Source organism: Terriglobus sp. TAA 43 (genome assembly GCF_000800015.1).
Lineage (GTDB): Bacteria > Acidobacteriota > Terriglobia > Terriglobales > Acidobacteriaceae > Terriglobus.
Genome location: NZ_JUGR01000001.1, coordinates 2,996,395 through 3,227,080, shown reverse-complemented (window position 1 = coordinate 3,227,080; position 230,686 = coordinate 2,996,395). Strand labels below are relative to the sequence as shown.

151 protein-coding genes, 1 tRNA gene, 1 other RNA gene and 1 pseudogene (2 of these 154 running past the window's edge) are annotated in these 230,686 nt (G+C 56.4%); 77 read left to right on the top strand and 77 right to left on the bottom strand.

Going from position 1 to position 230,686, the window contains the following annotated elements; genetic code table 11:
* The 4 genes and pseudogenes from M504_RS13620 to M504_RS13605 all read left to right on the top strand — a co-directional run.
* Positions 1-2,047, top strand: the 3' portion of a protein-coding gene (locus tag M504_RS13620) for an ABC transporter permease (RefSeq protein WP_047492301.1). Its footprint begins 596 nt before the window's first position; 2,047 of the gene's 2,643 nt are visible here — the last part of the coding sequence; its start codon lies beyond the left edge, outside the window; it ends in the stop codon at positions 2,045-2,047.
* A gap of 335 nt (positions 2,048-2,382) precedes the next feature.
* Positions 2,383-2,766 (top strand): BlaI/MecI/CopY family transcriptional regulator, encoded by a 384-nt coding sequence (locus M504_RS13615; protein WP_047492298.1) that lies wholly within the window; start codon positions 2,383-2,385, stop codon positions 2,764-2,766.
* Positions 2,766-4,616 (top strand): M56 family metallopeptidase, encoded by a 1,851-nt coding sequence (locus tag M504_RS13610; protein WP_047492295.1) that lies wholly within the window; start codon positions 2,766-2,768, stop codon positions 4,614-4,616. Before M504_RS13615 ends, M504_RS13610 begins: the two co-directional genes overlap by 1 nt.
* 205 nt (positions 4,617-4,821) lie before the next feature.
* A pseudogene (locus M504_RS13605) lies at positions 4,822-5,702 on the top strand (TIGR03435 family protein).
* A gap of 106 nt (positions 5,703-5,808) precedes the next feature.
* On the opposite strand, the gene M504_RS21390 reads toward M504_RS13605, so the two are convergent.
* The 3 genes from M504_RS21390 to M504_RS13590 form a co-directional block, all read right to left on the bottom strand.
* Positions 5,809-7,584: a M56 family metallopeptidase gene (locus M504_RS21390; RefSeq protein ID WP_052200721.1), complete on the bottom strand. Its 1,776-nt coding sequence runs from the start codon at positions 7,582-7,584 to the stop codon at positions 5,809-5,811.
* A gap of 176 nt (positions 7,585-7,760) precedes the next feature.
* Positions 7,761-9,587 carry a M56 family metallopeptidase gene (locus tag M504_RS13595; protein WP_047492289.1) on the bottom strand — a complete coding sequence of 609 codons (1,827 nt, stop codon included), beginning with the start codon at positions 9,585-9,587 and terminating at the stop codon, positions 7,761-7,763.
* Positions 9,584-9,970: a BlaI/MecI/CopY family transcriptional regulator gene (locus M504_RS13590; protein ID WP_047492286.1), complete on the bottom strand. Its 387-nt coding sequence runs from the start codon at positions 9,968-9,970 to the stop codon at positions 9,584-9,586. The genes M504_RS13595 and M504_RS13590 overlap by 4 nt, the downstream gene beginning before the upstream one ends.
* A gap of 604 nt (positions 9,971-10,574) precedes the next feature.
* On the opposite strand from M504_RS13590, the gene M504_RS22735 reads away from it, so the two are divergent.
* A complete protein-coding gene (locus M504_RS22735; RefSeq protein WP_084214336.1) occupies positions 10,575-11,837 on the top strand; it encodes a tyrosine-type recombinase/integrase in 1,263 nt (420 codons plus the stop codon).
* Complete coding sequence (locus M504_RS13575) at positions 11,834-12,781, top strand: tyrosine-type recombinase/integrase (RefSeq protein ID WP_156993759.1); 948 nt, start codon at positions 11,834-11,836, stop codon at positions 12,779-12,781. The genes M504_RS22735 and M504_RS13575 overlap by 4 nt, the downstream gene beginning before the upstream one ends.
* A gap of 413 nt (positions 12,782-13,194) precedes the next feature.
* Here M504_RS13575 and M504_RS13570 read toward each other — a convergent pair whose 3' ends face one another.
* The 5 genes from M504_RS13570 to M504_RS13545 form a co-directional block, all read right to left on the bottom strand.
* Positions 13,195-13,578: a hypothetical protein gene (locus M504_RS13570; RefSeq protein WP_047492279.1), complete on the bottom strand. Its 384-nt coding sequence runs from the start codon at positions 13,576-13,578 to the stop codon at positions 13,195-13,197.
* A gap of 19 nt (positions 13,579-13,597) precedes the next feature.
* Entirely contained in the window at positions 13,598-17,494 is a 3,897-nt protein-coding gene (locus tag M504_RS13565; protein WP_198137603.1) for an RHS repeat-associated core domain-containing protein, read from the bottom strand.
* A 236-nt stretch (positions 17,495-17,730) separates the two neighbouring features.
* On the bottom strand, positions 17,731-21,210 hold the full coding sequence (locus tag M504_RS21825) for an RHS repeat protein (RefSeq protein WP_084214334.1): 3,480 nt from the start codon (positions 21,208-21,210) through the stop codon (positions 17,731-17,733).
* Positions 21,207-21,980, bottom strand: coding sequence for a hypothetical protein (locus M504_RS13550; protein ID WP_232296282.1), 774 nt, complete (start codon positions 21,978-21,980; stop codon positions 21,207-21,209). Before M504_RS13550 ends, M504_RS21825 begins: the two co-directional genes overlap by 4 nt.
* A 376-nt stretch (positions 21,981-22,356) precedes the next feature.
* Positions 22,357-23,217: a hypothetical protein gene (locus M504_RS13545; RefSeq protein ID WP_156993755.1), complete on the bottom strand. Its 861-nt coding sequence runs from the start codon at positions 23,215-23,217 to the stop codon at positions 22,357-22,359.
* Between the two features lie 957 nt (positions 23,218-24,174).
* On the opposite strand from M504_RS13545, the gene M504_RS13540 reads away from it, so the two are divergent.
* The 4 genes from M504_RS13540 (at position 24,175) to M504_RS13515 (ending at position 31,040) form a co-directional block, all read left to right on the top strand.
* Complete coding sequence (locus tag M504_RS13540; RefSeq protein WP_047492263.1) at positions 24,175-24,741, top strand: ECF-type sigma factor; 567 nt, start codon at positions 24,175-24,177, stop codon at positions 24,739-24,741.
* A gap of 35 nt (positions 24,742-24,776) precedes the next feature.
* Positions 24,777-27,890 carry a protein kinase gene (locus tag M504_RS21385; RefSeq protein ID WP_052200719.1) on the top strand — a complete coding sequence of 1,038 codons (3,114 nt, stop codon included), beginning with the start codon at positions 24,777-24,779 and terminating at the stop codon, positions 27,888-27,890.
* Positions 27,891-27,959: 69 nt separating this feature from the next.
* Positions 27,960-28,322: a hypothetical protein gene (locus M504_RS13530; RefSeq protein ID WP_047492261.1), complete on the top strand. Its 363-nt coding sequence runs from the start codon at positions 27,960-27,962 to the stop codon at positions 28,320-28,322.
* Between the two features lie 1,866 nt (positions 28,323-30,188).
* Positions 30,189-31,040 (top strand): hypothetical protein, encoded by an 852-nt coding sequence (locus tag M504_RS13515; RefSeq protein WP_052200718.1) that lies wholly within the window; start codon positions 30,189-30,191, stop codon positions 31,038-31,040.
* A gap of 627 nt (positions 31,041-31,667) precedes the next feature.
* On the opposite strand, the gene M504_RS13510 is transcribed toward M504_RS13515, so the two are convergent.
* The 5 genes from M504_RS13510 to M504_RS13490 all read right to left on the bottom strand — a co-directional run bounded on the left by M504_RS13510 (position 31,668) and on the right by M504_RS13490 (position 49,687).
* On the bottom strand, positions 31,668-35,360 hold the full coding sequence (locus tag M504_RS13510; RefSeq protein WP_047492252.1) for a hypothetical protein: 3,693 nt from the start codon (positions 35,358-35,360) through the stop codon (positions 31,668-31,670).
* Positions 35,361-35,367: 7 nt separating this feature from the next.
* Positions 35,368-38,733: a hypothetical protein gene (locus M504_RS13505; protein WP_047492249.1), complete on the bottom strand. Its 3,366-nt coding sequence runs from the start codon at positions 38,731-38,733 to the stop codon at positions 35,368-35,370.
* Complete coding sequence (locus tag M504_RS13500; protein ID WP_047492246.1) at positions 38,733-46,382, bottom strand: hypothetical protein; 7,650 nt, start codon at positions 46,380-46,382, stop codon at positions 38,733-38,735. The genes M504_RS13505 and M504_RS13500 overlap by 1 nt, the downstream gene beginning before the upstream one ends.
* A 724-nt stretch (positions 46,383-47,106) precedes the next feature.
* Positions 47,107-48,489, bottom strand: coding sequence for a cytochrome P450 (locus tag M504_RS13495; RefSeq protein ID WP_047492243.1), 1,383 nt, complete (start codon positions 48,487-48,489; stop codon positions 47,107-47,109).
* Positions 48,490-48,553: 64 nt separating this feature from the next.
* A complete protein-coding gene (locus M504_RS13490; RefSeq protein WP_047492239.1) occupies positions 48,554-49,687 on the bottom strand; it encodes an acyl-CoA desaturase in 1,134 nt (377 codons plus the stop codon).
* Positions 49,688-50,057: 370 nt separating this feature from the next.
* Here M504_RS13490 and M504_RS13485 point away from each other — a divergent pair, with 370 nt between their 5' ends.
* Positions 50,058-53,375 (top strand): thioester reductase domain-containing protein, encoded by a 3,318-nt coding sequence (locus tag M504_RS13485; protein ID WP_052200717.1) that lies wholly within the window; start codon positions 50,058-50,060, stop codon positions 53,373-53,375.
* Here the strand turns inward: M504_RS13485 and M504_RS13480 are convergent.
* Positions 53,362-54,183 (bottom strand): hypothetical protein, encoded by an 822-nt coding sequence (locus M504_RS13480; protein WP_156993753.1) that lies wholly within the window; start codon positions 54,181-54,183, stop codon positions 53,362-53,364. The two genes, M504_RS13485 and M504_RS13480, sit on opposite strands and share 14 nt — an antisense overlap.
* A gap of 132 nt (positions 54,184-54,315) precedes the next feature.
* On the opposite strand from M504_RS13480, the gene M504_RS13475 reads away from it, so the two are divergent.
* Complete coding sequence (locus M504_RS13475; protein ID WP_047492232.1) at positions 54,316-56,547, top strand: MMPL family transporter; 2,232 nt, start codon at positions 54,316-54,318, stop codon at positions 56,545-56,547.
* A gap of 677 nt (positions 56,548-57,224) precedes the next feature.
* On the opposite strand, the gene M504_RS13465 is transcribed toward M504_RS13475, so the two are convergent.
* Positions 57,225-57,467 carry a hypothetical protein gene (locus M504_RS13465; protein ID WP_047492228.1) on the bottom strand — a complete coding sequence of 81 codons (243 nt, stop codon included), beginning with the start codon at positions 57,465-57,467 and terminating at the stop codon, positions 57,225-57,227.
* A 440-nt stretch (positions 57,468-57,907) separates the two neighbouring features.
* Complete coding sequence (locus M504_RS13460) at positions 57,908-58,120, bottom strand: hypothetical protein (RefSeq protein WP_047492226.1); 213 nt, start codon at positions 58,118-58,120, stop codon at positions 57,908-57,910.
* Between the two features lie 582 nt (positions 58,121-58,702).
* On the opposite strand from M504_RS13460, the gene M504_RS13450 reads away from it, so the two are divergent.
* A complete protein-coding gene (locus tag M504_RS13450) occupies positions 58,703-59,884 on the top strand; it encodes a hypothetical protein (RefSeq protein WP_198137602.1) in 1,182 nt (393 codons plus the stop codon).
* Positions 59,885-59,947: 63 nt separating this feature from the next.
* On the opposite strand, the gene M504_RS13445 is transcribed toward M504_RS13450, so the two are convergent.
* From M504_RS13445 to M504_RS13400, 10 genes are all read right to left on the bottom strand, one after another.
* Positions 59,948-60,388 carry a cupin domain-containing protein gene (locus tag M504_RS13445; RefSeq protein WP_232296281.1) on the bottom strand — a complete coding sequence of 147 codons (441 nt, stop codon included), beginning with the start codon at positions 60,386-60,388 and terminating at the stop codon, positions 59,948-59,950.
* Between the two features lie 170 nt (positions 60,389-60,558).
* Positions 60,559-62,304 (bottom strand): acido-empty-quinoprotein group A, encoded by a 1,746-nt coding sequence (locus M504_RS13440; RefSeq protein ID WP_232296280.1) that lies wholly within the window; start codon positions 62,302-62,304, stop codon positions 60,559-60,561.
* An 11-nt stretch (positions 62,305-62,315) separates the two neighbouring features.
* Positions 62,316-63,161, bottom strand: a complete 846-nt coding sequence (locus tag M504_RS13435) for a c-type cytochrome (protein ID WP_084214331.1) — start codon at positions 63,159-63,161, stop codon at positions 62,316-62,318.
* A gap of 75 nt (positions 63,162-63,236) precedes the next feature.
* Complete coding sequence (locus tag M504_RS13430) at positions 63,237-64,259, bottom strand: sugar phosphate isomerase/epimerase (protein ID WP_047492211.1); 1,023 nt, start codon at positions 64,257-64,259, stop codon at positions 63,237-63,239.
* A gap of 396 nt (positions 64,260-64,655) precedes the next feature.
* Complete coding sequence (locus M504_RS22350; protein WP_198137601.1) at positions 64,656-64,919, bottom strand: hypothetical protein; 264 nt, start codon at positions 64,917-64,919, stop codon at positions 64,656-64,658.
* A gap of 28 nt (positions 64,920-64,947) precedes the next feature.
* On the bottom strand, positions 64,948-65,793 hold the full coding sequence (locus M504_RS13420; protein WP_047492206.1) for an alpha/beta fold hydrolase: 846 nt from the start codon (positions 65,791-65,793) through the stop codon (positions 64,948-64,950).
* A gap of 51 nt (positions 65,794-65,844) precedes the next feature.
* Entirely contained in the window at positions 65,845-66,234 is a 390-nt protein-coding gene (locus M504_RS13415) for a cupin domain-containing protein (protein ID WP_047492203.1), read from the bottom strand.
* 23 nt (positions 66,235-66,257) lie between these two features.
* Positions 66,258-67,049, bottom strand: coding sequence for an SDR family oxidoreductase (locus M504_RS13410; RefSeq protein WP_047492200.1), 792 nt, complete (start codon positions 67,047-67,049; stop codon positions 66,258-66,260).
* A 118-nt stretch (positions 67,050-67,167) separates the two neighbouring features.
* Positions 67,168-68,403, bottom strand: coding sequence for a peroxidase family protein (locus tag M504_RS13405; RefSeq protein ID WP_052200714.1), 1,236 nt, complete (start codon positions 68,401-68,403; stop codon positions 67,168-67,170).
* A gap of 137 nt (positions 68,404-68,540) precedes the next feature.
* On the bottom strand, positions 68,541-69,128 hold the full coding sequence (locus M504_RS13400; RefSeq protein ID WP_047494923.1) for a TMEM175 family protein: 588 nt from the start codon (positions 69,126-69,128) through the stop codon (positions 68,541-68,543).
* A gap of 535 nt (positions 69,129-69,663) precedes the next feature.
* On the opposite strand from M504_RS13400, the gene M504_RS13395 reads away from it, so the two are divergent.
* The 11 genes from M504_RS13395 (at position 69,664) to M504_RS13350 (ending at position 79,505) form a co-directional block, all read left to right on the top strand.
* Positions 69,664-69,924 carry a hypothetical protein gene (locus M504_RS13395; protein WP_047492196.1) on the top strand — a complete coding sequence of 87 codons (261 nt, stop codon included), beginning with the start codon at positions 69,664-69,666 and terminating at the stop codon, positions 69,922-69,924.
* 98 nt (positions 69,925-70,022) lie between these two features.
* Entirely contained in the window at positions 70,023-70,937 is a 915-nt protein-coding gene (locus tag M504_RS13390; protein WP_084214330.1) for an RNA polymerase sigma-70 factor, read from the top strand.
* A gap of 42 nt (positions 70,938-70,979) precedes the next feature.
* Complete coding sequence (locus tag M504_RS22730) at positions 70,980-71,360, top strand: PAS domain-containing protein (protein WP_084214329.1); 381 nt, start codon at positions 70,980-70,982, stop codon at positions 71,358-71,360.
* 236 nt (positions 71,361-71,596) lie between these two features.
* Entirely contained in the window at positions 71,597-72,601 is a 1,005-nt protein-coding gene (gene coxB / locus M504_RS13385) for a cytochrome c oxidase subunit II (RefSeq protein ID WP_052200713.1), read from the top strand.
* 12 nt (positions 72,602-72,613) lie between these two features.
* The gene (ctaD, locus tag M504_RS13380) at positions 72,614-74,299 is read left to right on the top strand and encodes a cytochrome c oxidase subunit I (RefSeq protein ID WP_047492193.1); all 1,686 of its coding nucleotides are present in this window, start codon (positions 72,614-72,616) and stop codon (positions 74,297-74,299) included.
* Positions 74,300-74,307: 8 nt separating this feature from the next.
* The gene (locus M504_RS13375) at positions 74,308-74,907 is read left to right on the top strand and encodes a cytochrome c oxidase subunit 3 (RefSeq protein WP_198137599.1); all 600 of its coding nucleotides are present in this window, start codon (positions 74,308-74,310) and stop codon (positions 74,905-74,907) included.
* Positions 74,908-74,911: 4 nt separating this feature from the next.
* A complete protein-coding gene (locus tag M504_RS13370; protein WP_052200712.1) occupies positions 74,912-75,802 on the top strand; it encodes a hypothetical protein in 891 nt (296 codons plus the stop codon).
* Entirely contained in the window at positions 75,799-76,530 is a 732-nt protein-coding gene (locus M504_RS13365; RefSeq protein WP_047492190.1) for a cytochrome c, read from the top strand. The genes M504_RS13370 and M504_RS13365 overlap by 4 nt, the downstream gene beginning before the upstream one ends.
* Before the next feature lie 13 nt (positions 76,531-76,543).
* Entirely contained in the window at positions 76,544-77,176 is a 633-nt protein-coding gene (locus M504_RS13360; protein WP_084214328.1) for a Rieske (2Fe-2S) protein, read from the top strand.
* Positions 77,164-78,654 carry a cytochrome b N-terminal domain-containing protein gene (locus M504_RS13355; protein WP_047492188.1) on the top strand — a complete coding sequence of 497 codons (1,491 nt, stop codon included), beginning with the start codon at positions 77,164-77,166 and terminating at the stop codon, positions 78,652-78,654. Before M504_RS13360 ends, M504_RS13355 begins: the two co-directional genes overlap by 13 nt.
* Positions 78,651-79,505: a cytochrome c oxidase assembly protein gene (locus M504_RS13350; RefSeq protein WP_052200711.1), complete on the top strand. Its 855-nt coding sequence runs from the start codon at positions 78,651-78,653 to the stop codon at positions 79,503-79,505. Before M504_RS13355 ends, M504_RS13350 begins: the two co-directional genes overlap by 4 nt.
* 57 nt (positions 79,506-79,562) lie before the next feature.
* Here the strand turns inward: M504_RS13350 and M504_RS13345 are convergent, their stop codons facing one another.
* Genes M504_RS13345 through M504_RS13335 form a run of 3 tightly spaced genes read right to left on the bottom strand, consistent with a single transcriptional unit; the run spans position 79,563 to position 85,848 of the window.
* Positions 79,563-80,972 (bottom strand): sulfatase, encoded by a 1,410-nt coding sequence (locus tag M504_RS13345; protein ID WP_084214327.1) that lies wholly within the window; start codon positions 80,970-80,972, stop codon positions 79,563-79,565.
* Positions 80,973-81,014: 42 nt separating this feature from the next.
* Complete coding sequence (locus tag M504_RS13340; protein WP_047492185.1) at positions 81,015-84,320, bottom strand: TonB-dependent receptor; 3,306 nt, start codon at positions 84,318-84,320, stop codon at positions 81,015-81,017.
* A gap of 28 nt (positions 84,321-84,348) precedes the next feature.
* Entirely contained in the window at positions 84,349-85,848 is a 1,500-nt protein-coding gene (locus M504_RS13335; protein WP_047492182.1) for a sulfatase, read from the bottom strand.
* 371 nt (positions 85,849-86,219) lie between these two features.
* On the opposite strand from M504_RS13335, the gene M504_RS13330 reads away from it, so the two are divergent.
* From M504_RS13330 to M504_RS13315, 4 genes are all read left to right on the top strand, one after another.
* Positions 86,220-87,629 (top strand): hypothetical protein, encoded by a 1,410-nt coding sequence (locus M504_RS13330; protein WP_047492179.1) that lies wholly within the window; start codon positions 86,220-86,222, stop codon positions 87,627-87,629.
* A gap of 520 nt (positions 87,630-88,149) precedes the next feature.
* Positions 88,150-91,425 (top strand): hypothetical protein, encoded by a 3,276-nt coding sequence (locus tag M504_RS22345; RefSeq protein WP_198137598.1) that lies wholly within the window; start codon positions 88,150-88,152, stop codon positions 91,423-91,425.
* Between the two features lie 354 nt (positions 91,426-91,779).
* Complete coding sequence (locus M504_RS13320) at positions 91,780-94,911, top strand: hypothetical protein (protein WP_047492176.1); 3,132 nt, start codon at positions 91,780-91,782, stop codon at positions 94,909-94,911.
* A gap of 11 nt (positions 94,912-94,922) precedes the next feature.
* Complete coding sequence (locus M504_RS13315; protein ID WP_198137597.1) at positions 94,923-95,813, top strand: SMP-30/gluconolactonase/LRE family protein; 891 nt, start codon at positions 94,923-94,925, stop codon at positions 95,811-95,813.
* On the opposite strand, the gene M504_RS13310 is transcribed toward M504_RS13315, so the two are convergent.
* Positions 95,808-96,554: an SDR family NAD(P)-dependent oxidoreductase gene (locus tag M504_RS13310; RefSeq protein ID WP_047492174.1), complete on the bottom strand. Its 747-nt coding sequence runs from the start codon at positions 96,552-96,554 to the stop codon at positions 95,808-95,810. The genes M504_RS13315 and M504_RS13310 overlap by 6 nt on opposite strands.
* A gap of 5 nt (positions 96,555-96,559) precedes the next feature.
* The gene (gene uxuA, locus M504_RS13305; protein WP_084214325.1) at positions 96,560-97,762 is read right to left on the bottom strand and encodes a mannonate dehydratase; all 1,203 of its coding nucleotides are present in this window, start codon (positions 97,760-97,762) and stop codon (positions 96,560-96,562) included.
* A 247-nt stretch (positions 97,763-98,009) separates the two neighbouring features.
* Here uxuA and M504_RS13300 point away from each other — a divergent pair, with 247 nt between their 5' ends.
* The 5 genes from M504_RS13300 (at position 98,010) to M504_RS13280 (ending at position 107,918) form a co-directional block, all read left to right on the top strand.
* The gene (locus M504_RS13300) at positions 98,010-99,176 is read left to right on the top strand and encodes a substrate-binding domain-containing protein (RefSeq protein WP_047492171.1); all 1,167 of its coding nucleotides are present in this window, start codon (positions 98,010-98,012) and stop codon (positions 99,174-99,176) included.
* A gap of 369 nt (positions 99,177-99,545) precedes the next feature.
* On the top strand, positions 99,546-103,391 hold the full coding sequence (locus M504_RS13295) for a TonB-dependent receptor (RefSeq protein ID WP_047492167.1): 3,846 nt from the start codon (positions 99,546-99,548) through the stop codon (positions 103,389-103,391).
* A gap of 98 nt (positions 103,392-103,489) precedes the next feature.
* Complete coding sequence (locus tag M504_RS13290; protein ID WP_052200709.1) at positions 103,490-104,389, top strand: alpha/beta hydrolase; 900 nt, start codon at positions 103,490-103,492, stop codon at positions 104,387-104,389.
* Positions 104,390-104,448: 59 nt separating this feature from the next.
* Positions 104,449-106,695 (top strand): tetratricopeptide repeat protein, encoded by a 2,247-nt coding sequence (locus M504_RS13285; protein ID WP_156993748.1) that lies wholly within the window; start codon positions 104,449-104,451, stop codon positions 106,693-106,695.
* Complete coding sequence (locus tag M504_RS13280; RefSeq protein ID WP_047492161.1) at positions 106,692-107,918, top strand: glycosyltransferase family 39 protein; 1,227 nt, start codon at positions 106,692-106,694, stop codon at positions 107,916-107,918. Before M504_RS13285 ends, M504_RS13280 begins: the two co-directional genes overlap by 4 nt.
* Here M504_RS13280 and M504_RS13275 read toward each other — a convergent pair.
* The 4 genes from M504_RS13275 to M504_RS21380 form a co-directional block, all read right to left on the bottom strand.
* Positions 107,902-108,954 carry a bifunctional glycosyltransferase family 2/GtrA family protein gene (locus M504_RS13275; protein WP_047492157.1) on the bottom strand — a complete coding sequence of 351 codons (1,053 nt, stop codon included), beginning with the start codon at positions 108,952-108,954 and terminating at the stop codon, positions 107,902-107,904. The genes M504_RS13280 and M504_RS13275 overlap by 17 nt on opposite strands.
* Before the next feature lie 12 nt (positions 108,955-108,966).
* On the bottom strand, positions 108,967-109,542 hold the full coding sequence (locus tag M504_RS13270) for an outer membrane beta-barrel protein (RefSeq protein WP_156993746.1): 576 nt from the start codon (positions 109,540-109,542) through the stop codon (positions 108,967-108,969).
* A 16-nt stretch (positions 109,543-109,558) separates the two neighbouring features.
* Positions 109,559-112,009: an Ig-like domain repeat protein gene (locus M504_RS13265; protein WP_052200708.1), complete on the bottom strand. Its 2,451-nt coding sequence runs from the start codon at positions 112,007-112,009 to the stop codon at positions 109,559-109,561.
* Positions 112,010-112,111: 102 nt separating this feature from the next.
* Positions 112,112-114,025, bottom strand: coding sequence for a DNRLRE domain-containing protein (locus M504_RS21380; protein WP_052200707.1), 1,914 nt, complete (start codon positions 114,023-114,025; stop codon positions 112,112-112,114).
* A 482-nt stretch (positions 114,026-114,507) separates the two neighbouring features.
* On the opposite strand from M504_RS21380, the gene M504_RS13245 reads away from it, so the two are divergent.
* Positions 114,508-114,852, top strand: coding sequence for a PadR family transcriptional regulator (locus M504_RS13245; RefSeq protein WP_047492142.1), 345 nt, complete (start codon positions 114,508-114,510; stop codon positions 114,850-114,852).
* 2 nt (positions 114,853-114,854) lie between these two features.
* Complete coding sequence (locus M504_RS13240) at positions 114,855-117,566, top strand: ABC transporter permease (protein ID WP_047492140.1); 2,712 nt, start codon at positions 114,855-114,857, stop codon at positions 117,564-117,566.
* 74 nt (positions 117,567-117,640) lie between these two features.
* Here M504_RS13240 and M504_RS13235 read toward each other — a convergent pair whose 3' ends face one another.
* The 6 genes from M504_RS13235 to M504_RS13210 form a co-directional block, all read right to left on the bottom strand.
* Entirely contained in the window at positions 117,641-120,154 is a 2,514-nt protein-coding gene (locus M504_RS13235) for a phosphocholine-specific phospholipase C (RefSeq protein WP_047492135.1), read from the bottom strand.
* A gap of 127 nt (positions 120,155-120,281) precedes the next feature.
* On the bottom strand, positions 120,282-120,947 hold the full coding sequence (locus M504_RS13230) for a Bax inhibitor-1 family protein (protein WP_047492132.1): 666 nt from the start codon (positions 120,945-120,947) through the stop codon (positions 120,282-120,284).
* A gap of 91 nt (positions 120,948-121,038) precedes the next feature.
* Entirely contained in the window at positions 121,039-123,456 is a 2,418-nt protein-coding gene (gene hrpB / locus M504_RS13225; RefSeq protein ID WP_052200706.1) for an ATP-dependent helicase HrpB, read from the bottom strand.
* A gap of 2 nt (positions 123,457-123,458) precedes the next feature.
* The gene (locus tag M504_RS13220) at positions 123,459-126,287 is read right to left on the bottom strand and encodes a ribonuclease R family protein (RefSeq protein ID WP_047492129.1); all 2,829 of its coding nucleotides are present in this window, start codon (positions 126,285-126,287) and stop codon (positions 123,459-123,461) included.
* A gap of 103 nt (positions 126,288-126,390) precedes the next feature.
* The gene (locus M504_RS13215; RefSeq protein WP_052200705.1) at positions 126,391-127,458 is read right to left on the bottom strand and encodes a ComEC/Rec2 family competence protein; all 1,068 of its coding nucleotides are present in this window, start codon (positions 127,456-127,458) and stop codon (positions 126,391-126,393) included.
* A 104-nt stretch (positions 127,459-127,562) separates the two neighbouring features.
* Positions 127,563-131,243, bottom strand: coding sequence for a TonB-dependent receptor (locus M504_RS13210; RefSeq protein ID WP_047492126.1), 3,681 nt, complete (start codon positions 131,241-131,243; stop codon positions 127,563-127,565).
* Between the two features lie 54 nt (positions 131,244-131,297).
* Between M504_RS13210 and M504_RS22090 the strand changes: the two genes are divergently transcribed.
* The 5 genes from M504_RS22090 to M504_RS13190 all read left to right on the top strand — a co-directional run bounded on the left by M504_RS22090 (position 131,298) and on the right by M504_RS13190 (position 139,090).
* Positions 131,298-131,594 (top strand): hypothetical protein, encoded by a 297-nt coding sequence (locus M504_RS22090; protein ID WP_156993744.1) that lies wholly within the window; start codon positions 131,298-131,300, stop codon positions 131,592-131,594.
* Positions 131,570-132,919 (top strand): DNA polymerase, encoded by a 1,350-nt coding sequence (locus M504_RS13205; protein ID WP_047492124.1) that lies wholly within the window; start codon positions 131,570-131,572, stop codon positions 132,917-132,919. The genes M504_RS22090 and M504_RS13205 overlap by 25 nt, the downstream gene beginning before the upstream one ends.
* Before the next feature lie 30 nt (positions 132,920-132,949).
* The gene (locus M504_RS13200; protein ID WP_047492121.1) at positions 132,950-134,014 is read left to right on the top strand and encodes a glycoside hydrolase family 43 protein; all 1,065 of its coding nucleotides are present in this window, start codon (positions 132,950-132,952) and stop codon (positions 134,012-134,014) included.
* 148 nt (positions 134,015-134,162) lie between these two features.
* Positions 134,163-137,591 carry a TonB-dependent receptor gene (locus M504_RS13195; protein ID WP_052200704.1) on the top strand — a complete coding sequence of 1,143 codons (3,429 nt, stop codon included), beginning with the start codon at positions 134,163-134,165 and terminating at the stop codon, positions 137,589-137,591.
* A 176-nt stretch (positions 137,592-137,767) separates the two neighbouring features.
* The gene (locus tag M504_RS13190) at positions 137,768-139,090 is read left to right on the top strand and encodes an MATE family efflux transporter (RefSeq protein WP_232296278.1); all 1,323 of its coding nucleotides are present in this window, start codon (positions 137,768-137,770) and stop codon (positions 139,088-139,090) included.
* Between the two features lie 10 nt (positions 139,091-139,100).
* On the opposite strand, the gene M504_RS13185 is transcribed toward M504_RS13190, so the two are convergent.
* Genes M504_RS13185 through M504_RS13175 form a run of 3 tightly spaced genes read right to left on the bottom strand, consistent with a single transcriptional unit; the run spans position 139,101 to position 144,585 of the window.
* On the bottom strand, positions 139,101-140,210 hold the full coding sequence (locus M504_RS13185; protein ID WP_047492114.1) for a phosphatidylinositol-specific phospholipase C1-like protein: 1,110 nt from the start codon (positions 140,208-140,210) through the stop codon (positions 139,101-139,103).
* A 29-nt stretch (positions 140,211-140,239) separates the two neighbouring features.
* Positions 140,240-141,184: a metallophosphoesterase gene (locus M504_RS13180; protein ID WP_047494875.1), complete on the bottom strand. Its 945-nt coding sequence runs from the start codon at positions 141,182-141,184 to the stop codon at positions 140,240-140,242.
* Positions 141,185-141,201: 17 nt separating this feature from the next.
* A complete protein-coding gene (locus tag M504_RS13175; protein WP_232296277.1) occupies positions 141,202-144,585 on the bottom strand; it encodes a TonB-dependent receptor in 3,384 nt (1,127 codons plus the stop codon).
* A 309-nt stretch (positions 144,586-144,894) separates the two neighbouring features.
* Here M504_RS13175 and M504_RS13170 point away from each other — a divergent pair, with 309 nt between their 5' ends.
* Positions 144,895-145,986, top strand: a complete 1,092-nt coding sequence (locus tag M504_RS13170; RefSeq protein WP_052200860.1) for a Rieske 2Fe-2S domain-containing protein — start codon at positions 144,895-144,897, stop codon at positions 145,984-145,986.
* Here the strand turns inward: M504_RS13170 and M504_RS21815 are convergent, their stop codons facing one another.
* Positions 145,987-147,201, bottom strand: coding sequence for a peptidylprolyl isomerase (locus M504_RS21815; RefSeq protein WP_084214320.1), 1,215 nt, complete (start codon positions 147,199-147,201; stop codon positions 145,987-145,989). It abuts the gene before it with no gap.
* Between the two features lie 348 nt (positions 147,202-147,549).
* Between M504_RS21815 and M504_RS13155 the strand changes: the two genes are divergently transcribed.
* Positions 147,550-147,996, top strand: a complete 447-nt coding sequence (locus M504_RS13155; protein WP_047492109.1) for a nuclear transport factor 2 family protein — start codon at positions 147,550-147,552, stop codon at positions 147,994-147,996.
* Here the strand turns inward: M504_RS13155 and M504_RS13150 are convergent.
* Positions 147,993-148,670, bottom strand: coding sequence for an MBL fold metallo-hydrolase (locus M504_RS13150; protein WP_047492104.1), 678 nt, complete (start codon positions 148,668-148,670; stop codon positions 147,993-147,995). The genes M504_RS13155 and M504_RS13150 overlap by 4 nt on opposite strands.
* 159 nt (positions 148,671-148,829) lie before the next feature.
* Between M504_RS13150 and M504_RS13145 the strand changes: the two genes are divergently transcribed.
* The 3 genes from M504_RS13145 (at position 148,830) to M504_RS13135 (ending at position 152,628) form a co-directional block, all read left to right on the top strand.
* A complete protein-coding gene (locus tag M504_RS13145) occupies positions 148,830-149,552 on the top strand; it encodes an RNA methyltransferase (protein ID WP_232296276.1) in 723 nt (240 codons plus the stop codon).
* A 61-nt stretch (positions 149,553-149,613) separates the two neighbouring features.
* Positions 149,614-150,105 (top strand): hypothetical protein, encoded by a 492-nt coding sequence (locus tag M504_RS13140; protein WP_047492100.1) that lies wholly within the window; start codon positions 149,614-149,616, stop codon positions 150,103-150,105.
* 81 nt (positions 150,106-150,186) lie between these two features.
* On the top strand, positions 150,187-152,628 hold the full coding sequence (locus tag M504_RS13135; protein ID WP_047492098.1) for a S9 family peptidase: 2,442 nt from the start codon (positions 150,187-150,189) through the stop codon (positions 152,626-152,628).
* 68 nt (positions 152,629-152,696) lie between these two features.
* On the opposite strand, the gene M504_RS13130 is transcribed toward M504_RS13135, so the two are convergent.
* Positions 152,697-153,323 (bottom strand): hypothetical protein, encoded by a 627-nt coding sequence (locus M504_RS13130; protein WP_047492095.1) that lies wholly within the window; start codon positions 153,321-153,323, stop codon positions 152,697-152,699.
* A 118-nt stretch (positions 153,324-153,441) separates the two neighbouring features.
* Between M504_RS13130 and M504_RS13125 the strand changes: the two genes are divergently transcribed.
* Positions 153,442-153,954, top strand: coding sequence for a DUF4126 family protein (locus tag M504_RS13125; RefSeq protein ID WP_047494860.1), 513 nt, complete (start codon positions 153,442-153,444; stop codon positions 153,952-153,954).
* A gap of 64 nt (positions 153,955-154,018) precedes the next feature.
* Here M504_RS13125 and M504_RS13120 read toward each other — a convergent pair whose 3' ends face one another.
* Together M504_RS13120 and M504_RS13115 are read right to left on the bottom strand one after the other, a co-directional pair.
* Positions 154,019-155,002: a sugar phosphate isomerase/epimerase gene (locus M504_RS13120; protein ID WP_047492092.1), complete on the bottom strand. Its 984-nt coding sequence runs from the start codon at positions 155,000-155,002 to the stop codon at positions 154,019-154,021.
* 76 nt (positions 155,003-155,078) lie between these two features.
* Complete coding sequence (locus tag M504_RS13115; RefSeq protein ID WP_052200703.1) at positions 155,079-156,356, bottom strand: hypothetical protein; 1,278 nt, start codon at positions 156,354-156,356, stop codon at positions 155,079-155,081.
* Positions 156,357-156,659: 303 nt separating this feature from the next.
* Between M504_RS13115 and M504_RS13110 the strand changes: the two genes are divergently transcribed.
* Positions 156,660-160,046 (top strand): TonB-dependent receptor, encoded by a 3,387-nt coding sequence (locus M504_RS13110; RefSeq protein ID WP_232296275.1) that lies wholly within the window; start codon positions 156,660-156,662, stop codon positions 160,044-160,046.
* 117 nt (positions 160,047-160,163) lie between these two features.
* Here the strand turns inward: M504_RS13110 and rnpB are convergent.
* Both rnpB and M504_RS21375 read right to left on the bottom strand, forming a co-directional pair.
* Positions 160,164-160,598, bottom strand: an RNA gene (gene rnpB, locus M504_RS21455) — RNase P RNA component class A.
* Between the two features lie 68 nt (positions 160,599-160,666).
* Positions 160,667-160,978 carry a carboxypeptidase-like regulatory domain-containing protein gene (locus M504_RS21375; RefSeq protein ID WP_198137596.1) on the bottom strand — a complete coding sequence of 104 codons (312 nt, stop codon included), beginning with the start codon at positions 160,976-160,978 and terminating at the stop codon, positions 160,667-160,669.
* A 447-nt stretch (positions 160,979-161,425) separates the two neighbouring features.
* Here M504_RS21375 and bamA point away from each other — a divergent pair, with 447 nt between their 5' ends.
* Both bamA and M504_RS13095 read left to right on the top strand, forming a co-directional pair.
* A complete protein-coding gene (gene bamA, locus M504_RS13100) occupies positions 161,426-164,428 on the top strand; it encodes an outer membrane protein assembly factor BamA (RefSeq protein WP_084214317.1) in 3,003 nt (1,000 codons plus the stop codon).
* A 117-nt stretch (positions 164,429-164,545) separates the two neighbouring features.
* Positions 164,546-166,093 carry a carboxylesterase/lipase family protein gene (locus M504_RS13095; protein ID WP_047492085.1) on the top strand — a complete coding sequence of 516 codons (1,548 nt, stop codon included), beginning with the start codon at positions 164,546-164,548 and terminating at the stop codon, positions 166,091-166,093.
* A gap of 64 nt (positions 166,094-166,157) precedes the next feature.
* On the opposite strand, the gene M504_RS13090 is transcribed toward M504_RS13095, so the two are convergent.
* Positions 166,158-167,138 (bottom strand): aldo/keto reductase, encoded by a 981-nt coding sequence (locus M504_RS13090; RefSeq protein ID WP_047492082.1) that lies wholly within the window; start codon positions 167,136-167,138, stop codon positions 166,158-166,160.
* A 149-nt stretch (positions 167,139-167,287) separates the two neighbouring features.
* Between M504_RS13090 and M504_RS13085 the strand changes: the two genes are divergently transcribed.
* Positions 167,288-168,184 (top strand): LysR family transcriptional regulator, encoded by an 897-nt coding sequence (locus tag M504_RS13085; protein WP_084214316.1) that lies wholly within the window; start codon positions 167,288-167,290, stop codon positions 168,182-168,184.
* Here M504_RS13085 and M504_RS13080 read toward each other — a convergent pair.
* The 3 genes from M504_RS13080 to hpnI all read right to left on the bottom strand — a co-directional run bounded on the left by M504_RS13080 (position 168,181) and on the right by hpnI (position 172,740).
* A complete protein-coding gene (locus tag M504_RS13080; protein ID WP_047492075.1) occupies positions 168,181-169,599 on the bottom strand; it encodes a mercuric reductase in 1,419 nt (472 codons plus the stop codon). The genes M504_RS13085 and M504_RS13080 overlap by 4 nt on opposite strands.
* Before the next feature lie 115 nt (positions 169,600-169,714).
* A complete protein-coding gene (gene glyA / locus M504_RS13075; RefSeq protein WP_047492071.1) occupies positions 169,715-171,016 on the bottom strand; it encodes a serine hydroxymethyltransferase in 1,302 nt (433 codons plus the stop codon).
* Positions 171,017-171,579: 563 nt separating this feature from the next.
* The gene (hpnI, locus tag M504_RS13070; protein ID WP_047492068.1) at positions 171,580-172,740 is read right to left on the bottom strand and encodes a bacteriohopanetetrol glucosamine biosynthesis glycosyltransferase HpnI; all 1,161 of its coding nucleotides are present in this window, start codon (positions 172,738-172,740) and stop codon (positions 171,580-171,582) included.
* A 39-nt stretch (positions 172,741-172,779) separates the two neighbouring features.
* Between hpnI and M504_RS13065 the strand changes: the two genes are divergently transcribed.
* Positions 172,780-174,723 carry an enterotoxin gene (locus M504_RS13065; protein ID WP_198137595.1) on the top strand — a complete coding sequence of 648 codons (1,944 nt, stop codon included), beginning with the start codon at positions 172,780-172,782 and terminating at the stop codon, positions 174,721-174,723.
* A 53-nt stretch (positions 174,724-174,776) separates the two neighbouring features.
* Here M504_RS13065 and M504_RS13060 read toward each other — a convergent pair whose 3' ends face one another.
* On the bottom strand, positions 174,777-176,027 hold the full coding sequence (locus tag M504_RS13060; protein ID WP_047492065.1) for an ABC transporter permease: 1,251 nt from the start codon (positions 176,025-176,027) through the stop codon (positions 174,777-174,779).
* Between the two features lie 3 nt (positions 176,028-176,030).
* A complete protein-coding gene (locus M504_RS13055) occupies positions 176,031-177,257 on the bottom strand; it encodes an ABC transporter permease (protein ID WP_047492060.1) in 1,227 nt (408 codons plus the stop codon).
* A 106-nt stretch (positions 177,258-177,363) separates the two neighbouring features.
* Here M504_RS13055 and M504_RS13050 point away from each other — a divergent pair, with 106 nt between their 5' ends.
* Positions 177,364-178,437: an MBL fold metallo-hydrolase gene (locus M504_RS13050; protein ID WP_052200701.1), complete on the top strand. Its 1,074-nt coding sequence runs from the start codon at positions 177,364-177,366 to the stop codon at positions 178,435-178,437.
* Between the two features lie 72 nt (positions 178,438-178,509).
* Here the strand turns inward: M504_RS13050 and M504_RS13045 are convergent, their stop codons facing one another.
* From M504_RS13045 to M504_RS13035, 3 genes are read right to left on the bottom strand one after another with little or no spacing between them, the layout of a single operon-like run.
* On the bottom strand, positions 178,510-179,745 hold the full coding sequence (locus M504_RS13045; protein ID WP_047492058.1) for an ABC transporter permease: 1,236 nt from the start codon (positions 179,743-179,745) through the stop codon (positions 178,510-178,512).
* Complete coding sequence (locus tag M504_RS13040) at positions 179,738-180,649, bottom strand: ABC transporter ATP-binding protein (protein WP_047492056.1); 912 nt, start codon at positions 180,647-180,649, stop codon at positions 179,738-179,740. The genes M504_RS13045 and M504_RS13040 overlap by 8 nt, the downstream gene beginning before the upstream one ends.
* Before the next feature lie 6 nt (positions 180,650-180,655).
* A complete protein-coding gene (locus tag M504_RS13035) occupies positions 180,656-180,847 on the bottom strand; it encodes a 4-oxalocrotonate tautomerase family protein (protein WP_047492055.1) in 192 nt (63 codons plus the stop codon).
* Between the two features lie 74 nt (positions 180,848-180,921).
* Between M504_RS13035 and recG the strand changes: the two genes are divergently transcribed.
* Positions 180,922-183,228 carry an ATP-dependent DNA helicase RecG gene (gene recG, locus M504_RS13030; RefSeq protein ID WP_047492053.1) on the top strand — a complete coding sequence of 769 codons (2,307 nt, stop codon included), beginning with the start codon at positions 180,922-180,924 and terminating at the stop codon, positions 183,226-183,228.
* Between the two features lie 62 nt (positions 183,229-183,290).
* Here recG and M504_RS13025 read toward each other — a convergent pair whose 3' ends face one another.
* Together M504_RS13025 and M504_RS13020 are read right to left on the bottom strand one after the other, a co-directional pair.
* A complete protein-coding gene (locus M504_RS13025) occupies positions 183,291-183,728 on the bottom strand; it encodes a response regulator transcription factor (protein ID WP_047492050.1) in 438 nt (145 codons plus the stop codon).
* A gap of 357 nt (positions 183,729-184,085) precedes the next feature.
* The gene (locus tag M504_RS13020) at positions 184,086-184,988 is read right to left on the bottom strand and encodes a PhzF family phenazine biosynthesis protein (protein WP_047492047.1); all 903 of its coding nucleotides are present in this window, start codon (positions 184,986-184,988) and stop codon (positions 184,086-184,088) included.
* Positions 184,989-185,206: 218 nt separating this feature from the next.
* On the opposite strand from M504_RS13020, the gene M504_RS13015 reads away from it, so the two are divergent.
* Both M504_RS13015 and M504_RS13010 read left to right on the top strand, forming a co-directional pair.
* The gene (locus tag M504_RS13015; protein WP_047492045.1) at positions 185,207-185,863 is read left to right on the top strand and encodes a peroxiredoxin; all 657 of its coding nucleotides are present in this window, start codon (positions 185,207-185,209) and stop codon (positions 185,861-185,863) included.
* Positions 185,864-185,920: 57 nt separating this feature from the next.
* A tRNA-Cys gene (locus M504_RS13010) sits at positions 185,921-185,996 on the top strand.
* Positions 185,997-186,115: 119 nt separating this feature from the next.
* On the opposite strand, the gene M504_RS13005 is transcribed toward M504_RS13010, so the two are convergent.
* Positions 186,116-187,252 carry an NAD(P)/FAD-dependent oxidoreductase gene (locus tag M504_RS13005; RefSeq protein ID WP_047494846.1) on the bottom strand — a complete coding sequence of 379 codons (1,137 nt, stop codon included), beginning with the start codon at positions 187,250-187,252 and terminating at the stop codon, positions 186,116-186,118.
* 209 nt (positions 187,253-187,461) lie between these two features.
* Here M504_RS13005 and M504_RS13000 point away from each other — a divergent pair, with 209 nt between their 5' ends.
* The 4 genes from M504_RS13000 (at position 187,462) to rsfS (ending at position 190,039) form a co-directional block, all read left to right on the top strand.
* Entirely contained in the window at positions 187,462-188,226 is a 765-nt protein-coding gene (locus M504_RS13000; RefSeq protein WP_047494843.1) for a TIGR00266 family protein, read from the top strand.
* A gap of 67 nt (positions 188,227-188,293) precedes the next feature.
* Positions 188,294-188,680, top strand: coding sequence for a DoxX family protein (locus M504_RS12995; protein ID WP_047492042.1), 387 nt, complete (start codon positions 188,294-188,296; stop codon positions 188,678-188,680).
* Positions 188,681-188,691: 11 nt separating this feature from the next.
* Positions 188,692-189,297, top strand: coding sequence for a nicotinate (nicotinamide) nucleotide adenylyltransferase (gene nadD, locus M504_RS12990; RefSeq protein WP_047492039.1), 606 nt, complete (start codon positions 188,692-188,694; stop codon positions 189,295-189,297).
* 82 nt (positions 189,298-189,379) lie between these two features.
* Positions 189,380-190,039: a ribosome silencing factor gene (rsfS, locus tag M504_RS12985; RefSeq protein ID WP_047492037.1), complete on the top strand. Its 660-nt coding sequence runs from the start codon at positions 189,380-189,382 to the stop codon at positions 190,037-190,039.
* A gap of 153 nt (positions 190,040-190,192) precedes the next feature.
* Here rsfS and M504_RS12980 read toward each other — a convergent pair whose 3' ends face one another.
* Positions 190,193-193,840, bottom strand: a complete 3,648-nt coding sequence (locus M504_RS12980; RefSeq protein ID WP_047492034.1) for a carboxypeptidase regulatory-like domain-containing protein — start codon at positions 193,838-193,840, stop codon at positions 190,193-190,195.
* 271 nt (positions 193,841-194,111) lie between these two features.
* On the opposite strand from M504_RS12980, the gene M504_RS12975 reads away from it, so the two are divergent.
* The 4 genes from M504_RS12975 to M504_RS12960 all read left to right on the top strand — a co-directional run bounded on the left by M504_RS12975 (position 194,112) and on the right by M504_RS12960 (position 197,814).
* A complete protein-coding gene (locus tag M504_RS12975) occupies positions 194,112-194,567 on the top strand; it encodes a 23S rRNA (pseudouridine(1915)-N(3))-methyltransferase RlmH (RefSeq protein ID WP_047492032.1) in 456 nt (151 codons plus the stop codon).
* Between the two features lie 16 nt (positions 194,568-194,583).
* Positions 194,584-195,129, top strand: coding sequence for a cob(I)yrinic acid a,c-diamide adenosyltransferase (gene cobO, locus M504_RS12970; protein WP_047492029.1), 546 nt, complete (start codon positions 194,584-194,586; stop codon positions 195,127-195,129).
* A gap of 46 nt (positions 195,130-195,175) precedes the next feature.
* Positions 195,176-196,243 carry a M20/M25/M40 family metallo-hydrolase gene (locus M504_RS12965; protein ID WP_232296273.1) on the top strand — a complete coding sequence of 356 codons (1,068 nt, stop codon included), beginning with the start codon at positions 195,176-195,178 and terminating at the stop codon, positions 196,241-196,243.
* Positions 196,244-196,425: 182 nt separating this feature from the next.
* Positions 196,426-197,814, top strand: a complete 1,389-nt coding sequence (locus M504_RS12960) for a hypothetical protein (RefSeq protein WP_052200700.1) — start codon at positions 196,426-196,428, stop codon at positions 197,812-197,814.
* On the opposite strand, the gene M504_RS12955 is transcribed toward M504_RS12960, so the two are convergent.
* From M504_RS12955 to M504_RS12935, 5 genes are all read right to left on the bottom strand, one after another.
* On the bottom strand, positions 197,815-198,981 hold the full coding sequence (locus M504_RS12955; protein WP_047492025.1) for a pyridoxal phosphate-dependent aminotransferase: 1,167 nt from the start codon (positions 198,979-198,981) through the stop codon (positions 197,815-197,817).
* A 31-nt stretch (positions 198,982-199,012) separates the two neighbouring features.
* Positions 199,013-199,417, bottom strand: coding sequence for a MarR family winged helix-turn-helix transcriptional regulator (locus M504_RS12950; protein ID WP_047492022.1), 405 nt, complete (start codon positions 199,415-199,417; stop codon positions 199,013-199,015).
* Positions 199,418-199,421: 4 nt separating this feature from the next.
* A complete protein-coding gene (locus M504_RS12945) occupies positions 199,422-199,820 on the bottom strand; it encodes a hypothetical protein (protein WP_047492019.1) in 399 nt (132 codons plus the stop codon).
* Between the two features lie 82 nt (positions 199,821-199,902).
* A complete protein-coding gene (locus M504_RS12940; protein WP_047492017.1) occupies positions 199,903-200,283 on the bottom strand; it encodes a DUF4440 domain-containing protein in 381 nt (126 codons plus the stop codon).
* A gap of 5 nt (positions 200,284-200,288) precedes the next feature.
* Entirely contained in the window at positions 200,289-200,552 is a 264-nt protein-coding gene (locus tag M504_RS12935; protein ID WP_047492014.1) for a ubiquitin carboxyl-terminal hydrolase 14, read from the bottom strand.
* Positions 200,553-200,718: 166 nt separating this feature from the next.
* Between M504_RS12935 and M504_RS12930 the strand changes: the two genes are divergently transcribed.
* The gene (locus tag M504_RS12930; protein ID WP_047492012.1) at positions 200,719-201,810 is read left to right on the top strand and encodes a DUF2235 domain-containing protein; all 1,092 of its coding nucleotides are present in this window, start codon (positions 200,719-200,721) and stop codon (positions 201,808-201,810) included.
* Positions 201,811-201,816: 6 nt separating this feature from the next.
* On the opposite strand, the gene M504_RS12925 is transcribed toward M504_RS12930, so the two are convergent.
* Positions 201,817-204,258 (bottom strand): endonuclease MutS2, encoded by a 2,442-nt coding sequence (locus M504_RS12925; protein ID WP_047492009.1) that lies wholly within the window; start codon positions 204,256-204,258, stop codon positions 201,817-201,819.
* A 263-nt stretch (positions 204,259-204,521) separates the two neighbouring features.
* On the opposite strand from M504_RS12925, the gene M504_RS12920 reads away from it, so the two are divergent.
* The 3 genes from M504_RS12920 (at position 204,522) to M504_RS12910 (ending at position 211,842) form a co-directional block, all read left to right on the top strand.
* A complete protein-coding gene (locus tag M504_RS12920; RefSeq protein ID WP_047492007.1) occupies positions 204,522-208,028 on the top strand; it encodes a carboxypeptidase regulatory-like domain-containing protein in 3,507 nt (1,168 codons plus the stop codon).
* Between the two features lie 149 nt (positions 208,029-208,177).
* On the top strand, positions 208,178-209,167 hold the full coding sequence (gene hemB, locus M504_RS12915; protein WP_047492004.1) for a porphobilinogen synthase: 990 nt from the start codon (positions 208,178-208,180) through the stop codon (positions 209,165-209,167).
* A gap of 467 nt (positions 209,168-209,634) precedes the next feature.
* Complete coding sequence (locus tag M504_RS12910; RefSeq protein ID WP_156993742.1) at positions 209,635-211,842, top strand: bifunctional diguanylate cyclase/phosphodiesterase; 2,208 nt, start codon at positions 209,635-209,637, stop codon at positions 211,840-211,842.
* Positions 211,843-211,860: 18 nt separating this feature from the next.
* On the opposite strand, the gene M504_RS12905 is transcribed toward M504_RS12910, so the two are convergent.
* The gene (locus M504_RS12905; protein ID WP_052200699.1) at positions 211,861-213,540 is read right to left on the bottom strand and encodes a hypothetical protein; all 1,680 of its coding nucleotides are present in this window, start codon (positions 213,538-213,540) and stop codon (positions 211,861-211,863) included.
* A gap of 99 nt (positions 213,541-213,639) precedes the next feature.
* Here M504_RS12905 and M504_RS12900 point away from each other — a divergent pair, with 99 nt between their 5' ends.
* Complete coding sequence (locus tag M504_RS12900) at positions 213,640-214,047, top strand: hypothetical protein (RefSeq protein WP_156993740.1); 408 nt, start codon at positions 213,640-213,642, stop codon at positions 214,045-214,047.
* Positions 214,048-214,108: 61 nt separating this feature from the next.
* Here M504_RS12900 and M504_RS12895 read toward each other — a convergent pair whose 3' ends face one another.
* On the bottom strand, positions 214,109-215,008 hold the full coding sequence (locus M504_RS12895; RefSeq protein ID WP_047491998.1) for a TIM barrel protein: 900 nt from the start codon (positions 215,006-215,008) through the stop codon (positions 214,109-214,111).
* Positions 215,009-215,040: 32 nt separating this feature from the next.
* Positions 215,041-215,877: a TIM barrel protein gene (locus M504_RS12890; RefSeq protein WP_052200698.1), complete on the bottom strand. Its 837-nt coding sequence runs from the start codon at positions 215,875-215,877 to the stop codon at positions 215,041-215,043.
* A 130-nt stretch (positions 215,878-216,007) separates the two neighbouring features.
* On the opposite strand from M504_RS12890, the gene M504_RS12885 reads away from it, so the two are divergent.
* The 5 genes from M504_RS12885 to M504_RS12865 all read left to right on the top strand — a co-directional run bounded on the left by M504_RS12885 (position 216,008) and on the right by M504_RS12865 (position 223,425).
* Positions 216,008-216,763, top strand: coding sequence for a c-type cytochrome (locus M504_RS12885; protein WP_047491995.1), 756 nt, complete (start codon positions 216,008-216,010; stop codon positions 216,761-216,763).
* The gene (locus tag M504_RS12880) at positions 216,760-218,373 is read left to right on the top strand and encodes an acido-empty-quinoprotein group A (protein ID WP_047491992.1); all 1,614 of its coding nucleotides are present in this window, start codon (positions 216,760-216,762) and stop codon (positions 218,371-218,373) included. The genes M504_RS12885 and M504_RS12880 overlap by 4 nt, the downstream gene beginning before the upstream one ends.
* A gap of 163 nt (positions 218,374-218,536) precedes the next feature.
* Complete coding sequence (locus tag M504_RS12875) at positions 218,537-219,832, top strand: enolase C-terminal domain-like protein (RefSeq protein WP_047491989.1); 1,296 nt, start codon at positions 218,537-218,539, stop codon at positions 219,830-219,832.
* A 56-nt stretch (positions 219,833-219,888) separates the two neighbouring features.
* Positions 219,889-221,139 (top strand): ComEC/Rec2 family competence protein, encoded by a 1,251-nt coding sequence (locus tag M504_RS12870; RefSeq protein WP_047491986.1) that lies wholly within the window; start codon positions 219,889-219,891, stop codon positions 221,137-221,139.
* Positions 221,140-221,196: 57 nt separating this feature from the next.
* Complete coding sequence (locus M504_RS12865) at positions 221,197-223,425, top strand: penicillin acylase family protein (RefSeq protein WP_156993737.1); 2,229 nt, start codon at positions 221,197-221,199, stop codon at positions 223,423-223,425.
* A gap of 6 nt (positions 223,426-223,431) precedes the next feature.
* On the opposite strand, the gene M504_RS12860 is transcribed toward M504_RS12865, so the two are convergent.
* Both M504_RS12860 and M504_RS12855 read right to left on the bottom strand, forming a co-directional pair.
* Complete coding sequence (locus tag M504_RS12860) at positions 223,432-224,271, bottom strand: LytTR family DNA-binding domain-containing protein (RefSeq protein ID WP_047491980.1); 840 nt, start codon at positions 224,269-224,271, stop codon at positions 223,432-223,434.
* Between the two features lie 105 nt (positions 224,272-224,376).
* Positions 224,377-225,324: a hypothetical protein gene (locus tag M504_RS12855; protein WP_047494830.1), complete on the bottom strand. Its 948-nt coding sequence runs from the start codon at positions 225,322-225,324 to the stop codon at positions 224,377-224,379.
* Positions 225,325-225,614: 290 nt separating this feature from the next.
* On the opposite strand from M504_RS12855, the gene M504_RS12850 reads away from it, so the two are divergent.
* The 4 genes from M504_RS12850 to M504_RS12835 all read left to right on the top strand — a co-directional run bounded on the left by M504_RS12850 (position 225,615) and on the right by M504_RS12835 (position 229,195).
* Complete coding sequence (locus tag M504_RS12850; protein WP_052200697.1) at positions 225,615-226,739, top strand: hypothetical protein; 1,125 nt, start codon at positions 225,615-225,617, stop codon at positions 226,737-226,739.
* Between the two features lie 54 nt (positions 226,740-226,793).
* Positions 226,794-227,618: a ribonuclease III gene (gene rnc, locus M504_RS12845; RefSeq protein WP_052200696.1), complete on the top strand. Its 825-nt coding sequence runs from the start codon at positions 226,794-226,796 to the stop codon at positions 227,616-227,618.
* A complete protein-coding gene (gene lepB / locus M504_RS12840; protein WP_047491976.1) occupies positions 227,615-228,307 on the top strand; it encodes a signal peptidase I in 693 nt (230 codons plus the stop codon). The genes rnc and lepB overlap by 4 nt, the downstream gene beginning before the upstream one ends.
* A 66-nt stretch (positions 228,308-228,373) precedes the next feature.
* Positions 228,374-229,195: a class I SAM-dependent methyltransferase gene (locus tag M504_RS12835; protein ID WP_047491974.1), complete on the top strand. Its 822-nt coding sequence runs from the start codon at positions 228,374-228,376 to the stop codon at positions 229,193-229,195.
* Here M504_RS12835 and M504_RS12830 read toward each other — a convergent pair.
* On the bottom strand, positions 229,192-230,046 hold the full coding sequence (locus M504_RS12830) for a DUF4097 family beta strand repeat-containing protein (protein ID WP_047491971.1): 855 nt from the start codon (positions 230,044-230,046) through the stop codon (positions 229,192-229,194). The two genes, M504_RS12835 and M504_RS12830, sit on opposite strands and share 4 nt — an antisense overlap.
* 152 nt (positions 230,047-230,198) lie before the next feature.
* Positions 230,199-230,686, bottom strand: the 3' portion of a protein-coding gene (locus M504_RS12825) for a carboxypeptidase regulatory-like domain-containing protein (protein WP_232296272.1). 3,001 nt of this gene lie beyond the right edge of the window; only the last 488 of its 3,489 coding nucleotides appear in the window; its start codon lies off the right edge, out of view; it ends in the stop codon at positions 230,199-230,201.

The following is a 230,686-nucleotide window of genomic DNA, read 5'->3' as shown; positions in this document are numbered from 1 at the left end:
CACTCCAGTGCTTGGGCGCAACTTTTTGCCCGAGGAAGATCGTCCCAACGGTCCCCGCGTAATGATGATTTCTTACGGACTTTGGAAAGGACATTTCAGCGGGGACCAGGGCATCTTGGGGCGAATGATTGATGTTGACGGCAATCCTGTCCAAGTCATCGGGGTTCTGCCCAAGAATTTTCAGTTTCCTGCGATGGAAACAGCAGATATCGTCTTTCCTCTAGCCCTGAACGCCGCAGTCCAACAAACCGTCAATGGTGGTTTCGGTGATCCCGTGCGATTGTTCGCCCGACTGAAGCCCGGAGTGGGCCTACCGCAAGCGTTTGCGCAGATGCAGCCTCTTTTCAACAATGACGTCAGGTGGTTTCCTCCTTCGGCCAAAAGCGAAACGCGGCTTAGCATTCGTACCCTCCGAGATCGTGAGACGCAAGAGTCACGGCCAGTTGCATGGGCTCTTTTAGGATTTGTCCTAACGGTTCTGCTCACCGCTTGCGCGAACGTCTCGGGACTGATGATGGCGCGCGGGGCAGCCCGACAGCGCGAGCTTGCGGTCCGATCAGCCATTGGCGCGAGCAGAGGAAGACTCGTTTGCCAAGCGTTGACAGAGTCCCTTGTGCTCTCATTCGCAGGAGGTCTGGTGGGACTTGCAATTGCGCAAGCGCTGATCCTTGTGTTTGTCCATATCGCTCCAGCAGGAATCCCTTTCATCAGTAAAGCTCACATCGACCTGCGCGTTGGAGTTTTTGCAGCCTTAGTGTCATGCCTGTGCGCAATAATCTTCGGTATCGCCACCGCGCTCCAGAAACCGAAGATGGCCGCACTAAACGCGAAGACATCAATGTCACGGAATCATGCATTTTTTAGACGGTCTCTAGTCACCACCCAGATCGCTCTCAGCATCGTCCTGCTCTCGGGTGCGGCTTTGTTGTTGCACAGCTTCATCAAGATTCAATCGCAGAATCTCGGGATGCAACCCGCACGCGTATTAACTGTAGAAGCGTCGGTCCCACGGCTACGCTACGACACAAGTCAAAAGATAATGGACTTCTATCTTCGTCTTGAATCATCTCTTCAGCGATTGCCCGGCACACGAGCCGTGGCGACAACGGACTCGGTTCCCCCGGGAGGATGGCAAGATGGATTTCGACTCTCTGATCTGCACGTACAGGGAAAACCACCGATCCCTCCAGGAACAGGCGGTACCGTTGTGGGCCGATCTGTGACGCCGGACTATTTTCGCGTACTCAACGTCCCAATTATCCGCGGACGCAATTTTGCAGATCAGGATCGCACAGAGGGTGAGAGCGAAGTAATCCTGAGCCGATCGTTGGCCGAACGCCTGTTCCCAGGTGATGACCCCATAGGTAAACGCTTCTTGCCGAATGCTGTGAGCGGGGCCGGAGCAATCGTCATTGGAATCGCAGACAACGTAAAAAATAACGGGCTTACAGAACAAAGCAATCCTGAAATGTACACACTCCGTCGAAACGTAGCTATCGATTGGAGAGGAAACCACTTGATCGTGATCGTGGATAGCGACATGCCGATGGTTGTAATTGAACCTTGGATAAGATCTCAGGTCGCTTCAATTGATCGCACCATTCCAGTAAAGATGGAATCACTCAATACATCTCTCAATCGCCTGGCGGACCGTCCACGCTTTGAAACACTGTTGCTTGGATTCTTCGCGCTGACGGGTTTGGTACTGGCGATTGTCGGCCTTTATGGATTGCTCGCGTTCATGACAACGCAGCGGGCACAAGAAATCGGGGTGCGCATGGCACTCGGTGCCACACGATCCGATATTCTGCGTCTCATCGCAAATGATGGTCTACGTATGGTGTTGGTGGGATCGGTGGTCGGGATCGGTATTTCCTTCGGAACATCGCAAATGTTGAGGGCGATGCTGTTCCAAGTGAGCGTATTTGATCCGCTGACGTTCATCCTTATCCCTATGCTTTTGTCGCTCGTAGCTTTTGTTGCAATCCTTATTCCGGCCCACGCTGGGGCACGGGTCGAGCCAGCAACGACCTTACGCACCGACTAGTGATAATCAGGATGGCCGCGTGATGAGATGGCCATCCTGCCGGGCGAGACAGCTGTCGGGTCTTGCGCTCGCAGGCTTCAGCATGTCCTCATCATCCACGAGTCGCCCGACGGATTTGGCTTCGGCAACACAAGGGTCAAAGTCCGACTAAGGTCGATGCCACTCGAATGAATTTGCCGATCGCGATTCCCAACTGAGACCGATGCTTCGATATCCAGGATGAGCGGTAATACGACCGGCGCACCGTGTCACTACTGCCCTTGTAGTTAGGTCGGGGAAAATTCTTGACATCTCCTACTGATGTAGGGGATAGTCCTACGCAAGTAGGAGATCTGATGGCTACACCCAAACTTTCAAAGCTCGAATTTCAAATCATGGAGGTGCTGTGGGCGCGAGGCGAATCCTCCATCCGAGAGATTTTAGATTCACTCCCCGTGAAGGGACGACCAGCCTACAACACAATTCAGACGATGGTTTACAGGATGGAAGCGAAGGGAATAGCCCGGCGCCTCAAGAAGGTAGGAAACTTCCATATTTACGCCGCTTCCATCTCGCGCGACGCTGCACAGCGACGTCTGATCGACGAATTGCTGGCTCTCTTTGGAGGACGGTCTCAGCCTGTGGTAGCACGCCTTGTTGAGATAGGTAAATTGTCTCTCGATGACGTGAAGGAGGCAGAACGGGTCTTGCGCGAACCAAGTGAGAAGGAGAAGCGCTGATGATTTCGCCAATCTGGAACGAAAGCTCACTCGCAAACGTCATCAATCACCTATTGCAGTCGACGATTTTTGCGAGCATTGCGTGGGTGGTGGTGTTGACGCTTAGGAAGAGCCCCGCGAGGACCCGCTATTGGGTGTGGATGATCGCTTCGCTGAAGTTCCTTCTTCCGTTGTCGCTGCTGATGGCTGCAGGGCGATGGCTACGCTCGCTAGCGCCGATGCCTATCGCCACAAAACCTCTTGTTACGAATGTCGTGGAACATATGGCGCGGCCATTCCAGCAGACCCAGTTTTTCGAAGCGAGTGAACACGCCGCTGTATCGTCGCACGGTCACTGGATGTTGGTTCTAGCATTGGCAGTTTGGATTTGCGGGGTGACGATCATCGTTCTCCGTTGGGTAAGCGGATGGCGACACATACGAGTTGCGAAGCGCTCGGGATTCCCTCTCAACATTTCAGCAAACGTGCCAGTGCTGTGTTCGACGACGACGATTGAGCCGGGAATCTATGGAATCTTCCGACCAGTCCTCCTATTACCGGAAGGAATTTTGAGACAGCTCACTCCTCAGCAGTTGAAGGCGGTTATTGCGCATGAGATGTGCCATGTTCGTCGGCGCGACAATCTAACCTTTGCCGTACACATGATTGTGGAGGCGCTGCTTTGGTTTCATCCTGTAGTGTGGTGGATCGGGGCACAGCTCATCGACGAGCGCGAACGCGCCTGCGACGAGGCTGTTCTCGAAGCTGGTAATGATGCTCAGGATTATGCCGCCGCGATTCTGAATGTATGCAGGTTCTATGTCGAATTGCCACTGAAGTGTGCATCCGGCGTTACAGGTTCCGATCTGAAAGAACGCATTCTGCGTATTGCTGCACACAACACGGGGGCCAAGCTACCCTTCGGCACGAAACTGGCGCTGTTTGTACTGGCTACGATGGCGATCGCGATGCCGCTCGCATTTGGCTTGGTGCAAGCAACGAAAGCGACGCCGACTTGGGAAGAGGCAGCAGGAAGCAAGATGGAGTTTGCGGTGGCATCCATTCGCTTGGATAAATCGGGCGTATTCAAGCCTCCCAGCATACCCATCGGCCCGGACAATAGTTTGGGAAAAGATGGCCCTGTTGCTGCGGGACTTTTTACGGCTGACTTTCATGTGGGGGATTACATCAGCTTCGCGTACAAGTTGAATGCCGATCAACGGAAGCAGATGTACGCCTCCTTACCGACATGGGCCGCTACCGAAAACTTCGAGATTCATGCGCGATCTGAACTTGCTCATCCCACCAAAGATCAGTTGCGTTTGATGATGCAGTCTTTGCTTGCGGATCGCTTCAAACTGACATTTCATCAAGAAACCCGGCAGCTTTCCGTGTTTGCCCTTACCGAGATCGAGCCGGGAAAGATTGGTCCGAATCTCATAGACCATGCAGAAGGACCACCTTGCGATGCTCCATCGTTGCCTGTGGACGGCTCGACGTCAGTCCCTGTTAAAGCCTGGCCGCCTTCCTGCGGTCTCTATGTGGCTCATATGACCTCAGGCCAGATCTTTGAAGTTGGATCGAGAGATACGACCATGGATTTGGTGGCAAGCTCCCTTTCCAGTCTTGGACAACTAGAGCGACCTATGATCGACGGAACCGGGCTCACTGGAAGATTCGACTTCATTCTGAGATGGACACCGTCGCCATCAAGCCCCATCCTTCCGCCGGGTACAACTCTTTCGCCCGATGCGGAAGGAACTACATTTACTGAAGCTTTGAAAGACCAGCTCGGAATGAAATTGAAACCTACCAAATCTCCGATGCAGATCTTGGTTGTGGACCATTTAGAGAGACCATCGGAAAATTAGTAACGACGAAAATATTCACCATGGCTCGTTACCGGTGAGGCTCCGCCACCTCCTTCGAAGAGCGAACTCGATAGAAGTGGAGCACCTCGCTTCCGGCAACATAGTCTATACATCGTGGAAAGGTTTGGTTTTGATCGAACTTAAAAAGTCATTGAGGCCGCGGATTCTGCGCGATGTACCAGCGAAGTCGCTGCAATTCGCTGGGATGATTTTCCAGTCAATAGCATTCACCGCGATAGGGCTAGCTTCGGTACTGGCCGCATTAGATGGTGGCCTCTATATGCAAGGTCAGACCTCATCATCCTCTAGTGCTCCGCAACGAGTTGATCCAGAGCAAACACTCACGCCTTCCTTTGAAATCGCTTCGGTGAGGGTGAACCATTCGGAGGACCTGCGTGGAGACCACGTCGATATCTTCAGTCGGTTGCCAGGTGGTCGGTTCGTCGCGACGAACTGTGCGCTGAAGGTACTCATTGGCTACGCGTTTCACGCGCAGTGGTATGTGATCGAAGGTATTCCCCAGAAACTCCGTTCACAACATTTTGATATCAATGCCAAGGCAGATGGAGCGAGGCCCCTCGATCAATATGCCGGCATGGTTCAGCGGCTTCTCGAAGAGAGATTTTCCTTACGTGCCCACTGGGAGACACGAAAAGCACCTGTCATGTACCTCGTTCTGGACAAGCCAGGAAAGCTACAACCGGCTAAGTATGGAGACTGCCCGAAAGGCCCCTTCATCCCGGGTGCTCCTCGTCCCGGACCACCAACTGACGCCAGTTGTGGAGGGTTGAACAGCGATCCAGGAAATACAAAAGGATATTCATTGACAACGGGTGACCTCGCCGACAGTCTCTCTTGGTTTGCACAAAAGACGATCATCGACCGTACCGGGCTGACTGGGAAGTATGACGTCAAACTTCGGTGGGCACCGCAGTTCGATGAGATTCAACCCGATGGGCCGTTCCAACCGGATGCCCCCTCTCTGCAGACGCACTAAGAGAGCAACTCGGACTGCGACTTGAGCCTGGTAAGGGACCGGTAAGGATTCTCGTAATCGATCATCTCGAGGAACCATCAGAGAACTGATGGTTATCTCGAATACAGTCTCGGCCCCAATCTTCCGCGCAGTTTCAAGAACTTGTGAATCGCTGACGGGAACGCCGTCTGTCGTTATTTACTGGGCTTTCGCCCCTCAGTTCATCGAAGGCTTTTCAATATGGTCGACGACGATGGAAGCGACCTGCCCCTTCGCTGGAACCAGACGTAAGCCGAGTTGCTCCTGGATTGCCGTAAAATAGGAGGGAGCACTTCCTTCCGCTGCGGTTGATTCTGGATCTGGAGCAGATGACGCCATCCGTGTCCAATGCAATGTCAGATCGTAGCTGCCGCTCAATCCCGTTCTGTTAACAATGCTGCGGCCTCCAACCTCAGGTTCGCGGCCAAGCAGACTGGCGAGTCTATCCAGGTCCGTGCCGGTGACCTTCAGTTCGTAGTCCATGCCGCTATGCGTGATGCCGAACCGATCCGGTTCCTGGTGTCTGGCTGCAGATAGCTTCGGACCGCTTTTTGCAACTTCGAGCGCATAGATTGTCTGCTCGCGCTTCTCCAAATGTACCGCCAGGTGAAATCGTTCTTTCAGGACCGATTGCAACCGCAGTTGAATCTGCTCCTGTCTTTCAGCGACAGACATTTTCTGTATTGCCGCATAGTCCGAATCGCTGAACTTTCCCTCGATATCGTAGGTATCATCCGTCCAGCCGGGACCTTTCGCGATCTGCGCCTCGGAGAAGTCGGGCAGGTTATAGGCGTACATAATCAGCATCTTGGTCGTGAAGAAGAGATGTACAGAGCTGCCACTCTGTGGGGCAGGCGCGAGCGGCGGACCATCGGGTCTGAGCTTCACGCTTACCACTTCAAAAGACGGGAGCGCGCCTTCGCGGTACAGCACCTGCCCATACACCGGCAACGGATGCAGCACGCCGAGCGCAAGCGGGATGACAAGCGTCACGATTCCAAACACGATCAACATCAAAGACCGAACGGGAGAGAGCTTCGCAACCCGATGCGTCACGATACGTACGACACGCTCGCCAAGATCAGCGCCTCCTGCCGGAGCAACCAGAGATTGCTCGTGTTCAATACGGAAACGGCCCACCTTGAGAAGGCTGAGCGCATACGCTTCCGCATTGCCAAGCCTGTGAACGACGGTCTCGTCACAGACATTTTCCCGCTCGATCAAAAGCTTCCGCTCAATCCACCAGACGAATGGATGGAACCAGAAGACAGCTTCGACAACCAGATGGAGCGCCGCGATTAGGTTGTCGCGGTGCCGCGCGTGTGTCACTTCATGAAGCATGATCGCGGTGAGATGTTCGTCATCAAGGCGGCTTGACAGGCCATCCGGCCACAAGAGTACGGAGCGGAAAATACCGTAGACACCCGGCTCTCTCACTGCCCGGGAACGATGAAGAGAGATGTCACCACCAACGTCTCGAAGAGACTGGTATTCACGCCCTTCTTCGACATGAACTCCGTCGTTAAATGTTTCTCGCAGTTGACGCCAGCGCATCAACCATACCGAAAGCACGCATGCGCATCCGCAGAACCAGAACATTGCTACGGCTGCATAGAGTGGTGTGCGTCCAGATCCTCTGCCGGGCATGTCTCTCATCTGCAGACTGCCAGCAGGTTCCAGCGGATGCATCGCGGTTGTTGCGATGGAGTATGCAAACTGATGCTGTGAAACTGCGACCTTCCGCGGACCTGCGACAAGAGTGCCAAGGTCAAGCAGTAGTGAAAGTGGCAGCAGAAACTTGAGCGAGGCGGCTATCCAAAGCCCATAGCGCAGGCGTGCAGAGTTATGGCGGAGCGCAAGTGTGATTAGCCAGATGGCACAGACACAAAACGTGGACTGCCAGAGGTGATTGCCAATTGCGGGTAGAAGAAGGGACAGATGCGACTCGCTCATTGCGCTTCTCCGTTCTTGAGGCTCTTTAATGTTGTTTCTGCAACCTGGATGTCCCCTCTGAAACACCGGGGGATCTAAATCGATCGGTGACACTAAGTGGGCTTGTCGATACTTGTCTTGGAGCCCTTGTCTCGACGTAATGCATCGAGTCAATAGAGCAAGATTCCTAGGGAGCTTCAGTTTTCTGAAGGTCTCTCGATGTGGTCGATCACGAGTGTTTCCACTTTTCCTTTTGCAGGTACCAGCTTCAAACCGACCTGCTGTGCCAGAGAGCCAGGAGAAGCTTCGGCTGGAGCTTGCTGTGAGCCGTCTGGAGAAACCGACGAAGCAATTGGCTCTCGCAGTGTGATGTCGTATTTCCCAAAGAGACCAGTTTGGTCTTGAACCTGCCAGTCGGGCGAAAGCGAATGGGTTAATTGGGCTATTGAGATCCCGAAAAAGTGCATTGTGATCTCTCCCTCGCTGCGTTCCATCGAGAGTAATCCGCCCCCAGGAAATGGATGAGCACCTGCATGTGCCTCGGCTGGATTTGACTCTTTGAATTTAGGTCCGTCCTTACCCACAGTAAGCAAATACACCTGGGCATCCTTCGTATCGCGATGCACGACTAATTTCAGTCTGTCAGCCAGCATAGATTGCAGCATGGCTCGTAGCATTTCAGGCTGTTTGAGTGGATCGTGCCAATCGGCGAGATCCGCCTCATCAACTTTCGCGCTGATGTTGTACCGGTCGTCATCGCTGTATGCCCAGCTAGGGAGTCCGATGACCTGTCTATCCGAATAGGCCGATGCCCCACCGGTTTGTGGAACATACGCTGACAGGATCGGCAGTGCCAGAAACATGTTCTTCATTTCGTAGCCATCTTGTGTTGGTACGCCCGCAGTCTGCGGACCACCTGCTTTGCTCGGTCGTATGGAAACAACAGAGAACTTCAGGTGTTTATCTGCCACCCTGCGATTGTCTTGAATACTGGCCGCGCGAACGACACCGAAGAATACCGGAATGCTCAACGATAGAAACACGACCGTTCCAAGCAGGAGCCGCCACAACGGAGTCAAGTCCTGCACAATGTTCCCGGTCATGATTCTGACGATTCGATTCTTGAGGTCAGCACTAGCCATGCCTGATACGCACATCGCGGGGGACTCGACACAGAATCTGGACGCTTTCAGGAGGCTCTCAGCGTAGACGTCTGGTTTTCCGATCAGTTGTATCGTCGCTTCATCGCAGGCACGCTCACGCTCCACGACCATCCGGGAGCCCATCCACCAGACCAGCGGATGAAACCAAAATAAGGCCTCCACTGTCATGTGGATTGCGGCAATTAGATTGTCGTGGCGTCGTATGTGCATAAGTTCATGCACGAGAATGGATTCGATATGTTCATCTTCCAGCCTCTCGGTAAGTTGTAGTGGCCAAAATATCACCGGTCGGACGATACCAAAGACACCTGGCTCCATCCGGTCGGATACTCCCAATACGACGACCTGGCTAGGTGCCCAGACGAGCGATTCAATGCGTTGTAATATCTCTATCTCTCGGCCATGAGTCAGCGGCGCGGCATGCTTCAGCAATGCCGAGACTCGTCTCCATCGCGTGCCCCAGACCGCAAATACAGACAGGGTGCCGCAGCTCCATACGCACAGCAACGCTAGCGCAAGATAGCCTGTAGGTTCACTCGGGAGATCTTGTAGAGGTACTGCTGGCGCAATGGCCGAACCAGAAAACGGCTGCCCGACGGACTCAAGGGTGTTGGACAGAGCGCGATTATTGAACGGGGAATGTTGTTTGGGGAGAAGGCTGCCGAGTGCAAACAACAACGAAAAAGGAAGCAGGAACTTAACTGAGGCTGAGAACCAGAGGCAGTGCCTAACACGGGCACGATTCTTCCTCAGCAAGAGTGTCAATAATCCTATCAATCCCGCGAACACGGTGGACTGAAGAAGGTGATTCGCCAGCGTCGGCTCTGAGTTCTTTAATTGGATGATCAGTTCTCTCATCATTTAGGATCGCCTCCGTTCCTCATCTCCTTGAGTGTCTTTTCGGCGAACTCAACGTCTTCAAGCGTTAGCTTCCCAGCACCAATCAGATGAGCCACCACTGGACGAGACTTTCCACCAAAGAACGCGAGTAGTTCATCAACAAGCCTGCGTTGCGCTGCATCGCGAGTCGTTGTAGCCGCGAAGATGTGAAAGTTCCCCACCTTACGCACACGACGAACGATCTTCTTCTCTTCCATGCGATAGATGGTCTTTTGGACAGTCGTATAACCAGGTCTCTTCTTCTCAGGGAAGGCCTCCTGAATCTCTCGGATCGACGCTTCCCCTCGATTCCAGAGGGCATCCATGATCTGAAACTCCAGCTTCGTTAGCTTCGCCGCGGCCATATTTACGACCCTCGTCTTTTTATTTACGACATTTGTCAGCGACACTAGTCCACAAATGGAATCATCGTCAAGGGAGAAATTTGTGATCTGGATCCGATGCGAGGCAAGCCGAGGCAGACGATCGTGACGACCAGCCGGCTTCTGACCATCAACCGTTACTGAGGAGAACTAAGCGCGATCGTCTCGAGGGGAGCACGGCCCAGCAGCCATGCCACCTCTCGAGTGAAGGACGACTGGATTTGACCGGGAAAGCACTCCAGTGGCGCATACCGTTCAGTCATAATGTGAGCCGTCGGCTGCACCCGTTACTTCCCGACTTCCCGTTGTTATGCTCTGACGTCCGTATTGAATGAAAAGGCGATTGCATTCTTCGCAATACGCCATATGAATTTGCAAGAGAGCCCACTCCTCTTCCGAAATACTTCCTTCGTAAAAAAGCGCGCACAAGGCCTGCAGCTCTGCATGTAACGGCACCGTCATACAGACACCTCCAAGATTTTCACAGTTCAAATTACAGACCGGCGTGGACCCTCAATTCAGCAACCATGTTAGGGCAGATGGCGAAAACTGGCCTAACCTACTACCGTGATGCGTCTTCTACCAAATGAAGACACACACACCACTTATCACTTTGTTCCGACGGGATGTGCGAACACGGCACGAAAATTCGCCTTTCTTGGAAGAGCGCAATCGATATCTCAAGCATCTAGCGCAGAATGGCTCCAGCCCGAGACGGATTCGAACAATCGCCAGCATCCTGGTGACCCTGCTCCGATTCTTAGACCTGGAGACCAGCCCCGACGTCACGCTGTGTGCCGTTGAAAACGCGCAAAGGCTTTGGATGGAGAGTTTCAACAGTCGCCACAGACGGCCAGTGAACGAGGAGTCCAGGGACGAATTTCGAAGAATAGCTCTGCACTGGCTCAAGTTCTGCGATCTTTTGGCTCCCGAACCTATTCCCGTCTACCCATACGGCGACATTCTTCCGCGCTTCGTTGAGCATTTGCGCGATGTCATGGGGATGGCGGATGAGACGGTGAAGAAGTCACGACTACAGGCACTCTGGTTCCTACGGTGGGCTAACGACAGGCGCGAAAGCCTTTCTGAAATTTCAAGTAGTGATGTGCAAGCGTATCTCGCACATCGCGAATCGATCGGGCACAAGCCGCGCTCCATCGCAACATCAAGTCAAGTTCTCCGATCGTTCTTCCGGTATGCCGAAGAAAAGCATCTGACACACGACAACATAGCGAGTCGCATACAAGGACCGTCTGTTCCGCGATACGACCCCGATCCCCAAGGTCCTCGTTGGGCTGATATTCGTCGGCTCATTGATTCACGCGTCGGATGTAAAGCAAGCGATCTTCGTGGGCGTGCCATCCTGATGCTCTTTGCTATCTATGGTCTCCGTAGCTCAGAGGTTTCCCGACTGTCGTTGGATGACTTCAACTGGTTTAACGGCACATTCGTTGTAAGACGAGCAAAGCACGGAGGCGCGCAGCGTTTCCCGCTGCAGTATGAAGTTGGGGAAGCTATCTTGGAATATCTCAAAAGAGCGAGGCCGGTGGGGTGCCGCAGCCGCAACCTTCTTGTTACGTTGCATCCGCCCTACCGACCGGTCCCAGTCGGCTCTCTGCTCGGTGTTGTGAATTTGAGACTCAAGGGTCTATCGATTCGCAGCCCACAAGGAGGCCCGAGAGGTCTTCGGCACGCATGCGCGACGGAGTTGTTACGCAAAGGGCACTCTCTATCGGAGATCGCAGACTTTCTTGGCCACCGCAGCACCGGTTCCGTGAGTGTTTATGCGAAGCCTTCAGCTTCTTCACTTCGACGGGTTTCCACATTTGATTTGGGAGGACTCGCTTGAGACTCGATGAAGGGATTACCCGATTTGTTATGTCGAAGCGAGCAGCAGGAGTCGCCTTCGTCCAATCTGCGCATATGCTAAATCGATTTAAACGTCACGTTGGTGACGTCGCTCTTAGTGAGGTCACAGTGGAAGACATTGCCAGTTTTCTCAGACTGAGCATTCGTCGACCTTACGTCTGGCATGCACATTACAACCTACTGAAGCGTTTCTTAGAGCATTGGGCGCAAGCCGCCGAGATAGAGCCTATGCTGATGCCTGAGAAAAGAGTCCGTGTGCGCTCGGTATACCTGCCATATGTCTATTCCGTTGCAGAAGTACGCCGGCTCCTGGAAGGCACGGGAAAGAGCCAATCGAGCAAAGCTTGTGAATTCGACGCCAAATGCTTTCGGGCTATTCTCTTTGTCCTCTTCGCTACCGGTATGACTGTCGGCGAGGTCTTGCGACTAAAACATCAAGATCTCGATATGCGGAGGCGGATCATCAAAATCTCTGCTTCCCCTCTTCATCGGGGCCGGATCATTCCCGTAAGTCTGCAATTCCGCACAGTCATACGAGAGTTCTGCTCTTCGCGATTCAATCGCGCATATGAAAGTGGCCTTTTGTTTGTCACCAGATCCGGAGAAGCCATACAGCCAGATTCGCTCAGACGGAGTTTCCGCAGGCTTGTAAAGCAATGTGGAGTGCGTCGTCGAGACGGCATCTCTGATTGGCCTAGGATGACTGATTTTCGCGCCAGCTTCGCGGTTCTACGAATCGCCGACTGGCTCAAGCGTGGAACAAACCTAAATGCTATGCTTCCGGCTCTTAGTGCCTATCTGGGACTGTCATGCATGCAATCGATGGACAAATATATGAGGTTGACCCCGGAACGATTCATCAAGCCGCTCAAATACTCAGCCCTTGCAAGCCTTGTCGACCTGGGCGCGAAGAAACTGACCTAATGAACCTCTTAAGTAGTCTCTAAGAACAGGTACGTAAACGCGGACACAAGCCTTGAAATGTTCAAGGTCGAATGTTGAAAGTAGTGCAAGCCCTTGCGCACTATCGCCACCATAACGCTGGGACGCAAAATTCTGTTCACATGTTAGTAGAAGCTCTCTCCGAAAATTCTGGATGGCGTCTTCTTTTGCAGAAACTACGCTTCCCAACGCTCTCGTGGAAGATGAAGAAGAACGCTGCGAGTTCATCCGCTGCGTCCTCAATTACCAAGGTTCAACACCGTTACGCCAGCGTTGGGGTATATCGTCGACGTGATATGCGGACCCACCGGTTGTTGAGCTCGCCAACATTGCGTCTTAGGCCCCGTTACAAGCCGCCTAGCGGCGGCCTGCGACGGCCCCTAAGTTTGGAAGGGTTACTCCCCGGCAACCGACGCCAGCCAGAACAATAGGGTTCCGACAGCCGCGACAGGAGCGTACCAGCGAACCGGGCCAGACCACCGAAGACCTACCGCTCCGAAGACCAGCCCAGCAAGCGAGAGCAGAAGCCCACACCGATAGATTCTCAAGAGAACCGGGTCATAGAACGGGAAGCCTACAACCGACCGGGCGTACAGCATCGCTCCGATGGCTAGCAGGGTCGACGCTGTGCCCAGCGCTAGCCCTGCCACAGACGGCCATGCGCCCCCAGTCTCGCCAGCCTGCCGACGCTGTGCCCAACGAACCCAGCCCGCGATGATAACCACTGGCAAGATCACATACACCACAAGAGCGAAGATAATCGGAATAGCTTTACTCATGTAAAACGTCTCCTGTCGGTCACTTCGTTGGATTGCAGATCGTGTGAGTCGCGCACCCTGCATGTTCTAGCCAGTCGCCCACGCCGTCGTACGGGTAGACGCTGTCGACGTGGAAGCCCAGCCTCGGCGTGCTTGCTTTCGGGTCGATTGGGATATGAGTCGATGGGATGCCGGTTGGATCGCCCTCGCGATGACCCCGGAAGTTGACAGCTCCCGGATGGAAGAAGTTGATGCCATCTGTACCGGCTTCTTTCATGTAGCCACTGCTGTTTTTGTCGAGAACTTTGAAGATTGCTTGAGCAACATCAGCAGAGCCGTTTCCCGGCGACTTCACTATACCGTCAGCTACGCATGAGCCTCCGCAGTTGCCAGTCACATCTGCGTTATACCCCTTCAGCGCACCGGTCCCAGCAACGGTTACTGTGCCGTTCTCGCCCTTGTTGGTATCCCACACTCCCTCGTATGTCTTGTCACCTTCTTTGACGGTGAGGCCGTGCTCCCCAAGCGTCGCATTTTTTGTTTGATCGCCCGTCAGATGGGTTCGAGTAAAGTTCCCGTCTTTGTCGGTCGTTCCAACGTAGTTGTCTTTGCAGGTTGCACTGCTATCTCCGCAGCCCTTGAGCCATATATCCATGCCCGTCGGGTCGGTATATCTTAGCGGATTGTTCATCACATATGCGTACTTGTTCAAGCTCTGCGGCAGTTCAAGATGTCCACCCAGAGGATCGGGCGACATGAAGCGACCCGTCGTACTTCCGTAGTAGCGCGCGCCGAAGTTATCTAATCCGCTTTCCGTGTCTCTCTCTTTGCCGGTGAAGTAGTGCTCTGTCGTTACAAGAGACGATGGGTTGAGTTGATCCCCATACGGGGCGCCCTGATAGTAGGCTTCGACGTTACCGTTGAGATCGACTTGCATGCGGCGGTTGCCGAGCCAATCGTTAAATTGGTAGTGGCGACCTATGCTGTCGTCGGTCGCGATGAGAGAACCACCAGAGAAGATGTTGGTGTGCATCCAGTTCCCGGCACCGTCCAACTCCGTCATCTGCTGCCCATCTGGACCGGGGATGTACTGGTTGGTTAGAGCGAAGTGATAGGTCGTCTGGTTCGCAGGAGAGATGTCACATGGGTTGGATGGCATGCTTCCATCGGCAGCGCCTTGAAATGTTCCTTTTCCGACACGATTCCCGTCTGCGTCATAGATGTACACCGTGAGCAAACCGATGACACGCTTTGAGGTTGCACACAGGCGTCCATCGCCATCGTAGAAGTAGTCGTTGACGCTATCCTGGACCAAGTTACCAGCGGGATCGTAGGCGATATTCAGCATTCCCGTGAAACGGTTGTTTGGATCGTAGGTGGCCGTTGTTTCGTTGTGATCTGCTGAAGGCTGCAATTGACACGTACTTGGATCAGCAAACGTGACGCTAGATGCAACCTGTGCTGTCCGGTTCCCGAAGGAGTCGTAGCTCCAGCAAAAATATTGCTGTGTGCCACCAGTAGGAGACGTTGGAGTTTGGAAAGGCCTTCCTCCAAGAAGAATGCCTTGAGATGCGCCCTTGATTCGGTTCAACGAATCATATGTCACGCTCCAACGTTGGTTTACAAGATCGTCGTAAGCGATGACGTTACCAACGCCGTCATAGCCGCTGCTACTGCCATCCGACTGCGTAATGCTATAGCTATAGATCGTTCCCGACTTATCAACAACACTGATGGACGTTGTGGCGATGGAGGTCTGATAGCTCGAACTACCGTTGTAGTAGAACTTCGCGGGATACGTTCCGGCAGTGGGGCTCCACGTTGCCGACGTTATGAGCGTAGCATTGCCGCTACTGTCGAGAGGGTGAGCATCCCAGTTGGATGAGCCGAACGCACCGCTCACGGTTCCACAGGCAGAATTGCAGGAAACATGAACAGTGAATGTGAGGGCCGAATTCGTATATGCAGGCGAAGGTGGGGTGATGGTAACGGTCGTTGCCGTGTTGGGATTATTCAGGAGATTCACGCTCGTCGTGGCGCTTGAACCTTGATAGCTCGCACTGCCACTGTATGTGAAAGTCGAAGCGTAGGTTCCGGGGATAGAAAGGTCCCATGGTGGCGAAGCAACGAAGGTAGCGTTCCCGCTGCTATCAAGAGTCTTAGCACCCCAGTTCATTACTCCAAATGTCCCGCTCACAGTCCCGCACGCCGAATTGCACGAAACATGGACACCGTACGTCAAGATCGAATTGGTATACGCAGGCGAAGGGGGGGTGATTGTAACGGTCGTCGCTGGATTCGGATTGTTCACGACATTCACGCTTGTCGTTCCAATTGAGGTCTGATAGCTCGAACTGCCGTTATACGAAAACGTCGAGACGTAAGTTCCGGGGGTTGAATTTAATCCTTGCCAGGTAACGAAGGTAGTATTGCCGCCGCTATCAAGCGTGTGAGTACCGAAGTTCGATACGCCAAACGTTCCGCTTACCGTTCCACAAGCTGAGTTGCACGAAACATGCACCATGTATGTCAGGATCGAGTTCGTATACGCAGGCGAAGGCGGAGTGATGGTAACGGTCGTGGGGGGATTTGGATTGTTCACGACATTCACGCTCGTCGTGGCGGTTGAGCTCTGATAGTTCGAATTACCACTATAGGTAAACGTCGAGGCATACGTGCCGGCTGTGGGATTTAATCCGGTCCAGGTCACGAACGTGGCATTGCCGCTATTGTCGAGAGTATAAGTACCTAGATTCGTTGGACCAAATGTTCCGCTCACAGTCCCGCACGCCGAATTGCACGAGACATGGACACCGTACGTCAAGATCGAATTGGTATACGCAGGCGAAGGCGGTGTAACGGTGATCGTTGTCGAGGGAACAGCAACACTGATAGTCGTCGTGGCAATGGAGGTCTGATAGCTCGAGCTACCGTTGTAGTAGAACTTCACGGGGTAGGTTCCGGCAGTTGGACTCCACGTTGCCGAAGTAACTAAGGTGGCGTTACCACTACTGTCGAGAGGATGAGCACCCCAGTTGGCTGAGCCGAAAGCACCGCTCACCGTCCCGCAAGCAGAATTGCAAGAAACATGGACAGTGAATGTCAGTGGCGAATTCGGATATGCGGGCGAAGGTGGGGTAACGGTGATGGTCGTCGCCGGATTCGGATTATTAACGACATTCACGCTCATCGTGCCCGTTGAGCCCTGATAACTCGAACTGCCACTGTAATTAAACGTCGAAACGTAAGTTCCAGGGGTAGACGTGTCCCATCCTGGCGACGTCACGAAGGTTGCGTTGCCGCTGCTATCAAGCGCGTGCGCACCCCAGTTCGATACACCAAACGTACCGATTACCGTTCCGCAAGCAGAATTACAAGACACATGCACCACGTACGTCAGATACGAATTCGTGTATGCAGGCGAAGGAGGTGTGATCGTAATTGTTGTCGCTGGATTCGGACTGTTTACAACGTTAACGCTTGTCGTGCCGATTGAGGTCTGATAGCTCGAACTGCCGTTGTACGAAAAATTCGAGACGTAGGTTCCAGGGGTTGAGTTTAGTCCTTGCCAAGTAACGAACGTCGCGTTGCCGCTGCTGTCAAGAGTTTGGGTTCCTAAGTTCGTTGGGCCAAACGTTCCGCTTACAGTCCCACACGCTGAGTTGCAGGAAACATGGACGATGTACGTGAGGATCGAATTCGTGTACGCAGGCGAAGGTGGAGTGATGGTGACTGTCGTCGCCGGGTTAGGGTTATTGACGACATTCACGCTCGTCGTGCCTGTTGAGCTCTGATAACTGGAATTTCCACTGTAGGAAAAATTCGAGACGTATGTTCCTGCGGTGGAGTTCAATCCCGTCCAGGTGACAAAGGTGGCATTGCCGCTACCGTCGAGAGTTTGAGTACCCAGGTTAGTTGGACCAAATGTTCCGCTCACAGTCCCGCACGCTGAATTGCACGAAACATGGACACTGTATGTCAGGATCGAATTCGTATACGCAGGTGAAGGTGGGGTAATCGTAACAGTCGTGCTGGTCTGGCCCTGACTTCGACCTGTAGCCCCAATCATAGCGAGTATGCAAACAGCTATTGGAATGAGTGCAAAACCGGATTGGATTGAGCGGCGACGTTCAACGCCGAGAAAAAGATACGGCAGGCGGTAAAGAAACTTGTTCACTGGACACCCGCCTTCACCGTGTTCGTAAGCAGCCGCATCCGGTTATCAAATGTGCGCTCTTGTGTCATCGTGTTGCCGAGGACGGCTTTGCTCCAACCTACGGGATCGTATTGCAGGATATTTAGGATCGAAGACTGCACATTTCCGTTTGAACTCTGGACGGCCTGAAGTCTGCCCGAAGTATCAAACGACTGGAGGAAGGAAGACACTCCACGGCCGTCGTTGTACGAGCCGAGATTACCAGCCAGGTCGTAAACATAGCTTTGAGGCGTCGACGTATTGCAATGACCGAGAGCACAACGAATCTCGCCCTTGATCCGTCCCAGTGAGTCGTAGGAAGTAATCTGCCTGGACGTGAGCACCCCGCTTGACGGAATTGCGGCCGGTGTAGAAGGGCAATCTGCGGACTGAGTCCACTCCCCCAGGAGATGACCGATCCCATTTGTTACACCTGGCAGAAAGTCATAGATATAGCAGGAAGACGATGTCGCAGTTCCGCCGCCATAGACCTTATGGCTCGTTATACGATTCAAGGCGTCATACGAATTACTGACCACCACTCCGCGAGCATCCGTCTTCGCAAGGAGATTGCCGTTCGCGTCATAGCCGTTTACACAGTCGCTGCCCGACCATTGACCGTAACAAACAGGTCCCGTCTCGGGATTGGATGAGGTGAGTAGCCGAGATAACCCATCGTAGGTAAAGTGGCGGGTACGAACCGAGGAGGTTGATGGATCTGTTTGTACTACATCCGTCAGGTTACCAAGTACGTTGTAGGTATAGCTTGCGGCGCTTCCCCCTGAGGCCTCGTTGACTTGAACAAGCCTGCCGAGACTATCGAATGTCTGAACCGTCTGGTTTCCGTCCTCATCCCGGACAGTGACCTGATTTCCCGAATAGGTCCATCGCTTATAACTCAAAGATGGACTGCAAGTCGTACCAGTTCCATTATCCTGATTGCATTGCACGGTTCTACGACCAAGAGCGTCATAGAGAAAGGTTGTGTGCTGATCTGCGAGTCCTGAACCAGGAGCGTTCGGATTAGAGATTGAAGCAACATTGCCTTCGTTGTCATAGCTCGTGTTTGTTGCAATATTCCCGGGCGAAACCTGGACACTCAAACGACCGAAGCCATCGTATATTTGCGAACTCGTCAAGACTCCGTCGTCCACAGCATTCTTATCCTGAGCAACGCTCACTTGCACCCTCTGAGGATAGGAATATGCACTATGGCTTTCGTCCGCCCTATTAACCGCAGTCCGGATTTTCGTGACACGGCCAAGGGGATCGCTGCGATCGATTGCAGTGACTACACCGTTTACATCATTTCTACCGAGAATCGCCCCGGTCACGCAGTCATGACTCTCAGTGCTTGTTCTTGCAAGAGGAGTGTCGAACGCCGCAGTGATTGACGCAGGAAATAGTCCATAGCATCCGGTGCTGTCTACATGGGTCACAACGCCCATAGCATCAATGCTCTGGATAACTTGACCTGTTGAGTCATAAACCGAGCCATTTGAAATCGTCGGACGTCCTGCTCCAACCCAATACGACGTCGATGTCAAATTTCCAAGAGCGCCAGATGGGCTTCCATTGCTCTCGTCATATCCAAAGGACTTGTAGGCCTGCCTGGCGGACGTCCCATCAAGAATTTCGTCGGAAGCGGGGAGATTCAGAAGGTTAGCTGCCTTATAGGTGGGGTGACCCACCCAATAAAAAGGCATGCTCTCCGTCTTTAGACCATCGTTGATCGTCTTGGGTCTCGTGAAGTAGATCGTAGGCTGTTGCGACGCCTGAGTGTAACCGCTGCTTCCATTCCAAATCGGATCGACATCGGTAAATAACGATTCGTAAGAATACAGCGTAGTATTTGTGTCCTGCCCCGTGACCTGAGTAATCACTTGATAAGGTCGAACATTAACGAACGGAGCAGGCGATGCAAAAGGGACAATGTCCTGTGGACTGGGTACGCTCAGATAGGTCGTCGAGACGTCTTTGAGAACCTCTGGAGTCGTTGCAGTTGAGCTACCTTGGAAAAACTTCGTCTCCGTTTCGTTGGCGCCGCAGTAGTTGGGTGGATTGTCCAGAGTGAACATGTGGACTGTATCGTTACCAGCAGTGGTTTCGGTTGTTTGAGTGGGGCTGTACGAATAGGTTGTTGAAATAGAGGGACCACTCCCTGACGAGGCGACTCGCTTTGCAACGCTGCGGACCCGAGGATACATCGGAGCTGCAGACGGAGAGGGAACCGAGGGACCGCAAGCCGTTGTCAGAGTGTAGTCATAGTGAAGACTGCCGCCTTCTGGAGTTCGGATCTCGACGATATCACCATAAGTGTCCGCGGAGCCCGCGGCCGGTGAATCATATATGAAGCCCCAAAACGATGAGTAACCGCTCTTTAGATGGTGGTCCGGTAACAACACAGATTGCAATACGGTAGTGGCGGCGGTTGATTCAATCCATCTATCGACGCCGGTTCCTATGAAGGTTCCATTCTCATCGTAGACGGAGAATGTGTCGGTAGTTGTCCCACCATACCCCCAATAGTTTGTCGCGAGATTAAGAGTTGCGTAACAGAGCTGATAAGTTTGAGTGCCTCCGTTCGGTCCTGGCACGTTCCACAGGTAACTCGCCGTTAAAGGTTGATCCGATATTCCAAGATCGGGACAGGTTGCGATGCTTGTTGAGCCACCGCGCGAGGCGTTATTGATTAGAGGAATTGGGCGGTTAATTGAATCAGTCAGCGACAAAAACCCGTTTGCATAGAGGGAACCATGCGAAAGGTCAGGAACAGCCGAAATTGCGTTTCCATTGGAATCCTGCACCGTTGAGACGCCAATATTCAGTGTGTATTTCCTGCCATCCCCGTCGTAGGCATAGATGTCAGCACCAGAAGGGGCAGCGAATACGGCGGACGGAGAATTAGCGATGGGGAGCTTGACCGTCCAGCCAGAACCATCAGTGGCATGTAGCAGCGAGTAATCCGTCGAATCATAGCCCAGTTGATGGGTTAACCCTGACCCCTCCCGCAAGGACCAATGTTTGCGTATGTCGTAGACACTATTGCCAACTTGAGATTCGACCAGCTTACTCCCCAGTGAGACAGCTTGATCATGTTGAATCCTCAAATTTCCCGTGTAGTACTCTCCCCACTGGGAATCGTCGACCAGAACAGAATCTTCGCCTCCATACGCATGTACGCATCCCCAAGCGTCACACACTTCAGATGGCGAAGCGGAAGATGAATGTCCCGTTAGCGAGAACGTAAGCTCGGCTTTTCCTAACTGCGGGAATGAGAGTATAGGGATACTGAAGAAAAGGCTACCATTCTGCATCTGAACATGGTCGAACTTCCCTCCCGAATACGCGTGAAACGGTAGAGGCCCCGTATCTGTAGTTGCAGCCATTTGTGCATTGCTGAGAACCGGGCATGAGTAAAAGAGCAACATAAAAACAGCAACACAAATTCGTTTCATCGTGTGACCGCCGTTTCCGAAACCGCAGGGATTTGCTTCGCAGATGTGAAGGTGAAATCTCGTTTCACTCCTGGAAGGTCCATCGAAACTGTCGCCGGGAAGAGTAATCCCTGGCGGTTTTCAAAGGAGTTATAGGTGATTTTTTCCAGTGCAAGCCGTCCATCATTTCCGCGGGTTGCCAAGGCCATCCTCGCTTTGGATGGAAGATGGGATTCAGCAGAAAGACATAGCTCGGTGTATACGCCCCCGTCTTCAAGTCGCTTGGTCGCAAGTGAAACCTGTATGCAGTTCTCTTTATTTTCGCTATCGGACGAAGAGAGTGATACAGCGTACTGCTCATTGTCGAGAACCGATTCCATTGCGGCGGCCGGCGCCTGCGCAATCAATGCATTGAACACATCGAACTTAGGATGAAATCTCGAGGTGGAGTTTTTTTCATCAGAAGCTGCGTTCGCGCTCGCGATAGAAGACGACTTGATACCGTTTCCATCCAGTGGATCCCGCCGCATCTTTAAACCATTCGACCAATCGTCCTCCCAATAGAAGGAGTCGGTTTTCCCGTTGGTGGAGATAGCTGCATTGATCGAAGTTTTCTGAATGTTTCGCCACGAAGAACGCCCGCCCATAGCATCCACTCCTGCCGCCAGTAGCTCTAGCGCTCGCGGGTCTCTAACGTTTGGGCGAAGCTGTTGCGCAGAAATATGTTGAATATAGGATGGGCAGGAAAATAAGAGGACAGAGACAAACGCACTGACTAATTTCATAGGCATGAACCGGCAACCAATTAGGATTGTCGGGAAGCTCCTCAATTGCTTTTCGGAAACGACACAAGCAAAACATGCTCACCCAAAAACCTCAAGCTCTACTTTTCCACAGGCTCTAACTAGTCCCGTATTGGGAATTTATTAAGGCTCCGAATTATCGATTGATAATCGTTTAGTTGGATAGATAAAGACGCAAGCTTCAGAACGAGTGGAAGATTGAATGGTCTCATCACACTTCGGGAAGTTCTTCGGCTTTGCTTAAATCACGACATCCACAAGAACTGAATAATCCGCTCCGCGGAAGTGGCAGCAGAAGCATTAGTTTCTGCTACCACCGATGACGACGGTATTACCTTTGCACGCAGATAGCCCGTGGCAGCACCTATGACGGGCCGACTCCGAAACTAATGGCGAGCATGAAGCCTGGCTTCCACGTCGTCACCGTAGGAACTGCCGTGAGCGATCCCTGAGGCGTCGTGTTGAGCGTGAAGCCAGGTGCGAGGGTGGTACGTTGGCCGAAATCAAGAGCCGGGGTGAGAAACAGGGTCCGTCGGGCGAGAGAAACCGAAAGACCTCCGAGAAAATCGCCAGTAGTCGTACTCGAAGTGGAGGTCAAACCAACTCCGGCGGTGGCAAAGAACTCCACGGGTTTATCCCACCGAGAGCCTGAAATGCTGACGTTGTACATCAAGGCGTAAAGAGGTAGGCGATCATTCTTGCTGCTCATCCCAACGACTTGATTGTTGGCGTTGTCCGTGGGGACAAAAGAGTACGTTGGATTGGCGAGGAAAGATATACCGATGCCCGTGCTTGCAATGGACAATGGGTTGCAGGTATTGGTCGCTAGCTGAAGATCAGAACTTGCACCTGTCGCTGAGGAAAGGTCGATAGAAGTGAGAGTGATCGTATCCTTGCGTCCCTTGCCATACCACTCACGGCAGCCATCGATAGGGATCCTGTACAGGAGAGACGCAGACCCGGTAATCATCGATAGTCGATCACGCCAGCGTCGATTGGACTGATCGACTTTCAAGAGGTCGGAATAAGTCTGTGTCACGACAGCTCCAGCACCGTTTCCGACGTTCCCGGTGGCATAGCCTGTCGCCTCAGAGATCAAGGCGTCCAACTGCGCGGAGAGTGTGGTATCGACCGCTTTGTTGTCGGGATTCTTCAGCCAGGTGAGGAAGCCCTGCGAGCTCCTAAGCCGGCCTAGGTCGTCCTTATCCGAATTGAGCTGTGCCATCTCATTCTGTGCTGCTTGAAAGGGCCATGCTTCTGCTCCTTCTCGGTGACAAGAAGTTGGCGGGAGGATGACGTCTGATGCGTAGACCGTGTTGTTACCCGACGCGAAGGCTACGAGCACGGTCGCCTCCCTTTCGGTGAGAATGGCATGAGAAAACAAGGCGAGCTTGTTCCCATAGCATGACTGTTCATCTGCAACCATACGAATGATCTCATTCACCAGATCACGTGTCCGGTTGACAGCCACGCGATGCGTTTCGATATGACCTCTATAGAGTCGCCAGCAGGCAAAGGCATCCTCGGATCTAATTGCAGCGCCGGGGTCGGACGGACAGTTTGGCTGCGCAGCGGGTATCTTGGCCTCTGTCAGGGGTTTATTACCATCTTTTCCAGATTCTTCGGTCGTTGGGGCCGAGTTAGAGGCGCCTACCGTCGGCTGGGACGAAGGCGTGAATGCGAGCTGGCTCGGCGGGGTTGCTGCTGCGATGGGAGACGTGGATGTTTTCACGTTCGGGTCGAACCGAAAGAAGTTGTAATACGGTATCTCGATGCCTGGTGAGCCAACGAGAGAGGCACTCGCTGCAGGTGGCCCGCTCACAGTCCAATAGGCTTTCTGGGCTCGGGCGCACAACGATGTAGCCAAGATGAACGTTGCGACTGGGAACAATCTCTGTTTCATTCTTCCTCCTGATACATAACGTTCTCGCGATCGACTACCAAATCTGTCTGTACCAATGAGCGAGAAGCTTGGACCGAATTTCTCTACCCTTGGCACGGAGCGTTCCGATCTGAGTGCCACTGCGAGATAACTGTTTGTTCATGAAGGCGCAGGCACGAAGCGATAAAGGACATGGAGCCCCTGCGCCTGAGGAACAAACCTGTCGGCTATTGCGGACCCAAGATCGACGACTCGGTGTTATGATTTCCCGGAAAAATACAACGCTCAAGGGCATGCTGCATGGACAGCGGGCAGTCGGAAATCACTCAAGTGCTTCGTTGTCTGTCGAAGGGGGATGACCGTGCTCACGAGCGGCTCATGCCGCTCGTTTATGTGGAACTACGCCGAATCGCAGCAGCCCACATGCGGCGGGAACGGGCCGATAATTCTTTGCAGCCGACCGCCCTGGTACATGAGGCGTACCTCAAGCTCGTGGGGATGGAACGGATCCACTACAGCGACCGAGCTCATTTCTTCGCGGTGTCTTCACGGTTAATGCGGCAAATTTTGCTCGATAAGGCACGGCGCGACCGTGCAGACAAACGCGACCGAGGTCTCACACTGATCTTGGCTGACGACGACATGTTGGCTGCGAAGCAACGCCCGGTTGATTTGATCGCGCTCGACGATGCCTTGCTCGACCTTGTGAAATTGGACGAGCGAAAGGCGAAGATCGTCGAGATGCGCTTTTTCGGTGGCCTTTCTGAGGAAGAAATAGGGTGCGTACTCCAGATTTCTTCCCGCACAGTGAAGCGTGATTGGAGAGCGGCACGCGCGTGGCTTTATAACGCGTTGGCCCATTCATAGGAATAGCAATTGCAACTCCGGAGCGTTAACTGGCGATGCAGAGCAGTCGTTGGGAAATCGTAAATCGGATCTTCGACGAAGCGGTCGGGCTTTCTCCCGAACTGCGTAGAGATTATCTGGCGTCGATTACCCATGCAGATATTTCGCTACTCGAAGAGGTGGAGGCAATGCTGCGCGCCGATGAGGAGGCGAGTTCCTTTTTAAAGGAGCCAGCATTTGCTCCGTTCGTCGAGGCTGTCGCAGAGTTTCACGATAGAGTTCCTCCTGGGGCGGTGTTTGCAGATCGCTTCGAGATACGCCGCTTCATCGCCGAAGGCGGCATGGGCCAGGTGTATGAAGCTTTCGATCTCGAGCTCGGCATTGCAATTGCGCTCAAACTCATTCGTGACCAGTTCGACCTGTCTGCGGAAGCGCTGGATCGTTTCCGTCGCGAAGTCACCCTGGCGCGGCGTATCACGCACCCAAATGTCTGTCGAACGTATGATGTCGGGCGTGCGCGCAGCCGGGGGCTGGACATCATCTTCTTCACGATGGAGCTGCTGGACGGGATTACATTGCGTGAACGCCTCGGCAATGGAAAGCCAATACCCGTTGAAGAAGCGCTCGTGATCGCTGGAGAGGTAGCCGCCGGAATCGAGTGGGCACATCAGCTTGGTATTGTGCACCGCGATCTCAAACCCGCGAACATCATGATCATGCGGAAATGTGACGGCGGCAGGCGGGCCGTGGTCATGGATTTCGGTTTGGCGAGGACGCAGCGGCCAGCGTTAGACTCCAGCAACTCGCGTTTGCTTCCCGAACTCTCCCGGTCACTTCTTCCCATCGGAACGTTGCCGTATATGGCACCGGAACAGATTGAAGGGTTGGCTGCTTGTCCCGCCACAGATACATACGCGCTGGCGATCATCATGCTAGAGATGGTTTCTGGGAAACGAGTTTTCGGAAGCGCGAATCCTCTCAGTGGAATCGGCGACAGGCTTCGAGGCCACGTTCCGTTGGCCACGCTCCTTCCTGAGGATGCACCGGCTCATTGGGTGGAGGTATTCACAGAAGCGCTTCGACCCAATCCGGCGGAGCGGACGATGTTGCCTAGGCAGCTTGTGAAGTCGCTGGAAGCTGCTTCGATCGTTCCACATGCAGGTGTGGCAGCAGGGTCTAGTCAAGACATGACGCTCGCGATGCAAACGCCGCCGAGTCGTCGACGCGCGATAGCAATGGGATTCATTGCTATTGCATTCATATCGATGGCCCTTTTCATCTGGCTGGGACGCCTTGTAAAGACAGAGAGACCATCCTCAGTCGCTCAGGGGGCACTTGTGTACGTGGCACCAACTCAAGACGATCGAGTTTCCCAGCGGGGTGGTGCTTTCGACGAACTACTTCATGCAGCACTCACGCAATCGACCCAAATTCGGTTGCTCGACAGAGACCGACTGTTGGGTGTATTGCGCACCATGAATAAGAGGGACGACGAGCAGATCGACACTCCTACGGCACGCGAGATTGCGATGCGTGCAGGCGCGGTCCGGATCATCTTTCCTTCGCTTCGCAGCGACAGTCATGGAGAGATGCTCGAGATACGGATTGAACAGCCGGACCAGTCTCCGCATCGAGCCCGGAGTGCTTGGAGCCGCAGTTTTCCATGGTCACCCTCCGTAGTTGGGGAGAAAATCAGTCCCGGGGTGCTCGAAGCGGTTCGCTCGGCTGGCGATTGGATTCGAGCGAAATCAGGAGAGTCGTCCGAAGATATTGCGCGTCTCGATGTGCCGCCGGAGGATGCCACCACTTCTGATTGGGCTGCGTTGGAGGAGTACACGCGCGCAGACCGGGCTTTGGATGCTCGACAACGAGAGGATGGAATCCACGCGCTGGAGCGAGCGACAAAGATCGACCCGCATTTCGCGCTGGCCTTTGCGCGACTAGGTGATCAACGAATTGCAGCCGGCCAACTTACCGAAGGCCTTGCTGCTTATAGCCAAGCTATTAGCACGACAGATCGGGAACGTTTGACGCGGCGAGAAATGGATCGGGTGCGTGGCATGTATGCGCTGGATACCCTTGATCACCTCGCGGCAGAAGAGCAGTTCCGAGATCTAACGGCCTTTTATCCGAACGATTGGCGCGCGTGGTTCTATCGCGAAGGTCCCCTGTTAAGGCTGGGTCGGACCGCCGAAGCAATCGATTGCATGAAGAGAGCATGGGCACTCCGTCCGGGTGACGCATCCATCGCCTTTCATCTCGGATTCGACATGCTAATCGCTGGGGATGCAAATCAGGCACGAATCTGGGCCAAGGCCATGCAGAAGAGTGAGAGCAACCTTCTGTCGCATCAACTCCTAGGGCAAATCGACGCGATCGAAGGCAACGAGCTAGGCGCACGAACGCACTTTGCCGCGGTACGTCAGCTCGGAGGTGCGGAACAAACTTATTGGAGCACGCTTCTGTTGAGCCATCTCGAGGCTGAACATGGCAGATTTGGTTTAGCCGCGGAAGTACTCACGAAAGGTGAAAGCGAGATGTTGGGGGGGGACGGGGGCAATAGAGCTCGGCTTCAATTGCAGCGCGCGGCCTTGGTCTGCATGCATACAGAGGGACACGGGTGTGTATCAGACTTGGCCAAAGCACTGGGGCAGGATCATTCGCCGGAACCGCTCCGGATCGCGAGCATCGCTTTGGCTCAATACGGCACTCGCTCAGCAGGTGCGGACGTGACTGCAGCCGAAAGGCTGCTGCGCAGAATGCGTCGCGATCTCCCGCTCGACCAACCTGGCCCTTTATTCGTCATGGCACGGCTGCAGATAGATGGCACTCTCGCTCTACTAAAACACCACTGCGCGATAGCGCTCGATGATTTTCGCAATGAGGACAGAATGGGCGATGTGCTGGAGTCTCGAGTTTATCGCGGCCAAGCAGCGGAAGCATGTGCCACATGGGAGAAGGATCCGGTGCGTGCCGCCTCTTTCCGAAAGGAAGCAGCAGAGAGTTATGCACGCGTTGCGTTTCATCCGACGTCGGTATGGTTCCATGCAAGTCTGTTGCCGCCCGGTGCATATACAGACCAATTAGAGCGTTGGATAAAGCTCGCGTCTGATGGCGATCGGCGCAAAGCCGAGGCACGAACTAGACTGGCAACTTTCCGACCCCGTTAAAGTTTGGTGGGCGTTGCCGAAAGAGCGCCCATCCAGAGTGAAACAGATCAAGAAATAGGAGGAAACAAAATGGCGATCGTTTACGAAGACATGCTCAAGGGCGCTGCCCCACGACCTGGAACAACATCGATCCGACTCGACGATGACAGCGCAGGCTACTTGATGAAGGCATGGCTGCTGGTCATCACAAATCCTGCGCTCTGGCGGCCCGTCTTGAATGGGCCCGCTTCCGATGACGATCTCAATCGCTTTGCGAACGGCATCGGTGTCGACCGAATAGTTGTCGATAAGGTGCTTGCTATGGCTCAAAGCTCTCCGGGAAGCTATCAGGACATAAACCAGCAATGGTTGGAGCTGACCCGCGGTAGCGGATATCCAGATCAAGCCTGCCTGAGCTCGGTCGACCAGCTACTGAAAGCGATCAGGCAATAGCGTCCCCTGCGACAAATGCGGGCAGAGTTTTTACTTAATAAAGCGAAAATCATTTCTACTTACCTACAGGGAGCATTCATGCGCTTGCCAACGCCATGTGCCATTGTTTTCCCCGTCGTCTCTGCCGTAATCCTCGTCGGCTGGGTGGGCTCCCGTTCTGCTTATCATGCTTCTCTCAACCGGGTTGTCGCCGCCTCATCGCGCGGCGATGATCCTCAAGTGTCACTCCGAAAACAAGGCTGGGATATTCTCCAAAGAGTCCTCGAAACGGGGAGCTCCGTCAATGCTGATGGGATGCATCCGCCAGCGTGGGAACAGAGTCCAGAACTCTGGTTTAACAAATGCGACCTTGGTCTGCTGGGTAACAGGCAGTGCAAGAACCTTGATATCCGAAGTCCCCAACCTGTGGCACCCTCATCGAGCAACCCATGTGTAAAAGCAGGTGATGCGGCCGGGAACCCTGGAGGGGGGACTGGCATGGTCATCACGCAACCGGCGCAGTTGGAAGGAGCACACAGTGGGACGCGAACCCTTGCGACGATTCTGTACAACAAGGCAGCGGCCTCCTTTATCTCAGCAAGACAACTGCAGACACCTCAGGGGCTGTCCCTGCTCGCGCATGGAGTCCGAACTGCCGACTGTTCATCGGACTTTCCTCCGGACGCCATCATCGTAAAGCTAATTTGGCAGCCTGTGTTGCACTCACAGGTTTGGGTTTATGACTCGGAAAAGCTCGCTGATTACCTTCGAGGAGGAACACTCGGCCAGTTGCCTCCTACGTCCGGTGCGGGGTTTTGGACCGCGCTCAAAGTGGCTATCAACGATTCTCCTTGTGACAAGAACGGCGGAACCGCTGGGACGGTCAGCATTAGCTGCTTTTATCATAAGGACGTAAGGTGCAGCGATATGAGAGTCGCGCAGCCTGCCACGGCCTGCGATCAGGGCGAGATAACCACGCTCGTACTTTCGGGCATGCACGTCATCACAGCGGATCGTCCCACTTGGACTTGGTCGACCTTCTATTGGACTCTGTCCCCCTCGAAGGACAATAGGGGCTCCGGGGCAGAACACGTGGAGCTAGACTCCCCTTGGGACCACTACGCGATGGATATCACCTCTATGACCGCGTCGGGCGTTCCCGATCCAGCTGTTGCCTTCAATCCCTATCTTGAAGGTATACAGTCCGGTGGTTTAACGAGCAACTGCGTAGTGTGTCACAGCACGGCACAGGCTACGGTGTCGGGTAGTTCTGTGCCGACCCACATGTTGTGGAGCTTGGCAAACGCGCAAGACCCCATCAAATTAAATACTGGAACATTCTCGGTGAAGGTGAAGCCGCGTTTGGCCGGAGCAGCAGTGACATCGGCTCATTTGCCTAGCTCTGCAAAATGAATGCAAGTAAGTGGACGACGCATGTCTCGTCTTTCGACGAATTGCCGCCTTCTTCTATAAACCGCGAGTCCAGTAGGAGTTGAGGCCAGTGTGGTTTTACTCCCAAGCATTTAGGAGGCTTGAGTGGGAACCTTCGCCAACAATCAGCCTTCCATTCAACAGGCCACAAATTAACATGCTGATGAGATATTGGCTCGTCGACGAACTGCCCATCTGGCCCGCGTTGCCGCTCTCACGGTTCTGATTGATCGCTCCAATGCGATGCTTCAGAGTCTTGTACGTGACGCAGTTCCGAGAACGTTCACTGGATAGATCTGCGGGGGACTTTGTCGAATGCTTGGTGGGCGAATCAATTGCACCCGAGGAGCGCAATCCGCTCGATCTAGGAAGTAATGAATTCGCTTACATCGCTGCCAAGTTTCCTGCCGTACTAGAGCACTTCCATAGATCATTCGTTGTTGCAAGGAGAGATTCATGTCATTGATACAAATCGGTCTCATCGACGTGTCCGGCCAGATAGACAAAGACCTTATGCAAGCAGCCTCCATCGCATTCAATCTGCAGGTCACACGCGATCTTCCTCAGTTCTGGCCGGTCACGGCCACCGTCATTTATCTTCCGGACCCAAGCAAGCTTCCGGTAGGAATTTGGCCCGTCCGACTGGTGAAGTCGCTCCCTCCAGGCGAAGGCGGCTTTCATGCGGATATGCATAAGCAACCCTACGCGCAGGTCGTCGCCTCGAAGAACGATCCAAGCTGGACCATCGATGCTAGTCACGAAATTCTAGAAATGCTCATCGACCCATATGGGAATCGGATTCAGTCTTCAGTAGCGATCGAGGTCGTAGATGGACAGATTCGAGATGGAACCGGCCAGTTTGGCTATCTCGTCGAGGCGTGCGATCCGTGCGAGGATAACGACCACGCTTACACGATCAACGGTATAGCAGTGTCTGATTTCATCACCCCTCGCTTTTACGATCCAGTTGCCACTCTTGGGACACGCTACAGTTTCACTGGATCACTAACGAGTCCTCGTCAGATCCTCCCCGGTGGTTATATTTCGTGGGTGAACCCGGAGACGAACGAGTGGCAGCAACTCCTCTATGTCAATCCCGACGAGCCTCCCACAATTATGGATATCGGCCCTGCCGATCAGGCTAAAAGCCTGCGCGAATGGATCGATAGTGTTGAGTCCTCGCGAAAGATCAACCGGGCAAGCCGAACATCTTCGACTCTGAAGAGCAACGCTCTCTTCGATTACTCGTCTCTGCGTGTAGCACAGCTAGATCGCATCTCTCTGATCAGAGCCAAACTATACTTGTAGCATTCGCGCCTATAGGACAAAGTAAGGGGCTGTAGCCAGAGGCAACAGTCCCGTTCTATCTATTTATGTATGGCCAATCGGGCCGTCGGACAGAACCGGCCGTTTGCGAGTGCCGCCACTGCCACCTATACCTTGGAAGCCTGATCGTTCACGTCGCTTCGCGCAGTGTGCCCGATTCTTAGGGAGACCCACGAATGCGGAGTAATCATCATGAAAATGAATGCGCCTCACCTAACGACGATCGGCTCGATCCATCTGGCGATTGCATTCAGGTGTTGAACGAACTGCCTGCCGATGTCGCGGGCTTCATTCTCACCGACCTCCCTATCTAGTGAATTGCCGAGACAGGACGGGACCGGGCATCAAGAATGATGTGCAGAGCGACTGGCTACGCCCAGCAATCCCTGTTATTCCCTGTTCAGTGACTGGCGAAATCCGGTTATTGCCTAAGGGCGCGGCCGTAGGCCCACTCTGACTGGCTAAACGTCCCATATACCCTGTAAAAATCCCTGATCAAACGTTCCAAACCAGAGACAAGTTTGGCTAGGACTCTTCCCACCGCCACTTAGTCTGAGTTGGTTTCTCTCTCCAGCGTCCGTGACCAAGGCTCACCGAACGAAACCAAAGCTATGTTCCGTTCAGCGTTGCGTCCACGCTGTTCTTGGCGGTTGTGCGGCGCAGCTTACTCCAGAGATTGTCGAAGGTGAGTGCGGAGTCGAAGCCGTTGGGGTTCCATGTATCGCGATCGGAAGCACTCGGGCCATTGTCCGCGCTTGTCGGATAGGTGAGTACCGTGGCTTCTCCCGTGGGAGTGAAGGGACCCGGTTGTCCTGGCAGGGTTGCGGTCACGCGGCTTGATCCGCGTTGCACCAGCAGGTTGATTGCCTTCACCATTTCCCCGGGATCGTCGGGAAGCTGCGAAAGCGGGATGCCGAGCCTGCCAGCCATGAGACGACGCCGGAAAGTACGCACCTCTTTCGGCCTTCCATCTTCGAGCCTGTCGTCAAAGACAGAGACTGCCAGCGATGAATCGAAGCTGAGTCCGCGCCGCCACAGGTGTGTTGTACCGGTAAGCGCATAGGCATCATCCACAACGACTGTTGTGGAACAGATACGCAGCGAACGACCGGTTGCGGCCGATGGATAGAAGACGGCCAACCGGTCGTCTCCCACGGAACGACGCAGCGCGTCGAGCGCGTCCAGCATCATGGCCGTGCGCACATCTTCGATCGGCTGCGGTGTTCCGGAGACCATGTGCAACGGCGCGCAGACGATGATGCGCAAGCCACTCCGAATCGTTGCCTGTGCAACCAACGTTGACCAGATGTTGATTGGGTCGGCACCGGTGCCAGTTGGCCCGGATTCTCGGTTGTCCAGCGCTGGTGTTTCGATGTAGACAAAGTTTTCGGCGCGAGAGAATGCTGCATTGATCGAGAAAGCAGCTTCGCGCAAACCGAACGCGCTGGCCTTGATGCGGCGGTCGAACGCACGCTGCACGCTGACTTCGTTTGGCTGGAGTCCATTGAGCGCGTTGTTCACCGGACTCTGCGCTGCGGAAGGCAGAGAATTCACAGCCTGATTGAGCCAATTTTGCAGTTGGGTTGAAACGGTTCCGCTCAGCGGATACAGCCCAGCAGCAATGGCTCCCTTTGCAGCAAAGCCGGCTCCTTCCCCTTCTACTCCGGGTGCAATCGTGCGCAGGACAGCAGCCCAGACACCGTTGTCCGCGGGCGGCGTTGAAGAAATCGTTGGCAGTAGAGTGGTGGCTGCTTCCGCCAGCAGCAACGGTGTTGAGCGGGCCACCAAAGTCTTTTCATCCGCGTTTAACCCTGGGAAAAATGAGAAGCCAAGACCAGCCGTGCGATCACGCACAGCTTCAACAATGCCGATAGCAGCATCGCCATCGAGACGTGCACCCGTGCCATGTGTCTCTGCCGTTGCCGGAGCGTTGGGATGCGCTGCATCGTGCGTGAGCAATTCGTGGTGGATGCCGAGTCCCGGTGCGCTGGCGATTGCGCCGGAGACAGTAGCTCCGCTCAGGTTGCTGCATGCCACTTCAAGCCGCTCCATTGTGGCTGAAGGACCACCTGGAGCAACGAGGCTTGCTGCTCCCACGCGTGGGCAGACGTCTACCGTGCAGATGCTGCCCAGGTGATCCAACGAATCGCCGGTGGTACTGTTGCTCGGAGCCGGTTCACCGTTGGGAGAGAAGCGGTCAGGAATGGATTTGAAGGCAGGCTGCGTCAATTCAATTGCGTCGCCTGCGGCAAGGTTCGCCACAAGCGTCGATGTAGCGAAATCGGCGGTGGCAAGTGTCGATGGATCGACGATGGCGAAGTTTCCACTGCCCTGATCCACCACCACGTTCATACCAGCGAAGAATTTTCCGCCAAGCGTTGCGCCTGTTCCGCTGTCCGCCGTTTCGCAGAGAATCCAGTTGGACGAAGCTGCAAGAGTTGCAGGTGTGTTGCTCGCGGGTGGCGAAGGACGGTTGAAACGTTTGTCGGCATACGTGCGTGAACCATTGGCCGTAACCAGCATCGCAGTGAAGGCAGCGGGTGCCGCAGGACTGATCGTGCCCACGTCCGGCAGCGTGGCTACAACGTGTGCCTTGCCATCGGCACCCACGCGGCCTGAACCACCATCCATGCGCACATGTACACCGACGACATCGTCAAAGCCCTCGGGCCACACGCGAACCCACGCATTGGCAAAGGCCGTGCCCAGATTGAATTCAAAGAGTACGCGCTGCTTTGTCGTAACACCGGCTGACTGCAGATGTCCTCCCGTCAGCGCATGTACAACGTAAAACGGTACAGTCGACCCATCCGAGTTGATGTCGAGTGGAATTTTTGTTCCTCCCGGCAACGTGGGCAGCGCTGAGGCTGTGTGAAATGCATCGGGATCGGTTTCGCTGCCAGGCTTGAACGGCAGCGCGCCCAGTCCACGCGAAACGGTCGAGGTAACGAGTCGACGCGGTGCAGCAGCGGCAGTAAAAACGCCGAGCAACGCACTCGTAGCCGCTTCGATCGTGGGTTGCAGTACCGCATCGGCATTCGTGGCACGTGCAACATTCACGCGTGTCGAGGCGCGGTTCTGATCGGCTGCGCGTTTTTCCATCGGAGTCGAAGAATCGGTGACGGACGTTGTTCCGCGCTCTTGCCCCACCAGAAACTGCTCCACATCCACTGCCGCAACACGCACAAAATCGCGCTGAAGAAGCTTCGTGGATGTTGTTGTGGTTCCCACCGGCCCACCCGGCCAGATGGCGAGCGTGCTTCCGTACTTACCGGATGGCAACAGCGCCACGCGAGGAACCGGCGCGTCATCCACGTTCGAATCGCTGGCTGTGCCAAAGGCAAAACTCATCCCGCTACTCGCGTTGGACGCGCTGCAAATCGCAACCGTACCGTCCACTGCACCCGTAACGTTAAGCCGTCCGTTTAGCAAAGGCGCAGCCAATGCGCCTTCATGCGGATTGACCAGGTGTACGGTGAGCTTTGCGTCCGCTGCGCAGACCACCTGCTGATCGAGCGGCGTCGCCGCTGGCCACACATTCGGAGCCCACAGGTTGGAGAAGACAATTTGCCCAAGATAAGTCCACCATGCAGCCACGGCGCCGGGATCAATCGCATGGCCTCGGGCATCGAAGGCCCAGAGCGTATACGTGCCCGCAGGCAGGTTTTGCAGTACCTTGTCCTGCCCTGTTCCTCCACCGAGCGGCAAGGTGTACTCACCCGCACGACGCAGATCGGCCATGGGCGAATCGCCATTCGTAAGTTGACCGCCCTGCAATTTAAAGCCGAGATACTCCGCGCGATCATCGCCGGTAATGGAAGCATCAGGCGATGGAATGACCGATACGATCTGGTCGAGCGGCGAAGCACCCAGAAACGAATCAGGAAACTCAATGGCAAACCAGCGCACACGGGCACGTGTCGCGGCAGTTCCAGCCGTTGTGGGAACAGTTACCGGAGGGTTCGCATCCACCGGCGGCACGAAGAGCATGAGAGCATCAAGCCGCTCTTCCACTTCGGGCAGAAGCTGGTAAACCGCCACTAGGTGATTGGTGCCGAAGGGCGCAGCCCCCTGTGCATTGCGCAAGGTGGCAATCGATATCGGCAACTGCGATCCGCCAATGTAAAGGCTGAGCACGCCCGTTGCTGGCGGCAGCCAATCTGTGCTCGCGGACAGTGTGAAGCTGGCAGAAAGTGAATCGCCGGGCGCGGCAATCGTAACGCTGGTGGAGAACCATGGACCCAGCGCAGGCGACGAGAGGTTCAGGTCGGCGAGGTTCGCGGGGACGAGTGCAGTAGGCATGGCGATCTTATGTGAGTTTCACGGTTAGGCTGGGCTGACTGGCACGGCCCAGCGGGTCCACAACAACAACGCGGTAGCTGACGCTGCCCGCAGGTGTATCCGGATCGGTAAAGCGGAAAACATTGCTGGCATCGGCCTGCGGAACCGTTGTCATAGCCACAAGGACAGGCCGCGCCCCTGCAGGAATGCGATACAACTCAAATCTGTGCGGCCCCATATCCGTTGACATCATTTCGACCGGATTGCCGGTAACAGTCCATGCGAGGTCGGCCTTGCCGGAGCCGTTACGAACACCGGTCAATGTTGCAACAGGATCAGGCGGGTTCGGAGGCACAATCATCGTCGAAGCAGGCTTGCTTGGCGGCCCGTAATCTCCGTGGATCGAGGTGCCAGAAGGTGAGCCGACGGGTGCGCCACCGCGTAGTTCCACACACCACGCATAGCGATGCCACGGCTTGATGCCAGTCGCATCCGTGTGAATAAAAGTGACACCGTTTGGCCCGCTCTTCAAGCCGCTTACCGGAGCCGCATCGGTTCCACTGGCTGGTAAAACACCTTCGTAGATCACGAGCATGCGGCGGGGATCAGGCGTGGCACCGGCAAACGACCGACGCACACGATACTGCACCGGATCAACCGCTGTTCTGGCCACGCGTACCGTCACAGCCGCACCGATGATTGCGCCAGAAACATCCTGGGCTGGCTTCACCGAGATGGCTGGACGCGCCGGCGGTGGATCGTTCGGAACAGCCACCGGAACCAGTGGGGAGGTAAGGAAATCGCTCCCCACATTCGCCGCGTTCCATGTGAGGACGCGATAGAACGAGAGCGTCTTGAGATCACCCGGCAGCGAATGCGCAAACGTTCCCGGCGCAACGGCTGTCTGCGTCAGGTTCTGGAACATGTCGTAGGTGTAGAGCGCGGAGTGCGCCATGAAAGCAGCAGCGCGGTCAGTGGCATTCATCGCCAGTGCGGCAGTCAAGTCCGGCAATGCCGCATTCGCCTGGCTTTTAAGCGCAGAGGTCACCTGCGGGTCAGTGCTGGCAATGAGATTTTGCACGCCCTTCAGAAGCTGGTTCTCGTCCGCAAAATAGACGCGGTATTGCGCACCGGCAACCGTAGGCAAATCGATTTCAAAGCGCGCACGATTCATCGCATCGGGTTTGGCGGTGTAGCGCAGACTTGAAGGAATGACAGGCGGCGGCGCAGGCCGAGGATCGCCGATAAATCGCTGCACTGGTTCTGAAACAAGTGAAACCGCCGTCGCTGTCTGCCACTGCGCTGTAATCGAAACCGTTGTGGAAGCAGCCACATTCAAAGCTGGGCCGTTGAACTGGATGTTCAGCGTTGCGGGCTTGGGTGGTGGCCCTACAACCGCAGGCGTAATCGTCACGCCGCTGCCACCACTCAACGAATAGGTCGCGTTCACGTTGAATCCAACGTCAGCCGCCGTGGCTTCAACGATCAAGCCTGTAAGAGGCCCGCATCCGGGCGGCAAGGCAGCATCCCCAGGAATCGGCACGCGCACCAGCAATGTACCGGCAAGCGGCGTACTGCCAACAGGGGCTGGCGGTGTATAGAAGACCTCCGGTGTAGGTTTAGGCGGCGCGGTTCTCGTCTGGTCCGGCGCATTCACCTTAGCCCACGGACTGAACCGTCCGAACCAGTCACTCTGCGAGAGACGGTACGTCAGCACTCCCGGCGGCGCTTTGCGGTCTGTAATCTGCGCAACACCACTCACCATGCTGGCCTTTGTCGGGGACGAAACAATCGGCATCGGTGCGTTGTTTTTGTCGACCGGGTTAAGCGGCACAATGCCCGAGGTATCCTGCCGCGCGAAAGCCAGCAACGCGCCAGGGAAGAGTCCGCTGATATCAATGGGTATCTGCCGAATGGGAGCTGTTGGCGGACTCGGCATCCACGTGCCTGGCTCCGGTGCAAGAGCCGGTGCCAAAGGTGGATTGCCGGGCGCACCTATTGCCGCCGCGGCTACCACCCACAACTCAACGTATTCTCCCTTCGGCAATTCACCCTGCACCTTCAACGGCAGGCGCTTGTTCACAGGAATCTGTGAAGAGTCGAAGATGCTGCCCGGCGGCAGAGTATCGATCAGTGCTTGTGGAATGCGCTTGCGGTCGAGCGGCCAGATACCGGCAATGGCGTAATACGCAGTGGTCCTCGCAGCCCCTGCCGAAGCACTGACTGCCGGTGCCGTGTCCACCTCATAGAAGCCGGACCAGCGCGCGAGACCGGGATCCATAATGGATTGCAGTGCCATGCGCAGCAGCGGCATGGAAGCCGCTCCCTGCGTATCAGGATTGGAAGCATCCTCCCCTGCCTGCACGGTAAAGTTCTGTACCAGCGACCACGGGTCAGCGCTGGTGTCAGAGACGAGCCTCTGGAGCCAGTTATCCAGATCCGGTGCCAGTGCTGTGACACGATTGAGCTCATCGTTCGGTGTGGCTGCACTTGCAGAGGCAACATCCGCAGCTGTCGGTTCCTGGTAGAGCGCATGGCGCGTGGGGGCGCCTGACTGCGTGCGCAACTTGGAATTCGTGGTGGGATTGACCTCGGCAAGATAGCGCGGCCCGGATTGCACCGGCAGGCTCCACTGCTTCCACAATTGCAGACGGTCACCTAACGTGCCGAGCCTGCCTGCATCCACCCATTCCGCCCCGGTGACCGTGCCGCTGCCATGCACCACCACCTGTTCGATATGCGAAGCCGTCACGATGTACGGCTGCCCGGTGCGGGTTGCAACCACAGCAGGTCCGCGTGCAGTGGATACGACTGCGTCCAGTTGAAAGGCAGCCAGTCGAGTGAAGATCGTCGGCGGAACAACGATTGGTACTTTGTTAATCGGTGTTGTAGCAACAGGAGCTGTCGTAACTGTGGTTGCGGTGATCACTGGCCCTGCAACCGGACGTGCCGTTTGCGCCTGGGCAGCAGCCGCCGCCGATGAAGTAACCGCCGATGGAGTGAGCGCAGGATGCGCCACGGTCTTATTGACTGTGGCATCCACAACGCCAATGGGAAGCGGAAACGGTGGACGAATGATGATGGGAGCCGCCGTGCCTTCCATGGAAAACCAGCAGCAGGTAGAGCCGACAGGCAACCATCCCGTGACAGGATTATCCGGCGTTACCGTGAATGGATAACTGAGTACAGCTCCGTGGCTGTCTACCCAGACCACATCTCTGCGCCATAGCTTCTCACCAAAATCAACGGGGAGACGGTAGACGAGCAGCGGTGCGGAAGGCAGCCCAAGCACATCAGAGAGCAGTGCGCGCACATGAATGCCCTTGGCCAGTCGTGCATCGCCGGTGGCGTCAATGGCCTGGGCGCTGAAGGCCCAACGCGGTGCTAGATACATTAGGCGCCCTCCTGTAGACGAGTGAGCGGCCGTTCAAAGAGAACACGGCTGACAGTTTGCGTTGCCGCCGACGGTTTCTGGAACGTGACGTTGAGCACGTTAGAGCCAGCAGGCACATTGAATGGACTTGCCGTTGCCAGCAGCACTCGCGTGGCGCTCTGATTGCATGCCCAGAGCGAAAGACTTCCTGCACCGGCAAGGCTCGCATTAACGATAGAGAGTCGACCGTCACGCAGCAGCGGCTCATCCGATTCAAGCAGTAGACCCGCCAACTGCCACGGCCCTGCGCCCACCGGTGCGCGCCATAGTGCTGTCGCCTGCGGCAGGGGTGGCACTGGCTCAGAAGTAAAGCCCATCGCCGCAAGCGTGGCCACAAGCGAAGCATCCGAATACAGCGTTGCCGTTGGCGCGATTGCTGTCACTTCAAAGTCGTGCGGTGCCCACGGCACAGGAGTTCCGAGCGCGAAGCCCATCGCCTCAAACTGCTCCTGCGGATTCCGGTAGCTGGAGGTGATGAAATGGCTGCGTTCGACCAGCACTTCATCCAACTCAAGATCGTTGTTCGGCGCAGCAACCAGCAGGATGTCATACTCGGCATCCGGCAACAGATCGGCCTTGATCGTGGCCTGTGTGCCACCGAAAGCACCGTTGCCATTGAGGCACGGGGCAGCGCTGGCCGCGGCCTCTGCTCTTGCATCGGCAGCGTACATCATCTCCTTCGGCAGGGGTCCCCACGAAGCAGAGCTATGCACATCAAGCGCGTGCTTTGGCTTCGGTATGATCACCGGCACAATGGGCCCATTCGGGTCCGGCTTGGCAGCGCTAAATGTTCCCGGAGGTGGATCGGTGCGGCGTACTTTGATCCGCAGCGTGCGCGCATAGATGTCGAGCAGCGTCTGAATGTGATCCGCGTTGAAGCTGGCGAGAATGTCGTCGTCAAGGTAATGCGGCGGATCGTTCGGCGCCGGGCTGAAGCCGATGAGATAACGCGCAATGCCATGCGCGTCAAACACGCTCTCGTCATACACAGCACCGGCCTGCGTGGGATCGGTGATGAAGTGGTCACCCAGCGTATGCGGGTTCGGTGTCGATACCTGCTCCTTCGCGGTGTGGAAGCGATAGAGGTCGGTCGTGCCGTTAGTCCACGTGCCCGGCAACGGCAACGGTGGATTCTGCGCAGCAGAGTTGCTCGGATCAGAGCGCCATCCTTGCCACTGCCATGTAAGCCGCAGTTCGTAATAGCTGTCCTTGTCGAAGAGGTTTGTGCGTGTCGAGTTGGGACCGTTGTCGCCTGCGTTGTTCGGCGTTCCCGAAGAAGTTCCTGCCCCCGCATTGCCCGACGCGAGATTCGCAGCATTGTTCCATGCATTCTGCAACGAGTTCCGCACGGCGGCATCCTGCTGCTGCGCCTGTAGCGCCGCAACCGTAATGCCGCAGACAGAGAGAATCTCCACCGTGGCCGCTGCGATTGGCTCAATCTCGAATCCGTTCCAGACAGCGTTTGTATCCGGCGGCGTATACACAACGAGCTGACACTTCGGCGGAATGTAAACCGCTGACAGGTTCGTGGGAACGGTCGCACCGGATAAAGGCGGCGTCCCGATCACCTTGGCATTCCAGGCGATCTGCTTATTGTCTGCTCCTGTTCCAAAGACCGTCGGCACGGATGGCCATACGGCAGCAGTACGGCCGTAGATCGTTTGCAGCATGCTGGTGCCAGAGAGCGTCCAGCAGACGCGAATGAGTGACGCGCGGGCACCACCCCTCACCATAACCACCACAATACCGTCGCCACTGACCGTGATATCGACCGGGCCAGCATCGCCCGTGGGTGCGCCGGTGTTCTTCGCGACAATCTTGCCACTGCTGTTCAATGCGGTCACAACAAAGGCTGGCGACTTCAGCCCGGCAACCGTCACGGTAACGGAACTCACTGCCTGTGGCAGAGTGACTTTGACTCCTGTGCTGAACAACGCTCCGTGCTGTGCATTGACGGTAAGCGGCTTGGAATCGAGCGATTCGTAAACCAGCCCGTTGTGGTTATACGGATTGGGAAGCTGCGTGTTCGTCGATTGATCGGTGAAGTCGTCACATCCGGAAACATCGTACTTGCTGTGAGGACAGACCAGCAGCACCAGCGAGCAGCGTGTGATCGTCGCAGAGAAGCGCCCTGCGAATGGCGCGGAGCCGAGCAAGCGTCCCTGCCGCATGAGCAACTGCAACATGTAGCCAGCCGTAACGTTCACTCCGTTGGGCAGGTTCAACGGAGCCGCAAGATTACGCACACCGGCGGGCGTGATGCTGAGTCCATACGCCGCAACCAGGGCCTGCAACGTAGCCAGCACATCGGCAGGCAGGCCACCGCTCACCGTAAAGAAGCTGCTGAAAGGCCCAGGGCTGGGAGCAAGCGGCACGAACTGTGCCGTGTTGTGATCGAGCTGCACCGCGTTCTGGCCAAGCGCGCAGACTGGCTTTGGCGCAGGTGGAGGATCGCAGACGTTGCCCCATGTCTGCGATGGGTCTCCGGGAACGCTTTCGCTGCCGTCACTCAACCAGCGCGACCAGGGCGCAGGATTCCACCACATGAAACCCAACTCGCGACCTTCCAGCGGTGAAGCAGAATTATCCGGCGTAGCCACTCCGGGCCGATGCGTCGGCAGCCACCACGCCGAGTCATAAAGCCCCGCATCGGTGATCTGCGTTCCGCCCGTGAACGAGGCATCGGGATACTTCCAAAGCTCAACGCTGACGAGCTGGAAGGCATATTTCAGATCGTTCGTACCGCTCCACGGATTGTCCGTCGCAGGCTCGTCAATCAAGCGATTGAAGACTCCCGCAGAAGCTGCTGTGTCCACCGCATAATGGGCGAAGTGTGCCACCGGAATTGTGTCTGGCCACACGGTCGGCAGTTGTCCTGCTCCGCTCGGAATGGCTTTGCCCTTCACTGCTCCCAGATGATCGGTAAGATCGACGCCCAGGATCGGGCTCTTGGGCGTAGGAATCGGGTTGCCGCCATCGCTACCGAAGTCGATATCCACACAACCGCTGATCGAGAAGAAGAAGCAATCAATCGAGGCACAGAAGTGTCCGTGCAGGTGCCACATCAAGCCACTCGCCTGGTCGGCAATGATGAAGTGAATATCGCCTTCAAACGAGAGCGTGATGATGACCAGATCAATCTCGCCGTTCACGCCGATCATTCCGGCAAACGTGAGCGGATTTGTGCCGACGCCAAGCAACATCTTCGCGCCTGCGTGCAAGCCAATGGTGTGCGAACCCCAGTCCAGGTTGAAGCCTGCACCAAAGCCAATCGAGAAGCCGTCGAAGTTCAAGGTGGGATCGTTGCCCAGCTTATGCAGCTTGCGCTCCTCAATCATCAGGAACGACCACGCACTTACATCGAGCGTGCCCGGAAAGAGCTTGATCTGTACCGGTGTGCCGGTGCGTCCTTCGCTGGTAACACCGTCCGATCCAACGCGGAAATAGCAGTCGCCACCCGGTCCGTTGGAGTGGAAGGGGAAGTAGCCATTGATGGGAATCTCAAGTTCGAGAACGCGTTCAATCTTGTAACTGCCGCGCACGCCCAGGATCAACGAATCCGGATTCACAACAACCACGCCGAGAATGCGGAACGAACGGTTGGAAGACGAGCCGGTTTCGCTCGAATCGCCCTGCTCTGTCGCTGCGGACTTGCGCTGGCTCATGAGCATAGCATCAATGCCAAGGTCCACTGAAACATCAGGGAAGGACACAGCGATCATGCCCTGTGCATTGAATGTCGTGCCGCCGTCGGGCATGGTGCCAATAATCACGCCGACGCCCAGCGCAAATTCACCGGAGAGTTTGCTGTACTTGTCCTGCGGCGCTCGGCAGTACCAATCCAGTTCGCGCTGCACAGGATCGAAAGTCGGCTGCGTTGGATCGGACGTAGGAAGCCCAAGAAGATTGCGCTGACCGTTCGCAACAAAGCGGCCAATAAAGCCATAGATCGCAAGTCCGGAAGATGCCAGCGGAATACCGACCGGAAGTTGTACCCCCATCTCTAGCGCAACCATCGGCGGATCGATGGCAAGCGAAGCATAGGCGCTCAACTTGGTGGGAATGATGGTGACCGAAATCATGCCGCGCAGGCTGCCATCATCGCCCACTGACAACGCGCCCTGTCCCGAAAGCGTGCCTGGAATGTCCACGCCAATATTCAGGCCGCGAATCTCAAAACCGATATTCGGACCGTTCATGGTAAGGCGGATCGTCGCGCCGTTGAGTTGAATCACTCCAAGGTCAATCGCGAATTTCAGATCAAACTGAATCCACGTGGACGAACTGCCCGAGCGAGGATTGCTGATGTTGAGCAGGTTGCCAAGCGTGCCGCCAAGCGCCCATGTGCCCGGGTTCTCTACTTCCACTGAGAACTGCGTGTAATCCAGCCGCACGCTCTCCAGCGTTGTCGAAGTGAAGTCCACCTCAAGCACTACGTTCTTGAACTTCATCTTCAACCCATCGCCCACCAGCGACTGGCCAAACATGGAGAAGTTCACATTCAGCTCGGTTGTGTAATCCAGAGCGAAACGAACGCGATTGTCCGACTGGCCGTGATAGTCAAGCTCAAGGCGATGGATATGCAGCTTGCTGTCTACATGCGGATGAGCACTGCCATCCGCGTTCTTCCCGCTGGAGCCGTTGATCAGCGAACCAACCACGCCGCCAACCACCATCAATCCGACGAAGCTGACCAGTTCTCCCGCCGCATCCGATGCAGGCAACAGCCCCGATAGCGCGGGTGCAAGCGCCAGAGCCCAGGCCAAAAAGTCGCTATTGAAAGTAAGAACAGAGTCGGGCAACGTCAGCGCAAGTGTGAACGCGTTTTCGCCGGAGCGTGCATCGTAGGTCCACTTCCCTTGCAGCAGCCAGATATTCGAGCCGGAGCTCTGCGGTGCAGGTGGCGGTACTGTGCCCGCCGAACGTGGAAGCGTTGTGTCGGTTGCAGTCCACGCAACAGTGAGTTCGCAATCCGTGGGAATTGCATCCGCCAGCGTGGCCACGACCGGGCTGTCCCACTTTGCCGCAAGCCGCATCATCCACGGACGATGCGTGGATGCCTGGTCAAGCGTGCGCTTGACGGTAGGAGGGTTGGGCGTATCTTCACCCGGTACCAGCATGGTGCGCGACCTTGGTTGCGGTGTGCTTCCGCTGTGACTTCCGCCCGGATTGGCAGGCACATTCACACCCGGCGCCGTGGTCGGCGAAATATACACATCAACACGCCGTGCATTGCCGCGCTCCGAAGCAGACTCTGCCGTGGCGTGTGCCTGCACATCCGACGAATCAGCAGACCAGCCGGACTTCCACACAGGATGATCCGAGCCGGATGGCGTCACCGAAGGTACTGCGTTTCGCGTACCAGACCGCGCCAGCGAATCAACACCATCCAGATCGATAGGCCAGCCCAAGCCTGTAGCCCCATCCTGCTCGCCGCGCGAAAGCACGGAAAACGCAGCACCCGCCGGAAGATTGCTGGTAAGAAAGCTCGCAATCCCGGTAGCGCGTTTCGTGGCAAGCAGCGCGTTGTTGCTGGTGTTGCTGGGCAACTTGGCGTCAAGCCACAGATCGTCCGTGCGACCCACAACGTAGAAGACGCGCGCCGGTGCGCCCGAACCTGTCGGCAACGCACTCGTAGCCCAGTCGATCAGATCCTGATGCGAACCCGGCGGCGGCGTAGGATCGTTGACGTTGTAGTTGTAAACAGCAAAATGCGGATTCGGCTGCGTTGCAGGTGGAGCGCTCGGTGATGACGGCACCGTTGAGCCGGTACTCTGGTTTGCCTGCGTTCCATCGTCGGTCCACGTAATAGTGAGTTGCGCGACTGTACCATCCGGCACAGTCAGAGGATCGCCCGACCCTGCGTACGTCGCATCAGCAGCCGAGGGAACCAGTGAACCCGAAGAGTTGTAAGTGCGCAGATCGAAGGTGTGGCCCGGATCGGGCGTGTTCGGCGGATTCGGTGGGTTCGGTTTGTTCAGCGGCTGAACGGTATAGGCCAGAGGATCAGGATCGATCGCAACATCCGCGTTGCCGCTTGGTCCATGACCGTGACCGACAAACAGCGCTCCACTGCTGGTGATTTCAACACGTACATTGCGTGTTGCCTGGTTGGAGGTCATCACCAGGTTGTGTGTGCCGACCTCGGTCGGGATCGTGAGCTGCGGTGTAGATCCCGTGCCTGACGAGCCGTTATCGAACTGCCAGCGTGCACCATCATCAGAGGGGTTCGTACCGAACGCGAGTGCCGCAATCCTGTCATGCGGCCCGGCAATGCTTGCTACATTTGCCCACGTCGTCCCTCCCTGCGTAACTGTGACCTTTGCAGGAGGATTCGCGGCAGGCCCAACCGTAACCGTCGGCCCCTGGAATACGATGTCGACTTCGGATAGTTCTACCTGTCCGTCAGGAACTGTCGTTACAGTGCCCGGAGTTGTTGGGGCATCCTCACCCACGCGAATACGGTATTTCAGTGGGGCGCTGGGATCGCCGGGATTCGGCACGGCAAATGCCGGTGTCGTAAGCGAGGTTCCCTGTACACCATTTGGAAGCTGCCACCAGATACCGCGCGGCGTATTGTCCGGTGTTCCCGGAGGATTGCCACCCGGAGGCGGTACTGGTCCCGCTGGTAGGACAAATTCAATGTGGTAACTCGCCGTGCCAGAAGTTTCATCCACCGGAAGCTGCACGGTTCCGTTCGTACCGGCAGGAATCGGTACATTCGTTTGGCCTGTCGCCGTTTCACGCACCGCAGTCACCGTGGCAAAGTTCGCGCCAGACGGATCCTGTCCAAGCTGAATCGCCATCTCACCCTGCATGCCAAACGGCGTGCCAATGATGACATCGCGTAACCCTATCGACAGTGCTCCAACGATTGGCGTCGTTGGCGGTGCATAGAAGGTCGCTTCACGGAATGCGACGCCTTGCCAGGCTTCGTCCTGGCCGCGCGCCATCACATCGGGCGGCGTGTAGCTCGACGATGCATCAATCTCAAACCGGTCGAGCGTCATGCCGTACTGCGTCGATCCAAAGACGAAAGTAGGCGGAGAAACCGTGAGATCGACCACCGGCCCTGTCGGACGGTTCATGTCAAACGGATCGGGCTGATCGACAAATTCAACCGTGACGTGCCCCGTTGGGTCACCCGCCACGCGCAGCACGGCGCTGCCCACAAGCCAGACATTCTGCCGCCCGGGATCAGGCTGCACCGTAACCAGGCCTTCTTCGTTGGTGAAAAGGTCACCGGCACGGAACGGAAGCTGCAACTCCACCGGATCAAGAAACAGGTCGAGCTGCCACTGCTGCCCAACACTTTCAATCGTCGTGCTGTTTGCTGCCAAAGGATTAGGACGGGCGACTGCCAGGCGAAATTTAAGACCATCCGTAATACCCGGTGCACGGAATACATAACCGCGTGTATTCACATTCAGCGCATCCAGCATTGCCTGCGCTGTGCCCGTATGCACAAACGCAGTTGCCGTGGTCATGGACCGATAATCCAGCACCGTAAGGAGATTCAACTGGCTGGCAATTTCGTCCGGCACGAGACTCTCAGCCCCAGCGGGGAGAGGAAGAAGCTCGAGCAGAGTGATACCTCGGCGCATCGGCATAGGTCGATCTCACAAGATACGGTCAGCTAGGAACTGGGAGCTATACTTCGAATCTGCTATGCGAATGCAAAACCGGGAACAATAGGGGACTATCCGATGCGCATCATTGAAACCGTAAGCGCCATTTAAAGTCAAGAAACAATATTGCGCGTTACTAGTAGGATTCTGACAAAGGGAGCGCTCTGTCTCTCCATTCCGTGTGATTGATACGGGAAGCAGAACTGCGTGCTTTGGAAGATCAAAACAACCGTTGAAGCGTCAACAAGTAACACAGCATTGCAGGCCCATTGGGAACACTTCCAGCAAAGTCCATCGAGATCTGCGGGCGTGAGCGAACTATTCCCAACGTAGTTGTAGAGATTGAGGCTTTACGAGCTCCCATTTCCCCGCTAAGCCCTGTCTCCATGAACGTCCGCCTTCATGCTCGCCTCCGAAGGGCGCGGCCCGGCGCTACGCTCCCCCTCGATAATTCGCGTATCCCCTGTAAAATCCCTGATCAAACGTTCGCAATGGGAGATGAGTTTGGCCGAGACTGCGCCCACCGCCACTCAGTCTTAGTTTGGTTTCTCTTCTTGAAAACTGCATATTCCGCCTTGAAATTACGCAGTGATTAGCAAAGGCAGAGCGACTCGTCCGCACTGCTAGCTCCTAGCTCTCATTTCTTATTGCCTTCCAAGCATCGGGTAACGCAGCTTCCTTTTCGTAGAGCGGGTCGAAGTGTCAGTTAGAGAATTCCTAGCTGCTGGCTGGAATCGGGGGATATCTTCGTGAAGGTCATACGGATGCCATTCTTCGGCCGCAGAATGACCATCGCCTGAGCTTCGATCGTTTGTCCCGGTGAAACTTGAAAATCATAGCGCCTTAGCAAGTCGCTCAGGATCATGAGCATCTGCAGCATCGCGTAGTTGTTGCCGATACAGCCTCGAGGCCCACCTCCGAACGGCAGGTAGGTAAAGGGCGCACGCAGCTTTTCTTTTCCTTTGATGAAGCGGTCCGTATCAAATGACTCAGGGGCTGCCCAGTGCTTTGGCGCGTGGTGAGCGCCGTAAACATGCACAATGACCATTGAACCAGCTGGGATTGCTATGTCGCCGATGCGGTCGTCTGCGATCGCCTCGCGGTCGACCATCCAGAACGGCGGGTAGAGACGAAGTGCTTCCTGGATGACCTGTGTTGTGAATGGGAACTTAGGGACGTCGGCGTGACTCAAAGGAGAGTCGCCTAGCACGTCATCAAACTCCCGTCGAACTTGTTCCAGGCAATCTGGCCGCGAGCTCAGGAGGTAAAGCAGCCATGAGAGCCCATTGGATGAGGTCTCATGTCCCGCAACAAGCAACTGCATGCTCTCGCTCAGGATGAGCTCATCGCTCATACCCTCACCGTCGGAGTAGCGCGCATCCATCAGGGTCTGCAGCAGGTCCAGCGCGGGCGGTTCGTTGCGCCGCTTCTTGATGTACGCCATCAGGACCGCATCAGCGCTCTTGCGCATCTCTTCATGCTTCGTCAGTTCGCCAGACACTTCGAACCACGGGTTCAGATACGGCTGAAGCGTCTGCTTCACGATGAATTCCTGCACCGTGCAGATGGTGTGGCTGACGAGTTCGATGTCCTCGTCCTTGAGGCGTGCTCCGAAGAGCGAACGAGCGACCATCGCAAAGGTAATCTTCATCAGGTGTGGATAGATATCGACGGGACCGTTGTCGATCTGCGTGTCGAACTCTCGCAGGGATTCAGCCAGCGAGTCCTGCATGATGACGGATAGCGCATCAAGCTGCTTGCGGTCAAAGCCCTTCTGGATGAGGCGGCGCTGCGTCTTCCATGCTTCACCTTCGGTCGTGAGCAGACCCTTACCAAGGAAGTGCCCCATCCGCTTCACCTGAATCTCTGACTTGCGATAGTTCCCGGCGTTGACCTTCAGGACGTGCTCGATCACGGCTGGATCGGTCGTGACAATCGCTTCCTTGATGCCGCCGAGATAGAAGCGAAAGGTATCGCCGAACTCTTCGCTGTACTTCGTTAGAACCTGCGTAGGATTGTTGGCCATGGCGCGCGAGTCCGCGAGCGAACGCATACGCGAAACTGCCGGAATGAGCGTGGACGTGGTCATGCCCAGCCTTTCTGGACGTGCTTTGTATGAACGCATGCTGCCACGTGGGATCGGCGGAGCTGCATCAGTTTTCGTTGCCCAACTGCTTCAGCAGCATCAGGTGGTGCCAGACCGCAGTGGTCATGGTCCGGTGTTGACGGTATGGCACACCGAATTCCTCGGCGGTTTCCTTCACAATCCGCGTTAGCGGAGCATAGTGGGTGTGACATACGTATGGGCACAAATGGTGGACAACATGATGATTCAGGCCGCCCACAAGCCAGCCCACAAGCGGGTTCTCCGTCGCATAATCCGCGGTTGTCGCGAACACGTGATACACACCGTTTTCGAACTCATCGCGATGCAATGGAAAATACGTATCTTCTATGACGTGCGTCGTTTGGAAGACGAGCACGACGCTGATGCCAACGACAAGGTGGACGGCGAAGAACGACGCAAACACCAGCCACGGCGACTCGTGCATCACCACGATGGGCAGCACGAGCATGTACGTAAGGTAAAAAGCCTTACCCGCGAAGAGTATGACGTACTCACGCAGAGGGTGCTTCGTCCGCGTCAAGTAATCGTGAGCCGGGGCGAAGAAGCTTTGGAAGTCGCGGACGAACACGTACTCCAGAGAGAACAACGCATACAGAAACAGCGCGTAGATATGCTGAAAGCGGTGTAAGGGAGTGCGAGGGGTATGCGGCGTAAAACGAAACAGACCGCGTCCCTCGATCGCATCGTCTTCGCCGTGCAGATTGATGCAGGAGTGGTGGCCCCGATGGTGCAGGATACGCCACATATACGAGCTGATGCCGCAGAGATCGAAGACGTAGTTCAGGCTCTTGTTGATCGCCGGGCGTGATGAAATCGCATTGTGGTTGCTGTCATGGGCGATATTCAACAAAAGAAAGGTCTGCGCCAGACCGCCCAAAACGTAGAGAGCAAAAAACGCCCAAGCAGCTGGATGGAGCACGTAGAGAGCGATCCAACTGCCTGCGAGGACGGCCATTCCAATGGCGATCTTTCCCCACATCGCTGGGTTCGCTTTAGGAGAAAGATCCGCGTCCGCAAAGAATCTTTCCAGCCTTCGGCGCAGGACTTTTGGGAAGGAAGACGCGCTTGCTGCCTCAATCGCCGACGATGCGGCGTCTTCGGGCGGCACAAGATCTTCTGCGTCCGGCCCCGCAGCAATCGCCCCTTGCGTTGCAAACATCGGGACCTCCGCAAATAGGGTCGCGGCCTTGACCGCAGCCCTCATAACGATTGTAGAACGAACACATGACGCCTTTATGAAGCCCGAGGCGTACCTTATCAAAAATGCATTTGCCATTATGCAACTGTTCGTGGCGCTGCAGAACTGCGGCCACATATTGTGTGGCCTAAAGCATTCGGTTTTCTACGCGCCTCTGCCAAGATGAAACATAAGTTAACATCCGCAAAAATTGCGAGGGAGTGGCAAAATACGAGCGCGTATAGTCACCATAAGTCATCAATTCCCGTCTACTCGTTGAACGTCGCATTTTTACCCCCGCGCGATTGTCGGAAGACAGTTGCCTCATTAATCCGCTTTGGAGGATCGCTGATTGAGTACGCCGTCGATTTTGAACCAGCTGCAGATACTGACAGATAAGCACCCTGACAAACTTCTGTATTCGTATCTCGACGTGGACGGCGATCCGATCGAAAGCTACACGTACGCCTCGTTTCTGCTCCGTGCAGAGGCGATTGCAGGGCATTTACTGACCGATGGCCGATTCGCTGCGGGAGACCGGCTGCTGCTTGCCTATCCTGCCGGGCTGGAGATGATCTGCGCGTTCTTCGGCTGTGTGCGTGCCGGGCTAATCCCTGTCCCGGTCTATCCTCCGAGTTCGCGGGGCTTTCAAAGCGCCGTGTACAAGATGGTGCACATCGCAAAGGACTGCGGCGCCGCCGGCATCCTGACCAGCCGCGATTATCACGCCTCGCTCAAGACCAATCTCACGCGAAGCGGCGTTGCGACGTCTGGCGTCGATATCGACTACATCTCCGGGCTGCCGTGGATCGCGACAGAAGACTTCATTGCCCCGCGAGGCGTGGTCCCTGTAGTCGCACCGTCGAAGGTCCTGTTCCTTCAGTACACCTCGGGTTCAACGATGGAGCCCAAGGGCGTCATCGTCTCCCACGAAAACATTCTGAGCACCGCCGCGCTCGTCGTCGAGAACGAGTCGCCCGTCGTCGTCTCGTGGCTGCCGCAGTACCACGATATGGGATTGATCGGCTGTTACCTGTACCCCGCCATGCGCGGTGGCACCACCTACGGCTTCTCGCCGATCGACTTTATCCAACGTCCGGTCCTGTGGTTTGAGACGATCTCGAAGTACCGCGCGACCTCGACCGCTGCGCCGAACTTTGCGTATGACTATTGCCTCCGCACTGGCCGTCTGCCGAAAGAAACGCTCGAGTCCTGCGATCTGAGTTCGCTATTGGTGCTGATGTGCGCCGCGGAACCCGTCAAGCCAGACACCTACATCCGCTTCCTCGAAGCCTTCCAGGCATACGGACTGAACGCGGAAGCCTTCTACGTCGCATACGGCCTCGCGGAGAACACGCTCGCCGTCACGCTGCACGGCCGCAACATCGTATCCGTCAATAAGCGCGCTCTCGCACAGGGCAAGGCGCGCATGACGACAGATGTCTCTGAGATAGACACGTCCAAGCAGATCGTGAGCTGCGGTGCGCCGCTCCCCGGTCTTGACCTCAAGATCGTCGATCCCGAAGGCCACTTCGCACTCGAGGCCGGCCGCATCGGCGAAATTTGGCTGGCCGGCCATGGCAAGTGTCAGGGCTACTGGAACAACCCCGAACTCACCCTGAAGCAGTTTCGCGCGCGGCTTGTCGACGACAGCCCCTACGACGACGGCTACCTGCGCACCGGCGATCTCGGCTTCATGCACGATGGCGAGCTCTACGTCTGCGGCCGGATTAAAGACATGATCATCCTCCGCGGGCAAAACTACTACCCGCACGACATTGAAAACGTCGTCGAGAAGTCCTCCAGCCTCATCCGCCACAACTGCGTTGCTGCGTTTCAGATCCACGAAGACAACGAACCCGCGCTCGCGATCGTTGCCGAGATCAAGAATCCGAAGGTTCTCCCGGACGCACGCAAAATCGCCACGGCCGTGCGCAACTACCTGAACGTTGAAGTCGCCATGATCGCGCTCATCGCGCCGCGCGCCGTACCCCGCACCAGCTCCGGCAAGATCATGCGCCACAAGACCAAGCAGATGTGGACGGCCGGAGAGTTCAACGTGCTCTCCGACTTCTCACGCGACAGCGATCCTGGCTCGGCTGAAACGGCAGCCAACATGCACTCGCCGTTTGCCGAGCTGAAGGCGCGCTATAACCTGACCGGGCAAGAAACCTACAATCTGGTAGAAGCAGGTCTCGACTCGCTAGACCTCGTCTGCTTCATGCACGAGCTGAAAGAGCTGTTGAAAGACAAGGGTGCGGAACTGCTCGCGCGCCAGGTAGATATTGGCCTGGTCCAGCGCGTTAGCGTGGCGGAACTGTTCAATCTCGCAGACCAACTCGATGCTGCTCCAGAAGAAGCTATCCTGCACCTGCGCGAATTCCTCGCAGCCTTCCGACAGGAGCAGAACGAACTGGAAGCGCAGATGATGCGCGACGACTGCAAACTCCTCTTCGATCCGCCAGCTCCTGCTCCCGTACCGACGATTCCGTCGCCGCGCCAGATTCTGCTGACCGGCGGCACCGGCTTCATCGGGCCGTTCCTGATGCAGAGCCTGCTCGAGCAGACCGAGGCAACGATCCATGTGCTCGTCCGCGCCTCGGACAAACTGCAGGGCAAGCAGCGTTTGACAGCCGCCATGCACTCCATGGGACACGTCCAGGCTCACGTGATGGAGATGTTCCATGCGCGTGTTGTGCCCGTCTGCGGCGATCTCGGTCAGCCCGCGCTCGGCCTGATGCAGGAGACATGGGACGACCTGACCACCAGGATTGACACCATCTTCCACAACGGCGCAACCGTCAACTATCTCTTCAACTACGACATGATGCGCGACGCCAACGTGCTCGGAACGAACGAAATCCTGCGCATGGCCTTTGAAGGTCAGGCGAAGGAATTCAACTACGTTTCGACGACGTTCATCCACGGCTGGGCCCATAAACCCAGCCTGTTTGAGACCGATTGCAACGCCGAGATGGCGCTGCTGGACTTTGGCTACAGCCAGACCAAGTGGGTCGCCGAACAGGTCGTCTTTGCCGCACAGCGCAAGGGCCTGTCCGTTCGCGTCTTCCGCCCGGCGCTCGTCAGTCCGTCGGTCGATGGTGGCGGCAACAATTTCGATATCGCCGTCCGGCTCGTCGCCTTCATGGTGAACCACGGCATTGGGGTGGACACGCTTAACCAGGTCAGCTTTGTTCCGGCAGATATCGTCGCGAACAACATCGTCGCAATCTCCATGACCCCGGGCACAGCCAACCTGACCTACCACGTTGTCCGCGATGAGTACTCGAACATGACGGACATCACGCGGCTCATCACCGAGTCCACCGGCCGCCAGTTCGATCACTTCCTGCTGCCGGACTTCGTGCCGGAGCTCATCCGCCGCTGCCGTAAGGAAGACCTGCTTTTCCCGCTGCTCGACTTCCTTGTGGGCTCGGTTGACAACATCTCGTCGATGGAGTTTAAGCGCTACGAGAGTACGACGTACCAGACAGCGCGCGATGCCTCAGCATGGGGACGTCCAGACCCGTCGCTCGAAGACACGGTCAATGGCATCCTCAAGTTCATGAACCGCAAGGGCATCATCTCGGTCGCGGTGCGCGAATATGGCGAGGAGTCAACGAACGAGTTGTCCGCTGACTCCACCGCACTCTCGGTTACTGCTTCTTAAACACAAGCTTCTCAGTGATGTGCTGACCAGTCTCCAGCGTCGCGGTGCTGGTCAGCGTCATCTGCGAGCCATCCGCAGAGACCTGCCACTTATCCTTCTGCGAGACCTGGTTGTCGCGCTTGAAGGTAGCATCCACCGTGTGCGGATCAACCAGCGCTAACGCCACTGTGTCGTTTCGCGAGTTCTTCACGTCGTACGATTTGCCGTCGAATTTTGCGGTGTAGGTGTAACCGCCTGAAAAGCGCACACCACCGCTGCCGTCCGCATCGATCTTAAGGACTGAACCCTGCTGCATCCGGGTCTTTCCCATATCCTGCGTCCAATCGCCCACAAATGGGTCTTTGGGGTCCTTCGTACCACCACTGCGCGTCCACACCGTGATCACCGGGGTATGGCCTGTGGACGTCGTGGTGCTCGTTAACACCATGCCATCGTTCGACAGCTTTTCGCGAACGGTCGCCACCGGCGCGCCATCCTTCTTCTCGCGCACCTCAACTTCTTTCTTGCTGATCCGGTGCAGCTCGATCTGATTGAACCCGAGATTGCCCGGCGCGGGGGCCTGCTTGCCGTGCGTGTTCGCCGTGAAGTCGAGACGCGTCTCGCCCGACATCACCACGTGCGAGCCATCCGGGACAGTCATGATGGAAAGCTTATTGGCAGGGTCCATGCTGGACTGCGCGGAGACCAGCGTCCACGACCCAATGCGTGGGTCCGCAACGCCCGCCTGAAAGGCAAAGAACGCGAAAAGCAATACGGTACGAATGTGTCCTCCTACCTCGCCAACACGTGTGTACCCAGACGGAACCACGCGGTAACCTCAGCGAGTGTATACCCGCCATAGGATGCGAAATGTTTGCGCACGTATGCCGCGTGCCCGGTCGGGAAATGCTCCCGCGCAGCCCTCTCAGGAGATTGATCGGCGTCCAACAGCGTCTATGACATGATGAAAGCTATGTTCTTTCGCCGGTTCTTAGTGGCTGGAATCGTCCTTGCAGCGGCACTCGCACTGCTGCCTTTTTCCTTCCACGCGGAGCGCTCCCTGGAGACCGCCACTCGCGTCGAAGGCAGCCAGGCGGAGACTGTTCGCGACGAGCTTGCCAATCGCTTTCACTCGCCGTTTGTGGACCAGGTCGTCTTCGTCGTCGAGAACATTCCCCCAGCAAACTCTGACGAAGGTGCACAGGCATTAGGGACGATTGTCGATGGCCTGAAGGCGCAGACCGGAGTCTCCGGTGTGGTCTCGTATCTTGACCTGCATGACCCCATCTTCCTTGGCCGCAGCGGGGGCACCTACGTTCTCGTTGGCCTGGCTTCGACCGACGTTCCCGTCGAATCGCTCGTGCCGGGCCTACATACGTTGGCAACGTCACTCGAAGGCCAGCTCAGGAGCCGCTATCCCGGGATCAAGCTGGAGCTCACCGGCGAGATCCCACTCAATTTCGACATCCGAAAGGCCAGCGCCGACGATGTTCGCCGCGGCGAAAGCCTGGTCATTCCCGCAACGCTCGCGCTTCTGCTGGTGGCTTTCGGCAGCCTCGTTGCGGCATTCATCCCCTTGGCCGTTGGCCAACTCGCCATTGCGACCACGCTCGCTATCACGGGCTTCCTCGCCCATCGCTGGCACCTGTCCATCCTTGTGCAAAACCTGGCGACGATGCTCGGCCTCGGTCTCGGCATCGACTACGGACTGCTGATGGTGAGCCGCTTCCGCGAGGCCATTGCCACCGGCATCAGCGCATCGGAGGCGGCGCACATTGCATCCCGTCAGGCAGGGCGCACACTGCTCATCTCTGCCTCCACCGTCGGCATCGGCTTCCTTGCGCTGCTCACGGTTCCGATCAGCGAAATTCGGTCCATTGGCATCGCCGGCTTCCTTGTCGCAGGGCTCAGCGTACTGCTGACCAACACCCTTGTACCGGCGTTACTGGCGCTCCTCGGCAAACGTATTGACCTCGGCCGGCTGCCCTTTGCGCCTAAGCTCGACGCATGCCGCGCTGAACGCACCGGAGTGCGCTGGCGGCGCTGGGGAACGGTCATCGTCGCGCACCCGTGGCTGGCGCTCGTCATCGCAGGCATTCCACTCGCGCTACTCGCCGCTCAGGTGCGGCACCTCGATACCAGCGTGCCGCAGGGCGACTGGCTGCCGCAGTCTGCAGAGTCGGTCCACGCGCTGCATCAGCTGGAACACATGGACCGCGGCGGAATCGTCGAGTCGCTCCGCATTATCGTCGAGCTACCCAAGGATTCCATCGCGCAGACCGATGCCGGCTGGAACGCAATTGATGCCATCACCAAGCACGTCGCAACCGACCCACGCACCGACCGCGTCATCTCTATCACCACCATCGCCGACGGCAACCGTTCGTCACTGACCGAGCTCTCACGCGAGACGCGGCGCACCCTCCTCAGCAGCGACGGCCGGGCCGCACTGCTGCAGGTGGTACCTAAGGGCTCCGTCACACTGCGCGACCAGGTCGACTGGGTGCGTGAGCTTCGCAAGACCGGCGCGCCAGCACTGACCGGCGTGCCCGGAGCCACACTGCTGGTGGGCGGCATCCCGGCACTGAACGCCGACTACGAGACCATCATCCGCGGCAACTTCCCATTTGTCATGGGACTGGTCGTCGGGGGCACGTTTCTCGCGCTGCTGGCCGGCTTCCGCGGCATTTTCGCAGCGGTCAAGGCCATCGTGCTGAATCTGATATCCGTAGCCGCAGCGTTTGGCGCACTTGTTCTCGTCTTCCAGGACGGCTATGGCAGCCGCCTTCTCGGCGTGCCGGGAGGGACCGGCAGCATCTTCCCGCTGGTTCCTATTGTCACCTTCGCCATCGTTTTCGGCCTCAGCATGGATTACGAGGTCTTCCTAGTCGCACGCGTGCTCGAAGCACGCCGCAGTGGTCTCAGCGAAGAAGACGCCATCCCGGAGGGCATGGCACGCACCGCCGGTCTCATCACGAGCGCTGCCGCCATCATGATTGTCGTCTTTGCGGCTTTTACCTTTGGCGGTTTCCTCGTCGTCAAGATGATCGGCTTCACACTGGCCGTGGCGGTTTTGCTCGACGCAACCATCGTGCGCATCGTCATCGGCCCGGCGCTCCTTCGCCTCGCAGGGGACCGGAACTGGTGGCCGGGCCGCCTCGATAAGAGTGTGAGTCATGGCCCTACGCAGTAGTGATGTCTTAATGACTGAATAGTTGTCGCGTGACTTTCAAATTCAGGAGTCTGCTCATGTACCGCATGATTTTGTCAGAGCCAGGAGAAGGGTCATAGAGCCTGACCTGATAGATACCATCGGCTCTGGGATCCCGACAGAGTTGAATCCCTGAAGCACGATTTTCGATGATGACCCGGGTCGCGTTGTACTGCCTCATGTGACTAACAATCAGCTTCTTCAGGCCCGGATAATTGAGCTGCTTTCTCAGTACATTGCACACTTGCTCATTAGGTTGAACGGGGACTACCTTGCGGTAGGATGTCCCCCGATATGGATCAACAAGAGACACGGTTTCTCAGATGAAGGAAGGCATCGCATGGCGTCTGTTCTATCTGTGAATGTTGGGCTGCCGCAAGATGTGACTTGGCAAGGGAAACTGTTCGTACAGCCATTTGGAAACAATCCGTCGCCGGAAGGGTGATGGGCCAATGGACCTGAACAGATGACAATTGCAGAGCGAGCTATTCTTCCATCGCGAATGGCAGCGCGATTCTGTCCTGGTTAGGCCTTGGCCCAAATGTTTCTTACAATCGAGAACACCTGCGCATGTCGCAGGTGTTTTCCAGGCCGCCTACATTACCTGTTGCGGAGTGGAGCAATCGGACTTTGGATGGAAGCTTGGTGGGGATCGAAACTTACAACAGATCAGGCAGACCGAATAGGACAGTGATGTGGGGTTCGATCTGGAGTGGTACTGGAACGAGTCGGCTCTCACCCCTAAATTTTCCCGTCTGAATACCACGCAATGCCTCGGAAACACTCTCTTCAATAGAAGAGCCGCTTTTGTGCATAAGGCGCACACTCTGCGAAATTACCTGGCAAAGCATGAAGCGATTTGAAATCTGTTCAAGAGAACGGAAGGTTTCAGCTGAACGCATGTGGAACTCCAAACAAAATGCTGTGAAGTAATTCGCTGAACCAAATCTGGAGATCGCAAAACAGAGAGGTGACCTGTTTCGTGGATGCGGCCAGAGCGGTTAATAACCGAAAGTATTTGGCGTTCCTCAGAACGGCCCTGACTCTTCCGGTCGAAAATTATTCGATGACGCCTAGCCTGTTGTCATTAGGTAGTAAACGTCTACTCAGATCTTTTTCCGAATAGTCGCCTCCACCAAGGACGAGTATTACGGCCAAACATTTCAGATGCGAATGCTGCTGCTTCTCGTTTGGACCTATCAAGCTGCGCCCGCTGCGTCTGCACAATCTCGCCTGCTGTTGGATACCAGCTTGGAATGTTCTTAACAATGTCAGTCTTATTAGTCATCATGTTCACCGTTTGCCCATCGCTGTGAGGACCGCAAGAAGAGCTATCAACCAATTAACTCGCCTCTGGCCGAGACCTGGGGTCTTCCTTCCCCTTGATCGATTGAACATCGCCCACGAGAAGTTGCGATTCGGTCGTCACGAGCGCCTCACTCATCTGATCGTCCTGGTTCAGAGCCGCTGATGTTGGAAATGGCAGCACTATTCCGGGGCGCTTGGGTATACGCGCAAGATGCTTTGAGACGTCGCTGTTACGAGGAATACTCATGTGGAACTCCGAGACTGTGGCGTGCTTGAAAGACGCTCGTCTGGAGCAAAGCCGTGAAGGCTGAAGGCGAGAAAGGACTCTATTAGTGACTCTACGCGCTTATCTACGAGCGCGCCGAGAAGGAGCATCTTTATTCGATATGTGGGACAAGCGGTTCGCATCAGGTGCGGTTCGACAGCTTGAAAAGCTGCGCCCACAGAAGCGTTCTCTTAAGTGGCATCTTTTCCTGGCTTTCACACGAGCCCAAATCGGACTCTGCGTCGAGACTATCTTGAATGACTTCTGTTGTACGCAGTTTGCTCTCAACGGTCGTCGTCTTATGGACAAAGAAGTCTTGCCAACTTTGGATACCACGTTCTGGTGGATGTACTTCCATCGGTGGGTCTTCTATCGAGTCCAAAGCCGCTTATGAACATCCTGGCAGTCAGATGCCCTTAGATCTGACAGCTTCACGACCGGATGCGTGATCAGATTTCTCTTATCTGTTGTGCATTCTGCGACTCGGCGATAGCATCGTGCCGACGAGCCATGGCAGAAAATCAGGCATCAAATTCGAATTCCGACAAGTTGAAGAACGCGAAGATGGCGATCTCGGTTGTTGTCGTGCTTCTCGTTGTCATCTCAGGCTGGTACTTCTGGACAGTCCATAATAGAAAGCCGCCCGTACCCGGAATGGATTTCGACTCATTCCAAAACGCCTTGGCCCAGCGCATCCAGACCAAGTTCAACGTAGCTCCTGGCTCCGTTGTCGTGGCTGACGTTCCTTATGACGTTGGAACGCTACTCGATCCCATACAGGCCTATCCCTCCGACGACAGCGACTGTCTTCCCAAGCCTGTCCCGCAGATCCGCGATGCTCTGAATCTCTTTCCTTCCTATCAGCTCTCCAGTCAGACAGCCGCGCAGATCACCCTCGGCTCCAACGCTCTACAAAGTGTCACCAGCGCCGGTCTCAACCTGACGCATACCAACAGCTTGAAGTACTCCATCGATGATGTCTCTGTGCAGCTTATGGACATGAAGACCCTGGGCCAACTCACTGCGACTGGAGAGTGCGGCACATACGTCGCCGGGCATCCTGGCGTCCGGCTCATCCGCGGTGTCGTGATGGGCAGGATCAGTTTCACCATGAGCGCCAACAACCCCGGTTCAGTGCAGGCACAACTCAAGAATGTTGGTGGAGGCAGCATCTCCACCAACGCCGACTCGTCCTCCGTCACGGTTGCCGATCAGAAGACTACCCAGATTCTCCAAATGCTTGCTGTAATCGAGGCTCCTCCTCAGACGGTTCAGCCGGATCGCAATCCGGCGTCGGCGGGTTCAGACCGTGGCCACCATCATCAGGCCCATCCCGGCCCGGCCCCGGCCCAGCCCCCCGTAAAGGTGCCTGCCCCCATCATCCGTGAAGCGCAGACAGCACAGGTCGCATCTCCGCCCATAGGAAACTTTGTTGCTCGTGTGTATCTCCAACAAGACGCCGCAGACCCTCCTGCTTTCGGCACCAAGTTTGCGCAGGCCCTCAAAGACAATTGGCCAAAGGCGCAGGTCATCCAGCAGGTAGAAAAGATCCCTTCCGCAAAGATGCCCAGTGGTGCGCAAGTTCGGTTCTTCAATGCAGCCGATCTCGACATCGCAAACAAATGTCGCGACCATCTCAAGTCGATCGGCATAGATGCTCGCGTCGTCCGCGTGGGCCTTACGGCACCCCAAGGCCAGTTAGAAGTCTGGCTGCCGAAAGCTGGAACCATCCCAGCGACTTCCTAACTCCCCGACGTCACTCTGCGGGGAGGCCTCTCGTGACGTGATGTCCTGCAAGCAATCGCCCTACTACTTCTGATCTCCGCCGATCGCGATCACCACATACTTCGCGGGTGTGTTGCCCGCATTGCGAACCGTATGCATCGTCCCATAGGCCACATAGATCACGCTGCCAGGCTCGGCCTTCTCCGAAACGCCATCATGTTCAAAGAGCAGCGTCCCTTCGCGCACCAGGATGAATTCCGAGTGCTGAATCGCATGCGGTGGATTCGGCTTGGCTCCGACCGGCTGCGTGGACTCATGGATGCTGACCGGCTCTCCGGTGGCCAATGCTGCATGCAGGATGTCACGGCTCTGCCCACCGTTCGCCATCGTGCGCACGCTGCCTTGTTCCGGCGTAAACACCCGCGCCTTTGCCAGCTCTCCTGTACCCATCGTAGGCGCTGCAGAACTTTGCCCAAGACCCATACCGCACCCCATCAGCAAACAACCCACTGCAAGATATTTCATGGCGCCCATCGTACGCCGTCCGCTGAACGTTAAAGAAGAAGAACGTTTACCTTTATCGCCAGCACTGATCCAAACTATGCGGTGAAACAAGCCGAATCATTGAGGAGTCATCCGTCTGGTCAAACCGAGACCAGACGGGAGCGGTTCATGTGCTACGCGTTTGCCTGCGATCACTTCGAGAGCCGAAAGGCATAGACCGTGTCGCCGGTTACCGTCAGGATGTACTGACGCCCATCCAGCAAATAGGTCTCTGGAGCGTTGGACACGTTGCCGATGCGGGCGTGCCACAGCGGTTTCGGCGTGCTGGTGTCATAGGCCACCAGATTGCCGGAGCCGTCACCGGAGAACAGCAGGTGTCCTGCCGTGGTGAGCAGTCCCGTGGGAGAGCCGTCACCCGGAAAGACGTAGTTGTACACGGTCTTGCCGGTGCGATAGTCAATGCCGACAATCGAGCTGGGGTACGAGCCGACTGGGTCTTCTTCCTTGCCTCCCAATCCCATGATCTGCTTCGGATCAGTCTGTGTGAGGTAGTACATCGCGTACCCCTGATGCAGACCGACGTAGAACAGCCCTGTTTGCGGGGAAAAGCTGGGCGGTTGCCAGTTGACCGCGCCACCGTTGGTGGGTGAGACCAGCGAGCCAGCCACCGTCGAGTCCTGGTCCGGATCTCGAATTGGGTTGCCGTTCGCGTTAAGCCCGGTCGCCCAATTAGCCGCCGGTGAATACTTGGTGGTCAGCAGATGCTGCCCTGTCACGCGGTCAAGGACGAAGAAGTAGCCGTTGCGGGTCGCTTCCATTACCAGCTTGCGAGGCTTGCCTTCGAACGTGCCATCCACAAAGACCGGTGCCTGCACGGAATCCCAATCGTGAGTATCGTCGGGCGAGGTCTGGTAGTACCAGGCCATTTTGCCCGTTTCAACATCGAGCGCAACGATCGAGCAGGTAAACAGATTGGTGTCCTTTTCGTCCTTACCGCGCGGAGCAGCCGAGTAGGCAGGGATCGGATTGCCGGTGCCGAAGATGTAAAGCTTGGTTTCCGGATCGTAGGAGCCGGAGAGCCAGGGCATAGCACCGCCGTGCTGGGCCGCGTCCATGCTGCCCCAGGTATCCCATCCCGGATCGCCCTTTTTCATCGGCACCAGAAAGGTCTTCCATTGCAGCTCGCCCGTTTCGGCATTGAACGACTGGAGAAAGCCCGGCTGATCCAGGTTGCTACTGGTCCCTACGAGTACGTGATTGCCCACCACCACCGGCGCAGTGGTCGAGAAGTACTGCTGAGTATAGGGTGCAATCTCCTTGTGCCACCGCTCCTTACCCGTCTTCGCGTCCAGCGCCACAAGGTAGTCCTCAGGCACCTCGAAGTACAACGTATCGCCGTACATGGCCATGCCACGATTGCCGATGTGATCGCCGCCGCGCGTTGTCCAACAGTAATGCCACAGAACCGTGCCATCGCGAGCATCCATGGCCCAGGCATTGTCAGGCGACGAGATGTAGAGCACGCCATTCACCTGAAGGATGGAACCGGTGATGCGCGGAGAGCCACTGCTGGAACCCGGTACCGGGACCGGTGTCTCGGTGACACCGCCCACGATGGTCGGCGCGACAAACCCCGGCGACCCGAAGCCTCGCCGTGCCCCTGCTCCACCGCCCGGTCCGGCGGTGAGCGCTACGCTCTTCCAAGCCAGCGTCAGATCCTTGACGTTGGTGCGGTTTACCTGGTCAAGAACGCTATAGCGCCGCTGTGAGTAATCGCCCGCATAGGTTGGCCATGAAGTGGTTGCCGGCTGCGCCAACTGCTGTGTCAAAGTGGCCGGGTCCAGCCCCATGCCAGCCGCTGCTGTTGTTTGCCCCTGCAGCACCACCGGCAACAGGAAAGACAACCCGGCCATGAGCCGCATCATTGTGTTCGTCACGGGCAGAGCTCCTATTTCAATGTTGTCAGGTAGGCCGTCAGGTTGCGGAGATCACTGTTTTTCCAGGTCCGCAGCATGTCTACGTGCGTCTGCAGAGGATCGTGAACCACCACCTGTGGTGCGCCGTTGATGATCTCGAAGCTCATGTGCGTGCCGTCCTTCTGAGTTAGCGAGACGTTGAATGCATCCAGGTGATCCAGGCGGCCCTCAACTGTCCGTCCACCAGAGGTCACGGTTACAGTCTTCGCAGCCCCTCCGCGACCCGCGCGACCGGAGACGATTGCATTCTGCAAATCCTTCGGCGTGTACTTGCCGCCGATGCCAGCAAAATCTCCGGTGACGGAGTGGCATGTGCTGCATTTGCCGGCACCGTTGAAGTAGGCCTGACCCATCTGAGTATTGCCCACCACGATGTCCAGCGTTGAAGGCGCGCCCCTGTTGCCGAGCGGTTGGCTGTGCAACCACCCGGCGATGGCGACAATGTCATCATTGGCCAGGTTGAACTTGGGCATGCCCTCAGCCTGCCGGCTGCCGTGTACGACGGGCTCGATGAGCTCGCCATTCTGATCGTCCAGCACCACCTTGTTGCGGATCAGGTTTGGGCCCACCGATCCCCCACGCGCATCGTCGCCGTGGCAGAAGCTGCAGTTGGCGCTGAACACTTCTTTGCCGTGCGCTATTACAGCGGGAGCTACCGGTGGCCGAGGTGCGTTGTAGGGTTCGGTTTGCAGGCGACCTTGTGGGCCCGCCGGGCTGGCACCGGCATGGCCCTCTGCTGCCGGCTGCTGAGCTTTCAGGATGGATGGCAAGGATGCAAGGACAATCACCATCCACCACCACTGCGATTTTTGCTTCATTAAAGGCTACCCTCGACTACTACGATCCGACGCGGCTGTTCCCGAAGTGCTCGCGCGCTGCGAGCCTGTTTCTGGCTATGCTAATGCGGCTTTCGCATACGCAAGGCACTTCACAATTTCTTTCTCGCTGTTTGATCCTTCGGGCGGCTGGTACTCCAGCTCGATCGTGGCCGGAAACTTATACTTGTCCTTCTTCATCAGTGCCAGCACTTCCTTGATGGGAGTGTCGCCCTGTCCCCATGGCATGTTCGCGCCACCATTTTCTTTGAACTTGCGATCCTTGAGGTGCACGCTGGTGATGCGCTCATGGTTCTTCTGCACGAAGGCCACCGCATCGTGATTGCCGGCGGCGGTATAGTGGCCGATGTCGAGATTGATGCAGTTGTAAGGCGACTGCGACATTGCCTCATCCCAAGTGGTTGGTGTGGCTTGCAGATGGGCGTGATACCCGACCCTCGTTTTGTGCTTGAGTGCAAACTTGCCTATCCGCGCTGTCAGGGCAGAATCGCCATCCGGCATTTCCATGGTCAACTGGTTCGCACCAAGAACCTTCACCACCTCGAACGTCCAGTCATAAAGCTCGTCCGGCATCGCGTTGGTCAGGCTCATTTTGAAACCGTAAATCCAAATGCCTGCGTCGTTGTACAACTTGCGAACCTCTCCGAACTTCGCAGGCGGCGTTGCAAGACGCCACTTGTTGAGTGCTTCCAGATATGCGAGTTGTTCCGGGCTTGGAGCACGAGGAGCACGCGGCTCACCGGCAGGGGGGACGGCGGCAGGACGTCCGGCACCCGCAGCAGGGGCAGCGACGGGCCGCGGCCGCACAGGCGCTTTCGGAGCACCAAGGAACTCTGCCAGCGGCTCGTCATGGCTCTCGGTCGCGCTGATGCCGTCCCTGACCATGTAACTCACCAGGGATCGGGCATCGTCCGGCATGTTGTGATAGCTGTACGCCGTGATAATGCCGACCTGGACGCCGCCGAATACGGAATTAGGTTTGCCCTGGGCAAAGAGCGACCCCGGGTATGACGCTGCAGCCGCGGCGAAGGGGAGAGTGGTGGCTGCCAGCTTGCCGAACTGCCGTCGCGTATACGTCATGGGTATGGCTCCGATTCCTTTTCAGTTCTGCGAACACTCGTCGGGCGAGGTCGAAGACGTAAATGACATGTCAGACTGCGATCCACGTTAGATCCCCAGTGTCACGAAGCGCAATCACTGTCGTCAGCTCGTGCGAATAGCCGCAAAAACCTGAGTGTGGCCAGTCGGGAAGTTGTCCCTGTGAATCGCTGTGAATTCTAGTACGAGGATCGAACTGTTAGCAAAATCTGTGAGCAGAACACGTGCGCGCCCAAGGCCGCGCAGCTGGAGAGCTGCTGCTCGTCCAATACCGGCGCTACCGCCGGTGATGACAACGCCCTTGCCTCGAAATTTTTCATGATATCGCGTCCTTGTATTAAGGCCGCATTTTTCTCTTCGTAACAGCTTTTCGAAAACCTATAGCTGTGCCCATGCCAGCATGATTTTGTTTCTCCGGATTCTCTCCGCCAGTGCTTGCTGATTGGCCAACTGACGAGTCCGTTGAATGGCGGATGCAAACTCGCCTTCCGCAATGGTTGCAATGATCTGGTTTTCGATAAGCCTGGATGCGACATACCTTGACTCGTCTTGTTGAATCGCTTGAGTCAAATGCTCTATCTCGTTTGGGTATCTCATCGGTTCGTCGTTCCTGACATTGCGGAGCCGGGCGAGCAGGCCCACACACATGAAGCCTGCCCGTTCGGAAGTCTTACGCTCTGAACCGAGCGCCGTGAACAGAGTTCAGGAACTGCAGCAGGTCAACGTTGACCTGATCTGCATGTGTGGCTGTGAGACCGTGAGGGAGTCCGGGATAGTAGATTTCCTTTGCTCCCTTGATGAGTTTGGCCGACTGTCTTCCAGTGTTATCAATCGGCACGATCTGATCGTCTTCCCCGTGCATGATCAAAGTGGGGACATCGAATTTCTTAAGATCCTCATGGAAATCAGTCTCAGAAAATGCTTTGACGGAATCGTAGATATTCTTCAGACCGCCTTGCATGCTCCAGAGCCAGAACTGATCCAGAAGGCCTTGCGACACCTTGGCACCAGGACGATTCGCACCGTAGAACGGTACTGCGAAGTCCTTGTAGAACTGCGAACGATCCTTCGCCAGACTGCTGCGCGATGAGTCGAACACCTCGATGGGGATTCCCTCGAGATTGGTAAGAGACTTAACCATGATGGGAGGCACAGCGGCGATTAAGACTGCTGCCGCGACTCGCTTTGAGCCGTATCTGCCGATGTAACGCGCCACCTCACCGCCACCGGTGGAGTGGCCGACGAGGGTTACGTCGTCCAAGTCCAGCGTTTCGATGAGCGAGGCGAGATCGTCAGCGTACCCATTCATGTCATTTCCAGACCAGGCCTGATCTGATCGACCGTGACCGCGTCGATCATGCGCGACGACGCGGAACCCGTTCTGTGCGAGGAAATGCAGTTGTGCATCCCATGCGTCGGCATTCAAAGGCCAGCCGTGAGAAAACGTGACGACTGGTCCTGAGCCCCACTCCTTGTAGTAAATCGTTGTACCGTCTTTTCCCTTGAAGGTGCTCATGGGTACTTCTCTCCTCAATGTCTGCAGATGAATTTTGTGCTTCGGACCGTTTTAGTTGGCAGGGATCACGACCGGCGTGCCCTTGTCCTTAACGAGGAACACAACGAACTTTGCTGGGCGTGTGTGGCTGGCGTTGCGACCGATGACATGAACATCGTTGGGACCCTCGTAGAAGCTTTGGCCCGGCTTGAGAATGACCTCTTTGCCACCGCGCACTTGCATCACAATCGAACCTTCGAGCACATAAATGAACCCATGTGCGTTGTGGCGATGGATGGGATCAGAGGAGCCCGGAGGATATGTGACTGTGATCATCAGACCTTCTTTACCCGGGATATCTGTCAGGTCCTTCGACATCACCTCTGTCACCTTGGCCTGTTGTGCGAGCAGGCAATGGGGTGCGAGCCACGCAAGACATAAGACGAGCTTTGCGAATTTCATCAACGTGTCCTCCTTGTTGTGGCTTAGCGAGTTGGCGCTGTAGCGGATTGTGCGAGCCAGGTCTTGAAGCTTGTCGTACCGAGTCGAGCGTCCTTGCCAGGAACAAGCGTGCGCTCGTCGACTTCAACACCGAAATATCCTGCGGCAGGATCAGCCACGACATTGCGCGGGTCGTTACGCGCAATCAAGCCCAAGCGGATAAATTCATCGAGACGATACTGATCTGGACCAGCGATTTCAACGATGCCGTTCGCAGGGATGCCAGCAGCAACGCGCCCTACTCCCGCTGCCACGTCGTCAGCCGCCATTGGTTGAATGAGAACGGGCGCCAGACGAACCGTAGTGCCATCGCTCGCTGTGTCTGCAATGTTCTTTACGAACTCAAAGAACTGGGTGGCATGCACGATGGAGAATGGAATGCCCGATTCTGCGATCAACTTTTCCTGTGCAAGCTTTGCGCGGAAGTATCCACGGATTGTCTTGGGGCCATCGGAGGGACGATCCTGTGCAATGCGATCTGTACCCACAACGGAAAGTGCAACGTGATGCTTTACGCCTGCTGCTTTTCCATACTGGATAAGGTTGCGCGTGGCAGTGTTGAAGAAGTTCATCGCATCGTCTTCATCAAAGGAACGTGAGTTGGAAACGTCCACTACAACCTCGGCCCCCTTCAACACCTCTGCGAGACCTTCCCCTGTCAACGTGTTAACGCCGGAGTTCGGTGATGCCGCGATCGCTTCATGTCCGTGGGCCGCAAGCTTGCTGACAAGCTTTGACCCAATAAGGCCCGTACCGCCGATGACGACGATTTTCATGATTCATCCCCTTAGTCGAATGGCAATTTCATATATGCCACTCGTACTCGCTATGACCGAACAGGGATGAATTGTGTGACAGGAATTTCTACTGTTTATCCAAAGAATGCATGCTGCGCTAAGAACACGTCAGCAGATCACTTAGCATTTTGTTTGGCCGCCACTCTTCTTCGCTGTGACGGAATGAGTTCCTATCTGCATCAATAAGACCGACCAAAACATCTGCAACGATGCGGGCGCCGACGGGCCCAAGACGATTCCCTTCTTCAAGCACTGCGGCTTCGCGAAGGATGTAATACCAAAGCGGTGTTTCGCCATGCCAACCGGTAGAGGCAATACCAATCTGTTCCGCGTCAAGCGGCAAGACTCCTATATGTTTTGCAACGGCCTCACCAGATGGCAACCCAACACCTTGTCCTCGCTGCAGATCGCGGACAGCCAGTGAGTGGTAGTCAGCAATCTCACATTCCCCAGTAATTGACGGGGGTAATTCAAGAAGAGAGCGCACGAGTTTCCCGTCCATCTTCTTTGCGCGTTGAGCGGCTGGAGCACCAGCGGTATCGAAGAACATCTTCCAGTCAATAACGTGTTCGCGGGGCACAGGACGAAAGCCCAACAGGTCTGGAAAGAGTGGAAGAGGTTCACTGCGAGCATTCAAGTGATACCGATGACGAATCTGTGCGTGACCGTATCGATATGCGGCGTCGGCGAACTCAAGCGGTATAAACACATGCTCGCCTGGATGGAAATATCGAGAGCCTTTACTGCAGACCTCAGCTGCGGCGTGCACTCCGATGAGCGATGGCAGAAATTCGTGCAGGATGATCCATTGATAGTGCCAACGCATCTGTTGAGAAGCCTCGTCAAATACGCGTGCTTCCTCTATGCCCTGCGTACGAGCTTCATCCACAAAGGCATTGTGTGCTTTCAGCATTGCCAGGTGGAACTGTGAGATGAGCTGATGAGAATCATTGCGCGGATCGCCGATGATGGCAGTGCCATCTTCATTTCGCTGAAGATCAGCTTCTTCCTTGCCGAGTCGAAATTTTGTAGGATCATCACGCTGAAAGAGATAGGGATGGCCGGTAGGACCGTCTCCATACAGACATTCCAAATTAAGCTTTGGAGAACGTGCATTGATCAACCCAGCAGTATCCGTATCGGACTGCAAGCGTGAACGATCAGCCGTGGTGTCATGGGCCACGAATTGACCGAACACAGGCCAGCCGGCCGCGGTCTCCGCGAGCGACTCCGGTGTATCTTCCGTGGCTTCACAATCACACACGCCACCGACCCTGCCCAGCGCACGCAGGAACTCCTCCTCAGCACGAAATGCTGGGAGGCGGGGAAACATCCGTGCGTAATGGACTGCCCCGAGCGGGGCATCGATTGGTGTCCCTGCTTCCAAGCGTGCGAGGCAGTGGTGTGGAATCGGATGAGCGCTGCTTCTCACGGTTCTCCCTGACTGGTTGTTGTTGATTGTGAATTCAACTATTGCGGATGAACGGTAGCCAACCCTTTTTCAATGCGTCGGTCTGGAACCAGCCATAGTAAGCCTCCAACTACGAGGAGCGCTTGAGCGATACCGGGAGCACAAAGTGTGGCGAAGAGTGCTACGACATATAGCAGTAGCGATAGCTTCGCCTTCCAGTCTTTTCCGATGGCCCGCTTCAGAATAGAACGGCCACCCTGTGCCCGCATGATCGCTTGTTGAAGAAAGTAGTAAGCAGCTCCAGCCATCAGAAGTACACAGGCATAGAGTGCGGTGGGCGCCGATGCATAGTGGTTTTCTCCCAGCCATCCTGCAGCAAACGGTAATAACGAAAGCCAGAAGAGAAGATGCAGATTGGCCCACAGGATCGAACCGGTAACTTCCTTACAGGTCTTCAAAAGGTGATGATGGTTGTTCCAGTAGATGCCAACATAGAGAAAGCTGACGATGTAGCTCAGAAAGACCGGCAGGAGTGGGGCCAGGTCTTTGATGTGCGTGCCGTGTGGCACCTTCAGTTCGAGCACCATGATCGTAATAATGATCGCGATGACCGCATCGCTGAATGCTTCCAACCGAACGGTGGTCATGGATTCCTCATTGTGTTTTGGAAACATCACCTTGCGTCCGCCTGTTGCATTTTCTCAACGCGCGTAACGTCACCAACCGACCGCACTGAATCTTCCGGGATGTCATCGATACGAAACCACTCTCGCGTGAGTGAATCGGACGGGGCGTTGGACGCTGGAGCAAGTGGAGTTTGCGTGTTGTTTTCCATGGTTGCACCTTTTGAAGACGATCTACCAGAAAGCCAAAACTGTCTGACTACCTCCAAGACAAGGATGGCTGCGGAAACGTGACAGGGGGTCTCGATCTCTAAGTTGAAAATTTCCTGTCACAAAACGCATGGCTGTCTTGTCTTGGGAGTGCAGGCGAAAATTCCGGGCGGTTGCATCCAAGCCCGGCATGGGATTACGCGGACTGGTTTCGTTCCGCGTGATGAGATGTATGCGCAGAGGAGCTGGTTTTTCGCGATTTCACCAGCTTGTTCCCGATGAAGGAGAATCGCCGGCAATTGGGGAACTCTGCGTGTGCATACGAACCGCGAAAGGAGGATGAAGAACAATGAGCGCTTACGAGCCGAGTGGGGAAAAGAGCAGTCTGCAGATTGATTCATACGAGCTTCGAGCCAGCCAGGAAGAGTTCTATCTGGAAGAGACCGAGGAAAACCTTCGGATGATTTTGGAATGTGACATTACAACTTCTCAGATACCGGAACAGTCTCTTCCGGATGCCGAGAGGGAAATCGAAGCCCTTCTCACAGGAGATTCGGATGACCCACCTTTAAGTGAAGACCAAGTGGAAGACGCACTTAGGCAGTTCTGAATTCTGTTCTTGAGCCATGTAGGAATAAGTACTGGAGCTCAGGGGTTACGTTGAGAGAAAACTCATTCGGGCCATTTGCTTACGCAGCGGGATAAAATATGCCAACCGTGATGGAAGAAGAACTGATTCCGAACGTTCACGACAGAGGTGGACACGACGATGGTCTGTCTGCCTTTGCAGCGGTGCGTCCCCGTCTCTTTGGCATTGCCTATCGCATGCTCGGCAGTGCTGCGGAATCAGAAGACATCTTGCAGGACGTATGGATGCGGTGGCAGACCACCAATCGAAACGTGGTGGAAAATCCTGCGGCGTTTCTCGCCACAATAACCACGAGGATGTGCATCAATCTGATCCAATCCGCTTCATCGCGCCACGAAACCTATACGGGAACGTGGCTTCCGGAGCCAGTGGACACCAGCAGCGATCCCACCCTGGGGGCGGAGCGCGAAGAAGCATTGCAACTGGCAGTGCTGGTCCTATTGGAAAAATTACCCGCTACGGAACGTGCTGCCTATGTACTGCGCGAGGCGTTCGACTACTCCTACCGTGAGATTGCAGAGACTCTTCAAATTGAAGAGGCCAACGCCCGTCAGCTGGCGTCGCGTGCTCGCAAACATATTGCAGAGGAGCGCCGAACAGCTGTGAACGCTAAGGAACAGCGTCGCTTTCTTGAGGCGTTCATCAACGCTGCACAGCGTGGCGATATGGCGACGCTGGAAAACCTATTCGCAGAAGATGTTGTGTCCTATTCCGATGGCGGTGGCTTTGTGCGCGCGGCACGTGTGCCTGTGGCAGGCCGTGAGCGTGTCGCCAAGTTCATTGCGGCATTCGCGTCCCACTTCTGGCTGGGTGTCACGCTTTCATGGACGCATGTGAACGGTAGGGAATCCATCCTGATCTCTTGTGCGAACGAGCCAATCGGGTTGGTAGCGACAGACGCTTCCGATCAGGGCATTTACGAAATCATGTGGGTCATGCGCCCCAGCAAACTCTCGCGCATGCAAACGAAATAAGGGCCACTATCTAAATCTCGACGCCAAGCTTCCCTTTCAGACGTGACGAATGGCGATCCGGATTGGATCAGCAGGCACATTCATCGCTTGGATCAGCCCCTGGTTCGTGAAGCCATCCAACAGGCGACTGAAACGAAGGGTACATTCGAACTCAAGCACCGGGTCATGCGAGCGCATGGCACCTTGGGCTGGACGCTATCCCGAGCCATACCAATCCTCGATGACAGCCGAGAGATCCGCACTTGGACCAATGCGGCAAGCAAAATCAGGGATGCCGATCTACAAAAAGGCCCGACTGGCTCTTTTCCCAGTCGACATAGCAGTCACCCTAAAGTAACTTGCAAACCTTTCCAACGCCGTGCCAGACCTCGCGTTTCAAAACCTCCGCCACTTTTTCTCCGAATCCATTTGATGGCCAAATAATAATGGTTGGATTTCGGTCGATCGTCGTATGCTTGTGCGCGAAACGGATTTTCCTTTGGGCTGGAGCGCGTTGTTTTGCAGTGCAATCAACGCAGCATGCAAGACCGGACAGGAGCTTCGTACGTGCGACATCACCGGGCATCCCGACACGAAGAGATTCAGTTAGATACGCTGGCCATTCGCGCGTTGCAGTTCATTGATCTGCGGTTCACTGCATTTTCTGCTGGGAGCGTTCTATGATCTTTCAGCTCGCCAAAACCAGCTATCAATTGCCAGATGTGGTCCATGGGAATACGAGCATCTTCTCTCCCAATGGCACACCTTCGCACCTGATCTTTGGCCTCTCGATGTTGGTGCTGGTTTCGACGCTTTGCATTTTCATAGTTGTTGGCGGACTACTGACATATGCTTTGCTCAAGTATCGGCAGCGATCCTCTTCGCCAGATGCGCTTCAAGAACCACCACAGATTTACGGAAGCAATCAGATTGAATTGTCGTGGACGGTTGTCCCCGTCCTGATTGTGGTGATGCTGTTTCTCGCCAGCGCGCGAATTATTTACGTCACAGAGCACGCACACAAACCGGCCTCTGCGTTGGACGTCACAGTCATTGGGCATCAATTCTGGTGGGAATATCGCTATCCCAAGGAAGGCATCGTTACTGCAAACGAATTGCACATTCCTGTAAGTAATAAGGCCAATCCAACTCCCACTTACCTGACGATGTCCTCAGCAGATACGGATCACAGCTTCTGGATTCCGCGTCTTGCCGGCAAGATGGATGTTATTCCCAACAAAGTAAATATCATGTGGGTCGATCCGCAGACACCGGGTCTCTATCTTGGGCAATGCGCTCAATATTGCGGAACACAACATGCGAAGATGTTGCTCCGAGTGTATGCAGACACTCCGGAACAATTCGCCGCATGGATTGCGCATCAGAAGCAGCCTGCTGTTCAGGATGAATCTGCCAAAGAAGGGCGCGCCGTATTCCTGCGTAACGCCTGCATGAGCTGCCACACGATCTCCGGGACTGAAGCCACAGGACGCTTCGGCCCCGATCTAACCCACGTTGCAAGCAGAGATACATTAGCCTCCGGCGCAGTAAAGAATACGCCGGAAAACCTGCGCACATTCATCAATGACCCGGCACACTTCAAACCCGGTGTATTGATGCCAAGCATGCACCTTAACGACCACGATATGGATACCGTCACAACCTATCTCGGCACGCTGAAGTAGAAGGACGAGGCTATGGCGACACAACCGATTCCTGCGACCGTCGATGTAACAGATATAGGCAAGCGGCGAAGCCTCGTACTCGAGATTTTGCACGATTGGTTGACTACGGTCGATCACAAGAAGATCGGCTTGATGTACATCGGATATGCCTTGGTTTTTCTGGTTATTGGTGGCTCGCAGGCTCTCCTGATGCGTGCCCAACTGGCCGTCCCAGATAATCACGTGGTTTCACCTCAGACTTTCAATCAACTGTTTACGATGCATGGCACCACGATGATCTTTTTCGTCGCCATGCCAGTCTTGTTTGGTTTCGGAAACTATCTCATCCCACTGATGATCGGCGCGCGGGACATGGCCTTTCCCAGGCTCAACGCGTTCAGCTTCTGGGTTTCTGCCTTCGCCGGTTTCCTTTTGTATTTCAGCTATCTTGGCGCATCGGGCCTTTACGGAGCTGGTAGCGCTCCAGACGTGGGCTGGTGGGCCTATGCGCCACTAACAGCAAAGCCATTTTCCCCAGGACACAGCACCGACTACTGGACGCTTTCGATTCTTCTGAGCGGCATCGGCAGCATTGGTACTTCAATCAATATCGTTGCCACTGTCGTGTCCATGCGTTGCCCTGGGATGAAGCTCACGCGCATGCCACTGTTGCCGTGGTTGTACCTTGTGATGTCGCTGATGATCTTTGTCACCATCAGCCCATTGACTGCAGCCCAGATCATGCTGATGCTGGATCGCTATCTTGGTTCGCATTTTTTCGATACGCAGGCCGGAGGCTCTGCCGTTCTCTGGATGCACTACTTCTGGATCTTCGGACATCCGGAAGTTTACGTACTGATCCTCCCGACCTTTTCATTCATGAACGAAATCGTTCCGGTCTTTTCCCGTAAGGCGATCTTCGGTTATCCGGCGATGGTCGCCGCATCAGTCGGCATCGGGTTCGTCAGCTTGAGCGTCTGGGCACACCACATGTTCACCGTCGGAATGGGACCAGGGGCGAATACCTTTTTCGTCTTAGCCACCATGACCGTTGGCGTCCCGACCGGGATCAAGGTCTTCAATTGGATAGCAACCATCTGGGGAGGAAAGATTCAGTTTGCGACACCGATGAAGTTCGCTGTTGGCTTTCTCTTTCAGTTTTTAATAGCTGGACTCACCGGGATCATGCTGGCAGCCGCACCATTCGATTGGCAGTTAGGTAACTCCTATTTTGTCGTAGCGCATTTTCACTACGTCATCGTAGGGGGAATTCTCTTCTCGCTATTTGCTGCCTTCTATTACTGGTATCCCAAGATGACGGGCCGGATGCTCAATGAAACACTCGGCAGCTGGCACTTTTGGCTCTTCCTGATCGGGTTTCACCTGACGTTCGACCTAATGCATATTCCCGGCATTCTGGGCATGCCACGGCGTATTTACACATACGAGGCAGATCGCGGTTGGATGATCTGGAATCTTCTTGTGGGATGCGGTGCGGTAGTGCAAACGGTCGCAACGCTGGTGTTTGTCTACAACCTTGTATGGTCTTTCTTCAAGGGCCGCAAGGCGGGTCCTGATCCATGGGATGCGTGGACTTTGGAGTGGTCGACGGCTTCACCGCCCCCTGCCTACAACTTTGCAACAACACCTTCTGTAAACAGCCGCCGCCCCCTGTGGGACCTGAAGCATCCTGAAGACCCGGACAACAGTTACGAGTAGGAAGGACGATGATGAGCCAAACCGCCGTCATACCGCAACAACCGAACGCTGATTGGGTGCTGCCATCACGTGGCATTGTCGGCATGTTGTGTCTCATTCTTGCCGAGGCCACGATCTTCCTGATCTTCGTAGTCGCCTATGTGTTTTATATCGGTAAGAGTCTTAGCGGACCGACGCCGCGTGAAGTTCTCACGCTACCAATTTTCGGTACGATTTGCCTTCTATCAAGCAGCATCACCGTTCATATGGCTGTGAGTGCTTTACATTCCGCAAAGAAGTCACTCTGCTCGCTCTGGATCGCTGCCACCGTTGCTCTGGGTAGCATTTTTCTTGGCAGCACTGCCCTCGAATGGCACAAGCTGATCTATCGCGACGGCCTGACGTTGCAAACGAACCTATTTGGTACGACCTTTTATTCACTCGTAGGTCTGCACGCGTCCCACGTCATCGTTGGACTCATCCTGCTTACGGTTGCGCTTCTGTTTTCGCTGCGAGGCTCCCTGGGCGTCCAGCACACGGAACGTTTGGAAGTTTTATCGCTGTATTGGCATTTCGTAGATGCCGTGTGGGTGGTTGTTTTTCTTGTGGTTTACGTTTTTGGGAGGTGAACGCATGCATACAGATCCCGCGGAGCCACTTGTTCTTTCGGAGAAAGCGCCACACGATGAGGTCATACACCTCCCGGCGCCTACAGTGTGGCCGTTTGTACTTTCGCTGGGCACTGCATTCATGTTGGCCGCTCTGGTAACAAGCGAAGTGCTCGGCATCCTTGGCTTCGTATTGTTTCTTTGCGGCGCGGTCGGCTGGTTCTTTGAAGTGTTTCCGCATGAACGTCACATCGACGTGCCCGTGACGGTCAAAGAGGTTGGTGTGGTCACCTCTCGCAGCCTGCATCAGAGGCTGCCCACGAGCGACCTCCATCGTAAGATTTTGCCCGTTGAGACCTTTCACATCGGCACCGGGGTAAAGGGCGGCATAGTGGGCGGTATCGCCATGATCCTTCCTGCAACACTTTTCGGCTTATTGAAGCACCACAGCCTTTGGTATTCGGCGAACCTGCTTGCTGCGGGCGGCTTCGTCAGTTGGGTCGGGGCAAGCGACACGTTTCTCAGTCAGTTTCATTGGCAAGGACTACTCGCCGCGATCGCGATTCACGGATTCATCTCATTGCTCGTTGGCCTTCTCTATGGCGCGATGTTGCCCATGTATCCGCGATATCCCATTGTGACCGCGGGCATAGTTGTCCCGTTATTGTTCACAGGCATCACTCGGTCCGCACTGGGGGTTATTAGTCCCATCCTGAATGCGCGGATCGACTGGTTTTGGTTTGTTCTTTCGCAAATTAGTTTTGGGCTCGTGTGTGGCTTCGTGGTCAACCTGCAGGCCAAGGTGCGGACACCGCAGTTTCAGGCGCTTCCGTTCTCGATCAGGGCGGGCCTCCACGGCTCTGTACCACTTGATTCGACCACGAACGACACCGAACCAAAGGACGATGCTCGATGACCAAGCGCCTATCGACGGTCGCACTGGTAAGTGCCCTTTGCTGTTTCGCCTTGTCCGCATGCAACGAACCACCAGGCAAGCCCGGTCCCGCAATCGAAGCACCACGTCCGCAACAAATCAATTCGTTCGCAGTTCTTTATAAGCAGAACTGCGCGGCCTGCCATGGCGAGAATGGGAAAGGCGGCGCGGCAATCTCACTCGCCAATCCGGCATACATCGCGACCGCTGGACAAAGCTCCATTCAGCACATCATCGCCCAAGGTGTTGCGGGAACCATGATGCCAGGATTTGGGAAAGGTGCAGGCGGATTTCTGACCGACGCGCAAATCGCCACACTCGCTCAAGGCATAGTGTCTTCCTGGGGTAAACCTGCCGATTTCCTCAACGTGAAAATGTTGCCTTACGCTGCGTCGAATGCGGGCGACGTAGCAAGGGGCAAAGTGGCCTACGTTACTTATTGCCAAAGATGCCACGGCAACAACACAGGAGCTTCGGATGCGTCACGATCGAAGTCGATCCTGGATCCAACGTATCTGGCTTTAATTAGTGATCAGGGATTGCGCAGCTTGATTATCGCTGGCCATATGGACGCGCGCATCGACTGGCGATCCTACGTTTCAGGCTCCAATTCCCACGAGCTGACCGATGCCGAAGTTACAGACATCGTGGCGTGGATGACATCACACCGTACCGAGAATCCAGGCCAGCCGTATCCGCAACGCCCATAAGAGTGAGAGGACTATGAGCGATCTGATGAATGAATCCGAAGCCCCAAACGCCGAAGCTTCTTCAGAGGCAAAAGCGGACGCACACACACGTCGTGCGTTTCTGTTCAAGATCTCTCTTCTACTCAACGCTGGCGTTGGCGCGGTTCTCGCCGTGCCTATTGTCGGCTTTCTGCTTGGACCGGTACGGCGCAGTAAAGAATCATCTGGGTCGTGGATCTCGCTCGGAAATGTAGACACATTTCCTGTTGGGGAAACGCGCTTTGCGGAGTTTGTTAGTCCTGTTGCAAATTTCAGCGATGGTGACACAGCAAAGATTCCTTGTTGGGTGCGTCGTGCGAGTTCCGCCAAATTTCAAGTCTTCGCCGTCAACTGCGCTCACCTCGGTTGTCCGGTGCGCTGGTTCCCAGAGTCAAGGCTTTTTATGTGCCCATGCCATGGAGGCGCTTACTACGAGAATGGGGATCGCGCAGCGGGCCCGCCGGATCGCGGACTTTTTGAGTACCGTACTCGTATCGAAGATGGACAGCTTTCCATTCACGCTGGGGATATGCCGACGCCGGCAACACAAGCCTCCTGCAAGGACAAACCCCTGATTCAAATTGCTCCAGCAACCAGCACTTCGAGGTCGAACACATGGGAGAGCTGAAGCAGAACGTTTGGAAACTGTATCGCTGGGTTGAGTCGCGTCTCGGCCTCATCGAACCCATGACCGAGGCGGCGACCCACCCGACACCGGAAAACAATGTCAGTTGGATGTACGTCTTCGGAAGCGCGGCTACCGTGCTGCTGCTGTTGCAGGTAGTGACGGGGGTTCTCTTGGGGTTGGTCTACAACCCCACGGCCAAAGATGCGTGGGACAGTCTGCAATTCATCAATCACAATCTCTCTCTCGGCTGGTATCTGAGGGCGCTGCACGGATGGGGATCGGACTTCATGGTCGTCATCGTGCTCATCCATCTCATTCAGGTTTTTCTCTTCGGCGCTTACAAGTTCCCGCGCGAACTCACCTGGATTGTTGGCGTCTTTCTTCTGCTGCTCACGTTGGGAATGGCCTTCACAGGGCAGGTTCTTCGTTTCGATCAGGATGCCTATTGGGGCCTCGGAATCGGCGCGTCGCTGGTCAGCCGCGTTCCATGGATCGGCGCGCCACTGGTTCACATCATGCTGGGCGGACCGATCATCGGAGGAGCAACTCTTTCACGCTTTTTCGCGCTGCACGTGTTCATCATCCCCGGAACACTTCTTCTTGGCACGGGTGTCCACATCTGGATGGTGCTACGGCACGGCGTCAGCGATTGGCCAATGCCAGGCCGGCTTGTTAGCAAAGACACGTATATAAGCGAATATCACGAACTCACGGAGAGAACGGGCGTGCCCTTTGTCCCGGACGGTGCATGGAAGGATGCAGTCTTCGCGGCCACAATGATTCTGGCGGTGATGGCGTGTGCTTTCTTCTTCGGTCCGATTGGTCCCAGCGGCGTGCCAGACCCCACCATCATTCAAACTGTTCCTAAACCGGATTATCCGTTCTATTGGCTCTATTCCGTGTTGGCGTTTCTTCCGCCAGCGCTTGAGACCCCTCTAATACTGATCGCACCTGTGCTCATCATTGCGGGATTGCTTCTTGTTCCCATCGTTGCAAGTGAAGGAGAACGCCATTGGAGCAGACGCCCCGTTGCCGTTCTTACAGTGACGATTGTCGTCGTTGCGCTTGGCATCTTTACACAGCTCGGGAGCACAACTCCATGGAGTCCTAAGATGGAGGCCTGGTCGAGCGACCCGATTCCGGAACAGTACTTGAAGAATCGATCACCGCTTGAGCATCAGGGCGCGCTCGTCTTACAGAACAAACAATGCCGCAATTGTCACATGCTGGGCGGGAGTGGCGGAGAACGCGGTCCCGCATTGGATACGATCGCCACTCGCATGACCGAAGATCAAATCATCCGTCAGGTGCTGCAGGGTGGCGGAAACATGCCAGCATACGGAAATGCGCTTACTCCGCCTGAGACTAAAGCGCTTGTTCAATTCCTGCTAACTCTCAAGGGGAATAACGTGCCGTTGGCAGAAGATGCCTCACGGAAACTTGCTGAAGCTGAGAGTACCGATAGGAAGAGCCAGTGACCTCGGAGGCCTTTCGCGACGCCGTTGCAGATTGGCGTCTGCCACCGTGGCTGACGCTTTCTCTCCTTCTGACGGCTGTTGTTTATGCGCGCGGATGGTTTCTCATTCGAAAGACTCGACGTGTCCAGTTTTCTTCGGCACGTCTTTTGTCCTTTCTCTCGGGAATCGCAATCTTGTGGTTTGCTATCGCATCGCCAATGGATGAATTCGCCGACCGGTTGCTGAGCGTCCACATGGTGGAACATCTGCTGCTCATGTCCGTCGTACCACCTCTGTTGTGGATTGGTTTGCCAACCGTACCTATTCTCCGCGGAATCCCCACGCCAGTCCGCCGTAGATTCATCGCTCCACTACTGCGACAAAAGTATTTGCGCCGTTTGGGTGAGTGGATCACGCAACCTCTCACGGCATGGCTGTTGATGAACGGTATGTTTCTCGGCTGGCATGTTCCCCTGCTCTACGATCTCGCACTCGAAAATGAAACCGTTCACGGGATAGAGCATTTATGTTTCCTTGCGTCTGCCATGTTGTTCTGGCGATACATCCTTCTTCCGTGGCCAGCGCGTGCGGACAAACACGGATGGGGAATTTTGATTTATCTGGTTTCTGCCGATGTGGTGAACACTATTCTCGCGGGCGTTCTTTCTTTCTGCGGTCGGCCTGTGTACGGATACTACGTGGAACACGGGAGTGGTTTTCAAGTCGATCCACTCGACGATCAGGTGTTAGGCGCGGTCATTATGTGGGTCATCGGGTCGATCGCGTTCCTTATTCCAGCGATCATAATTACAACCGGGCTGCTACAGCCGGCTCGCGTCTTACCGCATAAGACGAAAGTCGCCGATTGCTAATGCGTCAGCATTGCGAAGAGATACACCGCCTCGCTACTGGAGCGGTGTACTCACGGCTTAAGAAAACTGGCCCTTGCTTGTGGGCATTTCCTTTGGAGAGATACCGTTCACTGGTGCCGAACGACCTCCTGGCGGCAGCGCCACCGGGCCATTCAGCAGCGGGTCGTTCGTGGCGTGCATCCACTCATCCATCTGCTTCTGCATATGTCGCAATATCTCCGCATAAGCAGGATCGCGCGCCAGATCGTTACGTTCTGCCGGATCAAAGACCACATCGAATAACTCTTCCGTGTGCAATAGCTGTTGCTTTTGCCACCCCTCACGTAACCAGTAAGACTTTGCGGCACCGTCATCACAGTTAGGCAGCACATAGGTGGTGCGACCGTCGTAGCGACGCTGATACTTGTAGCGTGGCGTGCGGACGCAGCGCTTCGGCTCGTATGCAGCGTGATATGTGACCTCTGCAAAGATGACTTCGTTCACTTCTTCCTTCTCTCCGCGAACGACAGGAAGAAATGATTTTCCCGCAAGCCATGCGGGTTTGGTCATGCCCAGATAATCGCAGATGGTTGGGAATACATCGATGTGTGATAGCAAGGCATCGCAAACACCTGCTTTGGAAAATTCTCCTGGACCGCTCATCATGAATGAGACGCCAATTCCTGCATCGTCCAGATTGGCCTTCATTGTTGGAAATGCAATACCGTGATCCGTAGTGCTGATGATGAGCGTGTTCTCGCGCAGGCCGTTGGCTTCCAGCGCATCCAGAATGCGGCCTACGGCCTTGTCCATATCGCGTGCGCTTTGATGAAAGCCAGCCATATCAATTCGTGTGGATGGGTTATCTGGCAGTGGAGCGGGCGGCAGGATGTAGTCGGCATTATCTGTTGGTGCTGGGTAATCGCGATGCGTTTCGAAGAAGCCACAATCAAGAAAAAACGGTTGCTTCGGCGCTTTGTTCAAGAACTCAATTGTGTGGCCGGCAACATCCGCAGCAAGACGGTGTGTGCCGGGCAGGATCTCGTCAAAGCCAATCACCTTAGGATCGACCGCAATATGCTGTAGGCCGGCAAGCACCGTGTAATAGCCCTTTTGCTCACGCAGACTATGAAGTATGTGCTGCTTATAGTCATGGAGTTTCCAACCCAGATGGGCAAGACCGTTCATGCCGGCCGCGTGTGGACTCTGTCCCGTCAACAGCGCGGATCGGCTTGCCGAGCATGAAGGTGCTGCGCAATGCATCTTTCGAAATAGAATGCCTCGACTGGCAATTCTCATCAGGTTCGGCGTGGGTACGTTGTGGCCATAGGGCCGCAGATAACGTCCTGAATCATGCGAATGCAGATAGACAATATTGGGCAATGATGCAGCCTGCCCCAGCGCAGCCACAGGACGAATCGCTGTGGCTGCGGATGCAGTTGCGGCTGCTTTCAGAAAGCTGCGACGGCTGCTGGATTGATTGAACATCTCTTCCTCATTCGTAACGGTGTCTCTGTTGAAGAACCTTGCTTAGAACGCCAGCTTCACAGCGATCTGTAGAATTCGTGCTGCCTGCGTGCTGGAGATGATGCCTGCCGTGGGCGATCCGATGGTTGCTGCAGGATTATTGAAGTTCGCGCGATTGAGTGTGTTGAATGCTTCTCCGCGAAGATCAAGGTCATAACGATCACCAAAGAGCACGTGCCGCTCGATTGTCATATCCACGTTGAAGTAGCCAGGGCCTGTGAGGATGCCGGTCCCAGAATTTCCAAAGGTGTACTGCGCTGGCGCAGCAAACGCGGTGGTGTCAAACCAACGATTGATCGTACGCCCCGACGACAGGGCACCGCTTCCAATGCGATTCGGGCGCTGTGTTCCACCACCCGACGAGTTCGATAGATTGCTGCTATAGAAGACAGTGAAAGGCGAACCTGAGTGCAGTGACCACACACTGCTCACACTCCATGGTCCAACGATGCGCGAGACAAAGCCGTGGTTGAGATAGCGGCGCTTTGGTCCGAATGGTAACTCGTATACTTCGTTAACTACCAGGTTATGACGCTGGTCATCGGCAGAGCGGCCGTAGTTGCAACGCAAGCAGCTGTTGTCCTGAATGTCGTTATTGCCTCCACCGTTGGGGTTGCCGAAGTCTGACAGGTACTTGGAATAGGTATAGGAAACGCCGAAGTTCAAACCACCGGAAGTTCGTTTCTCTGCATGCACCTGAAGGCTGTTGTAGTTGCCATCCGCGACGCCTCCACGATATGCAACATTCACCAGGTTGGGATTAATGGTGTAGTACGGGCGACGCGGTCCTTGATCACCTGCGCCGGGCCTCGATTGGTTGAGATTCAAACTGTTCACCAACAAGTGATGACTCACCGTGCCCACATAACTCACGTCCAGGATGACGTCCTTGCGCAACTCACGCTGCACACCAAGGCTGAACTGAGTAACGCTGGTCTGCCGTGTATTGGGGTCCCATACTGTTGGACTGCCTGTGGAAATGGCGGCAATGTTATTCGGATCGGGCGCAACTGGAGTTGGAAGACCGTTCCGCAACAACGCTGTTGGCGCTGAATTCACAGAGGTGGTGATGGCCTGTGCAAAGTAATACGGCAGGTTCTTATACAACTGTGCACCACCTACGAGCGTGTCCACATATGAAATGCCGAATCCTGCTCTTAGAACGGTCTTCCGCGATTCATCCAGTGTGTATGCAAGACCGAGGCGAGGCGAGATAGTCTTCAGATCAAAGTTTCGAAGACGACGTCCATTTCCATTTAAACCTGCTACCTTTAGCAGTCCCGTCTTTATATCAAGATTCGCCCAGTGATCATGCACCTCGTAGGGTGGAGCACTAATCTCCCAACGAACACCGTAATCAAGCGTCAGACGATCTGTGGCGCGCCATGTGTCCTGTGCGTACGGTGCAAGTTGAAAGGTTCGCATGCCAAAGCTACCGGTGAGGATGTTACGGCTTGCACTGTCAGTAGCACCCAACGCAAGATCGGCCAATGCGTAGTACTGCAACTGCGTTGCAGACACCGTAGCGGCGTTGTTCGCGCGCGTGTACTGACCATTGAAGTCAAAGGTTCCACGCACTGGAAAGGCTGAGAAGCCATTAAAGCGGTGACGAAGAAAAAGCAGTCCCACCTTGATGGTGTGGTTCCCGACGGTGTGCGTCAGGTTGCCATCGTATTGGAAGGTAGTGATATGGCTGATCTCTGGATAGGTTGAACTGTCGCCCAGCGTGGCAAATCCGCTGAGTGTGAATGCAGGCAGGCCACCAGATTGCGCGTTGTAATTGATACCGGGAATGCCGAGGTTTGTTGCTGCTGGAACATTCAGGTTTACTGGCGCAACATTAGCGTTCCACCGAACTACTGCCGCGTGCAGGTCAAGCAGTGTGTTTGCGGAGAATACGTGAGAGTAACCGAGCGTCCCCGAGTGAGCAAACGCATCTGTCTGGTATCCGTTGCCACCCGTTGAGAGATACTGGCCTACCTGAATATTTGCTGCGGGGTTGGGATACATGGTGCCGGGCACGGTCTGCGATGCGCGGTCGTACGCGTACTTGAAGAAGAGCCGATCTGAACTGAACAAGTTCTGGTCGATACGAACGTCGAACTGGTTGTCGCGCAACAACAAGCTTGGCGTGATGGTGTAGTTATTGGTTGCGTTGCCGTTGGTGGGCAACGGGATGAGACTGGCCAGCTTGACGGCTGAAGGATCGAGGTTAGCAGAGAGATTGTTGCCCGCATAAGGCGTACGTGTGGTCACGCCGCCCACCGTGGTTGTGGTGTACGGGTTATAGATCGTGGCGGGAGCACCACTGAAATTGCCCGTCTTCACCATGTTCACCATTGCTTGCGTTGGAATGGTTGTGGTTTGGGTTACGGGTGTGTGCTGGCGAATGCCCTGGTAGTCCGCGAAGAAGAACGTGTGATCACGGATGATGGGTCCACCAAGGTTGCCACCGAAAACATTGCGGTTGTACTTGGGTCGCGCAAGACCAGCCTGCTTTGCAAAGAATGTGTTCGCATTGAGCAGATCGTTGCGCAGAAACTCCCATGCAGCGCCGTGAAACTGATTCGCGCCACTCTTTGTGCTGACGAGCGTAACCGCACCTGCAGATTCCCCAAACTCGGATGTATAGCTGCTGGTCAATACGCGATATTCCTGAATGGAATCTACGACAGGCACGATCACGAGAGTGTTCAGCCACTGGTTGCGGTTATAAATTCCGTCAATCAGATACGAGTTGGTTGCGGCCGTTGTGCCATTCACGCTGAAGTTTGCGCCACCACGAATCGAGTACGCGCTGCCGCCCTCACCAAGATTGCTTGCCGTGCCCTGATGCGCTCCCGGTGTGAGCAATACAAGGTCCGTGAAGTTGCGTGTGGCAAGTGGCAGGTTCACAACCTGCTTGCTATCGACCAGTGACGAAACGGTACCGCTTTGCGATTGCAGCAGCGAAGCCTGCGCTGTTACTTCAACCGTCTCCGCTGCACTACCTACAGTCAAATCAAGATCCAATGTGAGCAAACTTGCCGTAGTAAGCGTGATGCCGGAACGATCCAGCTTCTGGAACCCTTGTGCTTCCACCGTTACGGTGTAGGAACCAATTGGCAACGATGATCCGACATAGTCGCCACTGGCATTCGAGTGCAGTGTTCGTGAAAACTGCGTTGAAGTATTGGTCAACGTAACCGTCGCATTGGGGACAACGGCTCCTGACTTATCTCGGACAGTGCCAAGGATGTTGCCAGTCTGCTGTGCATATGCCGCTGCACTTACAAGCAGGAGAGAAGGAACTACAAACAGCTTTTTCATGATGGCCTCAAAAATGAATCGTCGTTGCTTAAACGCGTACGTGCTGTGGTGATGGCAGTTTTTGCCATGTGCGGATCTGTGCCTTCATCGCCGCACATCGTTCTGCGTTCTCAGGAAGTGCCGCAACGTTATGCAACTCCTGCGGATCGGTCTTGAGGTTGTAGAGTTCGGGGATATCGTTTTCCCAAAGCGTGTACTTCCAGTCGCCTTCGCGAATCATGGTCTTCGGCTGTTTGCCACCGAGAGCGTATTCGGCATACACCGGACCAAATGCGTGGGCCTTTCCATCCAATAGCGGACGCATGGTGCGCCCATCATTTGGCTGTAACAGTGGCACGCCAGCAAGATCAGTAAACGTGGTGCACAGGTTCACCTGGCTCACTGGCTCAGTTACCGTGCTTGCGTGTTGTCCGGGAACGCGTAGTAACAACGGGATGCCGCAGGAACCTTCATAGAACTCAAACTTCGCCCAAAGTCCCAACTCGCCCAGCATGTCGCCGTGGTCGGACGTGTAGCAGACGATGGTGTCGTTCTCCAGATTCAGACTGCGCAGCGTGGCCATCACCTGCCCCAACGCGTCATCCATTTGGGCCAGATTTGCGTAGTAGAAGGCCAGCCGCTTCTTCGCTTCCATGGGGTCGTGCAACTCCGGGGTGGGAGCATCGAAGCCGATTGTCTTTTGTACTTCCTGAGGCAACGTTGCGAGGTTTGCCTTGCCCCAGCTGGCCGGCAACTCCATGTCCTGCCAACGGAACATATCTGCAAAGCGCTTCGAGGGCATAAATGGGTCATGCGGCTTGAGGAACGATGACACGAGGAAGAACGGCTTATCCCCAGTACCGAACCGCTTGAGAAAGCGATTCGACTCACGAGCCACAAACGACTCAAAGTGGTCTTCCTCTTGCATCAGCGAAACTTCGCCAACGGCGACTGATCCCTTTCGCGAATCAAGCGTGCGATGCCCCTTCCAAGGATCACCTTCCTCACGCCACAGGTCATCGATCTCGGGCAGTCCCGATCCAGAGTTTGGCCTCCCAAGCTCGTCGGCATACAACTGCGTTTTAGGCCCAAGTGCCTGGAACCAGTCATTAAAGCCCAGATGGTAATCAAAGCCGTGGGTCTGAGCGTCCACCCAATGCATCTTCCCAACCAGGCCTGTCATGTAGCCCGCCGCGGCAAAGTGGTGCGCCATGGTCTTGTGTTCAGGCGCATAGGGGGTCATGTTGTTCTGCGCTTCATTGTGATGGCTGTATAGCCCCGTCATCAGAGATGCTCGCGATGGCGTGCAGACAGGGTTGGTGCAGTAGGCCTGTGTAAAGCGGCTCCCCGTCGCCGCCAGGGCGTCGAGGTTCGGGGTGTGTGCAACTCGGTCGCCACTACAACCCATCACACGGCGGTTGTGCTGATCGGACATCAGCAACAGCACATTGGGGCGTCGCTTTTTGAGGGGAGCCGCGCCCGATCCACGAGTGACAGCCGCAACGGCAGCAAGCGATCCGGCCTGAGTTAGGAATGTTCTTCGATTCAATGCAATATCTCCACTGGTCTTACGAACCCTCGAAGCATTCGCTCTCTGTGTCCACGCTGCAAAGGTGAAAACACCGTGTATTCGCGCTAAATCACGAAAATAGAGCTACTTATCGAGGTTATGAAGGTGTGCTTTACACCGTGTAAAACACGAATTGCGTTTGGTATCAGCGGCAACGTACGATGTTCGACCAACGGATCAATCGCACAATACGGCGACGCTCGTCACCACGACACACTTTTTCAGAGAGGGGTTTAGCGCAGGCAACAACAGGTGGCCGCAAAAGGATGGGCCAAACAACTGTCGTAGATGGGCAGCAAAGTGCTCATGTGCTTTGCAGCATAGCAACAAACTCATCTGGCTTCAAATACATGGCTGAAGAAAAACGCGTTGTAGAGCCCGCTACCAACATTCTCCCCACCAAACGCGCGCGTCTGGCAGAGGCCAATCACCTACGCAATGATTCGCACGTAGACTCGCTGGAATGGCAGGCTGTCCTCCGCATTACCAATAGCCACGGATTCGCCAAATCGGCGTTGCTTTCGAACTTTCTTCGCTATGTGTGCGAGAAAAAGCTGCAGGGTCGCGTTACCGAAATTACGGAACAGCAGATTGGTACCCATGCCTTTGGTCGTCCAGCAGCGTATAACCCTGGCGACGACAATATTGTTCGCAACTATGCACGCATTCTTCGTCTGCGTCTGGATGACTTTTACGCCGAAGAGGGCCGTGACGAGGCACTGCGTATTGTCATTCCTCGCGGCAGCTATATTCCCCACTTCGAACAGCAGACTCTCCCGGTAGAGAACAGCCGGGTTCCGATTGCGAGTCTGACGGAGATTCCGCCGGCTTTGCCGGACATACCGGCACACATCTCTGAAGATCAACCAATCGGCCCAGCCCCGTTATGGAAAAGCGGGAAAGCCTGGACCATAGCCGCAGTTGCCGTGCTTCTGCTGATTGCGGCTGGTTACACTGGCAGACGAGCATGGGTCGCATTCCACCCGGATGCCTACACCGAGTTTTGGAATGAGGTGCTCACGCCGAGCCGTTCCAATGTGGTGGTGTTGGCTGACAGTGGCTTGGGGGTGCTGCAAGATATCACCGGAGCTCGAATCGGACTTCATGAGTATGCGTTCGGGGATACATCCGCTATAGCCACTGCATTCGCAAAGCGCTTCCCCGATGTCCCGTTCGGAATTGACCGCTTCAAAAACTTAACCAGCACAGCCGACATCCATAGTCTGCTTGATATTGCTGAGCAACCTCAGTTTGCTGCAACCCGCCCTCGTGTGCGCTCTGCGCAAGAGGTACACATGGACGATCTCTCCGATGCAAATGCAATCATCGTAGGTGGTCCGCGAGCAAATCCGTGGGGTGATCTTTATGAGCCAGCCTCTGATTTTCGCTTGGAAATCCCTGGCGAGTTTCACGGTTCCCAATTGGACGCGCGTGTCGTCATCAACAAGGCCCCCAAGGCTGGTGAAGCCAGTCGATATTCCAATGGATTCCATGCAGAAGGTGGCTACGTAAACCACAGCATCCTCTCATTTCTGCCTAGCATTGATGGCCATGGCCATGTCCTGATCTTCCGCGGAGGCAATATGGGAGCGACGCAAGCAACTGCAGACTTTGCGACTGACAGGCTTTCCATGGACCCGATTCTCAAACTCGCTCGCAATGCCGATGGAACCTTGCGCCCGTTTGAAGTTCTGCTGGAAACGCGTGTCGTTGGCGCAAGTTCACCCAAGGCCGAAGTCGTGCTCGTTCATTACAGATGATCTGTCGACCGAGAACTTGCAAACCTTCCATGGCAGCTCATGCCGCGAGCACTGGATTCCCAATCTGCGAGACGCCTAGATCTAAGTATCGCTGGGTGAGACGAAATAGTACTTCACTGTAGCGTGCAATTCACGAGGCCGGGAGTGTCTTCCCTGTGTGAAAACGCGAACGCTGTTGGGGAATTCGATACATCCGAGGATGCGAGCCCGCCCGATCAATGATTCAAAAATGAAACGGCAGCTACTTACCTATTTGCGCGGGGCATTCGCGTTGACACGCCTTCGTACTGAGAACTACAAGGCTCGTGGAAATTACAAATCCCCCCGCTGAAGCTTTCTGACCTTGGTGCCAGAAGGCTTAGGAGACCCTATGTTTTCAAAACGAGGTTGGCTTTCGCTCAGTATTTCCTGGCTTTTCTCTCTGCTGATAAGTGGGTCGATGAGCCATGCACAGGTAAGTTATACAACGACGTGGGCTGGAAACTCATACTCAACGACTCCTACATATGTTGGGAACGCAATGCGTTCGATGTGGGTTGCGCCTGAGGGCGTCATCTATACCGCATCCATGTGGGATGAAAGCCAGGGCAGCATCAACGTCTATCAGAATGGACAGAAGACAAACACTATCGGCGCGCATGGAGAGGCTCAAGGCGGTGCCATTAGCGGCGATGCCACACATCTTTTCTCCGCACTGCAGTTCAATACAAGCCTGGGCGGCAGCGGTTATATCGGGCGCTACAACCGCAGCACCGGTGTGCGTGATCTGACCTGGTCCGCGAGTACAGACTTAACGGAGCGACGCGCCGATGTCATCACAGGAATCGCCGACACAGGAACGCTCGTTTACGTCAGCGATCATCCCGACAACCTGGTGCGTTGCTACACGACTGCGGGAGTATGGCAATCGGACTGGAGCCTTACCGATCCGGGTGCGATAGCAATCGATGGATCGGGCAACATATGGGTCGCTCAGATGAACGAGGGAACGATCCAGGAGTTCTCATCGTCGGGAACCGCGCTGAGCACAATCAATATTGGAGCCAGTGCGCGGCCGTCAGCTTTGTATTATGACGCGGCCAACAACCAGTTGATGGTTGGCGATCAAGGCCCGAACATGAACATCCAGATTTATGGAAACCTGTCGAGCTCACCTTCCGTAGTGGCATCTTTTGGTGTGCAGGGCGGATATCTCGATTCGACTACTGGCAACAAAGGTCAGACCGGAAGTAAGCGTTTCACACGCATCGTTGGCATTGGAAAAGACAGCACAGGGAATCTGTATGTGCTCAACAATCCCTGGGGTGGAACCTGGGATCTTGGAAGAAATGGCAAAACAGACATTCATGCTTACAACAGCGCTGGGGTGTTGCAGTACACCTTGCAGGGCTTGAACTTCGAAGGCAATGCCGCTTTCGATCCCGGCACGGATGGAGCTTATCTATACGGTGGTCAGGATGTCTTCTCTGGCACGGCTGCTGCGGGATATGCCGGCAATAGCGTCGATACGATCGACTACCCCACAGACCCTCGCGTCGACATAACCAATAACAGCCGTGGCTTCGATTTCGGCCTTATAACCAGTGTCAATGGCCATCGCATCCTTGCAGCCGCAGGGCAAAACCCGGATATCTTCCTGTTTTCGTATTTCCCCACCAACCAATACGCATCAATACCTTTTGGTACTTTGCCGGGACAAACCAGCCCAGTGGGTTACACCAACTACTTCAATACCACTGCTCGGGTTAGAAACGGATTCTGTCTTGATACCAACGGAGACATATGGGTTGGATTGGACAAGACCAACGCGATCACACATTATCCGTTGACGGGCTTCGACGCCAATGGTGTGCCAATTTATGGGACACCGACGACAACACCAACACCATCAACGATCGCTCCCCTCGGCGGCATTGAGTACATCCCCTCCACTGACACGATGATCCTGATGAGTGCGAACTCTACCGACTGGACGTCACTGGGTAGTCGTGTCGAGGTTTACCACGGTTGGCTGGCTGGCAACACCACAACACCGAATCCGGTCATCAACCTAAAGACTGGCCAGAACCCCAAGGGACGAGCGGCAGCAGGAAATTATCTGTTCATCTCGTACGTCCACACTGTGCCCGATGTCGATGCCTATAACCTGACGACGGGCGCCAACGATCTCACAATGACCAGTGCCGATCCCAATGTTGCAGTGGGCAACGATGTGGATTCGATGTATGGCATTCGCGCCTATAAAACCAACAATGGCCAATACCTAATCAGCAAGGACAACTACAACAACAATTCGATTGTTATTCACAGGATGACGGTCGTGCCAACGCCGGACTACACCATTGCTGCCACGCCCAGTTCACAGACGGTATCGCAAGGAAGCAGCACAGCCTACACAACGACCGTTAGCGACCTGAATGGTTTTAGCGATACTGTGAACCTAAGCGTGAGCGGGCTACCGACTGGAGCTACCGCGAGCTTCAGTCCGACGTCGGTCAACACGTCCGGAAGCTCGACATTAACGGTTGCAACAGCATCGACAACAGCTGCCGGCACATACACGTTAACAATCACAGGTGCTACCAGCACCCTGTCTCACACAGCTACTGTAATGCTGGTTGTTTCGGGCCCCCCCGACTTCAGTGTCTCGGCAAGCCCGAGTTCACAGACAGTCGCACAGGGCAATAGCACCACGTACACAGCATCCGTCAGCGCGATCAGTGGCTACACAGGAACGGTCAACCTAAGTGTGAGCGGATTGCCCACAGGAGCTACGGCGAGTTTCAGTCCGACGTCAATCTCCGGTTCCGGCAATGCGGCACTCACAATCGCGACAGCAACGACGACTCCGACAGGAACGTACACTCTAACCATCACAGGTACGAGTGGCAGTCTTTCGCATTCAGCCGCCGTAACGCTGGTGATTCCGACACCGGACTACAGCATTTCAGCAACGCCCGCTTCACAGACGGTGTCGCAGGGAAATGGCGCAAACTACACAACAACAGTCGCTGCGTTGAATGGCTTCAGTGGTGCTGTGAACTTAGCAGTAAGTGGATTGCCCACGGGAGCGACAGCAAGCTTTAATCCGACGTCCGTCGCGACTTCGGGAAGTTCAACGCTGACAATCACCACGGCAAGCACAACGGCAATTGGTACGTACACACTGACAATCACAGGTACCAGTGGCAGCCTGGCGCATTCGACTACGGTCACTCTGACCGTCAGTGCAACCACCGGAGGCCTGCCCACAGGATGGGCGGACCAGGACGTAGGCAGTGCAAGCATTGCCGGAAGCGCCAGCTACAGCAACGGCACGTTCACAGTGAACGGCTCCGGAACAAGCATTACTGGTACTGCCGATCAGTTCAACTACGCCTATCAGACCGCAGGCACAAACTACACCATTACGGCTCGCGTTGCGAGCATGACAAACACGAACAGTGGAGCGCAGGCAGGTGTGATGATTCGAGAGACACTCCCACCGGGTGCGGCGATGGTGAACATCAATCTCACACCATCGAACGGTGTCACTTGGGTCTACCGCACAACCACCGGTGGCAGTGCGAGCGGCGGCAGGACAAGCGGCCTTATAGCTCCGTACTGGGTTCGCCTTGTTCGCAATGGCAGCACCTTCACCGGATACTACTCAGCTGATGGAGTGACGTGGACGCAGCAGGGCACGGTCACGCTAACGATGGCGAACAGTGTTTACATTGGACTTGTAGTAAGCAGCCGCACCAACTCCCAGTTGGGCACGGCAACCTTCGACAACGTCTCCATCACGACCCCGTAACTTTGCACACTGGGCCTCTTCTGAATCTCGGCTGAAGATCGAGATTCAGAAGGGGGCTATATTTCTTGTATCGCATCGTGAAATGGCTTTTGGGGTCCGAGAGGGAATGCCTTCAATGAGAACCACAGGGTTGGTCCCGTTTGATTCATATTCATTAGGCAATTGCGTGTGATTCTGCGAAGTAGGCAAATCGCCACACACGAAAAATGAAACGCATAAGAGATGGGGCTGAGTTGCTCGCCCATTATGTTGCAGTACTCCTATAGTGCCAGTATGTACCGTTCTTTCGCAGCGTTTGTCGGTTTAGGAACTTTCGCACTCGTTTTCTGCGGACATGTTCAGTGTCAGGCGCCTATGGCACAGGAAAGCACGCAAGCTCGTGGAATTTCGATTCCTTATGAGTCAAAGGAAGCCGGTTTGTTGACGATTGCTCTGGAAGACGACAAGGGCAACCGCATCAAGAATCTTTCTCCAGACATACCAGTGCATACCGGACACAACGTCATCACATGGGACGGCAGTTCGCTGGGCGGCGTAGCGCATCCGGGACGCTACCATGTGCACGGCTTGTTCCATCAAAAGATCGTGCCGCATCTGCAATACTCCATCTACTCGCCGGGGACGCCACCGTGGCCCAAAGCGGATGGCACAGGAGCGTGGCTTGCCGACCATACCGCCCCGGCATCCGCTCTGTTTCTTCCGGAGGGGAGTACATGGCCTACACATTCAACATCGCCGCAAATCCTTTTCGGTGCGCAAGCGGCTGAAGCTGGCCACGCTCTGATGTGGACCGATCTTAATGGCCACAAACTGGATGGGATAAAGATACGCGGGTGGAATGGCGGCATCGCTCTTGCACGTGATGACGGACGTGAGAGAAATCCAGATCACATTGCCTATACGGTATATGTCGTTAATCCAAGCCGGGATTTCGGAAAGACAGATCCTGGCGGTTTGCAGATCTTCATTCTCACGAACACTGGATTAACTCCGCTAGAGAAAGTTGTTGGCGGAATACAGATGCACGACGCGTTCCGCGAACTTGTGGGACTCGGCGTACAGAACGGTCTTCTACTGCTTGCCAATCCTGCAGCGAATGAGATTGTCGCGTTTGACGTGAGACATGGCGCGCAGCCATCGTTTGCGAAGATAACGCTCCCCCGATTGGGATCGTTGGCATTTGAGCCAGATGGTCATCTGCTAGTGAGCACCGATGGGAACATCACACGATTCGCAGTACAGAACGATTGGCATACGCTGCGCCTGACGGATCCGCAGAAAGTAGTGCCCGCATCTGCTCTCGAATCGCCGAAACAAATCATTGAGAAGGACCGTGAGATCTATGTCACCGACTGGGGACATAGCCATCAGGTGAAGGTGTTCTCATCGGTCACAGGCAAGTTGGCACGCACCATTGGGCGGCCGGGCGGTCCTCAGATTGGTCCTTATGATGAGCAGCGCATGGCGCATCCGCTGGGCATGACAATCGATTCCAATGGCGTGCTGTGGGTTGCGGAAGAGGACTATCTTCCGAAGCGCATCAGCCGTTGGGATGCCAGGACAGGACGCTTTCTCAACGCTTGGTACGGGCCCACGCAGTATGGTGGCGGAGGCTTTTCCGACCCGCATGATCTCTATCGGGCCTACTATCCCTCCATCGGTAATCCCGGCAGCATGGGTCTGCTTGAGTTTCGTATCGATCCCGCTAGCGGCAAGGAACAACTTGCGGCTGTACGTTATCGGTTTCCTGATCCGCTCAATGACAGCATCAGTTACAGCGGTTATCAAACCAAACCCATCTTCTTCCCCAACGACATGATTCCCGTGGGCTCACACGGCGGCATCACTCCTGCACAAACCTTCTATTACAAAGGCCATCAGTACTTCACCGATTCGTACAACACGTACTGGTATAACCAGACGACCGTCACCAACCTGTGGACTCTTGAAAACAGTGTCTGCCGTCCTATTGCCAGTGCGGGTTGGGTGGGACCGGTTGGCAATCCGCATCACTGGGCCACGCTCGATCAGCCGGACATCCGCAGCAAAATGCCACCGGGCGATCCTAACCAGACGTTCTTCGTCTGGACAGATCGCAACCATGATCACGCTGTGCAGGCCGACGAAGTTGAGTTCTTCCGTCCGTCTGCAAAGGGCGGGGCAGGCGTCGTTTTCCAACCAGATCTTTCAATCATCAGCGATGGCCCCTATCACTTGCCAACAGCATCGGTTGACGCCGCGGGTGTGCCTTCGTTTGATCTTTCGAAGCTTGCACTCCTCTCGAAGACCCCGGCAAACGGCGATGTGGCACTTAGTCCCGACGGTTGGTTTGTCGCGGATATGAGCGGCTATAAGGATGGACAGTTGCGCTGGCGCATACCGACACGTCCTTCTTCCTTGCCTCCTTCGGGTGCCGGAGATATCCAAGATCCCAAGCGCATGTTGGGTTATCCCGTCCGGCCTTCTGCAGGGCAGGCCGGATACTTGGTAGCGCGTTATTCCTACATGGGTGAGATATACGTTTACACCGTCGATGGCCTTCTTGTAGCCACGCTTGGAGGCGACACACGCAGCGCCCCGTTCTGGCCCTATTCCAACCAGACTCGCGATATGGAGATCACTGGTCTCAGCTTCGAAGCGGAACAATTCTGGCCGTTCATGTTTGGCGAGGATGATGGCAATGTTTACTTATCTGTTGGAAAGTGGCACACATCCATTGTCCGACTCGATGGACTTGCATCGATCCGACGCGTGGACCTTGGTGACATCACGGTGAGCCAACAGCAGATTGCCGAAGCGGCATCGCTACGCGACGAATCTGTCTTGCGCGAAAAGTTAAAAGGCGAAGTTGAGGTTCATCATGTTGGCGCATCCATCAAAGCCTCTGTTGGTAGCTGGCCGGCAAAAGATTGGGCAACAATCGACAAAAATGCTTCCTTCCAACTGGGCACTGATGGCAAAAACCTGATCGTTGCCTATCGCACCACTCACCCGGACTTGCTGCGTAACTCTGCAACAGAATTTCCATTTGCCTTTACGCAGGGTGGCGGACTCGACCTGATGGTGCGTGCTTCCGGTCCTAGTGATGATCGTCATGCTACGAATGGCGACGCTCGCCTCTTCGTAACGCGTCGCAACGGCAAACCGCTTGCGGTTCTTTACCACCAGAAGAGTAGTACTCCGGGACATCGTGTCAGTTTTGCCTCTCCCATCAGTGAAGTTGTCTTTGACGATGTGGAAGACGTGAGTGATCGCGTTACCCTTTCCGCGGACGGCGGATTCTATCAAGTCTCCGTCCCGATGTCTCTGCTTGGACTTGAGCCATCTGCTGGCGAGCAGTATCGCGGTGATGTAGGCTTTGTCCTCAGCAATGGCACGCGTGCGCAGGCCCGTGTCTATTGGCACAACAAGGTGGATGCCATGACTGCCGATATTCCCAGTGAAGCAAATCTTAACCCTGGTCAATGGGGTCTATTTCGATTTTGATGTTGAATTCAATGCCAACCGCCGAGATTCACTGCCTTGCCGCCACGGGCGACATTTGCGGCGAGGGTTGTGTATGGCATCCGCAGCAGAATGCTGTTTTCTGGACTGACATCAGCCGCGGTTTACTCCATCGTCTGCAGATCGAAAGCGGCCACGTCGAAACTTGGAGTTTCGATCAGCCGGTTACTGCCGTTGTCCTCACCAGTAACACTGAGCTTCTTGTTCTTATTCTTGGTGGCAGGATCGTTCTCTGGGACACGCGCGCGCATCGAGAAGTAGACGTTCTATTCCGCCTGCCTGAATGGCCTGGCGTCCGTTGCAACGATGCGCGTGTTGATCCTGCTGGCGTTCTCTGGTTTGGTACCATGCAGAATAATGTGCGAAGCGATGGCACGACTATGGAGATTACGGAGTGGAGAGGTGCACTGTATTCACTTGCAGCCAAGGGCGAAGTAAAGCAGTGGCACTGCGGCTTTGGCATCAGTAATACATTCGCATGGTCGCCCAATGGCGAGGCGATGTACTTCGCCGACACACTTGCAAACACGATTTATCGCGGCCACTTCAATCCCATACACAGCAGCCTTGAAGGCCGCGAGGTTTTCTTTCAACACTTCCAGCGTGGGCTTCCTGACGGTTCCACCATGGATGCCGAAGGATATCTATGGAACTGTCGCTACGGCGGCTCATGCATCGTTCGCATCGCTCCCGATGGAACGGTTGAGAGAATCATCGAGACGCCAGTCATCAATCCCACGACATGCACTTTCGTTGCAGACAACGAAGGGACTCTGGTTTTCACCTCCGCCGGCAATGCAATGCCCCACGGTGGTCCCGCAGAGTCCCTCTTTGCTTTTGAAAGTGGCGTGCACGGGTTACCCGTTACGCCGTTCTCCCTATAACCGAACGGCGAGTTGTGCGAGCAATCCGCCGTCCGCACGATAGGAAGCTCCAGTAATAAACGAAGCCTTCTCGCTCAGAAGAAACGTAATCAGGTTCGCAATCTCATCCGCGCTGGCTACGCGCCCCAGAGGATGATTCTCTCCCCATTGTTGTAACGTTTGTTCCAGCCCATCGGCTCCGCTAAAGCGCTCTGCTGAGGAGCGAACCATCGGTGTATCAACAGTGCCCGGCAATACTGCATTCACGCGGATGTTGTCCTTTGCGTGATCGACGGCCATCGCACGAGTAAGGGCCTCTAAAGTTCCTTTGCTTGCCGCATAGGCAGCAACACCTTCCTGGCACGCCAGCGCCTGGACGGAAGACACCAGAACGATCGCGCCACCACTGCGCATCACGGGAATTGCCGAATGGCATGCCAAGAACGCCCCGCGTGCATTGATTGATTGCACCAGGTCATACTCCTCTGCAGTCGTACTGACGACCGAACCGTAGTGCTGGATACCAGTGCTATATACGAGCCAGTCAAGCGGTTTTCTTTCCGTTGCACGCCGCACAGCCTCGCTTACCTGCTCTTCATCACGCACATCGCATGGGATGTGCAGCGCCGCGCTGTTTTCGGATGGCTTGCTTACATCGGCAATGGCAACTTGAGTCCCAAGCTCCATTAGGGCCTTGGCTGTGGCCCATCCAATGCCGGAAGCTCCGCCGAAGATCAGTGCGTTCTTATTCTGTAAATCCATCTTGCTTAGCCTTCCATCATCCATCGTTCTGCCATCATGAAGGCCCCGCGCAATTCTGCCAGCCCACGCAAACGCCCCACTGCGGGATATCCCGGTGCAGCTCCGCGCTCGCGATCGTTCAACAACTCCTGCCCATGATCCGCACGGTACGGCAGGCTGCGCTGATCTCCGAGTGAAGTGCGGCGGTACTTCTCTCGAACGACTTCGAGGATGATGCTGATCAGATCGGCATCACCTTCAAGGTGTGCTGCTTCAAAGAATGATTCGACCGCCGAATCAGCGCGCTGCTCTCTCTGCGTGGACCGCAAATGCAGGAACCCGATGCGAGGTGCAAACTCAGAGACCATTTCTCGCAGTTTGTTATCTGCCCGCACGCCAAGCGCACCCGTACAGAATGTGAGAGAGTTCGCGTCTCCCGCATATTGCCCGAGTATCCAGCGCAGGTCTTCCGCCGTGCTTACGATTCTCGGCAGTCCCAGCAGGGGCCGTGGAGGATCATCTGGATGAATGCACAACCGCACGTCGCATTCATCCGCTACAGGAGCGACGATACGCAAGAACTCTGCCAGAGAGAAACGAAGCGCATCGGGAGTAATCCCTTCATAACTGCGCAGCAGCTCCGTTGTCTCTTCGAGAGTCAGCTTCTTATGTCCGCCCGGCAAACCATCCAGGATCGTCGCGCGGAGCTCGTCTTGCTGTGCGGGGGATAGAGCCTTGAAATAACGGAGGCCCTCCCGGCTCAGATCCTCACCCCACTCTGCTTCCGCTCCAAGCCGTTTCAACATGTACACATCGAAAGCTGCAAATGCCACAACATCGAATCGCGTGGTGTAACCGCCTCCGGGTGCAGGCTCATGCAGGTGTGTCCTTGTCCAACTGAACAGCGGCATCCAGTTGTAGGCGATGGTCTGGATACCGCAATCGGCGAGATGGCGAATGGATTGAATGAAGTTCTCTACATCCTCTTGCCAGCCGGGTGCACACATTTTCATGCGCTCCGTTACGCCCAGACTTTCGACAACAGTCCACTCCAAGCCTGCTGCTCGAATGAGCTCCTGCCGTTTCCGAATTGCTTCGATCGGCCACACTTCGCCCATGGGGATTTCGTGTAAAGCGGTCACGATACCGGTTGCTCCGGCTTCGCGCGCGTCTCGCAATGTGACACGATCCTCAGGGCCGAACCAACGCCACGTCTGCTCCAGTACCATCTTCGCCTTTCTGACAGAGCAGCTTCCGTTTCACGACCGGCTAGCGCATACTTTGCCTACTACACGTGCTTTGCGATAAGTTTTTCCGTGCTGAGTTTCGAGAGGTTTCATAGACTCCCTCCACCAGCCTCAAGATGCTACGGCGCACACCATGTCACAGAAAACAGAAGTTCGGCTAGAAGAGGTTCGTCTTGCATTGTGAAACATCTGCATTAACGTCGGATGCCTTCCTGTCGCGGAGGTCATTATGAAATCGGCCACGAAGTCTACTCGAAGTGAGGCAAATCCTAAGCGTGGATACACGATTCAGGCAGTTGTGCGGGCCGCTTCCATCCTCAACGCGTTTCAATCCACATCAGAGGTGTTGGATCTGCGCGTTGTAGCTGCACGCGTGGGGCTGCATAAAGCGACGACCTTTCGCTTGTTGGAAACGCTAGTGGAAACACATCTTCTGGAAAGGGCCGGCAAGCGAGGTTACCGCTGCTGCGTGCAACTTGCACGCAATAAACGCTACCGCATTGGTTATGGCTCCCAGACCAGCCTATTGCCCTTTACCGGAGCAGTAAGTGATGGCCTTGTTGTGGCGGCGAACAATGCAAACATTGATCTTCTGGTGCTGAACAATGCTCTTAGCCCTCGTACGGCGTTGCAGAATGCGGACGCTTTCGTGTCGGAGAAGGTTGATCTCGTCATTGACTCTCAGATCAATGTCGGCATTGCGGCCCAGATTGCGGTGAAATTCGCGGCTGCCCGCATTCCATTCATCGCCATCGACATCCCGCACCCAGGCGCCATTTACTTTGGGGCGGACAATTACAAGGCAGGCCGCATGGCAGGCCGTCATCTGGCGAAATGGGCCGCCAAAAACTGGAAGAGCGGACCAGAGCAGATCATCCTTCTCGGCGTGGACGCCGCAGGTCCCCTCCTGAATGCGCGACTTTCCGGTGTGCTCGACGGCATACATGAAATGAATCCCTCTGCGCATCGCATTCCAACGCATCATTACGACACCAAGGGCGGCCAATTTGAAGCCACACTGGATGTCGTTCGCCGACATATTCGCCGTCGTGCGCCGGAACGCGCGCTTATTGGTGCGGTGAATGATTCCACTGCCTTGGCGGCGTTACAGGCCTTTCGCGAGGCCGGACTCGAGCGTTGCTGTGCCATCGCAGGGCAAGATGGAAGCCTGGCTGCACGTGAGGAGTTGCGTAGACGCTCAAGCCGCCTCATCTGTTCGGTGGCGTACTTTCCAGAAACCTATGGTGAAAGACTCATCCGGCTGGCGCTGGATGTGCTCAAACACAAACCAGTCGCCCCCGCCGTTTTTGTGGAACATGAGCTGCTAACACCGCAGAATGTCGACAAGATTTACCCCAACGATACATGGATGAAATCGGCTCCCGAGTCGATCTAGTTGTCGTTTGCCTCCTAGTAACAACGCTCAAACTATCTCGCATTGTGCGACGCGTACTGTGAGGCGTTGAGACAGACATGCGGCAAGGAAACTCACTGTAGATAGCCTTATGGGCATTGAAACTACTGGCTCCATAAGGTACTGCTCAATCGATGCAACTACTCCGTCATATTTCACATTGTGATACACAGGCAACGGGTCGCTTTAGCACAGCGACATCGTTGACATGCTTTTCTGCGAAGAACTACAAAGCTGCTCGATTCAGACAACGCAAAAGCGTAACGTGTGTGCGCGGTAGTTGTCATAGGTGAATTTCCTGGGAGGCTGATCCAAATGAGTCGACACGATAAGAAAGAAGAACAAGCTTTTATGAGAAGGTTACGCATCGGCTCTGCAGCAAATGTAGCGCTGTCATTTTCCTTGCCGCGTCCGAGCACAGCCATTGCGCTGTTAGCATTCGCGGTCAGTGCCTCTGCACAGACCGGGCAAGGTGCTATCGGCGGTTCGGTGACTGACAACCTGGGGGCTCTGGTCCCTGGGGCTAAAGTGCAAGTTGTCAGCCAGTCCACCGGAGTGCAACAGACAGCGACCACAAACAACAACGGCCTGTTCCGCATTCAGTCATTGAATCCGGGCCTGTATACCGTCACCGTTGAGAAAGATGGTTTTCAGCGTGTATCGGAACAGTCTGTCAATGTATCGGCCGTAGGTACCACGCCGCTTGATATCAAGTTAGCCATCGGCGCAGCGACCGACGTGGTAACAGTGACATCAGATTCCGATCTGCTCAGCAAATCAGAATCGAATGTGACGACTACCGTCGATCACGCCATTGTTGAGAATCTTCCGTATCCGGAACGCAGCTCACTCGAAGCTGCTCTCCTGGTCCCGGGTGTTGTTGGCGATCCTCTGCAACCCGGTGGCATCTCAACCGAAAACCCCGGTGCTTATACGAGTTATGTCACACCGGGCGCCGGCATTGTTGTGGGTGGAGCGCCTCCGGGAACAAGCTCTATCGTGGTCGATGGTTCCGATGTGACGCAGTCCAGCCTTGCACGTACTGGCGTCAACCTCTCTGGTCGCATGGTGCAGGAGACGACCGTTATTACGACTGGTCTTTCTGCCAAATATGGCAGGACGGGCGGCGGTGTCATCGTTCAGAGCAGCGCAGCAGGTACAAACCAGTATCACGGCGCAATTACCTACAGCCACACCGATCCTTACTTCAACGCCTTCCCGGATGGTGGAACGATTCGGAGCGCGTTGCACGAGAACTACTACGGCTTCTACGTTGGCGGCCCTGTATACATTCCCAAGATCTATCCGTTCAAGGACAAGACCTTTTTCTATGTTGGCGTTGAACCTGCTCGCCTGCAGAACTCTTTCGGGTTCCGCGGTACATTTCCCACGCCCGATGAGCTGGCAGGTCACCTCAACAACTCACTCACGCTGCTCAATCAGGCAGTCCTGAAGAGTTCCGGTTATGCGGCGGCGCTTGCGGCTCCACGTATCGGCGCCATCAACTACCAATCCACCATCAATGCGAATGGCTTCCCCAATGGTCCCTATGACGCGTCCCAGATAAGGGCTATCGCTAACAACGACGTATCCGCACAGCTTGCTCAGAACTCTTTTGCGAAGTATGTTCTGTCACAATTTCCAACGCCGTCCAATCCTGGCCCTTACATCAAGTTTGATAATTCGCAGGCAACATCTCAGAACGACGGCACCAACGCAACCTACAAGCGTGGTGTGATTAACACGGACAATCGCTATTCCTTCCGTATTGATCAACACTTCAACAACGATCAGTTTTTTGTTCGCTACACAGTGATCCCAGTTGGCGCCCAGCGTTTCTTTGCTGTTGATGCGAGTAATCCGCTGACGATCGTACCGACTGACTCTGCTGCCACCCACGATATCGCAATGGGCTATACGCGCACACTTAAAGAAAATGTGGTCAATAGCTTTCACTACTCCTTCATGCGCGTTAATCAGCAAAGGCTTGCGCCGCCCAGCACACGTAGCAAAGACTATGCTGCTGCCTACGGACTTACACCAGCGTCTTTTGGTTATGGCTTTCCGAGTCTCGGCAACCTGAACGCAAACGGTGTTGGTTACACCATGCAGATGGGCCTTTCCAACGCTGCGATTCAAGTGGACCAGAACTTCATTGCGGGTGACGATATCACCTGGGTACACGGGCTCCATCAGTTCCAGTTCGGCGGAGAGGTTCGCTGGCTCCAGTCGAATCAGTACGACCTTGGTGGCGCTACCGGAGGCCGCTATGCCTTCTCGGCCGCGCAAACCAACAACGGTTCCACCGGTGGTGCTCCGCTTGCCACTTTTATCCTGGGCACGATCTCTTCTTTTTCAAACACACCTGTTGAGATACCGGGCTACTATCGCTGGCGTTACTATGCAGGTTATTTCCAGGATGATTGGCGCATCCTGCCCAACCTCACCATCAACGCCGGGCTTCGCTACGAAATCGAAACGCCTAGGATGGAGAAGTTCAACAATCAGGCCTACGTTCGGCTCAATATGCCCGGTACGTTGAATAACCTGACAACCTCCACGGCACTCTGCTTCTCTGGAGCCTGCGGCAACCCGAAGACGCTTTGGCCCACAAACTATGCGGGTTTTGAGCCTCGTGTTGGCTTCGCTTACGCTCCCACACCCAAGACCACGGTTCGCGCAGGCTATACGCTACAGCGCCTCCCGCTGACGGGCTACGAAAATGTTCCCGATCCCAACTTCAATGTTGCTTCGCAGGCAGTGGGCGGCCAGACAGGCGGCACAATCGCGAACTCAACGGTTAACTACATTACCAATCCGGTTGGCCCACTCACTTCGGCTTACACGGCACTCAATGGAAACCGTGGCCCCATCCTGTACACGACTGGCTTGACACCCGTCTATGTCGACCAGACCAACAAGGTTCCCTATACGCAGATGTGGAACCTCACGCTGCAGTATCAGCCCTCGACACGCACCGTTCTGCAGGCAACCTACAACGGTTCCAAAGGCACGCATCTTGCGGGCGCATTTGGCGGTGGTGGTTACTCCAGCGCGTTGAATATTCCTTCGCTTTCGACGATTACCAATGCTGTCCAAACACATCAAAACCTGGGCGCTTCAGCTCCTAACCCGTGGGGCATCACCCAGAACGGCGCACTGGTATCCGAAACCGGGCTGCAATTGCTTAACCCGTATCAGAACTTCTTCAACCAATCGATCAACGAGCTCTATCCGCGCGGTGGAACGATGGAGTACAACGGTCTTTACCTGAGCGTGAACCATCGCCTGGGGCGCGGTCTCTCTGTACTTGCAAACTACACATGGTCGAAAACTTTGGATAACATCCCTGACACCAACACGGGTGCAAATGGTGGTGGCTTCGGTTATGTTCTTCCGCAGAACCCGAATAACCCCTATGCTGAGTGGTCGGTGGCCAGCTTCGATCAGGCAAGCCGACTCAAGATTGGCTATACGTATGATCTGCCGATTGGCACGGGGCAAAGCCTGGATCTACACAATGGCCTTCTCAACAACATCCTTGGGCATATCTCCACCGCAGGAATTGCAACCTATGCAGATGGCTTGCCTAACGCCATTTCCCTGGGCACCGTGGGTAACTTCATCTCCGTAACGCCGGGTGGAACCAATGGTTGCAATCCCAACGGCGCCAACAAGTTCTGCACGGGAAGCGCATTGCCCTCCGGAACCGGATACTACGTGCGGCCCAACATTGTTCCCGGCGTTCCGCTGCTCAACAAAAACTGGAAGAAGAACGCTCTCAACTCGAGCTTTGTTCCATACCTCAACCCAGCCGCGTTTGGTTGCACTGTGAATGGAGCTGGCGTCGCAACAAGCTGCCTGGCTCCTGGATCACTGAATGCTCCCGAACTTGGCAACGCACCTCGTACACTTGCCGGTGCACGGTCTCCGCGCGAAGCACTCTTCGATATGCGCTTCAGCAAAGGATTCCAGCTTGGTGCGCGCTATAACCTGCGGATCAACAGTACCTTCATCAACGCGTTCAATCATCCCGTGTATTACGGCGTTAATCGTTCGCTGCTGAGTTCCACGGTGGCATCCAATGTTACGGGCACCCTGGCGCACACACCGGCTGCGAACTTTGGACAGTTCAATCAGTCGCAAACCGCAGGCATGTCGCGAGTCATCCTTGTGGGCGGAGAGTTCACCTTCTAACGGCTAACAACAACGACACATGCATTCTGGCCAGCGATCCCGCAGAAACGCGGACCGCTGGCCAAAGCATTTTAAGGAGATGACGGAGCGTGAAGAAAATGTTCAAGGCCACCGCGTGGAGATGCGCGCGGTTTGTTTTTCTGCCATTGGTGATTAGTTGTTTTCCCGGTACGAAGGTAGAAGCGCAGTCTTCACCGATAACAATTCCACTCTGGTCCGGGACTGCCCCACTGTCGAAAGGTTCGACGGACGCGGATCAACCATCCGTGGATGTTTATCTACCAACCACAAATCCCGCACAGACCGGTGTGCTTGTCATTCCTGGGGGCGCTTATGGATATCTGGCAGCGCCGGAAGGAAAGCCGGTTGCCGTCTGGCTACAGGAGCATGGCGTTGCCGCTTTTGTGCTTCACTATCGCGTCGCTCCTTACCACTATCCCACCGAAATGCTGGACGGCTTGCGTGCTGTCCGCCTTATTCGTGCCAGGGCAGATGAGTTTCATATCTCTGTAGAAAAGATTGGCGTGTGGGGATTTTCCGCTGGCGGACATCTTGCTTCGTACCTCATGACGCAATGGCAACAACAGTTGGCATCTACACCAGACAGCAGCGATGCGGTTAATGCACGACCCGACTTCGGAATCCTTGCATATCCTGTGATCTCCATGCGGCCCGAGATCACTCATCATGGATCGCATGAGAATTTGCTGGGTCCCCAAGCAACGTCAGAGCAAGAGGCTCGGCTATCCAGTGAACTTCATGTCGACACAAATTCACCGCCTGCCTTCTTGTTTGCAACCACAGATGACGGTGTGGTTCCGGTGCAGAACAGCATGTCCTTCTATGCGGCCTATATTCAAAAACATCTTCCCATCGAGATGCACTTGTTTGAACACGGACCCCACGGTGTTGTGCTTGCGCAGGATTTGCAAGGGCCATCTGCATGGCCGGATCTGTTGGCCGTGTGGATGACGCGGCACGGATGGATGAAGGAATAACGCTTTAGCTTTACCATGGAGGTATCGAACTACGAATGTTGGGACTGTGAGCGTTCGCCTTGAAGCGAAAACAGACTATTGCTTTTCTATGCTGTGTGATTGCCGTCTGCATTGCGTATGCGAACCACTGGCATAACGGGTTTCATTTCGACGACTTCCACACCGTCATAGATAATCCGCACATTCGCAGCCTGCACAACCTGCCGCGGTTCTTCACGGACACGACCACCTTCAGCGTTCTCCCGGCAAACCAGACATACCGCCCGTTGGTATCGGCGTCGCTTGCTATGGACTATGCCCTGGGAAACGGATATGTGCCGACGTGGTTTCATCTAGGCACGTTTCTTATCTTTCTGGTCCTTCTCGCCAGCATGTTCGTACTTTGCAAAGAAGTGCTGAAGCGTGCAGGTGGAGGCGAGCGTAGTTGGATTCCTGCGTTGCTGGCGACAGTGTGGTTCGGTCTTCACCCGGCCATGGCCGAGACCGTAAACTACATCATTCAACGCGGCGATCTGTACAGCACCTGCGGCGTCGTGGCGGCGCTCGCCATCTATGCGCGCGGGCCCAACCTTCGACGCACTGGTCTGTATCTGTTGCCCTTTGCGCTGGCCATGCTTAGCAAACCGCCTGCCGTGGTGTTCCCGGCTCTTCTGATCGGTTATTGCCTGCTCTTTGAAAAGCAAAAGCAGACAAACGCGAAGGGTTGGTTGCTCGTGTTGATGCCTTCTACCGTTGTCGCTGTTGCAGCATTGGTTCTGCAATCGGCAATGACGCCGAAGTCATACGCTCCAACGTCAGTTTCCGGCTTTGCGTATCGCATCACGCAACCGTTTGTCCTTCTACGCTACTTTGGCTCCTTCTTTCTACCGATTCATCTGAACGTCGACACAGACCTCCCCGCGTTCGATCATGTGAGCTCAGATGTCCTTTGGGGATTCCTGTTCCTGGCAGTGGTGACAGCTGCGATTGTTGTGTGCACGCGTCGCGTGACTCTACGCCCCATAGCATTCGGACTGGTTTGGTTCCTGGTCGGTTCCTTTCCAACATCGTTCTATGTTCTCTCTGAAGTCGAGAACGATCATCGTATGTTTCTGCCGTTCGTGGGATTGATGCTGGCAGTTGTGTGGGCAGCGTGGCTTGCGGTCGAGCAGCTTGCCATACGCAGACGCGATTTACCTGTGTGGAAGATCGCATCAGTCTGCACCATTGCGTTGCTGTGTGCGTATGGCTATGGAACGTGGCAGCGCAACAAGGTGTGGCACGATGAAGATTCGCTCTGGCTGGATGACGTACAGAAAAGCCCGCGTAATGGCCGCGGTTTGATGATCTATGGGCTGTCGCAGATGGGACATGGTAACTATCCCGTCGCACTCGCATATTTCGACCGCGCCGCCACATACACGCCAAACTATCCCTCGCTGGAAATCAACCTGGGCGTGGTGAATGGTGCCATGTTCCGGTCAGTGGCGGCAGAGCAGCATTTTCAGCGAGCCATCGCCCTGGCCCCTGCTGACGACCAGACGCACTTTTTTTATGGACGTTGGCTACACACGCAGATGCGCCTGTCGGAAGCGCTACAGCAGTTGGGCGAGGCGGTACGACTGAATCCAGCACGTCTGGCGCAGCGAGAAGAGTTGATGCAGACGCTCGCCATCAGCGGTGACGCCACTGCCGCGCACGCCGCGGCGGATGCGATTCTTGCGATGAACCCCGGCGATGCGCAAGCCAAGGCATACCTTGCTCATCCGGTAGTTGCCAACGTCGATACGTGGTTGAACGTGTCGCTGGCACGCTATCAAGCGAAAGACTATCCCGGAACGATCACCGCCGCAGAAAAGGTGCTGGCTTTGAATCCCAAATCTGCTGCTGCCTATAACAATATTGCAGCTGCATATGCCGGTATGGGGCAGTGGAAGCAAGCGGTGGAGAATGTGAAACACGCATTGGACATAGATCCAACCTTCCAGCTTGCGCGCAATAACCTTGCCGCATATTCAGCCGCTGCAAGCAAGCCGACAACGTCGGCGAAAACTCCGGAAGAACTCGTGGATCAATCGCTGGCGATGTATCGGGAGCGCAACTTCACCGGAAGTATTGCGTCCGCGAAAGCTGCATTGGCCATCCGCCCCGGCATGGCAGAGGCATGGAATAACATCGCTGCAAGCGAAGCCGAGTTGAAGCATTGGGATGCAGCAGTGAATGCCGCTAAGCAAGCAGTTGCGCTGAAGCCTGACTTTCAGTTGGCAAAAAACAATCTCGCATGGGCTCTTGCAGAGCAAGCGAAACGCGCTGGGAGTTCACGATGAAAAACTATCTGCGCTCTCTACCATTTCTACTTTGCACACTTGTCCTGCTTGCAGGAACGGCACTTCGTGTTATCGATCTGGGCAGCGTGCGATTTCATTCCCCCGATGAAAACACCTACGCCTCTCAGGCACACAAGTGGTCCGCCAGCGGTATTCGTTCGGTGGCAGACGAATGGGAAAGCCACCCAGAACTCGCCGTATTCCCCTCGCCTGTTCGAGTTGGATTTCTGCTTCCACTGCGCATCGCGCAAACCGTATCAGGAGACACAACGCCCGGTGCAGGTGCGGAGCTCTCATGTATTGCCAGCATTCTTTGCCTCGGTTTGATCGGCGTGATCGCGTGGAGACATCTTTCTCCAAGTGCCGCGCCCATAGCGATGGCTCTGTTCGCCGTCTGCCCTCCAGAGCTGATCGCCGCGAGACGCGGGTGGATGGAGTCTTTCGCCGGATGTATTGGTGCACTGATTCTTCTACTGATGCTTGAGTGTCTGCGCAGGCCAAAACCGCAGGTCTGGCTCATTGCGACAGGAGCGCTCGCGGGCTTGACTATCACTGTGAAGGAAACATCCATGAGCCAAGCAGGGCTACTCCTGCTGCTGCTTTGTATCGCATATGCAAGACAGCAGCGATGGCGCGACATTGTCGTAGTGACAGCTTCTGCCACAATCACAGCAGCGATGGGAGCATGGTGGGTATGCCATTCCATCGGTAGTTACAGCCGCACCGCCGAGTTCTTTCACAGGTCTTACACAGCGGTTGCCAATGCACCTTACGGACGCATGTACGAAACAGGCACCGCAGCATCGTGGATCAAAACGACCTGGATCGCCGATCCACTGCTTGTCTCACTGGCCATATTCGGTGTCTTGCTGCTGATCACAAAACGGAACACCTTGTTGCTTTGGTGCGCAGCCATCAGCTTTCTCTGTTTCGCCCTTCCGTTAACTACGGAGCATCGGATGAATCTGCGCTATGCGGCGCTTGGCTGGGCGCCACTTTGCCTCCTTGCCGCAGCCGCTACTTTAGCCATTTGGCAATGGCTAGAGCACCATGCTTCAAACGAAGATCAACATTGGGCAAAGGGTTTTGCCGGTGCTATTTTCTGTTTGGCGCTGGTAGCGAACTACATGAGCTTCCGTGAGCGATTTGTTAGCACCGATCTGCAAGACCTGTCTCTGCGCATGGTGCTGAATCAGCCGCTGCCTGTTATTCCGGAACGCTAGACGCTGGGAACACGAACAAACGCTGCAATGCGAAACTGGCGAGCGACAACACTGTCTCCGTGACGATCTTCGCCAGCAGGACTGGCACATGTAGCCAACGCGAAAGCCCCGTGATGACACCGTATCCAATGGCACCGAAGACGACGACGAGCGCATAATAACGCCAAAGCGCACCACGCACTGACGTACTCGAATGAAAGACAAACCGCCTGTTCAACAGGAAGTTTGCAATCGAACTGAGCCTTCCAACCACCATGGAATACAGCACGTCATGCGTAAGAGAGAAGGTAACCGTGAAGAAGATGAAATCGATGCCCGCCGCGATAAGCGACGAGAAATAAAACCGCAGCAGGACAAAGTAAATCCGCATGGAATCGCGGATCGGATCAAAGTGAGAAGAACGATTGTTCTCAATGTAGATGGTGCGGATCGGAACTTCGACCGGCGGCGCGCCACTGCGGCAGAGGTAGGCGAGCATGTTCATCTCATACTCATAGCGCTCTCCGTTAAGCGTCATCAATCCGGCCAGACGATGAAGTGGAATACCACGTAGTCCAGTCTGGGTATCCTGAATGCGACGTCCGGCCAGCATCCAGAAGAGATTCCGTGTGATGCTGTTTCCCATGCGGCTTCGGAATGGCACATCGCCATGAAAGCTGCGTGCCCCAAGGATGAATCGCTTGGGTTCCACAATCAGCGCTTCGGCCACGCGAACGATATCTTCAGGCGTGTGCTGTCCGTCCGCATCTGCTGTGACCACGCCGATGGCGGTCGGCAATTCTGCCAATATCCAGTTGAAGCCCGTTTTCAGAGCGCGACCTTTTCCGAGGTTCACGACATGCTTTAGCAGCGTGACGCTCTCAAGGTTTGAAAGGCTCTCGACGATCTGGGGGTACTGCTCCTGGTCGCCATCAAGAACGATCACAATGCGAAGTCGTAGGTGCGCTTGCAGCTCCGTGACCAGTTGCAACAGACGCTCATCAGGATGCCATGCAGGAATAAGAACAACTACCGAAGGTCGGGTGGCTTCCACCATGCAAGAAACATCCTATTGCTTGCCGAAGCGAACCAGCGCCCCAAAGGCCAACCGCAGGGTGTTCTGAGAGCCATTCGCATTTGTGTTCGGGAAGGTGGAACGCTCCCAGTCGACCTCAAGCGGACGAATCGCAAAGCGATTCGTAATGTCGACGTCGTACTGCACACCAGCATCCATCGCGAATGAGGTGTTGCTGGACAAGGCATTGCCATCACCCGGAAAAACGGAATCGAAACCATGATCTAAACCGATCAGCCACTTCCCCGTAAGAGAATTACCGTGCTTGCCAACAGCTGGCAGTTGCAGACGATAACGTGGCCCCATGGTGAAGGTCAGTAATCCGAGCGAAACATTCTGCGACCCCATGTGGCTTGAATGCACGGCCGTCATATTGGCAGCGAGGCCAAAGCCATGCGATACATTCACACCAGCCTCGATGCCACCGCCCTGCAGCCAGAAGCAGCCACAACCACCCAAAAGATTCGCGCGCTCGGGTGTATAGGTGAGTGCGACATCTCCACCCTTCGATTGCGCAGAAGCGGCAGCAGCAAGGCCGAAGCCTAACAACAGGATGGATAAAGTTCTCAAGGCGTGCAGTTCCCTTCTACTGAACGGTAAGCGTCACTGTTGTGGAATGTTGCACCGTAACTCCAGCGACATTGGTACCGGTGGCAGTAACTGTGATGGTCGAGGCAGTCTGCGCTTGACCAAAGAAACCACTGCTACCGCAGCCACTCAGTGCACCCGCCGCAGTTGCCAGCAACAGCAGCATTGCAAGACGAGCCATGCGATTGCTTGCGTAACGCATCTTCCGATTGCGAACAAACGGCAGCAGAAGCAGCGCCAGTCCCACAGATCCACCTGCAAGCTGCTCCATCTGTGCATGGAATTTCTGAGTGGATACCGTAAGGACGAAGTTCGTCGCACTGGAACCCGGTGTCACCGACGTCGGCGTGAGCGTAGCAGTAGCGCCGGTAGGCAGGCCACTGACGGCCAGTGTGATCGGCGAAGTGAACGGCCCTCCCACGGGAGTAACGGTGAAGTTGAAGGTCGCCGAATCACCCGGAACGATCGTCCTCGCGGCGTACGTGCCGGAGGTCGTGGCCACCGCGAAGTCAGGATCTGACGCCACGGTTACAGTCGTTGCACCGCTGCTGGCAGTGACACTTCCATTCAGGAAATTCGTGTCGCCCGAATACGTCATGGAGATGACGTGCGCGCCAATTGCCAGAGCACTTGTGGAGATCTGTGCCACACCCGCGGTCAGCGCGACGGTTCCAACGGCGGTGCCGTTGTCAAAGAAGGTTACGCTGCCCGTAGGTGTGCCCGTAGTCACGCTCGACACGACAGCCTTCAACGTGACAGCCACACCCGCGTATTGCGTGGTTGGGTTAGATGACAGCGTAATGTTGGTATTCGCCTTAGTGATCGTCATGGAACCAGACGAAGACGCGAGCGAGAGTGTGTAATTTGCAGCGGTCGGCCCTGTAAGCGTGGCCGTGATGGGGTACGTACCAGGTGCTGATGTCTGCATTGCGGTCGTAGCATAAACCGCCGTAGCAGTAGTCGCATCCTGAGGCAGAACACCCGTCAGAGTTCCCGTGAGTGCGGGGATTGCCGTGCCATATGGCTGTGCGACCGCATTGGCAGAAGCCGTGACTGCCACAGGTGTCACTGTCAACACATAGATGCCGCTTGCCACCGCGGGATTGTTGCCGTCACCAGCATAGCTCGCCACGATCTGATGGATACCAGCGGCAAGGGCGGGCAAAGAAATCGAAGCTGTGTTGGAGGCCAGATTGACCGAGCCAAGCGTCGTTCCAGCAGTGACGTCCTGGAAGGTCACTGCACCGGTGGCGGTGTTACCACCATTGCTGAAGGTAGCTGTAAGAGCTGCAGTGCCATAGACGAGTGAGGGTGAAGACGCGGCAACTTGAAGGCTCTCAGCGCCAGGAGCAGCAGTTCCCGCAATCGTTTGAATGATGCCTGCAGGCGTCACGAAACGGACACGGTCATTGTCCGTGTCAGCGACGGCAACCCCTCCACCGGGCGCGGAAGCAATCGCTAAAGGCGAGTTCAGCGTGGCCGCCGTAGCGATATTGTTGTCACCCGAATAGCCCTGCTGACCATTGCCTGCAAGGGTGGAAACATTGCCACCGGAAGAAATCTCACGTACCCGGTTATTGTTGGTATCAGCTACAAACAGGTTCCCGCTGGCATCCAGTGCGAGACCCGTGGGATACGAGAACGACGCACTGGCGGCAGATCCGCTGTCACCTGCGAAGGCGGGCGTTCCGGTTCCAGCAAATGTCGTAATGATTCCTGTGGAGAGGTTTACAGCGCGGATGCGATTGTTGTTGCTGTCCGCTATATACAGTGTGGTGGAACTAACAGCCACTCCCATTGGCTGATCCAGCAATGCCAACGTCGCCGCGCCGCCATCACCACCAAACCCCTGTGATCCACTGCCCGCAACCACTGTCAGCGTTGTGCCGTTGAATTTGCGAATGACATTGTTCTGCGTGTCAGCAATATAGAGGTTGCTGTTGGAATCCACGTTCAAAGCTGTTGGGCCAGCCAGTCCCGCACTCACAATTGTGCTGATAATTCCCGCGGGCGTAACCTTACGCACCACATTGTTGCCTGTATCAGCGATATACACATTGCCAGCGGCATCAACGGCAACACCCGCCGGAAGATTCAACAACGCACTGGTGGCTGCGCTACCATCTCCCGCGTAGCCCTGCGCGCCCGAGCCAGCCACCGTCTTCATAATGCCGGTGGTCAGAACTTCAACCACAAGTTGATCGTTCTGATCGGCAATGTACAAATTGCCCGCAGAATCAAAAGCAAGAGCGGCAGGGTTATTTAACTTTTGACTGCTCGCCTCTTGTCCACCTGAAACTACAAGCGGACGCACACCGACTTGCTGCAGCGCGCGGAGCTGCGCAGGCGTCTGCCCAATGATCTGGGGAGTTGTAACACCAAGCAGAAGAGCTGCGCAGGCGCATGAGATCAGAAGGCGTGCATTCCGTACTGTACTGAAGCGGCTCAAATGTGGACTTGGCTCCATTTCAAATGTGGCTACGCAGGAAGTAACGGTATGTCGCCCTGCAATCAGACTTCTTCGCAGCAGTAGATAGCTACGTTGCAGCTATTACTGGCATGCGAATGAAGTCATGTGCACTCCAGTATTTGCGGTCGAGGCGCCACTCGTTGAAGTCACTAGGACGGTGACATACGAGCCCGCCGAGAGCGTTCCAAGATCGATCTTGCAAGTCCCTCCTGCAGCGGCGGTGCAGGTACCCACGCTTGTACCAGTGCCCCCAACCGCATTCGTCGTCTGAGCATTGAAGTAGTTGCCCGGCGCCGACGCGACAGCAAAGTAGCCATGGCACGTCGCAGGAATATACACGTATGCCGGAATCGTGGGGGTTAGAGTCGAATTGGGCCCGATCGGCGTCAGATAAATACCTGTGGCTGTGTTGATGGGGTTTCGCGAGATCGTAAGCGGAATCGTTGCGAATGAGAATGCGCTTGGATCCGGCGAGCTTGCTCCGCCACTGCTGCTTGGGAAGTTGATTATTAGCGCGCCCGTGCCGGTGTTAACGGAAGCCGATCCTGTGGCGTTGCCGTTTGTCACGGAGACAGAAGCAACAGAACCGGTGGCGCCCACAGCTCCCGTGGCTCCTGTCGCACCATTCACGCCATTCACACCCTGCGCCACAAGACGCGCCCAGTAGGCATTGGGAGTGGAACCGACTGAGGTCGGATTCTGCCCCAGGTTGCCGTCTACAAGTGAAACCCAGGCATTGGCATATCCGGCATCGGAAACAATCGCTCCCTTCGAGTAGATAGTGGAGTTACTCCAAACCGCTTGGTAACTGATGCTGCCTGTCGCACCTACGGCTCCGGTCACGCCGGTTGCTCCTGTAGCTCCTGTAGCTCCTGTCGAACCCGTCGCACCGGTGGTTCCGATCGCGCCCGTGGCTCCAGTAGCACCTGTAGAACCTGTTGCGCCCATAGCCCCAGTGGCTCCAGTTGCGCCCGTGGAACCTGTCGCACCCACAGCACCTGTGACTCCCGTGGCTCCCTGAGCACCAGTTGCTCCGGTAGCTCCAGTGACACCCTGTATGCCTTGAATGCCTTGCGGACCCGTGGCGCCCGTTGCACCAGCCACACCTGAACTGCCCGCGGATGCGAGCACAGGCCAAATCGTGGGTTCACTACCTGGCGTAACGTTCTGATTGCTCGCGGTAGCAATGTAAGTGGAACCATTCAGAGTGACAGCATCATTGGACAGATAGATAGTCGAGCTATTCCAGGTTCCGCGGTAGTTAATGCCAGCCGCGCCGGTAGCGCCTGTGGAACCTGTTGCACCTGTGGCTCCAGTTGCACCGGTGGCACCTATCGCGCCCGTATTTCCCGTAACGCCCTGGATACCCTGAATGCCTTGCGCGCCCGTTGCGCCTTGGATACCTTGAATGCCCTGCACGCCCGTTGCACCGGTCGCTCCCATGGATGTAATCGTGACGTCGAGTGATGCCGGATGAGCGGTCTGTCCGCTCTCTTTCGAGTCAAGCTGAAGGTCTGCATTGGAGGTGGTGAGCGCCAGGCCGAGATCTGTAGATGGGGACGTTATCCAGCTTTGCACCTGCGACGTGATGTCTACGGTGACGAACTGTCCCGCCGTAGTTCCCGAAAAACTTCCTACTGCCGCACCAACCGCCGGTTGACTGTTGTACGTGATGCCCGTCTCCGTCCAGGCTCCAGTAACCGGAAGCACCGACACGGTGCCCGCAGTATTGACGCGATTCACATAGAACGTGACCGTCGCCTTGGAGACCTGAGACGCAGTGATGCCAGCGGGAAGAGAAGAGAGGCTGAACTGTACAAAGGACGTGTAGCCATTGCCCACATTCAAATTGGAAACGCCGCCCAGATTAACGGCCGGGCGAGAACTGTCGACATGTGCGTCCGCGGTGAGCGTGGCCTGCGTGGCGTGCGCGGGAGCCAATGCTATGAGGCCAGCAAACAAAACTGCAAAAGAACGGCGCAGAAAGGTCGTCATGAACGCTCCTAAAATAGGTGCGATCTCTTTGGTAGTGCGCAGAATGTAGTGTCACCGCAAGAGATCAAGGCAAAAGTCGTACAGTTAAGCCCAAATATGCGCGGGAAAGTCCCGGCGTCATTTTGGGGTCATATGAGGAACAGAAAGGAGTCTCCCAGATTCTTCACGCCTTGTCAAAAATTCTCCTGCAACCTTCAACGTATTGACTTCATTTGGATTACTTGCTTCATGTCGGAGATATAGCCCTCTACGTTCATAAACCTCAAACCCGACAGGCCTGGGTCAGAGCTCTGATTGCCGCGTATGAAGGCCTCTGCTATACGGCAACCACGCTCCAAACCTCGGACCCGGTGCATCTCCTCGTGCATGCGATACCAGGTTGTTTTAGGTAACTGCACAGTAAGCCTGACAATCCGTCGCTCTTCTATGGTCATTGCAAAGGAAGTTCATGTATCTTCTTTGCAGTATCCATAGGAGCGGACGTGGCAGAGGAAAAATCCGAGGTTTTACAAGGAACGCTGGATCTCATAATCCTGAAGACGCTGCAGGCACTGGGCCCTTTGCACGGGTTCGGGATTGCACGGCGTATTGAACAGTTGAGCGAAGACGTGCTGACACTGAATGAGGGCACCGTCTACACATCGCTCCTGCGCTTGCAACAGAAGCGGTGGATCTCAAGCGAGTGGGGTGTCTCTGAGAACAACCGACGCGCACGCTTCTACAGCATTACCAAGCGCGGGATCAAACAGCTTGCAATTGAAACCGAAAACTGGGAACGCATTGCAGGCGTGATTGGCCGCGTTCTGGCTCTTGAGGCGAAGGCCTAGCCATGTCCGACCGCGCACTTACTTTTCTGGCAAAACTCAAAGCGTTGTTTACGCGAGTGCACGAAGACTCTCTCTTCGATGAAGAGATGATGACGCACCTGGAGATGCTTGCAGAGAAGTTTGAACGTGAAGGCATGAGTGCCAAAGATGCAAGACGTGCGGCGCGTCGACAATTTGGCAACACGGTCTTGTTACAGCAGCAGCAACGGGAATCGAGGACAACGATGTTCTTTGCGAATGTAAGTCGTGATCTGCGCTATGGAATACGGCAACTCATCAAGACGCCAGTATTCACCATCGTTTGCGTGTTAACACTGGCGCTGGGCGTAGGTGCAAACACTGCCGTCTTCAGCGTGATGCATGCGGTGCTGGAGAAGATGCTGCCGGTGCGGGATGCTTCGCAAGTCTTCTACGTTCACACGACAGACTTTCCCGATGGAGCCTGGCAGACGGGCGATTCAGCAACCTCATTCTCTTACGCGTTCTATCAGGCGTTGCACGGACTGAATGGTTTGCAGGATGTGATGACATTTATCCCGATGTCCAATAGCGGCAAGGCTCCTATCCGCGTGGGTACAGTTCCGGAAGAGGCTGCGGGAGACATGGTGAGCGGCAACTACTTCCATGGCCTGGGAGTGGGAACAGAGTTGGGCCGGGGCTTTGTTGCGAAGGACGAAACGGATCACACGCAGGTAACGGTGATCAGTGAAAGTTTCTGGGCTTCGCACTATCAACGCAGCGCGGACGTAGTCGGAAAGACGCTTTATATCAAGTCAATTCCATTCACGATTGTGGGTGTTGCGAAGAAGGGATTTGAAGGAACGGAAGGCGCACTGCCACTCGATTTCTGGATTCCGCTACAAAGCAGACCAGAGTTTAACGCGTGGGGCTCCTCTGCAGAAAACGGAATGTATCTGACAGAACCGCGCCTGTGGACGATGCGCTTGATGGTGCGCACAGCGCCAGGAGTGAGCCGCGAACAGGCGCTTGCACAGATGCAGACACTCTTCGAGCGGGCCGCTTATATCGGTCTGCCCGAAAAAAAGAGTGGAGCACCGACATATAAACTTTCGCTGCCCGAAGCCAAACAGTTCGATGGTGACAACGGATTCTTTGCAAGGGCACTGAAAGTGCTCATGGCGATGGTGGGAATGGTACTGCTCATCGCCATGAGCAATGTAGTGATGTTGCTTATGGCGCGCAATGCGAACCGGCAGCGCGAGTTCGGTGTGCGTTTTGCGCTTGGTGCCGGACGCAGAGAGATTGCACGGCAACTCCTGACGGAAAGCATGTTGTTAGTGGCGTTGGGCGGCGGTGTGGCATGGTTTTTTGCGTTGGGAGCGACACGTGCGTTAGGAACATGGGCGCATATTGAATCAAATCTGCAGCCAGACCTTAAGGTGCTCGGCCTGACGCTGGGCGTGCTGGTTCTGCTTGCGATTGTGTTCGGGTTGGCGCCACTGCGTGCAGCTATGTCGAACGCTTCGCAGAGTTCGCTACGCAGTTCCGCTACATCGTCGCAAACCAGTTCACAGAAGACCCGCGCAGGCAATGCGGTGATCATGACGCAGATTGCCATGTGCGTGGTGTTGTTGGTAGGTGCGGGCCTGTTGCTGAAGACGCTACGAAACCTACTAAATACGCCCATGGGGCAGAAGCCGGAAGGTCTCGTGGTATTCGGCATTCGTGCGCAACAAGCTCATACCAAGGAAGAGGGCATTGCGTTCTTTACAACGTTGCAGCAAAGGCTGCGCGCGATTCCTGGTGTGGAGAGCGTATCCATGGCTGGGAATCGACCGGGCTCGGGATGGTCCAGCAATCAGGGCGGTCTACTACTGGATGGACATAATGCCAATGGGTTCCAGCCGGGGCAGGTAACGTATCGACAAAATACAGTAGCGGCCGATTACTTCCGCACGATGGGCGTGACGATTTTAGATGGCCGCGATTTCTCCGATGCCGATACGGCAAGTGCGCCGGGCGTTGCAATCGTGAATGAGAGCTTTGCGAAGAAGTACGTGGGCTCGTTGCATGCGGTGGGACACGTGTTGAGTAGCCCTCGCGGAAAGACTTCGCAACAGATTGTGGGATTGGTGAAGGATCACAAATACACTAGCATCACGGAAGAAACGCGGCCGATGATGTGGACCGTATTCACACAGGGCGGGGCTACAAACCAACTCCATGTCGAGATGCGTGTCCCCGGTGATCCTATGGCGATCTTGCCGGAGGTGCGTAGAGTGATCGCGCAGATGGATCCGGATATGCCCCTGCTGGAACCAATGACGCAAGTTGCTGTATTCGAAAAATCCATCTCAGGGCCAATCCTCTTCGCGCGGCTTGCGGGTTGCTTTGGAGTCCTGGCAGTCGTGCTGATTGCAACGGGACTCTATGGAACGCTGGCCTATCGCATGAACCGGCGCAGAGCGGAGATTGGTGTGCGGATCGCCCTCGGCGCGCAGCGCAGTCAGGTTGTGTGGATGGTTCTGCGCGGCAGCCTTCTGTTGTGCGCGGGCGGAGTAGCGATCGGTATCCCGCTTGCGACCATTGCCGGCCGCGGTCTTGAAAGCTCGCTCTATGGAATGACGGCGCTTGATGTGACGAGCTATCTCTTCGCAGTGATAGGAGTCGTTCTGGTAGCTTTGTTGGCCAGCATTGTGCCTGCAGGACGTGCAGCAAGTGTGGACCCGCTACGCACGTTGCGGACAGAATAGGCGCTCTTCTTCGCGAACAAACAAAAGGCGCAGTATCCCGAGGACACTGCGCCTTTCAATCCATATTTACAAGATCAAGCCATAAGAGGATCAGTCTTAGTGGGCGCGCCTGTTTCCACGCGTCCTGCGAACTGCGCGAAGGCCTTGCTGCCGGTGCTCTGAACAGTAAGGTCATACCAGTGGAAGCTCTTCTCAAGCGGAATGCTAATCACCTGCGTTGCTCCCGCAGCAACTGACTTCTGTATGGCCGCTGCGCCGTAGCTGTTGTCCTTGATCTCAAATTGTTGAGAAGTTGAGGAACCATTACGGATATGCAGTTCCAGCGTACCTGTCGGATTGCCGTTGCGCATCTGCAGTTTGGCCACGACCTGCGGCGTTGTCGCGTGGAGATCGCCGGTAAAGCGCCGATAAAATCCGTTTGCTGCCAATACTTCAATTTCATACTGGCCATCGCGAAACTCATCGAGTGCAAACGTCGGCTTTAATGTATCGCCTGCTCTCACGGTATAGGTCGCCGCACGCATTCCCGGCTTAGCAGTGAGATTGCGAAGATACACATTAAACGGAGCACCGGCTGCACGATCCTTGAAGACCTCTTTGGCCGCAGTCAATTGCAGTTCGAAGTGCTTGCCATCCGCAGATACCATGCCATGCGCGTAAAGCTCATAAGGCAACGCGCAGGACGGCCGGGTTCCGTGCTCTTGATGTGATGTTGCAGATGCTTTGCTTGGACGCGTATTGATCGCACTTATCTCTTCCGCGGAGAGCTCCTTGTATCCCGTGGGCAGCGCCTTATTGCGCGCATTAACAATCAATTCAATGAACTGATCGCGCTGCAGAAAATTCAATCCGGCTTCGTCTTCCCGGTGGGGTCGGAAGCAAGAAGTAAGATCGCCCGCTACAGTACGACGCCAATCGCTGATGTTGTCTTCGCGTACATTCTTTCCGAACTTTGCCTGAACGAATTTCTCCAGGAACTGCAGCGTTGACGTGTGATCGCAAAGCTGCGAATTCACCCATCCACCGCGGGTCCATGGCGAGGCAATGATCGTGGGAATACGGAAGCCCATGCCGATGGGCCCACTACGCGCTTCGTGGCTGGGAACACCTTGTGCAATCTCGTCAGCCTTATAGGTGTACTCCAGTGCAACATCAATCCCTGCGGATGCAGCACCTGTCTCGGGCCTCTTAGGATCGGGCGCGACATAGGACGGCGAGTGGTCGAAGTAACCATCGTTCTCGTCATACGTGAGGATGAAGATGGTCTTCTTCCAAACTTCAGGGTTCTTGGTGAGAATGTCCATGATCTCCGACACCCACCACGCCCCATACCAGGGCGACGAAGGATGATCGGAGAAATGCTCGGGCCCTGCTAGCCATGACACCGTGGGCAGCTTACCTGCTTCCACATCAGCGCGGAACTGATGAAGGATATCGCCCTTGGGAACGTTGATGGTATCTTCGCGGCCATCGCTATTGAATCGGAGAGCCTCCAGCGAACGATAGTTCGAATCGCCTGTGTTGGTCATAAAAGCAGCATCGTGCAATGCACGTTCTTTTGCGGAGAGCTGCTTATAGCGCGCCTCGCCTGCATTGGCCACTGCCTTCTGCAAGTGGGCAACGTGTCCCTGGGCCAGACCAAGCTGCGCATGCAGCTCGTCACCCATCTCAGGGTTGGACAACTCTGAAAGCTGTTCTTCCAAACGCGCCACCTGCTTTTGCGCCGACTCCAGCTGTGTCTTTAACAATTCAGGAGCATAGCGATAGGCATGTACGTTATAAGCCGCAAAACACTCCAGCACGTTGCAACCGTAGTTCGATAACCAGGAACGCTCCTCCGGCGTGAGACCGCTCGTCATGGAAAGATCATTCTGATAGAAGTGCCATGAAATGCCCGCTTCTGTCAGTCGCTCCGGATACGTCTTCCATCCCAACGGATCGCGAAACAGCTGATCGTTGCGCATATACACACGCGAATCGGCTGACTTCTTATCGCGCACAGTGCCGGTCCAGAACATGGAGCGGTTCGGAGTGGTAGAACTCATCACCGCGCAATAGCTTTGATCGCACACGGTGAATGCATCGGCCAACGCGTAATAAAACGGAAGATCCTCACGCGTGTAATGCCCCATGGTGATGGGTATCTGCTGGTAATCCTTGTTGCCAGACTTCTTCGCATCGAGCCAGTTGTCATAGTGGCCGTCGTTCCATGCATCCACCTGCGAGTTGCGTGAATGCGGGACGGAACCCATCCATGTAATGCGCGTGTCTTTCAAATCAAGCCGCCACGGAGCAAACGATTTGCCTGTGGCCTTCGACGTCTGCGCAAAAACCGAATTGCCGTTGGGTTGACGCATGGCACGTGGATCGTTGAATCCGCGCACGCCCTGCAAACTTCCGAGCGAGTGATCGAACGAACGGTTCTCCTGCATCAGAATGACGATGTGTTCCGCATCGGCAAAGGTGCTGCCGGGCGCCGGCTCAATGGCAAATGCTCGCTGAATGGATTCGGGAACAAAGCCCGATATACCTGTGGCTCCGGAAATCAGAGCAGCAAACTTCAAAAAATCACGACGCGATGTGGACATGGGAAGTATTAAACCAAAGTCATAATTTCATTGTCGTGAACTTTAGCAGCGCCATCCTGCTCCTGATGGAAGGCCAATAGAAAAGACCGGAGCAAATGCTCCGGTCTTTTGGCAATTATTACTTTCTCTAGTCGCGGCGACGTCCACCGCTACCGAAAAGCTGCAGCAGGATCAGGAAGATATTAATGGCATCCAGATAAATACCAACCGCGAGCTGTGTCGCGGTCAGCCCATCGCCACCCGCGCGGATACGTGCAAAGTCCGCCACCGTCAGTGCCGTGAAGATCGCCAACGCCATCCACGAGTAAGTCGTGGGCGACAGGAAGTGGAAGAACATGCTGGCCACTCCAACCAGTATCAACACCAGCAGTCCCGCACCGGCAATGCCGCTGAGCCTGCGGTAATCAATGCTGAACAGGTACGAAACACATGCGAGCGCTGTCATGCCCAGGCCCGTGGTCATGGCCGCCTGGAAGACAACGTATGGCCCGATCATACGCACATACATGTGGATGATGGGCGCAATCTCCCAGCCCATGAAGAACGCCAGACCAAGAAACAGCCCCAAAGCCAAACTGGGGCTCTGACGTTTCACGCCGTTGATGGCGAAGACAAGCGCAAGCACCGCGATGAAGCCAGGCAGCATGCTCCATGAGGGCGCAGTTGCCACACCGATGGCAGTAATGAAAAATCCAAGCGCAGTGATCCCCAACACCTTCGCCAACAGCGGTGCGGTGCCTTCGCGCGGAACGTCGATTACGGTGGGATATCCGTTGGTTCTATTCACGTACATCGTCAGAACTCTCTCCGGCACGGCGTCAGGTCACTCGCCGCACCACTCCATACAGATTAGACGCATCAGGCAAAGCGAAGCTTCGAAACTGTCAGGAGCGCCGACCAGGCTGATGTTTTGCCTCTTCGACGGCTTCCGCAGAAAGAGGATTTTCCGGCCATTTATGCCGCGGATAACGTCGCATAAGTTCGCGGCGCACTTCAGGATAGAGCCGCTGCCAGAACCCGCGAAGATCGGCCGTCGTCTGCACCGCGCGCTGATTAGGCCCCAGCAGATGCATTACCACCGGCGTCCGTTCCGGGCCAACGCGTGGACCATCATCCATGCCGAAGAAGTCCTGCATACGCGACTCAATCCATGGAGGTTTGCCCGTTTCGTAATGCACTTTCACCTGGCGCCCAGCCTTCAGCTTCAGCGTCGCAGGAGCCAGCTCACGGAGCCGTTGCGCCTCCAGCTTTGCTTCGATCATCGGCAACAGATTCTCCGCCGCGCGGCGTAGCTCTTCGAATGAAAACCGGCTCAGTCCAATACACAGTTCTTCCAGTTCCTGTTGGATATCCGACACAGGGAGTTCAGCAAACGAGGCACGAGCTTGAAGGTTCTCGATCGCCTCCGCATCCAGAAAACGCCCTGCACCTGCAGCCACAGCCTGCGCGGCCAGGAGCTTCGCCGCGCGTTCCGAATCAGGGCGCGCATCACGCCACTCCTGCAATAACAGACCGTCGTACCGCAACGAGGTTACGGCTTCCACACGCTCCGCATTGCGATTCCATGTGAGTGTCTCTTCCTCTTTCACGCGTTCCGGAAACAGATCAATCAACCAGTCTGGCTCGATGCGCGAAGCCATTCGTACCAATGGCAAAGGGCGGTCACTGCGGTCTTCTGCATCCATCACGACAGCAAACTCGTAAGGCAATGCGTCGCCTTGTACTTCCGCGGAGCCGCCACTGCCCAGCAACATCTCTTTGCCGTTGCGTTTCCTCGCTACTCGATCCGGAAATCCTTGCAGCACAGAAAGCAGTAGAGGCTCATCCGATGAACTGTGCCTCGCACCCGCGGCAACACCGGCGATGCGACGAAGCTGCTGTTCCGTCTGTTGCACCTTTGGATCGGGCTGCGCGACTTGCGCATCCATCGCGGCCAGCAAATCGTTGCGTTCAACATTTCCGCCAACGCTCAACAGCGCTGCTGCCGTTGCCGCCTCCGCTGCCGCACCGCGCCCCTGCGCCGCAACCATCATGCGTGCCAACCGTACAGGTAGCGGATAGCGCGCCAGTTGTCGCGCCATCTCATTTTGGGCACCAAGTTGATTCAACAACATCTCCGCCTGCGAGAGCGCTGCCGCCTCTGGCGGTGTGAGCCATGCGACTTCCTCCGCACGCAACGCTGGCTTCATGGCGCGCAATGAAAGCGCAAGCTCCGATAACTCGCTGCGCAAAATCTCAGGCACATCATGCTCTGCGCGTTGCGAAAAATCCATCTCCGAATACAGCCGCAGCACCTGCCCAGGCGCAGTTCTTCCTGCTCGCCCCGCACGCTGTTTCGCGCTTGCCTTACTGACACGCTTGATCTCCAGCGTCGGCAATCCCATCCATGGTGAATGCGATGCAATGCGCGCCAGACCACTATCAATCACTGCGGTAACGCCTTCCACTGTGACAGAACTCTCTGCAACATTTGTAGACAGAATCAGCTTCTGTTGCGTCGATGGTCCAACTGCACGATCCTGCTCCGCAGGTGAGAGATCGCCGTGCAAAGGCAACATCAATAAGCCATAGCTTTGCGCAACACCTTCGCACTCACGCATAGCCCGACGAATTTCCGCAGCGCCGGGCAGAAATACCAACGCATGACCACGGTGCCCTTCGTGCATCAGTCGTTGTACTGCCGTGCGCACCTGTATATGCAACGGCTCGGCAGCCTGCGGCATGTATGCAATCGTCAATGGAAACATGCGTCCCGGTGCGTCCATCACAGGACATCCACCAAAGAATTCCGCAACGGGCGCGGCATCCAGCGTCGCCGACATCACCACGATCTTCAGATCGGGCCGCGACGTCTGCTGCACCCGTCGCAGCAGCGCCAACGCAAGATCACCATCCAGATGTCGTTCGTGAAATTCATCCAGCACCACTGCACCGACGCCAGTCAATGCAGGATCAGCAATCAAGCGACGAAGAAAAATTCCCTCTGTGACAAACCGCAGTCGCGTCTTCGAGCTGACTTTTTCATCGAAGCGCACCTGATAACCAACCGTGCCTCCAACTTCCTCGCCCATCTCGTAAGCGACGCGGCGAGCCGCCATGCGCGCGGGTAATCGCCGCGGCTCAAGGACGATCACATCGCCCTGCACGATATCCAGCAACGCAGGTGGCACACGCGTTGTCTTACCTGCGCCCGGCTCTGCCTGCAGTACCAATGCACGCGACGAAAGTATGGCCGCGGCAATCTCCGGCAACAGGTCATCGACAGGCAGGTGCATTATGCGAGGAGGCAGTGCAGCGCACATTACTAATGACGCTTGCCCTTCTTCTTGCGGCTCGCTGCAATCAGATCCTTGTTCTTCCGTCGCCGCGGCTTCACGCCATCAATCGTTGCGAATTTCGCAAAAGGAGATTCATTCGACAACTGTGACTTAGAGGTAGCCCGCGCCTTGCCACCCTTCTTTGCGGGACGCAAGCCTTCAGTCTTTGCCGTGGTCTTCTTCTCCTCGCGCGGCGCTGTCTTGCGCGTGCGCTTGCTGACGAAGGGCTTTATGCCCTCCGACATACTCTCTTCTTCGGGAAGAATGGCGAACTGCAACCTGCGATTGCCTCGATCGATACGGTCAAGCAGGACGCGCACCTGCATCCCGGGACGAATCGTCTTGCCACTCTTAGACCCGCGTATTTCGCGGGCATTTTCGCGGTACGTGTAGTGATCGCCTGTAAGGGAGTGAATCAGCACAAGGCCCTCCACATACAAATCGTGCAACTCAACATACGCGCCGTACTTTGTTACGGAGAGCACCATCGCAGCGAAGTCTTCTCCGACGCGATCGCTCATGAACTCAATCTTCTTCCACTCGATCAGTTCACGTTCTGCATCGGCGGCGCGGCGTTCTGTCTCGCTGCACTCCTGCGCAATGGCTGCAACCTCCTCGCGCGGATACGGTTCCTCATAACCTTCTGCATGAATCAATTCATGGGAATGAGTCGCTGCGAATCGCTGTGCGGATGATGATGCTGTTTCCTCGGGGCCACCCAAGGGTGAAGCGCCTTCCGCAAGCAACGTCTTCACAACACGGTGCACGATCAGATCGGGATAACGACGAATGGGCGAAGTAAAGTGCGTATATGCGGGCGCGGCGAGGGCGAAGTGACCTTCATTCTTCTCGGAGTACTTGGCCTGCTTCAATGAACGCAGCATCAGGTAGCTGAGAATGCGTTCCTCTGGTCTGCCCTGTATTTTCGCTGCGAGTCGCTGATACATCTGCGGCTCCACTTCAATCTGTGAAGACACCTCATGCTGTTGCGGTCGGCGACCATCACGGCCTCGTTCATGCTGATGACGTTGATCACGGCGATCTGCCTTCATGGTCAACGTCTTCACTGGCAATGCTCCAACGCCAAGGGACACGCCGAATGCAGCAGCTGCGTCCTCAAACTCAACGATGCGCTTAGGGTCTGGCATCTCGTGAATGCGATACATCGCAGGCACTCCGCTGGCTTCCATCCATCGGGCCACGCATTCATTCGCGCACAACATGAACTCTTCGATAATGCGGTTGGACCACGCACGCTCTGCCTTGCGCACACCGCGCATAGTGCCGTTTTCGTCGAACTCAATCACCGGTTCGGGCAGATCAAAATCAATCGATCCGCGCTTTACCCGCTTGCCATTTAACTTCTGTGCAAGCTCCAGCATGAGCTCAAACTGTGGAACGAAATCGACATACTCAGCGCGCAGTTCCGCATCGCCGTCGAGTATCTTCTGCACTTTCGTATACGTCATGCGGCGAGCAGAACGGATAATCCCTTCGCATACCTCGTAGCCCAGCACATTGCCATCGCTATCAATCGTTGCGAGGCATGACAGGACCATGCGGTCTTCATCCGGTCGCAGCGAACACTCACCGTTCGACAACTCCTGCGGCAGCATAGGCACAGCACGATCCGGGAAGTACACGCTGTTGCCACGAAGGCGCGCTTCCAGATCCAGGTCCGTGCCATCCAGCACATACTCTGCAACATCCGCGATGTGAACCTGCAACTCCCAAGTGCCGTCGTCACGCTTGCGGACCAGAACGGCATCATCGAAGTCTTTCGCGGTCTCGCCATCAATCGTAACGATTGGTTCGTCACGAAAGTCCGTACGAGCATGGATTTCGTTGTCATCCAGCGAAGCAACATTGCGGTGCGCCGCGTCCTGCGCCTCTGCCAGCACATTTGCAGGAAACACATGCGGCAGATGATGTTTGCGGATCACGATCTCCACATCCACACCAAACGCATCCGGATTACCCAGCACTTCAATCACACGGCCGCGCGCAGGCGAATACTCCGTGGGATACTGCGTAATCTCCACATCGACAGCCAGCCCATGCAGATTCTGCAGCGTGCCGTCCCACACATGCTCCTGCGCACTCGCCTCCGCGCCAAGAGTGCGATGCGGCGTGATGGCCGCAGTCGGAAGATCGCGATCATTCTCAATCAAGACCGGCTGCGACATGCGCGCATCCAGCGGTGTGACGTAACTGCCGCGAAGTCGAATATCGTCGCTGCCGTAATCGACTGAGCGGCCACGCGCGCCCCCTGCGTGAAAGATGCCGACGACCGTGGGGTTACGGCGAGTGAGCACACGCACAATACGGCCGCTGCGACGGCCATCACGCGAAGGAGGCGCAGGCAACACCAGCACCTGGTCCCCCTGCATGGCTCCATTCAACTCGTGCGGCGGGATGAAGAGATCGCCATCAGACACAGTGCTGTCCGTCGGACGTACAAAGCCAAAGCCATCACGATGCAGTTGTAACTTGCCAGCGATCAGATCTTTTCGACTGCCCTCGCGATCACGCACGCGCTGTTTCAGGTCGTGTGCAAAGCCGCGGCGACCACCGAAACGATTGTCATTCTTTGCACGCTCGACATTTGTTTCCGGCAACGCCCAGTGCTCCTGGTCGATCTTCGCCAGTGCGCCGCGAGCCGTCATGCGCATCAGTTGCTCCAGCAGCATGCGACGTTCGCGACCACCGCCCATACCCAGTTCGCGAACCAGTTGTTTGTAACCCGCGCGACCGCCAGCGCGTTGAATGCGCCGCAGAATCTCGCGATCTGTGTGCTGATAAGGGTGACCCGGCATCTGCCTGAAGAATACGCTGACTGGCAATTGATTGCAGAAACCCACACACCTACGATCTGGTCGGGCTTAGGAAAGCCAACCACATCAACTTAAGACGACTGATCTATTTACGAGCAAACTGCTTACTGGCGCCCGTACGATCGTTTGTCACACGCATGTTTCCATCCGCACTGATGACGATGGTCACGTTTTTTCCATCTGTGCCGGACGTATTGGCAATGAATGCTTCTGGAACGTTATGCTCCGGGCCTTCCTGTGTCGTCTTTCCTGGATTGGGCGAACCCGCAGGTGGTGCAAGGTGAAGTTGATACAGCGCCTCAATACGCGGCGACTTGCGAATCGTATCGATAACCGAGGTGCTGGCCCCCTTATGGGCCCCGTTGTCCATAATGGCTACGCGCGGAGCAATCGAGTTGATAAATACCGGGCTGCTGCTCCAGTCCACGCCATGATGCGAAACGATCAGCAAATCTACCGGACCAAGCTTATTCACGGGACAGACCAATGAATATTCGCGATCTGAGGTCAGGTCACCCGCATCGACGATCTTCAGTCCTGCAAAACGAATCATGATGCCAAGCGATTGACCATTCTCCTGCGTATCCGTTGCAGGCTGTTTCACATTCACGCATAGCGGATTCGGAGCTTTGCGCGCACTGGACACTCCAGGATCATGATCCATCACAACACCGTTACTGCTGATCGCTACCGCGTCAAAGCCGGGAGCAGGTAGCTTGTCGCCCGCCTTTACGACGAAGTGCTTGTACTTCCCGGTGGCCAATACCTTCCGGTAATTCTCCAGAAAAGACGTGCTATTGGGATCGCTTGAAATACGCTCACCGTGATCCAGAAAGGCACCGATCGGAAAGCGCTCTGCGAGTTGAGGAACTCCACCAATGTGATCGTCGTGATAGTGCGTCAACAATACCGTATCGATGCGTGAAAGCCCCATCGACTTCGCCGCTGCAACAATACGATCCGCATCGCGCCCATTGTTCTTGTCCCAACCTGTATCCACAAGCAGAGACTGCCCCGTAGGCGCAACAAACAATGTTGCCTGCCCTCCCTCCACGTCCACAGCCGTGATGCGCAGCGAATTCTTCTGCGCGAAAGTTCCAGCAACGAGCGCAAGTGCAAAACAAGAGGCGGCGACAGAGCGAAAGATCTTCATGACGCAACAGCATACCGCGCCATACATGTGGAACGCATCGTGAAGCGATGAGTGCAATGCAAAAGGGCCGCTTTCGCGGCCCTTTTGGTTAGGTTCAGGTTCGATTAAAACGTTGCGGTCAGCTGGAACTCTGTCTGACGGGGCGCGCCCTGCGAGAACGTTCCCACACCGCGGTATGTACGCTGTGCCGACTGAGTTGCAAAGTTATTCGGACCCGTTACAAACCCAGCGCCAGCCGAAGTGCTGTTGGTCGTGCCCGCAGTGGTTGTGTTCTGCAGGGTTCCGGTATAGGAACTGAAGTTGCTGAAGTTTGCGATGTTGTAGAAGGCAATCTTCGGCGTAAGGCTCAGCCCCTCGTGCAACTTGTTAAACCGGAACGGGTAGGAGAAGTTCACGTCCAGCGAACGGAACATGGGGTTGTTGTTAGCAGTTCCCGTGGGAAGCTGAGAAACAGGCTGAATAACACCCTTCAGCGTTGTGAGCTGCGACAGTGTCATCAGGCCGGAGTTAATCACCTGCTGGCCGGCCGGAGTTACCTTTCCTGCGTAGCTACCGTTGTAATTGGTGATGAAGCTGCCAAGCGTGTTCGCCTTGACGCGATGCATGTAATCACCCTGCACCGTGCCAGGAGCAAGATCGCCCGTCGTTCCGTCGCCTGTCAGATCGGTCGTGAAGATATTTCCTGCGGCGAGGCTCGAATCCAGAATCAGATTCGACGGAATGGCCGAGAAGAAGTGACCGATAAGACCGATTTCCGGGCCATACTTCGGCTTGATGTTGCCACCGAAGGAAAGCTGGTGCTTACGGTCAAGTGTGTTACGGCCGATGTACTGATTCGGGTTGTCGTAATCCCAGGCGCCGGTTCCAAAGAACTCGTCGTTTGAGGTCATGTTCGACACAACACGGGACAGGTTATAGGAAACCTGGATGTTGCTGCGGTCGATACCCTTCATCGGGTGCGAAGCAGCCTGGCGATAGACAACCTGCAGAGCATCGTAGCCCGAACGTCCTGCGGGGCGGATAACCGTGCCACGGCCTAGATCAGGATTTACACCCGGGAACGCTGCGGGTGTCGAGCGTCCCTGAACCTTGTAGTTGTTGTAGCTCGTGTATGCATCACCATCGAGTCCCTGGCTGGCGAAGGAGTTGATTGCAAACGAGGGATTGTTGTTGATGAGGCACTGCACGACTGCAACGGATGTGGCAGCAGTCGCCGTACCGCAGGCGCCCTTCGTGGTGGACAAAGCAGAGAGGCGGTTGATCGCGGCAAGTGCATTTGCCTGGCTGAAGGTACGCGCCGCACCTGTGTGATTCAGGTCGATGGACTGACCGATGCGCCACGTCATGTTGTGGACATAGTCAGCGCTTAGAACCGCGCCCTTGAACAGTTCACGCTGTAGACCGAAGTTCCACTGCTCTGAAACCGGCTGCTTGTACGTCGGCGCATACAGGCCCGAAGCATTCAGCGTGTTGCCAAGGTATCCACTGTTCACGACATTCGGGTTAGCCTTCGCCACAGCCTGGTAGCTCTTCTGCAGAGCAGCGAACTGCGGAGCGGACTGAGCAATCGTGCGCTGGAGGCAGAGCGTCTGCAGAGGCGTTCCGTCAGGCGACGTGGTCACGACGCTGCTGTCCGGGAAGAGAACCGACGTCGACGCACAGGCAGATGCAGGGTTGTACGACTGAACCGTCTTCAAGAGACCGGCTGCCGCGTTGCCGCTGCTGTTGAACACAACGCTCTCGTAGTAAAGACCAAAACCTGCACGCAGTACCGTCTTGTGGTTGCCGGGAGCGTATACCAATCCGACCTGAGGTCCGAAGTTGTTATACGGCTGGCGCACATGACCTGCGGTGTAGCTCGGATCGAAGAGGCTGAGCAACGGGGTCGTGGATGCCTTGCCTGAGCAGACGTAGCTGGCAGTAGCCGTCATATCGCCGCAAGTGGGCAAAGCGAAGCTGTTGTTCTGACGGTTGGTGTCCACGCTGTAACGCAGAGCAGCCGTCACCGTGAAGCTGGGCGTAACCTTCCAGGCATCCGCAACATAGAACCCGTAGCGCCATGCAGGTGCACCGCCACCAGGCAGACCAAATCCCGCAACGTTGTTGCCATAACCGTTGCCCGTGGCAATCGTCGCAGAGCTGGTGTTGTAACCGTTCAGCGGATCACCCGGGCAAGCGGGCGCTCCCACTACGCCGCTGCAACCAAGGCCAAGTGGGTTGGTGGCATTCACCGTTCCAGAAAGCAGGTTGCTCGCGGTCGGGTTCAAACGGGGAGCCAAACCATAGAAGGCAGCATAGCCGCCACCCTGCAAACGGTTCAAAGAACCACCAAAGCGGATGTTGTGGGTGCCGCGCGTGTAGCTACCGTCATAACGAAGCTGCTTATCGGACTGGAAGGTCGCCTGGGGAGCGTTCGAGTTCGGTCCGAAATATAGCTGGTTCGTGTAGTTGTAAGCCACCGCACCATTGGCGGTTATGAGCGGATTGTAGCCAGAGGAGGCGCTACCGTCTGTGATGAGGTTGTGGAACTTCTCGTACGAGCCACGGAACGAATGCGTGAAGCGACCCTTGGAGAAGTCAGCACCGAAGGCCATGCCGTACGTATTGTCGCGATTCGGATACGCAGCAAAGCGGGTCGTTCCGCCTGCAGTGGTCGTCGAATCTACGTTGTAGTTGCCACGAGCGAAGTAGTGACCGCCGAACGGGCCAGAGTAATCCAGACGGACGGTGGAGTAGGTCTGGCGATACGGTGTACCCACAGTGGGGTGCTGTGCCGCAAGGGTCGAGGACTGCCCAACCGGGTTAGCACCAGCAGTATTGAAGACAGTTCCCAGGTTGGACGGGGATGCGCTGTTCTGCTGGATGCGCTCTGCATTGCCGAAACCGAAGAGCTTGTCCTTGATGATCGGGAAGCCAATGCTACCGCCATACTGGTTGCGCTGGAAGTACGGCGCGATGTGGTTTCCATTAGCGTCTGCCGTGGAGTTCGGGTTCGCGTCCAGAGCGCGCTGATCCTGGAAGATGTAGAACGCTTCACCGTGGATTGAGTTCGTACCCGAGCGGGTCGAGACGTTCACAGCACCCTGCGAGGTAACTTCACCGGCAGCGTCCTGGGTGGAACGATTCAACTGGAATTCGTTGATGGCGCCCTGGGACACGTTGAAGATCGTGGTTCCCACGGTTTCATCCGTGATGTCCGCGCCGTCGAGAAGGATACGGGTGGTACGGCCCGAAGTGCCGTTGACGGCAATGCCCGTGTAACCCGACTTGGTGGGATCGAAGGTGTTGCCGTTCTGAAGCTGCACACCCGGTTCAATCTGAGCCAGATCCAGGAAGTTACGGCCGTTCACAGGAAGGTTTGCAATCTGCTCGCGGGTGATAACGTCCGCCACGCCAGCCTGGTCGGTGTTGACCTGAACTTCGCCAGCGGTAACTTCAACGGTTTCAGAGTTCTGACCAACCTGGAGCTTGAAGCTGCCAGGAGTAGCGGTACCTGTAAGAATGCGGGTCTTGACTTCGAGCTGTTGGAAACCAGAAGCCACCACCGTGACGGTATAGTCACCTGGATTCAGAGGTCCGATGCTGTAGAAGCCGGCCTTATCGGTCGTCAGCGTTCTGGTCGTACCTTGCTCGAGGTTCTTAATTGTGATGTTGGCGTCGGAAACTGCGGCGCCGGATGCGTCTGTGATGGTTCCCTGGATTGCACCGCCGTTTACCGAAACGGCCTGACCGTGAGCAGCAACGCTGACTAATGCCAGCGGTGCAATAAGCAAAAGATTCTTCATTCTTGTACTGCCTCCTAAACGCGCGGAGCCGATGAAGGGAAAAATCTCCGCGCGATGTACAGCAAAAAGGGAATCTCGCCGGAAGGCACAGACGAACGGCCTGCAGCGAGATCTATTTATTCTTTGTTTGCGTTAGATTGCCCTACATTTTCCGCCGTGTCAACGCCAAGAAACGCCGCTTTTTCACTTTTGTTACTTTTCCTTCACCGTGCAGCAATATTCGATCCGGAAATCCGTTGGAGCATTGGTGTGAATGCCGCAGCAGACGAGGAAGCAAAGCCGTCTTTATGGCGAACGTACGGCGAATACAGCGGTAAACTGGGTCTATGGATGTGGCTGATCCATTTTTGAATCCGCAATTAAGCGATCTCCCGGATCGCTTTGGATTTCTGCATGTCGATCTGAACAGCTTTTTCGCGTCAGTGGAACAGGAGCTGCATCCCGAATATCGCGACCGTCCGATTGCCGTCGTGCCCACCTTTGCAGACACCACGGTCGCAATTGCCGCGAGCTATGAAGCGAAGGGTCTTGGAATCAAAACCGGCACTCGCGTCGCGGATATGAAACGCATCTGCCCGGACATCATCTTGGTGGAAGGCGACCATTCCAATTACGCGGCCTTCTCCCACAGGATTCACGACGCCGTGGAGAGGATCTGTCCCGTGGCGCATGTGCCTTCCATTGATGAAGTGGCCTGCCAGCTGATCGGTCGCGAACAGGAACCACCGCGCGCCCGCCAGATCGCCCTCGATATCAAGCAAGCCATCCGAGACGATGTCGGCAAAACGCTTCGCTGTTCCATCGGCATGGCCCCCAACCGTTATCTCGCAAAGATCGCCAGCGATATGCAAAAGCCCGACGGCCTCATCGGTCTGTTGCCATCGCAACTTCCTCGCGCTCTCGTCCACCTGGACGTCCGCGATCTTCCTGGCGTGGGTGCGCGCACAGAACAGATGCTTCATCGCAAAGGCATCACCACCATGGCGCAGTTGCTGGATCTGAATCGCGAGGAGATGCACAAGCTGTGGAACTCCGTGTGGGGAGACCGTCTCTATCACTGGCTGCGCGGCCACAATACCGGCGACGATGGCGCTCCCCTGCCCCGCGAGATGCAGAAGTCGCTGGGCCATTCGCATGTGCTTGGTCCGGAACATCGCAATCCTCAGGGAGCATGGGCCATCGCACATAAACTGTTGCATAAGGCCGCAATGCGTCTGCGAATGGAAAAGATGTGTACTGCTTCGCTCGCGCTGACGATCCGCTACCAACTCAACCGTGAGCAAGCGGGACAGAAACAAAAAGTAAAACATCATCAGAGCGGGATCAAGCACGATGGATGGGGCATGGAAGCGCGCTTCCCTACCTGCCAGGACACGCTCACATTGTTAGAGATGTTGCAGAAACTATGGCAGCAACAGCCCACCGGGCCGGAGTATCAACGCCCCTTCTTCATTGGCGTAACGCTTAATCGTCTGATTCATGAGGACGAGCAACAGCCCACGCTCTTCGCTGATCCGGACAACCGGAATGAACTGAGCCGCACACTGGACAAGCTGAATCAGAAATACGGTCACACCACACTGCACTTCGCAGGTATGTTGCCAGCACGCGAAAGCGCGCCGACGCGCATCGCCTTCACGCAAATTCCTGTTCAATACGGCAAGGATTACATCTAGGTAGCGATTGCAGTAGCCTCATGCTCAGACATGAAGCGCCTCCTCACACTGCTCTCTGCCGTTCTTGTTGCCATGCCCTGCTTCGCACAGGCCACAGCGAATCTTTCGTCGCAGGGCTACTATGCCGATCCGGAGATTCGTATCTTCGATCACCAGTATTGGATTTACCCCACTTCATCCAACGTCGGCGACCAGAGCGACGAGAGTCACTTCAATACGCGGCAGAGTGAACTACGCAAGCAGCACGTCGTTCACAAGGCTTATCTTTCGCAGACATCTTTGGATGCGTTTTCGTCGCCAGACCTGGTGCATTGGACCAAGCATCCGCATGTTCTTAGCGTGACAAACGTAGCGTGGGCGGCGTACGCGGTGTGGGCACCCTCTGCCGTCTATCGCAACGGCAAGTACTATCTCTTCTTCGCAGCCAACGACATTCAGAAGGCCGACACATTCCCCGGAGGCATTGGGGTTGCGGTAAGCAACAAGCCCGGTGGCCCATTCAAAGATATGCTCGGCAAGCCGCTCATTGGCGCATTCCAAAACGGCGCACAACCTATCGACCCGATGGCGTTTCAGGATGACGATGGCTCCGTGTATCTCTACTACGGCGGCCAAGGCCACTGCAATGTAGCTAAACTGTCCGGCGATCTGACGCACGTCATTCCCATGTCCGACGGCACGCTCTACAAAGAGATCACGCCCGCCCATTACACAGAAGGCCCGTTCATGATGAAACGCAACGGTACGTATTACTTCATGTGGTCTGAGGGCGACTGGGGCAACAGCACATACGGTGTTGCCTACGCGAAGAGCACAAATCCCACCGGCCCCTTTACGCCGGCTGGGAAAATCCTTTCCACCGATCCTGCGATTGCAAACGGCCCCGGACATCATTCCGTTGTTCGCATTCCCAACACGGACGATTGGTACATCGTCTATCATCGCCATCCGCTTGCAACTGCTGATCGCAATCAACGCGTGATGGCAATCGATCCCTTGCGCTTCGACAAGAACGGAAACATTGAATCCGTAATCATGACCAAGGATGGCCCTGGTCCAGTTTCCATCGCACGTAGGGCTGCCAACATACCTTAATCCCCACTTAATAGATGTCACGATTTTGTATCTCCCGAGGGATGGAAGACGCAGGACCATTTTCCCAATAAAGACACTTGATCTTTTCTGAAACGCACTCCTATGATGCCCGGCACGCGCGCGCTCCCTACGCGCTGTGAGGCCAAATATGAACGTTGTACGCAAAAACCCTGTGGGCAAGGGGTTCATGAAGACGAGTCGTGGCAGGAATTGGACCCTGTCCATCGTGCGCATTGTTCTTCTTGCACTATGCGCTGCTGCAATGTCGATACCGGGATGGGCACAGGACACCACTGCCACCATCCTTGGCAATGTAACGGACCCAAGTGGCGCATCGGTTCCCAAGGCACAAGTCACCGTCACCAACACACAGACCAACGTCTCCGTCGTTACAGAAACTACGGAATCCGGCGCATACACCGTTCCGAATCTGAACCCTGGAACTTACTCCATCACCATTAAGATGCAGGGGTTCCAAACGGCAAGTCTCCCCAATCTTGCCGTCTCTGCAGGTGACCGCCGCCGTGCAGATGCTGGACTGGCAATTGGCGCCGCCAGTGAAACCGTCGAGATCACCACGACCGCTCCCGTACTCCAGACAGACAGTTCCACCATTGGTTCCAATGTGTCGCAGCGCGCCGTGCAGGATCTTCCGCTGAATGGCCGCAATTACATCAACCTGGTACAGATCACACCCGGTGCAACAGAAGCCGCGCCGAACAGTATCAACAGCGGCACACGTCCCGATGACCGCCGCCCCAGCTCTTCCATCTCCATGAACGGTCAATCGGAAACGTTGAACGATCAGATGGTGGACGGCCTGGATAACAACGAACGCCTGATTGCCACCATCGGAGTTCGTCCCAGCATTGACTCCATTCAGGAAGTTCGCGTTGTCACCAATACATTCTCTGCAGACATTGGGCGTTCCGCTGGCGCCGTCGTCAACGTGATCACGAAGAGCGGCACGAATAACTTTCACGGCACGCTCTACGAGTTCCTTCGCAACGATAAGCTGAATGCCTATCCTTACCAGTTCGGCGCAGCGAAGCCCGTCAATCCGGAACTACGACAGAATCAGTTTGGCGGTAGCCTCGGCGGGCCCATCTTCAAGAACAAAGCCTTCTTCCATGGCGATGCGGAGTTCTTCCGTCTAATCAAGGGCGGCCTCCCCTCGCAACTCATCGTGCCCACGCTGTATCAGCAGCAACATCCCGGCGATTTTTCAGACGCAATTCCGGCGAGTGGTTGCGCTACAGTTGCCGCCAGCGTGGCCGATCCCACGCAAAGCCAGACCACAGGCTGCGTTTATGATCCTGACCCAACGCACGTCACAGGACCGTCCATCTATCTACGCACACCTGTAGCAGGTAACAAAATTCCCGTTGGTTTTATTGATCCTGCCGGACTCGCTTACTTCAAGCTGTACCCCGCACCCAACAGCGGTAGCAACGGCTACGTAGGTGTCCGCAATCAGGAGCAATACTCAACCGTGTACGACGTTCGCGTCGATTATCACTTCAACGATCGGAACCTGCTCTTCGCGAAGTACATCATCAATGACGTCTACACCGTATCGCCGGGCGCACTCCCCATTTCCAACGCAAACGGCTTTGCCGTGGATCCGCAGACCGGCAACGGCTTCGGCACATCACCGCAACTCGCACGAAATGCGGCGCTGATCTACACACACACCTTCACCCCCAACCTGCTGACGACGCTTGGCGCTGCGTGGACCTACATCAACAATGCATCGTATCCGCTGAACTATGGCGTGAATCCCAATGCAAAATTTGGACAGGCAAACGTGAACGTCAGCCAACTGACATCAAGTCTTGCAGTGGCCACGCCTACAGGCCTGACCGGCCTTGGTGGTGGCGGTAACTTTGTTCCACTGCAGGACAAGGACAACACCTACCAGATCAATGGGCAGGTGATCTGGAACCGTGGCAATCACTCCCTCCGGATGGGGGCTGCGCTCATTCGCCGCAGGGCAGCGAATATTCAGGACAATCAGGGTGAAGGCGGATGGACCTTCCGTACTGGCGCCCCCGGCCTATTGGAAGGCATCTTCTCCGCGGCGACGCGCAACAATAACCTGTATCCGCCGCACTACGAGACGTGGGAACCCAGCGTGTACTTTCAGGACGACTGGCATGTAGCTAGTAACCTCACGCTGAACCTGGGGTTGCGCTATGACGTGTTCACTCCCTTTACTGAGGAGCACAACCACATCTCCAACTTTGACCCGAATTGCATCTGCATTATTCAAGCGGGTGTAAACGGCATCAGCAGAACGGCGGGTGTCCGCACCGATTTAACCAACGCGGCGCCACGCATTGGCTTTGCCTATAACCCAAGGCCGAGCACAGTAATCCGCGGAGGCTTCGGTTTGGCCTTCTTCGCCAGCAACTATGAATCGCCCACCAACCTGAAGAACACGCCCAATATCTCTATCTATGGCAACTGTTCTTCCTTCCAGGCAGCGGCCGGTACCAGTGGTTGCAGCCCGGCATTTGCGCGCTTTGCGCAAGGCATGCCACTACCGAACCAGAACCCAAGCACAACGCCCAGCACTATGGTCGGCTCGATTCCAGCGGTTGTGGACAGGGGTATGGGATCCGGCTATCTGGAGCAATTCAACCTTGTCGTACAGCAGGACTTCAAAGGCAACGTTCTTACAGTCGGATACGTCGCGGCATTGGGCCGTCATTTATCCACTGGCTTCGATATCAACCGTGCTCCACCGAACACATCTGGTAGCCAAACCCTGCGTCGCTGGTACTCCACGATGCCCGGCATCACGACCGTCTCTCAAACGCTCAGCTCAGGAGCGTCGAGCTATCACTCATTGCAAGCCACCTTTGAACGCCGGTTTAGCCATGGCCTGGGTTTCAGTGCAAGCAGCACATGGGCTCACCTACTGGACAACGCACCAAACGTGAATGGACAGAGTGGCAACGGTGTTGGTCAGGTACTGACAAGCCAAAACTCCGATGATTACGGTAACGGCGACCTGGATACACGCGCCCGCATTGTGGTCACCGGCAACTATGAGCTTCCCTTCGGCAAAGGCACCAGTGGCTTCCGCAACATCGTGGAAGGTGGCTGGCACCTGAACGTACTCAACCTGTGGTCGACGGGGCTCCCCTTCACGATCCTCAACGCTTCTAACATCAGCAACACCAGTCCCGGTGGTTCTGCCGATCGCCCGAATGTTCTCAGCAATCCGTTCAAGAACATTCAACGTCCCGCGGGTGGAAACTTCGTCAATCCGCAGTTCTTCTCTGCTACTGCATTTGCCGCGCAAGCATCTGGGGCAATTGGCAACGAACACCGCAACCAATATCACGGACCGCACTATCGCCACTGGGACATGTCTCTGTTCAAGGACTTCCCCGTATGGCGTGAGACAAAACTGCAGTTCCGTGCGGAAGCGTTCAACATCGCGAATCAAACCAACTTCTCCAACCCCACTTCGTCGCTGGGCACCACAGCTACGTTCGGACAACTCACATCCACATTGCCTACCTATCTACCTCGCACGATTCAGTTCGCACTCAAGTACGAGTTCTAGACACCCTGCAACACATCAACCAACGGGCTTCGAGAGACATCTCGGAGCCCGTTTTCCTTTGCGAAATGAGCACGCACTTCATCTCTCAGCAAGGCCCTGCCAGGGAATCCGCAACATCAAGTCGATACAATGACCGAATGCCCGACCAGACACAATGGCGCGCTGAGTTTAGGTCCATGTTGAAGCTTGCATGGCCAGTGGTTCTTGCGGAACTAGGCTGGATGCTGCAAGGCATTGTTGACGTGATGATGGTGGGCCGCCTTGGCCCTGTCGCCATCGGTTCCGTTGCACTGGGCAACGTGCTGTTCTATGCACCTTCACTCTTTGGCCTTGGCCTGATGATGGGATTAGACACTGTCGTATCGCATGCTTATGGACGCGGCGATTACGATGCCTGCCACCGTTGGCTCGCTCAAGCCGTTTATATCGCGCTGGCCGCCACACCGCTGCTGATGCTCGTTGCATTCTGTGTCGGTCTTGGCCTGCCGCACTTTGGTGTTGCACCAGAACTCATCGCTCCCACACTCACGTATCTGCATGTGTTGCTGCTCAGTACGCTGCCGTTGTTGCTCTACGCAGCGGCGCGGCGTTACCTGCAGGCAGTAGGCGAAGTGCGTGTGATTACGTTGACCTTTCTTGCTGCGAACCTGCTGAACTGGGCGGGCAACGAGGTCCTTATCTATGGACGCTTCGGCATACCAGCCATGGGTGTTGCGGGATCAGCACTGTCCACTGTGTTTTCGCGCGTCGTCATGGCAGGGTCGCTCTTCGTATTCGCCTGGCGGTATGAACGCAAGCGAGGCCACCCCTTGTTCGAACATTGGGCAAGACCGGTGATGCGCGAGATACGCGAACTCTTACGTCTTGGCCTGCCCGCCGCAGGGCAGTTCGTATTGGAGGTAGGCGCCTTCGGCGCAACTGCAGTGCTTGCAGGAACACTCTCACCTGTTGCGTTGGCTGCGCATGAGATTGCACTGAACTACGCAGCGCTGGCATTCATGGTGCCGCTCGGCATCAGCTCTGCAGCATCCATCGCCGTAGGTCATGCCGTGGGAGCGAAGGATTGGCCAAAGGCACGTCGTTCCGGCATGTTTTCACTGCTTCTCGGCATCTGTTTCATGTCGCTCGTGTCGTTAACATTCCTAAGCATTCCTCGCGCACTGGTGTCCATGTATACGCACGATGTGGCTGTCACCAGCACGGCTCTACCACTGTTTATTGCAGCAGCAGCATTCGCGATCTTCGATGGCATACAGATTGTCTCCACCGGAGCACTGCGCGGCCTGGGCGATACCAAAACAGCGCTGTGGTCGCATCTGTGCAGCTATTACATTGTGGGTCTACCGTTGGGCGCACTGCTCTGCTTCCGCTTCCATCTTGGCGTGCTGGGTCTGTGGATCGGATTGACCTGCGCACCGATTACAGCATCTATCGTTCTTCTATCTGCATGGCTGCGACGAGCAGCAAAAACGCCCGCCGAAGCGGGCGCACTGCAGTAAACTTTCCTAACTATTTTTCCAGGTCGCCCTTCGGACAATTCGCAGGCGCGTTGATGGGATTGCAACGCGCCACAACATTGTTGGGGAATGCAACTACGAAGTTCCCCGGCCACTTCGCGGGTTCCGATGCGAAGTAATCCGTGCTGATAATCTGCGCTCCGCTTCGAAAATCCTTATCGCGCACCGACGTGTCGTTCGTACGCGCCTGCTCCGTGTCAGCGTCGGAACGGGTACGTACAAGAACTCCCTGTTTTGCCAGTTCATTCATGTGTTCTTCCGTGCCCGAATTCTCTTCCGTGAATGCAGCCTCCGGAGTGCCGGGTACGGCATTCGGAAAGATCACACGGCCCTTTAAAGCAGGATGCCCCTCGACGTAGACCGGCGTTAAAGCACGATTGTCCAGCAGGAAAACAATCTTGCCGCGCGCCTGCTTCAGCGTTGGCCAGCCATCAGCAGCAATGGCTTCAGGCATGGTGGCATACTTGCCGCGCACCTGGTCAGGTGTGATGAGCTTGTTTGCCGGCACGATGGACCGCAACTCCGCATCCAGTTCATCGAAGACCGCAGGCGTAAACGGCTCAGGCGTAACCGCGCCCGGCAGGTCAGCATGCGGCTTTCCATACTTACCTTCCAGCAAGATGAAGATGGGAATGTGGTTGGGATGCGCATTGGACCACGTCAGCACAGTGTTGATGCACTCGCGCAGCGTGATGCAGCTACTGTGCTGATCAATGTCCTGCACGTGCATGACTTTGAAGCCGGGCTTATCCATCTGCCCGTCAGTGTTGTAAGGCTCAGGCGGGAAGCCCATACCTTCAATCACCTTCGCAGCGGCAGGATGCGAATACAACCCGCCCTTGCTGTCTGCATAAATGTCGATCTCAAGCTGACGCACACCGGCATCGAGCTGTGTGGGGATTGGCTTGTGTTCGTAGTCAAGTCCACGCAGCGACTTGGGATTCTTCGCAGCCAGCAGTGCCTTCACACCGGGTGTCAGCCCCACGTGGTAGCTGTTGTGGCTGCCGATAATCTGAATCTGGTTGATACGCACAGCATCCTTCTGTGCAATGGCGGTGCCGCAGAACAGCAACGCGAACGAAACAACAAGAGAACGAAACATGATCGAAGCTTCCTTCTTGTGGAACAGGGCTAGACGTTTCGGTAGGGCGTGGCGAAATGCGTCGACCACTCCACACGGCTGCGGTCGAGCCACTCGATAGTGCCGCTCTTTGCATCCGCACGGAAGATCATGAAGGCATTCGGATCGTAGCGCGTTGCCGCGGTAACAGTGTGCTGTGGTCCGTAGGTGTGAGCGAAGTCCACCCACTTATGCCAATGCCCAGCAATCACGATCTGGATTGTGTCTTTGTATTTGCGCAGCAACGGGTGCAGTCCAAAGTCCTTCACTTCAGTGGGCGCAATGAGCCAGAGAGGATAGTGGATGAAAACGACCGTGGGCTTACGAGCAGCCAGTTGTGCCTCAGCCCACTGCAACTGTTCATCACCCAACGAACCAAAACGTTTATCGCCGCCCGGTGCCCAGGTTGCGCCAAGGAAATTGTTCAGCACCAGAAAGCGAAACCCGTTGTGGTCAACCGAGGAATACGGATCAGACCTGAGCTTTTGTTTAATCAGGCGATTGGACATTTCAATCGACACGCCGGGCTTCCCATGCTCGTCATAGTCGTGATTGCCGAAGCCAAGATGGACTGGTGCATGAAAGCCATCCATCAGCTTCCTTGCGATGTCGATACGCGTCTCGTTTTTGAAATAGAAGTCGTAATCGGCGGACGGATAGTTGTGGAACACATCCCCCGGCACAAACACCTGTTCAATGGCACTGCCATCCTTAAACCGGATGCCGTTAATGGTGTCACGTGCCATCACAAGGCGGTCATTTGCCTTGAGAATACTTTCGTTATCTTCTATGCCGTTTTCGCTGCCGGGTTTGTAGAACTTATCGATCACATGGGGATCGCTAACGACGGCGAAGTGAAATGGCTTACTCTCCTCCGCTGCGGAAGGTAACCAAGAAGGCGCAAGCGCCGCTCCCAAGGAAGCGGCGCTTAGTGCGTTGAAGCTGCGTCGAGACATTTTCACTGGAGACATCCTTAGAAAATGATCTTCGCTGCAAGCTGCAGTTGACGTGCGGGATATGCGCTGGTGATAGTGCCGAAGCTGCTGCCACCGAAGGTGCTGTTCGCCGCGGCGTAGTTCGTCTTGTTCAGCACGTTGAAGGCTTCTGCACGGAAGTCGAACTTCGATGCTTCGTTCCAGAGCGAGAAGGCCTTATGCAGACCCAGATCGGCCTGGTAGAAGCCGTTCGTGCGTCCAAGGTTACGCGAGGCTGTTCCCCACGGGCTTGTGGTGGGAGTGGAGAACGCAGCAGTGTTAAATACACCCGTTACGGTGGTAGCTGTCTTGGTGCGCGAACCGTAGATCGGAACGCCGACGTTGCGGTTCGGGCGATAGGTATACAGATCGGTTCCGAACAGCGACGATCCACTGGAGAGCGAATAGTTGATGTTGATCGGCGCACCGCTAGTCATGTTGTTGATCAGCGTGAGCTGCCATCCGCCCAATACTTCATCCACGAGCTTGTTCGCGTTGCTGCCGAAGCGACGGCCGCGACCATACGGCAGGTCATACACGATGGAAAGCGTGTCTGCCAGCGGCTGATCGTAACCGGATGGGCCGTAGTCCATGCTCGGGTTCGCATAGTTCACACGGCTGTTGTCTCCGTTCGCAGTCTCCAGGTGACCACCGGAAAGATCGAAATCGCGGCTCCAGGTGAATGCGTTCAGCAGGTACAGACCAAGCTTCGTACGCTTTTCCACCTTGAACTGCATAGAGTTGTAATTGGTGCTGCCACCACCCCATGCAATTTCGATATCGCCAAAGCCCTGCACCGGGCGGCGAGCTGCGAGGTTTCCGCAGGTGCTGCCAACGCAGGGGGTCGCCTGGTTGTAGTCTGCAAGGACCTGGAAGTGCGTGCCCTTGTTGCCGACATAGCTGAGATCCATCAACCAGCCGTTGCCCAATTGCTGCTGCACACCCAAGAAGTAGCTCTGCAGATATCCCGTCTGGAAGTTCTTCGGAATATAGCGCGATGTAACGTTTGCCGGGTTGAAGTATGCCGGCGTAGTCAGCACGTTGCTATAACCCTGCTGCGTCTGACGGAAGCAGGCCGACTGCAACTGGGTATCGTTCGTGCAGAGGGCTGCAGCTGTGGGTGCCACCTGCGAGATGCTGGCATTCACCACGTTCGGACCGTTGTATGTCAGGTTGTTTTCACCACCAGCGCGGTTCCACTGGGTGTAGCCAATGCCGTAACCACCGCGCATTACCGTCTTCGGTGACATCTGGTACGCAAAGCCGAGGCGAGGACCGAAGTTCTTCTTCGGCGTGTTCACCAGCGAGCGATCGTAGATGCTGCCGTTCTTTGCCTGCACCAGTGTCTTAGTTGCAGGATCGAAGTTTGCCAGCTTGTTGTCGCGTTCCCACTGCGGCGTGACGACCTCATAACGGAGACCGGCATTGATGGTGAGTTGCGGCGTCACCTTGATATCGTCCTGCACGTACATGAAGTTGTAGCGCTGACGCAGATTCACAATGGCATACGTTGTCAGCGAATAAGACGAACGGTTGCCAAAGAGGAAGTCAGCCATGTTCTGTGCCTGTTGCAACTGCGACGACAGGCTGGGATTGCTGCCCGTCACCGTGGTGTTTACAGGGTTGCCGTTCTTTGAGTACTGACCAGCGTAGTTGTCCTGGCCATAGCTCGGGTTGAAGTCGTTCAGTTCCGTGTGAATCTCCTGGAACTCATAACCAAACTTCACACTGTGCTTACCCTTAACGATGGTGTAGTTCACCTTCGGGTTGAAGACCATCGGATTCTGGAACTGCGGGTTTGACGACTGGTTGCCGAACTGCGAATAGCCCGTGACAGACTGTGCATTGAGTGAACGCACGATGCGCGGGTCCGTCGGCAAACCATCGGTAATACCGCTCTGTACCAGGAGGGACTGCTGGCCTACGTTAACCGGGAACTTCTGGCCAATGTTGCGTGACCAACCGAAACGCGCATCCAGCAACTGCGACGGTGTAACCGACCAGGTGACGCCACCCATGATGTTCTTATTGCGGATGGTTACGTTGCCGTTGCTGTTACCACCCGCAATACCGGTGATACCCGGCGGATCGTAAATGTAGCCGCGGTGTTGGCTATAACGCGCAAAGATGGAGACTTTCTGATTGAAGGTGTGATCCAGACGGAAGTCGCCCTTGTCGTCATTGATGATGCCGCGTGGCGCAATCACGAAGTTGTTGGACAGACCAGCCACATTGGTTGTCGGCAGAGCCGCGACCACGTTACGCGCAAACGTCGTCCACTGTGCCTGCGGAATAGAACCAACGAACGTGCGGCCCGTGATGGGATCCTGCAGCGGAATCGCGTTGTTCGGATTGGAAGTGTCGTCGTTCAGATAGAACAGACCATTCCGCTGATTGTTCGTAAGAATCGTCGACGCTGTTGATGCGTTATTGAAAATCTGACGCACGCCTTCGTAGTCACCGAAGAAGAACGTGTGATCCTTCCAGATGTAGCCGCCCAGCGTGCCACCAAACTGATTGCGGATGAACTTGGGCTTGGTCTGTCCTGGAGCAAGGAAGGGACCAGTTGCGTTGAACATCGTGTTGCGGACGTAGTCCCATGCACGACCGTGGAACTGGTTGGTGCCGCGGCGGACCGCAGCATTGATCACAGCGCCAACCTGGCGTCCGAACTCTGCAGAGTAGTTGTTGGTCTCCACACGGAACTCGTCCACCGCGTCAGGTGAGGGCGCAATGTTTTCGTTCGCAAAGCCCTGGTTCGATGTGCCGTAGTTGTTGTTGTCCAGACCATCGAGCATGAAGTTGTTAAACGCGGAACGGATACCATTCACGTTGAAAGAAGCTTCACGGCTGCTTGTGGTGCCGTTGTTCTCAAGCGCAGACTTACGCACGCCGGTCGAGAGCAGCGTGAGATCGGCGTAGGAACGGCCATTCAGCGGCAGGTTCTCGACTTCACGCGTTCCAATGAGCTGGCTCTTCGAGCTGTTTTCGGTTTCCAGCAACGATGCAGCAGCAGTGACCTCAACCACATCCGAAGCAGCGCCAGGCTTCAAGGAGAGATCCACGCGCTGACGAGCGTTGACGTTGAGTGCGAAGACACCGCTGTCAGAACGCGAGAACCCACCAGCCTCAGCCGTCACACGGTAGTCGCCGATCTTGACGCTGGGGAATTCGAACTTGCCCTCGCCATCGGCCTTTCGGGTGACGGTTACGCTGGTTTCCACGTTCGTCAGCGAAACGGTGGCATTAGGGATGGCCGCACCTGCACTATCGCGGACATAACCAATCACGGCGCCCGAATCAAACTGGGCCGCAGCGGGCAGAGACATTACAACAGCACTGGCCGCTAGAAGCGGAAGCATTACGATGCGATTTGGTCGCAAGTTGGAACTCCTGTATTTCCGGTTTGATCCAAGCCTCTCAGTTAGCGGTAACGGAACGGTTTCAGGAGCGTTACAAAACCATGAATGAAACCGCCCGAACTTTGCTGGGAGGGGGAAGGACCGTTTTCTCAACAGGCGACGTGTAAATATACCTGCCAGAAAGCGCCACACAGTCTAGCGCACAGAACATAGAAGAAGCACCTGTACTCTAAAATTCTCTGTTTACCGTCGAAGTACGTTTGCCACGCGATGCCCCGTGTTCCACGTAACAGAAGACATCTGGCTTCCCGGTGTAGCCTGATGCTGCACATGAAGTTACGCAACGACAGGATTGACCCCGACACCCAGCCTGCCACGGAGCTCATCTTTGGTGAGTGGTACCCCGCCATGCGGTCCGAGGGGCTGCGGAGGGGGAAAACCACCACGCTCCTGCTGCTGGGAGTGCCTCTCCTTGTAGGCCGCAAGAACGACGGCGGGATCTTTGCCATGCGGGATTTGTGTCCCCACCGGGGTATACCCCTTTCGGCGGGGTGGTTTGATGGGGAGACGGTCCAGTGCAAGTACCACGGGTGGCGGTTCGAGCCCTGTGGTGGACAGTGTGTCGAGATTCCCTCGCTTACTCAGATCGATACGCTGGAGCCGACCAGGATCTATGCCGGGGCTTATCCGTGCCGCGAGGTAGATGGCTACGCCTGGGTCTATCTGCCCGAAGCGGGTTCGGGGCGTATTACGGATGAGACGGTTCTGCCGTCTGTGCCGGAGGTGCCCAAGTTCTCCGGGAAGTTCCGCAGTGCGCATCTGCAGGCTGACCTGCCATGTAACGTGGACCACGGCATCATTGGCCTGATGGATCCGGCACATGGGCCGTTTGTGCACCGTGCCTGGTGGTGGCGCAGCGCCGCATCCATCCATGAGAAGACCAAGCACTTCGAGCCCATTCCGGACGGATTCCGGATGGCATCGCACGCGCCCAGTAAGAACTCCGCGCCGTATAAGCTGCTTGGGGTTTATGGCAGCGATGTGACGACGACCATCGACTTCGTCCTGCCCAATCGTCGCTACGAGGTGATTCGTGCGGGTGAGAAGTGGTTTGCCTCGCTGACTACTGTCACGCCGATCACGCCTTCCACCTGCCGCATCGATGTGATGGCGTGCTGGAACATCTTCTACAGTGTTCCGTTGGTGCCCACCATTGCCAGCTACTTCGGCGCCAAGTTCGTACAGCAGGATCAGGAGACGATGGTGGAACAGGCCGAAGGCCTGCGCTTCCGCCCCGCGATGATGCTGATCGACGACGCCGACAAGCCGGCGAAGTGGTACTTCGCCCTGAAGCAGCGGCGACTGACCGGCAAGGGTGAGCATCCGTTGAGCGGGCCGGTCGATCTGCACTGGCGCAGCTAGCTACTGGATCGTGACGCTCTTCACCGTCACCGGTGTGATCGGGCGGTTGTGGGCGTTGCGTGGGACTCGGGCTATGTCGTGGACTGCCTTTACTGTGGCTTCGTCGCACTGGCCGAAGATGGTGAACTTGTCGTTCAGGTTGGGTGATGGTGCGTCGGTGATGAACCAGCTTGTGTCGTTCTTGGTTGGTCCGCTGTTGGCCATGGCCAAGCGGCCTGGGCGATCGAAGGTCAGGTTCGGTGCGGTCTCAATGCTGTAGCTGAAGCCTGCGTCTTCCGCTCCGCTGGGATAATCCTGCTGCTGCACCATGAAGTCCGGAATCACGCGGTTGATGTGCAGACCGTTGTAATACGGCTTCTTTGTGGTGACGTGCGTTGTTGGGTTGGTCCACTCGCGTTTGCCTTCCGCGAGTTCCGTGAATGTGGCCACTGCGATTGGCGCCTGCTCTTTATAAAGCTTGCAGGTCAGAGTTCCGGCTGTGGTGTCTATGGTGGCGGTGGGGCCGGTGGGGTCTGGCGTGGGGATGTTGGAGGGTTGTGGCGGCACTGGCTGGGGCACCACCTTCTTCGGGTCCCACTCAGGGGCTACCGGAGGCATCGGCTCGCCGGGCTGCACGATGGTGAGCTTGTTGATGGCGATGGCTTTGGTGGTGCGGTTTCCCACTTCCAGCATGGCGTGGGAGATCTTCTCGGCCACGGCGACGCCTGCGTCATCGCACTGCCCGAAGATGGCTCCGCGATGTCCCTTGTCGAACTCGTCATCTGCGTGGAGCGTGATGACGTAGAAGGAGGAGTTGATCTCGCCTGCGTGTGTTGCCATGGCGAGGCGTCCCGGACGGTCGAAGGTCACGCCGGGAATCTTCTCCTCGGGAATGGAGCCGTTCGCATCGCCCTCGCCGCCGCCGTAACGGTCGCCGCCGCGGATGCCGTCAGGAATACCGGCGATGGCTGTGCCGTCATAGAACGGTGTGTTGTGTATGACGGTCAGGTTCAGATGATCATGCCAGTCCTTCTTGCCTTCGGCCAGGTCGGTGAAGTTCTGGACGGTTTTGGGCGCCTGCTTCGCATAGAGACGACAGGCGATGCGGCCCATCGAGGTGTCGAAGACAGCGGTTGGACCTGTTGGTTCCGGGCCGCGCGCCGCTGGTTTGTGCGCTTGCGCGTGCAGGCTGATGCTGGAAAGGCTGGCGAGGAGAACGAGGCCGAGAAACCGCATGTCTTCTGGAGTATCACAAACCTTTTCCGATAGCTCAGGCCTGTGGGGTACCCCTCCCCCCTCGTTTTTCTAAAATCGTCTTTCTATTGGAGTTAACTTCGCGGCTGTCTGCAAAATCGTCCAAACAAAGGGGTTACACGCAAAATCGTCTAAATAAAGGAGTTAACTTCCAGTAGTTGGGATCGGCTTCGCGTCCTATCTCTATTTTAGTGATTTGGTGGAAATACCATGCCAACTTTATTTCCTTTGGTTTGTTAGGTTTCAGTGCGATTAGGGGTTGACAGGTTTTTCATGGATGGACGCTTCTGGCATGACATGATGGGTGCACGTATCCCAAGGAGTTCTCGGATGAAGCTTCCCCTGCTGGTGCCGGTGTTGGCGTTGATCTGCGGTACAGGTATTTGCGCGGCGCAGACCACGCCTGCGGATGAGGCCACCTTTCGCAAGTTGCAAAGCGATTGGGCAGAGGCGAGGAAGAATCAGGACGTTGCTTTTCTGGAACGGTTCTATGCGACGGAGTTCACCGTGGGCGTGATGAACGGTAGCGAGAACACGCGTGAGCAGGACATCAGCGTGTTCCGCACCAAGATTCTGAAGCCTGCCGTTATTACGGATACCGAGATGGTGGTGCATCGCTACGGCGAAGCAGCGCTGGTGACAGGCGTGGAGCATCTGGAAGGTACATACGCCGGGAACAGCGGCGCGTTCGACCTTCGGTTTGCAAACACGTATGTGTATCGCGATGGCCGTTGGCAGATGGTGCGGCACCAGGCCACGCCGATTGTGAAGCCCTAACCGACTAATCGGGCGAGTGCCTGCGTGCCGTTGGTGATGAAGCGGCCGTGGCCGGTGGCGATGGATTTCGGTTTGTAGTCCAGCAGGCGTTTTGCGGATGCGTCTGCCAGCGGGCAGTCCCATGTGCCGCCTTTTGGCAGCGGGAAGTACCAGGGCGGGGCGGTGACGAGGTGCAGGCCGCCGACGCTCATGAGAGCGTCGCCTGCGAAGAGTGTGCCGTCACGCTCATCAAGGAAACAGAAATGACCCGGTGTGTGGCCGGGTGTGAAGATGCAACGAAGTGAACCGAAGAGTTCACCATCAGTCAGCGTGTGCGTGGGCCGTGTCTTTGCGCCGGGGAAGCTGCCCTTCGGCTTGTGCTGCGGTTCTTCGGGGCGCAGTGAAAGATCCTTGTGCAGGAAAGGAGCTTCGCGCTGCGAGATGGCCACGTCTACAGGCCCGAGTTGTGCGTGCAACTGATCGAGCGAGCCGATGTGGTCAAGATGTGCGTGTGTGAGCAGAATGCGGCGAATGCTGCCGCCGAGCTCTTGTGCGGACTGAATAATCTTTGCAGCCTGACCGCTGATGGTGCAGTCCACCAGCGTAAAGCCATCGCGTTCACGGACGAGGTAACAGTTGGAGATACCCAGGAATGTCAGTTGCGCCAGATCTTTGTGGATGCATGTGAGTTTCATGGGAGTGATATCAACGCTCCTCTCTCGTATTCGAGAGCTTGTAAAACGGATGCACGGATGAGGCTGTGGTTGTTCAACGCGCAGCAGATTAACAGCTCTTTGTTGCAGGTGCGCTGCTGTCCGTAGAATCAAGACTACGGATTGATGATGGAAGAAAGTTTGCAAAATCGGATTGCCGTGGTGCTGGTGCGGGCGCGGAATCCGCTGAATATTGGCGCTGTTGCGCGCGCGATGAGCAACTTTGGATTTGCCGATCTGCGCGTGGTGAACGATTATGACGTTCCCTTTCAGGATGCGCGGTCCGCGATTGACGCTGCTCCTGTGCTGAATACGGCGCGCCAATTTGGCAGCGTGGCGGAAGCGGTTGCGGATTGCACGCTGGTCTACGGCACCACTGCTCTGGGTGAACGCAGGCTATTGCATCCCGTGGATATGTTGCGGGATGCGCAGACGCATGTTCGCGATGCAGTGACTACGGGTGGCCGTGCGGCTGTTTTATTTGGTTCGGAGAAGACAGGTTTGTCTGCCGATGAGATGAGCCATTGCCATCGGTTGCTGACGATTCCGATGAATACCAGCGGTGTCTCCATGAATCTGGGGCAGGCTGCTGCGGTGTGTCTGTATGAACTGATCCGCGAGAGTGCTATTCCGCAAAGACCTTTGCCACCGGAGGCCATGCCTGCGAACGCAGAGGAAATTGCACGGATGGAAGCGGTGCTGGGCGAAGTGCTGGAAGAGAGCGGTTATGCGCATCGGTATCCGGCGAATATGCGTGAGGTGACGCACCGGCGCATGGTGCGGCGGATGACGCTGGACCGCGGCGATGTGGATGCGTGGATTGGTGTGCTGCGGCAGGTGTTGTGGAAGCTGCGTAAGGAATAGCGTTCGATGGGATTCATTTTTCCTTTTTCGTTCGCCGAAGAGGCGTTTAGAATTTGCAGCCATGCCATCTAGTCCAGCTGAAGAACGCGCCCGAACCGCTTTCGCTCTGACGAAAGAAAAGCATCCCGAGGCTATAGATCTCACAATCCAAAGAGTGTTATCGATAGATCAAGGGCAACTGTCTGAGTCCCATCTGGTCTATGTTCTTTACAATCGGCCAGGGATTACCTCTCAGAGCCAACCGCGCTCAATCATCTACTTTCCACCATTCAGATCTCCGTTGCATTTTGATAATTCAGAAGAATTCATCGTCTGGTATGCGGGGAAACGCTCTAAGGAACAAGCTTCTTTTTGGGGTAAAGTCCTCGATGCGTCGGGAGGCGTGGCAGGTCTGCTAGCAGTGATGATCACCGGCGCAATTGTGTGGGAATACCTAAAGCTGGGTGGTAAGAACTTTGATATTCCGACACCTCTCGCAACTGCTCTGGGGACTGTGCTCGGGTTTTATTTTGGCGGCAAAACCAAAGAAGCCAAGGCGGCTTTGAAACCATAGGGCTATGCAGCTTCTGCATCCTAAGTGGCTTTTCGATTCTCCCTTGAGCATCAAGCGTTCCGCGCTGATAGACTCCGTTGCATGAACCACACTTTGTATCGTTCCGCTGCCGCGCTGGCGCTCGGCTTTGCCGCTGTTGCTTCTGCGCAGCAAACCCTGACTGCTGCTGACTATGCTCGCGCGGAAAGTCGACTTGCTACCAAGACCGCGTCGCTGGTGGACCATGCTGTGACGCAGGTGACGTGGTTGAAGAATCCTTCTGCGCCGGAAGGCGGCGACCGATTCTGGTATCGCGATACGGCGAATGGCAACACGACCTTCATGCTGGTGGATGCGGCGAAGAATACGAAGGCGCCCGCGTTTGACCATGCGCTGATGGCGAATGCGCTGAATGCTGCGGGCATTCGGAATGCAAGCTCGACGAGCCTGCCGATCACTGATATCAGCTACGCCGACAGCAACAACACGATTGTTGTGGGTGTGCGTGGTGAGCGTTATCGCTGTGCGATGGCTGCAAGCTACACATGCAACAAAGAAGCGATTCCGCCTGCGCATCAACAGGGTGCGCAACCTGCCGTGAGCACGACCGGCACTGGTGGCAATGCAGGCATGAGTACGAATCCGGCGACTGCTGCGCCCCTGCGTCCGGGACGCGATGAAGCCGTGGTTTCACCCGATGGCAAGAAGGCTGCGTTCATTCGCGATTGGAATTTGTGGGTACGCGACATAACGACTGGCGAAGAGAAGCCGCTGACTACGGACGGCGCTTACAACTATGGCTATGCAACGGATAACGCTGGATGGACGCACAGCAATCGTGCGGTGCTGGTGTGGTCGCCTGATTCGAAGAAGATTGCGACGTTCCAACAGGACCAGCGCAAGACGGGCATGATGTACCTCGTGAGCACGGCGGTGGGCCATCCTACGCTGGATGCGTGGCCTTATCCGCTGCCGGGCGATAAAGACGTCACCATGATTGAGCGCGTGGTAATTGATGTGGATGCTGCGAAGGTCGTGCGGCTGAAGATGCCTGCGGATCAGCATCGTTCGTCGTTGTGCGATGACATTAGCTGCCGTGGTGGTGGATGGGATGATGTGCAGTGGAGCGCCGATGCGAAGACGCTGGCGTTTCTTTCCACGAGCCGCGATCATCGTACGGAAAATCTGCGCATGGCGGATGTGTCCACGGGCGATGTTCACGATGTGATGAACGAGGTTGCGGCCACTTATTTTGAGAGCGGCAATGGCAAGGTGAACTGGAAGTATCTGTCCACGCGTAACGAGATTCTTTGGTTCAGCGAGCGTAACAACTGGGGCAATCTTTTCCTGTACGACGCAGGCACCGGCAAGCTGAAGCATGAGGTGACGAAGGGCGATTGGAATGTGACGCAGGTGTTGCGCGTGGATGAGAAGACGGGCGACATCTTCTTTGAGGGCGTGGGACGCGAGAAGGGTTGGGACCCGTATTACTCGGCTGTTTATCGCGGCAATCTGGATGGCAAGGGTGTGACGTTGTTGTCACCGGAGCCGATGAATCATGCGGCAACGTTCAGCGAAGATGGCAAATATTTTGTGGACGTGTTCAGCACGCCGCAGGTTCCGCAGACCACGGTGTTGCGTGATGCAACGGGCAAGACGATTGCCGAAGTTGCAAAGGCGGATATCACTCGGCTGAAGGCTACGGGATGGCAGGCGCCGATCAACATTACGGTGAAGGCTCGTGATGGCAAGACGGACCTGTATGGCTTGATGTTTAAGCCGTCGAACTTCGATGCGACGAAAAAGTATCCGATTGTGAACTACATCTATCCTGGTCCGCAGACCGGTTCGGTGGGTTCACGCAGCTTCTCGGCGGCGAGGGGCGATAGCCCAGCGCTGGCGGAGTTGGGATTCATTGTTGTTTCCATCGACGGCATGGGAACGCCGTGGCGCAGCAAGAAGTTTCATGATGCTTACTTTGGCGATATGGGCGACAACACGTTGCCGGACCAGGTGGGCGGCATGAAGGAGCTGGCTGCTAAAAACTCGTGGATTGACATTACTAAGGCCGGCATCTGGGGACACAGTGGTGGTGGATTTGCCACAGCAGATGCGATGTTCCGCTATCCGGATTTCTTCAAGGTGGGTTGGAGCGAGAGCGGCAACCACGAGAATCGCAACTATGAAGATGACTGGGCTGAGAAGTGGATTGGTCTGGATGACGCTGCGAACAAGAAAGCCTATGACGACGCAGCCAACGAAGCGCATGCTGCGAATCTGAAGGGCAAGCTGATGCTGGTGCATGGAACGATGGATGACAACGTTCCGCCAAACAACACGCTGGTTGTGGTGGATGCGTTGATGAAGGCGAACAAGGACTTTGATCTGCTGATGGTTCCGAATGCGCACCACGGGTATGCGGATCAGAGCTACTACATCATGCGTCGGCGTTGGGATTACTTTGTGACGAACCTTGCAGGTGGGACGCCGCCGAAGGAGTATCCGCTGGCTACGCCGCAGGCACAGGCGGGACGTCGACGGTAATCAAAGTTAAATAGACAAAGAAAAACGCAGCGTCCTGATGGCGCTGCGTTTTTTCTTTGCGCGAATGTCTACTGCACTACGCCGCTGTCATCGGTGGGTTTGGTGGCGGCCTGTACCTTCCAGCCATCGTTTGTGAGAACGAGAGTTGTGGTGGCCTGGTTTGTGGCGGCGAGTGCGGTTGCGAGGCCGGGGAAAGCATTCTGTGTTTCGGGGGCCTGTGCCCAGTCCTTCACGTCGGCGAGGGTGTAGGTGTAATTGACCGTGGTGGTGGCGCCGGGCTGTGTGCCGGAGGCCGTGTTGCTGAGGACATCTTTCACACTGCGATGCGCGTAGCAGAAGTTACCGTAGCCGGGGTTGTTGGGATCCGGGGTCCAGTTGGAACGGCCTTTGTCGGTCAGGTCGTAGCTGTTGGCGGCTTGTTTGATGACGAGCAGCTTGGTCTTTTCAACGGGCGTACGTGAGAGCAGGCCCTGATCGACGAGCGCGTCGAAAGGGCGAATCCTGGCTGTGTCGTCCTGCGCGTGCTGTTGCGGAAGCTGAATCGGCTGTTTCCAAAGACATTCCGGCCATTGATCGTAATAGTGATTAATGGCGGTCTTCAGGTTGCCGGTCTGGTCCTTCGGGGCTTTGCAGCCGGTGACGGCAACGATGGTGATAACGGCTGTCGTAAGGATGGAGCGAGATCCAAGGCGCATTCTGATCCAGTCTCAACTTTCATGCCAGCGCTTCTGGATGGCGCGGGCTGTGGGTTTGGATGCAATTGTGCTACGAAAAGCCTGTCCGTTTCCGATTTCATCGTGCATTATGAGAGCCATGAATCTTCTACTGGTTGCGCTCCTCGGCGGGTGTTCAGGTTTGCGTACATTCACACCTTTAGCGGCATTGTGCTGGTTTGCATGGCGGAACGTGATTCATTTCTCGGGATGGAGAAACTTTACGGCATCGTTGATCGCCGTAATTATCTTTTCTCTCTTTGCACTGGGTGAGATCGTGAACGACAAGTTGCCCAAGACGCCTTCGCGACTGATCCCGCCGCAGCAGATTGCTCGTATGACAACTGCCGGATTTGTGGGACTGGTGGTGGCGCAGCCGCTGCTGTTGTCGCCGATCCTGGCGATCGTGGCTGGGGCTATTGGTGCAGTGGTGGGGACCTACTCCGGATGGTTTGTTCGTTCGCGTACGGTGGCGGCGCTGAAGTGTCCGGATTTGCCGATTGCGCTGGTGGAAGATGCCGTGGCCATTGGACTGAGCATTACGTTCCTGCACCTGATTGCGGTACACAGCGTGTTGTTTCTTGGGAACCAGGGGATTGGATTCGGCAAGTAACAGTTTTTAAGGAATAAGAAAGCCCGCTCATGATCTATGAGCGGGCTATTTGCTGCGTGTTGGTTTAGCAGTCGATGCCGGCGTCCTTCAGGCACTGCTTGAGGCCTGCCATGCTGATGCGGGTGGAGGATTCCTTGATCTCGGCCGGCGTGGTGCCGGGGCCGCTGTGCCAGTGCGTTTCCAGGCTGACGCCATAGCGATAGCCATCGCGCTTGAGAGCCTTCAACTGGCCGGTCCAATCGACAAGGCCCTTGCCGACCGGCTCCCACTGGAAGGGATGCTTGTCGCCTGGGGCGTTCCGCGAGACGGACTTCACGTGGCAGTGGCCGATACGCTTCTTCGGCAGCGCGTTGTAGTCGTCTGGGTATGGAACGTCGCCGGGGAACGAACCGGAGTTGCCGGGATCCCAGTTGAGCATGAGGGACGGGTTGGTTACGCGGGAGAGTGTCGCCGCTGCTTCCTTGCCGGAGCCGGTGTTGCAGGCCATTTCATTCTCGAGGACGAGGACCATCTTCTGCTTGCCAGCGATGGTGGCTGCCTTATCGAGTGCTGCGTCCATGTCCTTGCGGAAGGGCTTTGCATCTTCCAGGCGCCAGAAGTCGAAGCAGCGGATGCGGTCTGTGCCGAAGTTTCTTGCAGCGGCGATAGCGGCTTCCAACAGTTCAAACTGCTCGGAAAGGTCTTTAGGAATCTTGGTGGCATCTTTGGTGCCGCCATCCTTGGAGAGCGGCGCGCCGGGGAAATTGCTCTTGAAGAGCGGGGTGCCTGCGTCCGTAACCTTCAGGTTGTACTTGGCGAGAATCTTCTTGGCGTCTGCGGTTTCCTGCTCGTTCAGCTTCGTGATGTTCTTGCCGTTTACGTCGCGAACCTCAATCCACGACAGGCCGAAGTCATTGGCTGCGATGTGGCAGGAATGCTCAAAGTCCGAACCGATTTCATCGGCAATGACCGCGAGGCGGAAGGGACAGTTCTTCGCCTCGGCGCGCAGCGTTGCGGCAAACAGAGCGAACGAGCCAGTCGCAACAAACTGGCGGCGATTCAGATGCATTGGTAGGACCTCCTGAAGGGACGCTGACATATTAGCGCAAGCGTATGGCGGCTTGTCGAAACAAGAAGCGCCAATTTCAACGCACGTCGAGCGCGACGACTTCCGCTGGGCCCGCGATGCCGTCTTCCACAGCGGTGGTGAGTACCGCTTCAAAGTCTCGATCGCGATTAGCGCGGCCGATACGGTTCTCCAGTTCGCGTACACGTTCGGGGTTGGCGAGAAACTCCCCGGCTGCGGCTGTTCCGCTCATGCCGATGCCCGCGGCGATGAGGCATACGCTGCCGAGCGGCTCACAGTGGACACGCGCAATGATGGCGTAGTCGCGATTGACCGTGGTCATCTTGTCGCGCAGGCGAATGCTCCACTGTTTGTTGTCAGGATGCTGACGGTCACGGATGTAATAGGACTCCGCGTCGCTGCCAGCGAACCGGTAACGCAATGGATCGATGAGCTTGAGGGTCCACTGGTTGGAGAGGCCGCCGATAAAGATCGCCGGGCCTTCGCGCAGTTCGTTCAGGTTGGTTCCCAGGTTCAGCCGCACGCGAACAGGCCGATGCTGCTGCTCCACGACTGATTCCAGCTTCATCATGGCGATGACATCGGAGAAGACGACGTTTTCACCGATGACCTGGTGATCGAAGAATGTGCCGGAGGCGGGCAGCGTGGTGTCGGCCAGATCGAGCGCGTGGGCGACCGCCTGCTCCGTAGTGTTTGCCCAGCCGGGGCCTTTGCGATGGACGCTCATGGGCAGGCAATAAGTGATGGGGCCATCCGAGGCGAACAAGGGTCGCCATAAATCGTCCATGGGTGTGCTTCGCATGCGGTGCCAGCCCGCGAAGCCTGCCCCGGCCAGAAGGACAAACACGCCTGCCAGAACGGGAAGCAGCCAGTGACGCCGGTGTGGGGTGGACGCGGTTTCCGGCACAACCGGGGCAAGATGCGCTGCGGACGATGGCTCAGCAGCCACCTCCGGTTCATGTTCGCGACCGGGCAGAAATTCTGGAATGTAGGAACCCGGTGTGAGTTCGATCCGCAGCTCGGAAGAGTGCGCGTCTTCGTGGTAATACTGCGCGATCCGTTTTCTGATCTCGGCGATGGTTACGCGGACGATGGGGTCAGAGGCGGTGTCGTAGTCGCCGGGCCGTGTAAACACTTCGACGCCCAGCGTTCGCTCCTTGAGTAAGGGGCCGCGGCCTTCCAAAGTCTCTTCCACGATGTAACGGAGGAGTGCCGGGTACCGTTTGCTGTTGCGGAAGTGGCTGGATTGCAACAGACGGTCGAGTTGTGCGCGTACGCGGTCCTTCTCCTCAACGGAGAGCGATGCGATGGCGTGGGGAGCGGGGGAGCTGGCCATGAACTGCTTTCACTTCGAAACGACGAGGCCAAGAATAGGCCTTTTATCCTCCCCTTCGCAAGGGTTTACCCCCTCTTAACCTGCCCTTGTCCTTCAAGCACATACGGCGATTTACGCCTCCGTTCATACCCGAAGGCACTGACGGGTTGTTTGTTCGCGTGCCTAGACTCCGTGCGTTGTTAAGAACCCCGTCTCCGCCGCCGTGAAAGGCGGCACGCCAAATTGCGGCAGCGGGTCATCTCCACGTAAGAGCCCACACGAAGGCAAAGGACAACTATGAATCGCAACAGCAGTAATTTTTGGATGAGCCAGATGACGGTCCCCGCGATTGCGCGAGCGGCCGTCGTACTTTCTGTATTGGGAGGCGCCAGCATGGCGCACGCCCAATTGACCACAGCAGACGTCGTTGGAACGGTGACCGACGCGTCCGGTGCGGCGCTGCCGAACGCAAGCGTCACGCTGAAAAGCCTTGCCACGAATCAAAGCCGCGTGGCGACGACGGACGGCAGCGGCAACTACATCTTTACCCTGCTGCAGCCGGGACACTACAGCGTGACGGTGACCAGCAACGGATTCAAGTCGACCACGGTGGCCGACCTGGGAGTGGAAGCCGGTGACCGCGCACGCTCGGACGTGAAGCTGCAACTGGGCAATGTGAACGAAACCGTAAACGTGGAAGCGCAGACACCACTGCTGCAGAGCGAGAATGCCACAGTCAGTTCGACCGTGACCGCGCAGAGTGTGCAGGACCTGCCGCTGAATGGACGTAACTATGTGCAGCTTGTGCAACTGGTTCCCGGAGCGAACGAGGGTCCGGGCAACGGTCTGACAAGCGGTGGACGACCGGATGATCGTCGTCAGACGAGTTCGTTCAGCGTGAACGGGCAGGACGATACGCTGAACAACTTCATCATTGATGGCTTTGATAACAACGAGCGCGTGATTGGCACCAGCGGCGTTCGGCCGAACGTGGAAGGCATCCAGGAGATCAGCGTTCAGACGAACAGCTATGCACCGGAAGCCGGACGTACGGCTGGCGGCGTGGTGAATATTGTGACGAGGAGCGGATCGAACCAGTTCCACGGCAGCGCGTACGAATACTTCCGCAACGACATTTTCGATTCGCGGCAGGTGCTGCAGACAACGGGCAGCAAGCCGGAGCTGCGCCAGAACCAGTTTGGCGGATCGATTGGTGGACGCATCTGGCGCGACCGCACCTTCTTCTTTGGCGACTATGAAGGCTTCCGCCAGGTGGTTGGCGTGACCTATCAGAACACGGTGCCGACCATTGATGAGTACAACAACATCAACAGCATTGCTGGTGGCAGTCCAGCGGCGCTGGTGGCGCAGGGCGCTGGAACGCAGGGATACGCGATCAATCCGATTGCTCTGAATTACCTGAAGCTGTTCCCTGCACCGAACCGTTCGGGGCTAACCAATAACTACGTCATCAGCCCGAACAAGACGCAGTTCAGCAACGTGTTTGACGTTCGCATTGATCATCGTTTCAACGCGAACAACCTGTTCTTTGGCCGTTACACCTACAACCATGTGGATTCGTTTATTCCGCCGGGTTTGGGTGTGGTGAATGGATTGGAGATTTCCGGTGGCCGCTACAACTTTTCTGGCCCTGCGAAGAACGGCGCACAGCAGTTTGCGTTCGACTACACGCACATCTTCTCGCAGAACCTGCTGGTGGATCTGAAGGCTGGGTTCACGCGCATCAACAACCTGTCGCTGCCGCTGAACTATGGCAAGAACGCGGATACGACGGTGGGTTTTGGTTCGAACATGAACTTCAACCAGTACTCCAATGTGCTGACGCCGATTCAGTTCGGTCCGTTCAACGACATTGGCGATGGTGCGTACGTTCCGCTGCAGGACATTGACAACACGTTCCAGTACAGCGGCACGGTGAGCTGGACCAAGGGCAACCACAACATGAAGATCGGGGCTGGGCTGATCCGCAGGCAGGCACGCAATGTGCAGAGTGCTTTCCCTGCAGGCCAGTACGGCTTTGGATTGATCAGCGATAACGTACCGGGTAACCAGAAGAAGCAGCAGGACAACCAGCTTGCCAGTTCGCTGGTGGGTGCGTTCTCGTCTGCGAGCCGCAACTATAACCTGGTGCCGCCCGACTACCGTTCGTGGGAGCCGAGCTTCTTCGCGCAGGATAGCTGGAAGGCGACGCCAAACCTGACCGTGATCTACGGCGTTCGGTATGACGTGTTCACGCCGTTCACGGAAGCGCATGGCCGCATTTCCAACTTCGACTTCGACCAGGCGAAGACGTTGAACAGCACGAACGTTGCGCAGGCGTTGAAGGTGCCGGGGCAGAACGGTGTGAGCGCTACGGCAGGCATTGGAACCGACTACAGCAATGTGGCTCCGCGGTTGGGCTTCTCGTGGTCGGTGACGCCGAACACAGTACTGCGTGGCGGCTATGGCCTGAGCTATTTCCCCGGCAACTACACATCGAACGCCGACCTGAAGAATGCGCCGTTTGTATCGGTGTATTCGCCGAACTGCGTATCGTCTGTGGGCTACCAGATTCAGGCTTCGCAGGGCGTTGCTCCCACGGCAACGAATCCGGACTGCGCTACGGTTCCGGGTGCGTTCCCCAGCTTCAGCCAGGGCCTGCCGCTGCCGGTGGCGCAGACGATCAACTCGCCAGGACTTAGCTTTATTGCTGAATCGACGCATTTCCGTTCCGCGATGATTCAGCAATTCAACCTGCAGGTGCAGCAGCAGTTTGGCGCTAACGTGTTCACGATTGGTTATGTGGGCAACATTGGCCAGCACCTGCCGCAGACCATCAACGACATTAACGTGCCCAAGCCCGGCAACAGCGTGAGCGGTGGCGCTTCGAGCGCGCGTCCGTTGAACGCTGCACTGCCGAACCTGGCGGGTGTGGGATGGATGCTGAGCGAAGGCGTGTCGGACTACAACTCGCTGCAGACGAGCTTCCAGAGGCGGTTTGTGAAGGGGCTGTCGTTCGATGCGAACTACACCTGGGCGAAGGGCCTGAACGACGTGACCGGCTTCAGCCAGGAGGGCGCACAGGGCGCTTACAACGCCGATCCCACGAACATTCGGAAGATCGACTATGGCATTGCGGAAAACGATATTCAGAACCGTTTTGCGCTGTCGTTGAACTACCAGTTCTGGGCCGGACATCAGTTCGGCAATGCACTGGAACGCGTCGCCTTCGGTGGATGGCAGATGAACACGATCAGCGTATGGCAGACGGGCAAACCGTTCTCCATCCTGAACAACACATCCGCAGGCGGCTATAACAATCGCGCGACACCGATCAACAACGGCGGCACCGATCGTCCGAACATGGTTGGCGATCCGCACCTGGGTGGGCAGAGCCTTTCGCACTGGTTCAACACGGCGGCGTTTGCACCGCAGCCGCTGGGAACTGTGGGTAACGTACAGCGCAATTCGCTGTTTGGACCCCACTTCCGCCATGTGGATCTGTCACTGTTCAAGGACTTCGCTGTGACGGAGCGGGCCAAGGTGCAGTTCCGCGCCGAGGCATTCAACATCTCGAATACACCAAGCTGGATCATCAGCCAGGGCAGCGGCAATGTGCAGCTTGGGAATGCAGCTTTCGGCACAGTAACGGCAGTGGACGCCAATTACACGCCACGGCTGATTCAATTTGCGCTGAAGCTGAACTTTTAACCGCAAATCGGCGTCACGATCCGTATTGAAAGACAGGAAAACATAAACGTAGTGCCTCCTGCCGGACAGCTAATCACTGTCCGGCGATTTTTTGGAGGCAGTTGTTGCGGATTTGAATATGCAGGTGGACCTGTAAGCCGGATTCTGTCCACGCACCATCTCTGCTCTCGCTCGGACTTCTGCGCTGAACGATCATTCCTCTAGGCCGCGCATTACTGCGGGGCTCCAGCACCCTCCCCGCGAGTCTGGCGCACCGGGCCGGCACGCATCACGCACGCGAACGTGCGATCTTCCCGCCTATTTGGTCTTGCTCCGTGTGGGGTTTACCATGCCGCCTGCATTACTGCCTGCGCGGTGCGCTCTTACCGCACCTTTTCACCCTTACCCTCCGCCTTACGGCGAATGGCGGTATTTTCTCTGTGGCACTTGCCGTCTCGTCGCCTTGAAGCGCCGATCCCGGGCGTTACCCGGCACACTGCCCGTCGGAGTCCGGACTTTCCTCCCCTACTGCAACAACGTGCGTGCAGCAGCAGCGATCGTTCGATCCACCTGCATTCACTTCAGTGTACGCCGCTTTTCCTCTGCAAAAGATTTTGTTCCGGTACAGCGAGGAGGCGAGTTTAGTCCTTGCCCAGCTCGATGGAGAGTGAGATTTCGCGATCCGGCTTGCGGTCGAATTTACTCATCTCCTGCGTTTTGGAGCGCTGGCCACGGAAGGTGGCCCAGATACGGTAGTCCGCGTCGGGACGGAGGTTGCGGAAGTGATACGTTCCGCGTTCGTCTGTGACGTAACTCTGGATGACGAGGGTGTCTTCCGCTTCAATCTGCACTACTGCTCCGCGAAGAGGCTCTTTTCCACCATCGCTGACAGAGCCGCTTACGCTGCGCAGAGGATTGCGCGTGATCTGCGCCCGGATTCTTTCAGAACACACGCAAACTGTCGCCAGTAAGGACACAGACAGGAGCACGGAAAACATGCGCCTGTGACGGGCGACGGGTTTTAAGGCCATGCAGCTTTACCTCGACGTTGAACTTAAAGTATCGCGGCAATGCAGCAGCGGCGAGTATTCCTTATGCCATTGAGACGCGATTTGAAGGGATGGTGAAACGTCGATGATGCGCCGAATGGTCGCTCGCCCTGAAAATCTGAGAGGAAAAGGTGGGCTGCGAAAAGATTTTTCATGACCGCAGTCGCTATTTCCGGCACCGAAAGGGGGCAGGTCTGCACCAGAACAGGTGCAGGGTGCGATGAACGGCACCTCTTGTAACTTCATGGACTCGCTCCGGCTATCCCCGTTCCCCTATAATCGTCTTTCAGTCATACGGGATTGCGGGCCGTGCGAAAGGGAGCCGCGGGCCGCCGTGTGTATCCGAGTTTCATGGGCAGTGAGGGTGTTGTTATCAAAACCGTAGAACAGGGCGTGACAAGCGTCCCAGAGCATCAGCCAAGACAAGAGCGGTTCTCCTCACTTCATCGTTTGATCGGAGTTAGTCGCGCCATCGGCAGCCGCGGAACCACTGGGCTGGCAGCCGCCGCAGTATTGCTTTGCGGTACCGCGACGGCAGGAATCGCCCAGGCGCAGGTAGCGCCCGTTCCTGCCGCATCTGCAGGCACAGGAGAAGTTCTGTGCGCACCGCAGGTGATCGGCAACCGGCGCTATCCGAAGGAATCCATCATTGCGCGTCTGTTCTCGCGCCAGGGTTCGCAGTATGACCCAGCGACCGTGGAGCGCGATTTCAATTCGCTGTGGAACTCCGGCTTCTTTGAGTCGGTGCAGATCGAGAAGGCCGAAGGCAATGGCTGCACCCAGCTGATTGTCTATGTGCGCGAAAAGCCCACCATTGGCGAAATCAATTACAAGGGCCTGAACGCGGTCACCGTCTCAGACGTGCTGGAACGCGACAAGAAGGCCAAGGTCGGCGTCTCAGTCGAGAGCCAGTACGACCCCACCAAGATCAAGCGCAAGGAAGTGATCCTAAAGCAGCTTCTGGCCGAGCACGGCCACCAGTTTGCTACCGTGCGCACCGAAGTCAAGACGATTCCGCCGGCACGTGTTGCGGTCACCTTCATTGTGAAGGAAGGTCCCACCGTAAAGGTTGGCAAGATTGGCTTCAAGGGCAACGAGCGCATCAACAGCCGCACACTGCGCGCTGCGATGAAGAACTCAAAGCCGATCGGTATTCCGCACTCCATCATTCTGGAAGACCTGTTCGCGCGTACGTTTGACGCGACCAAGCTGGATGAGGACGTGGAACGCGTCCGCATGGTTTACCGTGAGCGCGGCTACTTCAAGGTGCAACCGGGTGAACCGCTGACCAAGGTTCGCGATAGCGGTGGGTTCAACATCTTTACGATGCACCCGACCCACGGCAAGCGCATTGACATTGAAGTTCCGTTGGAAGAAGGCTCGCGCTACAAGCTGGAAGCCATCAAGTTCACCGGCTACGACAAGACCGTTGTGAACACCAATGCTCTGCGTGCACAGTTTGCAGAGAAGGATGGCGAGTACTTCAATGCCACGCTGTTCGGCAAGGGTCTGGAGAATCTGCGTAAGGCGTATGGCTCGCTCGGCTTCATCAACATGGCCGCCGTTCCCACGCCAACCTTTGATGAGCAGAAGAAGACCATCACGCTGACCATCGACATTGATGCCGGTAAGCGCTTCTATGTATCGCGCATTGAGTTCAGTGGCAACACTATTACGCGTGACCGCGTGATCCGCCGCGAACTGATGCTGGAAGAGGGTCAGCAGTACAACAATCAAGCATGGGAAAACTCCATCCTGCGTTTGAACCAGCTGAACTACTTCGAAGCACTGAAGGCCGACCAGGACAGCGAAACCCGTACCAATAACGATGAAGGCACCGTTGACCTGCTGCTGAAGCTGAAGGAAAAGGGTAAGAACTCCATCGGTCTGAACGGCGGTCTGTCGGGCCTGAGCGGTTCGTTCATCGGTTTGAACTACGAAACGAACAACTTCCTTGGTCTGGGTGAAACACTCTCGGTCGTAGCGAACATCGGCGATCTGTCGCGCAACCTGACCTTCGGCTTTACGGAGCCTTACCTGCGTAATAAGCCGATCTCGGTTGGCTTCCAGGTCTTCGCGCAGAAGTATGACTACAACCCGGCGAAGAGCTATGCCGCGGCAGGTGCGAGCCAGAACCTGAGCAACGCGCAGCAGTCGCTGCTGACGAACTACAACCAGTCGAGCACTGGTCTGAATCTGTCGGCATCTACACCGCTTCGCCATGTGTTCAAGCATGCGGTTGGCATCACGCGCGTGGGTATTTCGTACGCGCTGTCGCGCTCGAACATCACGACCTTCAACGAGAACACCCGCAACGTGTTTGAGACGCTGAACTACCGTAGCGGTCTGCAGACGTCGAATGCGCTGGGCGGCATCATCTCGTCGATCATTACGCCTTCGTTCACCTATTCGTCGGTGGATCGTGCGGCGGGCCCGCACTCCGGACGCGACTTCAACCTGGCGATCCAGGTGGCAGGCGCGGGCGGCAATGTGAAGTACTTCTCGCCCGTGGCGTCGTTCCGCCAGTTCTACCCGATGAAGGGTCTGCGGATTAACCGCGAAGGCCACAACGTGCTGGGTATGCGTGCACAGTTGGCGCACGTGGAAGGCTTTGGCGGACAGGTGGCTCCTCCGTTCAACCGTGTGTACGGTGGCGGCGAAAGCGATATCCGCGGCTTCGATATCCGTTCGGCAACACCGTATGTGTTCATCCCGACGCGCGTACAGTTCAACCTGACGAACCCTGATGGTTCGACGGTTCCACGTGATCCTTCGAACAACACGCTGGGCAATGCGCAGATTCCGTTGCCGATCTACCGCCTGGTGACGGTGGGTGGCGATACGTCGTTCACGGGCAACCTGGAATATCGTATTCCGATCGTTTCGCAGGTCACGTTCGCGTTCTTCACGGACTTCAACCTGACGTTCAACGCGGTTTCAAGCCAGTTGCAGCAGAGTGTTCTGGGTGCGGCTTCGCTGTCGAGCCCGCTGTATGGCTGCAGCAACTTCGTCAACGGTGCGTGCACCGGCGGCAAGCAGCTGAGCTTCCCGACACGCCTGCAGACCGCACCGGGAACGAACTTTGTGCCGCGTATGTCGAACGGTGTGGAGTTCCAGGTGGTGCTGCCGATCGTGAATGCGCCGTTCCGCCTGTTCTACGCGTACAACCCGCTGCGCCTGTACGAGACGCTGCCGCAGAAGCTGGCTACGGATGCAGCCACCTTCCAGAGCTTCTTCCCGAACACAGCAGCCGGTCGCTACACCTATGCGCAGGCACTGCAGTTCTACGGTGCGGATTACATCCTGCGCGAACCGCGTAAGACACTCCGTCTGAGCGTCAGCACAACGTTCTAAGCGAAACAAACGAGCACAACGAAGGGGATGCGATGATCGCATCCCCTTCGTGCTTGCTGTCGCAGAGAGGTCAGACTGCGTGCTATTGTGGTCGTCGCTTTGCCGGGGAGTGTTTGTATGTTGCTGAAGCGTGTGTGGGTGGCTTGTGCTGCCGTGTTATTTCCTTGCACCTTGCTGCTGGCGCAGACCGCGCCGGTCGTGAAGACGACGCAGGGAGATGCGACGGGTAAGTGGTTTCGCAACGGTTTGCAGAAAGCCTTCCTAGGACTTCCGTATGCCGCGCCTCCCGTGGGTGACCTGCGCTGGAAGGCGCCGCAACCGCCAGCGCGCTGGAGTGGGATGCGTGACGCGACGAAGTTTGGTGCGCGTTGCGAGCAGTGGCATGTGTGGGACGACTACATCTTTCAGGATGCTGGGCCTTCGGAAGATTGCCTGTTCCTGAATGTCTACACGCCTGCGAAAGCGAAGGCGACCAGCAAGCTGCCAGTAATGGTGTGGATCCACGGCGGAGGATTTATTGCTGGTGCGGGATCCGAGCCTCGTTACTCTGATTCGCCGCTGGTGGATCGTGGTGTGGTGCTGGTGACCCTGAACTATCGGTTGGGTGTGTTTGGATTTCTTGCGACGAATGACTTGGCCAAAGAGAACGGTGGTCATGCGGGCAACTATGGCTTGATGGACGTTGTGGCTGCGCTGCAGTGGGTGAAGGCGAACATTGCCGCATTTGGCGGCGATGCCGGGAACGTGACGATCTTTGGAGAGAGTGCCGGGTCATTTGCCGTGAGTGCGCTGACGGTTGCGCCCAGTGCGCATGGGCTGTTCCAGAAATTCATTGGTGAGAGTGGCGCGCTGTTTAACGGCGCTATTCCCATGGGCACGATGGATCAACGCGGCAAGCGTGACCAGGTGTGGGCGGACTCGACAGGCGCGAAGAGCCTCGCGGAGCTGCGTGCCATGCCTGCAGACAAGGTTCTGGACTCAGTCAAAAATAGTCGAGGTGCTGGCTTTTCTCCGGTGCAGGATGGGGTGTTTCTTCCGGAGTCGTTGGCGGACGCTTATGCTGCTGGGCGTCAGGTGCATGTGCCTGCCATCATTGGCTGGAATCATGATGAACGCACCGGAACGCTGAGCAAAGATATGACTGCGGCTAAGTGGAAGGCCTATGCCGCTGAACATTACGGCGCGCGTCCGGATGAATTTTTGAAAGCCTTTCCTGGCGATACGGATGAGCAGGCGATTCGCTCTGCGGATGATCTGACGACCGCGCAGTTCATTGCTCTGGCTCCGTGGAAGTGGGCAGAGGCGGATGTGGCAACTGGCAAGGTGCCCGTCTATCGTTATCGCTTTGATCAGCCGTCTCCGGCGGAACGGCTTCATCCGTTACCCAGGGCGTTCCATTCTGCAGAGCTGGAATACGTCTTTGGCACGCAGGATGTGCGGCAGGGTGCAACGTGGAAGCCTGAGGCGCGCAGGCTGAGCATGCAGATGATGGATTACTGGACGAACTTTGCGAAGACTGGCGATCCGAACGGGAAGGGTCTGCCGAAGTGGCCTCGTTATGACCAGGACAAGGCAGTGATTCATCTGGACAGCACGATTACTGCTGGTCCGGATAGTACTCGCGCGGAGTTTGAGTTTTTGACGAGCGCTGAGGCGAAGCACTAGCCATCTTTACGCAGCAAAAAGGGAGGCGCTATTACTGCGCCTCCCCTTTTGTTTTGGTTTGTTCTTAGCGGTTGACCAGGGCCTGGAAGCTGGCCGGGTAGCGATCGCCCTGGACGTCGATGTCCTTGAGGGCGCTTTCGATCTGGCTGAGGTCTGCTGTGCTGAGTTCCACATTGGCCGCGCCAAGGTTTTCCTGCAGGCGCGAAACCTTCGTGGTGCCGGGGATGGGGACGATCCATGGCTTCTGCGCGAGGAGCCATGCCAGCGCGATCTGTGCGCGGGTTACGCCCTTCTCGTCAGCGAGGGTGCCGAGGGTGTCCACCAACTTCTGGTTGGCCTTGCGGTTTTCTTCGCTGAAGCGTGGGACGATCTTGCGGAAGTCGCCGTCAGGGAACTGCTGTTCCTGCGAGATGGCACCGGTGAGGAAGCCCTTGCCCAGCGGGCTGAAGGGCACAAAGCCGATGCCGAGTTCTTCGAGGGTGGGAATGATTTCCTTTTCGGGCTCGCGCCACCACAGGGAGTATTCGCTTTGCAGCGCGGTTACGGGCTGCACTGCGTGGGCCTTGCGGATGGTCGATGCTCCTGCCTCAGACATGCCGAAGTGAAGTACTTTGCCGGTGGCGATGAGTTCTTTCACTGCGCCTGCAACGTCTTCGATGGGCACGTTGGGGTCGACGCGATGTTGGTAGAGCAAGTCGATGCGGTCTGTGCGAAGGCGCTTGAGTGCTGCTTCAACGTAGGCGCGGATGTTTTCCGGGCGGCTGTCCGTTCCAGCGGTGGATACGCCGCCTTTGAAGCCGAACTTGCTGGCGATGACGACCTTGTCGCGGACGGACTGCAGCGCTTCGCCTACGAGTTCTTCGTTAGCGAACGGGCCGTATGCCTCGGCCGTGTCGAAGAAGGTGACGCCGCTGTCATAGGCGGTGCGCAGGATTTGGAGAGCTTCTGCCTTGTCCGTGGCCGGGCCCAGGCCAAAGCTGAGGCCCATGCAGCCATAGCCGAGCGCGGAGACTTTCAGATTCTTTCCGAGTGTGCGTGTTTTCATGTTGGGGACTCCATGATGCCGTGAAGAGATGATGGGGCCTGGCGGGATTGCCGTGGCCCAGCGCAAGATTTGTTTTCATCCTAGGCCTAAGGATTGCTCCAGAAAAAGGGGTCTACGCGGGTTGGAGTTATGCACTATATTCATGAATCATGCGGGATGAACTTCAGGCCCTAGCGGCTTTTGCTGCTGTTGCGGAGGAACGAAGCTTTACGCGGGCGGCGGCGCGGCTGCGCATCTCGCAGTCGGCCTTGAGCCACAGTGTTCGTGGTCTGGAGAAGCGGCTGGGCGTGCAGTTGCTGGCGCGAACGACGCGGTCCGTCGCACCGACTGCTGCGGGTGAGGCAGTGTTGCGCGAAGTGCAGCCTGCGCTGGAACGCATTGCGCGTTCGCTGACGGAGGCGCAGCAGCAACGCGATCGACCTGCCGGACGGTTGCGGCTGTTGGTGTCACGCAGCGCGGCGCAGGTGGTACTGATGCCGAAGCTGAAGGAATTCACCGAGGCCTATCCGGACATTGCGCTGGACATCACCACATCCAACGACCGCGCCGAACTTGTGGCGGGCGGCTATGACGCGGGCATCCAGATTGGGGAGTTCATCCAGCGCGACATGATTGCGGTGCGTGTGAGCGACGATCTGCGACTGGCCGTGGTTGGGTCGCCCAGCTACTTTGCCACGCATCCCAAACCGCGTACGCCACGCGATCTGAAAGACCACATCTGCCTTGCGTTTCGGTTTAGTACCGGCATCTATCGATGGGAGTTTGAGAAGGGTCGTCGCTCGATTACTTTTCTGCCCGAGGGGCCGCTGGTTTTCGATGACAGCGATCTGTTGATGCAGTGCGTGGAGCGTGGGGCTGGCATCAGCATGGCGATGGAGACGCTTGCGCGCGAACGCCTTGCCGATGGGCGGTTGGTAGAAGTGATGCGCGACTGGTGCCCGGTGTTCCCGGGCTATTTCCTCTACTACCCCAGTCGCCACAACCAACCCGCGGCTTTGACTGCGTTGATCCGCACATTGCGGATGCCGTCTCAGGTTTCTGCTTAGTCTTTGCCATCGCGGAAGTAAGTGAAGAGGGTGTTCAACGCCTCTGATTTTGTGGGGTGCGCGAAGATGCCTTCACGCAACGCGGTGTATGGCAGGCCGCCCATCATGGCGATCTGCAACTGCGCCGCGACTTCACCGCCATCGACGCCGAGGATGGTTGCGCCGAGAATCTGATTGGTTTGCGGATCGACGAGCGCCTTCATCATGCCGCGCGATTCATCCATTTCAAGCGCACGCGCCATCCACTTCATTGGGATCGATGCGACGCGCACTTCTCTGCCCTGCTTCTTTGCATCGGCTTCATTCAGGCCGAAGCGCGCAAGCTCCGGATCAGTGAACATGCAATAGGTAAGCAGACGATCTTTGATGGAGACGTTGCCGCCCTGCAGGAGATTGTTGCGCAGGATGCGGAAGTCGTCGTACGAGATGTGAGTGAAGGCGGGGCCGCCTTTGACGTCGCCCATGGCCCAGATGTTCTTTGCGGATGTCTCGAGGCGATCGTTCACTTCAATGTGGCCGGACTTGTTCTGCTTCACGCCGACACGCTCCAGATGGAGCGGTTCGACGTTGGGGACGCGGCCGATGGCGACGAGAAGATGTGTTCCCTTGAGAACGACAGGGCCATCGTCTGTTACGAGATCCAACGTGATGTTGCCTGCTGAACCGGAGGCGCGGGAGACTGCGGAGCAGGTGAGGATTTCAAGGCCGTCTTCTGTGAGGATTTCGCGGAGGCATTGGGCGATGTCGTCGTCTTCATGTTGTGCGATGCGTTCGCCGCGTTCGATGACGGTGACCTTTGAGCCGAAGCGAAGATACATCTGCGCGAATTCAAGTGCGATGTATCCCGCGCCAAGTACCAACAGATGTTCGGGCACTTCTTTGAGCTCAAGCATGGCGGTGCTGTCGAGGATGGGAAGGCTGGTGAGACCTTCTACATTGTCGGGGATGTGCGGGCGCTCGCCGGTGTTGAGAAAGACTCGGCTGGCGGTGATGGTTTCCGTGCCGCCTTCGTTCAACGTGACGTCGATGCGATAGGTGCCGTCGCCGGGCTGCTGTTCCGCGAACGATGCCTGCCCCATGAGCAGGGAGCTGTTCTCGCTGGTGGAAAGTGATTTTGAGATGTTGTTGCGCGAGGTCAACACGATGCTCTGCTTGCGGTCGTAAACCTTTGACAGATCCATGGAGATGTCGCCGGTGTGCACACCGAAGTCTGCACCACGACGCGCGAGGTATGCGACGCGGGCGGATGCATCGACGGCCTTCGAGGGCGTGCAGCCGTCGTTGACACAGGTGCCACCGGTATAGCGGCGCTCGATGACGGCAGTCTGCCAGCCGTGCTTCGCTGTGGCTTTTGCGAAAGGGTTGCCGCCCTGCCCGGAGCCAATGATCACCGCATCAAAATGCCGCTCTGCCATGTGTGGAGTTCTCCCGCGTACTTGGATGCAGGATACTCCGCGAGCAATTCATTACAGAAAAACCCCGTCCGCACATATTTCGCGGACGGGGTTTTTCGTTGTGATGAATTGTTCGTTAGCTTGCGAACGCTGCTTCCGGTTCCGCGAGACTTGTAGGCTGACGCAGCCAGCCGTAGAGCGGGAAATTCTCTGCCAGTTCGCTGACCTGACCGTGAAGCTGTGCGAGCTTCGCCTCGTCGTTGCGGTTCTCCAGAGCCTGGCCGATCCACTTGGCAATCTGGCGCATCTCGGCTTCCTTCATGCCGCGCGTGGTGAGCGCAGGGGTGCCGAAGCGAACGCCGGACGGCTTGAGCGGCGGGTTCGTGTCGTAAGGGATGGCATTCTTGTTGACGGTGATGCCTGCCTTGCCGAGAGCTGCTTCTGCCTCAGAACCGAGGATGCCCTTGGCGAAGACATCGACCAGCAACAGATGGGTGTCGGTGCCGCCGGAGACGATGCGGTAGCCTTCGCCGGACAGTGCCTCTGCGAGCGCCTTGGCGTTGGCGACGGTCTGCGCGGCGTAGGTCTTGAACTCAGGCTGCAGAGCTTCTTTGAACGCAACGGCCTTTGCGGCAACGATGTGCATCAGTGGTCCGCCCTGCTGGCCGGGGAAGACGGAACGATCGAGAGCCTGAGCAAACTCCTGCTTGCAGAGGACCATGCCCGCACGGGGTCCGCGAAGAGTCTTGTGCGTGGTAGTGGTGACGACGTGTGCGTGCGGTACGGGCGACGGGTGCGCTCCACCTGCAACCAGACCGGCGAAGTGTGCCATGTCGATCATGAGGTATGCACCGACCGAGTCGGCAATGGCGCGCATGCGCTCAAAGTCCCACTGGCGTGGATACGCCGAACCGCCGCCTACGATGACCTTGGGCTGTTCCTTCTTGGCGAGCGCTTCTAGCTCGTCGTAGTCGACGGTCTCGGTGTCTTTGCGGACCTGGTAGCCCACGATGCGGTAGAGCTTGCCGCTGAAGTTGAGCTTGTGGCCGTGGGTGAGGTGGCCGCCGTGTGCGAGATCGAGACCGAGGACGGTGTCGCCGGGGTTGATGAGCGTCATGTACGCGGCGGCGTTGGCCTGCGAACCGGAGTGCGGCTGCACGTTGGCGTGATCTGCACCAAAGATCTGCTTGGCGCGCTCACGGGCGATGTTCTCCACCACGTCTGCGTTTTCACAGCCACCGTAGTAACGCTTGCCGGGATAGCCTTCGGCGTACTTGTTCGTGAAGACCGTTCCGGCTGTTTCAAGCACAGCGCGTGAGACGAAATTCTCCGACGCGATCATCTCCAGACCGTCATGCTGGCGCACAGCCTCCAGGGCAATCTGTTCTGCAATCTCTGGATCGGACAGGGCGAGAGGGGCCTCAAAATCGATAGGCATCGGGAAAATTCCTTTCAGGCGAATGGCGCGGGAAGGCGCGGCATCCCTATTATTTCATCCCTTGGAACTTAGGCATCCCTTTACACGATCGGGCCATCGTATCCCCCAAACGTGCTATCTACATACCACCTTGGTGGAATCACAGTTCGGTGCTAAATGCATGACCGTAAAGACATGAGAGGCCGCAAATGACGCTTCTCTAAGAATTGAGATTCTCACAATGCACGGTATTTTAGTGGCAGCTGTTTTTCTTGGAATGCTCATACTCCCCTGCTTGATCGCAATGCGTCACAGCGACCGGGAACAGGAACTTAACTAGCCTTATTCACTCGCACGAATTGAATTTCTATCCATCCGTTCAAAACGGAACGGTGTTATCTGCGCAACCTCAACAAATAAAGCTCCAGCCGAACGATTCGCCGAGAGAGCGGAGGCCGCCCCAATGACCCTTCTTATACTTGCCAGCATGGCGCTAGGCGCCGTGGTATTTCCTTGTGTTGTCGCATTTGTCTGCATGCCGCAGGACGATGGTCGACACCTCTAACGTTTAGCTACCGAATCCTTTATTCGCGGATGAGCTTGCCCTGCTTCAAACGGAAGCGTTCCCCACGCCACAAAACATCTTCACCGGCATAGCTCCAAGCCCATAGCAGCAGACCAAAACAGTCTCGCAGGGGCAGCAACCAAAGATCGCGGAAGATCTGTCCGTCGCGCAGGATGCCTGCGCCCATGGACAGAGCAACGGCGACGCGTGCCAGCAGTACTAACGAAAGAAGAGTGAAGCTAGGCAGCGCAAAGCCGCTGGCGATGACGTTTGCCAACGCCCAGGGCAGTGCGTAGCTGAGGCAGAGGCCCAGGTAGCCGAGTCTGCGGGCGTCGCGGACGCCGCGTGCCCAGCGCAATTGGTGATCCCAGAAGTGCTGGAATGTGTACTGCGGAACCGCGGTGCTAACCACCTCTGGCGACAGCACGACGCGCATACCTGCCTTGTGGACGCGCACGCCGAGTTCGTAGTCGTCGGCCAGCATGTCCAGCAGCGGCTCAAAACCGCCGATGCGATCGAGCGTTTCGCGTCGTAGAGCCAATGTGCTGCCGAGGCCGAAACGCACGCCACGATCGAGCAATCGCGCTGTTAATACGCCGGGCAGGAAGTCTGTGCTGATGCCGAGCGATTCCAGACGCGCCCACAGTGTTGGCTTGGTTGCGGTGCGTCCGAGGTAGGGCGCGGTGACCATCCCGGTGTTGGGCTGCGAAAGATCCGCGATGATGCGAGTGAGGTATTCGCTGGATACGACGATGTCTGCGTCGTTAATGATGAGGACTTCGCCGAGGGCGTGCGGCACCGTCTGCAGCAGCGTGCTTACCTTGCCGTTGGTGCCGAGACGCCGGCCGCAGGGGACGGTGCGGATGATGGCTTGTGGGTGCGCGGCGCGTAGCTTTTCTACTTCTGCCAGAACCTCGGCATCGTCTGGATCGGAGAGGCCGAGCAGAAGCTCATAGCGGCCACCGTAGTTCTGAGTGCAGTGGCTGGCAAAGGCGTCGTAACGGCCGGGGTCCCAGCCCTTAATGGGCTTCAGGATACTGACGGTGGGAAGTACCGCCGGGGGCGCGGATACAGGTTCGCGACGGAACGACCGTGCCGCAAGGAGGGCGATCATCAGGAACGCAAGGCCGGCCAGCGTGAGTAGCGTGGTGACGAGGGTGATAGCTTCTGCAACGGTCACGTTTCCAGTGTATCGAGTGACGCGGATAACATGGTTTCCATGCCGCGCATGACTTTGTCCGCCGCCCTGTTAATTGCTTCACTGATTTCGCATGCCAAGGCGCAAACCTATCGCGTGGGCGATGCAAAGATTCGCGCTGAAATTGCCGTGAACAGTGGCCATGTGCAGTCGTTGACGATTCACGATGGATTGCATCCTCACACGGTCGCATTCGCTGCTCCCTTTCGCGTGACCCTGGCCGATGGCAGCAGCTACTCCTCAAGCGACATGGTGTTGGAGGGCAAGGTTTCTCCGATTACGCTTGCGGCGCATCCCAATGCTTCGCGCATGGCGGAACGCACGATGACGCGCGGTGTGGAGGCGCATCTGCATTCGGCGGATGGACGGATTCGCGTGGATTGGAAAGTGTTGAGTACTGCCAGCAACTATCTGCGCGAAACGGTGACGTTGATGGCAGCGAAGGATGATTTACCGATTCGCACCGTGGAGTTGCTGCACTGGAATGATGCCGATGCGAAGGTTGTTGGCACGGTGAAGGGTTCGCCGATTGTCTCCGGCAATATGTTCTTTGGCTTTGAACATCCGCTGAGCGAGAGCAGCGTGAAAGATGGCGTTGCATCGGCTTGGATAACGCGTACGTTGCCGCTGAAGCAGGGACAGTCGATTACGTATTCGGCTGTGTTCGGCACGACACGCGAAGGACAGATGCGCCGCGATTTTCTTGCGTATGTGGAGCGGGAGCGTGCGCATCCGTATCGCACGTTTCTCCATCCGAACTCCTGGTACGACCTGGGCTATTTCACTCCGTATGACGAAGCGACGGCGCTGAATCACATTGATGCGTTTGGAAAAGAACTGCATGACAAACGCGGTGTAACGCTGGACAGCTATCTGTTCGATGACGGATGGGACGATCACACATCACTGTGGCATTTTCATCCGAAGGATTTCCCAAACGGCTTCACCAAGGTGCGTGAGGAGACTGCGAAGTTTGGATATGCGCCCGGTGTGTGGATGAGTCCGTGGGGCGGTTACAGCAAGCCAAAGAAAGACCGCGTGAACTATGGCCGTGAACAGGGCTACGAAATTGTTGATAACGGTTTCGCGCTCTCAGGGCCGAAGTATTACGAACGCTTCAGGGAAGTGTGCCTGGAGATGGTGCGCAAGTATGGCATCAATCAATTCAAGTTTGACGGCACTGGCAATGCCGACCGTGTGTTTCCCGGTAGCGCGTTTGATTCTGACTTCGCAGCGGCGCTTGCGCTCATCGATGACTTGCGTAGAGAAAAGCCGGATATCTACATCAACCTGACCACAGGCACATATCCTTCGCCGTTCTGGTTGCGCACAGCGGACAGCATCTGGCGCGGTGGCGAAGATGATGACTTTGCCGGTGTGGGCAATTGGCGCGAGAAGTGGATCACGTATCGCGATGCGGACACGTATCAGCGCGTGGTACAGGCGGGTCCGCTGTTTCCGCTGAATTCGTTGATGCTGCATGGCATCATCTACGCGGAGAAACATAAGAAGCTGAACGTGGAATATGGCGAGAGCTTCCGCAATGAAGTACGCAGCTACTTTGGCACGGGAACGCAGTTGCAGGAGTTGTACATTACGCCGTCGTTGCTCTCGCAGCAGAACTGGGATGATCTTGCGGAAGCTGCGAAGTGGTCGCGTGCGAATGCGGATGTGTTGAAGGACACGCACTGGGTTGGCGGCGATCCGGTGAAACTACAAGTGTATGGATGGGCTGCATGGTCTGCGAAGAAGTCGATCCTGACGCTGCGTAATCCTAGCGATAAGCCGCAGAGCATCACGCTGGATGTGGCGAAGGTGTTGGAAGTGCCGAAGGGACAGGCGATGGCGTTCGCTGCGCAGAGTCCGTGGAAAGGTGACGCGTCTTCTTTGACGATCCGCGGAGAGCACTCATTTGCGCTGCAACCGTTTGAAGTGAAGACCGTGGTGCTGACACCGGCTCACTAGAAAAGCGAACAGGGTTCACATGTGTGAACCCTGTGTCGTATCTCTCCTCGCTGTTACTCGTAGCGCAAGGCTTCGATGGGATTGAGATTTGCGGCCTTCCAAGCGGGATAGATACCGAAGACGAGTCCAATCGCGATGGAAACTGTGAACGCTGCGATCACCCATGCGCTGGACAGCACTGACGGCAGCACCACTCCCATCCCAAGCGCAATCAGGGAGCCGAGCGAGATGCCAATCAATCCACCGACGGCGCACAGCACCATTGCTTCCAACGTGAATTGCAACAGGATGGTTCGCTTGGTTGCGCCGATCGCTTTGCGCACGCCGATCTCGCGCGTTCGTTCTGTCACGGACACCAGCATGATGTTCATGACACCGACGCCGCCCACCATCAGGCCCACGCTGGAGAGAGCAAACATCAGCAGGAACAATCCGTCCGTGAGTTGCGCCCACAGGCGGGAGAGCGAATCTGATCCGAAGATGACAAAGTTGTCGTCTTTATCGACGGTGACTTTGCGACGGATGCGGAGACGTTCGCGAATCTCTTCTTCTACCAGCGAGCGGTTTTTTCCATCGTCGTACTTCACCGATATCCAGTAATCCAACACCTCCGGGTGGAGATTGTGGAACGTGGTCAACGGCATGTAGACGTAGCTGTCGTTGGGATTTTTGCCCGGCGTGAGCCCCTTCACCGCTTCGAGCGTACCGATCACCGTTGCGGTCAAACCGGGAATCGTGACTTCCTTGCCGAGGGGGCTTTCACCCGGGAATAACTCCTCTGCCGTGTCATGCCCCAGCAGGACAACTTTGGCCGCTCGGGTCTGTTCGTCCTGCGTGAAGAAACGACCGCGATCGATGTGCCAATCGTTGACTTCAGGCGAGGTGAAATTCTCTCCGGCGAGTCCGACGCTGTCCTGTTTGTGCGTGCCCGCTTTGGCGGAAGCCATGCCACCACCGCCGCCAAACGTAAAGTCGGCGTAACGAAGACCCGCATCTGCAGCAACGACGTGCGGCAGATCCTGCAGGCTCATCATGTCCTCATACGTGAGCTGTTTGCGCGCTAGTTCTTCCAACGTGGGGCGTTTGCCGAAGACTTCAAAACGGAAGACAAACAGTGTGTTCGATCCAAGCTGCGAGATGATGCCGTTCACCTGGCCGTTGAGCCCGTTGATCACGGACGACATGATGATGACGGTGAGCACACCGATGACGATGCCGAGCACGGTGAGGCCGCTGCGCAGCTTGTTGGCGCGCAACTGATCGAGCGAGATGGAGATGGTCTCTTTGACGTCTGCAAGTGTCATGACTTAGTCCGCCCTCAGAGCCGTAATGGGATCGAGCATGGCCGCTTTGCGAGCGGGATACACACCGAAGAAGATGCCGACGCTGGTGCTGACAAGGAGGCCCACGATAACACTCCACCACGCAACGCTCATGGGGAAGCCAGCCACCGTGGAGATGGCAAATCCAATCGCCACACCAGTCATCACGCCGAGGATGCCACCCGCGGTAGCCATGAGGCCGCTCTCAATCACGAATTGCAGCAGCACGTCGCGGCGCTTCGCTCCCAGCGCTTTGCGTATGCCGATTTCACGCGTACGCTCCGTCACGCTCACGAGCATGATGTTCATGATGACGATGCCACCGACGATCAGCGAGATCGCCGCAACAGGAATTGCGATGGCGCCGAAGAGCGATGTCACCGTATGTACCAGCGCGAGGAACGAGTTGTTTAACTCCAGCGAGAAGCTGTCTTCTTCGCCGAGACGATCGTGACGGATGGAGCGCATCAGCGTACGCACTTCTTCCGCTGTCTCTTCCAGCACAGGACCGGAGCCGGGGCCCTTCACATAAATCGTGTTGCTGTAATGCGAACTGTAAATGCGCTGCATGGTGGTGATGGGCAGGATGACGTAGTTGTCCTGGCTTGCGCCGAGCGTCTTTCCCTGCTTTTCACCCAGGCCGATGATGGTGTACGGCATGCCGTCTACGGTGATGACCTTGCCGACGGGATCTTCGCCCTTGAGCAGGTTCTCCTGGATGTCACTGCCCACGATGCAGACCGGAGTGGCACGTTCATCCTCAACGGAGGTGAACATGCGGCCCTGCACAATGTTGATGTTGTTAATGTCCGGCATGTTCGGCGTCCATCCGCGAATGGAGACACCGGTGCCGGTTTCATTGGCGTACTTCACCGAGTTGGAATTGGTGGAATACGCTGCGCCGACTTCCTTGCAACGCTGGCAGTTGTCGTGAACGTAACGATAGTCGTCGAGAGAGATATTGCGGCGACGGTTGTACTTCTGAAACTCCGCGTAGCTGGTGATCAATCCGGGCTGTTTGCCCAGCGTGAACACGTCAGAACCGTAGGTGTTCAGCTTCTGATCGACATAGGCGTTCGCGCCGTTTACCAGCGTGACGACGGTGATAACGGCAGCCACGCCAATGACCACGCCCAGGAGCGTGAGCACTGTGCGCAGCTTGTTTACCCACAACGATTGCAGCGCCAGTTTCAGCGCCTCAGACCAATGCATGTTTCACCCGTCCCTTTAAGGTACTCCCGTTGCGGCTGCTGCTGGCGATGCAACTTTCCTGAGGATATTTGCGGCGCGCGACGCTTCCCGGCATCCAATTTAATCGATGGCATTTTTGAAACCCGCCGAGACCAAAGACGGCATCTACCTGAACCCGATTCCCACGGAAGTGGGCGCGATGAAGCATCTCCCGCAGATGTTGCGGCGACTGCTGACCGGCAAGGAAGAACGCGTTCCCAGAAAGCCCCTGGGGCCGTTCCGCACAGACGTGTATACCTTTGACCGGCCGTCGGTATCCGGCCTTCGCGTGACGTGGCTGGGACACTCGTCCCTGCTGATGGAAATCGATGGCACCACGGTGCTGACCGACCCCGTCTTTTCGCTGCGCACGTCCATGGTGCAGTGGTTCGGACCAAAGCGATTCTTCGCTCCGCCGTTGACCATTGCGGAGCTGCCAAAGCTCGACGCCGTTCTGCTGACCCACGACCACTACGACCACCTGGATAAGAGTGCTGTGCTGCAGTTACAGGAACGCACACCCCTGTTTGTTTGTTCCATTGGCGTGGGCGGATTGCTGCGGAAGTGGGGCATTCCTGACCACAAAATTCATGAAATGCAATGGATGGACAGCTTCACCGTTCCTTCCAGATCGAAAACACCGCTCACGCTGACGGCACTGCCGGCACGCCACTTCTCCGGACGCGGACTGAAACGCTTTGAGACGCTATGGTCGTCTTTTGTACTGAAGACGGAACACCACAACCTGTATCACGGCGCAGATTCGGGGTACTGGCCCGGCTATCGCGAGATTGGTGAGACCTATGGCCCGTTTGATCTGGCCACGCTGGAAATCGGCGCGTTTGATCCGCTGTGGGATCAGATTCATCTTGGCCCGGACAACGCGGTGAAGGCAGCCGTGGACCTGCGTGCGAAGGTACTGATGCCGATTCACTGGGGCCTGTTCAGCCTGGCCTTCCATTCTTGGTACCAGCCGCCGGAACGGGTTACCAAGCTGGCCGCGGAAGCCGGACTTCCCTTGTGGATGCCGGAACCGGGTGCTCCTACGGAGTTTGCGGGTGAGGCACGCAATTCACTTTGGTGGCGACGGTATTGCTCTGCCGTGCCCAGCGCCCATGAACATGCGGACGAGGCGGCAAGCAACGTCGCTATTCGGGTGTAAGAGGCTTCACGGCTAAAAACGAAACGCAGCACCTGTGACGGTGCTGCGTTCTTGTTTTGCTTTGGTTTCGCTCTAGCTGTACTTCAACCAGCGCAGAATTTCAGGCAGGTTTGGCTTCTTGCCGTACATGAGGATGCCAACGCGATAGATGCGGCTGGCGATCCACAGCACTGCATAGATCGTCATCGACATCAGGACGATGGACGCGGCAATCTCATACCATGGCACCGGCGAAACCGAGATTCGCATGTACATGAGCAGCGGTGAGAAGAACGGCACCAGCGACAAAACACGCGACCAGAGATTCTGCGGGGCGTTCAGCACCAGCGGCAGCGAAATCATGCATGCGGCCAGCGGCATGACCAGGAACATGTTCAACTGCTGCAGCTCCTGCTCAGAATTCGTCATGGCGCCCAGAGCAGCCGCCATTGCCGAATACAACAGATAGCCAAGCAGGAAGTAGATGATAAAGAAGCCCACCTGCTCCGCGGAGATGGAGATGTGTGTGCCACCGCCGAGCATGTGAGCCATGAGTGGTGTGGCCGTGAGGATGACGGCTGCGAGCATCCAAATCGAAACCTGCGTGAGTCCCACAGAGCCAACGCCGATAACCTTGCCCGCCATCATTTCGCCCGGCTTTACGGTGGCCAGCATCACTTCAAATACGCGTGATGTTTTTTCTTCGATGATGGACCGCGCCACGTTCATGCCGTAGAGCATGATGACCATGTACATGAGGAAGAAGAGCACGTACGCACCGGCGAAGTTCGCGCCAGTATCGTCCTGTTGTTCATTGGAAGAACTCATGTCGATGGGCGCCATCAACGTCTTCACATCGGAAGAGCTCATGCCCTGCTTCATTAATCGTTCGCGCGTGAAAACTTTGCCCAGTGCATCGCGTACGGTGTTGCGCGTGGCCAAGTCTGCAGACGATCCCTGCTTGTACTCAATCGACGGCTTCTGTCCCTGCACCGTTGCGGGAGTGATCCACAGGTAGCCGTCAATGTCCTTCGCCTTCAACTCGCGCAGTAGTGTAGACCGCGTGTTCACAGTGGGAGGCGCGATGACGTTGAGTTGCATGTTGTGATCGGTATCGTCGTCCAACTGTTGCTGGACATCGGTTGCGAGCGCCAGGTCTGGCGACACGATGACGATGTGCGATGACGACTTGGTGTGCTTTGCGATGAGGATTGACGCCGCAATACCGCCGCCCATCAGCAGCGGAATCAGAATTGTGGCGATCATGAATCCCTTGGTGCGCACACGTTCCAGGTATTCGCGGCGGGCGATGAGGAAAATGTTATGCATTGGTGTTGCCTCCCACACGCTCAATGAAGATCTCTTCCAGCGTGGGTTCCTTCACTTCAAAACGCGTGATGCGCGTGCCGCGTGCAACAGCTTCCGCCAACAGCGGCTGAGCATCCGGCTGGTGGCCGCGAAGCTTCAACGATGCCACGCCGTTGCCGTACCGATTGACTTCTTCCGCTTCAGGATTGTTCAGGAAGCTGTCGTCGCCTTCAAAGACTACGTCGACGCGGTTGCGCGGATACTCCTGCTTGATTTCGCGCATGGTGCCTTCCAGCACCAGCTTGCCACGATAGATGATGGCGATGGCGTCGCACATCTTTTCCACCTGGTCCATGCGGTGCGTGGAGAACAGGATTGCTTTGCCCGCGTTGCGCAGTTCCAGCAGCGTGTCCTGCAGCAGCGCGCCGTTCACCGGATCGAGGCCGCTGAACGGCTCGTCCATGATGATGAGGTCCGGTTCGTGGATGAGCGTGGTGATGAACTGGATCTTCTGCTGCATGCCCTTCGACAGCTCTTCTGTCTTCTTGGGCAGTGCCTCAGTGATCTGCAGCCGCTCGGCCCATGCCTTGCCGCGCCTCTCAGCTTCTGTTGCGCTCAGGCCGCGTAACTGCCCCATGAAGATGATCTGCTCAAGTACGTTCATCTTCTTGTACAGACCGCGCTCTTCCGGCAGATAGCCGACTCGCTCCAGACTCTTACGATCAAAGGGCTTGTTGAACAGCTCGACGGTTCCGCTGTCGGGGACGGTGATGCCGATCATCATGCGGATGGACGATGTTTTGCCGCTGCCATTCGGGCCCAGGAGGCCGAACATCTGGCCCGGCTCAATGGTCAGTGTGAGGCCTTCGACAGCGACCTTCGTGTCATAGACCTTGCGGATGTTATTGAGTTGAACGGTAGGCATTTGGGCTTACTTCTTCCGGTTCGCGACGAGCTCGCCCGCGTGGCCCCAGTCTTCCGTGCTCTTTTCGTTGAAGATGATGTGGGTGTTCTGCGGGTTCTTGCCCAGGATGTTCACCATGGTGTTGGTGATCTCCTCTACGATCTGTGCCTTCTGCTCTTTGGTAGCGCTTCCCAGCATCTGGATATTGATGATTGGCATGGATGTCCTCACCGTTGAGCATAGCAGCGGAGCGGTGGAGAACTCAGCGTCATCTTTGCCTTATCATCGCCTTAATGATGACTCTCGCCACGCCTGTTCAGCTGATCAAAGGCGTGGGCCCGCGCAATGCGGAGGCGCTGAAAAAACGCGGCGTGGAGACAGTGGAAGATGTGCTGTATCACCTGCCCTTTCGCTATGAGAATCGACTCGATCCGAAGCCGCTGAGCGCGCTAAAAGCTGGTGAAATGGCCAGCGTGATTGGTGAAGTGCGTGGGTCTACCGTGCTACGCGCTCGCTCCATGCCCATCTTTGAAATGACCGTGGGGCAAGGCACCGGGACGCTGAAGGCCATGTGGTTTCGCGGACAATATCTGCAGGACAAGTTCAAGCCCGGCCAGATGGTGGCGCTGTACGGCAAGCTGGAGTCGTCGCGCTCCACTGCGGGCCAGTTCAAGATGATTCAGCCGCAGTTTGAAATGCTGCCCGGACCAGACGAACCGCAGGACGCCGTGATGCTGGAGGTGGGTCGCATTGTGCCCGTCTATGAATCGCTGGGTGGCACGACCGCGTGGGGCGCGAAGCTGGGTTCGCGATGGATGCGACAGGTGGTGTGGCGACTGCTGGAAGACCTGGCGCAAGGGCCAGAGCTGCTGGACCCGTTGCCGCGCTCGATGCGGAAGCGGCTCGGCATGCCAACGCGTCTGGATGCGTTGCGCGAGGCGCATTTCCCTCCTGCGGGCACGTCCATGGCCGATCTGCAGGGCTTTCACACAGCTGCACACGCAAGGTTGATCTTTGAAGAGCTCTTCTACCTTGAGCTGGGCCTGGAGCTGAAACGCAAACGCATGCGCGAACGCGCGGGCATTGCGTTTGTTGCGGATGAACGCGTGCGCAATGCCATTAAGGAAGTGCTTCCCTTCCGCCCCACCGGTGCGCAGAAGCGCGTGTTAGGCGAGATTGTGGAAGACATGCGTTTGCCGCAGCCGATGCGTCGCCTGCTGCAGGGTGATGTGGGCAGCGGCAAGACGATTGTTGCGATGGAAGCCGCTCTGGTTGCCATTGAAAATGGATACCAGGCCGCGATGATGGCGCCGACGGAAATCCTTGCCACGCAGCATTATCTTTCTGCGAAGAAGCTGCTGAAACGTGCCTCGCGCGAGTACAAGGTCACGTTGTTAACCGGTTCACTGGACGATGCAGAGAAACGTCGCGCGCGCCGCCGCGTGGCCAGTGGCGAAGCCGAACTGATCATCGGCACACAGGCGCTGATTCAGCAGAAGGTGGACTTCGCGAATCTTGGCCTTGTGATTGTGGATGAACAACATCGCTTTGGTGTGCGTCAGCGATTCACCCTGATGAAGAAGGACGAAAGCGCCGATCCTGATGTGCTGGTCATGACCGCCACACCGATTCCGCGCACGCTGGCGTTGACCATTTATGGCGATCTGGAAGTGAGCGTTATCGATGAATTGCCGCCGGGCAGGACGCCTGTGGTGACGCGTCGGGTGAGCGAAGAACGCGCGCTGGAAGTTTGGGATTTTGTTCGGAAACAGATCACGCTGGGGCGACAGGCGTACGTTGTGTATCCCGTGATTGAAGGCTCAAAAGACGATCAGCCGGAACTGGATTTCCCCAGTGACGAACAAGCTGGCGAATCAGCGAGTCAAAATGCCAGCAGCAAAGTAGCGAAGAAAACCACGGCTAAGAAAAGTGCTGCTAAGAAGAGCGCAAAAAAATCCGCGAAGGCAGAAGAGTTGTTTGAAAAGCCCTCTTTGCGATCCGCGGTGGAGATGTTTGAAGAGCTTCGCTATGGGCCGTTGCATGGACTGCGTCTTGGACTGCTGCACGGGCGTTTGAGTGCGGATGACAAAGAAATTGTGATGGCGCAGTTCAAGCGCGGCGATATTGATGTGCTGATCTCTACCACCGTGATTGAAGTGGGTGTGGATGTGCCGAATGCTTCCGTGATGGTGATTGAGCATGCGGAGCGCTTTGGGCTGTCGCAGATGCACCAGCTACGTGGTCGTGTGGGACGTGGCGCTGCGAAGAGTTATTGCGTGTTGATGACCGGAGCGCGCGTGTCGCCGGAAGCGGAGCAACGCCTTGACGCGATGGTGACCACGGACAACGGCTTTGAACTTGCGGAACTTGATCTGGCGCAGCGTGGTCCAGGCGAGTTCTTCGGAACAAAGCAGGCTGGGCTGCCGGACTTCCGTGTGGCGAACATTGTGCGTGATCGACGTCTGTTGGAAATCGCAAAGAAGGAAGCTTCCGACTTTGCGGAAGTGCAACTGAAAGACGTCAGCGATGAAGAACGCGCGCTGGTAAGGCAACAGTTGAAACAGCACTGGCAACGTCGTTACGGGCTGGTGGAAGCCTAGGAGTTGCGCTTAAAAGCAAACAGCGCTCGCAGCGGAATCCGCCGCGAGCGCTGTGTTCGTTTTTAAGCAGCCTGCTGCGCAGCGATCTGCGGCAGGACCGGCACGCGGTGCGAACCCTTCTTAGGACCACGCTTGCGGGCCACCAGAACCCGCACACGCTCCAGCAGTTCCACCGGCGAGCATGCGCCCTTCGGAAGGAACATGTCCGCGCCCACGCCGCGTTCGTAGCCCGTTACGGTCCCGCTGACCATTAACGACGGCAGACCGGGCTGTGCTTCGCGCATGCGGCGGACCAGCTCCACACCATCCATCTGTGGCATCAGCAGATCCGTGATCAGCAGCGACAGTTCACCCGGCGCGTACTTCTCCACAATTTCCAGGGCTTCATGGCCACTGGTTGCGGCCAGGACGCGGTATCCCTTGGTTTCCAGCAGGAATTTGCGGACGGAGAGGGTCTGTTCGTTGTCGTCGACGCAGAGGATGATCTTCTTGGGGCGCATGTCGTTCTTAGTCTCCAGAGCAAAAAATGGTGCATCCGACGCCTCTTTGGGCGCACGGGGTCGTTGGCCTGAACGCGTGGAAAAAAACGCGCAGCCGGGGATGTTTGCCTACGGTTAGAAGGCACTTCAATGGGGTACAGCTAATGTCAGTGGGCTCGCGAAACTCCGCGCAGCGACTGCGCAAAACGAATGTGTCTCGTTCAGCGCTTTCCCAAAGTACGAAGCTTCAAGCGGCGGCGCAACGGCGAAATTCAGGCGAAAACCTGTGCGAACTTTTGGACGAGGTTTCCACCACTGCAATCAAGTTGCGTAAAAACAATTACTTAGCCTGTGCAACGCGCGTGGAAAGGCTTTGTATTACGGGTGTGTAAACCGTCCCGTTGCAACAAAGACGGTGCAGCCTGCGACGTACACTTCGCTCACCTTCCCATCTTGGAACGAGGCTCGGACATGCAGCTGCGACGGCCGATGCACTTCCTGTCCCTGCAGAATCACAACTGTCTGACCGCTGCCCACGGCTCCATGCTTCACCAGGTAGCTGATGCAGCAGCCGGCGGCTGAACCTGTGGCGGGATCATCACTGCCGTTGAATGGCATGCGCGCGCGCCATTTGCCTTCACCGGCATCGGCAATGGCATAGACGAACTTCGCCCCGGCGGCGGCTAGAAGCTCTTTCAATTCGTTCTGATTCACGCGCATACGCTGCAATGCATCGACCGACACGAGCGGCAGGATGCAGAACGGAAGACCGGTACTGACCACTTGAGGCTGCAGCACCGTGTGGAGGTCGTCTGCGGCGAGACCGCATGCATTACGCAGTGATTCCCTTGCCAGAACAGCGCCAAATTCGGGATCTCGCTGACGCATTTCGCCGTGGATACCCTCTTCGTCATCCTCCGGCACACGAAAACGCACCGGGATGGTTCCTGCGTCCAGCTTCAGCTTTACCTCTTCCGCATTTGCGAAGTGGGGGAGATTTTCGCGGATCCAGCTCGCGGTCCCCAGCGTGGGATGACCTGCGAAGGGCAACTCCTCCTCCACGGTGAAGATGCGTACACGCACGCCGTCTTGCAGCTCCTCGTCAGGCGAGGCGGGTAGGATGAAGGTGGTCTCTGAGAGGTTGGTTTCACGTGCCAAGGCTTGCATCTGCTCCGTGCTCAAACCCGTTGCCTCTGAAAAGATTGCCAGCGGATTGCCTTCATAACGCCGTTCCGCAAAGACATCCACCTGTGCCCAGGAGAGTGTAAGGCTGTTTGACATGGTGAAACCTCCAGCGCTATTGTTGCAGGTGATGACGATGCGTCTGAACTCGACCCACTGCTGCTGTCTCTGTATGCAGGCAGGGTCGGTCGCGCGCCGCTAAGAGCAGCCACAGGACGCAATCGCACCAGCCCCCCACCCGAAGTCAAAGGTGGGTTTTGTTTTGCACGAGATCACGAAATTCTGCTTCAGGACTAATAGGAAAGAGGAACAATACGATGTCTCTCCGCATCAACGACACCGCACCTGACTTTACCGCGGAAACCACCCAGGGGCCGATCACTTTCCACGAGTGGATTGGCGATAACTACGCTGTACTCTTCTCACATCCGAAGGACTTCACCCCGGTTTGCACCACCGAACTGGGAGCCGCTGCCACGCTGGAGCAGCAGTTTGCTAACCGTGGCGTAAAGATCATTGGCCTGAGCGTCGACAAGGTGGACGATCACTCCAAGTGGGCACAGGACATCAAGGATGTCTCCGGTGCCGAAGTGAACTTCCCGGTCATTGCTGACCACGACCTGAGTGTGGTGAAGCTATATGACATGCTGCCCGCCGAGGCTGGCGATACCTGCGAAGGCCGCACGCCTGCGAACAATGCGCCGGTGCGCACCGTGTTCGTGATTGGACCGGACAAGAAGATCAAGCTGACGCTGGCGTATCCCATGACCACGGGCCGCAACTTCGACGAGATTCTGCGCGTTGTGGACAGCATTCAGCTCACGGCGAAGCACCCGGTTGCGACGCCTGCAAACTGGAAGCAGGGCGAAGATGTGATCATCGCCGGTTCTGTCTCCAACGACGACGCAGCGGTGAAGTTCCCGGGCTACACGACCGTGAAGCCGTACCTGCGCACGACGCAGCAGCCGAAGTAACTGCTTGGCTCTGCTTCTTACCTGCGCACAAACAGCGTAAAGTAAGAAGCAGAACGAGCACCGGTGGCGAAGTGGCTAACGCGCTGGTCTGCAAAACCAGTATTCGCCGGTTCAATCCCGGCCCGGTGCTCCAAACAATTTCGGAAAAACGATAAGGTGGCCGCGCAGTGCGGCCACTTTTTTGTTTCAGAAAACATCTTGGGCGTGACTCACGCGATGGCGCTTCTGGTTAGGGAACAAGCCTGGGCTGCGTTAGCTCAGGAACCAGCGTTGTATGCGGCTTGATCCAAAGAGGCTCTTCTCTGCGGCCATTGCTTCAGAGGGCGCTTGATAACTACCAACAGGCGGTCCGTGCAAGAAGGTGACGTCCACTCGGGCGACCTTTTCATCGCCGAATTCGATATAGCATGCGCCTTTGCCACCGTATTCATCGGGAGCTGGGCTACCGGTCAAGTCGGCGAGGATTCTCTTGGCAACGACACTTGCCGAGCCCTCGGCAAAGATGCCGGCTTTGGGTGTGCCCACGCCGTTGACGTCGCCGACGGCGTACACGCCGGGGAAGCTGGTCTCCAATGTTTGCTTGTTCACCGGCACCCACGCGAATGGATCGGCTGACAGACCGGACTCGACGACGACCTGTGGCACGCGATGCACCGGTATGCCCAGAAAGAGGTCGTAAGGAATTTCCTCGCCACCGCTCAACACGGCTACCTTCCGCGCGGGGTCCAGGCTGGTAACAAGGTTGTCTTTCACGAAACGGATACCGCGTTCTGCAAAGGCCACCAGAAGGGCTTGCGATGTTTCCGGTGATGGAGGGATCGGTACGCCGAATGGCATTACGAGTGTGATCTGAGTAGCGTCGCGAAGGCCTCGTGTTTGCAGAAAGTCATGCAGCATGAGGGCAGTTTCACTGGGTGCGGGCGGGCACTTGAACGATTTGCCCGTGACGCCAATGACTGCGTGGCCGCTTCGGAACTCTGCCAGCACGTCGCGTAAGGCGAAGGCGCCTGCGGGGGAATAGAACTCGTTACCGCCTTCCGCGAGGCCGGGCGTCGCGGCGATGTCATAGTCCGCTCCGAGAGCGACTACCAGGTAGTCCGCTTCAAATGTCTGAGCGTCTGTGACGATAACTTTCGATGCTGGATCGATCGATCGCACGGTGGTCTGAAAGAAGCGCACGCCGGGCTTCAGAATCTGGCTGTAGGGATGACGTACCTCTGAGGGCAGGTGTCGACCAAACATGACGTCGAGCTTTGAGAATCCGAATACGAAGGCATCGTTCTTGTCGATCAAGACGATGTCGATTTTGTCTCCCAATGCTTCAGAAAGGGCAGTCGTCAATTCAAGGCCGCCGAATCCGGCTCCTAATACAACCACACGTGTGCGCATGGCCAGAAGCATACACCCATGGAGTTGAATGCATTGCTGGGATTTCTCGTAAAAATTCAGCTTGCGGGAAGAGGTCGGCAAACGACCACCGACGTTCCCTTGGCGTGGAAAAGCGCCAGATTCCGCGTTGCTGCATGGAACCTTGAACGTCCTATGGGCGTATGTTGAGTCTGGAGCGCGCTGATGTGAGCGGCGCGCTGGAGGAACGCATGCAATCGCGTATTCACGGCACCACCATGCCCGCCATTGAATTTCTGCTGCAGCCCGGAGAAACCATCATCTCTGAAGCCGGCGAACTGAGCTGGATGAGCGCCAGCATCAACATGCACACGCATACACAGGCTGGTGGCGGTGGCGGCTTTATGGGAGCCATCAAGCGCATGGCTGGTGGCGGCACTTTGTTTATGTCGGAGTACACCGCTATGGGCTACCCCGGCGAAGTAGCCTTCGCCACCAAAGTACCGGGCCATATCGTTCCTGTGGAGCTGCATGGCAACGGCGACGAGTACATGGTTCATCGCCATGGCTTCCTGTGCGCTACGCAGAACATTGGTCTCGGCGTGGGCTTTCAGCAGTCTCTGGGCGCGGGCTTGTTTGGCGGCGACGGTTTCCTGTTGCAGAAGATCTACGGGCAAGGCACCGCGTGGCTCGAGCTGAGCGGCGAAGTCGTTGTACGAGATCTGGCACCGGGCGAGACGCTGCGCGTGCATCCAGGGCACGTGGGAGCGTTCCACGCGGGTGTCTCATTTCAGATCACACGTGTTCCCGGCATCCGCAACATGTTCTTTGGCGGCGATGGCATCTTCCTGGCCGCGTTGACCGGCCCTGGCCGTGTATGGCTGCAGACGCTGCCCATCGCACGCCTCGCGCACGCTCTGCAGGGCTATCTTCCGGGGCCAAGCCAGGAGACGCGCGCCGGTATTGGCGGAGGTCTCATCGGCGGCGCGATCGCGGGCATGTTCGACGACCGCTAGACCTCACTTGGCATAGGCGCACATGGCATGTACCCTCGTGGAACGATTCTCCACGAGGGTTTTGCTTATGCCGGAAGAAAGCACGCCCAGCCGGGCACAGTTCTGGACAGGTTGGGTGCTCAGTGCGATACCCGCGTTAATGCTCTTCACCGGGGCCTTCACTGCACTGAGCGGAGCAGAGATGGTGAAGCAGGGCATGGCGCCGTTTGGCATCCCCACCAGCCTGATCCTGTGGGTTGGCCTGTGCGAACTGCTGTGCAGCGTGTTGTATCTGATTCCGCGCACCGCTCCTATTGGAGCGATCCTGATGACCGCCTACATGGGCGGCGCTGTGATGACACACGCACGCGTGGGCGATCCGATGTGGGTTGTGCCTGTGGTCTTCGGTTTTCTTGTTTGGACCGGGCTTCTACTGCGTCGACCGGGTCTGCGCAAAGTGATGTTAGGCTGGTAAGCTTCTCAAGCATGCGCATCGGTTACTTCGGCGGCACATTCGATCCTCCCCACCGCGCACATCTTCACGCTGCACTCAAGGCTGCCGATGCCTTTGCGCTGGATCGCGTCTTGCTGGCACCCACAGGTGTACAGCCGCTGAAAAAGGACACGCCGGGCGCGGGCTTTGAAGACCGCATGGCAATGACTCGGCTCCTGTGCGCGGAAGACCCAAGGCTGGAAGTTACCGATCTGGATGCGCCGCGCGCCGATGGCTCGCCCAACTACACTGTGGACGCACTCGCCACGCTACGGACGCTCCATCCAGAGGCGTCGCTCTTCGTGATTGTGGGAGCAGACAGCTTTCTTACGCTTCGCCGCTGGCATGAGCCGGAACGCCTGCTGGAAGAAGCCGAGTGGATCGTGCTATCGCGTCCTGGGTTTGATCTGGATGACCTGACATCGCTACAGCTTTCGCCGCAACAGCGCGAGCGTGTGCATCTGCTGACTGACCTGGAAGAAGAAACCTCCGCCAGCTCCGTTCGCGAGCGTCTGCGACTGGGAATCTCCTGCGGCGACATGCTGAACACCAAGGTGGCGCTCTACATTGCGCGTATGCACCTTTACCATGCCCGTTAAATTCCATCTCGCTTGTTACGTTCTGACAGTGGCAGAATGGGCCTGCGCGCGTCTATCCTGAATGTTGTAGAGAAGGAGAACAATGCCAACATTGGAAGCGAACCGTTTGCTTGCCGCAGCAGTGGACGCGGCAGACAGTAAGAAGGCGGAAGATATCCGCATCCTGGCACTGGACCCATCGGAAAGCTCGCTGACGGATTACTTCCTGATCTGCAGCGGAACGAACGAACGCCAGAACGTCGCTATCTCAGACGAGATTGAATACCGCCTGAAGAAGGACTTTGGAGTTCTGCCGAACTCAGTCGAAGGCCGTCGTCAGGGCGAATGGGTCCTGATGGATTATGTGGACTTTGTCGTCCACGTGTTCATGCCGGAAAAGCGCGAATTCTACGGCTTGGAACGTCTGCGCAAGACTGCAAAGTCAATCAGCGCAGCCGATCTGAACAGCGAGATTAACGCGGCCGTAGCCAAGACTCGTGCAAAGGCTGGCGCAGCCGCTGCCAAAGCACCTGCTGCAAAGAAAGCCGTAGCTAAGAAAGCAGCAGTAAAGGTTGCCGCAAAGAAAGCTGCACCCAAGAAAGCTGCTACGAAAACAACGGCAGCGAAGAAGACCGCTCCGAAAAAGGCAGTAGCAGTAGCAGTAGCGAAAAAAGCAGTGGCGAAGAAGGCTGCAAAGCCCGCAGCGAAAGCCCCAACTGCAAAGAAGGCCGCTGCAAAGAAAGCTGCCGCAAAGCGCAAATAATCATTTGGACGAATTAAAGAAAGGGCCGCTGCATCTTCGGATGCTGCGGCCTTTCTCTTTTGCATAGTGGGAATCTTACATTTCCGCCGGCAACAAAAAGAGATGCGGAGAGCCGAAGCCCTCCGCATCTCCTCTTCCCCTCCGGGATGATGCTTAGAAGTTCAGCTTGAGCTTGAACTCCGTGGTGCGGGCAGCGCCCACGTTGTAGGTTCCCGAACCGCGCTGGATACGATTTGCATTCAGCGTGGCGTAGTTGTTCGGTCCGGTCAGATAACCCGTGGTGGTGTTCACAGCGCCAGCAGAGGTCTGGTTGAGCAGTACGCCGCTCATAGCCGTGCTGCTGAAGTTTGCGAAGTTGCCCAGGTTATAAAAGTCGATTTCCGGCTCCAGCGAGATTCCTTCACGAAGCTTCGCGAGGCGAATCGGATAGGAGAAGCTGGCGTCCAGAGAACGAGTGGTCGGTTGAGGCAGAGCAACCGTAGATGCCGCTGCCGCAAGGGGCTGGATGGTGGCGCCCATTGCCTTGAGCTGGCCCTGGGTCAGGATGCCTGCGTTTACAAGAGCCTTACCAGCTGGCGTTAGCGTGCCAGCATAGGTGCTGTTGAAGTTGTTGACGTAGCCTGCAAGGCCCTTCGGTCCGATGCGGCGCATGTAGTCGCCCGGCAGAGTTCCTGGAGCCAGGTCGGCAATGCTACCGTCACCCGTGAGATCCGTGGTGAAGATACCACCCGTGGAATCCGACGAGTCAAGCGACAGGGTTGTGGGAGCAGCCGAGTAGAAGTGGCCGATCAAACCGATACGCGGACCATACTTCAGCGTCATCGAACCACCAAAGTTGACCTGGTGCTTGCGATCGAGGCTGTTGCGACCCATGTACTGGTTCGGGTTGTCATAGTCCCACGAGCCGGCTGCAAAGAACTGGTCAGAGTTCGTGGCGCCACCGTAGGAGCTAACGATGCGGGACAGGTTGTACGACACCTGAAGGTTCGACGACATGATGCCGGGCATCGGGTGCTGAGCTACCTGACGGAAGACCACCTGCAGAGCGTCATAGCCAGAGCGGCCAATCGGCACCAGGAAGTTACCGTTGCCAAGCAGAGCATTTGCACCAGCGAAGGCTGCACCCGTGTTCGGAGTCTTGCCAGCTGCTGCAGCAGCATAACCGCTGAGGTACTGCGAGCCCGAGTCCAGACCATTGCCAGCGAAGTCATCCAGCGTTGCACCGTTCGCGATTGCGCAGTCTGCCTGAGCGGACGTGGTCGCCGCAGCAGCGCATGCTGTGTAGTTTGCCGCAGTCGCTGCAATTGCATTGCGAGCAGCGGTTGCATTCAGGTAACGAGCAGCACCGATGTGGTTCTGGTCGACCCACTGGGCGATCTTGATGGTCGAGTTATGGATGTAATCCGCGCTCAGAACACCACCCTTGACGATTTCACGCTGAACACCAGCGTTCCACTGCTGCGAGTACGGGCTGCGGAAAGCAGTGCCGTAGGGACCACCAGTGGTTCCCGAACCACCATTGGCGGTCAGAGTTTCACCCAGATAGGTGCCATTGGTCGAAGTGGCGTTCTGCTTTGTGTTTGCCTGGTACGCCGCCTGCAGAGCCTGAATATTCGGCGCCGCAGTTGCCAAAGGCTGGTTGCACAGGTTTGTGATGGAAACACCGTTGATCGAACTCACCGTTGTTCCATCAGGAAATTGCACCGAGCTCCCACCGTAGTACGGGCAGATGGAGGCAGTGTTGTTGAATGCACCTTGCTTGATCAACGTCGTACGAGCGTTCGTGGTGTTGTTCATCACGTCGCCCTCATAGAACAGGCCATAGCCAACGCGGAGGACCGTCTTCTTATCCGGAAGCTGGTACACCATGCTGATCTGCGGAGCAAAGTTTCCGTACGGCTGGTGTGTGTTCTTCGCCGTCCAGTTCGAGTTCCAGAGCTGCGGTAGAGGAGTGCTTCCGGCGAGACCGCTGCACGGGTTCAAAGCTCCCGTGAATGTGCTGGTGTCCACGTCCGCGCAGGTGGGCAGAGTCAGATCCTGGTTCGCACGCTGCGTATCCAGAGTCCAACGAACACCCGCGTTCAGCGTGAAGTTCGGAGTCACCTTCCAGCTGTCCTGCACGTAAGCGCCGTTACGCCAATCGAATACGCCACCGCCAGGCAGACCGAATCCACCCTTCTCAGTGAAGTAGCCCTGGCCGTTACCCAGAACGATGCCCGATGCGGAGTAGCCGTGCAACGGATCGCTGGGGCAAGCAGCAGCGCCAGCAACGCCATTGCAGTTCGCCAGCAGGCTGGACGAAGCAATACGAACGCGCGGGCTGAGACCAAAGAACGACGCGAAACCACCACCGAGAATGCGGTTCAGGCTGTAGCCGTAACGGATGTTATGCGAGGCCTTCGTCCACGATCCGTCATAACGCAGCTGCTTGTCTGACTGGAACGTGCCCTGCGGAGCAAGGTAGTTCGGGCCAGAGTACAGATGCTGAGTCGAATAGTAGAAGCTCAGTCCGGGGATACCGTTGTACAGAGACGGATTGGTGCTCGAGTCCGAGATCAGGTTATGGAACTTCTCATACGATCCACGGAAGGAGTGCGTGAACTTGCCGCCACCGCTGGTGAAATCCGCACCGGCTGCAATGCCCGGCGTGTTGTCACGGTTCGCATAGAGCCAGTAGCCATCACCGTAGTTGGAAGCGACCGAGTTTACGTTGTAGTTCGCACGCACGAAGAAGTGAGCGCCCCACGGTCCGTTGTAGTCCAGACGAACAGTGGAATAGGTCTCGCGGTACGGCGTCGGGATCGTCGGATGCGTTGCAGAGATCGAGGTAAACAACGTTCCCAGCGAAGCTACTGCCGAAGAATCCTGCTTGATGCGCTCAGCGTTCGCGAAGAAGAACAGCTTGTCCTTGATGATCGGTCCGCCGATGCTGCCACCAAACTGGTTGCGCTGGAACGGAGCGTCAAAGCCATTCTGTGCGTGAGCAAACAGTGCGCGATGATCCTGGAACTGATAGAACGCCTGGCCGTGGAACTGGTTCGTACCACTGTTGGTCGAAACCAGCACCTGGCCGGTCGACGTCAACTCACCCGATACGTCCTGCGTGGAACGGTTCAACTGGAATTCGTTGATCGCACCAGCGGACACATTGAAGATCGTGGTGCCCACGGTCTCGTCCGTGATGTCCTGTCCATCCAGAAGGATGCGGGTCGTACGGCCAGAAACACCGCCAACGGAGATAGCCGAATAACCAGCCTTGGTGGGATCGAATGATTCGCCCGACTGCAGAATGACGCCCGGCTCGATCTGCGCAAGATCAAGGAAGTTACGGCCGTTGATCGGCAGCGTGTCGATCTGCTGCTTCGTGATCACGTCGGAAACGCCGCCCTGATCGGTGTTGATCTGCACGTCACTCGTGCTGACGCTGATTTCCGTCGATGACTGACCGATGTTCAGCTTGAAGTTGCCGTTCGTGGCGGTACCGGTACGCACAACCGTCTGAACGGTCGTCGTTTGAAAACCGGAAGCTGTCACGGTCAGAACGTACTTGCCGGGATTCAGCGGTCCAATTTGGTAGAAGCCAGACTTGTCAGTGGTCAGATCACGCTTAAAGCCGGTTTCAGCGTTCGAAACGGAGATCGAAGCGTCGCTGACGACCGCGCCAGAAGGATCAGTGATGGTACCGCTGATAGCACCACCGTTAACTGAGACAGCCTGCGCAAATACTGAGGGAGACAGGAGTACCGGAGCACCGGCGAGAGTGACCGCTGCCAAGGCGAGACGGACAAATTGTTTCTTCATTAATGCGTATCCTCAAGAGAGAACTGTCATGAGCAAGACTCGACCTCGCGGCCAAAATCCAAAGGGGGGACAGCCTTCCGCAGTTGTGTATTGCAAGAGAAGTACCAATATGGGACTGGAATGTGATGTCACGGGGATATGGCAACTTATGACGTGTTATGACAGCTTCAGCGCTGCGAGACGTACCTGATATATCTGCTTTTTCATATAAATTTCTTGCAAATTACATAGACCACAATCCTCAAAATCATCGCGATAGAAAGGTGCACCGATGGCGATTCAAGTGACGTTGCTCTCTGTGCGCCCCGGAGCTGCGCATCAGCCCGCGCTTGAGTCTGTTGCGCATGACTATTTACAACGCTGCGGCAAAACATTGCCATCAACGGCGCGTGTTTTTCGCGTGGAAAAAATGTTGATGGATTTTGTAGGAGATGAAAAACGCGCTAGTGCCGCGCTCTTCTGGATCGCTGATCTTGGTGGCAAATCACTGGACTCAGTTGCATTCGCAGAACGCATTCGTGAAGCGCGCGACAACGGCATTCGGCGCTTGATGTTGGCCATCGGCCCTGCAGACGGTTGGTCAGAGGAAGCACGAAAATTAGCGGACCTGCGGATCTCATTGGGCGCAATGACTTTGCCGCATGAACTCGCGTGGCTGGTGTTGTCGGAACAGATTTATCGCGCGTCGACCATTCTGCAAGGACATCCGTATCACCTGGGCCACTAAGGACATACTGAATTTCATGACAGATGCAGGCACACAGCGGCAAGGGCTGTTCATCATCCACACGGGCGCTGGCAAAGGCAAAACTACTGCTGCACTGGGCACTGCGATGCGCGCCGCAGGCAATGGCCTGCGGGTTCTGGTACTGCAATTTTTAAAAGGCTCGTGGCATTACGGCGAACTTGATGCTGCTGAACGCTTTGGTAGCGATCTCGTTATCCGACAGATGGGTCGCGGCTTTGTAAAAGTTGGCGGCGCAGAAACAGATCCCGAAGATCTGCGCATGGTAGAGGAAGCGTGGCAGGAAGCGGTTCGCGAGATGCACTCTGGCGAGTGGGATCTGATCGTGCTCGACGAGATCAACTATGTGATTGGGTACGACATGCTTAACGCTGAGGCAGTGGCGGACGCATTGAAAGAAAGGCCACAGATGCTGCACGTGATCCTGACAGGACGCAACGCACATCCGCTGCTGGTGGAACTGGCTGATACCGTCACAGAGATGCGCGAAGTGAAGCACGCCTACACACGCGGCATCCTGGCGCAGCGGGGCATTGAATTCTGATAGATACAGTTGCTCTTACTGTGTCGGGAACAGTACAGTCTCCGGTATGCGTTCCAGATTTCTGACTGCCTTTGCCCTCGCGGCGCTTGCCGCTGTACCCTCTTACGCTGCCGGACCGGCGAAAAAAACCTCAGCCCAAACGAACACCGTGGCGCTTGCTGCGCATGTGCATGCCGACATGGATTTCCTGGCCAGCGACACGCTGCACGGACGCGGCAGCCTGACGCGCGATGAACATCTCGCAGCACAATATTGCGCGACTGTGTTCGAGGGACTTGGCCTAAAACCTGCTGGCGACGACGGCACCTTCCTACAGAAGATTCCTGTCGATCTGACCTCGCGCATGAACGACCGCATGAAGCAGCGGTTAGCCACCTTCGAAGACACGCCGCGTACCGAAACGTGGAACGCCATCGCGATGCTGCCCGGCAGCGATCCGAAGCTGAAGAGCGAAGTGATCCTGCTGACTGCGCATCTTGACCATCTGGGCGTGTTGAAAGAGCCGAAGAACGGCGACGCAATCTACAACGGCGCAGACGACGATGCCAGCGGCACCACAGCCGTGCTGAATCTTGCGCGCGTATTGGCAGCGGGCAAAGCTCCGAAGCGCACCATCGTCTTTGCGCTCTTTGGCAGCGAAGAGATGGGTGGCTATGGAGCGCGCGGCTTCCTTGCGCATCCGCCGGTGCCGCTGGAATCGTTGGTGGCGAACCTGGAGTTCGAGATGATTGGCCGCCCCGATGCCGCGGTAAAGGAAGGCACGCTGTGGCTAACCGGCTACGAGCGCAGCAACCTGGGTCCTGAACTGGCAAAGCATGGCGCAAACATCGTGGCTGATCCGCATCCCAAGGAACAGTTCTTCATGCGCAGCGACAACATTGCGCTGGCGCGCCAAGGCATCATTGCGCAGACTGTTTCGTCCTTTGGTCTGCACACGGATTATCACCAGGTCTCTGACGAGTTGAAGACGATCGACTTCACGCATATGACCGCAGCGATTGCTTCCATGGAAGGCCCCGTGCGTTGGCTGGCAGACACCAACTGGAAGCCGACATGGAATCCCGGCGGCAAGCCCGACGCAAACACGACGCGTCGCCCACCTGCTCAGCAGTAAAGAACACCAACTCGAAAACGGCGCGGCTTCGGCTGCGCCGTTTTTCTTTGCCTCAGCGGGCGGCTAATTATTTGGTAACAAAACGAACTATTTTTGGCGGCGCGGTGGTATATCTTGCAATACCGCTGTTTCAATCTGCTTTTGCGTGAGGGGTCAATCCCTTGTTGCAGCTTCCAGTCCGAATGCGTCTGAAGCGAATCGCCGCCGTTGGCTGCGGTGCGGTGGCTGTGGCCGTGATCGTTCTTGGCACCATGGGCCAATACGGTGGCGCACCCGCGTGGTGGGAAGCTGGCAGCAATGAACGCATGCCTTTCTCCTCAGTCTTCAAGGACAGCAGTGGCGACCTGCTCATCTACAACACCGCAGGCGACCTCACCTCCGGTCAGCATCCTTTCTTCCGACCGCTGGGCACCAATGGTCGCGGATGCGTCACATGCCATCAGCTTTCGAACGGCATGAGTGTGACGCCAGAGAAGCTACAGGAACGCTGGCTGCAAACCACAGGACACGATGCGGTCTTCGCTGCTGTGGATGGATCAAACTGCCCCGACCTGCCTCAGAATGATCGCGCATCGCATTCGTTGCTGCTGGAAAAAGGTCTCTTCCGCATTCAACAGCAGTGGCCCGCCGAAGGCGTTACGCCGGAGTTCCGCATGGAAGTCATGCGCGATCCCACGGGTTGCAATAGCGGCAAGACCTACGGACTGCATGCTATGAGTCCTTCCGTCTCGGTATATCGCCGCCCGCGCATGGCGGCGAACCTGCGTTATCTGGAATCTGCCGACGCGTTCACTGCGGACAGCCGCGCAACAACGCTGGAAGCACAGGCGCAGGATGCCTTTCACAAACACATGCAGGGCAGCGGCAATATCTCTGCCGACGACATGCAAAGCATCGTTGCCTTTGAGCGTCAGGTCTTCGTTTCGCAGGGACACGACGACACCGGCGGCGACATCTCCAGCTTTGGCGCGCCTGCGCTGCTGGGCTCATGGAATCTGGCGCGCGCTGCCGCTCTTCCTGACGGCAACGGTATGACACTTGCGAATTGGGCAGGTACTTCGAACGCACCCGAAAATGAGTTCCGCCGTTCTGTAGAACGCGGCAGCGTTGTCTTCTCGTCACGCACCTTTGCGATTACGCAGACAGCGAATCTGAAGAACGGAAAAACTACGCAAGGAACATGCACCACGTGTCACAGTGAACGTCGCACCGGCGCAGCTACGACACAGGCGTGGATGGACATTGGCACATCCTCGCTGCCGTGGGCAGGCGATCAGAAAGATCTTCCGCTATTCAAGATCACCTGCAATGCGAAGGCGACGCCGCATCCTTACCTGGGTCGCGTGATTTATACGAACGATCCTGGACGCGCACTGATTACAGGCAAATGCGCAGACGTAGGTTCGTTGGTGATGCAGCAACTGCGTGCATTGCCTGCACGTGCGCCGTACTTCACTGCTGGCTCTGCGAAGAACCTACGTGCCGTTGTGGACTTCTACGATCGTCGTTATCAAGCGCATTACAGCGAACGTGAGAAGCAGGACCTGGTGAACTTCCTCAGCGTGCTTTAGCTATTTGCTTGATAGGCTCCGCAAACGCTCGCATGCCTCATCCAGATCGGCATCGCGTTTGCCAAAGCAGAAGCGCAACAGATTCTCGCCACCGCCCTTGCGAAAGAACGCGGAACCCGCAACTGCAGCGACACCGGTGCGCGCCAGCAGATCACGCGCCTTCTCCGCTGCTGTAGTTCCATGAAGCGGAGTTGCATCGGCAACGATGTAATACGCGCCATCCGGTATATGCGGCGTAAGACCCGCATCCTGCAACGCAGCTACGGTCTGCGCGCGTTTGCGATCGTGCTCCGCAGCAAGCTCCGTGTAGAACGATGGTGGTAAAAACTCAAGCCCTGCCGCGCAACCATGTTGGAACGGCGCAGGAGCGCAGATGTATACCGTGTCGGCAAAGAAGCCGATGGCGGGTATCCACTTCGCATCGGCAATCAGATAACCCACACGCCATCCCGTTACGCTGTACGTCTTTGAAAAACCGGAGATGGTGACCGTGCGTTCCTTCATTCCCGGCAACGTGGCGATGCTGATGTGCGTGTGGCCGGGATAGATGAAGTGCTCGTAGATTTCGTCGGAGAGCACAAACAGATCCTGCTCAATGGCAATGTCTGCAACCGCCTGCAGTTCTTCTCGCGTGAAGACCTTACCGCAGGGATTCGAAGGTGTATTCAACACAATCGCGCGTGTCTTCGGAGTGATGACCGCACGCAACGCATCCACATCCAAGGCCCAGGTGCCATACTCCAGCGGTGCAATCACCGGCTCAAGCCCGAGGCCACGCAGAGTGTAGATGTGATAGCCGTACATCGGTTCAAACAGGATGACTTCATCGCCGGGATCCATCAGTCCACGTGCCGCGCAGTAAAACGCGCCAGTAGCACCGCTGGTGATGAGCACTTCACGTTCGGGATCGACGTGCACACCATTGCGTCGCGACCAGTCGGCCGCCACCGCATCACGCAGACGTGCAATGCCATCCAGCCGCGTGTAGATGTTGAAGCCCGCGTCCATTGCGGCCTTCGCGCCTTCCATCACAACCGCAGGAACATCCGTATCGCAGATGCCCTGCGACATGTTGATGCCGCCCACCTGTTCGCATAACACGCTCATGGCGCGGATTTCGCTCTGCACAGTGATGGGCGCCGATGCGCTGGTTCGCAGCTTACTCATGCAGCCAATCTTAGCGTTTCGCGGGATGTTGTTACAGTGCCGCGGCCATCCTCTGGAGCACTTTCTCCGCGGATGCAGCATGCGAACCAAGCTGGAGGCTAATTTCTTCGTGGACCGCCTGCCAAAGTGGCTGCGCCTTCGCCAATTTTCGGCGACCAGCCGGTGTCAATGAATAGGCCGCCTGTCGCGCATCATCGGGGGAGCCCTTCGCGGCTACAAGACCGGCTTTGATCATGCCACACAGATTGCGCGATAGCGTCGTCTTATCGACCATGAGTTTCTGCGCGAGCACGCGACCACTGCAACGCTCCATGGCATGCAACACGCTGAGCGTTTCAAACTGAGCCGACGTAAGTTCCACCGGCGCCAGCGCCGCATCGTACTTCGCGGTGAGTAGGCGAGAAACGCGGCGCGCTTCCGCGCAATAGCAGAACACCGTTTCACTTCTCCTTAGGAAGAAGGTAATTCAACGGACTCAGTGGCCCCACCGGGATCAGATCAAATGTCATCATGCCGGCCACCCCCAACGGCAGCTTCTCCAGCAGTTCATGCGCCTCGTCGGGAGTGGACACATTCATCAGGAACACCACTCCTGGCTTGTCCTTGCGCACGTACCACTGGTCAATCTTGCCGCCAAGGTAAAGCCGCACCGTAGCCGAGACCTCCTGCGGCATGATACTTACGCGGTTCGCACCAGCCCCGGCAGCAGTCACACTGCCAATCGCAAGGACCTTCGTTGTCGGCACGGTTGGAAGTGATGAAGGGTTGGCTGGCGCCTGCGCAGACACAAGTCCACCTAGAACAAAAAGAAATCCGAAAATACTCTTGAGCAGTCGCATGCACACCTCTTCGATCGCTTTCTGAATATGGTTGTATATACAACCATATGAGACGTCAAGAAAATTGAAGCAATGAGATCCACTATGAGGAAATGACGGTTCCCTGATGGAAGACGATCTGCCAACCCTGTTCGGAGCGTCGCCAGACTGTGGAACGCCATGTAACGCGTTCCACCTGTTGCAGTTTGTAAGTCAGCAGGAAGGTGTCAGCAGAAAGACGCCGGACCTCATGATGTGAAGTAATCCAACCCGCAGCTTTTGCGTCCACCGGGGGTGTCGAAGCGAGATGCTTGAGGATGAAGGCGCGATCGTAACGCGCGCCGGAAGCACCGATCTCCCAGTATTCATCGACCATGCGACGCGCAAAATCATCCATCGACGTGCCGAATGCTTGCGTATGAAAGATGGGTTCCAACGCGCGTATTTCTTCCAGAACAGAAGCTGTATCCGAATGATCTTCCATCGCGTCTATTCGAACTCGAGCATCACCTGGTCGATGTAACACCAGCCCCAGCTCTCACCGGGCTCAATGGATTGCATGATGGCGTGGTTCGTTGCATGAAAATGCTTGGTGGCATGCTTCCCTACCGATTGGTCGCAGCAGCCTACATGGCCGCAGGTCAGGCATAGACGAAGATGCACCCATCGGCCACCTGTCTTCAAACACTCCTCGCAACCGTTGGTGTTTGGTGAAACATCCTGAATCTCATCCGTGTGTGTGCAATGCGGCATAGCAACTCCCTGCGCCCACAGTATCACCGCAGCGCACATGCTTGGGCGCAATCGCAAAGGGAGCGACGAAGCGTGCAGAAATTCCCGTAGCAATTCCCCTTGCATTCGCTTTATTCGCAAACCCATAATGTGCGCGACCAGATTTTCCCCAGTGAAGAGGCACGGAATGAAGAAGATCATCCTTTGTGCAGATGGAACATGGAACAGCCCGCCGGGTGTAACGGATGACGGTGGGGGCACCAACGTCTGGAAGATTTACTGCGCCATACCGGACACCGATACGCAATTGAAGTTCTACGACAGCGGCGTTGGAACGAAGGGCAATCCGGTGGACCATTTGACCGGCGGTGCCATGGGGCAGGGGCTGTTTGAGAAGGTGCAGGATTGCTACTCGTTCCTGTCGCATGTCTACGATCCGGGTGACAGCATTTATCTGTTCGGCTTTAGTCGCGGAGCTTATACGGCGCGCAGCGTGGGCGGAATGATTGCGGCATTCGGAGTTCCGACAAAGAACCTGTCGAACGCAACCACTGCCGAGATCTTCGCTGCATACCGTGAAAGCGATAAGGACAAGCGCGCCGCCCTAAAGGCACAACTCAAACAGTCCTACGATCTGCAGGATGTGCACATCGCCATGATCGGCGTGTGGGATACAGTCGGCGCATTGGGCATTCCCGGTGGCATGTTCCATTTTCTGAACGACAAGGAATACGGATTCCTGGACACCACGCTGAGCGACTGCGTGGACCGTGCCTTTCATGCCGTGAGCATTGATGAACGGCGAGCAGCTTTCCAACCAACGCTGTGGACCGCGAAAGACGGAAGCTATCTCGCAAACGATGGACGCGTTGAGCAGGTTTGGTTTGCCGGAGTCCACTGCGATGTGGGCGGCAGCTATGCCGATTCACATCTGGCAGACATCACACTGGGATGGATGATGAACAAGGCGAAGGAATGCGGATTAGAGTTTCTTCCCGACGCAGAAGCCAAGTACATACAGAATCTTGACCCAGTTTCAGCAGAGGGAGCGGCACATGACGAATGGAGTCTGCTGAAGTGGGGCGTCGCCAAACGACGCACTGTGCCAGACCAGTCGCACCTGGCCAGCAGCGTTTTCGACCGATGCGCAGCGGCAGCCTTGAGTCCGGGATACCAGCCTGAAAATCTCAAGTGGGATGCTCAACAAAAGAACAAGCCAAATCCGTATGGACGCACAGAGGTGCTGCCCTATGCGCAGCCGGTATGGCCACCGAAGTGATAAACGTTATTGGCGCAACTGAACCAGCGTTGCGCCCTGGCCGCCTTCGTTGTACGGAGGCTCTTCAATGCTGACGACATGCGGATGTTTGCGTAGATAATCGCGCAGGCTGCGACGGAGAATTCCCATTCCCGTTCCATGCACGACGCGCACCGTTGGACGTCCCGCAAGAAACGCCTGATCGAGGAAGCGTTCCACTTCGTCACGAGCTTCATCCGCAGTGCGACCAATGACGTTGATCTCGCCCGGCACCATGTCCGGCTCACGCGCCACCACCTTGATACCGCGTTTTTGCGCATGCTGAATGGGCGACTGCCGCGGTGCGGGGACAGTGACGTGTGCAATGTCATCCTTCGGCACGCGCATCTTCATTGGGCCAATGGAGACTTCATACGTGCGATCGTCGATGATGCGTTCCACCTTCGCATCGCGTCCCATCGACTTCAGCCGCACCATGTCGCCTGCGCTCACGGCATTCACAACGTGCGGTTGCGCTGCGGGATCCTTCTTATCCGCACCCGAAACGTGGGCCACAACCGTTTGATTGAAGCTCTCCTGAAACTCACGCTTCAGGCGGGCAACGCGGCGATCCGCCTCGGCAGTAGCCTTAACCTTCGCGCCCTTGTCCTCAATGGACTTCACGCTCTCGCGCATCTGGTACTCAAACTCCTTCATCAGAGATGCGAGTTTGACCTCCAGTTCGCGTGCGCGTTTGTGTTGCTCGTTCTTGCCTTCGGCTTCCAGGCGACTCTTCTCGCGCTCCACTTCCATCTCGCGCAGGCGTATGTCATTGCGCTCTTTCGCAACGGCCGTAAGTTGCGTGTGGAGTTCATCGAGAAAGCGGGCGATGTCCGCGGACTGTGTTGTCACCGACGCACGCGCAGCCTTGATGATGGATGCCTCAAGCCCAAGCCGCTCGGCAATGTTGATACCGCTCGACGCACCCGGAACGCCCATGCGCAATTCGTATGTGGGCGCGAGTGTGCGTTCATCAAAACCAACCGCGGCATTCACCACACCCGCATGTTTCGCGGCATAAATCTTCAGCGACGTGAGATGCGTTGTGATGATGCTCCATGCACCCAGCGTTAAGAAACGTTCGCTGATAGCAACCGCCAACGCTGCGCCTTCTTCTGGATCGGTGGCCGAACCAAGCTCATCCAGCAGTACCAACGCGCGATTGTCTGCCTCGCGTGCGATCTCGTTCACATGCGAAATGTGCGCGGAGAACGTAGACAGGTTGCGTTCGATCGATTGTGCATCACCGATATCCGCATACACGCCCGAGAAGATTGGCAATCGCGCATTCGATGCGGGAACAGGCAATCCAGCCTGCGCCATCAGCGCCAGCAAACCAACCGTCTTCAACGCGACCGTCTTACCGCCGGTGTTCGGGCCGCTGATGATGAGCTGCTTTCCTACACCGGGAAGGCTCAGCGTTAACGGCACAATCTTCGTGCGTTCCTCGCGCATGCGAAGTTGCAACAGTGGATGACGCGCCGACTCAAGGCTGAGCGCAGCATCATCGCCATGTGGTTTACCGTCAGTGAACACTGGACGAACGCAATCCAACTCCTGTGCAAACTTCGCATAGGCAAAATGCGCTTCCATCTCTGCAAGCACTTCCGTACTACGCGCGATGGAACCCGCCTGCTCGCCCACAGCTTGCGTCATCGCGACGAGGATGCGATGAATCTCCTGCTGCTCCTCATCCAGCAGACGCACCAATTCATTGTTCTGCTCGATGGTTTCCATCGGCTCCACGAACACCGTCTGCCCCGACGAAGACGAACCATGGACAACGCCCGGCACGCGACGACGAAACTCCGTCTTCACCGGAATCACAAATCGCTCACCACGAATGGTGATCACATCTTCCTGCGCGCCGCCCTCGGCACTTACCGCGCACAACTGACGACGCAGGCTTTCTTCAATCGCCTTATGCTGGCGTTCCATCGCCTTGCGAATACGCGCGAGCTCTGGCGATGCCGAATCCGCGAGAGAACCATCGGACTCGATCTTGCCGCTGATCAGTTGCAATAGGCGATAGAAGTTGGTCTGCACCACCGGCTGCGAGATAGCCGTGACCGTCGGCCAGCGATCACGAATCTCATCTGGCGGCTCGACAACGAGGCTGCGCCAGTCGGCGATGTGTTCTGCAAGCTCTGCAATACGCCGAAGCTCCAGCGGCTCCAGCGATGCGTTGGGTATGCGCGACTTGTCCAGCAGCGTGTTCGCATCGAAGAGGCCGTGAAAGCTGAATGCTCCGCCTGCAATCAGAAAAAGACGGATCTCCGCAGTGACGGTCTGCGCGCGTTCGATCAGTTGCAGATCGCGAGTAGGCTCCAGCGCCAGCACTCGGGCGCGTCCCAGGGAAGACTGTGTTCGGGTTGCAAGATGCTCCCGCAAGCGCGGCCATTCCAGCGCGGCGGGGCTCGTTTGACGCATCAAAATAGGTTCTGCCACATGTCCATTGTATTTCGCCTACTGAAATGTGGAGGCATGGAAGGCCCGTAGATATAGGGGTTGAGCGCTTCTATCGCAATCAGTAAAAATCTATGAAAATCGGGATAGTTATCGATAACTATTTTTCGGTTAAAAGCGTTTTGAATGCTTGACTATTGATAATTCAGCCGCGTAGAACGCGTAGGGCTTAAGTTCGCCAGGGATATGTGTTGCGAATAAGCTCTTCTGTTTCATTTGGAGGCACTATGTACCAAAGACACCACCTTGTGAGATCGCTGATTGCGACCTCACTCGCGATTCCACTCGCGCTTAGCGCAGTGGGTCAATCCGACAGCACATCCGTCTCAGGCGCTGTGACCGACGCAACCGGCGCTCTGCTGCCGAATGCAAAGGTCACCATTCGCAATGAGGCGACGGGCACTGAGCAGACCATCAACAGCAATGAAAGCGGACAGTACACCGTTCCCAACGTTCGCCCGGGCAGCTATACCGTCACAGTCGAAGCGAACGGATTCCAGACATTCAAGACCACCGGTGTGCAGGTCGACGCTTCGATTCCGAAGCAGGTCAATGCATCCATGAAGGTCGGCGATGCCGGCAGCAGCGTGGTGGTGGAAGCCAACACGAACACCGTACAGACTGAGTCTGCCGTACTGGGCCAGTTGGTAACGCAGGAGCAGGTCAAGAGCATTCAGCTCAACGGCCGTAATCCGCTGTTCCTTGCTCAGATGGAACCGGGTGTCATCCGTACCTCGCCGATGGCAAGCTTCTCGTTCGGCCTGGATAACAGCATCTACATCGGTGGCGGTCGTAACCAGGGCGCACTGATTACGCTTGACGGCGCACCCATGGTTCGTACCCGTTCCAACGGTACATCGGTCGGTACTGCCGACGTGGACGGAACGGCACAGGTACAGATTTTGTCCAGTGCTTATCCGGCTGAGTATGGCCGTTCAGACGGTGGCCAGGTCCGCATCGTTCCCAAGAGCGGTACGTCCAGCTTCCACGGCACAGCATACGAGTATCTCCGTAACAACTTCTTCAACGCGAACACCTGGCAGCGTAAGCTCCCTTCGAACTCGTTGGCGATTCAGCAGCATCCGCAGGCGTTCCGTTACAACCAGTACGGCTTCAACCTGAACGGACCGGTTTACATTCCGGGTCACTGGAACAAGAACAAGGAAAAGCTGTTCTTCCTGTTCGGCCAGGAATACGTGAAGTATGTTGTTGCGGAAACAGTGTTCAACAAGGTTCCGACCGCTCTGATGCGCACCGGTAACTTCAGCGAACTGCTGACCCAGAACCAGAACAACATCTTTTACAGCGGATCGCAGCAGATCTATCATCCGTATGCAGCGGGACAGACCAAGGTTCCCTATGCGAACAACATCATCACCGACCCTCTAAGCCCGAACGGCATTGCGTTGATGAATGCCTTCCCGCTGCCCAACGCAACGGCCGCGACTTACAACTGGGTGGATTCGGCGCCTAACATTCAGGACCAGCGCAAGGACACCCTTGTGGTGGATTACGTTCCGTCCGATGCTCACCGCATCCGCTTGACGATCCTGAACTACGCCTTCAAGCAGACCTCTCCGCATAACGGTGGTTACAACAAGCTGCCGCAGAAGTGGAACCGTCCGAACCAGGTTGCTGTGCTGCACTACTCCTGGAACATCAACCCCTCGACCGTGAACGAAGCAATCGTCTCTGTTGCTTCCGATCACGTCACCATCGGCGTTGATACCTCCAGCGGTCTGTATGACCGTACCAAGTACGGCATCAACTATCCGTACCTGTTTGGCGCTGCGACCAAGGATCTGCCGCTGAAGTACCCGACCATCTCCATCCCGAACACGACCCTGCTGGACGGCACACCCTATCCGTCGAAGTCTGGCGGCACGGTGTTCACCGTTGGCGACAACCTGACCAAGGTATGGGGTAACCACACCGCTAAGTTCGGCGCTTCCGCCGAGTACGCTGGCGAAAACAACAAGGACCAGATCACCGTTTCCAACACGCCTGGTTCCACGAATAACCAGAATGGTCGCTTCAACTTCACGGATTCCCGTACAGGTGGAACCACCACAGGAATCGGCTTCTCGAATGCAGCATTGGGTCTGTTCGATACCTATGCTGAAATCGGTCAGCGTTCGTACACGCTGTACCGCGCCTGGGCATATGACGCCTTCGCGCAGGACAGCTGGCACGTGACGCCGAAGCTGGTCGTAGAAGCCGGTATCCATTACAGCTTCTACAACCCGTACTACGCGAAGTGGGGCAACCAGTCCGTATTCAGCCCGAAGGATTACAACCCTGCAAACGCAGCGACTGTAAGCCAGACCACGGGCTTCGTTACCGGCACGCAGCAGCAGATCTACAACGGTGTTGTGATCCCCGGCAGCGGCTTCCCGTCGATCGCAGCTGGCCACGTCAATGCGGACATCCTGGCGAATGGGTATTCCTTCCTGTTCCGCGGGTACGACCGTCAGTACTCGCCTACCATCAAGACGAACTTCCAGCCGCGTTTCGGTATCACCTACCAGGTAAAGCCTGGCACGGTAATCCGCGCCGGCGGTGGACGTTACGTGCAGCGCCTCGGTATCACGGATAACGTGTTTACCGGTGGTAACGCACCGTTCCAGCCTGCAGCAGCCGTCTCATTGGGCGTTGCAGACAACCCGGGCGGCGCTGGTACCTCCAACCAGTACCCACAGCTGTATTCTTCGCAGGCATTCAACTATCCAAGCCCCGAAGCTTACAACTGGAACTTCACCATCGAGCAGGAGCTGAAGCAGCTTGGCGTTCTTACGCTCTCGTACGGTGGACGTAAGGGTATTCACCTGGAAGAACTGCTGAATATCAACCAGCTTCAGCCCGGAACACTCTTCCTGGCCTCGAGCCTTCTGCCCGGCAGCACCACGACCAAGAAGAACACCGATTCGTTGCGCCCCTACCAGGGTTACAACGCGATCAACCAGGCAACCAACGGTGGTGCATCGAACTACAACTCGCTGCAGGTTAACCTCCGTCGCCGCCTGACCAACGGTCTGCTGTTCGGTATCGCCTACACCTGGTCCAAGTCGCTTGACTTTGGTTCCAGCAACGGCACCAAGCTGCCCAACACGTTTGACAAGAACCTCATGTACGGTCGTTCGGACTTCGATCGCCGTCACGTGTTCATTGCCAACGTGGTGTACAATATCGACCAGTTCAACCACTCGTCCTACTTCATCAACCGCGCTGTGCTGGGTCACTGGCAGATCTCGGGTACGCTGCAGGCACAGACGGGCGCTGGACTCGGTGTAACCACCGGCACTGACTTCGCCGGTGTGGGTTCGGGATCAGGTAGCCAGTACGTGATCATGCCCCACGCCACGACAAGCAGCAAGTCCTTCGCTGGACAGGGCACGACGAAGACCTGGTTCGACACCACGGCCTACGTCACGTCGGATACGGTACTTAACTCCACCTACGCTGGTAAGTTCCAGCCCCGTGGCGCACGTAACGTAATCAGCGGACCTGGCTTCCAGAGCTACAACGCAGCTCTGAACAAGAGCTGGACTCTCGTCCCGGGACACGAGGCAACACAGCTCACGTTCCGCGCCGAAGCGTTCAACCTTGCAAACCATCCGACTGCGGACAACCCGGACACCGGTTACACCTCCGCTACGTTCGGCCAGAGCAAGACCAAGGGACAGACGTACAGCATGGATCGTCAGTTCCAGTTCAGCCTGCGTCTCGCGTTCTAACTCAACCTAAACAAGCAACACTTTCGGGCTCCGCTTCGGCGGGGCCCGATTTCTTTGCCGTTTAGCGCCGAAAGAAATGTAGACAAACTGTGGACTGGCTGAAGTCCTTCGTTTTCTGTAGCGTTTGTACGAAAACGTACAATATCAAAATGCAGTTTCCCGTGACCCGCATGCGACGCCTACGCCGCACCGAAGCGATGCGTTCGTTGACGCGTGAGACCTTCCTGCAGCCTTCACAGTTCATCTACCCATTGTTTATCTGTCCGGGTGAAGGTGTTCGAAAGCCGATCAGCAGCATGCCGGGTGTCTTCAACCTATCCGTCGACGAAGCACTGAAAGAAGCTGCTGAATGCGCCAGCCTTGGCATTGGCGGTTTACTCCTGTTTGGCCTTCCCGAGAGCAAGGACACTGAAGGCAGCGGAGCTTATGCGGATGACGGCATTGTGCAGCGCGCGCTGCGTGCCCTGAAGGCTGACTCCTCGTTGCGGTCGCTGGTGATGATCGCCGACACCTGCCTGTGTGAATACACCAGCCACGGCCACTGTGGTCCATTGACCGGCGAAGGCAGTGATTGCACCGTGGATAACGATGCCACGCTGCCGCTGCTGGCGAAGACGGCGGTCTCGCAGGCGCGTGCGGGTGCAGACATCATTGCCCCCAGCGACATGATGGACGGCCGTGTGGGTGCCATCCGCGATGCGCTGGATGAAGCCGGATTAGCGGAAACGCCGATCATGAGCTACGCCGCAAAATTTGCCTCAGCGTTTTACGGTCCATTCCGCGAAGCCGCCGATTCCACACCGCAGATGGGCGACCGCCGTGGTTACCAGATGGCAGGCGGCAATGTGCGCGAAGCGATGCGTGAAATTGAACTCGATGTGGCGGAAGGTGCGGACATGCTGCTGGCGAAGCCCGCAGGCCCTTACCTGGACATAATCCGGGCCACGCGCGAACGCTTTGACCTGCCGCTGGGTGCATATCAGGTCAGCGGCGAATACAGTATGTTGCACGCTGCATTTGAGCGTGGCTGGCTCGATAGGGACCGCGCCATGATGGAGAGTCTGCTTGCCATTCGCAGGGCCGGGGCGGACTTCATAGTCACCTATTTTGCGAAAGAGGCATCTCAGCGATTGCGCTGAAAGAAGACGACAGCCGCGACCGATACCCCCTATGGGGGATGGGAATGCATTGAATCTGGAACTTACGCTCAGGGGTGCACGTATTTTAGGTTGGTTACGAGACGCTACCCCACGACATGGTTTCCGAACACTGTACAAAGGATGAACAGTCTTCTCACGCAAACGTGAGAGAGGGGATGTAGCAAGTGCGAGGCAATCTTTTTGATCTGCTGCTGCTGCCCGTCCTCGTCATCTTCTTTGGCGTACTTCAGGCCAGTCGACCGCAGAGACGTTTCAGGTTATGGCTCGCTGGCTGGATTTGCATTCTAGCCAGTTTCCTCGTCTGGTTGCCACAGAGTCATGGGCTGATTGTCAGCCCGTCTCTAGAATCCCTTCGCCTTGTACTTCTGTTTGTTGGCGGCCTACTGTTTGTTTTCTCTTTTGCCGCGGACGGTCTCTCTCCCCGTTCTCTTACTTTGAAACTTGCCATGGTTACGCTGCCCGCGGCAATCGTCGCCGTGGGAACGACCTATGGGTTTCAGCAACCCGGTTACATATTCGCCTGCATCCTTGCTGGCGAAGCGATTGGAATCTATGTCGCGTGGTGTGTTCTCGGCAGGAAATCGCCCGCACTACCGTGGATTCTTCTGCTCTGCGTCGTCTCCATCGCCGTGAAGACTGTGTTGCTGGCCGCGGGTAATATCAGTGCCATTCTCGCCGCCATCCTCATCCAGATATTTCTCGCCTGTGTCATCCTTCTGCTGGCTGGCCCTCTTGGCAAACATATTGGTGCGTGGATCTGCGCGCTGGGCTTCCTGGGATGGGCCACGATGTATGTGGTCTACGAGTTCATCGATATACATCCGGAGTGGGTGCATTCGCTGAGTCAGATCTGGAACCTTCCCAAATACATTGCTGGGATCGGGATGATCCTGCTGGTGCTGGAACTCGACACTTCCAAGATCAGGATCCTCAGCGAAGAGTATCGCCTTCTCTATGAGAGCAATCCGCAGCCCATGTGGATTTACGATCCCGAGAGCGCGAAATTCCTTTCTGTGAACGATGCCGCCGTGCAGGTGTACGGCTATCCGCGGGAAGAATTCCTGGACAAGACTCTGTACGACATCATGCCTGAGGATGAGCGTACCCGCCTTCGCGACGCGGAGGCCGTCCCTCTTCCGGACGCACGGCAATACTGGCGTCACCAGCGCAGGGACGGAACCATCTTTGATGTGGACATTTCCGGACATGATGTTGTGTTCCAGGGGCGCAAAGCACGCTTCATCATGGCCATGGACATCACCGAGCAGGAGCGCACCAATCGCGAACTGGTGTATCGCGCGCAACACGATCCGCTCACAGGTCTTGCGAACCGTATGTTGCTGGAGGACCGCGCACAACAGGCGATTGCCCGTTCCGCACGCGACGGCAATAAGGTGGCGCTGCTCACTCTGGACATCGATCGCTTCAAGCAGATCAACGACACCTATGGCCATCTGGTTGGCGATGAATGCCTAAAAGAAATCGCCAGCCGCCTGCAATCACGCGTGCGTGACGCGGACACACTGGCCCGTACCGGCGGCGAAGAATTCACCGTAATGATCGGTGGCCTGCCCTCAGCTCGGGGTGCTACGGGAGCCGCAAATGCATTGCTGAGTTCGCTCACGCAGCCACTGAAGCTCAGCGACAATGAGATCGCCGTCTCCATGAGCATTGGCATCGCACTGTATCCCGACGATGGCCTGGAACTGGACACCATCCGTAAGCGATCTGACAGTGCGCTCTATAAAGCGAAGCGCATGGGCGGCGGATGCGCCGTGATGGCAAATGAACAAAACGAGGTGGAGTCCCACTCCGCCACGGAGGTTGAAGTCGCGCTGCGGAACGCGCTCTCAACCAATCAGCTCGAGGTCTATTACCAGCCCATCTACAACAACATTGGGCACCTGTCGCGTGTGGAAGCGCTGATACGGGGCGTAGACGAGTTCCTTCGCAAGACCGGACCCGCCGTATTCATTCCCGTGGCCGAAGAGAGTGGTCTGATCCTGCCGTTGGGCCATTGGGTGCTGAACGAATCCTGCCGTCAGATGGCGGAATGGCGAACCATGGGGCTTCCGTCCTTCCAACTGGCTGTCAATGTTTCGGCGCGCCAGCTTGTGCAGCCGAGCTTTGCAGAGAAGGTGTTGCAGACGCTGCAACGGCACAAGTTGCCGCCCCAGATGCTGCACCTGGAGTTAACGGAAACCACACTGATGAACGACTTCAGCAGCATGATCCACAGCATGAAGCGACTGGCGGAAGCAGGCGTCCTGTTCTCGATCGACGACTTCGGCACTGGCTATTCGTCACTGGCGCGACTCAGCGAACTTCCCATCTCCGCAGTGAAGATCGATCGTTCGTTCGTGTTGAAACTGCACGATAACGCGCCCGCTGTCGGCATTGTTCGCGCTATCGTGCACATGTCACGCCATCTGAATCTTGAGATTGTGGCAGAAGGCGTGGAAAATGCGGACCACGTCCGCATTCTGCGAGAACTGGGTTGTGATCTCTTCCAGGGCTTCTATCTCAGCAGGCCACTGTCACCTGAAGCGTTAGTGGAGAAGGCGCGCCGCGATGCCTTGGCAACCCCATTCCAGGACTCGCCCAAAGCGCGCCTCTCCGGCGAGCGACGCGCCGCAGAGGCAAACGCTGAATAGCGTATCTCCGCAAAGCCATTACGCCTGAAAGGGCGATGCTCCTGCCTTCTCCAGCCAGGGATACATCGTTGCCGTTCCATTGTTCTTCCAATGAAATGGCGTGCGCGAATCCGTCCAGTCCGTGGGTTCTGCTTGTGGTCTCTGTCCGGCCAGTGCGAAGGCCTCGCGTATCGCCGTTTTTGCGCGCGCGTCGATGCTGCGCGGATCAGGCGACACCAGAAGAATCGACCCGCTGGCCGCCACAGCATGTAGCCATGCCTCTGTCTGCTGCCATGGGATGTCCGGCGTAAACGGCACGCAATCGGCATCCGTTCGATAGAAGACGCGGTCCTGTGGCAAACGGAACGCGAGCGTGTTCACACCCATGCGACGCGTGCGTTCCCAATCGCGTCCGCTCGTATCATCACCGGTGCGGGACGCGTCAAAGATGCCCACCGACAGATGCCCGATGGTGTTGCAGCCAAGGATGATGCGTTCATCGTCTGCGGTCTTGCGAATGTCCTGGTAGAGTTCGCGAATGATCTCCGCGTTCGTACGACTGCGATCGTGGAAGCTCCATCCTTCGCGTGTTGGTGACGCACCAAAATCCTTGCCCCATCCACCCAACAGCTCATACGTGGTGAAGTCGTGTTTCAGGAAGTCGAAGCCCCAGTCGCGTGCCTGCTTCACCACATGCAGCACCTGTTCACGCGCTTCAGGAACGGTTGGGTCGTACGCAAGATCGCGTGTTGACTGACGCCAGTGCTTCGCGGGCAACAGCCATTCTTCGCGTGTGCCACTCTTCGCCTGCAACGGGCGAATCCAGATGCCGGGAGCTACGCCGCGTTGATGGATATCCTCTGCCAACTGTTGCAGCGATGGGAAGCGCGCCGCATCCTGATAGCCGTCGTCAATGATGCAGAAGGGCGTGGCTCCATGCACAGGCGCGATCTCTCGCATCAGGTCAGCGTCGCGCAGAATTCCCTCTGCAGTGTTCTTGCCATAGGCGTAGTACCAGTCGTTGGAGCCGTACATAACATCCAGCGCATAGTGGCCTCGCTGGTTCGGGATCGTGACCCCTGCGGCCATCTTTCGGCATAAGCTTTTCGTTGCAAGCCATGGACTCTGCTGCGTTGGTGCAAGGGCAACCACAGACGCCAATGCAACTACGCGATCGGCCAACACCACACCATTACCGCCATTACGCACATCAAGCCACAGCGAAATACCTTCGCTGTCCACCTGCCAGAAAGCGAGTGCGGAACACCCGGTCTTCACACCTACACCGGCCGTCACTCCAGCATGTGAAGCCAGCAGATACCACGGCAGAACTCGCTCGGGTTGCAGCGGCAGCCACGCTAGGTCGCCGTAAGAACGTTCCCACGCGTCGCCCAGTACCTTTACTTCTTCTGATATCTTTCCCTGCCAACGCAGATGAATCCGCTGCACCGGCATCTGCGGCGCATGCAGCGTGATGTCCAACGCTTCCGCGTGATCCGCTACCTCAAGCTCAAGGCCCGCTGTTGTCCAACGATTCCCGCTCTTTTGCAGATCGACAAACGTCTTCTCATCTTTGACTTGCGCGCGAACCATGTCCGGTTGGCGCAGCACTTGTTGCAAGGGCGAAGAGACTTTCGCGGCAGCGGCGAATGAAACACAAGCACCACCTGTGACAGCAACCAATGATCCAGCCTGCAGAAAACGACGTCGATTGAGCATAGGGAAAATGCTACATGGCTACACATCTTTCCCCCACATGAAAGCTTTTCTGTATTTTCATTGCGGATCGGCCTGACTGCCCTTACCGTGAAGGAACGCATGGGAATTCCGCAAAAGCAGGAAGATATCGGAGTCACGACGGTTGAACCCAACAATTACCGTCACCTGGTGCAGCCCTACAACGACCGCCCGACCGTAGAGCTGAAGCAGGGCGAGGTGGCCTGCCCATTCTGCGGCAATTCGCAGTTTCGGCGTTCGCGCCTGCGTTTCGTGGATTTGTTTGAGGTGCTGATGCTTCGCTATCCAGTGCGTTGCACCCGTTGCGCCAAGCGTCAGTTCACAGACATTTACATCGCCATGATGTCGTATCCGGCGAAATTCCACGGCGGCAGCGTAGCGCAGGGCGATACATCGTGGAAGGCCTGGACCGATCGCCCCACCCCCATCACGAAGGCTTCCAGCGCCTCTTCAGGAACGGCCAATTCTTCTCGCGAAGACGTCGCTTAAGCATTCGCAGAAAATACAAAGGGCACAGCAGAAGCTGTGCCCTCATTTCACTGGAAAAGAATCACGCCTGCTTCATCGCCGCAATCGCCTCTTCGCGTGCCTTGCGCAGCGTCGGCACCCACTCATGGCCAGCGGACGGCGTGAACTCCATGCAAATGTAACGGTCATACTTCAACCGCGCCAGTTCCTTGTAAATGTTCGTGTAGAAGACTTCGCCAGTACCCGGCTCATGGCGTCCCGGCACATCGGCAATGTGAACCAGACCCACCTGATCCACATTCTTGGTCAGCTTCTCAATCAGGTTTCCGGCCTGTTTCTGTTCATGGTAGAAGTCGTACAACACCTTCACCTTGGGGCTGCCGACAAGACGCGTGATCTCAAACGCATCTGCCACGCTGGGCACCGCTTCCATCTTGTATTCCAGCAGATCGATCGGCTCCAGGACGATCTCGATATCGTCCTTCGCGCATAGATCCGCGGCATACTTCAACGTGTCCACAATCGCATCGCGGCGCTGTTCCGGAGTCTGCGATGGCACGCGCGTGTATGCCGTGTAGATGAACTGGTTGCAGCCCAACTGCTTTGCGCCAGGAATGGCCTTCTTAATGTCCTCTGTCAACGCATCACGCTTCGAGGAATCGGACAGCGCATTGCGCCCCGGCACAGCCGAGTCAATCGTGATGCCGTACTTTTCCTTGGCAGCAAGAGCCGTCTTCCACTCTTCAGGGGTCCACTTCTCGTATTCGTTACCCACTTCCGCGCCGGTATAGCCAGCTTCCGCCACGCGCTGCAGCTTCTGTTCAAACGATAGAGTCTTGTCCATCGTCCACAGCATTACGGAGAATTTGTGACCACCATTGGCGGCAACGGTGTTGGCTGGCTCCGCAAACAGGTTGGCAGAAGGCAACATGGTTGCGGCAGCAGCGCCAAAAGAAAGCTTATGAAAATCGCGGCGGTTCATCGTGTCTCCGTCATTCGGTACGTGTGTGGTGCTTATGCGGTTCGTGCGGCCGCGAGCGCTTCCTCGCGTGCAGCCTTCAGTTCAGCCGTGGTGTCGCTCAGCGGATAGAACTCCATGCAGATGTAACCGCTGTAGTTCAAACGCGCAAGCTCACGGTAGATATTGGCGTAGTTCATCTCCCCAGTCCCTGGACGATGCCGCCCCGGAACATCGGCAATATGCACCGTCGCTGTGAGGTCAATGTTCTTCCGCAGCGTCTCAATCACGTTTCCGGTGCCGCGCTGCTCATGGTACAGGTCGTACAACACTTTGATCCGTGGATCATTCAACGCGCGCACAAGCGCAAACCCGTCGAACGCCGAGTTGATCGCCAGCTTTGCGTTTTCCAACACATCAATCGGTTCCAGCAGAATCGTAACCTTCGCATCGCCCAACGCGTCCGCAGCAATCTTCAATCCATCGGAAATCGCAGCCCACTCCTGCTCACGCGTTGCCCCTGGAATATGTGGTCCGGAGCTGAACGAAAAATGCGACGTTCCCAGTTCCTGCGCCACTGGAATTGCTTCCTTCACCTGCGCGCGCAGCAGATCGCGCTTGTCGGTTTCGGTAAGACTCACCTTTGCCGGAAAGATCAGGTCAAAGTCGATACCAACAGCATGGCGCTTGGCCACAATGCTGCGCATCTCCTGCGGCGACCAGCTACGCCACTCATCCACCAGTTCCGCGCCCGTGTATCCAGCAGCGGCCAGCATCTCCAACCGTTGTTCCATGGGAACCTTGCGGTTCAGATTCCAGAGCATGGAAGAAAAACGCCACGATGGCGCACCGGGCGCGAAATTACCGGCCCTCATTGGTTCGCGACGATTCATACTTGGCCTCCCTGCACGGGGAGCAAGTATAAAGGAGAGCACAGGAAATATCGGCTTCTTGCTGTTGCCTGCGAAATGGAGTGTCCTACCCGGCGTGAAAAACGCATATAGAAAAGCTTTGCAATGGAGCATGGGATTGCTTCCGCTCGGCGTGATGCTGACGGCCGCAGCACAGTTCCCCCGATCGATCACGGAACCCACCGCCGTAGATCGCGGCTCGAAGATCTGGGCCAAAGATTGTGCTCGTTGCCACGGTGCAGATGCCAAAGGCACCAATGCAGCGCCAGATATGTTCCGCAGCGCCCTGATTCTGCATGATCGTCGTGAGAACCTCCGCGGCAAAGAACTCGCGCCGTTTCTGAAGACCTCCGCACCGCATAATTTCAACTACAGCGACAAGGAAGCCAGCGACATTTCGCAGTTCCTGTCCGCGCAGATCAACAAGATTCTGCGCAGTGGCTACAACGACAAGCCGCAGGGCCTGACCTCTGGCAACCTGGAAGCGGGCAAGGCCTACTTCAACGGCCAGGGCGGCTGCGTGAAGTGCCACTCCGTCACAGGCGATCTTGCAGGTGTGGGCAAGCGCTACAGCACCGCCACGCTGCAGCAGAAGATCGTCTTCCCGCAGGGCGGCCTGGGTAAGAAGGCGCCTGTGGAAGTGACCGTGAAGACGCCCACAGGCAAGAACGTCTCCGGCACGCTCGTCAGCATGGACGACTTCACCGCCACCGTGAAGCATCAGGACGGCAGCGTGGAATCCGTGAACATCGTCGCTGGCAGCAAAGTCAGCGTGAAAAATCCTTACGCGGAACATGAAGCCCTCGTCCACCGCCTGACTGACGCGGACATGCACAACCTGACCACCTATCTGGACACACTGCAATGAAGCGTCTCTGCCTGACCAGCATGCTCCTTGCCTCCGCGTCGCTGTTGCACGCGCAGACGCCCGCCGCCACCAAGCCTGTGCACGCTGCTGTAAAGACGGCCGTACCCTCTGGCACCGTTGGCACACTCGACGGCGGCGAATGGACCACCTACAACGGCGACTACACCGGCCGCCGCTACAGCCCGTTGACCAAGCTCACACCGCTTAACGTGAAGAACCTGCAGCTTGCGTGGACCATGCGTATCACCACCACCACCGGCGGCGGACGCCGTATCAGTGCCACACCACTGTCCATCAACGGCGTGCTGTACTTCACCGTGCCCAGCCACGCATGGGCCGTGGACGCGCGCACCGGCAAGCAGCTGTGGCAATTCGACTGGCCCAGCAAGGGCGGCGAAACCATCGGCAACCGCGGTGGCGCCGTGAAGGGTGACACCTTCTACTTCGAGACAGAAGACTGCAATCTCGTCGCACTCGACATCAAGACCGGCAAGGAGAAGTGGCACTCCTCGATTGGCGATCCCGATAAGTTCAACTTCGGTTCCGTCGCGCCAGTGATCGTGGGCAACCACGTGATGGTGGGCATCAGTGGCGACGATTTTGACGTTCCCGGTTACATTGAAGCGCACGATGCCACCACCGGCGAACGCCAGTGGCGCTTCTATACCCATCCCGAGCCCGGCACGCCCGAAGCCAAAACCTGGCCCAATGACGAAGCCATGACACACGGCGGCGGCATGACGTGGGTTGCCGGAACCTACGACCCGGAACTGAACCTCTACTACTTCGGCACAGGCAACGCGCAGCCCGTCATTGCAGGCAACAAACGCCCCGGCGACAACCTGTACACCGGCACCATCTGCGCGCTGAACCCGGATACCGGCAAGCTTGTCTGGTATTTCCAGCCGAACCCGCACGATACGCACGACTGGGACGCGGTGCAGACGCCCATCCTGATCGACGGTATTGTCGATGGCAAGCCGCGCAAGCTCCTGGCACAGGCCAGCCGCAATGGCTGGTACTTCCTAATCGACCGCACCAACGGCAAAGTGCTGAAGTCCACGCCCTGGTCCTGGCAGAACTGGACCTCCGGTGTGAAGGAAAACGGCCAGCCCATCGTCAATCCGGAAAAAGTGGCCCAGCCCAACGGCGTGATCGTGATGCCCGCACAGGGTGGCGCGGCCAACTGGTTCCCGCCCAGCTACAGCCCGAAGACCGGCCTCTTCTACGTACTGGCGTCGGACTCTGCCAGCATCTATTACCTTTTCGACACCAGCGATAAGCCTGAGGGCTGGGCCGGTAACGACCGCTTCGGCATGCAGAAGAACTACCTCCGCGCGCTGGACTATCGCACCGGCAAAACGAAGTGGGAGCATCTCTTCCCATCTTCCGGCGCGCGCTCCGGCATCCTGACGACAGCCACCAACCTGCTCTTCGCAGGAGACACCACATCGAACCTGGTCGCCTTCAACGCCGCAAACGGAACCATCCTGTGGCACGCAGGTCTCGGCGGCCCCGCCACCAACGGCCCCATCACCTTCGAACTGGATGGATTGCAATACGTCGTAATCGCAGCAGGTGACACCATGTACAGCTTCGTCCTGCGCTAAACCAGGCACTCTAAAACAAGGCCCGCGTCTCCAACCGGAGATGCGGGCCTTTCTCTTTTCTCCGAACAATCACTTGATTTAGTTCGCATCGCGAATGATATGCTTCGCACGCCGACATCGAGCCACCTCTCGTCGCAGCGAAACTTCCGCGGAGCCGCAATCCATGCCTGTCCTCTTAAACCGTCGCAACTTCCTGTCCGCCGCTGCGGCTATTTCTTCTTCCCCGTGGAGCAATGCTGCGGCAGCCATGCAGCCGGACCGTCCCACGGGCATCGCTCCGCTGAAGATTGAAGCTGTCGACGTGCTCGAATTCCACGGCCAGTACCAGCAGCGGGCGGGCATTAACAAACAGGCTCAGGTAAACCCCGAAGACATCTACGAGACCCTGCGCCCACCCGTTTACGTTGACCACCCCGGCGGCGAAACCACCGTGAAGTACGAGGCGATCTACCTTCGCATCCGCGCGACTGGCGGACTCGAAGGACTCTACGGCCCCATCGAGAAAGAACCGGCGATGGTGGTGCAGGAACGCCTTCGCCCCTTCCTCATCGGCAAGGACGCGCTCGCAGGCGAAGTCATGTGGGATCAGCTCTATCGCAGCGACCGCCACAGCCGCGACGGCTATTACATGATGGCCATCTCCGCCGTCGACAACACGCTGTGGGACCTGCGCGGCAAAGTCTATGGTGTGCCCGTCTACCGTCTTCTCGGCGGCCCTTCGCGCGACAAGCTCGAAATGTACGTCAGCGCCCTCGGTAGTTCCCTGGAACTCGACAAAGTGCGCACGCGCGCTCTGGAGCTGCAGAAACAGGGCTTCCGCTATCAGAAGTGGTTCATTGCCTATGGCCCCGGCTCAGGGCCGGAAGGCATGCGCAAAAATGTCGAACTGGTGAAGACGCTCCGCGAAACTCTCGGTGAAGACACCGAGCTTATGTTCGACACTTACAGCGGATGGGACCAGACCTACGCGCTCGAATGGGCGCACCGCGTGGAGCCTTACCGCGTGCGTTGGATGGAAGAGGTCACGCACCCGGAAAAGATTGGCAGCTTCGCAGAGATGCATCGCAGCACCACCATCCCAATTGCAGCAGGCGAACACTTCTACGGTCGTTGGGAGGTCCAGCGCTATCTCAAGGAGAATGCGCTCTCTGTCGTGCAGGCTGACCCCGAATGGTGCGGCGGCATCACCGAACTCATCAAGATTGGCACCGTCTGCTCGCTCTACGATGTGCCCTGCATCCCGCACGGCCACAGCCTGCGCGCCGCAGCACACACTATCTTCAGCCAGAGCCCTATGACCTTCCCGCTGGGCGAATACCTCGCCATCAAGATGCAGCACTACTACCACTTCGAGAAGAACCCCATGACGGTTGAAAACGCACACATCGCATTACCCACTGGCCCCGGTTTCAACGTTCAACTCGACCCCGCAAAGATCCTGTCGCAACGGGGAATCTAGCAGCATATGGGAATTCTTCCGTAGGAAAGAATCGAAAAAGGCGTCATGCTAGTCCCATGCTTCCACGCCGCCAGTTTCTGCTCAGCTCACTTGGCTTTGCCATACTTGAAAGCATCCCCGCAAATCTCCTTCGCGCCGCAACACCTGCGTTTCAAACGTTGCCCGCATGGAAGCCGGGCATGCTTGAGATTCATCACATCGCCACCAATCGTGGCAATAGCGCGTTGTTGATCCTGCCCGACGGCACCACCATGATGATTGACGCTGGAGCCATTTACGGTTCCACGCCATACCTCAGCGATCCAATGCCCTCTAGCCAACATCGCCCCGGCGAATGGATTGGCCACTACGCAAAACGGCGACTTCAAGCCGCTGACCTAAGCACCATTGACACCTTTCTGCTCACGCATCTGCACGGCGACCATGTCGGTTATCTTCCTCCGGACGGCCCGCTTTCACCCGACGGAACCTATCGCCTCACCGGTGTCTCCGACGTTGCCGCCATCGTTCCCATCCAGCGTTTCGTAGATCGCGCATGGCCTGACTACACCTATCCCGTGCCTGCTGAAGCGGACTTCCAGAAGAACTACCGAGCCTTCCTTCAAACGCAAAGCAAAGCCGGCAAGAAAGTCGAGCGTTTTCGCTCCGGCGTGAGTGACCAGTTCACCTTGCAGCACAGAGCATCCGACTATCCCGCATTTGAGATTCGGAATCTCATTGCCAACGGCGAAGTTTGGACCGGCAAAGCCGATCAGACAAGAAAGCTCTCCCCCGAACTATCGACGCTGAAACCTGCAGACTATCCCGCAGAAAATCCCTGCTCCTGCGCCATTCGTCTGCGTTATGGCAAGTTCGGTTACTACACGGGTGGCGACCTGACCAACGACACCAACTATGGCCGCGATCCATGGCGTGACACGGAGTCTCCTACGGCAGAGGCGTGCGGCCCGGTGAGTGTCGCCGTCACCAATCATCACGGCTATTTCAACGCCAACGGCGACCGCTATGTTCGAGCGCTGCAACCGCAAGTGTTTGTCATCCCCTCGTGGGACTCCGCACATCCCACCGTCAACGTGCTGAACACGCTCTACTCCAAGGCCATCTATCCCAAGAATCGAGACGTCTTCGCAACCGTCGTCAAACAGGAAAACCGTATCGCCAACAAGAAGACAGAAGACCTCAAATCGCGGACCGGTCACATCGTGATCCGCGTGGAACCCGGCGGAGACACCTTCGCAGTGCACATCGTTTCCAACATGGACGAAAGTGACACCGTAGCCGCAAGCTTTGGTCCGTACACCTCCTGAAGGAGCGGATTCCACGGTGCTATCGTCAAAGCACAGTCATAACCTTTGAGGTCCGTCGTGAAGCGTCTCATTCTTGCCGCCTTTGCCCTCACCGCATCGTTCGCCTTTGCGCAAAAGGGAGCCGTAGACTACCGCCTCTCGGAACAGCAGCGCTGGGCCGCGCACTCACACGCGATCACCATCACACGCGACACCTGGGGCATTGCACACGTCAAAGGCAAGACCGATGCCGATGCCGTATTCGGCATGATCTACACCCAGTGTGAAGACGACTTCAATCGCGTTGAGACGAACTATCTCGTCTCGCTCGGCCGCGTGAGCGAAGCCGACGGCGAATCGAAGTTATGGCAAGACCTTCGTCAGCAACTCTTCATTGATCCCGCCGTTCTCAAGCGCGACTTCAACGAAAGTCCTGACTGGCTGAAAGCATTGATGGAAGCGTGGGCTGACGGCGCAAACTTCTACTTGGCAAAACATCCCAACATAAAGCCACGTGCGCTGACACACTTCGAACCGTGGATGGCCCTCAGCTTCACCGAAGGCTCTATCGGCGGCGACATTGAGCGTGTGAACCTGAAATCGCTGGAAGACTTCTACGGGGCTTCCTCTGCGACGAAACAAGGCCGCATCGATACGCATAATGCTGTTGTCGCACAGCTTGCACAAGTGAATCGCGATGTGGAGCCTGGCGGATCAAACGGCGCAGCCATTGCCCCCGCGAACACTGCGAACCATCACGCGCTCCTGCTCATCAATCCGCACACATCATTCTTCTTCCGCAGCGAATTGCAGATGCAAAGCGAAGAGGGCCTGAACGCGTACGGCGCTGTTACATGGGGACAGATCTTCATCTATCAGGGCTTCAATGACCGCGTGGGATGGATGCACACCTCATCGAACGTGGACGCCGTAGACGAATTCAAGAACACCATCGTGAAGATCGGCGATAACGTTATCGGCTACAAGTACGGCGCAGAGACAAAGCCCTTCACACGCCGCACCATCACGCTGAAATACAAAGCCGCCGATGGCTCCACGAAGTCGCGCAGCTTTGAAGGGATCTCTGATCATCGCGGCCCCATCGTGCGCAAAGAAGGTGATCAATGGGTCTCAGTCGGATTGATGAACATTCCGATCAAAGCGCTGGAGCAAAGCTTCCTCCGCACCAAGGCACGCAGCTATGGCGAATACAAGAAGACGATGGAGTTGATGGCGAACTCATCGAATAACACCATCTTTGCCAGCGCCGACGGCGACATCGCCTACTGGCACGGCAACTACATCCCGGAGCGCGACACGCGCTTCGATTACACCAAGCCCGTCGATGGAACGAATCCCGCAACTGACTGGCAGGGGCTCACTGGGCTTGAACAGATTCCGCAGCTTCGCAATCCGCACAGTGGCTGGATTGAGAACGTGAACAATGCACCGTGGAGCGGCTCCGGCGAAAGCTCACTGAAGAAGAAGGACTACCCGCCCTACGTGGAGCAAGGCACGGAAACGGCACGCGGCATTCACATGGTTAAGGTGCTTAACGATCGCAAAGACTTCACGCTGGACTCGCTGCTGACCACCGCATTCGATCCGTATCTTCCCTACTTCGCAACAACGATTCCTGAATTGCTCAAGGCATACGACGCACTGCCGCAGGACAATCCACAACGCGCAAAGCTCGCACCGCAGATCGAAGTCCTACGCAAGTGGGATGACAAGTGGGCCGCCGACTCCGTCGCCACCACGCTCGCCGTTTATTGGGGCGAAGCCAGCGGCATGCCCGTAGCTCTGGCATCTCGCCGCGCCGGTATGTTGTGGGAGGAGTACGTCGTAGCCAACGTGTCACCGGCCGACCTGCTCGCCGGTCTGCAAAAAGCTACGGACAAGCTAACCGAAGACTTCGGTACATGGCAGAAGCCGTGGGGCGAAGTGAATCGTTATCAGCGGCTGGATGACAGCATCGTGCCGCACTTTGACGACGCGCAGCCCAGCATCGCAATTCCCTTCACTGCGTCCACATGGGGATCGCTAGCGGCGTTCGCGGCGCGCAGCTATCCCAACACGAAGAAGCGTTACGGCACCAGCGGTAACAGCTTTGTTGCTGTCGTTGAATTCGGCCCGGACCGCGTCCACGCACGCGCTGTCACGTGCGGCGGTGAAAGCGGCCATCCCGACTCAAAGCACTTCAACGATCAGCAGGACCGCTACGCCAGCGGCGATTTCCGCGAGGTCATGTACTACCCCGACCAGCTACGCGGCCACGTGGAACGCACCTATCATCCTGGCGAATAGCGTGACTTAAAGGTTGAAGAGTTCACGCAGGCGTTTTACCTGCGCGCGAGCCACGGGAATCTCTGTGTGCTTGCGGTCGTCCATGCGCAGCAGGTAGCTGGATTTGAACCATGGCACCACTTCGCGGATGTGCTGAATATTCACCACGAAGCTACGGTGCGCGCGCCAGAACGTTTCAGGATCAAGTTGGTCCAACAACTCTTCCAGCGTGCGGACATTACTCATGCCTTCCAGCGTTGGCGTCACCACGGAGATGGCGCCTTCTTCAATGGAAGCGAAGCAGATCTCCCGCTGATCCACCAACAACAGGCGTTGGGCGGAACGAACCACTACCTTGCCGGAACGCTGTTTGGGGGCCGTTACTGCTTGCTGCGCCTGTACTTCCAGCAGCTTCAGAAGGCTTTCCAGACGCTCCTCGGCGCTTGCCTGCGCTACGGGTTCCAGTTGTGTTTCGGCTGCTGCGGAAGATTGTCCTGTACGACGCAATCGCGCCTTTTCGACTGCAAGCGCAACGCGCTTTTCTTCAAATGGCTTCAGCAGATAGTCAATGGCGTTTACTTCAAACGCGCGCACCGCGTACTGATCGAACGCCGTGGCAAAGATCACCTCAGGCATGCGCAGCGAGCGGTCTTCCATGAGCCGTTTCAGCACGCCGAAGCCGTCCAGCCCCGGCATCTGCACATCCATGAAGAGGACGTCCGGCGCGTGGTCCAGCACGGTGGATACTGCTTCCAATCCGTTGGAGGCTTCAGCCACCACATCGACCTCGCCAGCGCGTTCCAGCAGGTAACGGAGTTCGCGCCGCGCCAGCGCTTCATCGTCCACAATGACTGCGTTCAAAGGCATTGGATATAGGGTACGCCTTTATGAATACGTGAGGAGTACCCATGAAAATGCCGGATGCAGAGTGATTTTCTGCATCCGGCATGATTTCGTTCGTGCGGTGTGGCCTTACATGTTGGTATGGCCGGAGCGCATCTCTTCGTTAAAGGTGGGGCGTGTGAATTCCAGCGCGTCCTGCAGGTGGTGCTCGTATTCCGCGTGGTGCGCCATCAGCGGTTCGGTGCTGGAGGCGTATTCAAACTTGGGGTCCAGCTTCAGGATGCCCTCGCCCGCGAGCGACTCGGCGGTCTTCTTCAGCTCTTCGATGGTGGTGTTCAAGTACTGGGCATCGCGCGGATCGGCGATCCAGACCGGTGCGCCGCCACCGAGCACGCCGCTCAGCCAGTAGATCTTGCTCAGCAGGTAGTCTGCGCGCTGCTGTGCGGTGGTGTCGTTGAAGATGAACTTGCCCTGCTTGGACGAGTAGTAGCGCGTGGTCACCGGCACGACCTGGCGATTGCCGCCGCTCTTGGTCAGTTCCATCTGGCCCTGGTCCAGAATTTTGCGCACAGCGTTGTAGATGAAGCCTTCCGCGAAGGGCTGTTCCGGCGCGGCAACCACTTCCGCAAAGGTCACGGTCATGCTGGCGCTGATCTTGGCCTTCAAATGCTGTTCTGCGGCCGTCTTGCCGTCCTCCAGCGTTGCGCCGCCGTGCACCACGTAGGTATCCGCGCCGGTGGTGGAAAGATGGAAGGGCCACTGCCAGTTCGTAAGGGAGACAGGTAGGCCACCCAACGTGACGAAAACATCCGGACGCGGGTTGGTGAGTCGCTTGGCTGACTCCGCCAGATAGGCATGCACTACAGGTGCGATGTTCGCCGCTGTAATGTCAAAGCCGGCGCTCAGTTCCAGCGTGAAGGTGTGGCCTTCGGGCGCGGAAACCAATGCCAGCGTGTACTTTTCCGTGGGAATGCCGTTGAATCCGGCGGATTCCTGCCCGTTCACCACTACCAGGCCAGCTTCCGCCGCGGCCTTCTGCACACCTTCTGCCAACTTCGTGTTCAAAGCGATTGCCATTTCCGTTCCTGTGTTTTCTGTGCGGCGCGGACCATCCGGTTCGCCGCGAATTTCCAAATTTTGCCTGACACTTTATGGTAACGCGAATGGGCCGGAAGGATGGCTTGCGAATCTGTCTCGTCTGCCATTTGGGCCTCCGCCTCGCCCATGACGGATATATTGGCGATTAAAGTGAAATCGCGCTGGTCGCCGTGAAGGACAACACGACGCTGGCGGAACTTACGGAGCCATGTAACAGTAAGGATTTTCGGGAGATAGCTTTGGTTTCTCGGCGGGAATTTGTTCAGGGAATGGCTGGATTGGCGGCGGCCTCCGCTACGACGCAGTTGCTGGGGCAGGCGGAGATGGATGCGAAGCCGGTGACTTCCTATCCGGATGGGCGGCCGGTCGCGCTGCTGCGGTTGAACGCCACGGATGCCGGGCCAATTCTGAAGCACGGACTGGGGCCCAACCAATGTGACTACCTCGGAGCGCGCGAGGCGATCTGTTTCCGCGACGGTGGTACGTATTACCTGCACTATGACGGCGCTGGGCCGAAGGGTTGGCTGGCGTGCCTGGCAACAAGCACGGATTTGAAGAAGTGGAAACTGCATGGGCCAGTGCTGGACCTTGGCGCTCCGGGAACAGATGACAGCGGCACGGCGACATCGCCATGGACGGTCTTCGATGGGCAATGGTGGCACATGTATTACGTGGGCTGCCGGACAACGACTCCTCCGCCGAACAGGATTCCTGCAGTACCGTACTTCACGCTGACGGCGCGCAGCAGGCATCCATACGGGCCGTGGGAGAAGCAGACGGAGGTTGTTCCTTTTCACACGCAGCCCGGCACGTATTACGCGGATACGGCCAGTCCCGGGCAGATTGTGAAGCAGGGGGATGAGTACCTGATGTTCTTCAGCGCTGCGGCATTTCATCAGACCGCTTCGCCGAAGAAGGTGCTGAGGCGGACGCTGGCGATAGCACGAACGAAGGATCTGAATGGTACGTGGACGGTGGATGCAAAACCGATTCTGCCGCCGGAGCAGCAGCTTGAGAATTCCGCGCTGTATTACGAACCTACGATCAAGACGTGGTTCTTGTTTGCAAACCACATTGGGCTGGATGCAAGTGGCGAGTATACGGACAGCATCTGGGTGTACTGGTCGAAAGACCTGACGAGGTGGGATGCGGAGAACCGTGCGACGGTGTTGGATCGCACGAACTGCCCGTGGGCGGTGAAGTGCATCGGGATGCCGTCGGTGGTGCAGGTGGGTAAGAAGCTTGCGATCTTTTACGATGCTCCGGCGCTGAATCCAGGGCACATGAAGCGCGATATCGGATTGGCGTGGCTGGACCTGCCGTTGCGTATTCCGTCGTGGTCATTACTTCCTGGGGTATCGACACATAGGCTTTTTCAAGTTTGCCCGCCTTAAAGCACCTGCTCTGCAAACGCGAAAACCCCGAAGAAGCGGCTACCATAGCAGGTAATGGCGAAGCGTTCGAAAGCAGCGGAACAGGTGCAGTCAGCGGAACCGGCGGAATCGCTGGAAGACCGCCTGCGCTATCAGTTTCGTAATCCGGAGCTGCTGCGACTGGCGCTGACGCATAGTTCGCTGGCCTTTGAAAAAGGCGACGGCACACCCAACCGCACCACGGAAGACAATGAGCAGCTTGAGTTTCTGGGCGATGCCGTGGTTGGCCTCATCGTTACGGAACTGTTGATTCAACACTTCCCTGACCGCCGTGAAGGCGACCTGACCCGCATGCGCGCCATGCTGGTCAGCGGCAAAAGCATGAGCGAGGCAGCCGTGCGTATGGGCATCGGGCGCGACCTGTTCCTGGGACGCGGCGAGGAATCCACCGGCGGACGGACGCGATCCAGCGTTCTGGCGGATGCGGTGGAAGCCATTGTTGCGGCAATCTTTCGTGATGCCGGAAACGCCGGTTCTGCTCCCGGAAGCGGGTTGCGCGCGGCGAAGTCTTTTGTAGAGCGGGAAATCTTCAAGCCACGGCTGGCGGATCTGAAGATGGCTGCGTCGCAGGGTGCGCGTTTTGGCGGCATTGTGGGCGACTGGAAATCGGCCCTGCAGGAACTGTTGCAGGCGCGCGGCGAAGGGCAGCCCACGTATCGCACCCTGGAAGAGACTGGGGATGCCCACAACAAGCGGTTCCGTGTGGAAGTGCTGTTGGGCGACCGCGTGATGGGCGAGGGTGAGGGCGGTAGCAAGAAAGCCGCGCAGCAGGCTGCGGCCCACATCGCCTATGACCTGCTGAATCCGGAGATTGCGGACGGAGTGATCGCCACCGCATGATGCGACGCGCGGCCAGCTTCGTTGCCGATGCAATGGGCCAGATGGCCTCGTCGTTGGCACGGCTTACGGTTGTAGCGCTGTTCGTCATCACATTCATCGTGCAGCCATCGCAGATTCCTACGGGATCGATGATTCCTACGCTGCTCGTGGGCGATTTCGTACTGGTCAACAAGCAGGTCTACGCCGACCCTGGTCACTTCCGCTGGCTCATGCCGTACCGTGATCCGCGCCGCGACGACATAATTGTCTTTCACTACCCCATTGATCCGGCGCAACTGTTGGTGAAGCGTGTGATTGCCGTGCCGGGAGATCATGTCCATCTTCACGAGGGGCAGGTGGTGCTGAACGGCGAGCCCTTGAAGGAACCGTTTGCTCTCTACACGCCGTCGGGTCGTTCGCCGTATCGCGATGAGTTCCCGAATCTGCAGCGCGCTGATCCGGCCGCAGAAGCTACGTGGTGGATTGAACTTCGGCAGCGCATTCGCGCGGGCGACCTGCCTATACCGCCGGGACGCTACTTCGCGATGGGTGATAACCGCAACAACAGCCAGGACAGCCGCTTCTGGGGACTTGTGCCGAGACGTTCATTGGTGGGTGATCCGTTCCTCGTCTACCTGAGCACCGCGCCCACGCCGGAACATCCGCGAGGCCATCTGCGCTTCGATCGCATCGGCAGGATTGTGCATTAAAAATCTTCCTTGACGTGCTCTCGTCACGTGAATGGAATGGTCTGCAGCAGTCACGGAGGCATTTCCATGGCGACAACACCCAACATCGACCAACTGAAGCAGGGCATGCGCAATACGTGGATGGCCGGCGACTTCGGCGTCATTGCGAAAACAATCTCTGCCGGTGCTGAGGAGTTTGCGCACAGCCTGAACATTCCTGCGGGCGCAAAGGTGCTGGATGTAGCGACGGGAACAGGCAACGTTGCTATTCCGCTTGCACGCTCGGGATGCATTGTTACCGGCGTGGACATTGCGCCAAACCTGCTGGTGCAGGCACGCGAACGCGCAGCAGCGGAAGGCTTGACCGTGACCTTCGACGAAGGCGATGCCGAAGCACTTCCCTACCCTGACGCGAGCTTTGACGTAGTCGTTACGATGTTCGGCGCCATGTTCGCGCCTCGGCCAGAGCTGGTGGCGAAGGAATTTGCACGCGTTCTGAGGCCCGGTGGTCTGCTGGCGATGGCGAACTGGAATCCTGAAAGCTTTACCGGCAAGATGCTCCGCGCAGGATCGAAGCACGTTCCTCCTCCACCGGGTATCGCACCGCCGGTCCAGTGGGGTGATGACGCAATCGTGCAGCAGCGCCTTGCTGACGGATTCACCGAAATCCATACGGAACTGGCCCCGATTGCCTTCGATTTACCCGGCGGACCAGAGGCTGCGGTTCAACTGTTTCGCACCTATTACGGGCCGACGTATATGGCGTTCGGACGGTTGGACGAAGCAGGACAAGCAGCCTTGGCCGCGGATATGGTCGCGCTCTGGTCAGAACATAACGTTGCCGACGACCCGGCATCGCACACGCTGGTGCGCAACGAGTATCGAAAGGTAACAGCCCGTCGCGCTTAAGAGCCGGACAGCGAGATATTGCCATCGCCGGAATGGATCCGCAAAGAGGGACCTCCACCGTTCATCGTGCCGCGTACATGCGAGTGTCCACGGTCACCGTTCGTATTGGTGAAGAACGGAAGCGAAGAATTGATGCGGCCATCGCCTGTCGTGACATCCACCTCAGCGCGCAGATCACGCGGCAGGTTGATGTTGATGCTGCCGTCGCCGGTGGTCACAGACGATGAAGACGCCAGCGTGGAACCAGGCATGAGGTGCAACGAAACCGCACCGTCGCCACTACGAGCCTCAAACTGGTTGAGGCGGCCTTCCAGGTTCATGCTGCCATCGCCGGTGGTGGCGTAGAGTGAGCCTTCGGCGCGGCGCAACGTGATGCTGCCGTCACCGGTAGTCAGTCGCAACGTCCCCACAAGCTCTTCGGCAGAGATTGCACCGTCACCTGTGTGGGCGGAGACGCTTCCATGAAGGCCGGCAAGGGTAAGCGCACCGTCACCACTCCGCAGATCCAGATCTGTTTCCGTGGGCGTCATGATGGTCACTTCGGGTGAGTTGCCATGCCAGCCACCGAAGAACCCGCGCGACATCTCCTTATGCTTCAGCGCGAAGTGGATGCCGTTGCCACCTTGCAGCTCGGCGACGGACCACATGGAAGGATCGCCGTTGCGATAGTCCACACGGACACTGACCGTGCGGCAACCACCGCAGGACCGCACACGCACAGCTGCGTCGTCCACCTGCACCTGCAACATGGGCTTTCCATTCACGTTGTAACTCTTGTCCCAGGTCGATTGGGCAGAGGCCGTGACCAGGAACGATCCCGATAGAAGCAGCGCCAGAGTGATCGATCGCATAAAAATTCTCCTTACACACGCTGATACGTTTCAAACCAGCATTCCGTTCACAGATTCTGCACCATTCGTGGGGATTTTCGATAGTTCTGGCCAATAAAAAAACGGCCATCCCGAAGGATGGCCGCTGAGGCGATTTGTTTTGTGCGACTTCGTTAGAACTTGAAGATCGCGGCCAGTTGGAGTGAACGTCCGCCACCCGTGCCGTTCACACCCGAACCGGAACCAGTGGTACCGGTTACGCGGCCGAAGGTGGCGCTGGTGATGGAGTTAGACGGGTTGGAGAATTGCGGCGTGTTGGTGAGCTGGAAGACGTCCATACGAATGTCCAGCGTGGTTCCTTCCATTGGCAGACCAAACGTCTTGAAGATGGACGCGTTGTTCTGGAAGAGGCCAGGGCCAGTGAACGCATTGCGGCCCGTGTTGCCCACTGTGGTGCCATTGATGATTGGGCAGGTGACTGTGGTCGGTGTCGCTGTCGCATAGCCTGTGCATCCGTTTGGCTGTGCGAACGATGCGGGATCGAACCAGTAGGCGTTATTGCCAATGCCCTTCAGCTTCTTGAAAGGAGCGACCAGGTTTGCATTCTGCTGCCAGCCGCTGGTGTTGATGGTGCCGCCGTTCGCCGTGACGTTGAACGGTG

Bases quoted from the DNA above. Each gene is read 5' to 3' on its own strand.
- M504_RS13210 (WP_047492126.1), bottom strand. From the start codon at position 131,243: ATGAAGAATCTTTTGCTTATTGCACCGCTGGCATTAGTCAGCGTTGCT.
- hemB (WP_047492004.1), top strand. From the start codon at position 208,178: ATGCAGTTTCCCGTGACCCGCATGCGACGCCTACGCCGCACCGAAGCG.
- M504_RS12870 (WP_047491986.1), top strand. From the start codon at position 219,889: ATGCTTCCACGCCGCCAGTTTCTGCTCAGCTCACTTGGCTTTGCCATA.
- M504_RS13545 (WP_156993755.1), bottom strand. From the start codon at position 23,217: ATGGCACAGCTCAATTCGGATAAGGACGACCTAGGCCGGCTTAGGAGC.
- M504_RS13060 (WP_047492065.1), bottom strand. From the start codon at position 176,027: ATGACACTTGCAGACGTCAAAGAGACCATCTCCATCTCGCTCGATCAG.
- lepB (WP_047491976.1), top strand. From the start codon at position 227,615: ATGATGCGACGCGCGGCCAGCTTCGTTGCCGATGCAATGGGCCAGATG.
- M504_RS13090 (WP_047492082.1), bottom strand. From the start codon at position 167,138: ATGAAAACACGCACACTCGGAAAGAATCTGAAAGTCTCCGCGCTCGGC.
- M504_RS13465 (WP_047492228.1), bottom strand. From the start codon at position 57,467: ATGCGTTCAGCTGAAACCTTCCGTTCTCTTGAACAGATTTCAAATCGC.
- M504_RS13170 (WP_052200860.1), top strand. From the start codon at position 144,895: ATGAAGTTACGCAACGACAGGATTGACCCCGACACCCAGCCTGCCACG.
- M504_RS12960 (WP_052200700.1), top strand. From the start codon at position 196,426: ATGCGTCTGAAGCGAATCGCCGCCGTTGGCTGCGGTGCGGTGGCTGTG.
- M504_RS13020 (WP_047492047.1), bottom strand. From the start codon at position 184,988: ATGTCAAACAGCCTTACACTCTCCTGGGCACAGGTGGATGTCTTTGCG.
- M504_RS13360 (WP_084214328.1), top strand. From the start codon at position 76,544: ATGAGCGATCTGATGAATGAATCCGAAGCCCCAAACGCCGAAGCTTCT.
- M504_RS13000 (WP_047494843.1), top strand. From the start codon at position 187,462: ATGCAATCGCGTATTCACGGCACCACCATGCCCGCCATTGAATTTCTG.
- M504_RS13415 (WP_047492203.1), bottom strand. From the start codon at position 66,234: ATGAAATTCGCAAAGCTCGTCTTATGTCTTGCGTGGCTCGCACCCCAT.
- M504_RS21825 (WP_084214334.1), bottom strand. From the start codon at position 21,210: ATGAAACGAATTTGTGTTGCTGTTTTTATGTTGCTCTTTTACTCATGC.
- nadD (WP_047492039.1), top strand. From the start codon at position 188,692: ATGCGCATCGGTTACTTCGGCGGCACATTCGATCCTCCCCACCGCGCA.
- recG (WP_047492053.1), top strand. From the start codon at position 180,922: ATGATGACTCTCGCCACGCCTGTTCAGCTGATCAAAGGCGTGGGCCCG.
- M504_RS12940 (WP_047492017.1), bottom strand. From the start codon at position 200,283: ATGGAAGATCATTCGGATACAGCTTCTGTTCTGGAAGAAATACGCGCG.
- ctaD (WP_047492193.1), top strand. From the start codon at position 72,614: ATGGCGACACAACCGATTCCTGCGACCGTCGATGTAACAGATATAGGC.
- uxuA (WP_084214325.1), bottom strand. From the start codon at position 97,762: ATGGTACTGGAGCAGACGTGGCGTTGGTTCGGCCCTGAGGATCGTGTC.
- M504_RS12910 (WP_156993742.1), top strand. From the start codon at position 209,635: ATGGTTACGCTGCCCGCGGCAATCGTCGCCGTGGGAACGACCTATGGG.
- M504_RS12930 (WP_047492012.1), top strand. From the start codon at position 200,719: ATGAAGAAGATCATCCTTTGTGCAGATGGAACATGGAACAGCCCGCCG.
- M504_RS13450 (WP_198137602.1), top strand. From the start codon at position 58,703: ATGGCGATCTCGGTTGTTGTCGTGCTTCTCGTTGTCATCTCAGGCTGG.
- coxB (WP_052200713.1), top strand. From the start codon at position 71,597: ATGATCTTTCAGCTCGCCAAAACCAGCTATCAATTGCCAGATGTGGTC.
- M504_RS13205 (WP_047492124.1), top strand. From the start codon at position 131,570: ATGGATGTGGCTGATCCATTTTTGAATCCGCAATTAAGCGATCTCCCG.
- M504_RS21390 (WP_052200721.1), bottom strand. From the start codon at position 7,584: ATGAGCGAGTCGCATCTGTCCCTTCTTCTACCCGCAATTGGCAATCAC.
- M504_RS13590 (WP_047492286.1), bottom strand. From the start codon at position 9,970: ATGGCCGCGGCGAAGCTAACGAAGCTGGAGTTTCAGATCATGGATGCC.
- M504_RS22090 (WP_156993744.1), top strand. From the start codon at position 131,298: ATGTACAGCAAAAAGGGAATCTCGCCGGAAGGCACAGACGAACGGCCT.
- M504_RS12965 (WP_232296273.1), top strand. From the start codon at position 195,176: ATGCGTTCCAGATTTCTGACTGCCTTTGCCCTCGCGGCGCTTGCCGCT.
- M504_RS13410 (WP_047492200.1), bottom strand. From the start codon at position 67,049: ATGAAAATCGTCGTCATCGGCGGTACGGGCCTTATTGGGTCAAAGCTT.
- bamA (WP_084214317.1), top strand. From the start codon at position 161,426: ATGGGCAGTGAGGGTGTTGTTATCAAAACCGTAGAACAGGGCGTGACA.
- M504_RS13140 (WP_047492100.1), top strand. From the start codon at position 149,614: ATGCCATCTAGTCCAGCTGAAGAACGCGCCCGAACCGCTTTCGCTCTG.
- M504_RS13095 (WP_047492085.1), top strand. From the start codon at position 164,546: ATGTTGCTGAAGCGTGTGTGGGTGGCTTGTGCTGCCGTGTTATTTCCT.
- M504_RS13330 (WP_047492179.1), top strand. From the start codon at position 86,220: ATGGCTGAAGAAAAACGCGTTGTAGAGCCCGCTACCAACATTCTCCCC.
- M504_RS12860 (WP_047491980.1), bottom strand. From the start codon at position 224,271: ATGCCTTTGAACGCAGTCATTGTGGACGATGAAGCGCTGGCGCGGCGC.
- M504_RS13395 (WP_047492196.1), top strand. From the start codon at position 69,664: ATGAGCGCTTACGAGCCGAGTGGGGAAAAGAGCAGTCTGCAGATTGAT.
- M504_RS12980 (WP_047492034.1), bottom strand. From the start codon at position 193,840: ATGAAGAAACAATTTGTCCGTCTCGCCTTGGCAGCGGTCACTCTCGCC.
- M504_RS13515 (WP_052200718.1), top strand. From the start codon at position 30,189: ATGTCATTGATACAAATCGGTCTCATCGACGTGTCCGGCCAGATAGAC.
- M504_RS12945 (WP_047492019.1), bottom strand. From the start codon at position 199,820: ATGCGACTGCTCAAGAGTATTTTCGGATTTCTTTTTGTTCTAGGTGGA.
- M504_RS21385 (WP_052200719.1), top strand. From the start codon at position 24,777: ATGCAGAGCAGTCGTTGGGAAATCGTAAATCGGATCTTCGACGAAGCG.
- M504_RS12885 (WP_047491995.1), top strand. From the start codon at position 216,008: ATGGGATTGCTTCCGCTCGGCGTGATGCTGACGGCCGCAGCACAGTTC.
- M504_RS13050 (WP_052200701.1), top strand. From the start codon at position 177,364: ATGGCATTTTTGAAACCCGCCGAGACCAAAGACGGCATCTACCTGAAC.
- M504_RS13430 (WP_047492211.1), bottom strand. From the start codon at position 64,259: ATGACGTATACGCGACGGCAGTTCGGCAAGCTGGCAGCCACCACTCTC.
- M504_RS13220 (WP_047492129.1), bottom strand. From the start codon at position 126,287: ATGCCGGGTCACCCTTATCAGCACACAGATCGCGAGATTCTGCGGCGC.
- M504_RS13310 (WP_047492174.1), bottom strand. From the start codon at position 96,554: ATGGATTTACAGAATAAGAACGCACTGATCTTCGGCGGAGCTTCCGGC.
- M504_RS13200 (WP_047492121.1), top strand. From the start codon at position 132,950: ATGAAGCGCCTCCTCACACTGCTCTCTGCCGTTCTTGTTGCCATGCCC.
- cobO (WP_047492029.1), top strand. From the start codon at position 194,584: ATGACAGATGCAGGCACACAGCGGCAAGGGCTGTTCATCATCCACACG.
- M504_RS13420 (WP_047492206.1), bottom strand. From the start codon at position 65,793: ATGAGCACCTTCAAGGGAAAAGACGGTACAACGATTTACTACAAGGAG.
- M504_RS13110 (WP_232296275.1), top strand. From the start codon at position 156,660: ATGAGCCAGATGACGGTCCCCGCGATTGCGCGAGCGGCCGTCGTACTT.
- M504_RS13155 (WP_047492109.1), top strand. From the start codon at position 147,550: ATGAAGCTTCCCCTGCTGGTGCCGGTGTTGGCGTTGATCTGCGGTACA.
- M504_RS13490 (WP_047492239.1), bottom strand. From the start codon at position 49,687: ATGTTTGCAACGCAAGGGGCGATTGCTGCGGGGCCGGACGCAGAAGAT.
- M504_RS13355 (WP_047492188.1), top strand. From the start codon at position 77,164: ATGGGAGAGCTGAAGCAGAACGTTTGGAAACTGTATCGCTGGGTTGAG.
- M504_RS13610 (WP_047492295.1), top strand. From the start codon at position 2,766: ATGATTTCGCCAATCTGGAACGAAAGCTCACTCGCAAACGTCATCAAT.
- M504_RS12830 (WP_047491971.1), bottom strand. From the start codon at position 230,046: ATGCGATCGATCACTCTGGCGCTGCTTCTATCGGGATCGTTCCTGGTC.
- M504_RS13500 (WP_047492246.1), bottom strand. From the start codon at position 46,382: ATGCCGATGCGCCGAGGTATCACTCTGCTCGAGCTTCTTCCTCTCCCC.
- M504_RS13275 (WP_047492157.1), bottom strand. From the start codon at position 108,954: ATGGTGGAAGCCACCCGACCTTCGGTAGTTGTTCTTATTCCTGCATGG.
- M504_RS13125 (WP_047494860.1), top strand. From the start codon at position 153,442: ATGAATCTTCTACTGGTTGCGCTCCTCGGCGGGTGTTCAGGTTTGCGT.
- M504_RS12895 (WP_047491998.1), bottom strand. From the start codon at position 215,008: ATGAACCGCCGCGATTTTCATAAGCTTTCTTTTGGCGCTGCTGCCGCA.
- M504_RS13025 (WP_047492050.1), bottom strand. From the start codon at position 183,728: ATGCGCCCCAAGAAGATCATCCTCTGCGTCGACGACAACGAACAGACC.
- M504_RS12905 (WP_052200699.1), bottom strand. From the start codon at position 213,540: ATGCTCAATCGACGTCGTTTTCTGCAGGCTGGATCATTGGTTGCTGTC.
- M504_RS12880 (WP_047491992.1), top strand. From the start codon at position 216,760: ATGAAGCGTCTCTGCCTGACCAGCATGCTCCTTGCCTCCGCGTCGCTG.
- M504_RS13080 (WP_047492075.1), bottom strand. From the start codon at position 169,599: ATGGCAGAGCGGCATTTTGATGCGGTGATCATTGGCTCCGGGCAGGGC.
- M504_RS12855 (WP_047494830.1), bottom strand. From the start codon at position 225,324: ATGGCAATCGCTTTGAACACGAAGTTGGCAGAAGGTGTGCAGAAGGCC.
- M504_RS13240 (WP_047492140.1), top strand. From the start codon at position 114,855: ATGTCCGACCGCGCACTTACTTTTCTGGCAAAACTCAAAGCGTTGTTT.
- M504_RS13115 (WP_052200703.1), bottom strand. From the start codon at position 156,356: ATGGCCAGCTCCCCCGCTCCCCACGCCATCGCATCGCTCTCCGTTGAG.
- M504_RS13460 (WP_047492226.1), bottom strand. From the start codon at position 58,120: ATGAGTATTCCTCGTAACAGCGACGTCTCAAAGCATCTTGCGCGTATA.
- rsfS (WP_047492037.1), top strand. From the start codon at position 189,380: ATGCCAACATTGGAAGCGAACCGTTTGCTTGCCGCAGCAGTGGACGCG.
- M504_RS22345 (WP_198137598.1), top strand. From the start codon at position 88,150: ATGCGTTCGATGTGGGTTGCGCCTGAGGGCGTCATCTATACCGCATCC.
- M504_RS13235 (WP_047492135.1), bottom strand. From the start codon at position 120,154: ATGTCCACATCGCGTCGTGATTTTTTGAAGTTTGCTGCTCTGATTTCC.
- M504_RS21815 (WP_084214320.1), bottom strand. From the start codon at position 147,201: ATGCGGTTTCTCGGCCTCGTTCTCCTCGCCAGCCTTTCCAGCATCAGC.
- M504_RS13615 (WP_047492298.1), top strand. From the start codon at position 2,383: ATGGCTACACCCAAACTTTCAAAGCTCGAATTTCAAATCATGGAGGTG.
- M504_RS13040 (WP_047492056.1), bottom strand. From the start codon at position 180,649: ATGCCTACCGTTCAACTCAATAACATCCGCAAGGTCTATGACACGAAG.
- M504_RS13370 (WP_052200712.1), top strand. From the start codon at position 74,912: ATGCATACAGATCCCGCGGAGCCACTTGTTCTTTCGGAGAAAGCGCCA.
- M504_RS13375 (WP_198137599.1), top strand. From the start codon at position 74,308: ATGATGAGCCAAACCGCCGTCATACCGCAACAACCGAACGCTGATTGG.
- M504_RS12955 (WP_047492025.1), bottom strand. From the start codon at position 198,981: ATGAGTAAGCTGCGAACCAGCGCATCGGCGCCCATCACTGTGCAGAGC.
- M504_RS13135 (WP_047492098.1), top strand. From the start codon at position 150,187: ATGAACCACACTTTGTATCGTTCCGCTGCCGCGCTGGCGCTCGGCTTT.
- M504_RS13065 (WP_198137595.1), top strand. From the start codon at position 172,780: ATGCCGCGCATGACTTTGTCCGCCGCCCTGTTAATTGCTTCACTGATT.
- M504_RS13445 (WP_232296281.1), bottom strand. From the start codon at position 60,388: ATGAAATATCTTGCAGTGGGTTGTTTGCTGATGGGGTGCGGTATGGGT.
- M504_RS13530 (WP_047492261.1), top strand. From the start codon at position 27,960: ATGGCGATCGTTTACGAAGACATGCTCAAGGGCGCTGCCCCACGACCT.
- M504_RS13320 (WP_047492176.1), top strand. From the start codon at position 91,780: ATGGCACAGGAAAGCACGCAAGCTCGTGGAATTTCGATTCCTTATGAG.
- M504_RS12995 (WP_047492042.1), top strand. From the start codon at position 188,294: ATGCCGGAAGAAAGCACGCCCAGCCGGGCACAGTTCTGGACAGGTTGG.
- M504_RS13290 (WP_052200709.1), top strand. From the start codon at position 103,490: ATGTTCAAGGCCACCGCGTGGAGATGCGCGCGGTTTGTTTTTCTGCCA.
- M504_RS13435 (WP_084214331.1), bottom strand. From the start codon at position 63,161: ATGAAGCAAAAATCGCAGTGGTGGTGGATGGTGATTGTCCTTGCATCC.
- M504_RS13365 (WP_047492190.1), top strand. From the start codon at position 75,799: ATGACCAAGCGCCTATCGACGGTCGCACTGGTAAGTGCCCTTTGCTGT.
- M504_RS13405 (WP_052200714.1), bottom strand. From the start codon at position 68,403: ATGTTTCCCCGCCTCCCAGCATTTCGTGCTGAGGAGGAGTTCCTGCGT.
- M504_RS13505 (WP_047492249.1), bottom strand. From the start codon at position 38,733: ATGTATCTAGCACCGCGTTGGGCCTTCAGCGCCCAGGCCATTGACGCC.
- M504_RS13510 (WP_047492252.1), bottom strand. From the start codon at position 35,360: ATGCCTACTGCACTCGTCCCCGCGAACCTCGCCGACCTGAACCTCTCG.
- M504_RS13340 (WP_047492185.1), bottom strand. From the start codon at position 84,320: ATGAAAAAGCTGTTTGTAGTTCCTTCTCTCCTGCTTGTAAGTGCAGCG.
- M504_RS13120 (WP_047492092.1), bottom strand. From the start codon at position 155,002: ATGCATCTGAATCGCCGCCAGTTTGTTGCGACTGGCTCGTTCGCTCTG.
- M504_RS12935 (WP_047492014.1), bottom strand. From the start codon at position 200,552: ATGCCGCATTGCACACACACGGATGAGATTCAGGATGTTTCACCAAAC.
- M504_RS13190 (WP_232296278.1), top strand. From the start codon at position 137,768: ATGTTGAAGCTTGCATGGCCAGTGGTTCTTGCGGAACTAGGCTGGATG.
- M504_RS13180 (WP_047494875.1), bottom strand. From the start codon at position 141,184: ATGTCTCGACGCAGCTTCAACGCACTAAGCGCCGCTTCCTTGGGAGCG.
- M504_RS13550 (WP_232296282.1), bottom strand. From the start codon at position 21,980: ATGCCTATGAAATTAGTCAGTGCGTTTGTCTCTGTCCTCTTATTTTCC.
- M504_RS12890 (WP_052200698.1), bottom strand. From the start codon at position 215,877: ATGAATCGTCGCGAACCAATGAGGGCCGGTAATTTCGCGCCCGGTGCG.
- hrpB (WP_052200706.1), bottom strand. From the start codon at position 123,456: ATGTGCGCTGCACTGCCTCCTCGCATAATGCACCTGCCTGTCGATGAC.
- M504_RS13085 (WP_084214316.1), top strand. From the start codon at position 167,288: ATGCGGGATGAACTTCAGGCCCTAGCGGCTTTTGCTGCTGTTGCGGAG.
- M504_RS13540 (WP_047492263.1), top strand. From the start codon at position 24,175: ATGGACAGCGGGCAGTCGGAAATCACTCAAGTGCTTCGTTGTCTGTCG.
- M504_RS12925 (WP_047492009.1), bottom strand. From the start codon at position 204,258: ATGCGTCAAACGAGCCCCGCCGCGCTGGAATGGCCGCGCTTGCGGGAG.
- M504_RS13055 (WP_047492060.1), bottom strand. From the start codon at position 177,257: ATGCATTGGTCTGAGGCGCTGAAACTGGCGCTGCAATCGTTGTGGGTA.
- M504_RS12875 (WP_047491989.1), top strand. From the start codon at position 218,537: ATGCCTGTCCTCTTAAACCGTCGCAACTTCCTGTCCGCCGCTGCGGCT.
- M504_RS13280 (WP_047492161.1), top strand. From the start codon at position 106,692: ATGAAAAACTATCTGCGCTCTCTACCATTTCTACTTTGCACACTTGTC.
- M504_RS13130 (WP_047492095.1), bottom strand. From the start codon at position 153,323: ATGCGCCTTGGATCTCGCTCCATCCTTACGACAGCCGTTATCACCATC.
- M504_RS13215 (WP_052200705.1), bottom strand. From the start codon at position 127,458: ATGAAGATCTTTCGCTCTGTCGCCGCCTCTTGTTTTGCACTTGCGCTC.
- M504_RS13295 (WP_047492167.1), top strand. From the start codon at position 99,546: ATGAGAAGGTTACGCATCGGCTCTGCAGCAAATGTAGCGCTGTCATTT.
- M504_RS13045 (WP_047492058.1), bottom strand. From the start codon at position 179,745: ATGCATAACATTTTCCTCATCGCCCGCCGCGAATACCTGGAACGTGTG.
- M504_RS13570 (WP_047492279.1), bottom strand. From the start codon at position 13,578: ATGAGTAAAGCTATTCCGATTATCTTCGCTCTTGTGGTGTATGTGATC.
- M504_RS12920 (WP_047492007.1), top strand. From the start codon at position 204,522: ATGTACCAAAGACACCACCTTGTGAGATCGCTGATTGCGACCTCACTC.
- M504_RS12900 (WP_156993740.1), top strand. From the start codon at position 213,640: ATGGGAATTCCGCAAAAGCAGGAAGATATCGGAGTCACGACGGTTGAA.
- M504_RS13015 (WP_047492045.1), top strand. From the start codon at position 185,207: ATGTCTCTCCGCATCAACGACACCGCACCTGACTTTACCGCGGAAACC.
- glyA (WP_047492071.1), bottom strand. From the start codon at position 171,016: ATGCCTATCGATTTTGAGGCCCCTCTCGCCCTGTCCGATCCAGAGATT.
- M504_RS13150 (WP_047492104.1), bottom strand. From the start codon at position 148,670: ATGAAACTCACATGCATCCACAAAGATCTGGCGCAACTGACATTCCTG.
- M504_RS21380 (WP_052200707.1), bottom strand. From the start codon at position 114,025: ATGACGACCTTTCTGCGCCGTTCTTTTGCAGTTTTGTTTGCTGGCCTC.
- M504_RS13035 (WP_047492055.1), bottom strand. From the start codon at position 180,847: ATGCCAATCATCAATATCCAGATGCTGGGAAGCGCTACCAAAGAGCAG.
- M504_RS22735 (WP_084214336.1), top strand. From the start codon at position 10,575: ATGAAGACACACACACCACTTATCACTTTGTTCCGACGGGATGTGCGA.
- M504_RS13400 (WP_047494923.1), bottom strand. From the start codon at position 69,128: ATGACCACCGTTCGGTTGGAAGCATTCAGCGATGCGGTCATCGCGATC.
- M504_RS13315 (WP_198137597.1), top strand. From the start codon at position 94,923: ATGCCAACCGCCGAGATTCACTGCCTTGCCGCCACGGGCGACATTTGC.
- M504_RS13230 (WP_047492132.1), bottom strand. From the start codon at position 120,947: ATGTACGTGAATAGAACCAACGGATATCCCACCGTAATCGACGTTCCG.
- M504_RS13475 (WP_047492232.1), top strand. From the start codon at position 54,316: ATGATGAAAGCTATGTTCTTTCGCCGGTTCTTAGTGGCTGGAATCGTC.
- M504_RS13005 (WP_047494846.1), bottom strand. From the start codon at position 187,252: ATGCGCACACGTGTGGTTGTATTAGGAGCCGGATTCGGCGGCCTTGAA.
- M504_RS12850 (WP_052200697.1), top strand. From the start codon at position 225,615: ATGGCTGGATTGGCGGCGGCCTCCGCTACGACGCAGTTGCTGGGGCAG.
- M504_RS12835 (WP_047491974.1), top strand. From the start codon at position 228,374: ATGGCGACAACACCCAACATCGACCAACTGAAGCAGGGCATGCGCAAT.
- M504_RS13390 (WP_084214330.1), top strand. From the start codon at position 70,023: ATGCCAACCGTGATGGAAGAAGAACTGATTCCGAACGTTCACGACAGA.
- M504_RS13185 (WP_047492114.1), bottom strand. From the start codon at position 140,210: ATGTTTCGTTCTCTTGTTGTTTCGTTCGCGTTGCTGTTCTGCGGCACC.
- M504_RS13345 (WP_084214327.1), bottom strand. From the start codon at position 80,972: ATGTTCAATCAATCCAGCAGCCGTCGCAGCTTTCTGAAAGCAGCCGCA.
- M504_RS13495 (WP_047492243.1), bottom strand. From the start codon at position 48,489: ATGACCACGTCCACGCTCATTCCGGCAGTTTCGCGTATGCGTTCGCTC.
- M504_RS12975 (WP_047492032.1), top strand. From the start codon at position 194,112: ATGGCGATTCAAGTGACGTTGCTCTCTGTGCGCCCCGGAGCTGCGCAT.
- M504_RS13195 (WP_052200704.1), top strand. From the start codon at position 134,163: ATGAACGTTGTACGCAAAAACCCTGTGGGCAAGGGGTTCATGAAGACG.
- rnc (WP_052200696.1), top strand. From the start codon at position 226,794: ATGGCGAAGCGTTCGAAAGCAGCGGAACAGGTGCAGTCAGCGGAACCG.
- M504_RS13300 (WP_047492171.1), top strand. From the start codon at position 98,010: ATGAAATCGGCCACGAAGTCTACTCGAAGTGAGGCAAATCCTAAGCGT.
- M504_RS13595 (WP_047492289.1), bottom strand. From the start codon at position 9,587: ATGATGAGAGAACTGATCATCCAATTAAAGAACTCAGAGCCGACGCTG.